Origin of the sequence: Neobacillus sp. 204 (assembly GCF_046562815.1) — a bacterium.
Lineage (GTDB): Bacteria > Bacillota > Bacilli > Bacillales > Cytobacillaceae > Neobacillus.
In genome coordinates, this window is sequence record NZ_JBJORY010000008.1 from 57,672 (window position 1) to 288,357 (window position 230,686).

Below are 230,686 nucleotides of genomic sequence, written 5' to 3' on the forward strand. Positions count from 1 at the left end.
TCGTCCATTAATTAGTACATTGACACCTTCTTTGGCAAGTTCAATGGAAATAGCTTTACCTATACCTTTCGTTGATCCTGTAACTAAAGCTGTTTTATTGTTTAATCCCATATCCATAATACATTTCCCCATTTCATTTACCTTTTATGATTATAAAAAGTTAATATAAAAACGCTCCTACCCTTTGAGGTTATAATTAGGTAAATCTTTTTGAATATCGTGTTAAAAAATTTACTTTTAAGACAAAGTTAATTTATCGGAATTTACCTAAATATTCAGTCCGCCAATTTAAGGGAGTATCACCTTCCCAAATGCGGAAGGCGCGGTAGAACGAGTTCTGGTCTTCATATCCAATCATGAAGGCTACTTCTTTAATATCGAACGAGGGGTCTGCCAAGTACTCTTGTGCCAACTTATGTCGGACTTGTGTCAAAAGATGCTTAAAGCTCGTGCCTTCGTCAGTAAGACGTCGCTGCAAGGTGCGATCGCTCATTCCCAACTCGCTCGCGACAGTCTGAATGTCAGGGCGCCCTCCTGTTAGGCCACGTTTCATGATCCACTTGACCATTTCGGTGATTGAGCGACTGCTTTGCTGCTCATCCAACGATTTGTCTAATACGGGAGTCAGAATCTCCAGCAACTCTTCGTTGTACGAGACAAAAGGGAGGTCCAGATCTCCTCGATGTAGCGTCAACCTGTTACAATTTGCACCAATCTGGATATTGCAGCCGAAGTAAGCTTCAAGTGCCTGTATGTCTCCCATCGAGTGTGAAAATTCGACAAATCTCGCCATCAAAGGTTTACCTGTGCCTCGACGTCCAAGCTCCAAAAGAAACGCCAGAGTGATTCCAACCAACATCGGTGGACCTGGTTGCTCGGTATACAACCAATCTAGTTCAATGGTACAGTACTCAATTCCCTCGGTGATACGTAAGCTTTCAGGGGGACACAGTTGTTTGTACCGTGCCATTCGTTTTAGAGCGTTACGGTAGTCACGAGCATGGTAAGTCGCTAAGACTGGGGGTGGGTAATGCGATGTTTCAAAGACGGTCGTAAGCTTGATAATTCCTTCGGCAGTGTCATCAACGAGATCCGAATAAGCCTGCCAAATCGCGAAATATTGGTCGGTGGTGACATCTGGGTCAGTAATAATAGTGAGCGGTAGTCGTGCTTTTCGAGCCACGTCGTGGGGGGCAATCCCTAATTGATGTATGCCTGCCCAAAATCCTGCTGGGATTTTAATACGAGTATGAGACTTCATAATGGGTCCTCCTTTATCTATCTACACATTCACTAGTTTTTTGGTTGTGATTGTGTTCTGCCTAGTTAACGGGACAGATATTATATTACCTATTCAATGTAGCCCTGTAACTAGCAAAGGGCGACATTTTACTAGCCAACTACGTCAAATAACTCAGTTAGTAATAGGTACCATAATGAAGCTGCCGTTTATAAAGGAATATCCCTCAAGTTTTTATCTTGCTGATACTTTTCCCACGCTTCTGATAATAACATTATTCTTTCACTCTCCTACTGTAGGAGAGTATTAATCATATTCCTCAATAGCAGACAAAAACAAATTACCGAACCATGAGAACACTTGCAATACAAAAAAAAGGACACTTTCTTCACTCAAGGAAAGCGCCCTTTTGTTGAAAAAGCATATTTAATTCTTTACTCCTGTAAGTTCAATGACGCGCTTCATCGTTTGAATTCGTCCCAAATGGTTTGCTTCGTGTAGTAACGCCATACCGGCTAATTCTCCAAAGGTTTCAAGTCCCATAAATGGTTTTTCAAGCGTTTCATTTAACCGTTCAGCAGGAATTTGTTGAAGACGCACTAATTGATCTTTCAACTGTATAACGAGCTCACCTACGGTAGGTACATCGCCTTTCCAATCAGCCGGCTTTGTGCCGTTCCCAAATAATTCGATATAGTTTACCGGAAGATGGGCCGTTTTGTGAGGGAAGCCGAACATAAACTGTTCAGTAACCGTTAATACATGGCCGATATGCCATTGAATCGTGTTGTTAAAACAGTCTGGTTGTACATTTACTATTTCCTTCGAAACTGATTCTACATTTTTAATAAAATAACCTCTTGTCATCCCAAATTGTTTAAACACTAAGTTAGTCATTCCTTTCTCCCCTTTCAAAATATCGACACTTCCATAATATACCATGAATATAGATGGATTAGGTAACATTAAGTGTACCCTTGAAATAAAATTTGATTAACTTCACTCTTTAAACCTTGATAAAAGAGCAAAAAGAAAAAGCATGTTTTGAAATAGATTCAATTGAATCATTCTTTTATAAAAAAGTTTCATCATTTCTGTGATCTTTCTTCAATTAAAGCGCCCGTTAACTGAAGATCATTTTATAAATATTTAGAATAATTTCTTTTCTAAAAAATACTGTTTATATCCTTTTGGGTGATCTTCTACTATCCCAACAACATTATATCCAAATTTTTGATAGAAGTCTGGTGCCTGGAAGCTAAAAGAATCTAATAGTATTAGTCTGCAATTTTTTTCTCTTGCTGTTTTCTCAATATGATTTAATAACTCTTTACCGTAACCTTTACCTCTCAATGAATTGTCGACCCATAGATAATCAATATGTAAATGGTACCAGAATATCGTTCCAGTAATCCCCCCAACAATTTTTCTATCCTCATTTCTAAGTATATAGCTAACATTCAATGATGGTTGTTTTACTTCATCAGGTAGTATTAAAAGGTTATATTCAATTACCTTTTTTCGAATATAATCACTATCTTCTTGATTCCACTGTTTAGTTATTTGCATATTTCTCCTCCTTTTTAGAACTCATAATCTATCTCATAATTTCGCTAAATACTCTGTTCAGACATTAAAAAATTCGCTTCAAATTCCGTTTTTCCTCTTCAATTAACCTTACATCAATTAAATAACTTAGAGCTTCGTTGCACTTACTATAACTCTTCTCTTATTCAAGAATATGGCCCGATTGCGGAAGACTGATCTAATGGAAAAACCATTAAATTTGAATAGCAGGTATAACATTTTGATTCTAAAAAATATGGTTTTTTTATCTTTGATCATCCAAAAGATATGGAATGGTAAACAATCTGTCATTCAGTGGTACACTTTCTGTTATTTAGTGGTAAAAACTATGTCCGGGATGGTACATTTTGTTGGCTGTAATCACCCCCAAGATATTTCCACCAGATCATCAGAAAGTCCCAATAGATCTTCCTGATTTCCTATTTACTTACATTATACAAAGTAGCAAAATAATCGTTTTGGGTCTCTTGTGTCAACAACCGATTAAATTTCCCCAATTTCAACGATAAAAAGCAAAATCGCCTGCAAATATCATTTTTGAAGCCTTTTTTTGACGTTTCGCTCTAAAAATGCCTGCAAAAATGAAAAAGTGGAATTCGATTTACTCCGCCGAACCCATATCATAAAAGTGCCGTGAATGTGGGCTACAGATTAGCAATGGAAGGGTGTCATAAAATGGCGGATATCAAATCGGGTAATATCGGAAGGATTTAAGAAGTTCTCTCAATTCACTTCCCTTGAGGAATTTAATCATCATATGGAGATGTGGTTAGTAGAACACAAGCATGATTTTTCTAAAGGAGAATTGGTCGGATTAAAAAGGCTGGTGCGGTTTGCAGCCAAGCTCCCTGGGGTATGCAATGCGAAGATCGGGACGATCCTAAAGCCGATTCATGAACAATACCATGATCACGGCATTTCACGGTCTATATTTAAACGAACGATTTTGAAGTCAAAGGAATTGGGGATCATCACGATCTTTGAAACCGAACGAAAACGGTTCGCAGTCCAGCAACTTATACCAGTTTAATCGTTTTCCACCAAATGAACCGCCCAAAGTGGAAAAAACGAACCATCCTAAAGAAACTAGTAATCTTTTAAAAACTAACAATCAAAAGATAAATAAACGTTATGAAGAACCGTCAACATTAGATTATACCTATGTTAGTAGCCGAGTCCCGCAGCCTTTTGTCCAACTGGTAAAATGCTTTTTCTTCGTTGCAAAAACTATTGAACTATCAAATATCGGGGCGTGACAGGCACAGAGAAAGCCAAGGAATTAATCCTTGACTCATTTATTAGATTTAATGTTTTACAACTTTAATCGTTCTCTTTTGACTTTTATTACCTGCCTTATCCTTTGCAGTTACAGCAAGTGTAGTTCCTTTTTTCTGTGCTTTTATCTTTACTGAGTAGTTCCCTTTTGAATCAGCATTAGCTGAACCAAGGGTTTTACTTCCTACTTTCACAGTAACTCTTGAGTCCGCCTCAGCCTTCCCTGTTACCTTTCTATCGTTGTCATCTACTTTATTAATAGTTGGCTTTCTCGGCGCAATTACATCTGCAACAGTTACTGTCGCACTTGCACTCACATTTCCAGCGCTATCTTTAGCTGTGATTGCTAACTTTGTGCCTGCTTTTTGAACAGCTATCTTTACTGAGAAAACTCCATTAGACGCTGCATTGGCAGCTGCTAGTACTATATTACCACTTTTGACAATAACGGTAGATCCAGGTTCAGCCTTTCCAGTTATAACTGTATCATTATTATCAACCTTGTTTACACTCGGCCTATTTGGCGCAACATTGTCTTCAAAATAAGTTCCGATAACATATAGATCTGATTCTGTATTATCGTCATAGAAGTCGTTATCATTGTCTAAAACACCGATGTAGTATGTACCACCTTTAGCTTGGTACGCTTGGTATTCAAACCCGTCCTCCTCATATTCAGAGCCTAAATATACTAATTTATCATTCTCAACAAAATCCTTTTGCACGACAGCGAATCCTAGATCAATAGCACTTGTGTTAGTGCCTCCAGCTACTAATAAAATTCCATCCCTAGGCACGACTACTTTATGAATATCTATATCATACAAAGGAAGTAATTGACCAATTGTTGGTTTTTCATATGAAGTAACATTTGCAAAATCAAATTCATCGTTGTACTCCGTTTCAAACAAATAATCTTCTTCACTACTAGATATACTACTACTCGCAGCACCCATTTTATTAAAACTTTTTGCTGAATAAGATTGAGAACCTTTTACTTCTTTTTCAAGTTGATTTAACGTATGAGAATCAATGATACCTTGTTGGAGTGGCTTTTCAACATGACGTTCAATTAATTTCTTTGATAATTCATACTCATTTCCTTCCGCCTTAACAATGCCCACAGACAAAGGTGAAACTAATAACCCTGCTGTAACCAATGATAAAATCCCTTTATTACGCACGCTATCCCTCCTTTATATTCGTTATAAAGAACCACTTGTTATACCTATACTACTACATACGTCCCGGCACGACCATAAGTTTCTATAGGCATTTTTCTACAAAAAATATATTATTAAAGACTATGGATTATAAGGATATATAATAAAATAGGAGAAGTGCTCTAACACTTCTCCATGCAACTGCTATCGTCAAGGTGGTGGTTGTCAATGTTAGTTATTTGTGCGAACCACCCTTTTGCTTGTTGTTTGCTACGGCGCGGGTATTTACGATAATTTTCACTAAAGACTGTCTTCTCTCGCCTTTATGAAATTTACATTTTCTTTTTCTACTTCATTTAAAGAGCCATCAAAGGAATGGTCTGGATGATACCACGATTTACTCGAAAAATATTTTTGCAAATCCTGAGATTTAAAGATAAACCCATGACGCGCGTAGATCTCATTTCTGGCTAAACGCAGCTGCCTTTTTGTAAAATTAGCAATGTCTTCTTCACTCATCACCCTTTTATCACTTGCAGGCAAAATATGATCTGAAGAGGAAAGATTTGAACTTTCATGACTTTCATCTTCAGTTGAATGGTGATCATAACTAGATTGATCTATATTTTCTACATCTTTATCTTTTGATTGATCAATTGTTTTTGTAGCCGCTAAATTCGATTTTGGTTCAGGCTTATTAAAATCTTTAACCATTAAGGTAACGCTTATAACAAGCAGCAAACCTATAATCGATCCGACTCCAACTAATAATCTCGTTTTTGAACGACTTTTCTTTTTTTCAATCCGCGTATTTAGAATTGAGGGCATGTTCTTATTATCTTTTGCAACCTTCGAACCGCAGTATGTACAGAATTTACTAGACTCATATAATTTTTCACCACAATTTGTGCATAAATCCATTTAAACATTCCCTTTCTATTGAATATTCCTTAGTAAAGGACATTCAAAAATTCTATACTTGCAATCATACACATTATAGAACAAAAAGAGGATGTAATTATTTCAAACAGATTATTCTGATGTGACAGCAGCATTTCATTTCAATAGGCTCTTTTAATTAACTTTATTGCTGTGTCAGAACCTGTGGCCCATTCGGACAGCTTTGATTAATCCAATGCCAATCGCGCTCGAATCTGATTCCTTTCGGTAGAACTTAATGAATAAATTGGTTCGAAAAACAACAATCTTTTTTCCATCCTATTAAGTAACAGATCTGCCCCATAGTCACCGCTGGCATTCGTTACTTTTACCCCATACATGAATGCAGGGGCTTGTGGTTGTTTATTTTTGTCAGAATGAAAGAATGAGCTCGTTCAATCTGAACTGATGCAAAGTTCACAAAAAAACGCCAAGAAGACGGTTAAGATGGATAGATTAAGTTGAGTGGGGGTCTGACCCTACTGGCCCGGGATTAAGGTAAAATAAGTAAATTTCTTTAGGATATTGTAATATTTTTAGAGCAAAATAAAGAAGAAAAACATAGGAGGAATGCATTATGCCTGAGAGACCTGCTATTACGTCATCCGAACTTGGTGTTCTATGGCTTACATACCAAGAGAAAACGATGATTTTGCGAATGTTAGAATACTTTATTGAAAAAGCTGACGACGAAAAAGCAAAAAAAATCATGACTGATTTATACACTGAAATAGACATATATATTGGCAAAATAACAAACATTTTCAAAAGTGAAGGAGCTGTAATCCCAATCGGGTTTACTTCTGAAGATGTAAATAAAGATGTTCCAAAGCTATATGATAATGGTTTTGACATCATGTTTGTTCGCTTACTAAAAGAAATTAGTATGGGATTACATACGCTAAATATAAACATGTCATATCGTGAAGATATTGTCATGCTTTTCAAAGAACTTACCGCAATTACCCAAGCATATTACAATGCTTGCACACAGTATTTGATAGAAAAAGGGATGATTGCTCGGTCTCCTTATGTTTCTATGCCCAAATCGACTGAATTTGTAAAAGAAACAGACTATTTGGCTGGAATGAATCCATTTACTAAAATAGGTAACAAAAGAACATTAAATACAATAGAAGTTGCTTATGTTTACCATGGGATCGAAGTAAATTTTACTGGGTTACAAATGATTACTGGTTTTGCCCAATGTGCCAATAATTCTGAAGTAAAGAAATTTTTTGCACAAGGAGTAGAACTCGCCAAAAGTATTGTTAAAGAGATGAGTGAAATATTTCTCGAAGATGGTATTCGAGTACCTGCTTCTTCGGGCGGAAATGCGACGCGTTCAACAGTTGCTCCGTTTTCTGATAAGCTCATGATGTATTGTACCAGTATGCTTTGCAGTTTTTCTATGGGGGGCAATGCCGTAGGAACTGCTTTTAGTTTACGGAATGACTTGGCAGCAAAAATGACTGTTTTCACGAAAGATATTTTCGAATATGCCCATAAAGGGGCAAAGATAATGATTAAGAATGGATGGATGGAAGAACCGCCTCAGATGGAAGAACGAAAGGCAATAATTAAAGAATAAAAAGTCCTAAGCACTTGTGCTCGAAAATTTTCACAAGTGCTTTTCCATTACCTTTTACGCTAATGAGTAAGTATAGATTGATAAAACCATTCCTTTGATGGCGCTGCACTATGGGTCTCATATGAAAAGACGGAAGTTCTTCCATAATCTGTGGTTTCGCAAAATTCGAATGGATGGAAAAGCCACGAATTGCCCATGACCGTCATGCAAATAGTTAGTAAGAATAACATCTGAATCCCTTCTTCAACTACAAAGGCAGTTAACACAATAAGGAATAAAATTAAAGAGCCTAAAATATGCAAGCTTTTATACACTGTTTTATTCAGTGGCAACTTCATTTTATATCTATCTAAAAGTCTAACAATCTTCGACAAAATCCGAGGCGTGACAGGCACTAGAACTCTTCTCTTCTCTATCATCTTTAACGGGTAAACTTTAGCTGAGTGGGGGTCTGACCTCTGAATTTAAAATAGGAACTTTCCCACACCGATTAGACTACTAATAATTCCCATTCCATTCATGGTGCCTTTTCCCGCTTTAAGTAAGCTTCCAAGCATTCCCGGCTGACCATTACCATTGTTATTCCCCCATCCCAGGGGATTTACATGTCCGCCCCAGCCTGCAGGGTTTCCAAAACCGCCCCACTTCGCCTGCTGCCCACTGGCGTTAAAGCCAAAAGGATTGACGGACGGCGGCAGCCAAGCGGCGAGAGGTCCTTGTGCGAACATCCCCGCATGATTGACCGGCTGCGCCCAAGGGAAGGGCTGTTTTTGGAAATTGTAACCCGCATGGCTGGCTGATGGAGCCCAACCTAGAGGCTGTCCTTGTGCGAACATCCCTGCATGGTTAATCGGCTGCGCCCAAGGAGTGGACTGTCCTTGAGAAATAAAACCTGGATGTTCGGGAAACTGCGGCCAGTTGGTAGGCTCTTTATGTGACTCCCAAACGTTAGGAGCGACAGGCGGCAACCAATTTCCTTTGTGTCCTTGAGACATGAAACCCGGATGTTTGGGAAGCTTCGGCAAGTTGGCAGGCTGCTCTTGTGACTCCCAATCGTTAGGATTGGCCGGCAGCAGCCAATTTCCTTTTTGTTCTTGGGACATAACATCCGGATGTTCGGGGAGCTGCGGCCAATTGTCAGGCTGTTCATGTGACTCCCAATCGTCATGATTGACCGGCGGCACCCAATTTCCGAGTTGTTTTTGAGACGTGGAACCCTCATGGTCAGCCGGTTGCGGCCAGTTGGTTGGCTGCATCTTCGCCTCCCAATCGTCATGATCCACCAACGGCACCGAATTCCCGTTGTGTCCATGGGGTGAAAAGCCCTTATTGTCAGCCAGTGTTGTCCAACTGGAAGAAGGTTCTTGTACTGTCAAACTCACCTGGCGGGCGGAAGAAGTCCAATTAGCAGGCAGTTCCATACAATCAAAACCCTTTAAACCCCCGGGACTCTTCCACCCAGCAGGATAGACTCGACCACTCAAACCCTCGGGAATCCCAAGACCATTTATTCCTCCAAGATTGGGTAACTGGGTCTGTGATGAATATAATGGTACTGAAAATTGGTTATTATATAGCTTCCCGCTCCCCTTTGAATTCACATACCAATACTGGTGCATAGCTTATTCTCCTCATTTTAAAAACGTAATGTTAGACTTAACCTATGTAATATTCCTTTTTGTGGCTGGTTTAATAACTAGATCTACAAGCCCATATTTAAAAGAATGGGTGTATGGCTATAAAAAACCAATTTTTTTTAAAGAAAGCTGCTCTATAATCTGGCCCGTTTGCAAAATACTGGTCTTATTGAAAATCTATTGCTTTTTGTTTCTCAAAACTATGTTTTTTATCTTTTATCACCAGAAGGTTTGAAGTGGTAAATAGTCTGTCATTCTTTGGTACACTTTTTGTTATTCAGTGGTAAAAACTATGTCAAGGATGGTACATTTCATTAGCTGTAATCATTTTTGGTATCTAAAATCGATGAAATATCGATATTATGGCTTATGAGAAGATCATTATTTAGATATGAATGATTAGAATATATTAGTTCAGGTCATAGTCTGTAAATACTATTAAACAGTTTTTGAAATGATGATAAGAAGCTGCGAAGCGTCTTGATATCGTCCCCGATATAAAAGTTATGGCTCTTTTTCTTTTTTCACTAACTTAAGCAGGATAGTAAAAAATGATATAAGATTAAAATAGATATTAAAGTAAAGTAGAGGGTGATAAATTTTATGTTTACTAATGAAGAAAGAGATTCTATTTATAAAGTTATTTATAACAGGAGAGATATTCGAAGCTTTTTGTCAACGCCTATCCCAGAAAACATGATACATAAAATATTAAATGCAGCCCATCATGCCCCTTCAGTAGGATTTATGCAACCTTGGAACTTTATTTTAATTTCCTCTAATGAAGTTAAAGAAAAATTAGCTTGGGCAGCAGATAAGGAAAGACAAGCATTAGCTATTCATTATGATGGGGAAAAGGAAACGAAGTTCCTTGGTTTAAAAGTTGCAGGATTAAAAGAAGCTCCTATAACTATTTGTGTAACATGTGACCCTTCAAGAGGAGGTTCACATGTATTAGGACGAAATTCAATTCCTGAGACAGACATTTTATCAACAGCATGTGCTATTCAAAATATGTGGTTAGCAGCTTGTGCTGAAGGACTTGCGATGGGGTGGGTAAGTTTTTATAAGAAGAATGATATCCGAGACATTTTAGAAATACCACCACATATTGATCCTATTGCTCTTATCTCTATTGGTTATACTAATGATTATCCAGATAAACCTATTTTAGAATTAGCTAATTGGGAAAAAAGGCGTTCTTTAGAACATCTTATTTTTAAAGATAAATGGGAAAGAAATTAATTAATTTTAAAGATTGAGACCATGTTTTAGTTATTCCATTATAGGGTGCTTATCTATAGTATGTTTTTCTACTGTGTTTAACGTATGTAATGATACAAAAACGATCAGATTTGTAACTTTGTGGAAACATTATATACAGTTATTTTTTATAGTATTCAACGTATTCAATGGTATGGAAAATGGACTTGGGTAACTGGAGAAAGAAACAACCTTGAAATTTAGTGTGGAAGTGTACTTCTTCCAGACTAAACTTCAAGGACAGTAAGCGAAAGCGCGGTAGGTGTGATAGATAGGCTCGTTGCCTGATGGAAAAACTGCTACAGCCTTCAGGATCAATTGTACCCACAGGGGGCTCAAGTAAAGCCCTGAAAAAGTGTATCTATGACTACATGTAATCAACGATAAAAGGTGCATTCTTTCAACTTTTTGAGCTGGATACTATAGATAAGCGCCCGTTTGTGGAAAATCATAAGCCTAATTCCTCGCTAAAAATACAATGGGATTAGGCTTTTTTATCTTTCAAAATTCTTAACGTTGTTAATTCGGATTCCTGACGTTACCCATTGGTAAATGCATTGGCGATAAGTGGTAAATCTAGTGGCAATCGCTGGTAACAAACATAACAGAAATGGTACATTCTTATGGCTGTAATCAGACAAAATCCGGGGCGTGACAATTTCGCGAATAATTCTACCTTTCACCACTATAATTTATTAGGAAATAAAAAAAAGAGTATCTTGCCATCAAGGATCTATATGAATTGATTGCAGCATTCGATGGATAATGAACTCAGCTGCCAAGCAAGAATGAAAATTACATATCTGTAAAACAAAATTTTTCGTGCCGTGACAGTGCATTGCGCCCTTAAAAACGATTTGAAGAAACTCCTATATAAAAAGTACTCTATAAAGTTAAAAAAAGTAAAAGCATTGGCTGCTCTTACTTTTTTATAAACGACTTTGTTATTCATAATTTATTGACAGGCGAGTAAGGCAGCACCGACCACGCCGATTACAAATAATGTAGAATTATCTAGTTGATGCAATTGACACTCTTTTTTTGCTTGATTCTCAAAATCTACAAATCTCGACATACATCGGGCGGTGACAGGCACAGGCACTGGTATTTAATTCCTAATAGTAACCAAAAAAAATTCCTCCAGTTAACGGAGTGCATAGTCCAATAAGATTATGCAGATACAAAAAGTGACAAAAAATGTAATTATATCAATATCCCGCTCAATGAAACCAAAATGAGACGCATAAGCGTTCCACTTTGGTTTTTTTTATATGTTAATTTTTCCTTAGAGTCCATTTTAGGCAGGTGAGTCAGGAGCTATGGGGAAAAAAGTTAAAATGATGATTTTTGAATTAATTGATGAAAGAAATATCTCCATGAGAGAATTATCCCGCCTGACAAGTGTTCGCCCTGCAGCTCTCAATCAATTAGCTAATCAAAAGCGGAAAAATATTAACTTTGGCCATATTGAGAAGATTGCTGAAGCGCTTAATTTGGATGATATTAGTAAAATAATAACCTTGATAGATACTGATGAGGAAAGGGATGATTAAAGAGTACCCTTTCCATAAAAAACCCTTATCAGTTCCTAGTTGTTACAAATCTCTTTTACATAATAATACTCATACAAGGTTTCCTACCTTATGACTACTCAAGTGCTATTTACCTCTATGACCACTCCCCTTCTTGATACCTCATTTGTGTATCACGTCATAAATCATTAATCGGTAATGTGAAACCTCAAAAGACATATAGGAACTATTCCACAAAATTAAATCGTCATCAACAATGTAATCGCTTTAATGAAATAGCGCTATGATTATTAAGGTAGCAGCTTATTTCTTTAAATATCATCATATCTTTTCGATAAAAATACGCGGATATGATGTGAAAAGTCCTACAAATACTAAAGGAAGGGAGATTCATCGAGAAGTAGAGAATTGATAACAAGTTAATCGGGAAGAACTTATTAACTGGTACTCAGTTAAATATATTTATAGGGAGTTGAAGTCTTGTTAATAGAAAAAGATTATCTTATCAATCCGCATTTTATGTATATGGCAGGCATTTATGATCGAAATGCGGAGCTTTGCACACTTGTAACGGAACTGAATAGAACTTTCATCATAGACAAAGCACCTCTAGAAATTTTAAATGATAGTATCAGATGTATTGGTTTTAATCTTCGGGGTGCCATCGAAACATCCAGATGGCTCCTGGGAAATAAAAATATGTGTCCGATCATGGTTAATCCTGTCCATAGAATTTGTGTTTTCCTGGATAAATCTTCCAAACATAACGATACAAAATGGTTTAATCCTATACATATCACAAGAACGAATAGTATCAATCAGCAAACAAATGTAGAATTTACAAACGGACAGACCATCACAGTCCCAATGAAACTTTATTCTTTCAACCATAAACTGCAAACTGCAGAACAATTTAGAAATATGGTCGTTCGAATGGAAAATAACTCTTATATGTTTGAGAAAGATCCTAGAAAAGGGGCATGATTTTACCTTCCTAGCAAGGAAAAACAGTATAAAGCTCAAGAATTAAAGTATTAAAAGACCTAACCAGGCCACGCTGAAGAGCGTGGTTTTTCTATCTTCATCATATTTTCAGAGTGACACCTCTATCTATCTAAAAACCTATCAATCTTCGACAAATTCCGGGGCGTGACAGGCACTAGAACTCATGAACCGCTGTGCTCAGCCGCAGCGATCAATGCAGCTTCTTCTTTGTCTGTCATCTGTCTTGGGCTTACCTTTTCCTCCGGAACCAATTTGACCGGCTTCGAAGGGTCGCGGCGAATCCTGGATTCCGACCGGGTTATAAGCCGTCGGTTTCAATTCCATTACTTTTTGGGCAGCTTCCCGGTATCGTGTTAATGTTGGAGTAGCCACATCTTCAATTTGATATATGACCTCTATCTCTTGGTGGTCGGCTGTCTCAAACCAGCCTATGAAATGTTTCAAGTCACTTGCATACTCTTTCAGTGTTTTGGGATTCAAATCTTCGTGGGTGCTAAGAGCTTGAATGAAGTCCTGAATCGTCTGCTCGCCCTGTTCCGAAATTCCGGTCGCCTCTCTCATTAGCAAAGCCTCCAAATCTTGATTTACATTAGCGGACACGGTATTCTTATCTTAACCGAACATTAGTGGACATCAAGTATATGCTTTGAAAATACCTAACGACCCCTAATATTAATTAGCGGGAAACAACCCAAGTTGAATTATGCTAAAATGTAGTTAATGTATAATGTAGATATCCCTCATGAACAAAGGAGAACTGAAAATGAGAAAACTCGTTCTATTTCTGCACGCATCGCTTGACGGTTTTGTAGAAGGGCCGAACGGTGAAATGGACATTGGCTGGGTTTCCTACGATGCTGATTTGGAGAAACACGCGAAAGAAATTCTGAGTACTGCCGACACTGTCATTTGGGGACGTGGGACTTATCAAATGATGCACAGTTACTGGCCATCTGTGCCTTCGAACCCATCAGCTTCGCAGCATGAACGGAATCATGCCGAGTGGATCGAAAAGACAGCCAAAATCGTTTTTTCCACGACGCTGGAGAAAGTCGAATGGAACAATTCCAGACTGGTGAAAGAAGATGTCGAGGAAGAGATCAAGAACCTCAAACAGCAGCCAGGCAAGGATATGGTCATCCTCGGCAGTCCTAGGTTCGCACACTATCTTATGCAGCTTGATTTAATAGATGAGTATAAAATTACGGTTTCTCCCGTCCTGATCGGCAGCGGGTTGCCGTTATTCCAAGGTCTCAAGGAGAAGATCAATCTTAAACTTATCGAAAACAAGACATTTGATTCTGGAGCCATAGGCCTCGTTTACCAGACGGTTAGATGACCTTGTCTCCTAAAGTAGATTACGCTAACGGATTACGTTAGCACAATAAAAGCAGCGGCAGTCTAGGTCTTTCGAGTTCCTAGTCCGTCACTGCTTTTTTTACGAGTCAGTCTAATTCAGTTTGTCGGGTGATCGTGTCGTTTGAGCTTAGAGTAAGGAGAAACGCTAAGTCGGACGCAATTCAGGATTTAGCGTATATTTTCGTTAAAATGTTGGCGGTACCTCATAAAGAATTTGGGTTGGAACGCCATTAAAATACGAGAAAGCATTCATGTGGCACTTCATCAGTTGTTCCATGTTCATAGTTGTTGTAATTTCCATCTATTTCATTCTTGAATATCCAAGGACGATGACGAATACATAAAGTTTTTGTTTCTTACCGTCAATCTCGTGTTCTCCTAATTCACCCCAATCCATTTGAGCTTGTTTACCTGGAGGAGTTTCAAAACGGATACTTGACTGCTTATTAGGTTTTTCACGAAAGGGACTAATAAACTCCCTTAGTATTGTCATCTGGCCATCATAGCCCCTTGCCTGTATCTCTTCTAACAAAACTACACAATTTGTGGTTCCTTCTTTAAGTCTCTTTAACAAATACTCTTTATATTCATCTAATTTACTTCCTTTACTTTTTTTATCCCCCTTTTTTTTAGGAAGTTGATTCTGATTTATGTACTTCCTAATGGTCTTTCTATCAAACCCTGTTACTTCTCAAGATTGCAGTTTGAGTCCATCCTTTTTGGTGTAACTCTCTGATCATAAAAAATTCCCCATCCTTTAACATCCTGTCTTTCCACTCAAAAAATTTTGATGTATCGAGACAGCTGAGTGGGGGTCTGACCCTAAAATTTAGCCATAAAAAAAATGCACCCCTCATTGTTAGAATGTGTATCTAACAATGAGGGTGCAGTTCATTAAAGAGCTTGGTTTTTATTTTAACTACACTTTACCTAATGCTTACCCCATACAGTTCTATTCACATAGTCAGTATACGATAAAATTATCCTAAGAACTTTATCTGACACATTCGGCATACTATAATCTGCAACACTTCTTAAGGTATCAGTCTCTTGTGTCTCTAGTACTTCTAAACCTTGTAATATTCTATCTTTTTCTAATCCAACCATCATTACTGATGCTTCTTCCATTGCCTCTGGTCTTTCATGGGCTTGTCTTATATTAAGTGCTCTAAATCCAAGTATAGACGATTCTTCACTTATTGTTCCACTATCACTCAGGACTGCTTTTGCTTTCATTTGTAATTTTACATATTCAGAAAATCCAAGTGGCTTCATTAAATTTATATAAGGATTAAAGACAACACCTTTTTCATCTATCATTTTTCTAGTTCGAGGGTGAGTACTCACAATAACTGGCATTTCATATTTTTCTGCAATAGCATTTAGACTTGTAACTAAGTTTAGGAAGTTAACATCTGAATTAATATTTTCTTCTCGATGTGCAGAAATAACGAAGTATTTTCCTTCTATTAATCCAAGCTTTTCTAATACATCTGACTTTTCAATGTCTTCTTTTTTTGAATTAATGACTTCAAACATCGGACTTCCAGTTTTGATTATTCTATCAGCGGAGAGTCCTTCTCTAAGTAAATACTCTCTAGCTATATCACTATAAGTTAGGTTAATATCTGATATGTGGTCAACTATTTTCCTATTGGTCTCTTCTGGGACTCTTTGATCAAAGCATCTATTTCCTGCTTCCATGTGGAAAATAGGTATATGTCTTTTTTTAGCTACTAATGCACATAAACAGCTATTAGTGTCCCCAAGAACCAAGAAAGCATCCGGTTTTACTTCTTCCATAATTGGATCGATTTTAATAAGGATATTACCAATAGTTTCAACTGCTGTTCCAACAGCAGCGTTTAAGAAATAATCAGGTTTTTTGAGATTAAAGTCATTGAAAAAAACTTCATTTAGCTCATAGTCATAATTTTGGCCTGTATGCACTAAAATATGTTCTATTGCTTCTGATTGTTCTAGTTTATTAATAACAGCAGCTAATCTTATAATTTCCGGTCTGGTTCCTACCACTGTCATTACTTTAAGTTTATTCATCAGTCCTACACCCCTAAAAAATACGTATCTGGCTTATCTGGATCAAAGCACTCATTTGCCCACATTACTGTTACAAGATCATTCTCTCCTACATTTACTATTGAGTGAGTATATCCAGTAGGAATATCTACAACTTGTAACTTTTCCCCACTTACTCTATATTCGATGATTTCTTCTGAATTAATCTTTCTAAATCTAATTAAACCTTCCCCACTTACTACCAAGAATTTTTCATTCTTAGTATGATGCCAATGATTTCCCTTTGTGATCCCTGGTTTTGATACATTAATTGAAACTTGACCTCTTTCTGGGCTCCTTATAAATTCTGTAAAAGATCCTCTATAATCACTATTCATTTTAAGATCATATGAAAATTTATTCTCAGGTAAGAAACTTAAATACGTGCTATAAAGCTTCTTTGTTAAAGCATCTTCCATATTAGGAATACTTAAATTTCCCCTGCTTTCTTTGAAGCTCATTATAACAGTTGCTAATTCACCAAGTTTAATCCTGTGGGTTAAAGGTACAACACAATAATCATCTTGAATAGTTGGATTTCCTTCTAAAGCTCTTAAAAATTCTTCTAATACATCATCTATATAGCAAAGAGTGAGTTCTGCACCTGGATTGTTTACCTGAATTTCCATATCTCTAGCTATATTATGGCAATAAGTAGCTACTACTGTATTATAGTTAGGTCTGCTCCATTTCCCGAATAAGTTTGGTAATCTATAAACGTAAACTTTAACATCGGTTTCTCTATAATAATTAAATAGTAAATCCTCACCTGCCTTTTTACTTCTCCCGTACGGATTATCCTTTTCTGCCTGAATTGAGGAAGTAATAAGTACAGGAGCCATATTGCCATGCTTCTTTAGTAGTTCTAGTAATTGAGAAGTTAAACCAAAATTGCCTTCCATAAATTCATTTTCATCTTCAGGCCTGTTTACTCCAGCTAAATGAAATACAAAGTCACACTCTTTTGTATACTCATCTAGTAATGAAGGGTGACTATCTCTAGTAAATTCAAATATATCGTTATATCCCTTATTTCTAAGCTCAGCGATAAGGTTTTTTCCTACAAAACCCTTTGCACCGGTAACAAGAATATTCATCAATTCATTCCACCCTTTAGCTCATTACATGGATCTGTTTATTCCATTCATTTAGCTCGTTTTGCACATAATCTAACTCAAGTAATAATTCTTTAATTTGTTCAATACTTAGAATTTGTGTATTATCTGAATTATATTCTTCTATAGAAGTTAGCTTTTGATCTCCCTCAGCGAAATACTTATCATAGTTAAGATCTCTTTGATCAGCAGGAACTCTAAAGAAACCACCTAAATCCTCAGCTACTACATATTCCTCTTTTGTAAGAAGTGTTTCATATCGCTTTTCTCCATGACGAGTTCCTATTACTTTGATTTCATTATCAGCATTGAACAATTCCTTTACAGCTTTTGCAAGATCACCAATTGTACTAGCCGGAGACTTTTGTACCATAATATCTCCTGCGTCAGCATTTTGGAAAGCAAATACGACTAATTCAACAGCGTCCTCTAAACTCATAAGAAATCTTGTCATATTAGGGTCTGTTACAGTTAGAGGCTTTCCACTTTTAATTTGTTCAATAAATAATGGAATCACCGAACCACGTGAAGCCATCACATTACCATATCTAGTTCCACAAATAAGGGTTCTATCTGGATCGACAGTTTTGGATTTAGCAACAAATACTTTTTCCATCATTGCCTTTGAAATACCCATCGCATTAATTGGATAAGCTGCTTTGTCTGTTGAAAGGCAAATTACTTTTTTTACTCCATAATCAATAGCAGCTGTTAATACATTGTCTGTACCCATCACATTAGTTTTTACGGCTTCAAGAGGGAAGAACTCACAAGATGGGACTTGCTTTAATGCCGCAGCATGAAAAATATAATCCACACCATGCATAGCATTTTTAACACTTGCTAGATCTCTTATATCCCCAATATAGAACTTTAATTTGTCATTTTTATAATGTTTTCTCATATCATCTTGCTTTTTCTCATCACGGGAAAAAATACGAATTTCTCTAATATCAGTATCTAGGAACCTCTCCATCACTGCATTACCGAAAGAACCTGTACCTCCGGTTATTAATAAGGTTTTATTTTTAAACATAATTCTCATCTCCTAATTCTTTTTTATTCAAAAACTTTTTTAACAATATTGGTTGTATAATACAAAACAAGCTCATAGCAATAATATTGGCCACTACTATACCTATCCATGAATCAAAGATCATAACAAGAGCCCATGCAATAGGTATTTTAATAATTGCACCTATAGTAAAATAAACACTTTGTGTTTTTAATTCACCAATTCCATTAGCAATACTGGATAATACTCCATTCCAAATAAAAATACTGCCAGATAAAGCAAAGACAGTAGCATATAAATAATTCACCTGTATCGCATTGTCTCCAAGCCATAAGTTTATTCCAAATTGCAAAAATGGTATCATACCAAATTCACATATAACAGCTAATAGAGCCATTAAATTTAGCGTTCTATAAAGTTTATTAATCCATTCATAATTTTTTTCAGAGAGAGCCTTAGTAACAGCTGACCAAATAGGAGTTAATGCCAAAGTGAAAATAGTACCTATTAGAGTAAACAGTTTATTATATATTTGATATTCCACGACCATTTTACTTCCAGTTAGCCATGTAATTAAAAATTCATTTGTTGTTGTTAAAATCATATACATTATTTGAACCCAAAAGAAAGTAACACCTAACTTCATCACATCTCTTGCATATTTTTTCCCAAAATAATTTATGTTTGGTTTAGAGTCTTTTAGCTTTGTAGAAAAAACTATTACAGTAGTTAATAATAATGGTATATTTACTGCTAAAACATTTACAATAGCCAATGAAATTAAATTAGTTGATATATCCGAAGACTTTGCTAGTAAAACATATCCTAAGATAATAATACTATTAAGTAAGCTTAGTAAGTTAGTTAGAGCAGATTTTTGCATAGCATATAGTATAGACGTTATTAGCTTGAATAAAAATTGAAGCATTATTCCACCAAATACTATACATACAGTAATGTTTAGAGTTTCCTTAGAAACAATACTTGTAGATATGTTAAATACTGCATTCCAATTTATAAATCTAAATATTACTGTTGAAAGGCACGATATAAATAATACCAGTATTCCGATAACTATATAAGCGGATGATATATACTTTTTTGCCAGCAAGTGGTCCTTATTTACCAATGCATGCACTAAGTGATTTCTTAGTCCATTTCCAATTCCTAAATCAAATGTAAGTACCCATATTAAAACTGATAAAATGGTAAACCACAAACCAAGTATTTGTTGATTATCAAAATATCTTATATACGCTGGCAAAGTGAATAAAGATATAATTAATGCTCCGCCTCTAACTACAAAAGCTCCTAATGTATTATTTAGTATCGTTCTATTATTTTCATTACTTATTATTTTTTTCAGACTAAAAAGCTTATCCATGTTAATTCTCCAGCATTTTTTTTATAGAATGCACAAATTTCTCATCAAGTTTTTTAATTAATTTTTTACTATCATAAGGTTTATTTATATCAATTGACATAATAGCTTCTGCAATTGCTTCGGGAGTTTGATCTTCATAATAATATAATGCGTCTCCAATGGATGACATTTCAATAGCTTTTATTCGTACAGAAACTACACGTAATCCGTTAGCCATATAAGACAAAATTTTTGATGGAAAAGATGTATTATTGTACTTAGCATCTGGAGTTTGGGTACTTAAACCAATATGACAACTCTGCAAGAACTTTATATATTCTTCACCTTTAAGTAGTCCATCATAGGTAATAGTACAATCTGACGTTTTTGCAACCTCTGAAATTAATTGTTGTATGGACCTTGTCTCATCTTCACTTCCGAAGCCAATAATGTGTATATGATAATTATTAGAGAGATAAGGAGCAACTGTTGCAGCAATAGCACCTCCTTTTCTCGGATCAAAGGTCCCAGCATATACACAATGGATTCTCTCATCATTAAATTTGTATTTTCTTTCTTGCTCAACTTTGTAGGTCCCATAAATAATGGTGTGAGGTTTATTACTTTTGTTGATTTTTTCATTTAATAATTCTGTTGGAAAAATAAAACAATCCGCAATTTGAAAGAGTTTATATTCATTTTTCTGCATTAGTTGAGAATATTCTTTTACATCTTGATAAATTTCTTCTACTTCTAAAATAAGTTTGAACTTCTTTATTTTTTTCGCTAGCATTATTGGAGAAATAATCATCATAGAATGATATACAATTATTGTTTCTTTCGAATTTATATTTTTTATCAAATATCCAAATAACCAAATCCATGACCATAGTATTCGTATATACCTTAATAATCGTCCATTCGCCCCAAATGTAGGTCCACATGTAAGTGTTACACCCTCACCAATAGTGCTTGTTCTTTTATGATAATAACCTTTTTTATTTGCTGTCCAAGATGGAGATATAATTTCAACTTTATTATCTGTTGCTACTATTGCTTGACAAATATAATCCATTTTGTTGGTAGCGGCTAAAAATGAATTCCGGTTCTCCTCAGCATAAGTATCTGAGTCGTAAAAACCAATATATTTTATATTACCATTAGGCATAATTTCACTCCCAATAAAAATGGTATGGACTAACATCCAAATATCCATTACCCGTAGTCTTTTGAAAGAAATACAACAATGCGAGAATAAGTACACCAACTATTAATATTCTAACTTTTGGATCACGTTGATTCTTTATTACTTCTGGGATTAATAAAGTAATAAATAAGTAGTAATAATAACCTGCTCTCATTACTACACTTGACTGACTTGCAAATATTTGAATAAGTATTGCAACAAGCATATAGTTTTTATAACTATTAAACCTTTTATTTTGCTTGTCTTTACTGCCAAAAATATACGCAAGTATTAAAACTAAAATCATAACGATAAGCATTGTATAGGCGTTAGTAGCCTCTATATCCCCAGCCATTCCCCTATATAAGCTATAAATTAATAAAAATATTTTTGTTTTTAAAATAAATATAATTATTAACGATGGTATGATAAAAAGGAAATGGATTGATTTTAAACTTACATAATATAACGGGTACGCAAAAATAAAAATAATAGCTGTGGTGTGAAACAACATTGCCAAGGCAACACATAATAAAAATTTTATTAATCTTTTTTCCTGTATATATTTAAAACTAAAAAAAACAATTGCTATGGCGATAGACTGCCGTAAACCTGAAAAACTAAATGTAAAAAAGCCTAATGTAATATACATAAAAACACTTAGTCCTGGCATTTTGGAATTTTTACTCCAGATATATGCAATAGGTCCGATAATAGATAGTGCAACTACTGCTAGATACCATTGATTGGAGAAATTTAATTTTGAAAAAACTTGAGAGAAGAAGATATACCCTATTTCATAATTAAATAATCGTTCACCTGTAAAAATATTAATATTTTCTGCCATATGATATCCTGGTAGATATGAAATTAAATCATGACCAATAGTTTCAGCTCTCAAGGCCTGAATTAAAAAAATCCCAAAACAACCTAATACAATGACTATTTTATTTCGATTTTGTTTATTCTTAATATCTATTGAAAACAGAGATATTGTTCCAACCCATAAAATTAGGCAATAAAAAACTGTCATCATGCGTTCCTTTCTTGCAATAAGGGACCTTATTAAATAAAAATGGCCTTATTATACTTAGCCTTGGTGAGTTTCCCAAACAATTGTTCTTGGAGACATTAATATGAAAACAATAATTTATTATTTCTGTTTTCATATTATGTTCTATTGACTATTCTTTACTCTTATTCACTAACTCTTTATATAGCGTTAAATAGTCCATGCACATCTTTTCTTTCGAATAATTGCCTTGAGCTTTTTCGATAATCAAATTGTCTACTGCAGATTTACGTTCTATCCATTCACGCACTATTCGCTCTAAAGAATCTAAATCTCCATATCCAACAAACTCACTATATTCTGGTAATGAAATCTGCTCCGGTGCCCCTGCCTTAAATCCTACTACAGGAGTTCCGCAGGCAAGTGACTCTGCGCATATCATTGAAAAGGTTTCACGCTTACTGGAGATTATAGTTAGATCTGCCATTGAATAATATGCCGCTAACTCTTGTTGATCATCTATTCTGCCTACATCAATTATATTATCTGGTAATTTAAGCCGCTTATCTGTATTGCCTACAACAATAATTTTTATATTTTCATCCTTTAATCTTTCTGCAATTTCCCTTATATATTTGCCACCCTTAATTTCACTTGAGAAGTTAGCTGTAACATGCAAAAGTATTTTTTCATCTGTCAGATTTAAATGTCCCTTAATATTATCAAAATCGCATGGATGAAATATATTAACCGTATCAATACCATTAAGTATTGTGCAATGTTTTTTATTTCCTAATATAACTGACTGTCTGGCTCTTTCTTCTAACCAGGGTGAGACTGAGGTTATTATAAGGTTTTCATTAAAGCCATCAAATGCTAATTTCATCTTTCTCCAAGCAGTGTGTGTCCTATCGAAAAAATAAGAATGCATCTCTTTGGTTATTTGTGGACAATTCCCACAACCAGTTTTCCACTTTTCACATTCAAAAGCATGACCGCAGCCGCCAGTATACATAAATTCTGCATGTAATGTTAAGATTGTCCTTATTCCACTTTTCTTCAAATATTCAATCAACTGGTATATATTAACAAAAAATCCATTTAAACAGTGTAGATGGACAATATCGGGCTGTTCTTTTTTTATAATGCGAATAAGTTTAATGGTAGCAAGAAAGGAACCGTTATATTGGAGTCCGGTAAAACGAGATTTAATGTTATTTATTTTTGCTAGCAACTCGCTTGATGTTTTATATTCATCAGGATCATCCAGCCTTTGCCCTCGACCATAACAAACAATCGACTCAACACCCTTTTCTTTAAGAACATTATGAATATCATGCACAATTTTCCCAGTACTACCATTTTTATAAACAACATTTACTTGTAATATTTTCATATTTATTCCTTAACTATATTTTTAAATATATTTTTCAATCGTTTTGAGTTTTCTAATATATCATGATTTTTTTTCGAAAGCCCTTTTGCATTTTTAATTATTTGATCATCTATGTCATTTATAATAAAGTACTCATTCAATTTATTCTCAATCATATTTTCCTCATCAATAATATACGCCGCATTGTTTTCTTTTAAATAATCGATAGAGGCAATGCCCGATGGTCCAACAGCGAGAAACGCTCTATTACTTGCAAGGCAATCTGCTATTTTGGTAGATATCGAATACTTAACCCGACATACATCCTCTGGTGCAAATGATTCCACATGCAACAAAATGTCTGATTCATGATATATCTCTTTTACCATTTCAGCATTGGCTGCACCCTTAAAGATTACAGAATTACCAATGGATAATTTAGAAATAATTTCCTGATCACCTGTAATCGAGTAAATATTTAAAACTATATTTAATCCATTGGAGTTAATTTTTTCTAATTCCTTACCGATCCTTCTTAATGTTTTCCATCGATTCCCTGATATATTCCCGATAAATGACATAATTAAGGGCTTCTTTATTGTCTTACTCTCCGATTGACAAATTTCATATGGAGTCATGATAACCTGTCCGGATTTACCGAATAAGTTTTTATATTTTTCCATCATAGATTGGTTAATAAACACCAATTCTTGCGATTGACCAACAACTTCTTTGATATTATTTCTAAATAGCTTCAATCTAACCTTTGAAGTTAAAGACCCTCTATATGAGCTATACGAAAAATCATAATAGTCATCGCAAAAATAAGTAACTAACGGAATGCTATATTTGTTACCAATAAACATTGCAATGTTACTTGAAAACATTGAATACCCAGCGGCAAAAAATATAACATCAGGCTTATTATTATCCAGCCAATTGATTAATTCTTTTGATTTCCAATTCCCAAATTTCCACACCAAATCTCTTAATAAAAGCTTTCCTGCAGTTTTCTTTTTTCCAATCTGATATGACCCACTTGTTTTTGATATACCTTGGCTATTCTTTATTTCATCAAAACCGATTATTCTCCCATGGCTTTGTATTGTAAATATTGATTTAAGAATGTCAAAATCCGTTAGTTGATAAGTTGACTCGCAAATTTTAATATTGGGCTCTGTAGAATGGAAACATAATTGGACAATATCTTTTTGTTCATACTCTTTAAAAAAAGTAGCAAGGGTTTTTCCCATATTATTATACATATCAAATGCATTATGGCTTATAACTAAAATTTTCATATCAAGATACTTTCCTCACAATAGATTTATTTAGTAGTTAATAAATCCTTTTTAATTTTTGTTGTTTATTTTTCAGGAGTTCTTGGTAACTATATAACTTCCCAGTATTCCCTTAAGAAATCGAACTTCCTACTTAATCATTCCTAATTACAAAAATAGCAGTAAAATAATCTCTTATATCTGATATTTTTAGTTCCCTAATATTCTCCGGAATTACTAGGTCAACATATCGAACTGACTCTAGTAATTTTTTTCTTTCTTTATAGGCAAAATATGTTGTCTTTCCTTTTGGTTAGTGATTAAAATCGTCTGTAGACAAGACTACAATTTAATAATCTCAATAGCTTTACTCTTTTAATAGATTTATATGCCCCTAGTTTAATAAATCAAATGTTCCATAAGTGAGTATCTTTTACATTATTTAAATACTTCTTTTAACAATTTCCTCTACAACAGTATGACAAGCATAACCGGTATTAGGTAAGTATTTCTTTTTAAATTTCAAGACCTGTTGAATAGCCCTATTATAATCCAAATTAATAATTTGATTTATTAGCTCGTCCTCGTTAATAGCAACGTTAAAAGGTAGTTCTTTTTTAATATCAAGATATAACCCACGCTTATTTTTATATTCCTCTAAATCATAAGCGAAGCAGTACATTGGTTTACCTAAAATAGAATAATCAAAAAAAATACTTGAATAGTCTGAAATAAGCATATCCGATACAATCATTAATTCATTTAAGTTTTCATAGTTTGATACATTATAAATAAAAGATGAATTCTCTATTCCTAATACATTAATTATTTCATAATGTGCTCTAAATAATATAATGTAATCTTCATCTAATTTTTCTTTCCACTTATTTATATCTATAGGTGGTGCAATATAATTATTGTTTTCTTCATCCCTTAGATATTCTCTATATGTTGGAGCGTACAAAACGATTTTTCTATTACCTCTTATTCCCAATTTTTCTTTTATTTCAGCAGTATTATAATTATTATTATTTGAGAAATAATCATTACGCGGTAAATCACATATCAAAATATTATTTTTGTCTATACCAAACAACCTACTAAATATATTAGCATCGAATTCGCTTTGAGCTGTCATTAAATTTTGAGTGTAGATATTCTTACTTCCCAGTCCCGTTTGTGAAGATGTTGAAACTGCATCTGTTCCTATTTTCTTTAATGGAGTTCCATGCCAAGTATTTATATAAAAAGTTTTTTTATTTTTAAAATTCAAACCTCGTTCAATTGCTGAATTTGTAATCCAAAATTTAGATCCCAAAGCTATTAAATAATATTTAAATGTATCAATTTTTATCTTCTTTCCTCTTTTTAAATTATACTTTTCAGGTTCATTAAAGGCCCAAATTAATTCATATTCATCAAACATCTGATTATTGCAAATATAGTCATATATAGCTTTTGGACTATCATCAAATTTTTTACCACCGAAAGAAACAAATAAAATTGACTTCTCTTTTATTTTGATAACTTTCCCAATTATTCTTAATAAAGTTGAACCAATAAAATAATATAAATCATAAAACCAACCATGTGTCTTTACAAAATTTATTAATTTCTGTTTTATCAAATTTATCGCCCTTTTTTATTTCTGTAAATTTATTAATAATCTAATGCAAGATAGGGGACTAGAAACAAAAGCAATAATTGCACTTTTTATAAAACCAAAATAATTTTCCCGTCTCATTTCAGTAAATGCTAACACTGCGTGATGCCTCATCTTTATATATCGAATATTTTGAGGTTCTAATCTATCAAAATATCCCATTTTATATTCATAAAGAGTTTTTTCCCCTTTTATTTTGCTCTCACCGCTTGATAAGCCATCCGTTTTTGTATGGACATATGCTTTTATGTCGCAAACGGATAGATAGCTAAATACTCCACCACCTTCAATTGCTTTTTGCATTAAATAAAATTCATCCCCGACATTTATTAGAGGGAATCCCCCGATTCTGAATAAATATTCATTTTTGAACATCATCGTATCAGTTCCAGTCATATGATACATAAGGTGATATCTTAGCAACTCATCTTGACTATATTTCTTGATGTATTTTCGATTTCGCTTTTCAATCAATCTGTTACTTTCGTCATACAAATCCAAATCTGTAATACAGTAATCAGAATTTGCTTCTATCATATACTCTACTTGTCTTTTAATTTTATTAGGTAAATATATATCATCATCGTCAAGGAAAGTGATATATGCACCAGAAGCTATTCTTATACCGATATTTCTTGTTTCCGCAGAACCCTTATTTACTTTGTTCTTTATATAAACAATTTGTCGGTTAAATTTGTTGTTGACACTACAAATAATATCATCAACCTTTTGGTTCCATATTTCTTCTGCATTATCATCAACCACTACAATCTCGACATGGTTATATGTTTGTTTCATAAGTGAAACTAGGGCTTTTTCCAAAGCTGTATCCCTACGGTAGGTTGCAACTATTACGCTAACTAGCGGATGTTCCATCAATGTAGTTTCATCCTTTAAATCATTAGGGCTATTTAAATTAACATCCATTACTGACATTTACCTTTTATCCCCCTATTTTTTGATCAGTGGATACCATTTGCTCATTAGTTGCTGCGATCTCTTTATATTCCGATCTTCCAGTACCACCCTCAACAACACCATTACTCTTTATTACACTTACAATTGTTCCAAGGAAGCATTTAACATCCATCCCAAAACTTATCTTTTCAACATATTCACCATCTAACATCGCCTTAACCTCAATCGGAAGCTCATCTCTACCATTAATCTGTGCCCAACCCGTAAGTCCAGGATAAATATCATTTGCTCCATATTTGTCTCTTTCAGCTATCAAATCATACTGATTCCACAGGCAAGGTCTTGGACCTATAATACTCATTTCACCTTTAAGAATATTCAATATTTGCGGAAGTTCATCCAAGCTTGTTTTCCTCATTAACTTACCCACTTTAGTAATGTATATATCTGGGTCTGTCAAAAGGTGCGTAGGAGTATCTTTTGGTGTATCAATTTTCATCGTTCTGAACTTAAAAATATAAAACTCAGATTTACCTTTCCCAATTCGTCTTTGTTTAAATAATATAGGGCCTTTTGAATCACACTTAATGCAAATTATTAATAATAGAAATACGGGTGAAAGTACAATTAAGCCAACTACTGAAAGAATAAAATCTATTATATTTTTTACATATTTTTTATAAAACACTTTAATCTCCACCTTTGTAACACTCTTTAACATTTTAATAAGGATTTAAACCATTGAAAATCATTTATGACCAGCACTAATTCAGTTTGTTACTGTCATTAAAGTAGAACTTTCAAATCTATTATTAGCAATTGCAATCAAGGTATCATGCATTTCCACTTCAGACATATCTAACAGTCCACCAATTAACGCCCTAAGCACTTCCTCATGAATAACCTTCGCCTTCCCAATATGAATTTTCGGAAAAACCTGCTCCGGATGCACCTCATTCTCATTAAGCAGCTCTTCATACATCTTCTCCCCTGGACGAAGTCCCGTAAAACGAATCCCGATTTCTTCTATTGAATACCCCGACAGCTTAATCACGTTCTTAGCAAGATCAACAATCTTAACAGGCTCACCCATATCTAGCACAAAAACCTCACCACCACGCGCCAAAGACCCTGCCTGAATAACAAGCCGTGAGGCTTCCGGTATCGTCATAAAATAACGGGTCATATCCTGATGAGTAACCGTAACCGGCCCACCTGCCTGAATTTGCTTTTTAAATAATGGAATTACACTACCACGGCTTCCAAGAACATTCCCAAATCGAACAGCTACAAACTTTGTATTACTATTTACGGCAAGACTCTGAATAATCATTTCCGCAAACCGCTTCGTTGCTCCCATAACATTCGGAGGATTCACCGCCTTATCCGAAGAAATCATTACAAAAGTATTCACTCCAAAGGTGTCCGCCGCCTCCGCCACATTCCTCGTCCCAAAAATATTATTCTTAACCGCTTCCCTCGGATTATATTCCATCAACGGAACATGCTTATGTGCTGCCGCATGATACACAACAAACGGTTTATGCTCTTCCATTACATCAAACATTCTCGTTCGATCTTGGATATCCCCAATCACAGGAACAATTTCAATTTGATTTTGATATTTTTTCCGAAGCTCCATATCAATTAGATAAATACTGTTCTCTCCATGACCAACCAAAACAATTTTCCCAGGATTAAACTTGCAAATCTGTCGGCAAATCTCAGAACCTATCGAACCGCCCGCACCAGTCACTAATACCGTCTTTCCTGTTACATACTCTGAAATACTGCCGATATCCAACTCCACCGGTTCTCTACCGAGTAGATCTTCTACCTGAACCTCACGGAATTGATTAACAGAAATCTTTCCTGTCATTAAATCCTCTAACTTCGGAATTATTTGAGTCTTCGCTTTCGTTTTAGCACATTCCTCAAATATTCGATTTAACTCTTTCTGACCCAAAGAAGGAATTGCAATCACAATATTTTCAATCTGGTATTTTTCAACCGCTTCTGTTATATGACTCGAATTCCCAACCACTGGTACCCCAAGAATATCCAACTTATGTTTCTTCGGATCATCATCAATAAACGCCACAGGCTTCAAATCAATGTCATGGTTATGAAGCAATTGCCTTGCCACCATCGTTCCACCAGAACCCGCACCAATGATTAGTGTTCTTTGGATACTTTTCTGCTTCGACATGTAACTATCGCGAAACATTCTCCATGAAAACCTTGATCCACCAATTAAAAGGACATGTAGCATCCAGGTAATCATTAATGCCCGAACATAAATGTTATGGAAAAATACTTCCTGCATAAGTGCGGTTACTGCAATTGAAAAGGTTACTGCCTTCACAATCACAACTAGTTCTCCCACACTCGCGTATTCCCATGCCTTTTGATAGAGCTTATAAATAGAAGCAAATAAATGATGGCATAAGAATAAAGTAACCCAAGTAACCTGTAACATCGGAATTTCGAAAACATTTACACCCGGCACAAGAGTCATATAGCTTATGTAGATCGCTGTTAAAACAAATACTGAATCTAAAACTGCGAGTGCCGTTAATCTTTTCCCATACGTCACCTGTACATTTCCCCTTTTTCTATATCTCTAATTCGTCACTTTCATCCACTAAAGCACGTGGGCAAAAAAATAAATATCTAATGGAATTGCAAGTGCTTTACACCTATTCTTTCATTAGATATTTATAGATTGATACACAGTTAATCGTTTACACATCCAAACATCCTATATTTTTTGAAGCTAGGAGAAGAATTACTCCTCCTACATCACGTTCAACACCGTCTATTCGTATCGACTTAGTCGGCTAAAACAGTTTAAAGAACTTCTTCTTTTTTATTCGTTCAGGGACTTCTTTGTATACATGACCGCCTTCAATCACAATTTCTGCATTCTCTTGGAACAAATAAACCATTTCATTCCCGTACTTTGCTTGAACCACATCAAACGCTTCTCTCATTTTAAAGGTACGGCTGCTGGTATTATGAGCATCCGATGCAATGAAATGCGTGAGATTGGCTTCGATTAATTGCAGAGAAAATGTCTTAATCTTTTTCCCGAAATCTCCGCAGATACTTGCTGCGGTAACTTGTGTTAAAGCCCCTTTTTCAACTAACTGATAAAGGATTTCCGGCCGTTCAATGATTTCTTGATTCCGTTCTGGATGAACAATAACCGGAATGAGCCCCTTTGTCTGCAAATCGTAAAATAACTTTTCTGTATATCTTGGTACGTGCGTGGAGGAAAACTCTACTAACACATATTGTGTATTATTAATTGGCAGAATTTCACCGATTTCGAAGTCTTCAACCATTTCCCCATAGATCCGAGTTTCTTGACCTGGAAGAACGTTTAAATCAATCTTTTTATCTATTAAAACTTTGTTTAATTCTCGGACTTTATCCATAATTGTCTGCTTAGAATTTTCATAACGATTGTTCAAATGATGCGGGGTAGCAACAATGGTGTGAATACCTTGTTCAACTGCCTTCTGAGCCATCATGACACTTTCCGACAAGTCCCTTGCCCCGTCATCAATACCGGGTAATATATGACAATGTAAATCGATCATTAGTCCCACATTCTTTCCAGCAACTTGTTGTTTTTGTCAAAATTGTTAATTATAGCACATGTGATAGGAGGAATTTGTTACTTCGCACCATAATAATAGTAATAGTCTCCACTTTTTGCCTCTTTATGATTTAAGACCACACCAAGCAATTTGCTTTGTGCATTAGCAAGTAATTCCTTCGCCTTTTTCGCAGGTTCAATTTCTGTTCTCTCACTATAGACAACCATGATGGAACCGTCACACTGATTGGCAAGGATTTGCGAATCCGCTACGGCTAATAACGGCGGGGTATCAAAAATAATATATTCAAATTGAGATTTTGCATCCTCGAGAAATTGTTCCATAGATTTTGAACCTATTAGTTCCGCAGGGTTTGGAGGAATTGGTCCGCTCGTTAAAATGAATAAATCCTGCACCTCTGTTTCAAGAACCGTTTTTTCAAGTGTCTTTTGCTTGGTTAACACGGTTGTAAAGCCAAATAAGTTATTTATACCAAAGGTATGGTGAACCGTAGGTTTACGTAGATCAGCATCTACAAGTAATACCTTTGTGCCTAGTTGAGCAAACGTAACTGCTAGGTTGGCAGCTGTCGTCGACTTCCCTTCACCAGGGCCAGAAGAAGTAACCATGATGGCTCTTATTTCTTTATCAACGGAGGAAAATTGGATATTTGTCCGAATCGTCCGGTATTGCTCAGAGATAGGTGACTTTGGATCAACCGCTGTGACAAGCTTTCTTCTTGCATCTTTACTGTTTAATTTCTTCTTTTTAAGCGCCAAAATTCTCACCTCTTGCGGTTGATTTTCTTGCGGCACGTCTTGCTGCCGATTCTTGTATCTTTTGATCATCTATTGTAGCAATGACACCTAAGATTGGAAGACCTAGAATTTTTTCAATATCTTGTTCGTTTTTAATCGTGTTATTAAAGTACTCAAGTAAGAATGCAATTCCGACACCAGCCATTAATCCAACCACAATGGCGATCGCCACATTTAATAATGGTTGTGGTTTAATTGGTGATGGATTTTCAGAAACATCTGCTTTATACCAAATGTTCACATTATCGACATTCATGTTATTGGCAATCTCTTTCTTAAACACTTCCGCCGTTTTGTTGGCAATTTGCGCAGCTAGCTTAGCATCAGGGTCCTGAACCGACAGATTGACAAGTTGGGAATCCTTTTCGCTTCCCACTGTAATCTTTCCTTTTAATTGTTCATACGTCATGTCTAAATTAAGTTCTTCGGAAACGATATTTAATATCCTCTTGCTGGTAATGATTGCATTATAGGTGTTGATTAATTGAAGGTTTGTTTGAACTTCATTCGTGTTGTATAAAGATTGTTCATTTTTATTTTGATTTTGATTAACGAGTATTTGTGTAGAAGCTTGATAAATCGGGGTTAAGAAAATATAACTTACTACTCCACTAATGATGGCTGCTATGACAGTTATCGACACGATTAATAGCAATCGTTTTTTTAATGTCTCGAGCAATTCTTTTAAACTAATAGTCTCTTCCATTTGGTCCTCCTAAATGTTTGTTACAAAACATTGTCTATTATATCATATTTGTTACAAAACATTGTCTATTATATCATATTTGTTACAAAACATTGTCTATTATATCATAATTTGTCAGCATTTCAGACTTTTTGTCTACCTAATCATTACTATGTCTATTAAACACCCTTTTTACATAAATTTGAAGGGAAAATACATAATTGGTAGTAATTAACTACCAAGTGAATTCCTTTTCACAGCCCAATAGACCCGAATGGCAAAAAAGCAACCGGTACTAAAGAATCAAGCAATCCAATTACTTGAACCTGCCAGTTGTATTATTAATATGAATTGCCGCCCGAGTGTTTGAGCTGCTATTAGTACTTTTGACAGAGACAGCCCAATACCATTAATCCATTTCCCTTACGATCCCCCTGAAAAACCACACACAAAACCCACGCGTCAGCATAAAGGTAAGAAATAGAGAAGTCCAAGTCCAATACCAGGTCCAGTGATAATACTCTATTAAGTCCGTATATTTTTCGATAAATACTTCAGGAATAGTCAGTGCGGTACAATAGGCACTAAAGTAGAGGAACTTTATGAACATGCTGCGGGAGTACGGGTAAAACACATTAAAGACAGCAGCCACAACTGGGTATACAAAGAACTCGTAGGTAAAACTTGAACGATTGGCGTCAGCAAAACACCTGACGGGATATGTTATCAGCCCATATTCGACCACTAATGAGCCAATTATCCAAGTAATCGCCTGAGTAAAGAAAAAAGCTGTCACAGCTAAACGAAGTTTATTTTTTGGAATGGTAAACAGCAACGCCACTGCCAATACCCACACTATGAGTAAAATCCAATATTCTCGTTTCATTTAGCCGCCTCCCGATCGGTACGAAAATGCTCCTTGTCTTTAAAAAACCACTGATAAACCACGTTCGTGACCGCAAAGATACAAAAGAGATCAATCCAAGTAAAATACCAGGCATAGTGAACGTATTCGACTAAATTTGTATAGTTCACCAGGATCAGATCATAAAGAGTAAAGGCGGAAATCCAAATGGACAAGTAGATTAAACGAACCATTATCGAACGTTTTGGCTCATAGGCGATATAAAACCCACAAAGGAGCGGGTAAAAGAAAAACTCCGTGGTGAAAAGTAGGCCCGTCGCTTTGGGAAATTCACGAACTGGAAATGCTAGCAGGTTGAATTCCACATGGATAAGAGAATTCAGCCACAAAAATGCCTGACATACAAGGAGGGTAAATAGCAATTTTCTGTAGTGATTCTTTGGCGTTAAGAACAGATAGGCAATTATACCAATGACCCACATAAGAATAAGATAAACATAATCAACTGACATCCCTTTTAACCTCTCTTATGGTAGTTACAGCTAGGGTAATTCAAATTGATGTTTCGATTGGAGTTCCCTTTTACTTAATTGAAACGTTAAAATAATGAAGCATAAACACAATAACGACAATCGAGAGCCCGTAGGTTAGAAACGGCCTTGAATAATGAAGTCGAATCATCGAGTACATCAAGGTATAAAAGAATGGTTCCATCCAATAATCGTACCCGTTATTTAGGATGATCCGATGCATTTTATAAAAAGGATATTCGACAATTAACGAACCAACTACCCACAAAACAATATATCGAACTTGTTTCCCCTTTGAATTTGAAAATGGGTAATGGCTCAAGAAAAGCAAGACCATGGCTGGAAGGACGATAAAGGTATAAAGTAAATCAACAAGCGTATGTGATTTCGGAAGGATATCCGGGTTATGTTTCCAAAGCATGTGATCCTTGCACAACAAATTGTAAAGTAGGTTACAGGTGACCACATAATAAATGGTAAGAATGTATTTCTGCCAATGTCGCCAATCACCCTTCCAAAACACCACGATTATTAGGATGATGGTTAATAATAAATGCATAGTTCTCCTCCCGTGGATTGGTAAGATCACCAAAAGCTTAATTGTGATTGGCTGTATCGTTGCCAATAGGAAATAAATGTATAAAGGTATTTTTCCCTAAGGTGAGAAAAATAACCAATTTAATACAATTTGAAGGCATAATAAAGGATACATAATTTAGTTTTTCAAGAGTATTTATTTAGAAATACTTTTAATCATTCAGGGGCTACCCAAAGGGGATGATTTGTTTGATAAAACTAGTGAAGTATGAGGATCTTACATTATTTAAGAAAGATGTGATCTCATTCTTAGTACAATTTGAAGCTGAAAACAATTTAGTATTGGGCGTCTTGCTATCTTTAAGTGAAAATGAAGAAAGTCCTCTTTTGATGGCAACGGTAATAAAAGACAACGACATTGGGTTGGTCTTACTACAAACACATCCTGGTCAAATAATCTTATCAAAATCAGTTTCATTTACGTCTAAGGAAATACACGTTATAGGAGAAAAGTTGAGTAACACCATTCAAGAAATACCTGGCTTTATTGGTGAAAAGAAATTAACTACTGATTTAGCTATGCATGTTTCGAACTTAAAAGGGAAACAAGCAAGTGTCTTAATGGACCAAAAAATTTATAAACTAAAAAAAGTTGTAAAAAAAACAAATACAAATGGAATGCTTCGGAGAATTATAGAAAAGGATCATCACACAATTAAAGAATGGGTGTATCAGTTTTGTTATGAAACTAACCAACCTATAAGTTTAGAGGAAGCCGATAAAAAAGCTAAATTAATGATTAATAAAGGGAATTTTATTGCGTGGGTAGTGAACGGAGAATTGGTTTCAATGGCTTATGCTACACGTCCAACCCAAAATAATATTACAATCAGCTATGTTTACACACCGATTATCGAAAGAAAAAAGGGATATGCTTCTGATTGTGTTTCAGCTTTCACACAACACCTGTTAGATCGAGGTTATAAAACAACAAGTTTATACACTGATATTAGTAATCCTACTTCCAATAAAATTTATATTCAAATTGGATATGAAGCGATAATGGATTCAGTCGTTATCCTTTTTAAATAGAAACATTGAAAAATCGAAATTATGTCCCACTTCAAAGTAGCTTGAAAACTCATCTTATTGCTAGTTCGATTAACTAAACAGATTGTGAAGAATTGTACTTAAAGTAACCGGTGCAAGAGTTTAACAAGGGGGTTGCTACGGCAGCTCCTTTCTTTTGTTGTACCAACGGATACAGGTTGGTGGAAGAAGGAATTGGATAATTATAGTGATAGAATGCGATGTAAGTATGAATATGTGATGAGAAATATTTGTTAAAAATTTAATGTGCAAGAAAAGCAAAAAAAAAGGGGACTCTAAATAGGATAAAATCTATTATACACCCAAGGAGACTTATTCTATGCACATACGAAAATATATGATAATAACCTCTTTATTAGTTGTTGTTTTAATTGGTAATTTTACAGCGAGTACTTTAATCTATGCAAAGAACTTTTCACCCTACCGTTTAGCTACGACTGATTTTTCATCACAATGGAGACTTGTAGAGAAAGGAATAGGAAAAACAGGTGAATTGAGGAAAGATGAAATTTTTTATATCAGCCTACCACGAAATGATTTGAAAGTAAGCGTCAAGGGTATGCCAATACGCACAGGATTGGCATTAGGGGGATGGGTGGCTTTTAAACAAGTGGCAAATCAAGCGATGGTTATGGGTGATTTAGTTCTAACGGAAAAAGAAATTGAACCAGTTATGACTGAATTGCTTCAACAAGGAATTAAGGTAACTGCGATACATAATCATTTATTAAATGAATCACCTCGGATAATGTATATGCACATTGAGGGACATAGTCTTGCCGTTCAATTAGCGAAAGCGATTCGTTTAGGTTTGAAACAAACCAAAATAAATCTGGATCAAAAAGGTGTCTCGTATTCATTTCCAATTGATAATCAAAAATTAGATAAAATCTTTAAACATAAAGGTACCGTTTCGAATGGTGTTTATCACGTAAATATCGCTCGGTTAAAAAAAATAATGGATAACGGAATAGAAATTCCTCCTGCTATGGGAGTTGCAACAGCAATACATATACAACCAACTGAAAATGGGAAAGCAGCCATGACTGGTGATTTTGTACTTACTTCTGAAGAAGTAAATCAGGTTGCAACAATATTACGTAAACATGGTATAGAAGTAACTGCTCTACATAATCACATGTTAACAGAGAATCCACGTCTGTTCTTTATGCATTTTTGGGCAAATGACGATCCTTTCAAATTGGCAAATGCTTTGCGTGAAGCCTTAGACAAAACTCATAGTATGTAGATTTCTTAAAAACAAATTGAATAATCAGTGAATCTTACAGCGAACCCCAATTATTAACTTTACAAATAGGATTTTTTTTATTAATGAAAGATAAAAAAAAGACCGTTAATCAACGGTCTTTTATGATTGAATTTTATCGTAAAGACAAGAATCCTTTGCATGATTGGAGGCAACAGCGGTAGAAATATGCAGAGTTGAGGTTATTAACTACTAATTTGTAAGTCTTATTGAACTAACACATGCTTTACTTCAAGAAGGAGTAAAGCCGTTTTCTTATTCAAGTAACGGGGCAGTTTAATAAGAGTTCTATTAAAAAGGAACCGCGATTAGCGATTCCTAAGAATATTATTTATTTGCTGCGTTTATGGTACTAAGTGAATTGTTAAGTGCTGTTTTACACTTGTTTACATCAGGATTCGATGAACGAACTGCTGCTAATACAACATCAATTGTTCCATCAATTTTCGTCCATGTAGCGCCATCGATTTTTCGAAGCTTAGGTTCCTGTTTGTCCCATTGATGTTCTAATTCATCTGCCCCTTTTTTCGCTGAAGCAAAGTCATTTTTGTTTACAGCGTTTAGTATATCATTTTCGATTTTTGCAAAATAGTTTAACTGTCCAGATAATGTAGTTTGTGAAGCACCCGATTTTGATTTTGATTTATTTGCAGCTTTTAAGACACTAAGTGAATTTGTAAGTGCTGTTTTGCTTTGATTAACATCAGGTTTTGAAGAACGAACCGCTGCTAGCACAGAGTCATTTGTTCCATCAATTTTTGTCCATGTAGTGCTATCAATTTTTCGAAGCTTAGGTTCTTGTGTATCCCACTGATGTTCCAAATTATCAGCGCCTTTTTTTGCTGAAGAAAAGTCGTTTTTATTTACAGCGTTTAGCATATCATTTTCAATTTTAACAAAATCGTTTAATTGACCTGCTAATGTAGCTTGCTCTGCAGCACCTTGTGATGCAATATTATTACTGCGCCAGTTATAACCACCTATACCAACAACTAAGAAAATTACGAGTACAACAATCGTTTGTGTTAGCACATGTTTCTTATTTGCATTTCTTTGGTTTGTTTCCGCTATATCACTTTTAGCATTTGTATCAATTTTTGAAACGGCAAGGAAAACGATGATCGCTAAAATAGCGATAAGAAAAATCACACTCGTAACGGTTGTTCCGAGTCCTAATCCGCCATTTACTTTTGATTGAGATAGGTAATCTCCAATTGACGCTCCAAGCGGACGAGTTAAAATATACGCAATCCAGAAAGCTAATACTCCGTCAAGTTTCAAAAATTTATAAGCTAAGAACACAAGAGCAATAATAATAACAACGCCTATTCCTGTGTTAAGATAACCAAAACCAAGTTGTTCGGAATATAAATCGCCAACCGCTGTTCCAAGTGCAAAGGTGAAAAGGATCGTAAGCCAGTAGAAAACCTCTCTTTTTCTAGTAAAAATCGAGTGGATCGATAGTGTTTTTTCACTAAGATACCATAATAGAAAAGTCAGTCCTAGTAGCACCGAGAAAACAGCTGTGCTAACCTCAAGTGGTACGCCCATATTATCTGTCAAGTTATCCGTTACCAATGTTCCAAATACGCTTATAAGAACAACTGTTACCCAGTAAATCGCTGGAACATATTTGCTTGCTTTAAATTGAAAAAACAATGCAATAAAAAATGCAACTCCCATAATAATGGTAGTAAGAGTTAAACCAAGTCCAATGTTGAAATTGATGAAATCAGCAAATGTTTCACCAACAGTTGTACACAAAATTTTGATGATCCAAAAGAAAATCGTCACTTGTGGCACTTTGTTAAGTAAAATTTTCATTTTATTTTGGTTTTCTTGCATATATAATTTCCTCTCTTTAAAGTGGTTTCCCACAACTTAATTTTATTTCTCTCTAAATAAGGATACCCGTCCAAATCCAAGTTCATCATTTAGGAAGTCTGCGCTGTTTCTCCTACAATGGTTGCCATAATCTTGACGATTTCAAAAAATATGGTAACTTGTGATTCTTTGCTTATCATTTACCGATTTGAAGGTTAGACTGTTTCAGTTTGTTCAGAAAATTCTTAAAAAAGAACTCCTCTCCTTTTTGGAAGTAGTCATTGCTTCCATCGCTTATTTTCATTTGAGATGGTATTAGTCTCTACTTCTCTACTATATTAGAAACTGGGGGGCTATTTATTAAAAACTGATTAAAATTAACTTAAGTGTCTATTAAGTATAAGCGACATTTTCTTATTGTACTTACGGTCCGGAGTGTTGAAGAAGGGAAAGTAATTTTTCATACTGGGAGGAGGAAAGAATGAGAATGTTAGAGGTGTTATATGAAACGACTTATTTTAGGCAGCTTTTTTCTTATTGAGCTAATGAAGCAGATTAGTTGAACAAGCACTCGTTTCAATTCAATTGTTATAAAAAATTCCTATATGTATATCCTAGAAAAGAATTTAATCTTGTGTTTAAGATAGGGATGTTTTCTATGTGGTTTCTTTATTTATCCATTGTTGTGTTTAACCTGGCGGCATTTCTAATGAAAAAAAAATTACGTCCTATTGAATATTATGCAAGCATTTTTTGGGGCTTATTTACTGCAGAACTAGCTGATCGATTTACAGACAAATATAACATGTATTATTTTTTCAATCCTTATTTTGTAGAGGCTAAGTCCTTACTTGTTATTTTGGGGATTTACCCAGCAGCAACTATGCTTATGATTAATTGGTATCCCTTCAATTGTCCATTAAAGAATAAGTTTTATTACATAATATGTTGGTCTATTTTTTCTATCCTTTACGAATGGCTATGTCTAAAAATGGGATTATTACATCATAAGAATTGGAATATGTGGTTATCTGCTATTTCTTATCCTTTTTTATACGCTTTGTTAATAGGAAACCTAAAATTAATTCGCTTGTTAGACAATAAAAAGAAGGCATAAGGTTATAAAAAAGCTAAATTTATAGGACTATCTTCAACTAATTGGTGCAAGAGTTCAAGATTGGAGCTGTTAATGAGGCAGCTTTTCTAATTGAACAAACGAGCAGGTTAGTGGATTAAAAATGCTTGGATAATCTAAAATCCAAGCGTTTTATTTAAGTAGATTGAATACTTCTATGAAATCTCTGCGACTCTTATACACACGCTGAATCATCATGGAAATTTTACCAATTATATTCTACAAATAAAATATCAATTGTTAGTTGGATTTACCAGTGTCATACTTTTCCTTTTTACCATTATCCTCTGGATCAAACAAAAGCTAAAAAGTTTATTGAATTATTTCATTCCAAAAAGAGCTCGTTACATTGGGCGTTGCTTGTTATAGCTTTTGCCTTAAATAGTTTCTTTTTCATTTTAAATTGATTACTAAGCTGCTGAATTTTAGCAGCTTTATCTTTAAATATATATAATTTCTAGGTGGGATGTTAATGGAGCAGCATGTGGATTACCTTATCGAACATTTTGGCTATTTCGGAATCATTATAGCGTTAATCGGAGGGATTGTCGGACTCCCTATTCCCGATGAAGTTCTTTTAACCTATGTTGGTTATAATGTGTTTCAAGGAAAATTATCTTACATACCGTCTTTGTTAAGCGCTTTTGCTGGTGCAGCAGGAGGTATTTCGCTTAGTTACTTTATAGGGTATAAATTCGGCTTGCCATTGTTAAAAAAATTTGGTCATAAAATTCACATTACGGAAGAAAAAATCAATAGAACAGGGAAATTATTTAAAAAAGTTGGACCCCCTCTTTTCTTAATAGGTTATTTTATTCCAGGAGTTCGCCATCTTACTGCTTATATTGCAGCAATAAATAGTTTTCCTTTTAAAAAATTTGTTGTGTATGCCTATGCCGGAGCAATTCTTTGGAGTTTTGCTTTCATCACATTAGGAAGAGAGCTAGGAGAAAAATGGGACTTGGTGGAAGTTTATATTTTAAAATATAGTATCTATTTCATTATGTTATTTTTGGTCCTTGCAATTGCCTTTTATCTATTTTGGAGGAGAAGAAAACAATTAAGAAGTGGGTGAAAAAATGGTGTTAAAAGAATTAACATCACCAACTAAGCCCAATAGATAACGAAACGGTTGAACTTCAATATTTTCTGATAAACCTGTAAAAAGGTAAAAAACCACCAAGCAGTTTCTATGCTTGGTGGTTTCATTATTCGTATATTTTCTTGTGGTTGAGTATATCTTAGATATATCGCTAACTTTTTTTTAAAAATTTTTCTTGTATCAACATGTAATCAGCTAAACAAGATCATTGAAATCAGGTTCATGTTTACTGAGGTATGGTGATTTTTTGCCCGATCATTAGGGGCTTGGCCAAATCAATATTATTTGCTTTCACTATCGCATCAATAGTAGTGTTGTATTTCTGTGCGATTTTCCAAAGTGTATCGCCGCTAACCACTGTATGAACCACTGGTTGAATGACAGGTGGCTGCGGTACTACAGCTTTTGCAGGGATTTTTAGGGTCTGACCAACATATAAATACTTGGCAGGGTCAATCCCGCTCGCTACAGTAATCTCTGGAACGGTTGTTCCAAATTTTTGTGCAATCTTCCATAGTGTGTCACCGGACTGGACCTTATAATCAAAAGTCTGAACGGTTGTTGCAGGTTGTGATGCAGGGACTTTTAATTTTTGGCCTACATATAGATATTGGTTAGAATCAAGGTTGTTCAAAGTCACAATTTCAGAGATAGACGTGTTAAACTTTGCTGCAATCTTCCACAATGTATCGCCGCTAGCGACGGTATATTCGGTTGTCGGTACTGTCGAAGATGGTTCAGTGACAAGTTCAACATCACTTGCATTGATAGTTCCAGTAATTCCTTCTTTGACTAGAACGGTGTACTTTCCGTTTTCTATCGTTTCAGACATAAGGGGGAAAGTATCGCCTTTTACAGCTGTATACCCTTGACCCATAGGATCAACACTCATTTGCGCTGATTCACTGACGACGCGCACTCGTTTTTCAGGCTGCATCGCTTTGATTTCGACGCTGTTTTCCACTTTTACCGCACTTGGGAAAGTAATATAACCGCTGTTCGAACCTTCCACTACTGATAATTTTATATAGTAGCTTCCATTGGTTACCTTTCCACCCATCATATCTGTGCCATCCCATTCGAAAGTGTGGGTACCGGCTTCGAATGCTTGTTCACTTACTGCTAATTTGACATGGGCTCCCGCGGCATTAGCAATATAAACAGATAATTTTGCAGGTACTGCCAGTGTAAATTGACCAGTGACTTTATCATTTACTCCATCTCCATCAGGCGTGAAAACAGACGATTGAAAGGAAGCATCTGTAACAATTTCCTTTAATCTTGATACTGGAATATAATAATCGCCATCTTTAATGGTAATAATGCCTGATTGCCAGATTAATGGTGTTGTAGAAGGATAGTTGTACGCCGTCTCAATTGTTTTAAACACAATCTGATAGCTTCCATCCATCACAATTCTTCCCGTTTGATCTGTGCCGTTCCAGGTTGCAACATGGCTTCCGGAAGTAAGTTTTTCCTTGCTGCCGGCATATATTTCATCTCCGTTTTTATTGCGGATTGTCAGCTGAACTTCCGCCGGACGGTTCAAGTTAAACGGAATTTGAACAGATTGTGTTTGAGTTTGTCCGTATTTAGGAGAAAACACTCCAGGATTTGGAGAAACGCTGTCAATTAGTGCCTTGGGTGTTGATTCTGAAACTACAGTCAACTTCCCAAGCGGATATCCTTGTAACTGATTGTAATCCTGGTCAGTTAAATACCCCTTAATTTGGTATTCACCTGCAGGAAGCGGAGCTTTTTTCGTATCATCCCATGGAACCCAATCTACTTTGTGCACGGTTTTATATTCCACAGTAGATAAATTGATTTTAGCTTGTATGCCATTCCCAACGACAAGAAGATACCCTCGGGTGGGTACGCTCGTTTTTAACTCAACCGTTGTGTAGCCAGGAACACTGCTGCCCTGGTAGGCAATGGTAGAAGCAGAGAGACTAAAGGAAGTAACCTCAGCCTGTGCAGACGCAAGCTGTGGATAGGCAAAGGCAACTGCCATTATGAAAATGGTAATAAAACCTGTGATAATTTTTTTCACTTATACTGCTCCTGTTCTATATGATTTTTATATTACAAAAAGATTGTAAAGATATTAAACTATCTTTACAACACGAAAAAATTACCAGAAAAGAGTGAACGTTTAGTTTGAGATTAATAGACTCATATTGATGAAATAATTGAGGGGGAGTAAGAAAAGTGAATGAAGAAATAAAAAGTTCTAATTTAGGAAAAGTCATAGCTGTTAGTTTAAGTGATAAACATACGTTTAGTAAAGAGAATCAACAAAGTATAAAATTAGTTGAAGGGTTAGGGGCTGAAGGGGATGCACACTACGGTTCTACTGTTAAACATCGTTCGAGAGTTGCTCAAAACCCTAACCAGCCGAATTTAAGACAAGTGCATTTAATTCACTATGAGTTATTCGATGAGTTAGCAGACCGTTTTACTATAGAACCTGGACAAATGGGTGAAAATATTACAACTGTCGGAATAAATCTTCTTGAATTACCTACTGACACGATAATGTATATTGGTAAAAGTGCAATTATAAAAGTAACTGGGTTACGAAATCCTTGTGCTCAAATAGATAATTTTAAACCAGGTCTTTTAAAGGCGGTTTTAGATAAAGATGCTGATGGTAATCTAATAAGAAAAGCAGGAATAATGGGGATAATTTTGCAGAGTGGAGAAGTAAAACCTGGTGATTCCATCCGTGTTGAATTACCGACGAAACCATTTAAAAAGCTTGAACGTGTTTAAACTAACGGGGTGCAAGAGTTAAAGATTGGGATGGCTGCGGCGATCCCATTTTTCTTATTGCACTAACGGATGCAGGTTTGTTGAAGAAGGATATTTTCTGTTTTAAGCGAATTAGAATTACAAACAAGCCTTAAACGAATACAGGTATTGAAAACAGGAACATAGGAGGTATGAGATATGAAGATCAATAGAATAGATCATGTGAGTATAAACGTAAATGATCTTTCAGAGGCTAAAGCGTTTTTTCTTGATTTAGGACTTGAAGTGCAAGCGGAATGGGAATTGGATGGAGAACAGTTGGACAGAATAGTTGGGCTTAATGATGTTAAAACGGCATGTGTAGGATTGGGGATGCCAGATGGTCAGGCATGGATAGAGCTAGTCAAATTTTATACGCCGTCAGATGAAAAAGATATTCAGCAACCTTTTGCAAATACGCTGGGTATCCGACATATTTGCTTTGCTGTTGAAGATATTGAAGCTATTGTTGCAAAATTGAAAAAGAAGGGCACAGAAATCTTTAGTGAGATACAGCAATATGAAGAAAGTTATAAGTTATGCTACGTTCGTGGTCCAGAGGGAATTATTTTAGAGTTGGCGGAAAAAATCAGATAAATATTGAATGGGACTTTAAATGATTTAGATATTCAACTTTAAAGATTTCTTCTTAAACTATCGGGTGCGATAGTTTAAGATCACCAGCTGCTTCGGCGGCTTTTTTGCTTGTTCCACTAACGGGGCAGGTTAGTGGAAGAAAATTCAAACAAATAATGGATATTATCGAAGTTCTTTTTTAAAAAAAATGTAAAAATTAATTTGCAGGATTAGATGCAGTAGTGCTGAATAAAAATTACATTACCTGAGAAAATCATGGATTAAGAATCGGAAAGAGGGGTTTGGAATGCTGGAGGAAATGGTGTTAAAATCAGCAGCAAATGCATTCGGGCTTGATTCGAGTCTGCTTACACATGTGGGCGGCTATATCAATGTCGTCTATCAATACCCAGCGCAAAATGGGGTTCCTTCACGAATAATGCGTTTGACAAAACAATCGTGGCGTAACCAAAACGAGGTATTGGCAGAATTGCACTTCATGAAATATCTGTTTGATAACGGTGTTTCTGTTCCTGATATACTCCCATCAAAAGATGGAAATTTGGTTGAAAGTGTGTCAGGAGGTTATCACGCCTCTATGTTCACCAAAGCTCCTGGTCGAATCCCTGTTGAAGAAGATTGGAACGAGAAAATGGTTAGCAACTGGGGACGCATCGTTGGACAGATGCACTTGCTTACCCAATCCTATGTCCCTCTGCAAGGTGTTAAACGCCGCGATTGGAAACAGGAGCCTTGGATGGATATGATGCGTCACCTGCCACATGAAGAGTCGATTGTTCGGCAGAAAGCGGATGAGCTGTTAAATTGGCTGGAGACTCTACCTAAGGATAGGAAAAACTATGGTCTTGTCCACTGCGACCTTTACGACCAAAACTTTTTCGTCACGAAAGACGACAGGATTACGGCATTTGACTTTGATGATTGCTGCTATCATTGGTTCGCTTTTGATGTCGCCATCATCCTTTACTTGGTCATCGCAAGATTCAACCGACAAGAAAAAAAGAGTGAGTCGCTCGATGATCACGTAGCCTGGTTCCTCGACGCGTTTCTAAAAGGCTATCAAGAGGTGAACACCTTCGACAATTGGTGGTTAAAAGCCATGCCGTATTTGCTGCGTTACCGTCGGTTGCTTGGCTACAACTTATGGCACCAGCGTTATGACTGGAAAACAGTAGATGGCGAATTAAAGACGAAATGGTTACGTATGAAAGCCGAGATTGAAGCAGATGAACCATTGACCAATTATCCATTTGGATGATCTTCGTATTATCACTTATATGAAATTGTTTCGAAGGAATTTCCATGTTAAATAAGTTACAGCCTTTCTTCAACTACCTTTTTTGGCAGCTTCTCTTATTGAAGTAAAGGGGCATAATAGTTGAATAAGAAGTGGGTACTATAAGTTCATTAGGTAGACTGGTGCCTTATTTCAAATATAAAAGTGTCGTCCTTTATTACGTATAAAATTATATATAATTTAAATACTAAATTTGTCCACATTAAGATTAAGGAATGATGATATGATCCAAGATAGGATGTTAAGAATAGGTATAATAGGTGTACTTTCAACAATACCAGGAGAGATTGCTTCGAGGATATTTGTACATTTTGGCTTCGGAAAGTTTGGTATTTATGAATTATCAAGTCTTATTATTACATTTAACAGACCTGTATTTACCATAGGATTAATGGTAGATTTTTTAGTTAGTAGTGTTTTTGCAGTCTTACTTTACTTTATATTTGAAAAGTTTGGTTCATGCCATTTGGTTATAAAAACGACCGTGGGCAGTTTATTTGCCTGGTTAGTATGTGAACTATTATTCACAACATTAATAGAAGGTAAGTATATCGATATTAGACCCATCAATGATTATTATTCTCATATTTTCAGCACCATCATTTTTGGTATTACATTAGGATTGTTGCTAAAAAAATTTATATTCAAAAGTTAACCCTATATTAGGAGTTATATTAAGTGTAGAAGAGATTGTGAACAATAGCACTTAAACTATCGGGTGCGATACTTCAATAAAGAAGATCACTTTTTTATTATTAAGGTATCGAGGAAATGAATGTAAAAACAAGACTATTGATGAAGCTCTAGATATATTTAAAATTAAACGGTCATTAAGCATGAAGGGCTGTCCATATGATAATGCAGTTGCGGAAGCCACATTTAGAATTATTAAAACAGAGTTCGTAAAAGGGATGTATTTTGATTTGGAACAGTTGCAGTAAGAATTAGATGATTATGTTCATTGGTTTAATCACATTAGAATTCACGGAGCTCTTGATTACTTAAGCCCAATTGAATTCAAACAGGAACACCTTAAAAAAGTTGTCTAGTTTAGTGTTGACAATCCATTTATTATTCCTTTTTCAATAAATGTTTTTTTGACCTTTAATTTTTCACCGATTCTCTCATTTTTGTTCACTATACATAAAAGTACCCTATAGGGCAGACTTTTTATTAGTGTCTACTCTATAGGGTACAGTTTACATTTGGCGTTGCCTTTTTATGTTTCTTATAACGGAGTAACAAAGCTGTATTTAAGATATAACCAAATAACTTGAAGTGATAGCCAATTACTACATTAACTACTTAGATTTCCTGATAAATAGTTAATGTAATTTCACTGAGAAATAATAGGAAGTTTATCACTTATGAAAACCTGCGTGAGTACTTATTAATTTACCCCTAGTGCTGCCTTAATAGACTCAATTGTTTTTCCGTTGGATTCCTTTACAGCAGTAGGTGTTTCTAGTACATAATCGTTTTCTTTTAAATAATTAGCCTCAAGTAACTTGAAATCCTTTGCATCAACCGTTTTATCAAAATTTATATCACAATCACGGTTGTTCGTTCCCCAATATTGTTGAAGCAAGATAACGTCATAAATATCGATCACATTATCTTTGTTAATATCCCCTGCTCTTTCCATTGCAGTAGAGTAGGAAATATTCTCGCCAATATAAATATCCCCATCTTTTCTGCCAATTTCCAACGGTGTGTAAGTAGTAAAATGGCCAGGAACATCAATGATGACCGTATATTCCTGTTCAGTAATTGGAAGGTTTTTGAAAACAATGTTTCCAAATTGTTCAATTTCCCCATTGTATAATTGACCTTTAGAGTCTCTCAGTTTAGCTTGTGCACCAATGGTCCTGTAGTCGATTCCAAAATTAAAGCCGCCGTTTGCATTTAATAATCCTTGAGGATTGATTTTCGCTGTTGCAGATGAATACGCAGTATAGCTTGGCATAAATCCGATTTGGAAATACGGGTTAACGGTTTTACCACTTAGATCTTTATAAGTAGCGTTATTCACAAAAAAGAATACATTATTTACATTTACATATTCATTTGCATTTGTTTCTACTTGCATATCAAATAACGGCATATCCCCTGTTAAACCATCTCCAGGTGCTTTGATATTAATCGTATTCGATTTACTCCCTGTCCCTATTGAAGTAACTGTAAACTGTGTATCATTTGATAAAGCCTGATTTTTATTAAATACAACCGAATTAAAGAATCTTGATGTGTAATCAAACCTCATCGTTAAATCTTTTGCATTTTGTAAACCATGTGCATAGAAAGTATAGGTTACTTGATCACCCATATTAATTGACTCTTTATTTGGTTTAGCGTAAATATATTGCGTCCCCGGCTTTACATAATAAACGACTTTTGAGTTTGTTGTATTACCAGCCTTATCCGCACCAGCAAATTGGAGCTGCAGAACTGGATTCGAAGAATCAACAGAAATTTCTTTGCTAAATTTCCCTTCATTATCGGTAGTAATATTATATGAAGGAGAGTTACTGCCGTACCACAGATTATTTTTTGATTGATTAACATTAATTCCGTTTGCTTCCATTTCGTAAGCTTCTTTATCGATCACGCTTCCTGATAATGTAACTGTTTTTTGACCAGCTTCCAATTCCACAAATGGAAGATTACCTTTAGGCAGCGCATTTGTATCGTTTAATTTCATGGTCGGGATACTATCATCAATGTATACTTGGTCTGTCTCTACAAACTGCTTTCCATCCAGATTTGTCCCAATGATTTTCATTTTGTATAATCCATCCACTGCTTGTACAGAGGTATATCCAATTGGCTTTTTCGCATTTCCTGTGAACGGAAAATATCTTCCGGCAAAAGCACTTTGAATGTAAAGATCTGCGTCGATCGGCGCGCCAGATACATCAAGGGATTTGATTAAGCCTAAATCATTATTTGTTTTTGCATCGACTAAAATAAAATCCAATGTTTTCATCGGTGAATTTAGTTTGAAATCTAAATCAGTACTTTTTACACTATAAGGACTTTGTTGACGATTAGGTGCGATATCTGGTGAATGGACTTTAAAATATTCAAATCCTTCTTCCACTAGACGGAAGCCGAATGGAATTTGGAAATGATTATCCGGATCTTTTTGATCCACAAATCGGATAAATCCTTCATAGGTGCCCTTTTTGGCTGTAGTTGGAATCAACAGGGATGCAGGAATCGTTTCCTGACTTTCCTTTTTAACTTTAACATCCTCCGGCACGACTAATGACACGCCATTTTCTTTAGCGTCTAAGGAACCTTTCACCCCAACATTGAACTCAACTGAAATGTCAAACTTCTGCGTTTTATCACTAGGATTCGTGACTAGTACATTCGTTGTTTTTGAGATGTCCTCTTTATCGATCGGAATAAAACCGTAGCTAAGGCCGCCTGTTTGCTCGCTCATCATTTCTTTTACATTATTTTTAATATAAGGTGTTTCGTCTTGAACCGCGAATTCTGTAGTCGCCTTTATCGCTTCATATGGATCTACTCTACCTGCCCCTGATTCAAAAACACTATATTGACTCTTTAGAGGATCGGCTGTATTCATTAAGATGGTTTTCACATCTGCAGGTGTATAGTCAGGATGTGCTTGTAACAGTAAGGCTGCAATTCCAGCTACATGCGGAGTTGCCATCGATGTACCTGACATTCTTTGGTAAGCTGTAGAATAACCGAAACTTACTTTGTCATTAATATAAGAAGGTGCGGTTGATAGGACAGATACCCCTGGCGCCGTCACTTCTGGTTTAATATCATATAAGGTTCCAGATGGCCCTCTTGAGCTAAAGCTAGCTAAGTCGTCTCCTGGAATCTCACCTTCACCAAGAGTTCCGAATGTAACACTCGGCGTACCGTTTTTAAATAAATCATTGACTGCTAAACCATCTTTATTTGTCATTGACCATACAGGGATATTATCGTTGCTTTCTCCAAGATACAAAGGAATTTGTCCTTCTGTCGCATTGTTATTGTATATGATGACACCTGCTGCTCCGTTTTGCTTTGCGTATTTCATTTTATCAATAAGAGCATAGGTACCACGTGCGACAAATGCGATACTATTTTGAACGTTTTTTCCTGCATAATCGGTTGGTCCGCCTTCACCTACATTAACAATGTTAAATGTTTGACCAGATAAGTTCGAGAAATCATTCGTCCATGTTTTGGTCATCAATTGTAATGTACTATCAGTTTCTTTACCAGTTGCTAAAAATTTACTCGCAAATGTCGTGACATTGGTTGGTGTCGAGCTCGCTCCAACCGTTAGGGCAAGTGCGGCTGCCCCAGGTGAGCCTAAAGTGTACATTCCACTTTCCCCAGAGTTACCCGCTGCTACTACAGCAGTAACACCGCTTAATACAGCATTATCGATTGCTAAGCTAGTGGCTTCTAATGGATTGTTTAAAGAAGAACCTAACGAAAGATTGATCACATTCATTCCATCTGCCACCGATTTATCTATTCCGGCAATAACGGCAGCATTCGAACCTGAACCATACGGACCGAGAACGCGATAAACGTATAAATCCGAATCAGGAGCAACGCCCATTACTTTATAATCTGAATCGTTTTTAGCTCGGCCAGCAATTGTACCTGACACATGAGTACCATGAGAAGTATAATACGCGCTACCATTTACGAATTCTGATTTTTTCGAGGCTTTCCATTGGGCATATGTAGCTTCCATTGGATCACTATCATTTTCGACAAAATCATATCCACCTTTGTATGCATCTTTTAAATCAGGGTGGTTGTAATCAATCCCTGTGTCGATTACACCGACCTTGATATTTTTTCCGGTATAACCCTCTTCATGCAATTTATCAATCTTTAAAAATGGGATACTATCAACCTTAGTTTGCTCTTCTTCCGTAATTGGAGGTGGAGGATCAATTTGTACTTTTCTTTCGCTAAAAACGGCTTTAACCGTATCCATTTCCATTAATTTATTAATTTGATTTGCCGGAAGTGACATTGTTACTCCGTTAAATGCATTCTGATAAGTATATTTAATATTAAAATTATCCTTATTAGATTTCTCTTCTTTCCCTATTTTTTCTTGTAAATCCTTTTTAAATTGAGCATGTGACTTTTCAACCTTTTCTTTCGCTTTGTCTAACGAAATAGATTCCCCTTTGGAGGCTTCTACTAATTGAGCTACCTTTGCTGGGAGCTCTTTGAATTCAACAATAACCGTTACGTCTTCTTCACTCGTTAAGTCGACATCATCTGATAATTGTAGTCCTGTCTTTACTTCTGAAGAAGCTAAGTTTTGCAATGCTGCACGTTGTTCATCTGTTAAAGACTGCAAAATTTTCTCTGCTATACTTTCACTCGATATAGCATACGCCGGCTTTTGGGTAATCATCGTAGAACCCCATATACTACTGCTGGCTAATGTAAGCACAGTTGTAGCTTGAAAAATCTTTTTCCTTATTCCCTTCATCTTTTACAACCCCCTTGTTTCTCACTAAATGAATAAAATAAATTTTATTTGGTGGAATATTTAGAAAAATAACTCAACTAATATGATAGCTTAAAATTTTCATGAAGGGTATTGGGTGAATTGTAGGTGAACTCGTCCCAAATTTTTCAACACAAAATGACAAAATAAAAAAATTTTTAGCAAAATTTTTAAAAAATTGATGTAAAACGACAATTTAGTTTATAAAAATGGGTATGAAATATGTGTTATTTTGAATAAATATTTATTCAAATTCCCCCAAATTTACAACATTGTGAATATTTAATGGAATTATAAATAAATAATTAATTTTTGGTTATCGAAAAAACGATTTAATCATCGTTTCGTTATTCATTAGCACTTACATATGTATTAAAGAGAATTGGAGGAAAAAGCGCACAAAAGTAGGATTCAGTAAATATAGAAGGAAATAGCCAGAGAGTAATCAAATTTAATCTCACTATTCCAAAAACAGCTTAAAAAGGAACATATTAGGGATGTATCGTATTTACAAATGATGAAGTTCCAACGGTAATCTACCAAAGTAATTGATCATCCTTAAAAGTATCGATAAAGCCCTTGCACACTTGGGAAGATGACGTTCCCTTTGACATAACTATATCAACATCAGATTGAAAAGTTGCATCAAGTATATCTAACATCTTAATCTCCGAAATCGGATAAGGAAGACATGACTGAATTCGGCAGAAATTGTAGCTCCGATAACAGCGACCACTACGCTATAATGATCGCAGCACTTGAAAATTCACAAACATTATTCGGCTCGAAGCAGGTGTTGTTGAAATTTTTGTTTAGTAACTGTATTTTACAATTTCAAAAAATGGGTTTAGTGAATTAAAAACTGTTTTGATCATCGGATTAAGATGGATGCCTTGTTGTTATAAGTTTTGTTCGCTGCGTATTTTCTTGATTAATGCCCGGCAGCCCGTTGAAACAAGACGATAGGTTTCATCAAAATCACCTGTGAAAAATGGATCGGGGACATCTTTCGTGTATTTGGTCAGGTCGAGCAGCCTAATGATCTTTGGATGATTTGGCTTGCCGATTATCCTATAAATATTTTTTATGTTGCTTTCGTCCATACCGATAATATAGTCAAACTTCCAATTGTCTTCTTTCTTTAGTTTGCGACCTACAAGCCCAGTACAAGAGATATTGTATTTCTTTAGAATATTAAGAGTTCCCTCGTGCGGAGGGAAGCCGATTTGCCATGAACTGGTTGCAGCAGAATCAACTGCAATTTTGTTAGTCAAATTTTCTTTTTTGACTAAGTCGCGAAACAAAGCTTCAGCCATCGGTGAACGGCAAATATTCCCCAGACATACAAATAAAACGTGAATCATGTACTTAACCCCTTTTAATTTATCTTATTTTTTCCATATAAATAGAATTACAAAAAATGGATTGGACAGATGTGTTGTTTTTCACACCACCATCCATTATTGGAATCTTTTAACACCGAGTTGCTCCATCGATGACAAGAAGTATAAACAATACAATGATTAGAGCAAAGCTAGCTCCGTATGCACCCTCTGCCATGTAAAGAGCCTCCTTTCCATCGTAATTACAAAGTATGTACAAAACAGAAATATGGAACGGCGCTAGTTCCCAAGAAATCCTTGTGATTTGTCTTTCATTATTTAGTGTTAAAATTTGTGTAACAGCTGAATTGTGAAGAGTTTCACTTAAGCTAAAGGGTGCCTTAGTTGAATAAATATCGGATTTCAATAACAAAGAAAACTCGCCAATACTGTGGCGAGTTTTGCTTTTTCTATATGCCAATTACAATGTCAAAACGACTGTCAATTCGGTATATTTTTTTAGAAAAGCACCTCAAAACACTCGACAGTTAGTGAGACCTCTCAGTATGACGCCTTTTCTGCCCAATGCGGACATTTGCCTTGATTGACTAAATGAAGACCATTTTACTGGCATTTGTTAAAAGTTTTGGTATTCATTAGCTTGATGAAGACCATTTAATATTTACCGCACCTAATGTAGTCCATTGAGTATAGGGCATCAGACAAGCCTTATGGTTACCGTTGAACCCATTTTTTCACTTTCATGGGCATCATACAAACTCTATGGTTACCGTCGAACCCATTTTTTCACCTTCACGGGCATCATACATACCCTCAACTACCTAAAACACACAAATGACCACCGAGGAAACCTCGGTGGCCTTATATTTTAATTAATATTATATATATTTAACCGACCATTAAGTTTTTTAGATCTGCTTTTAGGTCTGCAAGTAGTTTTTCTACGGTGATTTCATTTTCGTTTACGCCCGTTTCATATGCCCTTCTCACGATTTCTGAGAAATTTGCCACATTAGAGCTTTTAGCTTCTATCGTCCGATCCACCTTTCTTTTCCTCCTTTGTTTTACTCTAATTGACAATTTTACTAGATTAGCAGCAAGATGTAAATGCATTTCCAGTGGAAATTGTAGTAATTTAGTGAATATTGTAAGGATTTGTACTTGATGGTGGAGAAACGTTGGCGTCGTTGGTACTTTCACTTCAATTTAATGATTTAATCGTTTCTCAAATATACCATTTTTCGCTAGTAATTCAGGAAATATTTCCAACTTTTCCCCCGAAACACTAGCAAACTATGGTAAAATTAATAAAAATGTGTAAAAAATAGAGGTGATTTGCTAGTGAAGAAAACTATTGTTCGTGCCTTATCGACAGCTGCCCTGCTTTCGACCGTATTTGCGGGCACTGCCCTGGCCGATACATACAAGGTTCAAAAAGGCGATACTTTATCGAAAATCGCGCTTAAATATCATACGAGTGTCAAGGACATCAAAACAGCAAATGGGTTGAAGTCGGATTTCCTTTCCGTCAATCAAATGCTCAAGATTACGGTAGCGAGCAAAATGACCCAAGCATCACAGACCACCACTTACACCGTTGTAAAAGGTGATGCCTTGATTAAGATTGCCAACCGTTTTCATGTAACCTTGGCTGAACTACAGCAATGGAATAAACTTAATAATACAATCATCCATGTCGGGCAAGTGTTGAAGGTGTCAGCCCCGAAACAGACAACGACCACACCAAAGCCTGCGACGACGCCAGCAAAGCCGCAGACCACTACTGCATCTTCAGGTGTCTATACGGTCAAAAGCGGTGACTATCTTGGCAAGATTGCCGGGAAACATTCAACATCCGTGACAAACTTGAAATCACTGAACAAACTAAAATCCGATATGATTTATGTCGGGCAAAAGCTCAAGGTTCCGGCCACAAAAGCACCTGTACCTTCTACGAAACCAACAACTGCAAAGCCGCCAGTGACCATCACGACTCCAGCAACCACTGTCAAGGACGTGACGGATTATATCGTTAAAAGCGGCGATACCCTTGGAAAAATTGCTTTGAATTATAAGCTGACAATCACGGACTTAAAGACACTCAATAAATTAACATCCGATAATATCTATGTTGGCCAAAAGCTCAAGGTTCCTGGGACGAAGACAGAACCAACTGTTAATACTGATCTTTCCACGAAGATGATTGCCAGTGCCAAGAAACTGATTGGGATTCCTTATGTCTGGGGAGGAAGTACGCTTTCTGGCTTTGACTGCAGCGGGTTTATTTATTATGTGGCCAATCAAGCGGGGATGGAAATCGGCCGTTATTCTGCAGAAGGTTTCTACGACCGCACCTATTATGTCAACACACCGAAACCCGGTGACATTGTCTTTTTCGAAAATACATATAAAAAAGGGATTTCCCACCTGGGAATTTACCTTGGCAACAACCAATTCATCCACGCTAACGACGATGGTGTGATGATTTCCAATTTACAAAGCGCGTATTACCAAACCCACTTCGAGAGCTTTAAAAGATTTTATTAAAAATTTTACGATCTGTTTGACTTTTTGTTCTCAATTAACCGCCTTTCTATCGGGCGGTTTTTGTTTTGGGGAAAATAGCGAGAAAACCTAGGGGAATGGTTCTGGCGGGTAGGAAGTAACTCCCTTAAAGATTTTATTAACAAATTTACGATTAGTTTAAATTTTTTGTTCTTAAGATTGTCATGAAAAATAAACTAATAAAGCAATAGTAAATTTTTGTTAATCTCATCATGATCTTTTCTAAGGGGGCCCACCTATGGAATGGTACTTAAAAGTGTTAAAGAATTACGTCGGCTTTTCGGGTAGAGCACGCCGGAAGGAATACTGGATGTTCTATCTATTCAATGCAATCGCAATGATTATCCTCTCCATTATCGATAATATCATAGGTACATATTCATTATTATATTGCCTTTATTCCTTGGCTGTCCTGTTACCGAGCCTTGCTGTTGCTTTTCGTAGACTACACGATATTGGCAGGAGCGGTGCGTGGATCTTGATTGGTCTGATTCCATTAATTGGGGCAATTATTTTACTTGTATTCGCATGTACGGATAGTCAACCTGACGATAATCAATATGGGCCGAATCCTAAAGCAACGTTCTAGACTGTAAAACTAAACCGCCTTTTTAAAGGGCGGTTTTTGTTTTTTGGGGAGAAACCATGGGGACGTTTTTAGTGGCCAGAATCCTTGTTTAACAAACTTTCACTTTTCTTCATCGTCCCAGTCGGAAATCCCATGGGTTGGAAAACCTCTTTCTGCATAGATTTCATTAAAATATTGATCCAATCCAAAGCTTCTTTGAACCAATGGTTCCTTCATTATTTCAGGTTGATGGATTGATAGATATTCCTGAAGATGAAATATCATTTCTTCAATAGCCTCTATTAATTCGTTTGCACTTACTACAAAAGTAGATGTTTCAGGAATCTTTCTGGTAAACATTATTTGGCTGCCGTCATACCACAATCCAAAATATTTAAGATGATAGAATATATGTATATCTTCTCCCTGTCTTTTAAACACCAATTCTGATTGGTAAGCATCATGGGTCAATACAAATACCTGATTAGGCCGAATATTACTTAATCCCAAATTCATATCCAATACCATACTAAACAATGGAAAATTAGCGCTATCGTGAGAATACGTAAACGCATTACCGTCCCAGTTATAATGATTAATATATTTTGCCAGTTCACTTTCATGTGTTATGGGCTGAAAATTTCCAAAAAAAGAGCGTTCGTTCTTAATAAGATCAATTTTTGTATCATAGAATTCATAGATATCCTCTTCTGGTTCAAAACTCAACTTTTTATATGCTGCTTCAATCCTAAATGTCATTTATTCCTCACCAAATTTCTGCCCCCTTACGTGTGATTAAGGTATAGGCACGATTTACTCTTGTTACTCTGTTTCTACTTCTTTTCCACTAATATGGTCCTCTCCAGTTTTCCTTTGTATATTTGATTAATGGATAATTGACTCGGATATATGTCAACACTTCTTGGGTTTCCTCCCTCATTGTATAGGGAGTTACGGTTCCTTTCCACTTGATTTCCTCCGTAGGAATAAAGTTCTTCCCTTTCAGAATACATGATATAGTATGATTTAGTTATGAATTTTTCATGAAATGAGGTGTGTTTTCCTTGAAGGTGATGAAAACGGATCGGTTACTCCTTCGCTGGTTAACACCAGACGATGCCGTGTTTATTTTAGAACTGTTGAATGACCCTTCGTGGGTGCGTTTCATCGGGGATCGCGGTATTCGATCGATAGAGGATGCTAGAAATTATATTGTAACGGGGCCAATGGAAATGTACTCCCGACTGGGCTTTGGTCTTTTTTTAACAGAATTAAAGGATGAGGCCAGGACCCCGATTGGGATTTGCGGATTAATTAAAAGAGATGGTTTAGAGGATGTCGATCTGGGGTTTGCCTTCTTATCAAGGTTTCAGGCTAAGGGGTATGGCTTTGAGGCAGCTGCGGCAACGCTGGGCTATGGCAGCGAACAACTGGGCCTTAAGCGAGTTGTGGCGATCACATCTATGGAAAATGTTGGGTCAGCGAGGCTGCTTAAGAAGATTGGTATGCAGTTCGAAGGGATGATTAAGCTCCCTCATGATACGGAGGAGCTAAAGTTGTTTGGGGTTGATTTTTAAAAGACCATGGGGGCGGTTCTGGTGGTCGGAAGTAACTTCGAATAAAGCCTTGAGAACCGTCTCTGTGGTATTACAAAAAAGATGCACCAAATAGTACATCTTTAAAAATGATCTGGTTCCGTCCATTTGTGAATCCAAGTGACAATTTCCTCAAAAGATACATCTTGCTGTTCTGGATCCACGATTTGAACGCAAAAATCCTCTGCCCTTTTCGGATGGACAATTAACCTATATTTATTTTGTCTTAGAAACATATACAAACCAGCAAAAGCAGTTCGCTTATTCGCATTATGAAAGCAATGATTTTTTAATAAGCTTTCAAATAGAGCTGCTGCCTTTTCATAAATGGTAGGATAGGCTTCTTCCCCAAATGCGCTCTGTTTCGGACGATTAACTGCGCTACTTAAAAGACCTTTATCTTTCACACCCTGTGGTTCTTTTGGTGAATACAATCTTATTTGGTGAGTATTCAGAAACATAACTTGATGCTCTGTTAAATATTTCACTTCGTCCATGATTACCTACCTATCAACCAAGTTTTTAAAGGTTTGGTCGTATTCATTAATCATATCGTTCATTTGCTCCAAGAATTCTTCGTCTATTCCCTTTGGCAGCTTTAAATTTATTTTTTTCTTAATGGTTACTTGACCATTCACTATCTCAAAACGTACTGCATCACCTTGAGCAATTCCTAAGTGTTCCAACACTTCCTGCGGAAACGTAACCCCTAAACTATTCCCGATTCTTGTTACTTTTCTTTCCACTTCTCTCACCACCGTTACAGACATATCATTCCTCCTCACTATTTATATACATTTTCTGGGTGGTCTATAACTATTAAGACAAAATTAACTGTTCTAATACTCTAATGTTATAACAATAATAACATACTAACAGTAATACTCACAATGATGTTTCCCATTCATTGTTCCATCTTTCCCGAAAAAAAATAGCCCTCTTAGACTGTTAGGAAACAATCCTCGAGGGCATCCATTAATTTATTTAAAGGGGGTCTTGAAAAAGATTGTCTTAATCATAGCTCATTATTCTTAATAAAACCTTAACATACTCCATAGGTCCAAAAGCTGACACAGGGACGGTTTCTGGTGGTCAGAAGGAACCACGAGGACCGCCCCTTTGGAAAACCAAATGATAATCCTCCATTATTTAAGTAACTCACAGCTGTTATTATGATAAACCTTTAATTTACTCCAAGTGGATTCCCAATTCTTCTTTGTAACGCGATTTTCGTAAATAGCTACTCGTTCTTTAGTCTCTATAAAAAATGGCGTCGGCTTCACTTCTAAATTAACGACATCATTAATTCCCCATGGGGCCGTTAATATCACATGGTCTTTTTCATCTAATTTTACTCCTAGAGCTGTCGCTGTTTCTGGAAATTTCGATATAGCATCAACTGAAGATGTATAGGGCGGCAAATTGCTTTTAAGGTGCATTCTGGCTTCATTTTTTACAAACCAAGGAATGTTAGGACTTAAGGATTTAAGTCTTTCTTCAAGCTTCTTTTCCTCTACTTCATCAATATTTACAGCATCAAAATAAATGATATCAATATCTGGGATCGGAGTTCTTTCGTTAAAACCGTGTAAGGTATCCCATATTTTTGAACGAACAAATCCCGCGCAAATCCACCAATCAGGTAAATTCAATGACTTTGCAGATTTTAAAATTTCCATCATCCACTTATCTTCTGTAATAAGCAAAGTAATAATTTCTTCATTTATCACTGTAAAGTTACTCCTTAAAATAGTGTTGCCTCTGGTTCGGACTCAATTCAATTCTATTTTATTTCTTCACCAAAGATGGACACATTCTGACGGTCAAGACCAAACGCCTGCCCGTTCCATTTCAAGACATTCTGCACAAATCCAAGGGAGTCAGCATTGTATCTCCCGGCTATCCTCTGATACGCCTCAAGTTCATACGTTCCATCCCGGTTAAAATCCACCGGGTGTAATCCCGATAATGGATTGACCCATCCTTCTATCGGTTCCTTCAAAACACCATTATTATTATAAATCTCTGTTAAGTATTCTTGACCCTTGTATGAAAGATCAAGAATGTACTTTTCCTTTTGTTTATGACTGATTACCGCCGCTTTGTATTGGTCCTGATAATTTACACTGTACTTATATTCCTCATTGAATATATCTGAATCAAAAATCTGCCTCATTTGACCCTTCATATCCGAAAAGATATACGCATAGATGGCACCGCCGCTTCCACCTGTATCCATGACAACTAAAATATCCTCCACCTTGTTCCCTGTAAAATCACCAAGAAAGAGGGTCGGATTGTATCCCATATTATTTTTTAACGGGATTTGTTGAACTTGATTGGTTTTCCCATTCTGGACGGTTAGTGTGATATTTTTCCAAAGAGGACTATCCTTGGTTTTATGTCCGGAAAGAAGGACATTGTCGATGATTCCGTCCCCGTCAACGTCCCCCCGCTTCGCATCTACTATTGTAGTCGTATTCTGATTCATATTTCTTGAAAGAACAGGCTGGAGCTTCGCCCGCATATCCAGCAGTTTTTCCCTTGAAGGATACGGATTTGGGAACAGCAAGGCGTAATCAATCGTTTGCAGGGCTTCGGATGTTACTCCCGCTTGGAGCTGCACATCAGCCAGATAGAACCAATAATAAGGATTATTCGTTTCTTGTATTTTTGTTTGATAATAATCAATCGCATTTCTAAGATAATAAGAATTTATATATCAACCCACCTTCCGCATTCTACCCAATATAGAATATATGCAGGAAGGTGTGGATATGACCTAGGGAGCATTTGATTCATTACCTGATTGGAGTCAGACTATGATTTAGCTTTGCGGAATCATAATTTAGTCTCAAATATCCTGACCGTTAGCTTTTTTCGTAAAGCACCCGCTAGTACCAAAATGAACGTTGTTTACTATCAACTTTCGCCTTCTGTTGAAATTGAATCAACCATACAAAAAGGCACATAATAAGCGTATACCCATCAAAGTAAGGAGATCCTCATGAAAAAAATTCTACAGTGTATCTTTGTGTTTTCGTTTTTTATCAATTTTGATCTTTATGGTTTTCATCCAAATGTTGTAGTTGCACAAACCGCATCACTTGTATCGCCTGGAATGAAGGTGGGACAAAAAAATACCGCTTTAGTGATTACAGATCCGCAAAATGACTTTTTAAGCCCAAAAGGTGTAGCATGGAACTTGGTTAAAGACAGCGTAGCTAAAAATCATACGATTGAGAACATTGAATTATTATTAAAAACAGCAAAGAAAAATAAGTTTAAAGTGTTTGTGTCCCCTCATTACTATTATCCCTATGATCAAAAATGGATGTTTGGGGGAGCTATGGAACATTCGATGCACGATCTCAAAATGTATCAACGAAAAGGTCCATTAAATCTTGAAGGCTTTGAAGGTTCTGGTGCCGACTTTCTGGATAAATATAAGCCCTATATTAATGATGGTCAAACCGTCATAACAAGTCCGCATAAAATTTACGGACCTGAAGCCAATGACTTGGTCTTGCAACTGCGAAAACAGGGAATTACCCGAGTTATTCTTGCAGGTATGTCAGGGAACCTATGCGTTGAATCTCATATGAGGGAACTAATTGAACAAGGATTTGAAGTGGCAGTGGTTCACGATGCCACAGCTTCCGCAAAAATGAAAGACTTGGATGGGGATAAGGCTGCAAAAATAAATTTCCGTATGATTGCTAGTGCCTCATGGTCTACAAATGAGACAATAGATAAAATGAAATCAACTCATAGATAAGAGCCTCCAGTTAGGAGGCTTTTAATTTGATTGGTGAAAATTATAGATAAATTATAAAATTTCCGTATTTTACCCAATGTAGAATATATGCAGGTAAGCTCATCAGTATAATTTTTACGTTTTTTAAACCACCAAGCAAAGAAACTGCTTGGTGGTTTCATTTTAGCTAAATAATCTTGCTTTGACCTGCATATCAAATCTATTAAACTCTAAAACTTACCCACTCCCGCTTATATTTCGTTACGGAAGTTTCCAAGCAACATTATAGTCATCGTATCCACCATAGTACTGCCAAATTTCTGCCTGTTCGTTTGTTCCAGGAAAATTGACCCAATATGGATTGCTCGTTGTCAAATCTGAAGGGATGTCACCAGGGTAATAAGCAATCCAATAAGCCCCCGGAGTGCTTGGTGAAAAGTTCCCCATCGTTAGTTCCCAGTTCCACAGAGACGAATAGGTACCTGGTTTTACACCTTGACCATATTGATTTAGATAATTAATAAATGCATTATAAATCGTTTGATTATTTACATAGTCATAGTCATTCATACCGGTTAAAGCCGATTCTACATCAATAAAGATAACAGGTCTAACTTTCGAACCATATACACTTTTCATAGCTTCATAGGTTTCTAGTGCTAGTTTTGCCTGCTGCGCCCCCCAATCACTTGCAGAAGTCCCTATTGGCGCCATTTGCATACCGGATAAAAACCAATAACCGTAAACATAGCTAGCATCCTCTGCTCTTGCACTACTAAAATAAATTCCACTGCCTGTGCTTGAATCAAATTGTACAGTGCTGCCATAACCTAACTTCCCCAGATAAAAATCTTCCCCATTAGGATTTGATGATGAAGCGGAATCCGATCCGAATACATATTCCGCTGTAGCATCCGTTCCATTCAATTCTTCTGATTGGTTATTGGAAAAGATTGCTGAGTTTTGATTAGCATGCATTTTTGCTGTTTCACTGGCATGTACACTTGCCTGCGATTTTCCATTGCTGCCTTTTTCCTTAGGTTGAATCTCAGCTTTTTCTTCTGTTTTAGGCTGGGTAGGAACTTCTGCTTTAGGCTGAACAGGAACCTCAGACTTTGCAGGATCTACAGGAGTTGCTGTTTCATTGGCTTGTACACTTGCCTGCGATTTCCCGTTGCTACTTTTTTCCTTAGGTTGAATCTCAGCTTTTTCTTCTGCTTCAGGCTGAGCAGGAACCTCCGGCTTTGCAGGATCTGCAAGAGTTGCTTTTTTGCTGGCATGTATATTTTGGGAACTGTTTGCTTGAACAGCTTTAACAGGTTCCACTTTTGCTTTATCAAGTCCAGCCGCTGCGGTAAAATGACCTCCTGAAATAAGTCCAAATGACATTACTGTAGTTACTACGATAGATTTTACAAGTTTCTTTGTGTTATGGTAATTTTTCATTCCAATTATGCTCCTTTTAATTATCGTTACATGTGGCTAAATAAGCAGTAAACGTTAAGAAAAAAGGAGCTGCTTGTGGCGGTGGTGAAGGTGGAGCATTGATCCATTGATGACAGTACTTAGCCTGGCGGGAAGTATAGATCTGGCCATGGATTAAAGAAAAATATTCTTCCCAGTCAAACCGATTTACAATAAAGCTCATCGTGTCTGCTCCCGGGCTGAACTGATCATTTGATTGCCCTCCTGAGGTTTGCGTTCGTTGTGGAAGGTTATTCATGATCCCAATATCTCCAGGAGTTTCCCTATTGTTAGATGGAGTCTTGTTTTCTCCACCTATATGCTGTTTCTGTGCCAAGGCAAGAGCAGGAAAACTACTCCTCTTTATTGATGCTGAGGAGTCAGTATCTTCCGTAAAAGTTTCTGACTTAGCATTTAAACCTGGAGGCTGGCTACTAGTTTCCGCCTCAAAACCTGTTTGACTTGAGGAAAGTGACTTAGGGACCTCCGGAAGCCTGTTCGTGACAACACTCGGCTTTGCTGGTCCTGTTTGCCCTGTATCTTTCACCTTTTCAGCCGGTTCTGCAGATTCGACAGCCTTAATACTCTTTTCTAAAGAAGTACCTTTTAACTTTGCAGCCCGTTCTGCAGATTCACTAGCCTTACTGTTCTTTTCTAAAGAAGGCACTACCTTTTCAATACCCCTATTCGTCTTGTTTGGTAACTTTGGAACAGGTTTTTTTGGTACAGTTTGCTTGGTACTAGGATTCGTCGCTGGTTTTTGAACCACTCCACCTTGACTTTTATGTACGTTCTCAGGTGTAACAGGTACTGCTTTCTCCGAAGCTATTGGATCTTCGATTTCCTTTGAAACGTGAGTTTGTACTGCTGCGTTTTGAGGTTCCGGTTGATCGACGGCTCCGTTTGCAAATGTATTATTTGGGAAGAAAGCAGCAGCCCCTAAAAATACACCCATTAGAATAAAATGCCGGAAGTGCATGATTTCACCTCCTTTCAAAAAGCAAAGCATTATAACTTCCATGGACAGCATTCGACATTGTTTTTATATTTTTGTCGGTTGTTCATTTCATTACAAAGAAAGAGTTCTTTTAACCTAAGCTTGAAATATAATGGATGAGTCAAATTTCCTTAAACAAAGGGGCTTTACTCATATACGACTGAGGATGGCGAAACTATTAGATCAAGGTGATGCCAAACCACTAGATTTATAGAAGTTGGAAGTGCGTAGATTTTTATATGTATAAAGATATTAAAGTAATGCAGGCGGAGTGTGGACTGGACAAACTGAACCTTTTACTCCAAGAGTTTGGTTCAAACTTCGCCAACTTTCCTCAAGTTTCCCTTCTAATCAAACGTTTGATTAATATCACCGCAGCCATTGGTACATCTGGGTTAGAACTTCCTACTAAATAAATAAATTGATGAAAAATGAACCAAAAATTGCTGAAAAACAGCATTTTAACCTCAATCGCCACTAACCGACACTCTTTCGCCAAAATACCATATAAGCTATACTATTCAAACGTTTGATTAATAATGTTGCAAATACTGACTTATAAGAATTCCCCCTGCAAAGTAAGAACAAAGAATGTCGAGAGCCATTTTTTTATTTCGCAGGAAATACCCTTCCTTTCGCCAAAATCAGATGGGTTTCTCCTAAACTTACATTATTCTATTAATCCCCCGCTTTTTCACCACTGCTCGATACCTTGCTAAAAGCATTTTACTTCCTTACAACTTTGTTAATTGTGTACTAACAATTCATTAGAATTAATGGTCACTAAATAGCAAACGTGTAATACATAAAATCACCACATTTTGTTAATAATGCAATATAGAAGTATAAGGCGGTGTGAATATAATGTCCAATAAGCTGATTTTATGGTTACTATTAATTATTCCATGGTTAACATTATATTTTATGAAAAAAGAGGGTATCAAAAGGTACATGCCAGTAACAATATTTACTGCATTATTAGTAACCATCGTCTACGAAATAGGATATACATATAAGTTGTGGCAAATCAAAGAAGCGATAGTGCCCTGGGGATACATAACAAGTGTGAGCTTTGCGTACGGCGCATTCTTCATAACTACAATATGGATTTTTTATTTTACATTCAGAAACTTTTGGTTATACCTTGCAACAAATATTGTTATTGATGCGTTTGGTGCTTGGGTGATACTTAAATTTGTTGAAGCAAGGAATTTGACTCACTTTACAATAAGTAGTTTAAATTTATTATTAATTTTTGTTACAATAGCCTTAATTGCTTATGTTTTTGAAGTATGGTATGAAAAAGTTTAAAATATTTAAATAATAGAAAGTACATTATATAAAGCAGTATAGTTGTTTAAGATGTTCTTATTTCACGTATCAATCGTAAAAAGCAAACAATTGTCCAGAATACTGTATTATTCAGAAATGGATTTTACGGTATTTTTAATTCGCAATAATAAAATATAATTAAATAATATGCTCAGAGCTACACATATGTAAGAAGAAAAGGTTCCATAATGACAGCCCAGATCTTCAGCTCTTGCACCCATTACTTTAAGTACATTATTTCACAATCTTTAAGGGATAATTATCAAAAAAACGCTTAGGCTTGAACCTAAACGTCTTATAGGGGATTTTCGACCGTTGTCCGGTAACTTTTTTGCAATGCCTCGCATAACATCGATACAATAACCAAAAAAAAACTGCCCCAAAAACTTTGAGACAGCTTCCCATTTTATCTTAAGTTAATTTTTAAATCGCCCACTTGAAGGACGCAGTTTTGGCGGTCTTTGACTGGGGCGAAATAGAGGACGTATTGGTCACGCGGTCCGTCTGCTTCCGCCTTGCTGAAGATTGGGTCGGCCATTTTGCCGGCCGAGTTTAAAAATACACCAGACTTGTTGTAATCGACAGTATACCCTTTTCCTTTATCAATTTTTCTGGCATTTAATAATTGCAGTTGGAGTTTGCTGAACACATCGTAAGCGACACCGTTTTCGATATGTGGTTTAATGTCCGTGCCAGTGACGACCACCCTTGTTTCAAGTGGCGAAAATTCCACTCGCTTTACTTGATAAGTTTCATTTTTAAATGTAAATTCTTTACTCACATCAAAGGTTTCGCGATCACCAACCGCTTCTTTCGAGAGCTTGAACTCAAGTGGCCAAACGGTTTCTACACGGCTTGCCCCATTTTTTCCATGAATGGTCAAGTCTTTCAATGTTAAATGGACTTCATCCCCTTGGAATTTGCTGATGGATTCGAACGAGAGCGCTTCTGCCACTTTGTTCGCCTTCTCATCGTAATAACGACTGCCCCAGCCGATATTTTTCAATTTCTTTGCCTCATTGCCTACCACTAAGTTCATGGAAGTAAAGCCTTCAAAAAGATCAAGGTAATAGTTTTTTAAATTAGTTTTCTTGCTCTCATAGGTAACCAAAAGCTTGGCTTCCTTGTCATCCATCAGGATACTATTAAAATGAACAGTAATATCGTGATCTTTATCATAGTAGATTTTGTTGATTTCTTGGCCCATTCCATTTATAAGGGCGGATTTTAATCCACTATCATCGATATGTTCGCTTGAGAAAATTTTATCGTAAACGGTTTGGATCGCCGCTCTTACTGGTGAAAAAGTCAGAGAAGATGCCGCAATCAAAAAGGCTGCAGCCGTAAGTAATATCCTTCTTGAAAAGGATTTTTTCTTACTTATGGTCATAGAATTGTCTCCTAACTGGTCGATCTTTTTATTCAACTCATCCCAAACATCTGGGACCTGCTTTTCCAAAGCATTGTCTAAATGCTTCATGATTTTTTCATTTTCCATCCAAAAATTCCCTCCTTACTCCAGACCTTTTTTTAGTTTTTTCAAGGCCATTCGGTATTTCCAGAGAACGGTTCCCAAAGGCATCTCCATAATTTTGGCGATTTCTTTATGCTTTAGCCCCGAGATATCCTTCATGATGATGATCTGCCGCTCTCCACTATCCAGGAGTGCAAGGTATTTGGATAACACGATTTTGTCGACAGGGTCTTCGGATATGTACTCTAGACGTTCAAAATATTGGGCGTCAAACCCGGTCAATTCGCGCTTTTTTTTCCGGTAAAGGTCGAGTGCCGTGTTGCGCGTTACCCGAATCAGCCATGCTCTCACATTAGTCACTTGATTAGACTTTGAATATTGGTAAAGTTTGATATACACTTCTTGCAGTACATCCTCGGCCAATTCAATATCTCTTAAAATCGATAACGCCATCGCGAAAACATGTTTTCTATGGTCATTATATAATTGTTTAAATTCTTCCCTGGGATCCACCGAGGTCTTTAATTGATGCACGCTAGTTTGAGTCATCTTTGGCCTCCTTTCATATAGTAGACGGCCGACTTTTGTTTTTTATTGGTAAAAAATTTATTTTCTTCTCTATTATGGCATAATGATGGTATCAATTACCCAGTCATCTAATCTTCGAACAACACAGAACGGCCATCAGAAATGTCCTCTGATGACCGTTTAGTTACGCTAAATTAAAAAGGACCACGCATATTAGACAAATCTAAAATGTGTGGTCCAATTTAATATCTTGTTGAACTCTTGCACCCGTTTTAACTATTACCCCAACCATATCCCAAAAAAGCTGCCGCTAGATTGGATACGTACATGGAAGTACCGTATAAAAAAAACTGAATGCTTTTGTTTTCTTTTTTAAGTTGAAGCAATTCATAATTAAAAGTGGAGAAAGTAGTAAAAGCTCCCAGAAAGCCAATGGATAAGAAATTAAGCTGCTCTTCTGAAAAATAATTCGCACCGTAAATAAACCCTAAAGCTAAAGATCCTAAAACATTTATTATGTAGGTCCCAGTAGGAATTGCATAAATATTCCATTTAGAAAAAAAAACACTAACCTGATACCGAAAAATGGCGCCGAGAAACCCTCCTGCTCCGATCATTATCAATGTTTTAACCATATCCATCGCTACCCTTTCTCAATTCTCATTGCAAGTGAATGTCCTAGTTGAACAGAACAAAAGCCGAATATGATTGTAAGAGTAACGTAAATAGCGCTTGCCCGAAAACCCCAAACCATGAATAGGTCTAACGCTTTAACACTGAAAGTGGAGAAAGTAGTGAAAGAACCTAGAAATCCTGTTGCGAAGCCTACCCTAAATAAAGCTGGGAAACGATTTGAATTTAATGATAAAAAGAAACCAATTAAAAAGCAGCCTGCAAGATTTACAAGTAATATTCCTGATGAAGGAGGAAGTAAGGTATGGGAAAGGAGATGATCAACAAGAAAGCGAGCAATCGCACCGATCACTCCCCCACAACCAACTGCAAAATAGACCATATACATCACTCTTTTTATACCAATATATTCTTAACAAACCAAGACATGCTAATTAGTAATAAAAATCATGATTTTTTCTCATATTAGCTTAATCATTATCACTGTTATACCATTCTTCTTCCCATTCATCTTCTTCATGCTCACTACACCACTTATAATTTCTTTTTTGAAAAGTAAGTATGTAATTCTTCAACATATTGTAACGGAGGATTTTTTGATCTTGCGTTAATGCCCCTGACCAAGCATAGGTTTCTATCAGGGAAACATAGTCCATATAAATACGTTGATAAATTTGATCAAGACGTTTTTTTTGTGCTGGAGTAAATGGAATATCTTTTGTGCAGGTTAAATCTGAATCAATTTTTTCCACTTCTTTTTGCTTTTCAGGAACTTCAGGTATTTCACTGTTTTCTTCATCATTTTGCTGTTTAGTTTTTCCATTTGAATCAATCCCTTCTACTTCGCTATCCTTTTTCGAAGGAACTTCTTTTGCATAAGAAGGGATTGCCATTGTCGAATAACTAAAGAAAATAAATAGGATTACTATATATTTTTTTATCATTTATTTTCTCCTCACAATAAATTACAAGAATATGTAAAACTACACATCACAACTGACATGTAGCTTTAAGGAAATTTTAATCATCGTCGTTATGATCATCATCGTCGTTATGATCATCATCGCCTTTATGATCATCACCTTTATGATCATCATCGCCTTTATGATCATCATCGCCTTTATGATCATCATCACCCTTAGATGATCCTTCTTTTTCAACCTCTAAAACTTTACCCGTCTTAGCATCAATCTCAATTTCGTAAATAGTCCCGGAAGCCTTTATTTTTACCTCATAAACCTTTTTTCCATCGTCTTCTTCTAAGTGAATATTAACAATTTCACCTTTTACTTTTTTCTTAGCTATCTTTCCAGCTTCTTTTTCTGAGATAATGCTTTTTTCCACTTGCTGAAAACGATCTACTTTGGCAAAGCTTACTCCAAAATTACATGCAAAGCTGATTGGGATAAGCAATGAAAGCATTAGGATCAATTTTTTCATACTCTCACACTCCTTTATTTTTTATATCTTGTGTAAGAGTAAAGAACTTATACATTTTCATAGAAAAAGTTTTTAAAAAATCATTGCATAAAATCCCACTTATTTTTAAGCACAAATCTGAGCCACGTTCCTGCCATCCACGATGTAGTGAGCGCAAGCAAAACCAATACAGAATATAACTCTTGGTTGATAATTCCCGACATAAATGCAACCGTAGATAACACAATACCAGGTCCCCCCCTGGCGTTCATCGCGAAGCCAAAATTTAAGCTAGTAAGGGAATTAAGCTTTATTAACCGGCAGATAAAATAAACAATTGTAATTTGAATTAAGGTGGCAATTAACAGGTATTTTACAAAGAAAAGGAAATCAAATGACTTTGCTAAATCTAGCTGCAGCCCTACCACTGCAAAATAAATAGGTACAAACCAAGAAAAAGATAAATTTGATACTCCTTCTTCCACTTTGGTTGATATGGATCCAGGCAGATAGATTTTCGCAGCAATTCCAACCAGTAAAGCACCGAAAATCGTTTCAACTTGGAAAAGGTAGGCAGAAACACATGCAATAAACAAAATAAATAATACGTATCCTAAATTTGAAGATCTAAAAAAAATGTTGCGGTCATGGACGGTAAGGTATTTAAACAGAATTCTTAACAAATTTAGCATTCCAACTAAAAATAAAGATGTTATTCCAATACTTAAAAATATATTTCCAAAAGACAATTCGTTGCTATGGTGTGCAACAAGATTAGTGGCAACTCCAAAAACAACCCATAAAAGAATGTCATGCACCCCTGCGATGAAAATAACAAGTTTTGCAAACCTTGTTTTCATGATCCCAAGATCGATAAAAATTTTGGAAATAACAGGAATAGAAGTGACTGCCACTGAAATACAAACTACTAATTTAAGTGCCAGTAAATTATTCGCATCACCTACATACTTGGACATATCTAAAAAACTAGTAACAATCCAGCCAATAATAAAAGGAAGTACACTTGAACCAATCGTGATGGCAGCAGTTATTTTTAAATCGTCCTTGTTGAATTCAGTATGGAATTTCAATCCGGATATAAACATTAACAGGATCAAACCCAATTGATAAATTAGTCCAAACAATTGATGTTCCAAAGGAAACCCGTTAAACATCCACTCAAATGCGTTGGGATAAAAATATCCTAATAAGCTTGGACCAAGGACAATTCCAGCACCGACTTCCCCTATTACTCTAGGTATATAAAAACGCTCACAAATATAGCCAAGGATATGCGCTAAAGCTAACAAACAGCCCATTGCAAACAAAAAATGGCTTACCTGTATTTGGGTTATAGTAAACATTTCTCTCCCCTCCAAATAGTACTATAATGTTTTTTCCTCATTAACAAAGACCTTCTTACTGTTCACTAAAATACGTAATCCTTTTCCTATTACTCAATATATGCTTGTCAATATAATTGGAAACGGTTTGGTTTAAAAAGGGCTATTCTATGTTGAAATAATTTAGACAAGCTAGGAAAGTGCCGTTCCGATTCTCTATGCCTGAGCAGATAATATAGTACGTAAACATCAGTTCGGGAAGGAGAGAAATTGGAATGAAGAGCTTTTACGGACTATTGAGCCAGTATTTCTATAGAATTTACAGAACATTTATTGAACGGGTCCAGTATCGAAGCTATAAAAGGAGGCTGAAAAATACGTACCGTTGGGGATTAGGAGTGGAAGTTCCCTTTTTTTTCAGTTCAAAATTTGTAATTGAAAATAGTTCAATCACGATCACTGGAACCCAACAAACATACGATAATTCGTGGCCGATTAGGTATTCCATCATAAAAACGAGCAAATTAGGCATTTCTATAAAATACTTTGATAGCATTGATTTATACGGGGACCATACTAATGGCGAGTTTCAACACACCTTTAAGAGTATTCCAAATGGTACAGGCTACCAGATGGAAGTCTTTAATTATTTTAAGTATCATTCTACTGGAAGGATTCGGATTATTTCGAAACCTAAAAAGGAAATAGAAAGTTCCTAGGATTTTGTATACTTCCTAACAAATACCATAAAATATCCAAAGAGTAACGGAACGAATCAAATCTTAACTCATTGGAGGTATTTGTTTTGGGCATTTTTGGGAAGAAGGATGAAAAACAATTATGACACGTTGTCATTTTTTTGTTGACATATGACAACGTGTCATATATAATTTGTTAGTATTCATTTATGACACATTGTCACTTTTTAAGAAAGGAAAAGGAATTATGCCTAAACCAACGTTTTTTCACTTATCTAAAGAAAAACAGGATACGTTAATTCACTCTGCCAAGAATGAATTTTCCCGAGTTCCATTACATGAAGCATCGATTGCTAATATTATCAAAAATGCAGGCATACCTAGAGGCAGTTTTTATCAATATTTTGAGGATAAAGAGGATTTATTTTTTTACTTATTAAATCAGCTCAGCCAAAAAAGCCATGAACGATTTATATCAATTATGAAGGAGAACAATGGCGATTTATTTGCGACTTTTATTGATTCCTTTCAATATATGGTAATGAACCACAGAAATCAGGAACACAAGAACTTTTTTAGAAATGTTTTTTCAAATATGAGCTATAAACTTGAAAATACATTGGCTAATAATGTTTACAAAGAGAATCAGACTACTCAGTTTTTAAATCTGATTGGCTTGATTAATACAAAAAATTTGAACATCAAAAATGACCGAGAACTGCATCAAGTATTAAAAATAATCAGTGCCGTACACTTTCAAAACCTTGTTCAAGTGTTCGTGAGGGATTTGTCTGATGAAGAGGCTTTATCAAATTATATTGAACAAATGGAATTGCTAAAAAGAGGGCTTCATAAGGATGAGAACTAATGAAGCCTTAGGGGAAAATTTTTAAGAATAAGGGGATATGATCTATGAATTCAGCTTTACAACAAAAGAAACCACCCTATTTAATGATTGCGATTTTATTTGTAGGTGCGTTTGTTTCTTTTTTAAATAACTCGCTCTTAAATGTGGCACTTCCGTCTATTATGGTAGATTTAGAGATTAAAGATTATTCAACGATCCAATGGCTTTCTACAGGTTATATGTTGGTCAGTGGTGTCTTAATTCCGGCGTCTGCCTTTTTATTAACACGGTTTTCGAATCGTAGTTTATTTCTGACATCGATGGTCGTTTTCACCTTAGGGACTGCCTTAGCAGCTTTTGCTCCAAACTTTGGTGTATTACTTACGGGGCGTATGATTCAAGCAGCAGGTTCTTCGGTCATGGGACCGTTATTGATGAATATTATGCTCGTCAGCTTCCCACTTGAAAAACGCGGTACTGCAATGGGGGTCTTCGGATTAGTTATGATTACAGCCCCTGCGATTGGACCGACATTATCAGGTTTTATTGTCGAGCATTATGACTGGCGTTTACTTTTCGAAATGATTTTACCATTAGCTGTTATTGCTCTATTATTAGCGGTTTGGAAACTTGAGAATGTGATGGAACAAAACAAACAGGCAAAACTCGATTACTTCTCCATTGTCTTATCCTCCATCGGTTTTGGTGGATTACTATATGGTTTCAGTTCTGCCAGTTCAGATGGTTGGACCGATTCAATCGTCCTAACCACTCTCATTGTTGGCGGGATTGCATTGATTGCCTTCGTTGTTCGTCAATTAAGAATGGATGAACCACTATTAGACTTACGTGTTTACAAGTACCCTATGTTTGCACTTGGATCTGTTATTTCGATTGTAAATGCAGTGGCTATGTTCTCTGGGATGATTTTAACGCCCGCGTATGTTCAAAATGTAAGAGGAATTTCACCACTTGATTCAGGGTTAATGATGTTGCCTGGTGCGATTGTTATGGGGATTATGTCGCCAATTACCGGTAAACTATTTGACAAATTTGGTCCGCGTTTGCTAGCTGTAGCAGGACTTACGGTAACGGCCGTTTCAACTTATATGTTGGCTCACTTACAAATCGACTCTAGTCACACATATATTATACTTGTTTACACTCTCCGTATGCTTGGTATGTCTATGGTGATGATGCCAATCATGACAAATGGTCTCAATCAATTGCCATATCAATTGAATCCACATGGTACAGCAGTTAACAATACTGCTCAGCAAGTGTCTGGTTCGATCGGTACCGCTGTTCTTGTGACCATTATGAATTCAGTGACAAAAACAGAAGCTACAAACCTATTGACTGGTGTTGACCCAACAACCCTGACAACGGCAGCTCAAGCTGTATTAACACAGAAGGCATTATTAGCAGGTATTCAATATTCATTCTATGTTGCCCTAGGCATTAATATTGTCGCTCTAGTATTAGCCCTATTCGTTAAACGTGTCGAAACGAGTAAAGAAGTAGTTAAGATGGGTAATCAGCAGGCGAACAAACAAATGAAGCCTGAAACAATTTAATAGTGCTATAGATAATAGCCATTCGATTTAGAATGGCTTGATTTTTTTCTCAACTAAATTAGGAAGGGCTGTTAGGGCTTAAATAATAGTTCTTAAATTTTACCAGCTTTTAAATAACCTATAATTATCATATAATAGTATTAACACTGTTTTAATCTTTTGAATAATTATAATAGACTATGATATGGTTATAATAGAGACAAAAAAGGTGTGTGACTAGGTCGCGCCTTAGCTTGGTGTGACGCCGCCTGCATCTTTTCTGCAAATTTAAGGGAAAAGGTTGATAAAAATGAGCAACAGTAAAACTAACACAGACGTCATTTTAATTGGCTCCGGAATCATGAGTGCAACTTTTGGGACACTCTTGAAAGAATTAGTACCGGAATGGGAAATTACAGTTTTTGAGAAGCTCGCAAACGCAGGAGAAGAAAGCTCAAACGAATGGAATAATGCAGGAACGGGTCATGCCGCACTGTGCGAGCTAAATTACACGGTCGAAAAGCCGGATGGATCTTTAGATATTAGCAAGGCTATACAAATTAATGAACAGTTTCAACTTTCAAGACAGTTTTGGTCTTATCTTGTCAACAGCAATCTGATTCGTAATCCGCAGGACTTTATCATGCCATTGCCACATATGAGTTTAGTCCAAGGGGAACAGAATGTTACTTTTTTGAAAAAACGTTTTGAAGCGCTATCAAACAATCCTCTGTTTCAAGGAATGGAATTTTCTGAGGACCATGATAAACTGACGGAATGGATTCCGCTTATCATGGAAGGCCGTACATTGAATGAACCGATCGCAGCTACAAAGATCGACTCTGGAACCGATGTCAACTTTGGTGCGTTAACACGCATGTTGTTTGACCACTTAGAGAGTAAAAATGTCGAGATAAACTATAAGCATAGTGTTAATAATATTAAACGTACTAGCGACGGCATGTGGGAATTGAAAGTGCGGAATCTCGATAGCGGTATGGTTGAACACCATACGGCAAAATTCGTCTTCATCGGAAGTGGCGGAGGAAGCCTGCATTTACTGCAAAAATCCGGTATTCCTGAAGGAAAACATATTGGAGGATTCCCGGTAAGCGGAATTTTCATGGTGTGTAATAATCCGGATACGGTGGAGCAGCATCATGCAAAAGTATACGGCAAAGCGAAGGTCGGTGCTCCGCCAATGTCTGTACCGCATCTTGACACAAGATATATCGACAATAAAAAATCGTTGCTATTTGGACCATTTGCCGGCTTCTCACCGAAGTTCTTAAAAGAGGGTTCAATGTTCGATTTAATCACTTCCGTCAAACCTAATAATCTCTTAACGATGTTAGCGGCAGGCGCAAAAGAGCTGCCATTGACAAAATACTTGATTCAGCAAGTGATGTTATCGAAAGAGCAGCGCATGGAAGAGTTACGTGAGTTTATCCCGAACGCCAAAAGCGAGGATTGGGATTTAGTCATAGCTGGCCAGCGTGTACAAGTGATTAAAGATACGGAAGCTGGCGGCAAAGGAACGCTTCAGTTTGGTACGGAAGTAATTACTGCTGCTGATGGCTCCATTGCAGCATTACTAGGCGCTTCTCCGGGAGCTTCAACTGCCGTTCACGTTATGCTGGAGATCATCAAAAAATGCTTCCCGCAGCATATGAACGAGTGGGAACCGAAAATCAAAGAAATGATTCCATCTTATGGCGTGTCACTAATGGAAAAACCTGAGCTTCTACACGAAATCCATACTTCAACAGCAGTGACGCTTGGTCTAAGCGAAAAAGAAGAAATTCATACTTCAACAGCAAAGACGCCAAGTCAAAGCGAAAAAGAGCTAGTCTTTAGTTAATTCTTTGGATGTAAAAATCGTTAATTAGAAAATACCTACACTTTAACTGTAGGTATTTTCTCTGTTCCTCAACTACTTTTTAATTTTATTCGTGAATTTACTAAAGAGAGGGGCTATTCCTTTCAATAATGGCTTATATTGTTCGGTTGTCTTTACGATGGTGTCATAGGTATCAAAAAGTAATTCGATATCCACATTATTAAAAAAGTTTTCCACTTTATTCTGAGTGGTTGGAGTTGGATGGTCTTTATTACTTGATCCTGCCTCCTTTCTTCTACGGCCAAAAAACCAATCATCGCTAGGGTTTAATCGGGTATCCGAGTTATCCTTTGAATCTCTTGGTTGGCGATTTCCAAACATGAATTTAGAAAAATGGTCCATCGACTTTTGTTTATTATCCTCCAATAATTTCCCTCCTCTCACTTTTACACTCTTAAATAAGCTATGATTCGTTATGCAGCAAAGTGTGGATACTTGTCCAGAAAAATAAAGTATATTATCCCTATTAGCCACTTCAAATGATTATAAATAGTAACTCATGATAATCAGCTCACCCTTTTTGCCCATTCTTCGTACACCTTCATCGATAAATCCACACTTTTTATACAATCCATGTGCTGCTTCATTTCCAAGGTTAACCGCCAAGACCAATTCATTGATTTCAGTAAAATTATCCCTTACAAAGGCAGGTAACTGCATTAATGCCTTTTCGCATACCCCTTGCCTTGATGACGAAAATCTGTGGAGAACGCTCTTATTAAGATGGCATAATCATTATCCGAATAGGGTTTTACCCCTTCATTTTTATGTAGAACAAAAAACGTTACGAGTTGATCGTTTTCCATGGCTAAGATGGAATGACGCTCTGAATCTTCGTTTGATAGTTTAATACAGTCTTTTGGATCGCCCGTATACCGAAGTTGTTCTTCGTTTAATTGATACTGGTCGATTGCCTGTTTGAATCCCTCATCATAAAAATAAAATTCCATTTTAGGATCCCCTTTTCGTAAAAATATTTGATTTTCATAGGGATATTGTATGTCTATTAGACAGAATAATCTAGGAATTCATCTTGTACGATTTTCATGGGATTTTTTGTCATTTTTAATAGGCTTTGTGTCATATTAATAGGCTTTGGTATTCCTTCTTTTGGGTTTTGTACGAATATTAAGGAGTTTTGTGCCAAAATCATGGAGTTATGTACGAAAAACATGGGGTTATGTACAAAAATCATGGGGTTTTGTGCGAAAATTATACTGTTTTGCACAATTAGACAATATATGGTAAATCCACAACCGAAAATGGAGCTTCCTATCCAAAAAATTACGTGACGATTGCGGATTTTTGTCGAAAGGATGGAACTTGTCCAATCACCTTCTCTTTTAAAAAATATATTAATTTTAGGGAAGGTTATTACCTCCCCAAATACTAATAGGGGGGTGAAAAGATATGAGCTATGGATGCGATGGTGGTTACGGAGGCGGCAGTATGTATGGCGGCAGCAGCTTTGTTTTAATTGTAGTATTGTTCATTCTATTAATTATTGTCCTTTCCACATTTTAGTTTTTGTTTCATTTGAGATTTAAAAAATAATTTTCAAAATGGGGTGAGAAACATGAGTGATGGATCAAGAAGAAGCAGTACAGCATTAATCGTTGTACTATTCATATTGCTTATCATTGTAGGAACTTCGTTTATGGGAGGCTACTAAGTCAAAAAGTGACATGTCACTTTTATAAAGGACAGAGGACAGGTTGGAATAATCTGTCCTTTTTCCTAACATTAACTCGTATTCTGTGCACACATGCGTGAGAAAGGAGGAAGAAAAATTGCCTAATTCACTTATGAGATTCAGGGGTCAGCCTATTGAAATTAGAGATCATTTTGGTAGAGTTCATCGAGGAATTATGGATGGGTTTGACCCTCCAAGAAGAGGAGTGTTTATTCGGGTTGGCTTTAGAAGAAGATTTATCCCCTTCTTTGTAATTGTTGCAATCTTCTTCAGAAGACGTCGCATTTTCTAAAAAAACTGCTGATAAATGAATAAACATGATGAAAGGAAGAGCCTATTTTAGGTTCTTTCTTTTATTTTGATTTGAGAATATTCATTTTTTAAAATTTTTATAACCTTCTCCACGCTTGTCCAGTCCTCTTTATTCTTTTTGCATAGCTTATAAGTGAGAGACAGGAATCTCTCAGCCGCCATGAACCACAGACATTAAATCACCTCTGAAAGGAGCGTATGTAATAATGCATACGCTTCTTTTTGTTTTTCATCGGTTAAGAAAAATTACGGTACGGTAGCGGATTTCTTCGAAAAAACAGGAACTCGTCCAATCACGTTCTTTTGTAAAAAATATAATAATGGTGAGGATGGAAATTAACATCCTATAACCAAAATAGGTGGTGAAAAGATATGGGCTTTGGATATTGTGGTTACGGTGGTGGCTACGGCGGTGGTTATGGCGGCAGCAGCTTTGTATTAATCGTAGTATTGTTCATTCTATTAATTATCGTACTATCCACATTTTAGTTTTGGTTCATTCGAGATTTAAAGAGTAATTCAAAATGGGGTGAGAAATATGAGTGACGGATCAAGCAGAAGCAGTACGGCACTAATCGTAGTACTGTTCATATTGCTTATCATTATAGGATCTTCCTTTATGGGAGGTTATTAAGTCAAAAAGTGACATGTCACTTTTTTTATAATACTGGTAAGGATGGTAAGTAACATCCTAAAACCAAATTAGGTGGTGAAAAGATATGGGCTTTGGATTTTGTGGATACGGTGGTGGCTACTGCGGTGGTTACGGCGGTGGTTATGGCGGCAGCAGCTTTGTATTAATCGTTGTATTGTTCATTCTATTAATTATCGTACTTTCTACATTTTAGTTTTTGGGACAATCTGAACATGCCGAGATTTAAATCGTCATTTTCAATATGGGGTGAGGTACATGAGTGATGGATCTGGAAGAAGTTCAACGGCTTTAATCGTTGTACTTTTCATCTTGCTTATCCTAATAGGTGCTTCTTTTATGGGAAGCTACTAAGTTAATAAAGTGACATGTCACTTTTTGAAGGAGCCAAGGACAGGTTGGAATAATCTGTCCTTTTTTCAAACTTGAATAAACAGAATGGAAGGAAGATCCTATTATTGGTTCTTTCTTTCTTTATTTTCCATTGAGAAAAAGCACATGAATTATTTACTTGGTTCATAAATTGTAAGAGCGATTTAGAAGGGGGAAAAAACACATGGAAATACCGATTACTGGATTTATTATACATTCAACCGATTCAAATATGGATTTTGAGCATTCACACCAATTGTATCTAACATCTTGGAACGGCACCCCAATTCATCGGCATCATTTTTCAGGAGTGACCTCTTTTATGGTCGGGCATGACCATAGGTATGCAGGGAGAACGGAACCTGCCCCTACTGGTGTAAAACATACTCATAAATACTTTACCGTGACTTCCTTGAATGATGGCCATAAACATGAAATTCGAGGCATGACAGGTCCTGCTATTTCCTTGCCTGGAGGTGGACATTATCATAATTTTCACGGAGTAACAACAGTTGACGGGGCCAATCCTCATTCACATAAATATAGTGGTACAACTAGCCCTAGCGACTAGGAAAGTTTTCCTTACGAGAGGTTGCGGCTATTACGTATCTTATGGGTATGGGATATGAACCAATCATTGCCCGCAAGATGGTTGAGTCTTGAAAAATCAACGAGGCGTTTTATCCAGGGCAAAGAAATAATTTCTAACCTCTAAATAGGTAATAAAGCACCGTATTCACGGTGCTTCTTGTAAATTTACTTGGTGATGAGATGTTCCGGCCCCTAATAAGAAATAAAATCTCTAAATCTTACAGCTGATTAAACTTCTATCTCCTCTTTATAAGGAAGCGATTCTTTGAATAGCTGTTCCCACTGTTCATATAGGCTTTTAGCTGTCTGATAGTCATCGAAGCCAGCCTTTAAACCTTCCTGTAATTTCTCTTTTAATTGACGGCAGGATTCTTCCCACTCCTCTAAACTTTTTAAATCAAAAAGTTTTGAAAACCTTGGTTTCATACTTTCCCAATTAGAATAAATGTTATTACACCATTCCAACAACTCTTCACAGTATCGTTGTTGTTCTTCTAAATCCATACTTTTATCTGTTTCAATCTCAATCTCCTCTTGAAAATCATCTGTTACCAATAATTCTTCTTGGTATTGTGTTTGCTCTTCCCATTCCAAACGTTCATCAGAATCGACTTCCATCTCTTCTTGGTAAGCATTCGATTCCAATAACTCTCCTTGGTATTGCGTTGGCCCTCCCCATTCCAAAAGTTCATCAGAATCGACTTCCATCTCTTCTTGATAAGCATCCGATTTCAATAACTCTTCTTGGTATTGCGTTTGCCCTTCCCATTCCAAAAGTTCATCAGAATCGACTTCCATCTCTTCTTGATAAGCATCCGATTCTTTGAATAATTGTTCCCACTGTTCATAAAGGCTTTTAGCTGTCAGATAGTCATCGAAGTCCACGTTTCTATCTGTCTGTAATTTCTCTTTTAAATGACGGCAAGATCCTTCCCATTCTTCTAAAATTTCCATATTAAAAAGTTTTGAAAACTTTGGTTTCATGCTTTCCCAATTAGAATTAATATTATTACACCATTCCAACAAATCTTCACGGTATTGTTTTTGTTCTTTCATTTCGATACATTCCCCTCACATTGTTTAATCGTTTTTTTATTATTCTGATTTTAATGACCACAAATTTATACTATGTTCCACGATTGTCCAAGGGTTAGACATTTACCCATATGTAATAACAACATGACGTCAGTAAGAAAACGAAGAGGGCTATTTCACCTTTTTTTAAAAAGTTTTAATCTTTGTAAAATCCTTTAATTTCAAAACTAAGCCAATTTATGGTATACAAATCGGCTAAAAAAAACACAATAATTTAGGAATGAAAAATTCTTTATGTCTGAAGAGAAAATAGGAGAAAAAAATGATTCTTTTTTTAGGTAAATTAATATTGTTATTTATTATTTTTATTATTAGTGTAAGGTTCCTAGGGAAAGCAGCATTAGCCCAGTTAACTGCCTTTGATTTTGGGGCAATTATTTTTATAACTTACTTGGCATTTGGCCCAATTGATGTAAAAGGACCGATTCAAGGAATTGTTGGAATGATTGTTATTACTCTTTTGCATTTTTTGATTTCAAAACTAAACCTCTATAAATGGTTTAACCATATTATTACTGGGGAACCTACCATCTTAATCAAACATGGGAAACTAATCCCAAATAATCTGAAACGTACAAGATACTCACTTATGGAGTTATTATCGACTATTCGTGCAGCTGGAGTACCCGATATTGAAGACATCGAATATGCGATTCTCGAACCAAACGGAGAGATAACTATACTTCCGCAAGTCGATCTAGTTCCTGTAACACCAAGGGTCCTAAAAATTGATACAGAGTATAAAGGATTGCCCATTGCTGTCATTTTAGAAGGGAAAATTCAACATAAGAACCTAGAGTTAATTCAAAAAGACGAAAAATGGTTACGTAGTGAATTAGAGAAGAAGGGATATAAAAAGATAAAAAATATTGTATATGCTTCCGTTAGAGATACTAATCAATCGTTAAATATTTATTTAGACAAATGAAAAATTTCTTGAACCGCTATTTCATTATAAAAATTGAACCGTGAAACATAAGATTAATTCCCTTCAATCAAGGAAGTTGTTAGACCAACAGTAGTAATAGCTAGGCATGAATAAAGGAAGGAGTCTAATGCTAATACAGTAGAACTTGCCAAAACAATGAGTCCATCAATGACTATAATTATAAGTCCTATATTTACGGAAAAAGTTCGTGAAATGATTTTAGCGAGAAGGTCCGTTCCTCCAGTGCTAGTCTCATATCGGAGCATTAAACCAACACCTGTTCCAATGATTACTCCTCCAAATAATGCACTTGAAAGGTGGGAAACGAAAATTTGAGAACGAAGGGGTGCAAGCAAATCAATGAACAGAGAGGAGACCAACAACCCTTGTAAACTACTAAAAAAATACCCTCTTTTATCCTTTGCTGCGTAAAGACAGAGAGGGAGGCTCAAGGCCACCATTGTTATCCCTGTCTGAAAATGAAAGAAGTAATGAAGTATTAATGCAATTCCAAGGATTCCACCGTCAATTAAATGATTAGGCACCAGAAACCCATTTACCCCAATTCCTAATAGCAAGCTTCCAATAAAAGTAGCCATTAATTTCTGAAAAATAACCATCACCTTGTCCTGTCTTTTTAATCTATAAGTATGTCGCCATCTAATAATTAAGAATGATGTTCAAATGTTTTAATGGAAGCAGCAAGAATGATTGGATCAGAATATAATCGTCAAGCCATTTCCCAACTACATATTGATCGAATTGAACCAGGTAAATTAGTCGAATGGTCTGCCCAGCATGATATGCCAGCTTGGAAAGGCACAAAAATACGTTTCGATTTGAGTGTAAATGAAAATGGAGCAACGGTTGTAAACTTTAATCATTTTGGATTTGCGTCTATGGAAGGTCCCTACGCGATGATTAATACTACGTGGGGTTCACTTATGTATATCCTGAAGCATTATGTTGAAGGCAAAAACCCAGGTGCATGGCATCAGCATAAGTATTGATACTAATAAAAATAGAATGGACAAAGCCTTTGAACAAATTTTTTCGCGGATTCACCTTAAACAACTTACATCAAGGTGCAATCAATGGACTAACACGAGTTGTTACTACCCTAAGAGTTAAGATAAAAACTAACCCGTAAAAGGATATTCCATTTACGGGTTTTGTATTGATATTAAGTTACATAAGAAGCGGATAGAGAAATTCTTATATATTATACTTAAAAATACAGCATGTGATTTCCTAAATTTCAAATGTGTAGTTACGTAAAAGCCAATGAGCCCTGTTCAATTCCTGTTGTTTAGGAATAGTTAGAAAAATAATGTTGAAAAAAATAATCAATTTGATCGCCTATGGGAATTGGGTTCCAATCTATGGGCACGTTTTTTTTGCAAGCTATCAGAGACGGAAAAAAGATGGCCGCATCGATTTGCATCATCATCATGACAAGAACATCATGATCTTTCACTTCTGTAATTTCTTGTAATGTAGCAATAATTTTGGTGAATCCCATTGTTTGCATAAAATCTTTGTATTCAAATTGCGACTCGAATGAAATATTGCCCTTCCCGAGAATTTCCCGGACTAGTTCTGGATACTTTATAATTGAATTTGCATATTGAACCATGAAGGTTTTTAATCTTTCCTTTGGAGGAATAGAATGATCATCTAAAATGAGAAAAGCTTCTCGAAAGGAAGCCAGTAATACTTTCAATGCTTCATTGATCAATTTATCCTTTGACCCAAAATAATAATTTATTAGCGCAAGATTAACTTCCGCTGCTGCAGCGATTTTGCGCAGGGTTACATATTCAAGACCTTCTGTCTTTATTAGTTCCAGTGTTGAATTCAGTATATTTCCCTTTGTAGTCCTATCTTTTTCGGAGCTTTTGGTCATCTTACAACTCCCCTAATACACTTGTTTGAAAATTTATTTTTTAAAATCATAAATTTAAACTTTGTTTAATTTTACACTAATACTCATGTACTTTCTATGTCAAGGTTCTATTTTATTATTTTACCACTTGGACCTACCATGAAAAAAATTTTTCTTGACAGATTGATGGAAAAGAGATAAATTTTAGTTTAAACATTGTTTTAAACGCTGTTTAATTAATAACTTAAATTGAAGATTAAGTTTTTAGAATAGGAGATGAATTTCGTATGTCAACAAAAATAGAAAATAATAATGAAGGCTTTTCTATTAAAACCATCATAGGACCAATGCTAGCTGTCATTGTGGGTATGATAATGGTTATTCTTGATAGTACAGCGATGAATGTTGCACTGCCTGGAATAGTGGAAGATTTTAAATCTGATGTTTCAACCATGCAATGGTCTATAACAGGTTATACCCTTGCATTATCAGCTGTCATTCCTTTAGCTGGCTGGATGACAGACCGATTTGGGGCAAAAAAGATATTTTTAATTACGATTGCCTTATTTACGCTCGGTTCCGTTTTATGTTCTATGGCCCAAACCCCTGAACAGCTAATCCTCTATCGGGTGATTCAGGGTCTGGGCGGAGGAATGGTTGCTCCAATAGGAATGGCCATGATTTTCCGACTGGCTCCTCCAGAAAAAATGGGGGCAGTCATGGGAACACTTGGGATTCCGATGCTTTTAGCACCTGCACTAGGGCCCGTTTTAGCAGGATATCTTGTAGAATACGTTACTTGGCATTGGATTTTCCTTATAAATTTACCAATTGGTATAATTGCCATTTTGGTTGGAATAAAATTTTTACCGAATGTTGAGCGTAAGACAGTTCCAACACTTGATTTTTTAGGAATCCTTTTAGCACCTATTGCCTTCTCCATGCTTGCCTATGGAGTGAGTGAAGGGGGCAAGAGTTGGACTTCATCGGAAACTCTGACTGGATTAATTGTAGGTGGAGCGGCTCTCCTAATTTTCATTTTCGTCGAACTTCGTCAAAAACAACCTTTATTAGAGCTGAGAGTTTTTGGATCATCTGACTTTAGAAAAGGGATCGTTATCACATGGATTTCCCAAATCGCATTATTTGGGGTTATGATTATTGTCCCGTTATTTTTACAAACCGTTAGAGGTTACGGTGCTTTAGATACTGGATTAATTCTACTTCCACAAGCTCTTGCATCAGGTGTTATGATGCCAATCGGAGGGCGTTTATATGATAAAATCGGTGCTCGTCCTTTAGCCATAACAGGCTTGTCTATTATTACTGCAGCGCTATTTATGCTTTCACGAATTACTATGGATACAACTACTGGATTTATCATTACATGTTTAGTGATGATGGGAGCAGGTATGGGACTATCCATGATGGCCATTAATACACATGTTCTTCAATCCGCTCCAAGACATCTTGTTAATCGTGTCACACCATTAACGACAGCGGCTCAACAAGTCATGGTTTCATTTGCAGTAGCAGGGATGACTGGGTTCCTAACATCAAGAATCACTGATCATATGACAGAAACAACTAACCCCATTGAAGCAGCCGTTTCTGCCTATGGTGACACGTTCCTCCTAGCTGCAGGGATTGCGTTAGCAGGTGCACTTTTAGGAATCATCCTTAGCAGACCAAAGCAACAGCCGGAACCTGCATCAGATGATGATTCAAATGACGCGAAAGTCGCCATGATGGCAGGGCATTAATAAGAAAAATGGATGATCTTTTCTCGATAACGGGAAATAGGCATCCATTTTTTCTTTTAGGGGTATCAATTACATAACGCGAATTTACAACGATTATTGTAGATTCGGGTTACCTACCTATTTATCTTGGGTTGATGAAGTGGGGATTCCGCCGATTTGGACGTGAATTCCGCTAAACTGCGGAGTGATTCCGCCAATTTAGATGCGGATTCCGCCAAACTGGGATGTAATTCCGCCAACTTTACCTACTTTTCCGCCGAGCCCCTTTTAAGATACACTATTTCTTCTAAAGCAACTATCCAATAAAAAAAGCCTCACACCGGAGGCTCATCATGTTATTGAAATGATCGTAACGTCATTTGCTGACCCCTTTTTCCTTCAAGTGCTAGGGTGACCATTTTTCCTTCACGCTTTATTAATTCTTTTATCATGTTTCCAGATGCTTTGGCATCATAGGTGCTGCCATTTGACGTGCTAAACTTAAACGTTCCTTGAAGATCTACTTCTTCGATTTGGGCTGTTATTATGATTTGATTCGCAGTAGTAGCTGCCGTTGTGACAGGGATGTTAATTTTTTGTCCAATTTTCAACTTGGATGAGTCGGCCGTTGGATTGAGTTCTTGAATGGATGAAACTGTGATATTTAATGCTTTGGCGATTTTTGTAAACGTATCACCGCTCTTAATCACGTAAACTGATGAACTTGCTATTGTGCTTGCTGGTTGCTTCGTAGTTAAATAGGCTTCACTCACAAACGCAACTTTGCCGTTGAAACTAATTTGAGCCCAGCCATTATTAGTTGATTTCACTGACACACGCTCATTTAATTTTAACGAACCCATTACCGTACTAGGAGTTGAGGCAGCTTCTCTCACTCTTAAGGAAGTGGCTGTTACATACATGGTTTTGGATTGAGTTACAGCTGGTTTAGTCGTTTCACCTGGTGTTGTAAGATAGGCGGCACTCACAAAACAGACTCTTCCCTTAATGAGAATGCTTGCCCAGCCGTTTTCTACGAATGAAACCTTCACCACATCCCCCTTTTTATACATTCCAATGATATCGCTTTCAGTGGACGGGTGTGACCGGACATTTAATGTTGTGGCGGTAACCGTCCTGTTATGTACTAATGGTAAAAGTATTTTTTTACCGTTGATGGAAGATATGCCGTTCGCTTCTAGTATCTCTTGTGCTGTTATCCCATGTGCTGCGGCGATATTTTCGATTTTTTCTCCACTTTTCACCTGATATGTATATTCCTCAATAAAGGCTGCATTGGAAGTGCTGGCAAAAAAGCTAAGTATGACGGTAAAGATGCCTGTCATGACAAGTCTTTTTACTGGGCTTTTTTGAATCCATTGGTTAACTTGCGACACATATGTATTCCAATTGGCACGAATATCTTTTAAGAATCCTTTGACATCCAATACATTTCGAATATCAAAAGAATTGATGCTTTGGTTATATTCGCGTTTTTCCATTCTTGACGTGAACTCCGGTGGGACATTTTTGGATTGCTTGGCCTTTCCATGCGTTTCTTTCCTGATTCGTGTTAATTCACCATTAACAATTAATTCATTCGTCATACTCATTAGTTCTCCTATTCGCTCATTAGGGGTCATGTAATTCTAGCGCTGGATTGATAGGTATACGAACATGGCTAACATGAAAAGCGGCCCATGACATATTACCCCCCTCTGTATTGTTCGACAATTACCAACATTTTCTGTCGCAATTTTCTTCTTTTTTTAAAATAACTTCGATTTGAACCTTTTTATCGGCCTTTATGTCGGCTATGTCCCGTTTGCCATGGGGCATTACATTCAAAACACCAGCCAGGTAAGCCTCTGGTTTTTAGAGATGTTCAAGAGAAATTGATTTGCCGACGTGTCCTTGAACCAGTGGATGGTGCTGACTCCAAAAGAGCTCGTCCAGGATCACTTGAATGTAGGACCGGAGCTGATGAACGCCTTGCGGAAGGAGAAAATGCCTGTCGTCAAATACAATGGGCTTCCGAAATCAACAGGACAAACATGAAGGTGCTTATTGGTGAGTTAATATCCAAATTCAGTTATTCATCCTGATCATTTTTTAGCTAAACATGAGAAAAACGTCTGCTTTATAAGCAAACGTTCTAGGAGGTAAACTTTTATAAATGTTTGGCTGGTGTAGTAATAATATATGTACAAGATAATAAAACTGAATAGACATGTGCTGAGCTAAATTAAAAATATTTCTCCAAATTTGGCGTCGCCCATTTGTTATTCACATTAACTAATTCATATGCCAGAGTGTAGCCGAAGCCCCATAACCAATCCATGGTTCATACACCTTAATGGGGTATTGTTTCAACCCAAAAAAGCCCTTATAGGGCTTTTTTAAGTTAAGAGTAATTGCTTTTTATTAGAAACAGATTACTGCTCCTACGATGATTAACAAGATAAACAATACAACAATTAAAGCAAATCCGCCACCGTAGCCGACACCACCGTAGCCATAGCCACAACAACCGCCAAATCCTCCATAACCAAACATATTACAGTCCTCCCTTAGACTTATTCCTTACAACTTATGTTAAAAATTAAGAATGGGAAGGGCTTTCTCACTAGGACTTTTTTTGAGACAAACACATTATTTATGCTCCTTTTCAAGTTACAACATTTTTTTATCCTCCAGGGGCATAGCGGATAATCGTTGAAAGCGTAAATAAAGATGTTTATAGAACTTTATACACTAGCACTATATTTGTTAAACCGATAAGCCATTTGAATTTGTCATACCCGGTAAACTGGGAAAGCATTGGGATTAAGTTCTTTTGTTTAAATTATTCGGTTTTGTACTCTCTAAAAAATTTATGGAGATTGAGTGTATAAGAGAATGATAGTTTGGCGACAATGATGATAGTAACTTATTTGAGGGGGAATTGAGAATGAAGGAAAATAAGTTGTTATTGTCGGAGTTTGCGAATGAGGAAGGTTTTGAGCTTAATAACTATCTTACGAGTTTGTTTGAATATTTTTCTAGTTTGTCTAAAAACGAGGCCTCGAAGGTGGAGCCCACCCCTTAGATGTATAAGGGAGTGGCTCTTTTTTTGTTGTCGCTTATCAATTTAAGGACCGGTGAATTTGTATTCTGGTTCTGGGATGAGGTATGGGGCCAAGTATGATTCGTAAATGGAACCTATGTAGCAAGGCGCGGCCTGGGTTCATTTTTATAAAAAGATCTTACTTGGGGTGTGGATTCCGCCGACTTTCGGTGTTATTCCGCCAAACCGGGGCGGGATTCCGCCGATTTCCGGAAGAATTCCGCGAAACTGTGGTGGGATTCCGCCAACTTTAGCCGCGATTCCGCCAAACCTCTTATTTGTCCAAGTTTCCGGTAACCACAATTAAGAATTATTCGCCAAAGTTTCCGGCAAATTACAAATAAGAAACCCCTTCTTTCTCAGAAGGAGCCATCCTCTAAAATAAACAGACCTGGAATATCCAGGCCTGTTAACTCTATTAATAATAGGTCAATTTAATGACTACCTTCCCTTTTTTATCAACAAAACCTGCTTTTCCATTTTTCTTTACGTAAACAAGACCCTCTTTGAAACTCCCTACTTGATCATACTGGGGAGTAATGGTGATTTTCCCTTTATCATTAATAAAACCATATTTATCTTTATAGGTAATACAAGCTAAATTATAGTCGCTCTTGTAAAACGGCTCAATGTTGCTATATTTTGGTTTGACCAGGATTTTTCCTGTTGAAGTCAGAATTCCGTATTTAGATCCTTGTCTCACTCGAATCAGACCTTTATATTCAAACGGATCGATGCGGTCATATGTCGGTTTAATGATGACCTTCCCTTTGCTGCTAATTACCCCTTCTTGGTTATTTTCCTTAAAAATAACAAAATCACCAGTAAACTGACCATCCCCATAGGTTGCGAGTCTTAAAAAGTCATAGGTCGGTTTAACAATGATCTTGCCTTGATCATTAACAAAACCATATTTATTATTTTGCATAATAATCGCTAACCCTTGTTTGTTAAACAAACTAATCGAATCATAGGTAAAATCAAGAATCACTTCACCCTTTTTATTAATCATTCCATACTTCCCGTTTTTCATAACAACCGCTGCATTTTGCCAAAATTCATAGAGTGAACTTCCATCACCATCATAGGCTGCTTCATACTGAGGCTGAACGATCATTTTTCCAGTTGTATCAATATAGCCAAGCTTGCCACCGACTACAACAGGAGCTAACCCTCTTCTAAATACATCAACGGAATCATAGATCGGTTCCGCGATTATTTGCCCCTTTGAGCTAATAAAACCGTATTTCCCGTTAAGTCTCGTTTGGGCAAAGCCATTATAAAACTGGGATATCGAATCATATTTTGGTGCAGTTAAGACCTTTCCACTTATATGGATGATCCCGTATTTTCCATCCTTTTTTATTTTAAATAACCCGTTCTCAAACGAACTGATGGAATCATAAACGGGTGTGACGATGACTTTCCCTTGCTTATTCATTAAACCGTACTTTTTATCTTGGTAGACAGTAAACACTCCATTAGTGTTATCGGTGATTTCATCATAGGTTGGCGGTAGGATCACCCTTCCTTTGGTGTCGATGATTCCATACTTACCATTGCTTTTGTAAGCGGCTACACCATTGTGGAAATGATCAATGCTTTCATATTTCGGTTTAATGATGGTTTTGCCGGATGTGCTGATTAATCCATACTTACTATTCTTTTTCACTATAATTGGATTGTAAAGACCATTCTCCGCATAATCATATTGCGGCTTGACAATGACTTTTCCCTTTTGATTAATGAACCCGTATTTATTATTCTTTTTCACGCGTAATAAATTGGTGCGCTTGGATTGATCAATTTGTTCATAAAGCGGTTTAATGGCTACCTTCCCTTTTTTATCCAGCATTCCATATTTACCATTTTGCTTGAATAAAACTAGACCATTGGTAAATTCATATCCGAGAACTTTCTTGGTGCTTGCGGCAAATGTAGTGGTTTGTGATGTACCGATAAGCAAACTAAATAGAATAACAGCACTGAGCCAAACTCTTAAGTATTTTTTCACATGACCCCTCCTATTCATCCAAATTATAACATTAATTTTCTATAATTACCCAATACTTTTATATTATGTAAGTCTATTTCACTCTTGAGGTACCCACTAATTTTAATATTTTTTAGTTCTAATAGTTCTTATCTCTCATATAGGTTAACTCTGCATGAACTGTCTACGATACGCTGGAGTTTTATTAGGTTACGAACGCTGGATTGAGTTCATTTTTCAAAAAGGTGCTTTTTTGGGTATAATAGTGGAATATGGATTTTTATAAAAATTTGACTGGTATTGGAAAAGGGGGTTGTGGCTATGGAGTCGACGCCTGCAAGTGAGAAGATTGAGCTATTTGGGGATCAGGTGCGGGAATTGCTGCACCCGACGGTGACGGAGGATGCCAAGCTGGTTCAGAAGGGTTTGATGCTGTACCGGCAAGGGCTGGTGAAGCAGCTTCAGATATGGGATAAAAAGATTACGGCCATGGTTCAGGATGTGACACCCTGTTATGTGAAACTGAATTTTGAGTTTTTGTCGTGGAGTGAGTGCACGTGTCCTAGTGACGGATTTTGCCGGCACCAGATGGCGGTGTTTTTTAGTGCGTATTCTAGAGACGGCAGTGTGGCCGATTGGGTGACTTCGTGGCGCGAGCCGATTCGTGAGTCGAAGGCGATTTCGAGCTGGGGGATGCAGACGGCGAAGGATTTGATTAAGGCGAATGGAGTAACGAAGCCGGATTATGGCCGCTGGGTTCATTCGTTTGAGGTGAGTTTTGATACGCTGCTGGCGACAAAGAAGTACACGAGTCCTTATGTGATTCCGGAGTTGTTTGGGATTTATGAGCGCCGGATTCATGCGAGCGCGCCGGTCGAGCAGGAATGGCGTTTGCTGTATGAGTTGGTTGGGATTGTGGTTTCGTTTCGGAAATTAGCGCAGTTGAGTGATCAGCTGGGTCATGATGAGGATATGGTGAAGCGGGCTTATTTGCATTTGTTCCATAATTTGATGGATGATGCCGAGGAGCTCGCGATGAAGATTGGTGTGCAGTCGCTGCCGTTTGATTTTGATGAGTTTGTTGATAAGTTACGGGCGGATACGTTTGAGCTGTTGACCTGTACGCAGGGCTTGGAGTATGAGCGGATTTTCTTGTACCGGCTGTTGTGGATTCATTTTTTTAAAAAGAAGGCGTGGCGTGAGGAAGAGTTGGTGAAGATTGAAGCGCGACTGAAGGTGCTGCAGGATTGGGAGAGCCCTGCGCCTTTGTTGCTTGCTGGGATTCATTTGAATTTCTTGCTTGGGAATGATGAGGCGGCGTTAAAGTTAGTTGGTCCGTTTAGTGATGCGGAGATTGCGCCGTATTTGGGGTTTTGGATTGATTATTTGTCGGGGCTGAAGGCGTGGAAGCGTGCCGGCGCGGTGATTGAGTTATTTTTGCAAAAAGTGAAGGGGTATTTGGAGTGGCTCGGCGGTTATCATAGCTGTGCGACGTTTGTACGGAATGCGCTGCGATCGGTGGCTCCTTATTGTGCGGAAAGTGACCGAGTCGATTTGTATGAGCGGGCCTTGCTTGCGATGCTGCCGTACAGTTTCTCGGATTATGAGTATGTGTTGTTTGAGCGGAAGCAGTATGACCGCTGGGGCGAGCTGCAGGCGTTTGTCGGCTTGGATTATTACGAGTTGCCGAAGGACCGGTTGAAGCTGATTGAGAAGGAGCAGCCTGAAGTGCTGCTTGGGATGCTGCATCAGACCGCGCAGAAGGAGATTGATCAGAAGAACCGGGCCAGTTACCGGATGGCGGTACGGCATTTGAAGAAGTTACGGACGCTGTATAAGAAGTTAAAACGGGTTGATGATTGGGAGTATTTCTTGGACACGTTGCTGGAGCGGACCAAGCGGCTGCGGGCGTTTCATGAGGAGTGTAAACGGAGTAAGTTGATTGAGGGATAGTGTTGGGTACGAGTTTCTGCACCGTTAGGGTTTGTTGTGCGGGCTTGTACCTTTTTTTTGAGATCCGATTTGTCTAGAGACATATTTAGTTCCCATTTTTTATCAAACCACGTACAATAGTCCACCTATTGTAAAAACTTCAAGACTCGCCCTCCTCTAACCACACATTTTTGGGTATAATAAAGGAATATGGATTTTTATGGACTTCATTATTATTGTGTGAATTTTGTTATTGATGGGTTTTGTGCCATTTTTTATATGTTTTGTACGATTTTAGGGGGCCTTTGTGCCATTTTTTATATGTTTTGTGCCATTTTTAAGGGGTTTTGTGCCATTAGACATTATTTGGAAACCACCAACTAGTAAATAGCCTATGATGTTCTTTTTCCCCCACAAAAAGGAGTTTTGTATCGATGCTTAAAACAAGGTTTATGAAATTGCTGACAACTAAAATCGGGGAAGGTCGTTTTCTTCTTACTGCTGAGGATGAACGAGGTCATGTGATGAGCCCGTTTAGGTGGAAGAATCTCGTTTTCAGCAGTCATGAGGAAAGCTTCTTTGGAACGCTTCTTGAGACGGAGACCGTGGACGGTGTAGAAGGTGTAGTTGTGAGCAGCTGGCATCTGGTCTCGCTTTTTGCCAAGGAGTCATTTAACCGCTATATCGAGTGGGATTGGAATGAACAATCTGAGATTTGTCTGGCGACCGCCCATGCGCTTTATGAGGGCATTCTCGAAAAAGATTGGCTGCCGGACTTTTCGGTCTGGGAGCACGGCGATTTCCGCTGGAAGCTTCCTGAGCGTGTGAAGGAGGAGTTTGATCCATCCTTTTGGGAGCAAACGATTGAAGAACCCGTCAACGATGAATCGACAGACCCCACTCTTGGGACAACAAAAAATTATATTTCCAACTTATATAACGATGCCCTGGACGGCTATTTGACGCGGAATGCGGCGATGAAAGAACTGTTCGGGCCGAAGCTTGACTTGCTCCGGAAGCAAAATATTTCCGGCAGCGAACTCGCACGTTATTTTGATGAAGAAAGCTGGCTGGAATGGGTCGGAATTAAAGAAAGCGACACACCATTTACGATTGGGCTCCGTCTGGATGAGCCTCTAGATGGCGAAGGTGCGTGGAGCCTGGATTTATTTTTACGAGGAAAGAAAAATGTCGATGAGGTTCATGATGTTGATGGTTCCACCAAGATTCCCGCGAAATGGCGTCCTTTTTTGGAAAAAGTCGACCGTGAGCGGGAACGCTGGGTCCGCTTGATTCCTTGGTTAGGCGAGGATGGTTTCTTTAAAACTCATCTGAGTGAGGAAGAAGCGTGGATGTTTTTGACCGAGGCAAGTGAGACGCTGGTGGCACTTGATGTCGAAATCCTCCTCCCTTCTTGGTGGCAGGCGATGAAAAATGCCAATTTGAAGGTGAAAGCGTCGCTGAAAGGTACATCGAGTCACCGGCCATCCTTTGTCGGACTCCAAGCTATGCTTGATTTTAATTGGCGCTTTTCGATGAATGGTGTCGACCTGTCTGAAGATGAGTTTGGGAAACTTGTCGAGGAAAAAAGACGGCTTGTCTTTATTCGTGGCCGCTGGGTGAAGTTGGATCCGCAATTTATTCGACAAATTCAGGATATGATGAAACGAGCTGAAAAAGAAGGATTGCATGTCCGCGACTTGCTCGAACAGGAGCTGATGGAATCAGAAGCAACTGAAGACGAGCTCGAGAATCCAAAGGCGTTTGCCAAAATTCAAATTGAGTTGAACCGCCAATGGAAACAGATGATCAAGCAGCTGTCGGAAGTGCATGAAATTCCAATGGAGGACGTGCCTTCTGGTCTGCAGGGAGAACTTCGGCCTTACCAGCAACTTGGTATGAGCTGGCTCTGGTTCCTGCGTCAGTATGGGTTTGGCGCCACCCTCGCTGATGACATGGGGCTTGGTAAAACCGTGCAGCTTATTTCCTATTTGTTGAAGGTGAAAGAGGTTGTCGGGGGTGAGTTAGCTGTAGTGCCTGACACCCCAAGTGAACCGAAGAAGCGGAGCAAAAAAGAGGAAGAAGCCAATGCTAAGCCTGCTGCAAAGGTTCCAACAAAGGCGGCGCTGATTATTTGCCCGACTTCCGTGCTTGGAAACTGGCAGAAGGAGCTGGAGCGCTTTGCACCGGAGTTGAAGGTGCATCTGCATTACGGGTCAAACCGTTTGAAAGAAGAAGCTTTTACCGAAAAGGCAAAAGATGCGGATATTGTTTTGACTTCATACGGGCTGAGCCATATTGATTTGGCGGAATTTGAAGCGATGATTTGGAGTTCAATTGCGATTGATGAAGCACAGAATATCAAGAATGCCCAGACTAAGCAGTCGAAGGCGGTCCGGAGGCTGCGCGGCCGCCACCACATTGCGTTGACTGGGACACCGATGGAAAACCGATTATCGGAATTGTGGTCGATTTTTGATTTTACCAATCACGGCTACCTTGGCAGCTTAGGGCAATTCCAGAAAAAGTTCGTGATTCCAATTGAAAAAGATGAGAAAAAGGAAAAGGTGCAGCAGCTTCAAGCGTTGATTCGGCCGTTCTTACTGCGCCGCACGAAGAAGGATGAAGAAGTTGCCCTTAATCTCCCTGACAAGCTGGAGCAAAAGGAATATTGTCCGCTCACGGCTGAACAGGCGTCGTTATATGAGCAGCTCATCCATGATACGTTTGCAGAAATTGAAAAGCTGTCCGGCTTTGAGCGCAAAGGGTTAATTTTACAAATGCTTAGTAGGTTGAAGCAGTTGTGCAACCACCCGGCCCTCTATCTGAAGGAAAAGTCAGTTGGGCGCGAGCTGCTGGAACGTTCGAATAAGCTGGAGAAGCTTATCGAATTGATTGACGCGGTTTTGGAACAGGGCGAAAGCTGTCTGATTTTCACCCAATATATCGAAATGGGCGAAATGATTCGAACTACCTTGAAGAAGAAATTTGGCATAGAAGTGCCATTCTTGAACGGAAGCGTGCCAAAAGCGAAGCGGGACGAAATGATTGAACAGTTCCAGAATCAAGAGTTCCCGGTGTTCTTACTGTCATTGAAAGCCGGCGGAACGGGGCTGAATCTGACGGCGGCCAATCACGTTATCCACTACGACCGCTGGTGGAATCCGGCTGTCGAGAACCAGGCCACTGACCGTGCCTACCGCATCGGCCAATCACGGTTCGTCCACGTGCACAAGATGATTTGCACAGGCACACTCGAGGAAAAGATTGATGCCATGCTTGAGAAGAAGCAATTCCTGAATGACCAGATCATCCAGAGTGAGAACTGGATCACTGAGTTATCGACGGATGAACTGAAAGACTTAGTGTATCTGGGCTGATGTCGGGATTTTGAGTGTAGTGACGGTGTTTGTGATGTTAATGGTGTCAGGCACCAGCGTATACATGGGCAAGAAGAGGATAAAACCGCAATGGTTTATCCTTTTTTTGTTGGGATAATTGGCGACAAATTGACGGACCAAACTCTCTTATTTTTCTGTATAATTTTGCTATTTCGCCTATTATGAAACCGCTTTTATGTGAAGTGATTCACATGTATAATAGGGTCATAAGGATCCAATAACCTACGACAGGGAGGAAATTATGATGCTTACAGATTTTTTATTTGAACTCAAGCACTGGTGGTTTGGCGAGTCATTTGATGAAATCGAAGAGTTTGAACGACTAGAGTCCAAACATACCCGGGTTCATCACGATGAAAATATTTACGAGATTATCCGTGTCCATTAATCTACTTTATACATTAAGGAGCCCATCTTACTAAAGAGGACTTCTTTTTTCTTATCTTAAAGGTTCGTTTATTTTTATTGGATAAAACCCTTATGGTTTTATCCTTTTTTTGTTGGGGTATCTAGTAAAGCAACCACACATCCAGAAGTTGAACAAAAACGATGGAAATTCATAAATAGCATATACTATTATCAAATAAGGAGATGAAAACATGGAAGAGGATTTTTATTTTTCGAAAAAACACTTTATAAAAGGTTTGAGAATGCCGAGAAGTATTGATGGGTTGCTGATGAAAAGAGGAGATCTATCAGTAGCTAAGATCGATGGCGTTTGGAAAAAATACACAGAATCTGTACCAAGAGGAAGAAAGCCTTTATCAAGTCACGATGATCTAGTTTTGATCGGTAGTGGAAAAGATGTGGAGATTGTACGTAAACATCTTTCACAGGAGCAAATAGAAAATCTGATTAACGGAGTCGTTTAGTAAGTAAGATTTATTTCTATTTGACATAGAAAACCATCCTCTCCTATTCAAAGAGGATGGTTTTTTAAAGGCCTTTCTAACAAAAAGTTACTACACTTCTTTGGCGATTTCTGTTCGATTAGGAGCAAGTGGTGGTTGTTCTAACCATTTATTTTTCACCATAAGATCAAACCACTTCTTTGTTACCATAAGGTTTTTTAGAATCGTACCCTCGTAAGCCGCCACAAGATCTGTTCTCATGGAAGAGGCAAGCCCTGCCCCATGATAGTTTTGTGCTGCTTGAAATAAGAAGCCAATATGATACAACATTAACTTATCGGAAAAAGGAGAGTTCGTCGAAGTTGTTACTTCTGTTTCCCAAGATTTCGGAGCAGGTAAATTATCCGTTTGCATAATTTTTGAAAAAGCCTTTATTTGTTGATCCGCCGTTTTTTCTGAATCCGTTAAAAATTTTCGGACTTCTTTTGTTTGAGCAACTTGACTGAATGCAATAGAAAGCGTTTTAGCCATAATACTTTTTTTAAGATTTAAAGAAATACTAATGATTTCAGTCGCTGCTAATTTCCTGCCTTTTCCGAAAAATCCATCCGTAAAATCTTGGCTGGTAACATATTCAGGGTTTTTTGCTGGATAAAATTGAGGGTCTCTTTGAAAATTTCCTTTCTCAAGCAATAAATCAATTGTTTGATTATACATGTTTTTCGCGTCATTATCGCATGAACCGTAGAAATCCCTTAAGTCTTTTCTAACCGAGACAGCAAATGCAGTTATGTGCCCTAACAAACCATGTAATGCCATGATATGTAAATAATTCAGGCAAAATATATCCGTGAACAATCTCGGTTTACCTTTATAAAGGTCGGATTCAGTAAATCCTATTGGAACAGGGAATCCCTCGTCCTCTATAAAAGTTATGATTTGTTTCTTTTGTTTTCCGAAGGTATGAATGGCTTCCTCAAAAATAGCTTTTATTTGCTGGTCTTCAATTATAGAAACCATATACCTATTTACTACATCTGTCATTGTTCCGTTCACAAACTCTCCCCATAGTGTACCTATTTCGGAAGATGTGAGTGTTAAGTTATTCTTATCCACAATACCACCTCTTGGATATTCTTTCCCAAATCACTATGTGATATGAAATTAATTGAACGATGTGAAGCAGAATAGAATTCAATAGAACAAAGGTTTTGTATTACTATTTAAGAATACAGCGCTAATAAATTAATCTGATAAAGGTTCGTTTATTTTTGCCGAGAGTGTCTTGCAAAAAAGTACTAGTTATATAGTCGAAATCATGTTCTTTTCTATGCAAAAAGGAACCATTAGTCGGTCCCTTTGCGTTTACTGTTTTTCCGCCAGCACACGAATCCGCTTATAATCCGCCTTCCAGTCACCATTATGGAATAGAACTTCTTTTAAATTTTTTTCAACTCTAGTGATGATAAGCTCTTTGGATTCCTTTGTTACGCCTTCAAGCATACTAGGAGCGAACATCTCAATCCAATTACGTAATCCATTCACTCCGTTTAAAGTTGTTGGCCGATCGAAATGTTGTGCGTGCGTTACTCGAAATCCGACTTGTTCCATTAAGAGTGTGTATTCACCGATGCTTGGAAAATACCAGGGAAATTGGTCTGATTGATAGGTGCTTCCTAATTGGTGAATGAGTTCATCGGTGATTATTTGGACATTGCCTTTCCCTCCGAATTCTGCGACAAATCTGCCTCCAGGTTTCAGGGCATCATAGATGGACTGGAGGGCATGCTGCGGAGTTTTCACCCAATTTAGTGTTGCATTTGAGAAAATGGCATCAAACTCATTGTTATACTTCATGTTTACCGCATCCTGGACTATGAAGGTTAGACCTGGGTACTTGTTTTGTGCCTGCTGGACCATGTTTGATGATTTATCGATTCCCATGATGGTGGCGCCCAGTTGATTTAGTTTGTTGGCTAGGTCCCCTGTTCCACAGCCAAGGTCGAGGATATTTTCACCTGGCTGTGGTGCTAACCATTGGACCAAATCCCCGCCAAATTGCGAAACAAAAGCATGCTCTTGATCATATAAATTAGCATTCCAGCGATCATCCTTAACTCTACCAATCATTCTCCCCATCCCCCTTACTGTCACTATTCAACAATTATAGCAAAGGGTTAAAAAAATGACCTCAATTATGTCCGCTCTTGGCGGACAAATGTACACAAACGGTGCCTGACACCTAGTTTATTGCTTTTCGGCTGTTCTCCCAATGAGGGCCATTAGGGCACGCACGATTAGAAAAGTGAATCCTATCGATACAAAGCTATGTAGTGAGGTCCATGACTTTTTGTATTTGACTAACTTTGTGTTTCTTTCAAGCCAACTCTCAACTAATGTCGATGGAAGAGTGAATAATATGCACTTACCTATGATGCCGAATATACTTGAATTTTTGGTTACTTGATTGTAATAAATGCAGCTGATTGGGAAAATGAGATAACTAAATAAAACGCTTATATCAAAGGTTTTAAAAAGGTTAACGGGGTATTTTATATATCCCTTTTTTACTAATAAATTGTCTAGAATGGTGGCAATATAGCTTTTTAATAAGAAAATAAGCAGCCAATCCTTTATAGGAGGCTTTCGGATTAAGTTAAAGAACGTACCAATCCCAAAAACAAATAATAACCGTAAAATGTTTTTTTCAAACTGATTCCGCATATTCATCACCCCTCGAGCACGTCACCTTAGTTTAACCAATAAAGGTGGAAAATAGAGAAGTATTAAATTAAATGAAACAGCCCCCCCCTACCATGTCACCCTCCCTTTTCTCCTTCTAAAAGGAAATGAATAAAAAAAAAGACCAATTTTAATCAAAAATTGGTCTGTCCACACTGTGCGGACAAATATTAGCAAGTGTCCACGGGCGGTGCCTGACACCAAAATTGTCACCGAAATTGTCACCGAAATTGACACCGAAATATGTGCCTCAAATATTAAAAATCAAAGTTGTCGGGGTCTGGGCCGACGCGGTGGTTTTGGTTTAGTTCGTTGATTTGGTGCATGTCTTCTTGGGTTAATTCGAAGTCGAATACTTGTGCGTTTTCGATGATTCGGTGTTCTTTTGTTGATTTTGGAATAGTAACAACGCCGTTTTGCAGATCCCAGCGCAAGATAATTTGGGCCACAGATTTATTGTATTTTGCTGCGATTGCTGCCAACACTTCATTGTACAACAATTGACCTTGCATTAAAGGGGACCAGGCTTCCATCTGAATGCCTTGTTCCCTACAGAATGATTGAACATCTTTTTGGGTTAAGCGCGGATGGTATTCAACTTGGTTTACCATGGGCTTGATTTCTGCACCCTTCATCAGGTCTTCAAGGTGGTGGACTTGGAAATTACTTACCCCAATTGCACGGACACGACCTTCCTTGTATAGCGTCTCTAATGCTCTCCACGCTTCCTTGTATTTACCTTCTACTGGCCAATGAATCAGATACAGGTCCAAGTACTCCAAACTTAGTTTATCTAGACTAGTTTGATACGCCGCTAAGGTTGATTCATACCCAAGATCAGCATTCCAGACCTTGGAAGTGACGAACAAGTCTTCTCTTGCAATGCCTGATTCCTTAATCCCTTGTCCGACTCCCTCTTCGTTCTCATAGATGGCTGCGGTATCAATGCTGCGGTACCCATGTTGAATCGCTGTTTTCACCGCATTCACTAACTCTGGGCCTTCCTCTACCTTAAAGACCCCAAGGCCAAACCAAGGCATTTTTACTCCATTATTTAATGTCGTTGTACTTTGCAAATTGTTCATTTACATGTTCCTCCTCGTGATTTAAGTTGTTAGTTTTTATAAAAATTCATTATTTTAGCGTTTTTCATAAAAATTTCTGTTTTTTAACTACATTTAAGCTCCTAAGTGACTAAATCATAATGTAAAATTACACCTTATCAGCGGATTTTAAGATATATCAGCGAAAATTTGCTTTTATCAGCGAATCCGAGTCATTTATCAGCGAATCTAAGATTTTATCAGCGAATCAAAAAATCTGGCGATATTTTAGCATGCTTTTTTAAGTAACGACTGTTGGTCCTTTTGTTCTAGTGCTCGGCTCACTCCTGTTAGGATGGCCGCAGTGAGGACCATTAATGCTCCGATCCATGTGGTGTGGATGAGGCCGAGCTTGTCGGTGATGGTGCCGCCTAGGTAGGAGCCGATAGCGATTCCCGCGTTGAAGGCGGCGATGTTGATGGCTGATGCTACATCGACGGCACTCGGAACGTAGCGTTCCGCGAGGATGACGACGTAGACCTGCAGTCCTGGCACGTTCATAAAGGCAAGAAGTCCCATAAAAATAATCGTAATTAGGCCCGCGATTTTGAACGGCGCCGTGAACATTAAGACAAACAGGACAATGGCTTGGACAATAAACATATAGAATAGGGAGCCAATTGGATTGCGGTTTGAGAGCTTGCCGCCCATCATGTTGCCAACCGCGATCGCCAATCCGTAAGCAAGTAAAATAATTGCAATAGAACCTTCGTTAAAACCGGTTATTTCCTGTAGCAATGGTGACAAATAAGTAAAGACAACAAATGTTCCACCATAGCCAAGAGCCGTGATCACGAATAAAAGTAAGAGTCGGCCATTGGTCAGGAGTCTGAGCTGGTCTCGCGCGCTGGATTGGGTTCCTTTTTTCAAGAAAGAAGGAATGAGAATCCAGTTGGCGATGAAGCCGATGATACCAACGATGACGATGAGGATGAAAGCATGCCTCCATCCGTATTGTTGGCCGATGAATGTTCCGAATGGCACGCCGGTGACGGTGGCGACGGTGAGCCCGGAGAACATGATCGAGATGGCGCTCGCACGGCGGCTTGACGGGACAAGATCGGCTGCGATGGTGGAGCCGATTGACATGAAGATGCCATGTGATAGAGCTGAAATCACACGCGCTGCAAGCAGGACGCTGATGGATGTTGCGCTTGCGGCGATTCCGTTACCGATGATGAAGACGATCATAATCCATAATAATAGCGTTTTACGTGACATTCTTGATGTAAGTGATGTTAAGACTGGCGCTCCGAATGTAACCCCCAGGGCGTATAGGGAAACGGTCAGTCCCGCGGTGGTGACGGGAATGTGCAAATCTTGGGCGATGAGCGGCAGCAGCCCGACGCTGATAAATTCGGTGGTGCCAATCGCGAAGGCGCTGACGGCCAGGGCCAAAAGTGCAAATGTGCTTTGCTGTTTATTTAAAGACATGAATGTTCCTCCTCATTTGTGTAGGTTTATTTAAAAAGGTATGATTGTTTTCATCCGGCAAATGTTATTATGGAGTATATATAGAATTATCGGAAGTACGCACTTTTAAGTGATATAGATACCTCGTGGTGCTATAGGTACTTTTTGGTTCCTATATTTCTGTGAATTAAGGAGGATGATCTGAAGATGGAGAAGAAGAAATATAATATTTCGGTCGAGGCGACGCTTGAGGTGATTGGAGGGAAATGGAAGTGTGTGATTCTCTGCCATTTGACGTATGGGAAAAAGCGGACAAGTGAATTGAAGCGGCTGATGCCGAATATTACCCAGAAGATGTTGACGCAGCAGCTGCGGGAGCTGGAGGAGGATGGCGTGATTAATCGGATTATTTATAATCAGATACCTCCGAAGGTTGAATATGAGTTGAGTGAATATGGCCGGAGCTTGGAGGGGATTCTAAATTCACTCTGTACATGGGGAGAGCATCATATTGAGAGGGTTTATGGTGATAAGTTTTCTGTCCTCGAGGAAAATGTTTTGAATGATCATTTGAAGTAAAGTTGTACAGTAAAAATGAGATCATCACGATGGGGAGGAATCATTCCAAAGGATCTGGGCTCTCCTCGGCCCTCTTCCGCAATAGCGACTGTAATTTTTTCTTTTGATACGTCTAAACTTACATATTTTGTGGTATCCATCATAATTATTAGCTCCTTCCGTAATGTAGCTCTGATTTGGTTTTTGTTTTTCAAAAAACATTCTTACCAAATTAACCTACGAATTTACGAGTAAGGAGCTAGTTTCTTTCATGATAACTCTCACGCACCTCGCTGTGGGGTCTCACCCCCTGCTCACTAATCCTGCAGAACATTGAATAAGCTTCCTTGAATAATCACCGTACGAAGGAAATGCGATAGCATTTTCGAAGAGTCTGCGTGTATTCGGGCATCTTTTTTCAATAACAACAAAGTTTACGAAAAGGGCCTTATTGAATGAACCATTTTTTCCGGGGTACACCGTAGTATTCACCGGCGACAAGGTCTCGTGGTACGGCTTTTTCGATTCGTGAAAGGTCAGTTGAGCTTAATTTCAGGTCGACTGCACCTATGGACTCGTGCAGTTGTGATTGCTTTCTTGCACCAATTAATGGGATCACATCATCACCTTGGGATAAAACCCATGCAATCGCCATCTGCGCAACGGTTACTTGCTTTTCTTCTGCAATTTCACGCAATGCCTCAACAAGGACTAAGTTCTTTTCCAGATTTTCGTTGGAAAACCGCGGTGCTTTCCCCCGCATATCATCCGGCCCCATTACTCGCTCTTTTGACCAATTCCCGCTCAACAATCCTCTTGAAAGAACACCGTAAGCCGAAAGCGCAATGCCTAGTTCCCTTAAGGTCGGCAAAATATTTAATTCAAGTTCTCTATTAAATAGGGAATATTCCATTTGCAACCAACTAATCGAATGGACTGCATGAGCGCGGCGGATGGTCTCAACGCCTACTTCGGAAAGTCCAATGTGACGCACATACCCTGCCTTCACCATATCAGCCATTGCCCCAATCGTTTCCTCGATAGGTACATGAGGATTTATGCGCGACGGCTGATACAGATCGATATATTCGGTGCCTAGGCGCTTTAGTGTATCCGTAAGGAAAGTTTTTACTGTGTGAGGACGGTTATTCACCTCCTCATCCTTTTTATCAGTCGAGTGCAGTTTTCCATCGAATTTTACGGCAATGAAGGCATTGTCTCGACGGCCCCCTTGTAAAGCTTCACGTAAAAGTAATTCGTTGTGACCGTCACCATAAAGATCTCCGGTATCAAAGAGTGTAATGCCTGCCTCCAGTGCCGCGTGGATGGTTGCGATGCTCTCGCTTCGCTCCGCCTTTCCATATAGCCATGACATCCCCATACAACCAAGGCCGATCTCAGAAACATAATGACCATTATGACCAATTGCTCGCTTTTCCATTGATATACTCCCCCTGTCGTCGTAAGTCAAACCCAGTTCCCTTTCTTAGTGAACCAAAGGTAAACCATTTCATTCTTAACTTGAATGTATTCCTTCTTTACTAATATCAAAATTCCTTTCAAATATGCTGCTTAATATTCAGCCTATTGCCTGTTCGTGGTGTCAGGCACCGGCTGGCTGTAGCACAAAAAAGACCTGACACTTTTTGTGTGTCAGATCTTGTATTTCGTATAAGACTACTTCTAGTCTAATACGATGATTTTTACGGTCTTTCTACCCCATTGTAAGCATTTGGATCTCGTTGGCATTAATACGTCGATTATATGGCCTTTAATCGCACCGCCTGTGTCGCCTGCGACCGCAACGCCATAACCTTCAACCCATACTTTTTTTCCAAGTGGGATGACTCTTGGATCGACGGCAATTAATTTCATATTTGGATTTTTACCAATGTTGTAGCCAGCTGCGGTAATGTTACCAGACTCTTCTGAGCTGTATGCTGTGGCAGTAACATACATTTCCTTTCCTTCTACGGCTACATTTGTCTTATTATCTAAAGATGGCGCCGGTTTTGTTTTAGTAACGGTACGTACCTTCGCCTCTTCTTGCTCACTTCTGATTTTGGCTTGAATGTCTTTCATTTGCGATTCAATGCCGGCCTTTTCCTGTTCGGCAAGCGCCATTTGTTTAAGGATTTGGCTATATTTTTGTTGCATAACGGTTAGGGTTTGTTGTCTTTTTTGCATGTTTTGATCAAGTGTTTGTTGCTGATTCGCGAGTTCTTTTTGATCTTCTATTAAAGTTTGTTCTTGTCTATCAATCTCTTTTTTATCTTCTTCAATCTGCAGCAGGTCTTTCTTCTGAGCTATCAAGATTTCTTTATCCGCGTCCATCAGGGTCGAAACGGCACTCACGCGTTGGATAAAATCTGAGATACTATCAGATTCGAAGAATAAGTTGACAATAACATTAATATTATCCGTTTGTTGGAGAGAGACTGCCCTCTGCTTCATAATTCCTTTACGAGCAAGGATTTTGTCTTCGAGAACGACAATTTCTTGTTTCTTTTTTTCAATAAGTTGGTTGGTTGCGTCTATTTTTTGTTGCGTTTTGGCCATTGCTTCTTTGTTTTTTGTAATATCGGTGTATAGAGCATTCAATTCATATTGAATTTTTTCTATTTCTTGATTTACAGTCTGCTTTTCTTGCGCTTTTTGCTCTACTATTCTTTGTTTTTGCTCTAGCTCTTGCTTAGCATTATGTAGGGCTTCCGTGCTTGTTTGTGCATATGTAACCATAGATCCCGATACTGATAATAAAATTGTAAGTAACACGAGAATGATACGCTTATTTGTCGTTTGCATACGCTTTCTCCTTTCCTTAGTACTCTAGTTATACCAGAAGAATGTACCAGCAATGTTACAAATAGATTAAAAGTTCATCACTTTTTGTCATATTACAATAGAAAGTGTCATTTCTGTGTCATAACAGGACCAATTTTTTGGAGTGGAATTTCACTTTTAGCAGCGACTTATTTAGATTTCGCTGGTAATCACTGCGTATGGCAATAAGCATAAAAAAGATCCCGAGTGAATTCCCGGAACCTCTTTTATGTGTGCTGGTGTCAGGCACCTCTATTAGTGTTTGATGGTGTCAGACACTGCCATCTGTAGTCTGTAGCATCTGGTGCCTGACACCAACCTTACCTAAACTTTACTTTCCTCTTTCATCTTCTTGCTTTCCGCGAGGGTCCGCGTGGTTTTCCCTTTCGTTAGTTCGGTTTTATCATTCGGGAAGAATGCTAAAAATGACACTTTGTTCCCTTCTTTTACCGCAACATGGGTGAGGATCTCGATGACCTCTTTTTCCTTTAGATTATTGTTTTCATGATAAATTTGTAAAGAATGTTGCTCGTACGTAAGTTGAATTTTGGAGTTAAAGATATGGACGGGAATCATTTCTCTATTAAATGGAATCGATAGATAAGGATTGTCCTCATGCGTTTGGGGTGACTGAGTTGAGAGTTGCACTGCATCATAAAAGCTTGGTTTACTGTTGATTTTCATTTCCTTCTTGCTCGATTGCTTACCAATGAATATTATTGAGTTTTTCTCCACAAAGATACATACCTCCATAAAGTACAATTTTTTACACCAATTAACATTATTCGACGATAATTTCCAATTTCCTTTATTTTGATTTTATTCCATTTCTTATTTCATCCAGGGGTAGCTCCAACATTTTGACATAAAACCCATGGTAAGATAATAAATGGAAATTGAAAGCTGATTTATCCAACTCTAAGGAAAAATCAGCCTAATCTTTATACCTTTAATGGACGCAATTCATTTGAAGGTACCTTTTTTACATCAAATGTATATTCTCCTAACAAATTAATGTGTTCCCAACCTAATGGAGAAATGTGAGGTAATAACTCTTCTTTTAATAGTCCCTTTGCTTTTAATATCTTTGTGGCTTCTATGAGATAAACTGTATTCCAAACTGTGATAGCATTTATAAGAATCTTTAAGGCACTAGCCCGTTGAAGTTGATCTTGCAATCCTCTTTCCCGTAACTCTCCACGTTTCCCAAAAAATAAGGCTCTTGCCAATCCATTCATAGCTTCGCCCTTATTTAATCCTCTTTGGACACGCCGACGTAAGGTTTCATTTGAAATATAGTCTAATATAAAGATTGTTTTTTCAATTCTGCCCATCTCACGCAATGCTGTTGCCATTTTATTTTGGCGAGAATAAGACCCTAACTTTCCTAAAATAAGTGAAGCCAACACTTTACCTTCACGTATGGAATGTGCTAATCGTAAGACATCATCATAGTTATCTTGAATAACCTTAATGTTGATTTTTCCTCGTAGAATGCTATCAATCTTTAAATAATCATTGGATTTATCCATGACATAAAGTTTAGAGTCTGATAGATCTCGCATTCTAGGAGCAAAGCGAAAACCTAATATATGGCTTAATCCAAAAACCTGATCAGTGTAACCAGCTGTATCCGTATAATGCTCTTCAATGGATAATTCTGATTCATGATGAAGCAGCCCATCTATAACATGGACGTTATCTCGAGCGTTTGTGTTAATAACCTTTGTATAAAAAGAAGAAAATTGATCGCTGGTGAATCTATAGATAGTAGTACCTTTCCCTGTTCCGTAGTGTGGGTTAGCATCAGCATGAAGAGAAGAGACACCAATATGTACACGCATTCCATCCGAAGAAGAGGTGCTCCCATCTCCCCAATGTTTTGATAAAGAAAGGTGATGTTGAAAATTAACCAAAGTTGATTGAGCTTTACTTAGTGAATCCTCATGTAATCGCCATTGGGCTGCATTAGCTAACTGATGATAGGTGATTCCCGGTGTTGCTTCAGCCATTTTGGTAAGTCCGATATTGGTCCCCATAGCCATAATCGCAGCCATTACAATAGACTTTTCTTCTCCCTTAGGAGGACGGTTATTAGATACATGAGTAAGGTGTTCATCAAATCCTGTCCAATTGGAAACTTCAATCAATAAATCAGTAAGTTTTACCCGAGGTAACATGTTATATAACGTTTGGCTAAGAGATTTTGCTTCTTCAGGTGTATCTTTCTCTAAACGGTCTAGTCGAATCCTTGACTTGTCAATACTTATTCCCTTAAGAGAATCTAAATTTTCCAAGATATAATCTAATCTTTCATTTAAAGATTGTGTCAATACTATCCTGTATGGAAATAAAATTGACCTTTTTTTCTTCAAAGGTTTCAGCCAACTCAATAAGGTGCTTTGTGGATCTTGAAATACGGTCCAATTTATAAACGACCACAGAATCTTCTTCACTTATAGCCTTAAGAAGTTGCTCTAATTCTGGGCGTTCTTTTTTCGTTCCGGTCATTTTCTCTTTGTAAATAACAGCTGCTCCTGCTTTCTCTAAAGCGTCAATTTGAAGATCTAAGTTTTGGTCTTGATTAGAAACACGAGCATATCCAATTCGGATAAAGCGTCAATTTTAGGGAAGATGTTAAAGGGAAGGGTTTAGTGGATTAGAAAACAACAAAAATAAGTGAATTACTGATAAGTGAAAAATTTTCCCTAAAACGTTCGTTTGTGGTACTTTTTTTGTAAAAAAGGAAATGGATATTTATGTTAATATAGAAAAGAGATTGTGAAGAAATGTACTTAAGCTAACCGGGCAAGTTAGTTGAACAAGTGTTCATTTATATAAAAGATAATAAATATCGGTAGGTTTTAAAACAGGGATTTTTAAACAAAAGAAAGCACCATTAATTCAAGTGCTTTCTTCGAGAAAACTATAAGAAAAGGAAATGCATATTTACACAAAATTATTGACGGTCCCTGGATAAAAATACAGGTTGCCTTTTTATTTTATTATAAATTATCTTTGAAACAATATTGTGGACACTTTCTTCTCGAAATTTAAAGGTTTTGTATTAAAATCTCATTCTATAGTATTTACAATTCTAACCTATTGAGTATCTCTACACCTACTTCTGTAATTTCCGTTCCCTGTTTTTTAATTCCAACTTTAATGCAGTTAGTTTTAGCTAATATTGATAAACGATGTCGTAATTGCGAATCGGATAAAAAGGAAGGAAGCATTTCTTGTATAACCCCTCTCCCTGCACTTGTTTCTTGTTTTTTACAAATCCACAGTGCTTGTAGTATAGATTTATAATCCTCTACAAAATTTCCTCTTTTTAAAAAGAGAAGAGCCTCTTCAATCTCTGATAATAAATTATTTGTTGAATCAAAAGTCTTTTGTGATAACAAAATCTGATCTGGCAGATGGCTTTTAGTTACTGTATTTCCTTCTACAATAACCATTAAATAATGAATGAAATTTTCAAGTTCACGTATATTTCCTGGCCAATTATAGCTCATTAAAAGATTTTTAACATCTGAGTCAAGCATTAAATTTTTCTTATTTAATCTTAATAAGAAGTCTATCAGTATAAATAAATCTTGTTTTCTTTCTCGAAGCGGAGGCATGTGTATTGGCAAGACGTTTAGACGGTAATATAAATCTTCTCGGAACGTACCTTCTTTAATCATTTTATGTAAGTTTTTATTGGTGGCAGCAATCACTCGTACATTTATTGGTATGACCCTATGGCCACCTACACGCATAACTTGGCGTTCCTGAAGAACTCGTAAAAGGGACGCTTGAATACTCAGTGAAGCATCTCCAATTTCATCCATGAAAATAGTCCCGTTATGAGCTAATTCAAATAAACCCATTTTCCCTTCTTTCTTAGCGCCTGTAAACGCTCCACCTTCATAACCAAATAATTCACTTTCTATTAATGTTTCAGTTAACCCTGCAAAGTTTACTGCCACAAATGGCCTGTCTTTCCTTTCAGAATTATTATGTATAGCTTGTGCAAACACTTCTTTCCCCGTACCGTTTTCTCCAGTAATCAAAACTGTATAATCACTTTGAGCCAATCGAATTGCTTTTTGTTTTGCAGATACAATTAAATGGCTATTTCCAATAATATTATCAAATGAATATTTTGTAGTTAGACCTAACTCAGAGCTTTTTCGTCTAATTTCTTGCTCCATTCTTTGCACTCTTGTGACATCTTGAAGCGTAATCACAAGTCCTATTAGTTTCTGATTAAAAGTTAAGGGAACTTTGGATACTAACAATGAGCGGTTATTTATTTGAAATAAGTTATCAAGTTGTTCCTTTTGATCAACGAAGGTCTCACTAATCTGAAAATTGGGTATAACCTCGTTGTAATGCTTTCCAATACAGTTTATAGAAGGGAGTTGTAGAATTCGATGAGCATCTTCATTAATTAATGTAATGATTCCTTTTTCATCTAGCCCTATAATCCCTTCATGTACTGCATCTAAAACAGATTCTAATTTCTGTATTAGTTGTTTCTCATTTTGAATAGATAATGATAAATCCCTTCCCGTTTTCACGAAGTCTCTAAAGAATTCTGCTATATAAAAATGGGCCTTTTCCAAAGAAAGGTTGAAAAGACGAGCAATATCGAGCATGGTGGTTAAATCAATGGGTCTATTTCCCAAATCAATGATTTTTCTAATATGTTTAGGTACAAGTTCATCTCGTCCAAGAGTAATTGCAAACTCAAGATTTTCTGCTTGTTTGACGTTTGTAAGACCGGGGACATAAGGAATTAACTTTAAATGACCAAATCCGAACGAGTGCAGAAGATCGATAGAATCTTTAACGCTCCTTACATCACTAGTAGCTAATAAAATCTCTGTTTGAGGTGCTAAATCTAAAAGTTGCTCTAACTTTGAAATTCCAATAGAACGTCTAGCAACCATAACAGGATTATTGGGATTCAATGCTTTAATAGAGTCTTCAAGCACTGGACTAGATAGTAAAATTAAATCAGCGTTATGGATGAGCACCTCGTTTAATTGCAAGGGTTCATAACATGTATCAATATAGATTTTCGGACCAAAAAACATTCTTAGATTTTCTTCAAATGTTTTGCATACTTTTTTGCTGATAGTCACAAGAAGTATAGTGGGCTTTTTCATCTTCTTCTCCTTACCATACGATTGCATTTTGCTCTTATTCTATCAGATTTTGAAATAACTTAGTAAGGGCCCCATTTTATTAATACACCAATTGTTAAAAAGATAGCAGCTAAGATTGTCCATATAATAGTTAACGGAATCATAAATTTAAGCCATTTACCATATGAAATACCACTAGTAGCCAGTATTGCCATTAGTACACCTGATGTTGGGTTAATACAGTTTACTACTCCTTCCCCAAATAAAACGGATTGTACCGCTACCTGGCGAGTAATATTTAGCAAATCAGCAAGGGGGACCAATATTGGCATTAACATAGTCGATTCCCCTGACCCAGACGAAATTAAAAAATGAATAGCTGCACTACCTATAAACATGCCTAATGTTCCTGTAATTGGAGAAAGTGGAGCTAAAAGCGTAGAAAGACCATGCACAATCGTATCTAAAAGTTGTCCCTGTTCAAGCAAAATAATCACAGCTCGAGCCATTCCAACAATTAACGCCCCATATACAAGTTTCTGGCAACCACCCATAAATGTTTTGGCAATATCGTTAACATTCATACGTGAAATAAGTCCAGCACCTATAGCTATAAAAATAAATAAACCTGCCATTTCGTTTTCAGTCCATTTAAAAATAAGCGCACAAATAATAAATGCTAGTAAAGATCCACCTGAAAATAATAAAACAATTTTATGTTGCAATGTTAGCTTCTGTGTTTTTAATTCCTTCTCATTTTTGCCTAAAGAATTTGGAAACCGCTCTAAACCCAGGATACTTTGACTAGCATCTTTCTGAATTTTACGTGCATACCAATATATATAAGAGATAGTACATAGTAAGAAAGTGAAATAAATGACAATACGAAAGCCCATTCCAGATAATAGTGGTAACTCAGCAATTCGCTGCGATAACCCTAATGTTTGAGGGCTTATCACTGAGACATTCCACCCTGCGTAAGTACCTAGATATATAAGAGATACCCCAAAAATGGCATCTAATTTTAATTTACGAGCAATCATTACTCCTATAGGGATAAAAGCAATAACAGAATTAACAATGATACCTGTCGTACCAAGTATAGAAAACATTAAACAAATAGGAATAATAAGTAGAAGAACTCTTCCCTTACATAAATTTATAACATTTCGGATAAAGGTGTCGATAGCCCCCGTCTTATCAATAACAGCTAATGCACCACCAGTAAATAAAATAAGAAAGATTAGAGGAGCTCCAGCAACCATTCCACTTTGAATTGCAGTAAAAATTTCAAGGAAATTAACAGGAGTAGATCCCACTAAATGATAACTTCCAGGAACAGTCATCATAATGTCACCTTTTTTTACTCGATCAAATACTCCTGCTGGAACAAGATAAGTAGCTATAGTGCAGATTATTAAAATATAGAACAAAAGGACATAAGCATCAGGTTTAAATAACTTTCTTCTAGTAGGTTGATGAATTGTTTTTTGAGCTGTAGATTCCATCAGTATAATTCCCCTCCAAATTAAAATATATTACATTAAGAAATCCTCGATATACCTCCTTTGTTTTTATTTCGATTATTCTGAAATCTAATTCCAGAAAATGACTAACAACATACACTTAAACCCAATGCAAAAATCATGCCAGTTTCTTAGATTAATAAATTAACTCTTTAAAGTAGTTTACATTAAAAAAATAGTATTTATAAGTCTATTTATAGGATACAGAAGTACTAAAAAACATCCTATAAAAAAATCTATAGGTTAAAGACAGTCGATTTAATAAAAAAACAAAGCTGGCAAGGTTCTTGCAATAGTATTAGTTGAGACTATAGAGACTACAGAAATATTTTGTAGTTCAGAGGAGGAATTATTTTGAGTAAGTTGCTAATGGAAAAAACCGTTTATAGTTATTTGTACGATCACGAACAAGCTATGTTAGATGATTTAATTGAGTTTGTAAAAAAAGAATCACCTTCTTACGATAAAAAATTAGTAGACGAGTGTGGTACATATTTAACTCACCTTTTCCAGCGTCGATTAGATGTAAGTTATGAATTAATAAAAGAAACTAAAGTTGGGAATCACATGAAATTTACAATTGGAGAAGGAGAACATCAAATTTTAATTATAGGACATTTTGATACAGTTTGGGAGAAAGGCAGACTCAATCTTAAAAGAGAAGGAAATAAATTATATGGCCCTGGTATCTTAGATATGAAAGGTGGCATTATTCAATCTCTGTGGGCAATTAAAGCCATCCAAGAACTAAAGCTTCCTCTAAATAAAAAGATCGTATTTCTTTGCAATTCAGACGAAGAAATTGGTTCAGTTGCTTCTAAAGAATATATCGAGGAAGAAGCGAAAAAAAGTTGTGCTGTACTCGTAGCTGAGCCTGCTGTGGCTGGTTCAGGTGCTTTAAAGACAGCTCGTAAAGGAGTAGGGGTTTTTACATTAAAAATATGGGGACGCGCTGCTCATGCAGGTAATCATCATGAAGATGGCATAAACGCTATTGAAGAATTAGCTAGACAAGTAATTGTATTACAAGAATTTACTAATTACGAAAAAGGAACAACTGTTAATGTAGGAACCTTTACTGGAGGAAGTGGGACGAACGTAGTTCCGGAGTACGCGGAAGCTAACATTGATTTACGTGTTTCCACAGAAGAAGAAGCAGAACGAGCGACGGATATTATTTTAAATTTAAAACCCATTTTAAAAGGCATCAAATTGGAAGTAACCGGTGGGATGATTAGACCTCCAATGGTGAAAACAGAACAAACAAAAGAACTATTTGAATGTGCTCAATCCATTGCTGTTGAACTAGGTATAGATTTAGAAGAAGCATCTGTTGGAGGAGGAAGTGATGGGAATTTCACAGCAGCTATAGGTATTCCTACTCTCGACGGTTTAGGTGCTTGTGGAAAAGGCATTCATGCAGAATATGAACATATCCAAATTGACAAACTCGCTGAACGAGCATTTTTATTTGCTAATTTATTATTAAGATTGTAGTTGTAAGAAACGAAGTTTATTTGACGTAATAAAAAGAGGAAGAGCTTTGCACATAGCCACGTCAAGTAGACACTAAAAAAGTTTTTTATTAGGCTAACGGGTGCGTTAGTTGTGCGAAATGTTTCTGGCTTAAATCGAGATTGATAACAATACTCAGGTAAAGGTCAGACAGTTCCTGTCGGAACTGAAGGATTATATCGAAGAATCAAATGACGGGGTAACGCCTTGAAGGGTTCTCTCTTAGTCGAATAGCACTGGATTTAGTAAGAATGATAGTGTTATAAGCTCGGCAAAAAGGCGTGAGAAATTACCGTTAGCAGTTTCGGCTGCCGAAAGCCTACTCGATGGAGTGGTGTAATTCATGGTGCTTGATTTGAATGAATATGGTGAGGATGCAAATAAACCTACAAAAGCAATGGGTGTTTGAAGGAGATTTCAAAGGTTGCTTCGACAACTTAAACCATGATTATATCCTTGAACAGATAAACGGATTCCCAGCTCGGAACGTAATAGCAAAGTGGCTAAAAGCATAATGGTAGTAAAGTTCTTACCAAACCTTCTAAGGATAGCATTAAAAATGCGAAGAAGAAAATCACCGATAAGGCAAGACAACTATATGGAAAAAATGTAGAAGTTTTGGTCAGTACGTTAAACCCTATCACGATAGGAACAGCGAATTACTGGAGTCCAAGCGTCGCCAAAGAAGTCTTTTCGGAAATGGATTCACACATCTGGAAAATCCAGTATAAATTTCTGAGAAGACTTCACCCGAAAAAGAGTTGGCATTGGATTAAACAAAGGTACTTCAAACCAGACAAAACGGGTCAAAGTAAAAGTAATTGGATTTTAACAGACCCTATAACTAATAACCAACTCAAAAAGATGTCTTGGACACCAATTATAAGACACGTACAAATTAAATATGATTACAGTCCTTTTAATAAGTATCTCAAAGAATATTTTCAGAAACGTGATATTAAAGAGTTCGATAGAAACAATGTGGCATACAGACAAAAATTAGCTAAAAAGCAGAAATACAAATGTCCACTGTGTAGTAAATCAATTGCAGATGAATTTGAGGGTTTAGAAATACATCATAGAATCCCTAGGGGAAAAGGTGGAAGTAATGAATAAGAATATAGAGTTAATTCATATATCTTGCCATCTTGAATACCACAAGGTATTCCCTGCAAAGGGTGACATTCCCAATAATTCTCAACTTCGGAGCGTTAAACAATATATAAAGGGAAAGAAAATTGTAGGATTAATTTAAACCTAGACGTGGATAAATGCGTGCTTGAGCCGTATGTGCCGAAAGGCACACGTACGGTTCTTAGGGGGGAAGGAGAATAGTAATATCTCTGACCTACCCGACAAAAGGTAGCGATAACTTCAAAACCTTACCTATCTGTATAAACAAGCAATTCTGTACGAAAATGGATCGACTTTTTTATGTTGATATTAGCTCAGCGTACAAAATTTCCGAAATGTAGCTGTATCCGGACTATTAAAAGTTAAAGAATAAGACAAACAAGATAAAAAGAAGCCGTTTTTCCCTTAGCGTAGCAGAAAACGACTTTTTGTTTCCAAAAAATGTATTAGAGTGGGTTTTATGTCAAAATGTTGGCGATACCCCCATAAGGACAAGCTATAAGAAAAACACATCAAAGAAGCCGCTGACAAGTTCAGCGGCTTCTTTTTAAAAAAACAGGGGGGTTTTTCTATTAGTATATCCCACTCAAATATTTTTATACCTGCCGACCAAAAAAAAAGTCCGGCAAATACCTGCCGGAAAAATGGAGATCACATCGGAGATGGCTTTGATTTTTTATCAAAAAGTCAGTTGCGGGGATAATTTTTTTAAATAGTGTATGGAAATTACTTAAAGCTGTTTTCGTATAGATTGTTGTTTTTCGTATAAGTTCAACAACCCTTATTCATAGATGCTTCGTGGCATCTTTTCGTATGACTATTGGCAAATATGCCTGTTAACCCTAGTAAATGAACCTTTTTATGATTCAAAAGCAACAAAGTTACGAAAAGAGCATTACCTAAAAACGAAAAGGAGTAATTTGTGAAGATTCGTGTGGGTGAGGGGAGTATATTCTGATGAGGTCGTCTCTTTCCTTGATTTCATGCTGCTGTTCCTTAACAATCCATTCCAGCTGGCTGACGCGCTTTTGGAGGCCGTCGACATTTTTATTTGAATGTCCAACCATCTTGATTAAGCTTTCCAATAATTTCTCTAGATTTCTGGTCATTTCATTGTTAGACACCAATGGTCGCTTCCTCCTTTTTGGGCCCAGCTTCCACTTCATGCGGCTTGGAACTTAGAAAACGGACTGTTTCCGCGACCACCTCGGTAACATATATCCTCTTCCCCTCTTTATTATCGTAGTTCCGCGTCTGCAATCTCCCTGTGATCCCGAGAACTGCACCTTTCCGGCAATATTGGCACGTATTTTCGGCCGATTTCCGCCAAAGTGTGCATTGAACAAAATCGGCCTCGACTTCGCCGTTTTGATTGCGAAAATGACGATTCACCGCTAGGGTGATGTGGGACACTGCCGTCCCTTCTGACGTCTGTTTTAATTCCGGGTCCCGCGTCAATCTGCCAACAAGTGTGACTTGATTGATCATTCCTTCATCTCCTTCTTTGTTGGGAAAAAATGAACTACTTTTTTCCTTGATGGTATTAGCATAGCCTGAGGGTGACCTTGTTGTAAAACAGAGAAAAGACCATTATCTTGTCCTATTTTGCTGAATAATCGATCTATCGTGGCGTTTTTTGTCAAAAAAGAACTGTAGTTTTTTGGAAACTATTATCTTTGAAATTTCGACAAATATTTTTCGACATTTGCTTTCAACGAACCTATGTTATAATTTAGGAAAAGGAAATCAGGAGGTTGTGATGAAATCTTTTAAGTTGTACTCATTAGATGTAGTGGAAGATGACACTTCGATTGAAGTTCCGTTAGTAGATGGCTTAATTCTCAATAAGGAAGACGAGCGCTCCACATGGCTGCTTGAGGCGTATACAGATTTGTCCCTCTATGATTATTTCAAAAAAATTTCCGAGCAAAATCGCGACATTATTGTTGAAGCTGTTATTACCAAGAAGGAGAACGCTCCTGCTTATTTTCAAACGAAAATATGTTCATTGATTAAATTTGAAAAGCATATCAGCGTTTTGTTTGAGGGGAAAATTCGCCGTAACAAAAGTGATTACTCTGAGCTATTGCTCGAAAGTCTTCTTCAAAAGGGGCTTGAGGGCAAAGCGCTGCTCACTGAATTTAGAGAAAAGATCCAAAGTAAACCGAAGTTAAAAGTAAAGTCGAACAATTAAATTATAGGTAAAGGGACAGGCTATACGCCCGTCCCTTTTTTGTAGTGCCTATTGCCGTAAATTACTCGTCTTTATTGTCTGCGTCTCTACGGTCAATATCATCTTCGATTATCTCTTCTTTTTTGGTGTTGCTATCCTTAATTGGGTCTTTGTCGGTATCAGTATTTTTGTCCTCCGACATTGGATAATGGTCATTTCTGTTGTCTAAATCAACGTTGTCATTATCATAATTACCATTATTATTGAGATCGTTATCATTGAGATCGTTATCATTAAGATCGTTATCTGCTGGATTATTAACAGCCGGTGGTGGTGGATTTTGGTTATCGTTGTCATTATTACAGCCTGTTAATACAACAGCAGAGAAAATTGAACTAGCGAGCAAAAGAAATAACCTTTTCTTCAAAATCATAAACCCCTTCCAAACTTAATTTGACCCTTGTTTTATTGGCCTGTTTTTAGGGTTTCCAATGTTTTTCAAATGATAGCTAGAATTTTTTTACAGATAGGCTATTTTCGTTGATATTGTTGATATTTAGCCCGCCTTAGAACACACTTCGCTTTCCGCGGGTGAGCGGAAGTCCATCTTATTTAAAGAACAACAAATTTTAGAAAACAGCCACATATAAAAAAACGACCGGAAATTTTCCCCTCGGCCGTTTTGTTCTGCTTATTCTTTTTTCTCCCCTAAGGCAAAGGTGATTTCAGCCTCACAGGCAACTTCGCCGTCAACGGTTGCGACGGCTTTTCCTTTACCGATTGGTCCGCGAAGACGGATGATTTCAACTTCCAGACGAAGCTGGTCGCCTGGTTTGACTTGCTTTTTAAAACGGCAGCCATCAATTCCTGCGAAAAAGGCTAAGCGGCCGCGGTTTTCTTCTTTTTTCAACATAGCGACAGCCCCAACCTGGGCAAGGGCTTCAACGATTAGTACGCCAGGCATAACGGGATAATCGGGAAAATGACCATTGAAAAATTCTTCATTTGCACTGACATTTTTAATCCCGACCGCACTTTTTCCTTCTTCTACTTCTAAAATTCGATCGACCAAAAGGAAGGGGTAGCGATGTGGGATAATTTCTTTGATTTGTTCGATATCAAGCATTAGTTTAGTACCTCCTACTAGTAACAAGTATTTATTTTCTATTCTACTACTTAAGGTATACAAAAAGGAAGGGGTTTACCTCCCTTCCTCCACTTTTCTTTTCCCTTTTTCAACTAGATCTATAATATGCGTCCATGTGGATTCCTTGAATACATCTTTAACATTCCCGCCGCCAAGCATCCCGTATCCAACCATAGCGCCTACCGATATGCTTATGAAAACAAAGACCACTAAAAGAATCAGTCGCAGCCAAATTGGAATGAGGCGAATTCTGACTCGTTGCTGCTTATCAGAGACATTCTTTTCTTTGTTGCCCGTGGTGGCATCTTTCGACTTGTGTGCCTCACGGCTTGAGTTCCTCACATTTGATGTCTCCCGTTTTTTTGCCTTCTTTTCACGTCCTTCGGCTTTCGCTTGTTTCGCAGCATCCTTCGTGCCTTGTACCGCTGCTTTTGCCGGTTTCGCTACGGTCTTGGTGACTGCAGCCGCCGCTTTTACCGCACCCTTCGCGATTGATACCGCAGGTTTTGCTGTGTTCTTTGTTACTCGAACGGCCTCCTTGGCAGGTATCGCAGGAGCACCCTTTGTTTGTCGTGCATCCTCTTTGGTACTTCTCAATGCGTCCTGTGCTCTGCGCGCTTCGCCCTGGGCGTGTTTATCCGCATCCTTCGTTCTTTGTGCTTCGTCCTTGGATCGTTTCGCTGCGTCTTTATATTGCTGAGCTTCGGCTTTGGCCCGCTTATATTCTTCTCTCGTTTTATATTCTTGATTTGGATTATTTATAGACATTTGTTAATTCCCCTTTAACTGAAGTCCGCCCATTTATGTGTATCTGCATGGTAGACCCCGGACTCAGTGAGTTATACATATTATAACCATTTTTTGTGTTCAACTCGTGTCGCTGGGCATTTGGATTAATTTTTTGGTCGTTCATTATTCTATTATAAAAAATAAATTCAAAATACTCATCAACTTTTTACAGAAAATAGTCATTTAAAGTAGAATTCACTCAAATTCTGTCGTTTTTGCAAGAAATTTTGACCGAAGCACAAATAAAAAAGCCCAATGACTAAGGCTTGTCCTGCCTGCTTCATTAGACTTTTTGTATCCTTCTCTTCAAGGTATGATGTCTTACAACAACAAACCAGAAAATACCATTAAAATTTTCGGTTTACTAATTAATTATCGCAGGCGAAGGACAATTCTTTTAGAAAAGATCATCCAAACTTCCGACTTGGAATCTTATCAATATTATCAAGCATAATTCCTGTTCCAATCGCAACACAATCCATTGGATTTTCTGCCACTAGGACCGGAACCTTTAATTCGTCCGCTAACAGCATGTCAATGCCATGCAGCAATGCGCCGCCGCCTGTTAAAATAACGCCGCGGTCAATGATATCAGCTGATAGTTCTGGCGGAGTGCGTTCTAGCACGCTTTTTGCAGCCTGAACGATCACAGCAACTGATTCACGTAATGCGCCTTCGACTTCTTCGGAACGAACCGAGATGGTACGAGGCAGACCACTCACCATGTCACGACCGCGGATTTCCATTTCTTCCGAGCGTGAACCTGGGAATACAGTCCCGATGTTGATTTTAATATTTTCAGCTGTGCGCTCACCAATCAAGAGCTTGTATTCGCGCTTGATGTAGTTTAGGATTTCCATGTCGAACTTGTCACCGGCCATTTTGATGGAGGAAGACGTCACGATATCGCCCATTGAAAGAACAGCTACATCTGTCGTTCCTCCTCCGATATCTACTACCATGTTTCCGCTCGGTTGGAAAATGTCCATTCCCGCACCAATCGCTGCTACCTTTGGTTCTTCTTCTAAGTAAATCTTCTTCCCGCCGCTTTTTTCAGCAGCTTCTTTGATTGCCTTTTGCTCCACACTTGTAATATTCGTTGGACAGCAAATCAAAATGCGTGGCTTCGATAAAAAGCCTTTTACATTTAACTTATTAATAAAATGCTTTAACATTGCTTCTGTCACATCAAAGTCAGCGATCACGCCGTCTTTTAATGGGCGGATCGCGACGATGTTCCCAGGTGTCCGACCAACCATGCGGCGAGCCTCTTCACCAACAGCAAGTACGCGATTTGTATTTTTGTCAATTGCCACTACAGACGGCTCATTTAATACGATTCCACGGCCCTTCACGTGAATTAACACGTTAGCCGTACCTAAATCTATCCCAATATCTCTTGCAAACATTCTCTTTTCTTTCCTCCTTAAAACGGAATCCACATACTTTTCCTAATTGTATATTGTACCACACTCATTAGAATTTCCATACTTTTAACAAAGAAAAGATGTTAAATTTTGCAGAAGGATGTCGATTTGGAGGAATCTTAGAGAATGCCTTGACACAATTTATTTTGGCTTTGAAATGACGGCTTATTTAACAGCTTCACCTTCCTTTTCTTCTTTCTGGTATTTCATTTTTGTTGCCTCTCCCCCTCGGAGATGACGGATTGATTTATGATAGTCTAAAATACCTTTAACCTCGTTTGCCAGCTCTGGATTAATCTCAGGAAGTCTCTCTGTTAGATCCTTATGGACTGTACTTTTGGATACGCCAAACTCCTTCGCAATCACGCGAACCGTTTTCCTCGTCTCCACGATATACTTTCCAATCTTGATAGTTCTCTCTTTGATGTAATCGTGCACACTCTCGCCCTCCCTAAATTGGATGTGAGAAGTGTGAAATGAGACCCGCTTATCACTTCGACGAATTCTGCTTCCGTTTTGGTGTCTGGTGTCATCAATTTTGGTGTCAGGCACCACTAAAGGACATTTGTCCACTAGTGGAGGACACGCGGAGAATACCGCCCTTGATGGGTGCCAGGCACTAAACGGCAGAAAGTAAGTTACCTTCTGTCTATACGATGAATAATCATGTCTCCGACTGAATATCCGCTAACTTCAAACGACTCTTCACCTCAAACACTCTCTTTGTAAAGGTTTGTAACCATTTTATTAGCTTGGATACGGGAATATGCTATAAATACTCAATCAGGACAAGGTGTTATCCAAAGTTTTTTGAAAATTGGACTTCTTACTTTTTTTCGACAGTCCTTCGAAATCGTCCAGAATGGCTTTGTAGCGCGGTTTTCAATTGGAAATATCTATGCGGTATTTTTATTTCCCAAGAAATTTGTCGATAAAAAAATTATTCAAAAATGGTGAAAATCATTGGAATGGGGCTTACTAAAGGGTCTCCGTAGCCAGTACAATGCATTATTTGGGGCAAATTTTTCAAAAAGTATTGTTAAAATTATTATATCTTTGATACCTTTTGGATATGTGTTTTTTGAAAGGACGATCCCGATGACACCTTTTACAGAGAATGTAGTAGAAATTATTCGCAGCATCCCCGAAGGCAAAGTGGCGACTTATGGTCAAATCGCTCGGCTAGCTGGAAGCCCCCGTGCTGCCCGCCAAGTTGTCCGCGCCCTCCACTCCATGAGCAAGAAATATCGCCTTCCCTGGCACCGTGTCATCAACGCAAAGGGGCAAATCGCCCTCCAGGATGACGAGTCGTACAATGAGCAACGATTGTCTTTGGAGGCAGAAGGCGTGGAGATCGGATTGAATGGGGTTATTGATTTGGAGAAGTATCAGTGGAAGCCGGAATATTAAGCCTTAACCTCAAAAAGATCCCAAACAAAGAAAAACACCTAGGTTTCCTAGGTGTAATTCCCAAAATTTAAATTTATGCTCATTTGGTGGTGCCTGACACCCACTCCTTGTGCCTGACACCTATCCAGCAACTCCGCATTCTAACGTATCAACTCAAAAACCTTCTTCACTTTTTTCACCGGCACCGACGAACCTCCCCGGCCCTGGACATTCTCAACCATCATCGCCACCATCAAGCTCGGTGACTTGGTGTTATAACCAATGAACCAGCCATTTTCCGTGCCTGTTTCACCTTGCTTTTGTTTAATCTCCGCCGTCCCTGTTTTACCCGCGAGCGGATAATCCTTCATATCAATGGCATGGGCCGTCCCGGCAGTGTCACTAACCACCTTCCGCAAATCCGCCGCAATCACCCCGGTATGTTCGGCTGAGACCACCGCCTCTTTCAGAACCTGGCCCTGCTGCTCGTCTGCCAAAAGAATTGGCTTAATCATATTGCCATTATTAATAAAGGGAGTATACGTCGACAGTAAATGAACGATACTCATCTGAATCTGCCCTTGCCCGTATCCCGAATCTGCCAGCGCAATTTCCCGGTCCAACGTGCCAATCGTAGATTTTTCCAATGGGAATGGATAGGCCAGATCTTCCTCAAAGCCAAATTTCTTCAGCCCATCCGCGAACGCTGTTTTCCCCGTTTTCAACGCTGCCTGAGCAAAATAAATATTATCACTAAACACAAACGCTTTTTCCAAATTAACCGGTGCTGAGCCAGCGTGAACGCGCGTTACAAAATAACCGCCCCACGACTTATCCTTTTGCCACTGCTTCCCTATAATCGGCACCGCTTGCTCCGGCGTAATCGCTCCGTTCGACAACGCTACTGCAGCCGTTATCGCCTTCATGACCGATCCCGGCGCAAAGGTCTGTTTAAAGCGCGTAGAGAGCGGCTGTTGCTTGTTCTCCTGCAGCGCCTTCCATTCGGCCGCCGAGAAGCCAAGCATGGCTTGATTCGGGTCAAATGAAGGCGTGCTGACAAGTGCCAGCGTTTCCCCCGTTACCGGGTTAATAGCTGCTCCAGTGCCTGCCTCCTTGCCCAGTTGGTCAAAGATCGCCGTCTGAACATCAACATCGATCGTCAGCTTGACATTTTTTCCATCCTCGACCGGCTTTTCAGCAAGCACCTCCTTGTCACCATTTTCCTTGTTAATCGTAATCTTCACACCGGTCTTACCCTTTAATTGCTCGTCATAAACTTGCTCGAGCCCTCTTTTTCCAATCATATCACTGCTTGTATACCCTTTATCCTTGAGCCTTTCCAACTCATCCGCCGTAATCGCTCCAACATAACCGATGAGGTGCGCCCCCGCTTTGTCATAAGGATAAATTCGAGCCTCCACCTTCCGCGTTTGCACCGGCTCGAGCGCGACCAACTGAGCAATCCGCTCCTCATCCTGCATCGAAACCCTTTTCAACGGTACAAACAGCTCTGGTTTAACCCAACTTGCACTAATCGCCTTCTTAATCTGATCAGGACTCATTTTTAATAGCGAGGATAACGGTTCTAACACATCGTCCGTTACTTTCCCAGCCACAACTCCGACCTCATACACCTGGCCATTCACGGCCAGTCCGATGTCGTTGCGGTCCAAAATCTCCCCTCTTTTGGGCGCAATCGTACTAATCCCGATCTTATCCCCTTCTTGCAATTTTGGAAATATGAACCCCGTATTCCAGTCTACGTACCAATTCTTTTTGTCAGCCCGTTCTTCCTTCTGTAATTTGGCCTTGTGGGTGAATTGAATAGGTCCCGCAAGGCTATTCATAGTGGCGGTAAATGAATATTGGGCTTGTTCTTTGTCCGCCTGTTTATTTTCTTTTGGCTTTTTAAAGTCAATCTTGAGGTCAGTAATTTGAAGATCTTTGTAGATTTTTTGATAGCGGTTCGTAAATTCTTCTTTGGTGATTTTCTTCTTAGCATTGTTAGAAAGGTAATCATACATCTTATCAAACTTCTGCTCATTCCATAAAGCTATGTAACTCGCAAATCGATCCTGTGGCGTCGGTTCCTTACTACAACCAGCCAGAGCCGCCCCAAATAGCAGCAAAACCAGCATGGCCCCTACTAACTTCCTCAACCCAATCCCTCCCTTAAACAAGGTGCATATTGGAATCAAATCACCGTTTCAGCACCATTTTTGTCCCACTTACAATTTTATTTTAGTACCATTTGGTGTCAGGCACCACAAAAAGACACTTCTATCATTTTGTCCGCCAGTGACGGACGCTACGACGAAATCTGGTGTCAAGCACTAATAATTATAATTATACCGTTAATATACAAAAAATGGTGTTTTAACCATTTATTACAGATAAAATAAGTACAAAAAAAAGAGGAAAGAATTCCCCTTCCCCTTTGGTACGTTTTTATTATGAGTTTGTTTTTTCTGTAGAGTTAGTTGAATCGTCGTCCATATTTTTATCTTGGTCAGAAGAGTTTTCTGGATCTTCAATCATTTGCTCTTCTTCCTTCATTTGTGGAGTTTCGACTGATTCGCTTGCTTTTTCATCCGAAAGTTTTGCTTCCTGTAAAGTGCTTAACGATTTGTTAAAATAGTTACTAGGATTTACAGCAATTCCATCTTTACGAATTTCAAAATGTACATGTGTTCCAGCTTTTTCATTGAACAAGCTTTGTCCAGCCTTGGCAAGAACTTGTCCCTGTTTTACTTCTTCGCCAACCTTGATCTTTATGTCTTTAACGGATTGATATTGTGTTACAATACCATTGTCGTGTTCCAATTCAATGACATTTCCAAGGACTGCATCTTCTTCAACACGTGTAACCGTACCGCTTAATGATGCAACAACGTCAAACGACTCGTCGTCTTTCATGGTTACATCGATACCAGTATTTGGTCGGTAGGTATTGTTGTAGAATACCAATGCCGCTTCCTGGTCTTCAGTTTTACCATTGAAATCATAGAATTTCGTTTTCACGACAGCTGCGTCTGCATTTTTCACTGGCATTTTGAAGTCTTCAAATGTCTTGCTAACTTCGACTGCCGGCTCTTGACCCTTTTTACCAGCAATATCAGTGGACTTGTAATCGTATTTGTCGGACGCATTGTTGCTTGTTTGATACCATAGTACTGCGGTCAAAATGATTGCTGCACTTGCAATATAGATGGCTGGAAATACCCAACGCTTTTTGAAAAAGCGTTTAACGCTGGAACTTTGAGAAGATCGCTTGTTTTCTTCCTCTCTCATTTTCATCACCTCAGCAATCATTCTGAACAGATAAGTAGAATTATATACACTAGCGAAAAAAATTTTTTTGAACTTATTTTTCGACAGTGATTAAGTTTTTATGCATGAAGGTGAAAAAATTATTTTTTAGAGGGGAAAAAAGTCTTCTCGTCCTTATAGGAGGAAATATATATGAACATTTTAAAGTGGGTTTTACGGGGGCTTCCGTTTGCCTATATGGTGGCGATTTTTATTATGTCGAGCCTGCCAGCGGACCATTTTGTAAAGCTTCCTGATTCCCAAGTCGATCACACCATTAAGGAATCCTTGCATTTAATAGAGTTCGCAATTTTGTATGTTTTGCTAGTGCTAGCGATGTTGACCCGCCGAAACGCCTTCACGCCAGCCTTAAACATAGCCTGCGCCGTATTCGCTGGCCTCTACGGAATCAGCGACGAGATCCACCAATCCTTTTATGCCTACCGCTCAGCGTCTTGGTTTGACCTCGTAAAAGATTTCACCGGAATCAGCGTGTGCTTTTATTTTATCCGCGGGGCCTTATTTAAAGAGAAGTTTACTAGGCTTGGGAAGGTATTGGAGCGGGTGTAGCCACTGCATTTTTGCGGTGGTTCATTTTTGATTAGCCGGGTGCTGGGGGATAGATCCGATTTCTATATGTCCCAGTAAAGGGTAGCTTCATTGCGGTTAAGAACTTACTTGAAATAATAATGGAATGAATTTGAAGAAGTTCGCGCAGCTCCGCATTTGTTATCGAAGGCTTAATCAGAAAAAAATATTCATAGATCGTTGGGTTATGGGCTGTTTTCGATTTAAGTTTACAGTTGGGACAGTTCCATGTTCCGTTTTGCAAAAGCATTGGTAAAAAGCTACAGGTGGGACATTTTACGCCTTTGAGGAGTTCAGCTGGAGATTGGTTGAATTGTTTAAGAATATCTGGATTTTTAGGAGTGTGCCTTGTGAGGAGAAGCCGTTTTATTCTTTTCATCTCTTTACTATCTAATTTTTCCTGTTTATTAAAATTGGCTAGTTGATCTATTTTGTCTATTAAATCCTCGCTATTGCAAATATGTCGGGTGATCTGTTCGTTTCCTGGGGATGAGGTAATTGTGGTTTTTTCATTACTATTTACTACAAGATAATGGACAGGTATTGCAGGGCAATTATGATCGAGCAGCCAGCCTTTAAGCTTCTTCGCTTGAAGCCTTGCTTGTAAGACGGGGTTCCTGATTCTTTCCTCGTTCCTTTCTTTTTACAAGTCGTTTGATTAAAGTCTTTTTCAAATTTCAACTCACCACTAATATTTTTCACTTCAAGGACCAGCACAAATGCCGAACATAGGATTAGGTAATCCATTTGAAAATAGTATCCTTTGCATAAAAGACGAATTCCATGGAATATGTAATATTTTTCATCCGGGAGCATGTTTAAGTAAAAGAGTAATGACTTTTCCCCTCGATAACCTGCCATCCTACTTTTATATTCCGCCACTACCTCGGGATGAACTGGATGATTGTATGGCAGTCTTTGCAGAAGTATTTCTAGTTTCTTAATTCTTAATGAAATAGTGCACTCATTACAAAACATAGCATCATTCCTTTCCTTTTTATCAATATTTCTTTTTTTCCTTCCGAAATTCCTGCAAAAATCGACAACTACAGTTAGAAGATTTTTTATTTTAGTATGTAGTAACTAGGAGAGAAAGGCGGGTGTGGTGGTTTACTGTCCACTTTGAACAAGTTACTGTCGGTTCTCGGAGCTTTACTGTCCACATTTCATAGGTTACTGTCCAGTTCGGAACCCTTACTGTCCACTTTCCGATTTTTACTGTCGACACCCATTTCCCCCCACCAAACCCAGACAAAAAAAGCCAGGCTATAAATCTTCCCAGCCCGGCTTAGCTTATTTTCCTATTATTTCTTCGCGGTGACCGTATCCAGCATATGATCCGCAGATGTAATCTTTACGCCCTTATAGTAGTGTTTCACGATCTCTTGATAATCCTTGCCTTCGCTAGCCATTCCGTTCGCCCCGTATTGGCTCATTCCGACACCATGGCCAAATCCCTTTGTCGTAATCACAATATTGTCCCCCTTGCGTTTCCACGCAAAGTCAGATGACCGCAGCTCCAGTTTATCGCGGATTTCTACTCCTGAGATAACTTTCCCATTGAAATCTACCTTACCAACACGCTTGCCCTCCGTCCGGTCGACAATTTTTCCGATTGTCGACCCCGAACCTAGGTGCACACCAAGTCGAGTTTCAAACTCATGGACGGTTATGACCTTTTGACTGTTATATTTTGGAGATTCTTTATCCCACGGGCTTGATACACTTCGTAAATAAGGGAAATTTCCTGACCAGACGTCTTCCGAGTTCTCCGTATAGCCATTACCAGTCGAGAAGAACAAGGCATCGATCGGCTTGCCGTCATAGGTCAGGATTTGCCCCGCCGTTGCCCGAACGGCATTTACGATCTTCTTCTTTTTCCAGGAATAATCTGCTCCCCAATCCTTCCTCTGCTCATCATCATTCATGTAAACCTGGTGGATTTGGGTGTCCGTCACCTGCGCGCCTTTTGGGACGCCCAACGTATCTTTATTAATTAATCGGTTGACGATATAGGTTCTCGCTGTTAGTGCCTGGGCCTTGAGTGCTTCCTCTTTGAAATCAACGGGCATCTCTGCTGCGACAACACCAACGAGATAATCTTCTAATTGGACACTCTCAATGGTAGATCTTGCAGTCCGAAATACTGCGACATCGACGGCTGGGTCTGAGGAAGTCGGCACCGCCTTTTCTTCTTTAGCGGGGGTCTTGGCCAGATCCTCCCCTAACTTTCCGCTCGCTCGATGCTCATCAGAAAACGGTAAAACAAGGACCGCGGGAATAATTAATGTTAAGGCAATGAGGACTGCTGCTAGTACGACGAATGGTTTGATTTTTTCCATGATAGTGCCTCCAGTTCGCAAATTCACAACCACACCAAATCCACAGGCGGGTTGCGTCTCAATTAATACATATGGAGGCGGACAAGCATTTATTACGAATTTTTTTATAAAACTGACCTTGGTGTCAGGCACCACTCGTGGACAAATGTCTCTTGCTAGTGCCTGACACCATCCGTGGACATTTGTCCTCACCAAGAGAACAAATCACCCACTGAGGCAAATAAAAAAGGACCCGATTCAACATCAGGCCCCGTTGTTTTGCGATTGCTCATTATTACAGTAAAAGTGCTATCTTACCCGACTCTGATACAAATGCCATGCAAACTACTTATGCATTCATATCTGATACAAGGTTTTGGATCTCTGTGAACGTTTCGTCAGCTTCACTGACACGTTCGATATCGGCACCTAGTCTTGCTAGTTTGCCGTGGAAGTCTACGTACCCGCGGTCTAAGTGTTTCAACTCAGTCACGCGTGTCATGCCTTCGGAAACTAAACCAGTTAAAATTAAGGCAGCAGCGGCACGAAGATCGGTCGCAGATACTTCGGCACCTTGTAAATTGGAAGAGCCATTTAGAATTACAGAACGGCCTTCAATCTTAATGTCTGCGTTCATGCGTCGGAATTCTTCAACATGCATAAAACGGTTTTCAAATACCGTTTCCGTAATCATAGAAGTTCCGTCTGCGCGAAGCAGTAATGCCATCATTTGTGATTGCATATCAGTTGGGAAACCTGGGTGCGGCATCGTTTTGATGTCGACAGCCTTCAAGCGATCCGTTCCGATGACACGTACGCCATCTTCTTCCTCACGAATCGTGATACCCATTTCTTCCATCTTTGCAATCAAAGAAGATAAATGTTCAGGAACAGCACCCTTTACCAATACATTACCGCCTGTAATCGCCGCTGCAACCATAAAGGTACCAGCTTCAATTCGGTCAGGAATGATATTGTGGTCTGCACCAAATAACACGTTCACACCTTCAATACGAAGAGTTCCAGTGCCGGCGCCACGAACCTTAGCACCCATTTTGTTTAAGAAATTGGCTAGGTCCACAATTTCTGGTTCTTTTGCCACGTTCTCAATAATTGTCGTACCGACTGCAAGAGTTGCAGCCATCATAATATTTTCAGTTGCCCCAACACTTGGGAAATCTAAATAAATCTTAGCACCTTGCAAGCGGCCGTTTACTTCCGCTTCAATAAAGCCGTTACCTACCTTGACCGTAGCTCCCATAGCTTCAAAGCCTTTGAGATGCTGATCGATAGGACGGGATCCAATGGCACAGCCACCCGGCAGGGCCACACGTGCACGACCGTTACGGGCGAGTAATGATCCCATGACAAGCACAGACGCGCGCATTTTTCGAACATATTCGAATGGCGCCTCATCTTTTAACGCTTTGGATGCATCTACCACAACTGTATTGTTTTCAAACGACACTTCAGCATTTAGATTGCGTAAAACTTCATTAATTGTGTATACATCGGAGAGTGTAGGTACATCACGAATTACACTTTTTCCGTCACTTGCTAATAATGTTGCAGCGAGTACAGGCAGGACGGCATTTTTTGCGCCTTCCACTTTAACCGTTCCATCTAGCCTATTTCCGCCGCGGACGATGATCTTTTCCAAGAGTATTCCCCTCCGCGTCCATTTTCTCTATATTAATATTCAATCGTAATGATTGGTGTGCCAACTACGATGGTAGTCTTAGCGCCCAATCCTTCGGAGCGTATGCCAATTTGTAAATTCATGTTATCTCGTTGATTTTCAATGGAGTTCGTAAACATCGGCGAATTCGCCGAAACAGACATGAAAGACTCCTCTTTTAACGCTTCGACCTCTTTTGCCTTAAATCTTGACAGCAATTGATTTGCCGCTTCTGGTAAAGACTTATCAATCTTATCACCGACCGTACCCTTCATACAAGAGAAAACTGTTGGTTTTCCTCGAAATATGTCGGTAAGCCTAGATTTAAATTGACTCGTTGTGAAAAAGGCCTTTGTCGCCGAATTCCACTGTTTACCACTGATACTATATACTATATACGCATTTACAGGTTGTTTTGTGTGGGTTGCCATAATTTGAAGCATTTCTTTGTGGTGTTTAGATGTTGGAGATACTGCCGTTACTTCCCATTTTTGGCTGGTATTACTAACAGACCATTCCCAATCAGGAAACTTCGCTTGAAGCTCTTTAGCATAGTCCTTAACTTCCTGCTCACTTTCCATGCCATCCAAATGCTCTCTTGCATAAAAAGTCCATTGATCGAGCAAAATATTTTCGGCTTGTAAAATAGAGCCGATTTTTATTAAGTCCATTTCTTTTTCAAAAATGGAGCCGATTCCGCTTCCGTTCGCTTCACTTGTTTGGTTCCCAATAACAACCAAGATTAAACCAATGATTGTAACTACGCTCAAAAGGATTTGACTCTTTCTCTTCATCTCTACTCCCCCTTACTACCATTGTTACCAGGTTGAGGAGTAGCATACTTGGGAAATGTCGTCACTTTTAGACAAGTTCCAACGTATATGACAGATCACATTGATGTTATTTTTCCACACAAAGAAGATTGTACTCAATTTCTTGACAAATAGGAACATGTACGAAGTACTAATTTTTTACCAATTATCAATTTTGGAGGAGTAAAGGCAGTTGCTGCGACCATTGAAGATAATCCAGGAAAAAATTACTAACAGATGAACCAATGATAATAGCCAATAATATGTAAAGTAATCTTGCCTGAAATACACGGTTGGGTTTCAGCAATTGATCCAAACGAACAGATTGTAAGGCCCACCAGGAAATCGATATAAACACTATATGTGACAGGATACTTAACACGGCAATTTGCCCAAAATCATTTATCACTCTGTGCCCCCCTTTTTTCACACATTGTTTATTCTATCACAAAGTCGGCCTTAATAGTTTCCTTTTCCATCCATTTTTAAAAAATAAACATATTTTCTAACGATCCTTTTACTTCTTCTGCCATTTCTTTTTTTTAAAAGCATTGTTTCCTAGGAAAAAAAGGAGGAAACCCTCACCCGCATGATTTAGAAGATAATAATATGGTCAGTGAAGGGGCCATGTATTCGGTTCAATTTTTCAATGAGAAAATGCAGTAATAAGTGGTTGGGGTGGATTACTGCCCCAGCTTTTTTTGATATGTAATGAGAATTTTACGTGGTTTTAGGAGGATGGATATTACCCATCATAGAGGATCATTTAATTATTTGACTAATATTCTTTCATTCATAATCCGTACATAACGGACTAAATAGGAATTAATCACATAATTCCCTTCGTTATTTTTCACAATAATGTATTTGTTACGATCCATCATTTCAACAATTTCTCGTTCGAGATCTTCTTTATTTACATCTAAACCTTTGATTATTTTTTCGGTAATGATCTCATGATCAAACGTATAGCAAACGGTAAATTCCTTCATACTAATGTTCCTTTCTATGATTATTTCTTCTCGACTTTTACAAGCCCCTTGCCTAAATTATTCTTTTCAAAATAACAAATGACGTCATCATGAACTTGTATGTTATCGCCCGAAACAATTTTTTCAGCAGCAAAAACGATTTCTTCCCCGTTCTCACCTTCACCGTAATATTGTTTCCCCTTAATCTTGCTAATCTTGTATTCTACTGTCGTGTACTTAGATGAAACATCGCTTTTCGTACTTATATTGTTAACTGGTGCAGTCGGATGATTTTTAACCCAAACTAATGTGACTAAAATTGATGAGAGCACCAAAAGGACAATCACTCTTTTGATCATGTTACTCTACCTCCTTCTATGTATTTTAAGAGATGAATGAGGAAAGTAAATCCTCCTTTTTGCCCTTGGTCTTTATACCTATGGCAGAAACCGGCCACTTTTAAAAAAATTTTTTTAAGCTTTTAACTGGGGTTTTTCAAAAGAGGGCATTTAATTGTAGGAATTAAATTTAACACCCTGTTTTCGGGCTGTGGATGATCCTCACAGAAAAAAAAGGTTTCAATTCCTTTCCAACGGGAATATAACCAATATGCAAGGCAGACTTGCACTTCTAAAAGATTTGTTCAAATTCAATTAGGAGGAGGAGCAAAAATGGACAAGCATGGTAAAAACATTGTAGGTGTGTATCAATCCGAACAAGAGGCCATTGCAGCGATTGAGAATTTACAAAAATGGGGATACAGGAAGTCAGAAATCAGTGTCATCGGAAAAGATCCTCATCATGTTGATTTCGTCACAGACGAAACAGATACGGTAGCTGAAGAAACCGCTGCTACAGGTGCGATTACAGGTGGAGAACTAGGCGGGGCAACGGGACTATTAGCCGGCCTTGATGCGCTAGCAATACCAGGAATCGGCCCGATTGTAGCTTCAGGTCCGGTTGCCGCCAGCATCATGGGCGCTTTAACCGGTGCTGGTTTAGGAGGATTAACTGGAGCATTGATCGGACTTGGAATTCCCGACGATGACGCAAAGTATTATGGAGAGTCCGTGGAACAAGGAAAGATCCTCGTCCTGGTCAATAAACGAGACCACTCACTAATAAGATCGAAGAAGATATTCCTTTAGACGTAGAGCCTGCCCCTGATAATGAGGAAAATCGATTCAATACCATTAGAAATCAAAACCCTGCTTTGAATAACAAATTCTAATGAAAAATACAAACAAGCTGCAGCAGCGAAATCGTTGGCTGCAGCTTGCTTGTTTCCATTAATATCCAGCGAATGTCGTAAGTTTCGTCAAATGTGTAATAAGCGTCCGAGAATGTGTAGTAAGAGGTCCAAAGTATGTAGTAAGTTCCGGAAAATATGTAGTAATCGTCCATAAATTTGTAAAAAGCCCGAAAAAAAAGAAGAGGTTCCCCAACCTCTCCTTCTTCCTATATTAAGACCCCTTTAATTTGACCGGCTGCTTTCCCCAAAGCAGCAAGCCGATTCTCCCCCATTAGACTAGCTGAAAAAGTCCGCTAAGTTATTTAGGTTATTTTGCATAAAATCAAGCGCAATATTCGGCATTACACCAAATAGTACCGAACCGACCACCGCAACAAGCAAAACGATCATGATTCCAGCTGGAATCTTGAACTTGCTGTCGTCGCTTGCTGGACGGAAGAACATTTGCGTCATCACACCGAAATAGTAGAAATATGAAACAACAGTCGTCGCTATCATTACCGATGCGAGCACATAATGCGGGGTATTGCCAGTAAATGCCCCGATAAAAATGTTTAGTTTTCCAATAAAACCAGCTGTGCCCGGGAAACCTGCCAGTGACACAAGCAAGAGACCCATTACAACTGCAAGTACGGGCGAACGACGATACAATCCAGCGAAATCAGCAATCTTCGCAGAACCTGATTTTTCGGTAACAACCTGAATGATGGCAAACGCCCCCATATTCATGAGCAAGTAAGCAAGCAGGTAGAACCAAATCGAATAAAAGATGTTCGAGTTCAGCGTCGTTAATGCGACGAGTATATATCCCGCATGCGCGATACTAGAATAAGCAAACATCCGCTTAATGTTCGACTGCTTAAGCGCCACCACGTTACCGATAATCATCGTTGCTCCTGCGATGAAGGCAAGGTAATCCTGCATTTCGAGCAAGATTGGCTTCTCTGTATCGCCTACCGATACGGCGGCGAGAAAGACCGTTAACAAAATACGAAGCACAATCACGAAACCAGCTGTTTTTGAAACCACACTTAGAAAAGCAGTAACCGGTGTAGGCGCACCTTGATAAACGTCAGGTGCCCACATATGAAACGGCGCCGCCCCCAATTTAAAGGCTAACCCCACAAACACCATCAAAAAAGCCAGCGTTAACAGGTAAGACTGTTGGCCATCTGCCACGGTGGACAAGCTGGTGGCAATCTTCACTAAGTTGGTGGAGCCTGTTAAACCGTACACATAGCTCATCCCAAACAACGTGATCGCTGTAGAAATTCCGCCATTGATGACGTATTTCATCGCTGATTCGTTTGATTCTAAATTGTACTTGCGGATGCCCGCTAAAATATAAGAAGAAACAGTTAACAATTCCAAGCCAATGAACAGCGTAATTAAATCGCCGCTGGAGGTCATAATCATTCCACCGAGCAAGGCCGATAAGAACAAGTAATAAAACTCACCACGATATTCCTCTAAACCATCCTTTGCCTCGTAGCTGACAGCCAATAACATAACCAGTCCTGCCCCTACCAGCAGCAATAATTTAAAGCCCATCGCGAAACTATCTAAGCGGAACGAATCATCCAAAATCGATGTTACAGGTCCGCCGACTAGATTAAGCACGGAGACAAGGGCCGCGATAATGGCGACAATCCCGATCCAGCCAAGAATTCTGCGGTCTTGATTTTTCGGCATAAATAAATCTAAAAGTGTAATAAGTGCGGCTACACCAAGGATGATGAACTCTGGTGTCATGGCACTCCAATGAAATTGTTGCAAGGTCTCAAGACTCATCCTTCATCACCCTCCTATCCCTAGCATGATGGTTTCAAGTGTAGTTTTTAATGGCGCGCTTAGGACACTTGGGTAAACACCAATTAACACAATTAACAGCATCAGAACCAGCACTGGCACGAATTCGACGCCCTTCAAATCAAGAACGCCCGCAAATTCACGATGTGCCCTGCCATATGTGATTCCTAAAACCGCGCGAAGCAAGTAAGCAGCGGTCATAATAATCCCGAGCGTACCTACTGCAGCGATCACCGGCATTTCTTTAAAAAGTCCAAGGAAGGCCATAAACTCACTGACAAATCCAGACATCCCTGGCAAGCCAAGCGACGCCATCCCAGCGGCCAACAAGAAGCCAGCTGCAATCGGCATGCCCTTCGCCATTCCACCTAAGTTTTCAAGCAGTGACGTATCGGTGCGTTCGTACAGGACGCCAACCAAGAAGAACAACAGCGCGGAAATCAATCCGTGCGAAATTACTTGGAAAATCGCCCCTTGAACCCCAGTCTCATTCATCGCCGCAAGTCCGATTAACACAATCCCCATATGAGATATGGAGGAATAAGCCAAAACCATTTTAAAATCTGTTTGAATGAACGCTAGATACGCCCCGTAGAGGAGGTTAATCACTCCAAGGACTGCAATCAACGTCGCAAGAGTCCCAAATTGCTCGGGAAAAATGCCCATTCCAAAACGAATTAATCCGTACGCACCTATCTTCAGGAGAATCCCTGAGTGGATCATAACCACCGATGGCGGCGCTTGAACGTGGACCTTTAGCATCCAACTGTGTAACGGAAAAATCGGCAATTTCACACCAAACGCAAGCAAAAGTCCAATGAATAAGCCCATTTTCAAGTCACTAGACAGCGGTGCCTCTGGTTTTGCCATCAATTGCGTTAGATAATCAATATTGGTTGATCCTGTTTTCGCAAAAAGAATCATAATGACAATTAATAGAATCGCAGAGCCCAGTCCGTTATAAATTAAGAAACTGTAGGCTGCTTTTTCTTTTTCAAAATAACCCCATTTTCCGATTAAGAAGAAGGTCGGAATAAGCGTAATTTCAAAGAAGATGAAGAATAGAATTAAGTTTTCCGCTGTAAACACGCCGAGCATTCCAATTTCTAAAAGGAGGAACAGCATGAAATAGCCTTTCCATTCTTTTTTCACAAACTTTGCCCCGGCAATCGCCGAAAGAGTCGCCACTACCGCCGTAAGGACAACGAGCAGGAGTTGGAAACCGCTTAGGCCAAGCTCATAGTAAACGGAAAAATAGGGCTCAGGGGCATTGATCCCATGAAATTGAATCCACTTTGCTGAGACCGCAAAATCGGCTAAATCCTTACCCCATTGAAAATGAAGGTAGGCAGCGAGCGCCAGCAGTAAGGCCGGCAAGGTGGCTAAAAAGCCAACCACTTTAATTGATTTTTCTGCCGTTTTAGGCATAAACGCTAAAACTACAATACCTAGTAAAGGGGAGAATACTAGGATTGAAAGAACGGATGTTAAATTCATCGTAAGTACCCCCCTGTTAATGCAAAGATGACGACAAGTACCGCTAGGCCGATAAAGGCCACCGCGCCGTACGTTTGAACCTGTCCGGATTGCAGTTTCGAACCTGCTGCACCAAGTCCTTGGACAATTCCGACCACGCCCTTGACGAGTCCTTCGACAAGGAACACATCAATGAAACGTAAGAAGTAGCTGACTCCTTTCGTGAAGGCGACAACCGTTAATTGATAAAACTCGTCAACGTAGTATTTGTTTAATAAAATCGTGTGTAACGTATCACCCGTGCCGCTTAACCAGTTGCGGGCAATGGAACGCTTGTTGTACATCAAATACGCAAGGTAAATTCCCGCTAAGGAAACAACCGTGGCCGCAATCATAATCCAACCTGGACCTTCAACGTGGCCTTGGTGTGCTAACGCTTCGTTGCCATCGACAAGCCAATCGCCAAGGAACGTTCCAAACCAAGGTGTATTGACATAACCAGCGACAACAGCGAGAACGCCGAGGATAATCATTGGTAAGGTCATATTGGATGGTGATTCATGGACATGTGTTTGGTTGCCGCGAGCCTCACCCGTAAAGACCATGAAGAACAAGCGGAACATATAAAATGCGGTCATAAAGGCAGCTGCGAGTGCTAAGAAGAACAAGATTGGATGTCCGCCTTCCCATGCTGCTACTAAAATTTCATCTTTAGAGAAGAATCCGGAAAGCCCTGGGACACCGCTGATTGCGAGTGTTCCAATTAAGAAAAGCGGTCCGGTCAGTTTGAGCTTTTTCCAAAGTCCGCCCATTTCTTCGATGTTCTGTGTATGTACCGCGTGAATGACGGAACCGGCTGCTAAGAATAGAAGCGCCTTGAAGAAGGCGTGTGTCATTAGGTGGAATACCCCAGCAACATAGCCGGCAGACCCTAAGGCAAGCATCATATAGCCCAGCTGTGAAACGGTTGAATACGCGAGTACTCGTTTGATATCGGTTTGCACCAGACCAATGCTTGCCGCGAAAATCGCCGTAAATGCGCCAACCACCGCAATCGTAAGGAGCGCCGTACGGCTCGCCTCAAACAGTGGAAATAGTGCCGCTACCAAGTAAACCCCAGCCGCTACCATCGTCGCCGCGTGGATTAACGCCGATACTGGTGTTGGACCTTCCATCGCATCAGGAAGCCATGTGTGAAGCGGGAACTGGCCCGACTTACCAACGGCCCCAATGAAAATCAGGATGGCAGTTAAGGTGATCATGGTTCCTGACACCGCACCGGCATCGACGGCCGCGAAAATTTCACTATATTCAAAGCTTTTGGTTTCCCAGAATAGCAGAATCATGCCGATAAATAAGCCCACGTCCCCGATCCGGGTCATGATGAAGGCTTTTTTAGCGGCAGCCTTAGCTTCTTCTTTGTAAAAATAAAAACCGATTAATAGGAAGGAACCGACGCCGACAAGTTCCCAGAAAATATAGGTTTGCAGCAGGTTAGGCGAAATAACCAGCCCGAGCATCGCAAACGTAAATAGTCCTAAATAGGCATAGAATACTGGAAACCGCTCGTCCCCTTGCATATAACCTTTGGAGTAGGTATGTACTAAGAAACTTACGAGCGATACGATAAACAGCATTAATGCATTTAATTGATTCACTTCAAAGCCCGCTGTTAGATGCATATCTCCTATCGTGAGCCAGTCAAATTTCGTGACATAGGTTGGCTCTCTGAAGCGCTCGAATAAGACTAAAATCGAGTAGACAAGCGATGCCAGCGTGAGAAGAATCCCCACATAAGCACTTGCTTCCTTCAGTCGCTTCCCGAAAAGAAGAAGGATCAAAAACGATAATAGCGGGAAAAGCGGTATGAGCCATGCATTCTCCATCATTATCACTATCCCCTTTCGAATGATATGAAGCACCATTCGAATTTTGTTGAAAGTCAAATTTAGTTTTTCATTGTGTCCATTTCGTCGATATTGACAGTTTTTCTTGCGCGGTAGAGCGAGATTAGGATGGCTAGACCGACGGCTGCTTCGGCAGCTGCGACGCTGATTGCGAACAAGGCGAAGATTTGGCCTGTTATCGATGGCGCCATGCCATATTTGCTGAAGGTGACGAGATTAATATTCACGGCATTCAGCATCAATTCAATCGAAATCAAGACAATTACGGTATTTCTTTTTGTCAGCGCACCATATAGACCGATGCAAAACAAGATCAGTGCTAGTGCCAGGAAGGCTGAAGCGGGAACAGAACTCATTTGTCATCCGCCTCCTTCTTCTCGTTTTTTGCTAAGATAATCGAACCCACCAGGGCGACTAATAGTAAAACAGACGTTAACTCAAACGGTATGATGTATTTTGAGTAAAGTGCCTTACCAATTTGCATCGTGTTATTTTCATGCAAGGTGGTCGGAACCTGTTCAATATTGAAATCATAAATACCAAGATAAACGGCAAACGCAAAGCCGACAACCCCTACGAAGACGAGGATTTTTCTCCATTTACCTGTTTTCGGTTCATGTTCATCATGATGCTTCGTTAACATAATTCCAAACAGCATAATGATCGTAATAGCACCTGAATAAATTAAGATTTGCACGGCTGCCACAAATTCTGCGGACAGCACCACGTAGATACCAGCGATTGCCACAAAGGTAAAAATCAGTGAAACAACCATATGAACAACCTTGGTAAGGTTTAAAAGCAGCACACCGCCGATAATGGCGACAAGCGCGAGCCCCATAAAGGCGAGGAATTCCCCCGAAAAGGTCATGGTTTATTCACCTGCCGTATGTTTTCGTCGTTTTCATCTAACCATTCTAGGTTTTTAAATAACATGTCACGGCTGTATTCAGCGAGCTCGAAGTTATTGGTCATGATGATCGCTTCTGTCGGGCATACCTCTGTACATAGGTCACAAAGGATGCAGATCTCAAAATTGATATCGTAGGTATCAATGATTTTCCCTTTTTTCGTTGGGTCCGGATGCTTCTTCCCCGTTAAATCGATGCAATCAGTTGGGCAGATGTTCATGCACTGATTGCAAACAATACACTTTTCCGGGTAAAACTTTTGAATACCGCGAAAACGGTCGGGCAGTGGAATCGGCTTGTTCGGATAATCATAAGTAACCTTTTCTTTCGTCAAGTTCTTTAGGGTATATTTCAAGCCTTTTGCTAATCCAAGCACGTTTTTCACCCCTTTTACATTTTAAAGATTGTTTTTGGTGTTAGGCACCATTTCTACTGTCTACACCTTGTTTGGTGTCAGGCACCATTGTGTTGTGCTATAACATACCGCAGCCACACACGAGATCCTTTTAGAAAAATAATGACTTTATTAAAGCTGTTAGGAATATATTCGCTAATGCGATTGGCAGGAGGACTTTCCAGCCAAATTCCATGAGTTTATCGGCACGGAAACGCGGTAGGGTTGCCCGCAGCCAGATATAAACAAAGACGACGACACTAAATTTAACCGCGAACCAGACCGCACCCGGGATAAAGTCCAAGAAGCTGATCGGTGCCAGCCAACCGCCAAGGAAGACGACGGTAATCAGGGCCGACATTGCGAATAAATACACATATTCTGCGAGCATAAAGAAGGCCCAGCGGAATCCCGTATATTCGACGTGGTATCCAGCGACTAGTTCGTTTTCCGATTCCGGCAAGTCAAATGGTGTCCGGTTTAGTTCGGCAATCGATGCAATGAAAAAGATGATAAAGCCGATTGGTTGTAAAAGAATGAACCAGCCATGCTTTTGTGCTTCGACCATATCATTTAGATTTAAGCTTCCAGTTAAGAGGATGACACCTAGTACTGACATAACCAGCGGGATTTCGTAGGAAATCATCTGGGCTGATGCACGCATGCCTCCAAGGAGGGCGTACTTGTTATTCGAGGCCCAGCCGCCAAGCAGCATGCCGAAAGTAGTTAATCCGCTCACCGCAATATAATAAAGTAATCCTACACCGATGTCAGCGAACTGAAATTTGTCCGTGAACGGCATAGTGGCCAGCACCATAAAGGACGGTGCAAAGGCAATGACTGGCGCAATAATAAATAATGGTTTGTCGGCAGCCTTCGGAATGATGTCCTCTTTCAGTAACAGCTTGAGAACGTCAGCGACGGTTTGCAATAGTCCCCATTTACCGCCGACCTGGTTGGGACCATGGCGCAGCTGCATGTAACCTAAGACTTTCCGCTCTGCTAAAATTCCGTATGTTACGAATCCTAATACGATTAAAAGCAAGACAGCACCGAGTAAAAAGAAAATTCCAAAGTTAGCCCAACTCGGACTTGACTGGAGCAATTCTTCTATCATTAGCCGTCAACCTCCCCAAGGACAATATCAACTGCCCCTAAAATAGCAATCATGTTTGCAATATTTTCACCCTTTAATAATTTCGGGAGAATTTGCAGGTTATAGAAGGATGGCCGTCTAAACTTTAAGCGGTACGGTTCTTTTTTGCCGTCGCTATAAATATAGCAGCCAATCTCTCCGCGCGGTGATTCAATTCGGACAAAGGCTTCTCCCTTAGGTGCCTTAATAATTTTCGGCACTTTCGCTAAGATTGGTCCTTCACCTGGGAATTGTTCCACGGCTTGTTCAAGGATTTTCAAGGATTCTTCAATCTCGTCAAGGCGTAAATGGTAGCGGGCTAAGCAATCGCCTTCCTCAGAAGTCGGTACATCAAAATGAAAACGGTTATAAACCGAGTATGGTTCATCTTTACGTAAATCCCATTTCACGCCAGTACTGCGCAGATTCGGTCCACTCAGTGAATACTGAAGCGCCTCTTCTTTCGTATACTTCCCGATGCCTTTCACCCGGTCTAGGAAGATTTCATTACCAGACACCAACTCGTGATAGCCCTTCAGCTGACCTCGCAGGTACGGAACAAAGCTGCCTACTTTTTCAATCCAGCCTTCAGGTGCATCCCACTTCACACCGCCAACACGCATATAGTTGAAAGTCAAGCGTGCCCCTGATAGTTCGTTCAGCATATTGATAATCATTTCACGATCACGGAAGGCATAGATAAACGGACTGGTTGCACCAAGGTCAAGGATATAGGTCCCCCAGGCAACCAAGTGGCTGGCAATCCGGTTCAATTCCATCGCAATCACACGTAAGAAATCCGCTCGTTCTGGAACTTCAATCCCCATCATCGTTTCGACGGCATGGCAGATCACATAGTTATTGGTCATCGAAGACAAATAGTCCATCCGGTCTGTATAAGGAATAATCTGTGTATATTGCAGGTCCTCGGCTAATTTTTCTGTCCCCCGGTGTAAATATCCGATGACAGGCGTTGCTTCGGTAATAATTTCCCCATCAATTTTAACGACAAGACGGAACACTCCGTGCGTACTTGGATGCTGAGGACCGACGTTTAATATCATTTCTTCTGTTCTAATCATTGGTTACACCTCCACGTCGTACGGCTCATAATCTTTGCGCAGTGGATAGCCTACCCAATCTTCGCCAAGCAGGATGCGTCGTAAGTCCGGATGTCCTGTAAACTTGATTCCCAGTAAATCATAGGCTTCGCACTCAGGCCATTCTGCCCCTGCCCATAGCGGCTGTAAGGACTCGATTGTTGGTTCGCCGCGGTCAATCTTCACTTTAAAAGCAACAGATTGACGGTTTTTGTATGAGTACAAGTGAACATATATTTCCATATGTGTGACAAAGTCTGTCCCATGGATCTCGGATAAATAATCGAACCCTAAGAGCTCATTATATTTTAAAAATTGAGCCACTTTGAAGTACGTATCACGCTTGACCACTAGGGTTGGAACATCCTTAGAAAGTTTATTAATATAAGAATCTTCTAAAACATCAGCACCTAGATGTTCGGTTATTACCTTCACATACTTATCTAGGGTTGGCTGGTTTGGTGATGGCTTTTCTGCAGCTGCTGGAGCGGCACTGTCATCCGCTTTTCCTGCTGCGGCGGCTTTCGCTTTGGCTGCTGCTGCTGCTTTCGCCTTCGCTTTGGCGGCCGCAATCGCTTTGGCCTTCTCATCATCGCCACCCGCTGCCGCGTCAGAATCCGCTCCGGCTGCTTTGGCTTTCGCCGCTGCGGCTGCCTTTGCTTTCGCTGCCGCCACTGCTTTCGCCTTGGCATCGTCTTCAGCTGGGGCGTTGTCGCCTTCGCCTGCGTCGTCTGCTGGAGCTGCTCCACCTGCAAGTTCCATCGCTTTTCGTTTTGCTGCGGCCGCCGCTTTCGCTTTCGCCACCGCTGCTGCTTTTTTCTTCGCTAAATCGTCACTCTCATCTTCCGTTGATGCAGAAGGTTCAGCTGGTGCGGTTTCCTCGGCTGGGGCTGTACCGCCTGCGATTTCCATCGCTTTTCGTTTCGCTGCGGCTGCCGCTTTTGCTTTCGCCACCGCTGCTGCCTTTTTCTTCGCTAGGTCGTCGCTGTCATCCGCTGCTAGTTCAGACGGTTCCGCTGGCGCCGATTCTTCGGCCGGAGCTGAACTGCCACCTTGTTCCATCGCCTTACGCTTCGCTGCAGCGGCTGCCTTTGCTTTCGCTACCGCCTCAGCCTTTCTCTTCGCGAGATCGTCTGCGTCATTTGCCGGTGCTGGTGCTTCAGCTCTAAACGGCTCCTCCGCTGGCTTTTCCTCCTGCTTCGGCGCTGGTGCAGCTTCCCCTGCGGCCTTCGCCGCCCGTTTCGCAGCCGCTGCGGCCTTCGCCTTCGCGACCGCTTCCTTCTTTAACTGCTCAAGATCTTTTTCCCCGCTCATTGGTTAGATCACCTTCTTCCCAGTCTTCGCCTCATAGCGAATCTTTTCCTTTAATTTATTGATTCCATAAATTAAAGCGGCTGGGTTTGGAGGGCATCCAGGTATGTATACATCGACAGGAACAATCTGATCGACTCCCTTAACGACTGAATAAGACTTCACATACGGCCCACCTGCGGTTGCACAGGAACCCATCGCAATGACCCATTTCGGTTCAGGCATTTGGTCATATAATCTTCGTAAAATTGGTGCCATCTTCTTCGTCACAGTTCCAGACACAATCATACAATCCGACTGGCGCGGTGACGTCCGGAAAAACGAACCCGAACGGTCCAAATCATAGTTCGCTCCACCCACACCCATCATTTCAATCGCACAACAAGCCAGACCAAATGTCACCGGGTAGATCGAACTGCTCCGAGCCCAAGCTTTAATTTGCTCTAGCGTAGTCATAAATACATTTCGCTGTAACTCGGCCATTTCTTGTTGTGAAATGCCATCTAGTTTTAATTCCATCGTAGCACCTTCTTTTTCCAGGCATACACAAGGCCAATTAATAACATAATAACGAAAATTAACATCTCGATTAGTGCAAAAATCCCTAATTTATCATAGGCCACCGCCCATGGATATAAAAACACGGTTTCTACATCAAAAATAACAAACATTAGGGCAAAAATATAATAGCGGACATTGAACTGTACACGGGAATCGTGAAATGGCTCAATTCCGCTCTCATATGTGGTATACTTCGCAGCACTCGGCTTATCCGGACGCAGAAGCTTACCTAAATATAACGCCACCACAGGCAGCAGCACCCCAAGACATAGGAACGCAAAGACAATCAGATAATTATTCTGATATACATTTAGAAGTTCCATGTCCATCCCCTCCAATGTTGTAAATTTTCATACTAATGAATATTGTAACCGAATTCATTATAGCATTGTTACAAACCCGTGTCGACAAGCCAAATTCATAAAAATTGGAATACTATCCGCCGCGAAATTCCCGGTTGAAAGGCTCTTGAGAGCTCGCTCTCCAAAGAGAATTTCAACTGGGAATTTTGCCAGCTTCAGCGCTAGCTGAAGCGCAGGATGCGCTAGCATCCGGCGGGTAGAATTTCAATTTTACACCCGAACCAGTTAGTCGACACGGGTCCCCTCCCCTGAGCGTTTGCGTGCTCTCGCTGAAAAAGCCTCCTTGAATAACATCAGAGATGACGCAAAAGCGAACCTGACAAACTCTATTAAGAAGGAAGAATCTTAGCGCACGTGATCTGGAGCGTTAGCGGAAGATGACGTGCCTAGTAGAGGTTCGCAAGAACCTAAATACCTAATAAATTCGACAACACCCCCTATTTAACAACAAGTTGTGAACAATGTCAGTGAGATTTGTCATAAAAAGTTCATCTAATTTCTCTTTTTCATTCATAACTTATATTCTTCTAAAAAAGTAATTTGCCCAACCATCCAAAATACAACTCACATTTTATGGAAACATGTCCCTCTACAATCATATTCACTCACACCCAATTCATGCAAATATTCTATTATCAGCACAAACCCACCAGAAAAAGCCAGTCGCAAGACTGGCAAAGGTAACCTCCCCATATTAAAAAACCCATCAACACTCACCACTGAGGCTCTTTTTTCCTTCCTCGGTAAATGGAGTTCTCTTTCATTCCAAATACAAAACAAAAAACCCCTTCAGCAACAATCCTAAAAATTGCCACCAAAGGGGTTTTCGTACGATATATAAACTATCTTCTTTCCGATACGGCGAGGCGATTGATGGCACGCTGTAAGGCAAGCTCAGCACGTCTGAAATCGGTATGCTCAGCATGATGGTCTCTCATACGCTGTTCTGCACGTTCCTTCGCTTTTAGGGCACGTTCCACATCAATATCAGAAGCAAGTTCCGCTGATTGAGCTAAAATCGTCACTTGATCAGGACGGACCTCTAAAAATCCACCACTAACCGCAACATAATCCGTTTTACCGCCTTTTTTCAGACGAACAGAAGTAATTTCCAGCGGGGCAACCAACGGCATGTGACCAGGCGAAATACCTAAATCACCACTTGTTGCCTTGGTACTTACCATTTCTACATCTGATTCATACACCGGGCCATCGGGAGTAACAATACTGACTTTAATCGTCTTCATTTTTTACCCTCCAGGCTCAGTTTAGACCTCAACGCCCATGCGTTTTGCATTCTCAAGCACATCTTCAATCCGTCCAACAAGACGGAAAGCATCTTCTGGAAGGTGGTCATACTTACCTTCAAGAATATCTTTGAAACCACGAACCGTTTCCTTAACAGGTACATAAGAACCTGGCTGGCCAGTAAACTGCTCAGCAACGTGGAAGTTTTGAGATAAGAATACTTGGATACGACGCGCACGTTGTACCGTTAACTTATCATCATCACTAAGTTCATCCATACCAAGGATCGCGATAATATCTTGTAACTCTTTATAACGTTGTAATGTTGATTGTACTTGGCGGGCTACATTGTAGTGCTCTTCGCCAACAATATCAGGTGACAATGCACGAGATGTTGAAGCCAAAGGATCCACCGCTGGGTAAATACCCATCTCAGAAAGCTTACGCTCAAGGTTTGTTGTTGCATCTAAGTGAGCGAATGTTGTAGCCGGAGCCGGATCCGTATAGTCATCGGCTGGTACATAAATCGCTTGGATCGATGTAACTGATCCTAAGTTTGTAGAAGTAATACGCTCTTGTAATTTACCCATCTCAGTAGCAAGAGTTGGCTGGTAACCTACGGCAGATGGCATACGGCCAAGTAGCGCGGAAACCTCAGAACCTGCTTGAGTGAAACGGAAAATGTTATCCATGAAGAACAACACGTCTTGTCCTTGCTCATCACGGAAATACTCAGACATCGTTAAACCAGTTAAAGCAACACGCATACGTGCGCCAGGCGGCTCGTTCATTTGTCCGAATACCATCGCTGTTTTCTTGATAACGCCTGAATCCGTCATTTCGTGGTAAAGGTCATTACCTTCACGTGTACGCTCACCAACACCCGCGAATACGGAAATACCACCGTGCTCTTGTGCGATGTTGTTGATTAATTCTTGGATTAATACCGTTTTACCTACACCGGCACCACCGAATAGACCAATCTTACCACCCTTAATATATGGGGCAAGTAAGTCTACTACCTTAATCCCAGTTTCAAGAATTTCTACCTGAGTAGAAAGGTTTTCAAATGTTGGTGCTTCACGGTGAATGGAATCACGGCGCTCACTTGCTGGAATTTCAGCAGCAAGGTCAATCGTTTCTCCCAATACGTTAAATACACGACCAAGAGTTACATCACCAACTGGTACAGAAATTGGTGCACCAGTATCTTCAACTTCTATTCCACGAGTTAAACCGTCAGTGGTTGACATCGCAATCGTACGAACCGTATCATCACCTAAATGAAGAGCTACTTCAAGGGTAATGTTGATATCAACTTCGGATGCATTACTCGCTTTACTTGAAATTTTCAACGCATTATAAATCGCAGGCAGATGACCGCTTTCGAACTTAACGTCAACTACCGGACCCATAATCTGAAGAACGCGTCCTTTGCTCATCGTTTTCCCTCCTAACTTACTCTTTCGCAGAAACCACCCAAAAGCATTTTTGAAAAATGAACTTAGTGTGGTCACGCGCATTGTTCTATACTGAACAAAATGAGTCGGGAACGCATTGATCGTTCCCTTCTCACATATAATCAAGCCCGCTAAATCGGGTTCATTTTTAAAATAAAAGTTTATTGTCTAGCTCCAGCGCCTAGGGGCTTCCGCTTTTCTTATTCAAGTGCTGCTGCACCGCCGACGATTTCCGTGATTTCTTGGGTAATCGACGCTTGACGAGCGCGGTTGTAGACTAATGTATAGTGATTAATTAATTCTTTCGCATTATCGGTTGCATTTCTCATTGCAGTCATCCGAGCAGCGTGCTCACTCGCTTTGCTGTCTAGTAGAGCGCCGAAAATCAAGCTCTCAGCATATTGAGGCAGGAGAACTTCTAATATTTCTTCTGCAGATGGCTCAAATGTATAGGAAATGGTATTGTTAGAAGCGGTTAAATCCGTTAGTGGAAGAAGCTTCTTCTCAAGGACTTCCTGTGAAATGGCACTTAGATAATGGCTGTAATAGACATATAGTTCATCGAATGTTCCATCGGCAAACATTCCAACGGTTGCCCGGGTAATGTCTTGAATGTCAGCAAAGTTAGGCTGAGCTGGAATCCCGATTGTTTCAAGGACCACATTCATGCCGCGCTTGACAAAAAAGTCACGTGCCACACGTCCGACTGCAATGATTGCGAATTCATCATTCGATTTATGACGGTCTTTGATTGTTTGACTAACACGACGCAACACGTTGCTGTTAAATGCACCAGCAAGTCCGCTGTCAGAGGTCATTACAACATAACCGGTTTTCTTAACTGGTCTAGATGTCAGCATAGGATGATTTACTCCGCCTGAGCCAATTGCAATCGATGCTGTTACTTCCTGGATTTTTTCCATATAAGGAACAAATGCTTTTGCATTTACGACGGCACGATTCCACTTAGCAGCAGAGGTCATTTCCATTGCTTTTGTTATTTGACTCGTCTTTTTTGTTGAATTTATACGAGTTTTTATCTCACGTAATGAAGCCATAGGTTCTCACCACCCTTTTTCAAAGAATGTCTGGTTGGACGTACGGCTAACCTTACGGAAGCCGCGCGTCTACACCGTTCTAAATGTCAGACCCTATTGTTCGGAAACTGCAAACGTCTTTTTGAAGGCGTTGATTGCAGAAGCCATATCGTCATCAGAAGGAAGATCCTTCGTTTTTGTAATATGGTCTAACAACTCTTTGCGGTTGTGGTCTAACCAATTAAGGAATTCTGATTCAAAACGACGGATGTCCTCTAATGGAATTTCATCAAGGAAGCCGCGTGTTAATGCGTAAAGGATTGCAACTTGCTTTTCAACTGAAAGTGGCTTGTGAAGGTCTTGTTTAAGAACTTCAACCGTACGGGCACCACGATTAAGTTTCGCTTGAGTCGCTTTATCTAAGTCTGATCCAAACTGAGCAAATGCTTCTAATTCGCGGTAAGAGGCAAGGTCAAGACGTAAGGTACCAGATACCTTTTTCATTGCCTTGATTTGTGCAGATCCACCTACACGTGATACGGATAGACCAGCGTTGATTGCCGGACGAACACCGGAGAAGAATAAGTCAGATTGTAAGAAAATTTGTCCATCAGTGATCGAAATAACGTTTGTTGGGATATAAGCTGAAACGTCGCCCGCTTGCGTTTCAATGAACGGAAGCGCAGTGATGGAACCAGCACCAAGTGTATCGTTAATTTTCGCTGCACGCTCTAAAAGACGGCTGTGTAAGTAGAATACATCCCCTGGATATGCTTCACGACCTGGAGGACGACGAAGCAGCAAGGAAAGCTCACGGTATGCAGCTGCTTGTTTAGAAAGATCATCATAGACGATCAATACGTGTTTGCCTGCATACATAAACTCTTCAGCCATTGAAACACCCGCATATGGCGCTAGGTAAAGCAATGGAGCAGGTTGTGATGCAGATGCAGTAACAACGATTGAATATTCTAATGCGCCGTATTTACGCAGTGTTTCAACGGCGTTACGAACTGTAGATTCTTTTTGTCCGATCGCAACATAGATACAGATCATGTTTTGACCTTTTTGATTCAAAATGGTATCAATCGCAACAGATGTTTTACCTGTTTGACGGTCACCGATGACTAACTCACGTTGACCACGTCCGATTGGCACAAGGGCGTCAATCGCTTTAATACCTGTTTGTAATGGCTCATGAACGGATTTACGAGCCATAACGCCTGGAGCTACCGCTTCAACTGGGCGTGTTTTTGTTGTATTGATTGGACCCATACCATCAACTGGTTGTCCAAGCGAGTTTACAACGCGTCCGATAAGTTCCTCACCAACTGGAACCTCCATGATGCGTCCTGTACGGCGAACCTCGTCACCTTCCTTGATTTCAGTGAAAGGTCCGAGAATGATAATACCAACGTTATTTGCTTCAAGGTTTTGTGCCATACCCATAACGCCGTTTGAAAATTCAACAAGTTCTCCAGCCATGACATTGTCAAGGCCATGAACACGTGCGATACCGTCACCAATGGAGATAACTGTACCGACATCAGTCACTTGAATCTCCGCCTGATAGTTTTCAATTTGCTTTTTTATCAGGGCACTAATTTCTTCAGCTTTGATGCTCATGAGTTTCACCCCTAATCTTTCGAATCTAGCTTAACAATTTACGTTCTAAACGATCAAGTTTACCTCTTAATGACCCGTCATATATACGATTTCCAATGCGAAGGCGAATGCCGCCAAGCAAGTTGGAATCTACGATATTTTCGATTTTTAGTGACTTTTTGCCAATTTTAGCTGCAAATACTGACGAGATTGCTTCGCGTTCCGCATCGGTTAATGCACGTGTGCTGTAGACTTCAGCTTCGGCAATGCCCATCTCTTCATTCGCTAGCTCTAAAAATTCATTTGCCAAATCAATGATTTGGTCTTCACGGTGGCGGTCGATTAAGATCAACAGTGTATTCAGTACATTTACATTTACTGATGCGAAAGCAGTCTTAAGAATCTCTTTTTTCTTTTCAATTGAAAGCTTGGAAGAATTTAAGATGGCTTTTAATTCAGGATTGTATTGTACAACTTCCTTCACTACACGAAGTTCTTCTTCAATAACTCCGAGCGAATCCGTCTCTTTCGCAATTTTTAGAAGAGCCAACGCGTAGCGCTTAGCTACCATAGAGTTGCTCATCGCTCTTCTCCTGCCTCTTTAATATATTCGTTAATAAGCTGGTCTTGATCTGCTGCTGTAATTTCTTTTTCAATTACTTTAGAAGCAATCAATACAGACAGGGACGCAACTTGCTCACGAATCGCGGCAACTGCTTTTTCTTTTTGCTGCTCAATCTCAAGCTTAGCTGACTCTTTCATGCGCTCAGCTTCAGTGCGTGCCGCTGCGATAATCTCTTCACGCTGAATATCGCCTTGCTTTTTCGCACCTTCAATGAGGTTTTGAGCATCATTACGCGCTTCTTTTAAAAGGTCGCGTTGTTCTTGTAAAATCTTTTGTGCTTCTAAACGGCTGTTTTCTGCCGCACTAATTTCATTACCAATATGCTCTTCACGTTGTTTCATGATGCCCATTAATGGACCCCATGCAAACTTCTTTAGCAAGGCTAACAAAGCAATAAATACGATGAGCTGGAAGAAAATATCTCCAGTATTAATGTGGCCGCCGCCTTCAGCAGCAGTCGCTAATACAAAACTGTTTGTTAACACCCTCGGTTCACTCCTTTCAAGAGTTGCTTAACGATAGAAAAAACACATAAATGAATGGCGAGGATTTGTTGATCATCGCCACCTGGAATTTGCCTAATATTATCGGTTTAATACCATGAACGCGATAACTACACCGATAATCGGTAATGCTTCAACTAACGCAACCCCGATAAACATTGTTGTTTGTAGTAAACCGCGATGTTCAGGTTGACGAGCGATACCTTCTACTGTACGTCCTACGATAAGACCGTTACCAATACCTGCACCTACTGCTGCTAATCCGATTGCGATTGCTGCTGCTAAAACACCAATTGATCCTGTCATTACTTTTTTTCCTCCTTAAATGTATAAAACATAAATTATTTTTTTATATTGTTCATTAAAAATGAACGGTGTATTATTAATGGTCGTGACTCACTTTATGAGCCAAGTAAACCATTGTTAACATTGTGAAAATATAAGCTTGAATCGTACCAACGAAAATAGAGAACCCTTGCCATACCATTGTCAACGGAATCGCTGCGATGGTGCCGGCAATACCTTGATGTGCTAAGCCTGTTGCCAATAGTGATAAAAGCAATTCACCCGCGTAAATGTTACCATATAGACGCAGACCAAGAGTCAGCGTATTGGCAAATTCCTCAATGATTTTCAAAGGGAATAAGAATTTCATTGGAGCGAAGAAACCTTCTGCATAACCCTTTGCACCTTTTAACTTGACGCCATAATAATGAGATAGACCCAAAACCATGACAGCTAGTGTTAAAGTGATGATTGGATCGGCTGTTGGTGATTTCCACCAAAGCTTTTCATCAATCACGATTGCAAATGGAAGACCTAACATATTGGATACAAAAACATACATAATTAGTGTAATTCCAAGGATGTGGAATCTTCCGCCATCTTTCCAATCCATCGTGCTATTGATGATGCCTTTAACAAAGTCCATTACCCATTCAAAGAAGTTTTGCATCCCTGTAGGTTTCATTGCCAACTTCCTTGTAGCTAGGACAGCTATTAAGAACACGATTAAACTTGCAATCGTAATCATTAGCATATTTGCGCCATTAAACCAAAGACCCATAAACTCAAACTCTGGAGTCTCATGATGCATGTAAACTCACCTCGCTTCCGCTTCATTTATGTACATGCAAAGCATGGTAAAAATAATCTATCATAATGACAATATAGGATGTCATCAATCCTATCACTAAACTAATAATATCGAATTGCTCAGGATATTTTAAGGCGATTAACGCGGCAATTCCAGCCACCGCCATTCTCGAGAGCGAACCTAAGGAACGCGGCTTTTTGCCCTCTGTTACCTTTTTATCAAAACTTTCCGTCTTTCTTACCAAGAGCCACAAGTTCAAATACCCGAAGCATGTCCCAAGAATCAGTCCTAAAAATACGGTTTGAAATGATGTGAAGCCCCAGCCTAGAACATAAATGGACAACAAGTAAAAAATCCATTTGCGCTGCCTGTTGTACATTACTCTGAAATCTGGCATAGTTATTTATCTCCTGAATAGAAATGGCGGATTGAAAGAAGCATGGAATAGGTGCCCGCAGCAAGACCGATGAGCAGTCCGATTATTAAGAAAATTGGTTCGGTACCCAAATGCCGATCCAGCCATCTGCCTGAGAAAATACCTATTAGAATGGAACCTACTAATTGGGAGACAATTGCGGACATTAAAGCCATAGCTTGTAATGGGTTGCGGTTGTTTTGACGCATATCAACACATCCTCACTGTAAGAGAATGCCAAGCGGACAAATGGAAAAATTCATAGCCAAAATACTATCCTTAGATAGATTTAATCGCATGAAAACCCTATCATTTATACCCTTTGTAAGCATACAATAGCACCATGTCAATGTCAATGAGTTTACGTGAATTATACCACAAAGTATTCGCTGAATTTTTTTCCATTTCAGAACTTTACTCAACATTCTTATTGTATTGTAAATTGTGAAGGAATTTTGTTCATTTTGTGTCTATTTTGTGAACATTTATAATTATACTAATGGTACAATTTTATGAACCTTTATTATGGGTTATAATAGAAGGCAATGTCCGCCTGGGACATGGTCCATTAGTCTTGTTTTTTCTCAATTACGATCATCCGCTCGATAAAATCCTCTTTACCCGCCTTTTTGGCAAAAACCTTCACTAGATAGCTTCCATCCCGTGGAAGCTGTCCATCCGGGATATCTTTCTGAATCAGTCCCTTTTTTACATTGGTAATCGTATCTAAAAAGCCAATAAACCGGTAATCCTCCGGGTTAAATAACGCAATCCCAAATTCCTCGGCCCCGCCCGGCAAATACACCTCATAGCGGTACTGCCCTGGTTTGTCGCCATCCATGAAATCAAAGCCCATCACGCGCGGGTAGTTGGGCTCTTCCAACACATACAAATAAGGAATGCGAATGGTTGCCGCTCCTGCCTGGAGCTGAAGATAGCCGTCGTGAATTTTCCCTTTAAACACCTGCGGGTCAACCGTTAACTCGACGGTGATATCTTTCGTCTGCTTTGGTTCGAGCGTAAACGATAGCGGCAGCCGCCAGTGGAGTCCATCAACCTGGTGCGGGGTATCAAAAGAATAGCGTTGTTTACTCGTGCTTGTATTTTCAACATGTAAATCGGCTTTATGAACGTCATTCCCCTCGGTAAATTTCCCAAAACGTATACTGCTAGGCGATACGAGTGTAGTCGCTTTGATGGCTTCATCGACTTGGATTCGGCCTGCGCCCTGCTCAAAAGTGCGGTAGATGTTGGGTTCTAGCTGCGTCTGGCGTGAATTGGAAGCGATACGGTTCATGACATTTGATTTGGCAAGCGGTTTTGCCGTATTCATAAGGGCCGCTTTGATTTGCTCCGGTGTCCAGTCCGGATGGGCCTGCTTGATTAGTGCGCAGGCCCCAGCGACATGCGGTGCGGCCATGCTTGTTCCCTGCAACGACAAATATCCGCCTGGAATGGTCGAATTAATTGCGACTCCAGGTGCGACAATATCCGGCTTAATCTCCCATGTTCCCGTCACAGGTCCGCGTGAGCTGAAGTCGGCGAGCTGATCCCGCTCTTCACTGACCAAAACCCTCGCCAAAGTGCTTTGTTTTTTTATTTCTCTTTGTAAAATAACTCCGTCACCCTTAGCGAGTGCTCCGACAGGGATGGTCAGCTGAGAGTCCAGGTTTCCCATGAAGCGGCCGCCGCTCATATTATTGTAGATCAGCACCGCTTTTGCCCCCGCCTTTTGGGCATTCTCCGCTTTCTCCGAAAAAGTCAGGGTTCCTCTTTTAATGAGAGCAATTTTCCCATCGACATGTTTCAATTCATCCGGTCTGCCGATGCCGCCATCAGCCATATCTACAGAGCGGTCAAGCGCCCACGCGGCCGAGCCTTCCATCGGCTCAATTTGAAATTGTTCCCTACTTCCTTCTATTATTAAATGTGGTGTCTCTAAAGTTGGCGTTGACGCCCCAACTGATATGGCTTTGGAGGCGGTTCCTGGTGAACCCACGCTCCACACACTGGGTCCGGAATTACCAGATGCCGCCACCGCCACGATCCCGCGGTCGACCGCACGATTGAGGGCGAGGCTGATTGGCAGGTCAGGACCGTTGATATCATTTCCCAGTGAGAGATTGACAATATCAACCTTATCCTTAATGGCCTGGTCAATTGCCGCAAGCACCTGCTCCGTGGTGCCGCCCCCACCTGGACCGAGTGCCCGGTACGCCACAATTTTCGCCTCTGGAGCCACACCTTTTATTTTTCCATTGGCGGCAATAATGCCCGCCACATGCGTACCGTGGATGGTCGCCTTTCCGATCGCAAGTGTTTCCATCGGATCACGGTCATTATCGACAAGGTCGCGGCCGCCGGCAAAGTTCCGCTTGAGGTCCGGATGGGTGTAGTCAACACCCGTATCAATGACCCCCACCGTGACTCCTCTTCCCGTCAGCCGTTGGTTTTTTTTATCAAAAAGACTGCGGACTTCCTTACCGCCAATAATTTCAACACTCTCCTCGGTTTCAGCCTGGTATTGAATGACCGGCGAGACGTTGATAATTTGTTTTTGGCTGCTTTTGAGTTTGGCTAGTGTCTCTACACTGCCTTGGACGGAGAAACCATCCAGGGCTTCGCGGTAAACACGGCGCAGCTTCACGTCTTTATAGGGTTGAAGGAGCTGCTGAATTTCCTGGTCGGTGTGCGGCTTGTCCAGAATGATAATCGCAGTGGTTTCCTGCCTGCTTTTGGTGATAGATGGATGAATGAGTATTTTAGGAGTTTGAAAAGCTAGCAGTAAAGCAAGTAGAAGTTTCATCGACGGATTTCCCCTTTTTCAATATCGTTTTCACTGAAGGGGAAAAGTATGCATGTTGTCTTTATCTGGTTGGAACCGTGTATGCGTTGATTCCCTTTTCATCAAGCGGGCACAATAGTTGATTTTTTGGAAGGGTGTAGATTGTCCCTCGTTTGGAACCGGACGACGGGAGATTGAGTGACCGCAGTTGATACCCTGCAATGAAGGGGGAGCCAATGTGTAAAAATTCAGCGAACTGTCTCCTGTTAATCGTCGGTCCCAATAGGAGGAAATAATCATCAACAGTCTGGAAAAAGGCAGTTTTGGAGGAATACCCGCAATTATGACAGTTCCACTTAGCAGAGTAAAATGCCATCGCACCGGTAGGGCACTTAGGACAAAACACTCCTGTGATAATGTCATCTTTGGATAATTTATATGTTGGGAGAATATCAGGAATAGGTGTTTGATGATGGGTTAAAAGGAGGTCCACTGACTGAGCGAGTTTCTTTTTACTAAAGGCAGGCTTTTGGTACTTGCATTCCATTTCTTCAATCCTTTCCAAGAGTGATTCCGCGTAAATCAACTCATTAAAAATTTGTTGATTATCTGGCGTAGTTTCTATTTTAGTGGTTGACTTACTGATAATAACCACTCTTTCGATTGGTAGTCCGAGCATTTGCATTTTTCTCAGCCAATTAACGAACTGCATTTGCTGCCTTTTGACCTGAAGGATAGGATTCGAAATGCCTTCTTCTTCATGATTAAATTCTTTTGTGACATGATTGGACTCCTTATGAAAAATCAACTTCTTCGAAAGATTTTTCACTTCACCCATAAAGATAAACCTCGATGAAAGGATTACTAAATCGATTTGGAAGGGTTTCTTATCGATTAACCGCAGGCCATGAAAAATGTAATATTGATCTTCAGGCAAAAGCGAAAGATAATAGCTGCATTCCTTCTCGCCGTAGTATCCCTTCAGCCACGATTTTAGATCGCGTTCGATTGTCGGCCTAATTGGATGATTTTTATGTATCCTGCGCAGCAATGCCATACATTGGTAAGCTTGTATTGGTAATTGTAACTCTAAAACGACCATGCACATCACCTCAAATATAGTTTCAATGGTAATTTCTCTTAAATGTTATGATTTCCTGCTTAAAAACTAAGAACAAATTTTGAATTTTGATGAATTTGATCTTTTTGAGGTTCAATTTTGAGTATTTTTGTTCTTTATTAATTTTGAAATTGTTCTTGTTAAAGTTTTGTACGAAAGACTGATTTTATGTGTAATTTTGGATGGGTTTTGTGCAAATTTTAAAGGTTTTGTACAAATTTTTAGTGGTTTTGTACAATTTTCAAGGTGTTTAGTACAATTAGACATTTTTTACCAAAAAACCAACCTATTTTTCGAAAAATAAACCAGGTCCCAAAACCGCTGTTGATTTTTTAAATTAAACCGGGTTCTTTAAAACACTAATTACCTATTTCAATAAACCCCAACAAAAAAAAGCCGAGTATTCTCGACTTTTTTCAAAAAGAGCTTATTTTGTTCCAAACAACCGGTCCCCAGCATCGCCTAAACCTGGGACAATGTAGCCGTGGTCGTTTAATTTCTCATCTAATGCTGCGATGTAGATATCCACATCTGGGTGGGCTTCCTTAACAGCTTCCACGCCTTCTGGTGCCGCGATTAGACACATAAATTTGATATGCTTTGCGCCGCGCTTTTTCAAGGAGCGAATCGCTTCAACCGCTGAACCGCCTGTTGCGAGCATTGGGTCAACCACGATGAAATCGCGCTCTTCCACGTCACTTGGCAACTTAATATAATATTCAACTGGAAGCAATGTTTCTGGGTCGCGGTATAGACCGATATGGCCTACTTTCGCCGCTGGGATCAATTTTAAAATACCGTCAACCATTCCGATTCCTGCACGCAAAATAGGTACCACACCGATTTTTTTACCGGATAATACCTTTGATTTTGCTGGACAGACAGGTGTTTCGATATCAATATCCTCAAGCGACATATCTCTCGTGATTTCAAATGCCATCAGCGTGGCAACTTCATCGACAAGCTCGCGAAACTCTTTTGTTCCAGTATTTTTATCACGTATGTAAGTTAGCTTATGTTGAATTAATGGATGGTCGAAAACGAATACCTTGGCCACAATCATCGCCCCTTTTTTTTTAATTAACAAACACTCCGTCTCATTTTACAGAAAAACAATCCAATGAGCAAATCAAAATACTAGTTAGATTTTTCAAAAAAAAACCGGCCCACTATACATAATTAGGCCGATTCTTTGCTGTTTAATATTCTGGATAAAGGGTAAATTTGCTTGTTAAAGCTTCTACGCGTCCTTGCGCTTCCTCAAGCTTCGCTGCATCTTCATGGTTTTTCAAGGTAAACGCAATAATGGAAGCAATCTCGTCCATGTCTGCTTCACCAAAGCCACGGCTTGTAACAGCTGCCGTCCCGATGCGGATCCCGCTTGTCACAAACGGACTTTGCGGATCAAATGGAATCGTGTTTTTGTTCACTGTGATTCCAATTTCATCAAGAACCTTTTCAGCAACCTTACCTGTCAGGCCAAGGGACTGAACATCCACCAACAATAGGTGGTTGTCGGTACCGCCTGAAACTAGCTTCAAGCCTTCTTTTTGAAGACTATCCGCTAAGCGCTTAGCATTGGCGATAATTTGACCTGCATATTCTTTAAAGCTGTCCTGGAGTGCTTCGCCAAATGCAACCGCTTTGGCTGCAATAACATGCATCAGTGGACCGCCTTGAATACCAGGGAAGATCGATTTATCAATTTTCTTGCCAAATTCCTCTTTGCAAAGGATCATCCCGCCGCGTGGGCCGCGCAATGTTTTGTGTGTTGTCGTTGTCACGAAATCTGCGTATGGAACCGGGTTTTGGTGCAAACCTGTTGCAACAAGGCCGGCGATGTGCGCCATATCCACCATTAAGTACGCGCCAACTTCATCAGCAATCTCGCGGAACTTTGCAAAGTCGATCGCGCGCGGGTAGGCACTAGCCCCAGCGACAATCATCTTTGGCTTGTGTTCAAGGGCTTTTGCACGGACATCATCATAATTGATGCGGTGAGTTGTTTCGTCCACACCATACTCGATAAAGTTATATTGAACACCACTGAAGTTAACCGGGCTGCCGTGTGTTAAGTGGCCGCCGTGAGATAAATTCATGCCAAGCACGGTGTCACCTTGCTCTAGAACTGTGAAGTAAACCGCCATATTAGCTTGTGCACCTGAGTGCGGCTGCACGTTCACATATTCCGCACCGAAAATTTCCTTCGCGCGGTTACGGGCTAAGTCTTCGACAATATCGACATATTCACAACCGCCATAATAGCGTCGGCCAGGATAGCCTTCTGCATACTTGTTCGTTAACACAGAGCCTTGTGCTTCCATGACTGCTTCGCTAACAAAGTTTTCTGAGGCAATTAATTCAATCTTAGAGCGTTGACGACCTAATTCTTTTTGAATCGCTTGAAAAACCTGTTCATCCGCTTGTGGCAAATGCTTCATGACAAAAATCCCCCTTATATGTAAGTAACTATTGATAATTTCGAAAATTCTTTTTCATTTTAGCATGAAACACCCTCAAATTAAAAGAGAAACATTTTTCGGTTTTTAATTATTTTTTTACCTAATGTGGAATATTTTTATATGTCCGTACTTAATTTTCCGAACGAAATTAATTTTTATCACATAAATATTCGTGTTTTAGCGTGATGCATCAAAATTTTCCAGCTTATAAATCCTTTAATAATGGTGCCTGACACCCAAGTTTATTAAGAGCAGCTCGAGTTTTCCTGATTCCGTTCGTATACGGCTCTTACTCCGCCGATCAATTTTGGGCGGACCTTGGCGAGCGTTACATGTGCCTGTCCGAGCTTTTTTTGCATTACGCGGACCGGGACAGCGACATGTTTTAGGTGCATGCCAATCAAGGTATGGCCAATGTCAATTCCGGCATCTGCCTTGACGAACTCCACCACCACAGCATCCTCGAACGCTTGAAACGCATAGGTTGCCATTGCCCCGCCAGCTTTTCGGACTGGGACAACTGATACCTCCTCAAAGCGCCTTGCCTCAGCTACCGCGCGTTCGACGACCAATGCCCGATTTAAATGCTCACAGCATTGAAACGCCAGATCAATCCCGGTGTCCGCTTGAAAGTTTTTCAAGCAGCGGAAAATCATTTCAGCAACTTCAACCGTCCCGGAGGTCCCGATTCGCTCCCCGATCACCTCACTGGTGCTGCAGCCGACCACCAGCAACTGTCCCTTTTTCAACGCTGCCTGTTCTTTGAATTCTGTTAAAATTGCTTCCAGCTCTTTTTCACACTCTTGAATCATAAGCCTTACCCTCCCCTAACAGATGTCCAGTCCAACAAATCCTTTACTAATAAGCACTGTTAAACTTGCATGTTAATTTCCACTCCTGGCGAGGCTCCTCGGTAAGCGAGCGCCTGCGGGGTCTCACTGGAGAAGTCTCGCGCCTTCGGCTCCAATCAACATGGACTAATATTAAAGGTTCTTTGCCTCGTATTCACTAATTTTTCCAACCCGGTTGGCATGTCGGCCGCCTTCAAATTCACCTGTCAGCCAGATTTCGGCGATATCACGGGCCAAACCAGGGCCAATGACACGTTCACCCATCGCTAAAATGTTAGAATCATTGTGGGCGCGCGTTGCTTTGGCACTAAATGTATCATGGACCAAGGCACAGCGAATCCCTTTTACTTTGTTGGCAGCAATGCTCATTCCGATGCCAGTCCCGCAAATCAGGATGCCGCGGTCAAATTCACCGTTCGCCACCTTTTCAGCGACAGGCAGTGCGTAGTCTGGATAATCGACCGATGTTTCACACTCACAGCCAAAATCTTGGTATTCAATGCCAAGCTCTACTAATAGATTGGCGATTTCTTTGCGAAGATTAACCCCGCCATGGTCTGATGCTAATGCTACTTTCATGTAAAAACCTCCTGTTATTCATTTTCCTAATCCTGTTTGGCCTTAAGCGTCCGACGACAATCAGACGCTTCCGCTCTCCTGATTCATTTTGACATACCCTTACAAAAATATAAAGTTCCAACCCCAAAAATAAAAGCTCCCTTCCAGAAGAAAGAGAGCATTCCACAAAGTATTACTTTAGTTTTCCAATCGCCTTGTCAATTAATTCATCTAGTTCACGAAAGGTTTTTTCATACATGGCCAAGGATCCGCCATATGGATCAACCACATCTAAATGAAACCCTTCCCCACTGTATTCCTTTAAGGTAAAAACCTTTCCGCCTACTTCCGGATATTGCTGGAGAATCCCCATCTTGTGTGAAGACGTCATGGTGAGGATAAGGTCGGCCCATTCGACCTCGTTACGGGTTAACAAACTGGAACGGTGATTATGTGCGATCCCATTGTCCTCGAGCACCTTTTTCGCATGGGCGGATGCCTCATTGCCGTTTGCTGCAAAAATTCCGGCTGACCTCACTTCGATTGCGTCAATTTGTTTATTTTTCAAAATTGCCTCAGCCATTGGACTCCTGCATGTATTTCCTGTGCATACAAACAAAATGCGCTGCAATGTGTTTGCCTCCTCCTTGCAAAATTCTTATGTAAAAACTAGTTACCTTTATTTTATCATAAATAAGCCAGCGATTTCTTCCTCATAAGAACGGGGCGAGCAGCTTTATTCCAAACGCAAGGAGAATCGCACCCCCAAGTGCTTCACTATAGGCCCCTACCCACCCCTGCATCTTTCGGCCGAGGAGTAATCCGACCCATGTTAGCACGGTGGCCATGATGCCAAAACAAAGGATAACCAAAAACGTTTTTGCACCGTAAATGCCCAAGGAAAGGCCGACGGAAAAACTATCAAGGCTAACGCTCAAAGCAAAAATCAGCAGGCCAAATCCAGCCGGGGAAATGACCTTCTCCTCCCCCTTCTTGAGAGTTGACCATACCATTTGCACACCTAGCATAATCAACAGAAAACCACCGATAAACGTCGCTAACGTACCAAACTTCTCCGATAGAAATTTCCCTGCTATCAAACCTAAAAGCGGCATCCATACGTGGAATAAGCCTATTGTGATCCCAATATTAAAAATTTTCTTAAGCCGAAGTTTGTACATTCCCATGCCAAGTCCGACTGAAAATGCATCCATCCCTAGTGCAAACGCCATTATCATCAAAGTTACTAATTCGCTAATCATTTCAGACATACGGACTCCGCCTCCTTGGACTAACTAACCTAAGCATATGCACGTCCAAACTAATTTAGAAGTCTTGTTGGAGGACGAGAATCTACGGAGCCTACCTCTATTATACCGCCATTCCCCCTCTAAATCCCAAAATTTGTTACATCCAGGAGCCTATTATGGTGCCTGACAACCTTAACACTGGACTCATAGTATTATTGGTGCCTGACACCAAAATTGACACCAAAACAAAAAACCACCAGGCCCCCGGTTAAGGGGAAACCTAGTGGTTATTCGGTAATTAATTTATTCCCAGCCGCCTTCTGAAGGCGGTTCATGATCGCTTGTCCGACACCTGTGTTCGGGAAGACTTCACTATAAATAACATCCACTTTTTCCAGATTAAACTTTCGGAGCGTATCATAAAGCGCAGCCGCCACCGTCTCAAGCTCCGCCCGTTTCCCGCAAGTGAGCACTACATCCGCCTCGAACAGATGGGCATTCTCTTTTGTCGTCAGCACTCCGACCCGGAGCCCCTCCTGCCGCTTTTCTTCTACCAAACGATGGAGAAATTTCGTGGTGCCTGACACCATATAAAGCGGAGCGTTCGGGGCGTAATGGCGGTATTTCATCCCTGGTGCTTTCGGCCGTGCAGCCTCATCGGTTAACGCTGCGTCAACCTGAACCTCGCCCACAATAGACTCGAGCTGTTCTTTCGTTACCCCGCCCGGCCGTAAGATGACCGGTATCGCCTCCGTGCAATCGACCACCGTTGATTCGACGCCAATTCCTGTCGCACCGCCGTCAATCACACCAGCAATTTTCCCATTTAAGTCGTCCAGAACATGATCGGCATTGGTTGGACTCGGTTTGCCCGAGCTGTTCGCACTTGGCGCAGCAATTGGCAAGCCACAACTTTTCAACAACGCCAGCGCCACAGGGTGGTCCGGTATTCTGACCGCAACTGTTGCCAAGCCTGCTGTCGCCGTTTCAGACAGAACGCCTTCTTTCCTTTTAAAAATAATCGTCAGCGGTCCCGGCCAAAACGCCTCGATCAGCCTTTCTGCTTTTTCGGGAATATCCTCCACAAACGTGCTCAGCTGACGTTTTTCCGCAATGTGAATAATCAGTGGATTATCACTCGGCCGGCCTTTAGCCGCAAAAATCTTCTTCACGGCCGTATCACTTTTCGCATTCCCGCCAAGGCCATAAACCGTCTCCGTCGGCAATGCGACCACTTCGTTATCCCGTAAAAAATTCGCTGCATCCACAACTTGTGGATTATTTTCTAGATTATCCACATACTTATCCACTTTCCAGACTTTCGTGTTCATAGTTATCCACCTTTATCTCAAACGAGTCTACTAGCGAAATTTGGCGAATTTAGTCACCTAGACTCATATTTTTCACTCAATACGTTTGAAAGTATAAAAGAAGGTGGGCATAAATACAAGTGTTATCCACAAATTGTGTACAACTTCGTTGAAATAGTGGATAACTTTGTGGATATATCCACAATTATAGTGAAAATTTCAAAAATAATGAGTTATCCACATTTAAAACGTGTCGAATATGTTCTGAGTGATAAAATTCGCTAGGTAATTCCTCCCGCTCGACTTTCTGAAAGCCCATTAACTCAAAAAACGGTAAGGCTACGCTCTTATTTGTTGCCAAAAACAAACCTTTCATCCCTTTTTCTTTTGCTAATTGGACCATTTGATCAAAAAGAACGAAAATTTCCTTCTCGGCTTGTCCAGGTGCTACCACAAGTGAGCGCAATAGCCCAAACTCCGTGAACGCCTCCATTCCAAGCGAGCCCTTTAAGGTCCCGTCCTCATGCTCTAACAACAAAAAATAGTCGATTGTCTCATCTGTTAATCCATCCGTCCCCAGCTTCGCTCTCGATAAAAACTCTCGTAACCTTCCCAAGTCTTCTTTTTTAGCCCTGCGAATCATCGCCTGCATCCTATCCACCTCTTTTTAAGATTCTACTCTATGAATATGGATGACATAGAAAAAATAGAACCGCTAGATTCAGGAATCTAGTAAAATTTATTCACCACACGACAAAACGTGCAAGTGACTGGATACTCCTCAGAAAGCTAACTCTTTTCTTTCGCTTCCGAAGCCCACTCCTATTGATCTGGATTCAGAGAACAATTTCAGTTATCCACAACATTATAAACAAGCAAAAAACCAGTCCCACAATCGGAACTGGTCTAGTTAAACATCTTCTCCCACATCTCTACCACGAAAAACTTCACTTCTACCGGCTTTTCATCTTCCGAAGTATACACAGGTGCCTCTGTTTTTGCCACTTTCACTGGCTCCTCCTCTTCCTCAATCTGAATCTCATTGAACACAGGACCCTCTTTTTCAATCAGCCTCTCCGGTTGCTGTCTTTCTTCTTCATTGTTCACTTCAACTTTTTCGTTTTTCGCTTTGCTTTTTTGGCTCTTCACTTCGACTTCTTCTTTCTCAGCTACGCCCTCTTCATTCTCCGCAGCCACTTTCCCTTCAGAATCAGCCTTGACTCGGGCCTTCTTTGCACCATCATCGACCGAGGCAACTTCTTTAACCTTTTCCACCTTTGCTTTCGACTTTTCTGCCTTCAGCGTTTTTGCTTTTGCCTTCTTTTCCCCATCAAAACCATCACTTACAGCCACACCATTTGAAAAATCAAGGAAGCATAATGGTGGATAAAGCACACACCACCAGTTCGCACCTTCGCCTGAACCTAATGTAATCAAAATCGCTTGATACTCTCCCGCAGGATATAAATATTGACCATATAATTTCGTTGGAAACTGAACCTTGCCAAACTCGACCTTCACCGATTGTGTCGACCCTTGCTCACGGACAACTTTTTCCGAAATGGCTTGAATTTCTGGAAGCTTTGATCTGATGACCGTTCTTGCTTTCTCCATCGATGTTAAATCCTGTACCCACAGTGTAATCTGCGCATTAACCGCATCGCGCACCCTTCGTTTAATCGCTTGATCCTTTTCAAAATCACTATTCGCAAGAATCCGGAGCCGAATCGCTTCCCCTGGAATGACAATCGATTCCTTTTGCGCTGCTTCCGTCTTCGGCATATATAAATTCAACATCGTTCCTAACGACAAAACGATTAAATATCCCCAAACCACGAATTTACTTTTCAATTCTAGCACCGTCCCTTCGATATCTTCATTTTGGACAAAATGCCAGAATCTTAAACTATTAAATTTTGATATTTTTTAAAAGATTCCTGGTGAATCCACACCCCATCAAAGGGGAACAATCCAATTATATGGTAAAATAAGAGAACAGTCGTTATTAAGATAAAATTAATTTTAAGAAAATGGAGAACAAAAAAATGAATCAGCCCCATTCCGAAAATGTTGATTTAAAAGTCATTTGTCCGGACGATTGTGGTAACGCCCCCAAAAAGGCCTTTCTAAGGAATTTAACATCGCCTTTGTCCAAAACGATCTCGCCTATCTTACCGACAATATCACCGACGATTTCCTCTGGAATATCATCGGGCAACATCTAATCCAAGGCAAAGAAAGGGTTATCTCGGTCCTAAAGCAAAACCAGAACAATCCAGTAACCGAACTGCAGATTCACACCATCATCACCCATGGCTATCACGGTTCAGTTAACGGCACCTTACTTGTAGGAAATAAGAAGAAATACGGCTTCTGTAACGTGTACACCTTTGCCAGCTCACGCAATAACTCAAAAATAAAAGAGATGTCTTCCTATCTACTTGAAGTATAAAGAAACGCTCAGAGCCAATCAGCTCTGAGCGTTTCTTATGATTTTCTATATAACTTCCGCCTTTTTGACAGAACTTAAACCTCGAAACCCATCTCCGCAAACACCATGCGGTCCCGGCCATTAATATCATTCACAATCTCCACCCTGGCGTCTGCAAAGGCCTTTCGAAAAAGCTCCGCTACCGCTTCGCCCTGACCGGCCCCAATCTCGAAACCAACCAGCGCGCGCCTCTCTAGCACCTGCGGCAGCTCCGTCATAAAGCGGCGGTAAAATTCCAAGCCGTCTGTCCCCGCAAACAAAGCCCGATGCGGCTCATGCTCCGTCACAACCTCCGACATCGTCGTGATATCACCGAACGGAATATATGGCGGATTTGAAAGAATCACATCAAACCGGTCGCCGCTCTCAATAAACGGCCCAAGCAAATTCCCCTGTACAAACTCCACCTCCGCCCCAAGCCTTGTGGCATTCTCCCGTGCCACAACCAGAGACGCCTCCGCAATATCAGTGCCTGACACCTTTAACACTGGCTTCGCAGTAGTATTGGTGCCTGACACCATTTCCAACGGCTCCGTAGTAGTATTGGTGCCTGACACCATTTCCAACGGCTCCGTAGAACTATTGGTGCCTGACACCCTCAGCTCAGATTCTTCGAGCTTCATGGTGATGGCGATGGCGCCGCTGCCGGTACCGATGTCGGCGAGCTTGATGACTTGTTTTGCGCCGCTAAACAGACGCTTAATCCGTTGGAGGGCGCCGTAAACGAGTTCTTCCGTCTCCGGTCTCGGAATCAGCACCTCTTCATTGACGAGAAACGGCCGCCCGTAAAACTCCTCGGTCCCGATGATATACTGCACCGGGACACCCTTCACATGGTCAAAAACCGCCTTTTCAAACGACTCCCACACACCTGGAGCTAACTCATCGCGCATGTTCGCAAACAACTGCGCCCGGCTCATCCCAGTAAAATGGCGCAGCAAAAGCTCCCCCGCATTCGCATCACGATTCGCTGGACCTAAAAAAGAAGAAGCCCATTGAAGAGCTTCAAATACTTTCTTACTCATTAGAGGCACTATCCAGCCTGCGTGCCTGATCATCCATAATCAGCGCATCGATGATATCATCCAGCTTGCCCTCTAAAATTTGATCGAGCTTTTGAATCGTTAAACCAATGCGGTGGTCCGTCACCCGGTTTTGCGGGAAGTTGTAGGTACGAATCCGCTCAGAACGGTCTCCTGTCCCTACCGCTGATTTACGAACAGAATCATATTCTGCCTGTGCTTCCTGCTGGTATTTATCATAAATACGAGCACGTAACACCTTCATCGCCTTATCTTTGTTCTTATGCTGCGATTTCTCATCCTGAATTGAAACCACAATCCCCGTCGGAATATGCGTTAAACGCACGGCTGACATCGTTGTATTAACTGACTGTCCGCCGGCACCGCTCGAAGCAAACGCATCGAAACGGATATCCTTATCATTGATTTCCACTTCTAATTCTTCCGCTTCCGGCAAACAAACAACCGTCGCTGTTGACGTATGAATCCGGCCGCTTGATTCCGTCTCCGGTACACGCTGCACACGATGCGCCCCATTCTCATACTTCAATTTCGAATAAGCGCCCTGACCATTAATCATAAAGCTGATTTCCTTGTAGCCGCCAAGACCAGTTGGGTTCGCATCAAGAAGATCAATCTTCCAGCCTTGCGCTTCCGCATAACGGCTGTACATCCGATATAAATTCCCCGCAAACAAAGCCGCCTCGTCCCCGCCCGCAGCTCCGCGGATTTCAAAGATAACGTTTTTGTCATCATTTGGATCCTTTGGAATTAAGAGAATCTTCATCTTCGCTTCCAATTCAACGATCTGTGCTTCCAGTTCGTTAACCTCTTCCTTCACCATTTCACGCATATCGGCATCAAGCTTCTCATCCAACATCGCTTTCGCATCCTGAAGCTGCGCACGCGCCTCTTTATATTCACGATACGTTTGTACAGTTTCTTGTATATCAGATTGTTCTTTTGAATAATCACGTAATTTTTTTGAATCATTAATAATTTGTGGGTCGCTCAAAAGTTCATTCAACTTCTCATAGCGATCTTCCACCGATTGAAGACGATCAAACACAGTCTATTCACCTCAATTTTTTGTCCATAACATTCTAATTATAGTATAGGTGAAAACAACCGTCAAAACCAAATTCTAGGGGGGGAATTTTTTGAGGGAGGATTTGGGCGGTAAAACCCTTTTTAAAAAAGGAACCCAACACAAAAAAACATGCCCTGATAATCAGAGCATGCTACCTTCGATCTTCTTTGACACGCACCTCAATTTTATAGCGCGGTAACGCCTGAATCAGTTTGCGATGAAGTCGTGCTTCTGCATTAACTTTTCCCTGCTCAGACTGCATTCCTTTTTTATAAACAGAAACCCACATCCGGTCACCATTAATCCAGACGGAATCTAACGTAAATTCATCTGAATCGGCAATGACTTGCTTCGCCTTATTAATATCTTCACCCGTCTCTTTTCCGCCGCCTGTTTCAGAACCGCTTCCCGTCCTTTTCAGGTCGAGAAAATTGGGATTTTGGTTGGTAATATCATCTTCAACCAGCCGCTGCTTGTTTTCACCGCGGTTAGACATATAATTTGGTGCTGTTTGGTCTTTGCGCAAGTCATAAGCCCCTTGATTGGCATTCTGACAACCGCTAACTAAGAACAACAAAGTTAATGAGAGAAACAGCCATAATTTTTGCATCTTACACCTCCCATTACTATCATGCCCGAGCTCGACAGGAACAGAACGAGTGAAATCTTTCCAAGTTCAGTACCCAAATTTGCCTTTCCTCCTTGGATTCCGCCAAACCTCGGCTGAATTCCGCCAGACCTACATGTTATTCCGCGAATCTACCCAGAATTCCGCCGAACTCCAAGATTATTCCGCCAAACTTCCCAATTATTCCGCCAAACTCCAAAAATCCGTCACCATCCAACCCAGCCAAACAAACAAAAAAAACTGCCCGAGAATCCCCTTCTCAGACAGTTTTTATAGTGTTAAGCTCGTTTATGGTGTCAGGCACTAATTATGTAAACCGAACGACACCTTAGTTTGTAGACTCTTGCTCAATGCTTATACGGTATGACGCCGTTTTTGGCACTTCGTGATGGTGGCGGCAGCGAGGCTCATATGCTTCGGAGGCACCCACTAAGATCACTGGGTCATGGTAGGAGGCAGGGTGACCATCAATCAAACGCTGCGTCCGGCTTGATGGTGAACCGCACACCGAACATACCGCCTGCAGCTTCGTCACCGATTCTGCAATGGCCATCAACGCTGGCATTTGCCCAAACGGCTCGCCGCGGAAATCCATATCCAGACCCGCACAAACCACACGGTGGCCGCTGTCAGCCAACTGCTGCACAATCCGAACAATTCCTTCATCAAAAAACTGAACCTCATCAATCGCAATAATATCGATATCCGCTTCCACATGGTGAAGAATCTCAATAGAATGAGCAATTGGCTTCGCATGAAAAGAAGACCCATTATGGGACACAACCTGTTGATCGTGATAGCGATTATCAATTTTCGGCTTAAATACTGCAATCTTTTGTTTAGCGAATTGAGCCCGTCTGACACGGCGAATCAATTCCTCCGATTTTCCAGAAAACATACTGCCACAGATAACCTCAACCCATCCGCTCTGCTTCATTAAATACATAAAAACGGCGTCTCCTTCCTAGCAAACCCATAAAATCTATTTCGAAAAGTAAATTTATTAAAATAAAAAACAGGCAAGGAAGTTGCTTCTTGCCTGTACTTTTTACAATTATTGTTGTGGAGTCTTAATGCCATATTTCTTGTTGAAACGGTCAACACGTCCGCCAGCTTCAGCGAATTTCTGACGACCAGTATAGAATGGATGACATTCTGAACAAGTTTCAACACGAATTTCATTTTTAACAGAACCAGTTTCAAATGTATTACCACAAGCACATGACACCGTTACTGTTTTATAATTTGGATGAATTCCTGCTTTCATTCTTTTCATCTCCTTCCGCCCTGAATCTTTCGAAACAGAGTTATATAAAGCACCTGTCAATAACAAGCACTAAAATACTAAAAACACACTGCACCCATTATAACAAGGCAAAGCTATTTTTGCAAGCTGGGATTTGTTGGTTTCTTTTTGAAAAAGGAACCTATAAAGCTTCCTTGACCAGGCTTGTCCCTGACCTCAACACCTACGACCGTCTTGTTTTTAGCTCTTCCCCTAATTGGGCAAAGAACTCTTCATTCGACTTCGTCTGGCGTAATTTTTTCAAGAAACGCTCCGCAAAATCTGGTGAATCTGACATCGATTTTCGGATCGCCCATAATTTATCCAAATGATCCTTCGGAATCAATAATTCTTCCTTACGTGTTCCTGAACGACGGATATCAAGCGCAGGGAAAATACGGCGCTCCGCAAGCTGACGATCGAGATGCAGTTCCATATTACCTGTCCCTTTAAATTCCTCATAAATGACGTCATCCATCCGTGAACCAGTATCGACAAGCGCAGTCGCAAGAATCGTCAAGCTGCCGCCCTCTTCAATATTACGGGCCGCCCCGAAGAAGCGCTTCGGACGATGGAAGGCTGCCGGGTCAATCCCCCCGGAAAGTGTCCGCCCGCTTGGCGGAATGACTAGGTTATAGGCACGAGCAAGACGTGTAATACTATCCATCAGGATTACCACATCACGCTTATGTTCCACTAAACGCATCGCGCGGTCCAAGACAAGTTCAGCTACTTTAATATGGTTTTCAGGCACTTCATCAAACGTCGAACTAACGACGTCACCGGCAACCGAACGCTCAATGTCGGTTACTTCTTCTGGACGTTCGTCGATCAACAGCATAATTAATTCTACTTCCGGATGGTTCGTGGTAATGCTGTTAGCAATTTCTTTTAACAGCATCGTTTTACCAGCCTTTGGCGGCGCGACGATGAGTCCACGCTGGCCAAAACCAACCGGTGCAATCACATCCATAATCCTTGTTGAAAGATGTTTTGGAGTAGTTTCCAATTTCATCTGGCGGTTAGGATAGAGCGGCGTGAGGCCAGGGAAATACACCCGTTCTTTCGCTGATTCCGGGTCTTCCCCGTTCACAGCTTCTACGTGCAATAGTCCATAATAACGCTCATTTTCTTTTGGAGGCCGTACCTTACCGGAAACTTTATCCCCATTACGAAGGTCGAAGCGGCGGATTTGCGATGCAGAAATGTAAATATCTTCTGAGCTTGGCGAGTAATTAATTGGTCGTAGGAATCCAAATCCTTCTGATTGGATAATTTCTAAGACGCCTTCCATGAAAAAATAGCCTTGCTGTTCCGCACGAGATTTCAGGATGGCAAAAATTAGTTCTTTTTTCGTTAATTTGCTGTAATAGGTCACTTTATATTCGCGAGCAAGCTCATAAAGCTCCTTCAGCTTCATATTTTCTAAACTTGAAATTGTTAATTCCATTTGTGCACCACACTTTTATTTTTTTCAAACAGATATTATTACGAGAGTTGAGGAATAGTGATAGAAGTAGAAATGAAATGAATAGAATTGCAGAAATAATGCATAAAACAATTACTATTGTACCCTCTATGCAAAAAATTAATCAACTTATTTTTCTATTTTCAGTCATTGGAAATTTCTTCTTGTAGGAGTTCATTCCAAATGGAGTCTAATAGGAGTTTTTTAAATTTACGAGACTGATGCCATGAAGGGTGCCTGACACCAATGGTGTCAGGCACCCTTACTTGAGGCACAACTATTTAATCACTAAATTAGGTTTTTTCTTTAAGCTATGACGGCCTTCGACAAAGCGAACGGTGCCTGATTTGGCACGCATGACGATGGAATGTGTCGAACCGTAGGAACCTTTGAATTGGACACCACGCAGCAATTCGCCGTCTGTGATTCCTGTCGCAGCAAAAATGGCGTCATCGCCTTTCACAAGGTCTTCCATTCGAAGGATACGATTGACATCGAGTCCCATTTTGATGCAGCGCTCCAGCTCCGCATCACTTTGTGGCAGCAGTTTCCCGATGATTTCGCCGCCCAAGCATTTTAAGGCAACGGCCGACAGAACGCCTTCAGGGGCACCGCCAGAACCAAAGAGAATATCGACACCGGTATCGTCAAACGCAGTATTGATGGCACCTGCTACGTCACCATCATTAATTAATTTGATTCTTGCACCGGCTTCACGAAGCTGGGCAATGATATGTTCATGACGCGGACGATTTAAAACGGTCGCCACAACATCTTCGATATCTTTATTCTTCGCTTTGGCAACAGCCTTTAAGTTATCTAAAACAGATGCATTAATATCGACATGGCCGACCGCTTCCGGGCCAACCGCGATTTTTTCCATATACATATCAGGAGCATGGAGAAGATTTCCATGGTCAGCAACCGCAAGAACCGCTAAGGCATTCCAGCCGCCAGATGCTAAGATATTGGTGCCTTCAAGTGGATCAACAGCAACGTCAACGCGCGGACCATAGCCTGTCCCAAGTTTTTCGCCAATATAAAGCATTGGTGCCTCATCCATTTCCCCTTCACCGATTACCACAGTTCCTTTCATTGGCACCGTGTCAAACACATCACGCATCGCCGAGGTAGCTGCTCCGTCGGCTTCATCTTTTTTCCCTCGGCCCATCCAGCGGGCTGAAGCAAGTGCTGCTGCTTCTGTGACACGGACAAGCTCCATCGATAAACTTCTTTCCAACGTCTCCATCTCCCTTAAGTCTCTTGGTTGTCTCTTTACCTCTAATAGCTTATGGTCGTCAATGTCCTAAGCTTTATCTATTTGTCTAGCTGCAGCGCCCTAGCGGCTAGTGTCCTTCGCCGCTAAACGGGGGCTTCCGCTTTTCTAAGTATTTTTCATCTGCTCTACTTCTTCTTTTGTTAATGCTTCCCGCCAAACTGTGGCGCCGAGGCCGTTTAGTTTTTCGACTAGGTCGCTATAGCCACGGTCAATATGCTCGAGTCCGGTTACTTCGGTAATTCCTTCCGCCATCAGACCGGCAATGAACAGCGCGGCGCCAGCACGGAGGTCACTTGCTTTCACTTTGGCCCCTTGCAGTTGAATCGGGCCATTAATGATCGCAGAGCGCCCTTCGACCTTAATGTTGGCGTTCATTCTTCGCAGTTCATCAATATGTTTAAAACGGGCTCCGTAAATCGTGTCTGTAACCACACTTGAGCCTGACGCTTTTGTCAACAAGGTCGTAAATGGCTGCTGCAGGTCGGTCGGGAATCCAGGATAGACGAGCGTTTTGATGTCGACAGCTTTCAAGTTTGTTGATCCATCGACAAACACTTGGTCATCGCCTGATTCGACACGGACACCCATTTCACGCAATTTAGCAATCAATGATTCTAAATGCTGCGGGATGACGTTGTCGATTAACACACCTTCGCCGACTGCGGCGCCCAAAATCATATATGTGCCGGCCTCAATTCGGTCCGGAATAATGGTGTGACGGCAGCCATGAAGCGCTTCCACGCCGTCGATACGAATTACATCCGTTCCAGCCCCTTTAATCTTTGCTCCCATACTGGTTAACAGTGTGGCCACATCAATGATTTCCGGCTCTTTCGCTGCATTTTCAATGACGGTCCGGCCTTTCGCGCGAACCGCGGCCAGCATGATATTAATCGTCGCTCCCACACTGACAACGTCAAGGTAAATACGGGCGCCGCGAAGCTCGTCCGCCCGTAAATAAATCGCACCTTGTTCATTAGTAATTTGGGCCCCAAGTGCTTCGAAGCCTTTTATATGTTGATCAATCGGTCTTGGACCTAAATGGCAGCCGCCAGGTAAGCCAATGACCGCCTTTTTGAAACGGCCGAGCATAGCACCCATTAAGTAATAAGAAGCACGGAGCTTTTTTACTTTCCCGTTTGGCAGGGGCATGGAAATCATGGTAGATGGGTCAACCGTCATATCGTTATCAGAGAGCTGAACGTTTCCGCCGATTTCTTCAAGGAGGTCCTTCAAGATTTCAACATCAGAAATGTCCGGCAATCCCTCAATTGTCACTGGTGATTCCGCTAAAATGGTTGCAGGGATTAACGCAACGGCACTGTTTTTCGCCCCGCTGATCCGAACAGTTCCCTTTAACGGATAGCCACCCGCAATTTTAAGTTTTTCCATATTCGACTCCCTTCTAAGCCCTGTAAGTCATTCGGTACGATCCGCTTATTACGAAATGAGGCTATAGGTATATTTTTCCATTATAAAAAGTCAAAATCCGACAGCTTGTCTATCCTCTAGTTTACACAAAAATTTTATTTTCATGTATAGCAATTAAAAAAATTTACACGAAAAGGGAATAATTATGCTTCTGTACGGGAATTCCAATCCTTTAAGAAGCCTTCAATGCCCTTATCTGTTAATGGATGATGGAATAGTCCCATTAATACTTTGTATGGAATCGTGGCAATATGAGCGCCTCTTAACGCTGCTTCTGTCACGTGAATTGGGTTACGAATGGATGCTGCAATGATTTCTGATTCAATGCCATGCACGTTGAAGATGTCTGAAATTGTCGAAATTAGTTCTAAGCCGTTTTGGCCAATATCATCTAATCTGCCTAAGAAAGGAGAAACATAGCTTGCACCAGCTCTTGCTGCAAGTAAAGCTTGGTTTGCACTAAAAATGAGGGTTACATTTGTTTTGATTCCATCTTGAGCAAAAGCATGAGTTGCTTTTAAACCGTCTGGAGTCATTGGAACTTTTACCGTAATATTCGGAGCGATCGCTGCAAGTTCACGTCCTTCTCTAATCATACCTTCTGCATCAAGAGAAATAACTTCGGCACTCACAGAACCTGGTACAAGTGCAGCAATTTCTTTAATGCGGTCGTGAAAAGAAACGCCTTTTTCTCTAGCTACTAAAGATGGGTTAGTTGTTACCCCTGCTAATAATCCAAGGTCATGTGCTTCGCGGATCTCATCTAAATTTGCTGTATCGATAAAAAATTTCATGTTTGACTCTCCTCCATTTTTCGACTAAATTTTCAAATTTCTTTTAACAGACTGAAACCGCCCTTATATGAGGACGGTTTACATTTTATCATATTTGGAACAAATATGAAATGTGGTCAGACATTCGACATTGTTCTATTAAGCTTTACCTGCAGAACCGAATTCGCGAATTTTGCCAATAACGGTTGCTTTGATCGCTTCGCGAGCTGGTCCTAAATATTTACGTGGATCGTATTCTTCAGTTAATGTAGCTAATGTTTCACGAACCGCTTTAGCAGAAGCAATTTGATTTTCAGTGTTAACGTTGATTTTCGCTGTTCCTAATGAAACAGATCTTTGGATATCCTTTGTAGGGATTCCAGTTCCGCCGTGAAGGACTAATGGAAGGCCAGTAATCTTACCGATTTCCTCCATTTCAGTAAAGCCAAGGTTTGGTTCACCTTTGTATGGTCCATGAACAGAACCTAATGCTGGTGCAAGGCAGTCGATACCAGTGCGTTTTACTAACTCTTCACATTCTTTAGGGTCTGCGTAGATAACGCCATCTGCAACAACATCATCTTCCTGGCCGCCAACAGTTCCTAATTCAGCTTCAACAGACACACCTTTTGAATGTGCATAATCTACTACTTTAGAAGTAATTTCAATATTTTCTTCAAATGGGTGGTGTGAAGCATCGATCATAACAGATGTAAAACCTGCATCAATCGCTTCTTTACACTTGTCAAAGCTTGAACCGTGGTCAAGGTGAATTGCTACAGGAACAGTAATTTTCAAATCTTCCATTAAGCCTTCAACCATTTTTACAACAGTTTTGAAGCCGGACATATAACGTGCTGCCCCTTCAGAAACACCAAGAATTACAGGTGAATTCTCCGCTTGTGCAGCTTGAAGAATTGCTTGTGTAAATTCTAAGTTATTTAAGTTAAATTGCCCAACCGCATAGCCTTCAGCTTTTGCTTTAATGAGCATTTCTTTCATGGAAACTAATGGCATTTCTATTCCTCCTTAAATTAGGTCGTTATCTTTTCAAAATAGCCTTCCATATTAAGGTTTTCCCTCAATTTTCCGGATTATGTATAACTTTAAAAAGATAGAAACCAGTAAAAAGTTCATATGTATCATATCAAAACGAGGTTCGAAATGCCATTAATTAGACAGAGTTTTATAAACTGTCATAATGAAAGCGTGTCCATTTCCCTATATTCAACTCTTTAATGTTTTTTATAAAAAAATTACGATTAATTCATCTTTTGAGGGATATGTTTCCTGACAGCTGCTCGAATATCATCAATGTCAAATGGCTTGGCAAAATGTGTGATTGCCCCAAGATCCTTTGCTTCTTGAATCATATCCAGTTCGCCATAGGCCGTCATAATAATGACGCGAATATCCGGGTCAATGACCTTCATTCGTTTTAAAATTTCGATTCCATCCATTCCAGGGATTTTCATATCCAATAGGACAAGGTCGGGGTCATGTTTTGTCACAATTTCAAGGGCCTGAATGCCATTGGCTGCCTGATATGTTTGATACCCCTCTTTTTGAAACACTTCATTTAGTAAAATTCTAATGCCAAACTGATCATCAACAATTAAAATTTTCTCTTTCATAACTCCACCTCTTCCTTGGTTGTCTTGATTCTTTTTATTATCCCACTATTTATCACTTGTTATATTTCTATATTTATACAATAATATCCTGCTATTATTTTGAGATTTTGTTTTTATTTTTGTAATAACGAAAAAATGCTTATAATAAAAGGGTGAAAAGGAGGGTTTTTATGTTAAAAATATTTACTACCCAATTAACAGGTTTGTTTAAACGAATCGAGGAAAAAGAAGAATATTCGTTTGAAGACGGAGCACGTTTACTTGCCCAGGGGTCTATATATATTTTTGCCACAAAGGAAATGAAGGCGGTCGAGTTCGAAGCATTGGAGGGGGCGGAACCATTTAAAGGTGTAAAGATATTTGAGAGGGTTGAGGAGTTAACTGATTCCGATCGTGTCCTGCTATTCACGCGTTATTCCAGTGATGCAGCCGCGCTTCTGGTAGCGAAACAGCTTCACGAAAAAGGAATTCCGTTTGTAGCGGTGGCTACGGTGGTTCCAGAGGGAGAGGAATTGCAGGAAATAGCGGATTCCGTCATCGATTTGCGGCTGACCAAAGGATTGCTCCCTGATGATGAAGGAAACCGTTATGGATATCCATCATCAATGGCAGCTTTGTTTGTTTATTACGGCTTGAAATTTACGGTTGATGAGATTCTGGCGGAATATCAGGAGTAAAGCGGGTGTATGAACCCGTTTTTTTATTGCCCTGGATTATTTCCCGGGGGTTATTTTTTGATATGGCTAATTTTTCGTTTTAAGGTACCCCCATACAGATACATAAGGTGGTTTTGTACGAGATTAGGATGGTTTTGTACAGATTTCTCACCCTTTTGTGCAATTTTCGAATGATTTTGTACAACTTTTGAATACTTTTGTACAATTTTTGAATAGTTATGTACAAATAGACAATATCTGGATATTATTGTGTGCATTTTAAGTCAAAATAGGCAGGACCAGAGAACTGGTCCTGCCTGCTAATTTATTTTTGAAGTGATGCTTTAATAAAGTCACGGAACAATGGCTGCGGACGGGTTGGTCTTGAGACAAACTCCGGATGGAACTGTGAAGCCAAGAACCATGGATGATCCTTCAACTCAACAATCTCCACTAAGCGGCCGTCTGGGCTAGTCCCAGAGAAAATAAAGCCTGCTGCTTCCATCTCTTGACGGTACTGATTGTTAAACTCATAGCGATGACGATGGCGCTCATAAACCACCTCTTCATTATACGCTTCGAACGCCTTCGTACCCTCAACAAGACGCGCTGGATATAGACCCAAACGCAACGTGCCGCCCAAGTCCTCTACATCCTTCTGCTCAGGAAGCAAATCAATGATCGGGTAAGTTGTTTCCGGCTCAAACTCCGCGGAGTGCGCCCCTTCAAGACCAAGCACATTGCGGGCAAATTCAATCGTTGCCAGCTGCATACCTAAACAAATGCCAAGGAACGGCTTCTTCTGCTCACGAGCATAGCGAGTCGCTTCAATCTTCCCTTCAATCCCGCGGTCACCAAAGCCGCCTGGAACAAGGACGCCATCGACATCATTAAGAAGCTCGGCCACATTTTCACGGGTAACATCTTCTGAATTGATCCATTTGATTTCCACATCCGCATCAAACGCATAACCGGCATGCTTCATCGCCTCAACCACAGAAATATAGGCATCTTGAAGTTCCACGTATTTTCCGACAAGGCCAATGCGCGTCTTGTTAGAAAGATTAATTACACGGTCTACTAGGGCCTTCCACTCGGTCATATCCGCTTCCTTCGCCTCTAATTTCAAATGATCACAGACGATTTGATCCATGTTTTGCTCTTGAAGGGCAAGTGGAATCGAATAAAGCGTATCTGCGTCCATACATTCAATAACCGCTTTCGAGTCAATATCGCAGAACAAGGCGATTTTATCCTTCATGTCCTGTGAAACCGGCATTTCCGTACGAACGACAATAATGTTAGGCTGAATTCCAAGGCTGCGCAGTTCTTTAACGCTGTGCTGAGTCGGCTTAGTTTTCATTTCCCCAGCAGCCTTGATGTAAGGAATTAAGGTACAGTGAATATACATTACATTTTCAGAGCCGATATCACTCTTGATTTGGCGAATCGCTTCAAGGAATGGGAGCGATTCAATGTCCCCAACCGTTCCGCCGATTTCAGTAATCACGACATCAGCATTCGTTTCTTTCCCGGCACGGAAACAACGCTCCTTAATTTCATTGGTGATATGCGGAATAACCTGAACGGTTGCCCCTAAATAATCACCGCGGCGCTCTTTGCGTAAAACCGTTGAGTAAATTTTCCCAGTTGTTACGTTTGAATACTTGTTTAAGTTGATGTCGATAAAACGCTCGTAGTGACCTAAGTCCAAATCTGTTTCAGCGCCATCACCCGTTACGAATACTTCACCGTGCTGGTAAGGACTCATCGTTCCCGGATCCACGTTAATGTAAGGATCGAATTTTTGAATCGTCACACTCACGCCCCGATTTTTCAATAAACGTCCTAATGAAGCAGCCGTAATTCCTTTTCCTAGTGATGAAACCACACCACCAGTTACAAAAATATATTTTGTCATAAATATTTCCCCCTCTTATACAGTTTGTACATTATTCAGTTTGTTTAAGGGTTTTTGTAAAAAAATATTTTCCTTACGCCCAAAAAAATGAAAAAACTCTCCAAAACAAGAGTTTTTTGAACAATAAAAAACGCCCGCCTACATTTGGTAGGGAGCGTATCGTAAGTAAATAATGTATCGTCCTTTTTAAGGAGCCCAAAAAAGATTCTACAAGGGCATGGAAAAAAAGTCAAGCTGATTAATCTTCTTCCACTTCTTCCTCGTCTTCAAATTCTTCCTCTTCTTCGAGGTCTTCGTCAAGGTCGTCTTCTTCATCCAGCTCAATGTCAAGGTCATCCTCAATAGCTTCATCATCATCGTCAAGATCAAGATCGTCATCCTCATCGATATCAATATCGTCTTCATCGTCAAGAAGATCATCTTCATCATCAAAGTCATCAAAGTCATCTTCAATTTCATCAACTTCATCGAAATCTTCGAGATCGTCTTCATCGACAACCTTCTTCGCTTTCTTCTTCTTCGGTTTCACAACCGCAACAACCTCTTCTTCAGCTGTATCGACTGGATACCAAACGCGAAGTCCCCAGCGGTTGCCTCCTAATGAAAGGAAACGGCCATCTACATTGATGTCGGTGTAAAATTGAGCAAGTCGCGAACGAATTTCCTCATCAGAAATCCCCGCCGCCTTTTTAATTTCCTGAAGTAGATCAGCAAACGCAATTGGCTGCTTGCTATTTTGCAAATATTCATACGCCATTTCCATGAGGGATAATTCTTTTAATTCCTCTTTTGAGTATTGTGCTAAACTCAATATAGGCACTTCCTTTCTCTATTTAACACTCTTTAATGAGTGAATAACGGACTATCAAATAATTGATATATGAACTGTCTAGTCTAGCTCCAGCTCAAAATTTGCATATTCTTCATTATAAACAAATTCTTCCGGTTTATGCTAGTACTAGCCGTTGTTTCACTTGAATTTTTCCGGACGAGCTTTTTTACTATCATTTTCCTTTGCTTGCTTGTGCTTTTTCATCTCTTTAATCGTTATCACTAGAAAGAAGATTGCTAGCAGCAAGAATGAGATTGCGCCCAACTGACGTTGATAGAGATAATTTAATGGCCAGGCAAACACAATTAACACCATCAAAATATAACCCATCTTCATTTGCTCCACCTGCCCAAACCTCTCGAAGTATGTACGCTAAATAGATTATATAAGATAACCGCACATAATAATATCTCATAAAAAAAGTTTTTTTACAAAAACTGGCTCGCAGACAATAAAAATTGGTGTCAGGCACCATGTGAAAATTTCACATGGTGCCTGACACCCTATATTAACACCTTACATATTCCTGCGATACTGTCCGCCTACTTCGTAGAGGGCTCGTGTGATTTGTCCGAGGCTGGCGACTTTTACGGTTTCCATTAGTTCCGCAAAGATATTGCCATTGTTGACTGCGGCATCTTTTAAGCGCTGCAACGCTTGCCCCGATGCATCCGAATGACTTTCTTGGAAAGTCCGCAAATTTTGAATCTGCAATTCCTTCTCTTCATATGATGCCCGCGCTAATTCCATATTATTGACCTCTTCCTCAGACGGAGGATTTGGATTCAAATACGTATTCACACCGATAATCGGTAACTCACCAGTATGCTTTTTCATTTCATAGTACATCGATTCATCCTGGATTTTACCGCGCTGATATTGGGTTTCCATCGACCCAAGCACACCGCCTCGGTCATTCAAGCGTTCAAACTCTTGAAGGACCGCCTCCTCGACAAGATCCGTTAACTCCTCAGCAATAAATGATCCTTGCAACGGATTTTCATTTTTCGACAAGCCGTGCTCTTTAGTAATAATCATCTGAATCGCCATCGCCCGGCGCACCGATTCCTCGGTTGGCGTCGTAATCGCCTCATCATAAGCATTGGTATGAAGGGAATTACAGTTATCCTGCAAGGCCATTAACGCCTGCAGCGTCGTCCGGATATCATTAAAGTCAATTTCCTGCGCATGCAGCGAACGACCCGACGTCTGAACATGGTATTTCAATTTTTGGCTGCGCTCGTTCGCTCCATATTTATCACGCATCACCGTGGCCCAAATTCGGCGGGCTACCCGGCCAATCACGGTATACTCCGGATCCAAGCCATTCGAGAAAAAGAAGGACAAGTTCGGCGCAAAATCATCAATCTTCATGCCGCGGCTTAAATAATACTCCACATACGTAAACCCATTCGACAGCGTAAAGGCCAGCTGCGAGATCGGATTCGCACCCGCCTCCGCAATATGATAGCCCGAAATCGATACCGAATAATAATTGCGAACTTGATGGTCGATGAAATATTGCTGAATATCACCCATCATCCGCAGCGCAAATTCGGTGGAAAAAATACATGTATTTTGGCCTTGGTCTTCTTTTAAAATATCAGCCTGCACTGTACCGCGTACCGTCCGCAGTGTATACGCCCGCACTTCGGCGAATTCTTCAACCGTTAACACCCGGCCAAGCTCCGCTTCTTTTTGCTGCACCTGCTGGTCAATCGCTGTATTCATAAACATGGCTAAAATAATCGGCGCCGGTCCATTGATCGTCATCGATACCGAGGTTGACGGATGGCACAAATCAAAACCGTTATATAACTTTTTCATATCATCTAATGTACAAACGCTGACGCCGCTTTCGCCGACTTTCCCGAAGATATCGGGGCGGTAATCCGGATCCTCACCATACAGTGTCACCGAGTCAAACGCCGTACTTAAGCGTTTCGCCGTATCATCCTTCGATAAATAATGGAAGCGGCGGTTCGTGCGCTCCGGTGTCCCTTCCCCAGCAAACTGCCGTTTTGGGTCCTCACCTTCCCGCTTAAATGGAAACACCCCTGCAGTATACGGGAACCCACCCGGCACGTTTTCCTGGTATACCCAGCGAAGAATTTCCCCGTAATCCTTATACTTCGGCAGCACCACTTTTGGAATGTCGAGGCCTGATAAGCTTTTTGATTTTAATACGGTAATAATCTCTTTATCACGGATTCTCGTGACGAACTTGTCACCCGAATAGGCCGCCTTTGTTTGTGCCCAAGAAGCGAGAATCTTCCGCGATTCTGGTGTCAGACGTGCTTCGGTTTCGTGCTTGACTGCTTCTAAAGCCGCAATTACACCTGCATCGCTGACCGCTTCGATCGCTCCTTCTAACTGGAATAATTTCCGAGCGATATTCGCCTGTTCTTCCGCTTTCCGATGATAGCCGCGGACCGTTTCGGAAATTTCCCGTAAATAGTAACGGCGGTCAGTCGGGATAATCACATTTTGCTTTTCAACCAAAGCATTTTTATTAAATGAAGTCACCCAATCCGTCGACATTTTCTCGTTAATTTTTTCAATCAACGCCGCAAACAACCCATTCGTGCCCGGGTCATTAAACTGGCTCGCAATCGTACCATAAACCGGCATATCATCGATGTCTTTTTCAAACAGCATATGGCTGCGCTGGTACTGCTTTTGCACCTGACGCCTCGCATCCTCCGAGCCCTTACGCTCAAACTTATTGATGACAATCAGATCAGCAAAGTCAATCATATCAATCTTTTCCAGCTGCGAAGGCGCACCAAACTCACTCGTCATCACATACAAAGAAACATCGCAAATCTCCGTAATGCCCGCATCACCCTGGCCAATCCCGCTCGTCTCAACAATCACAAGGTCAAAACCAGCGGCCTTCGTAACGGCGACCGCATCCTTAATCGCCAGCGATAATTCACTTTTTGAATGCCTAGTCGCCAGCGAGCGCATATACACATTCGGTGAAAAAATCGCATTCATACGGATTCGGTCCCCTAACAGCGCGCCACCCGTCTTTTGCTTCGTCGGGTCGACCGACAGAATTGCCACTTTTTTATCTGGCAATTCATTAATAAAGCGGCGAATCAATTCATCCGTCAATGAACTTTTTCCTGCACCGCCCGTCCCGGTAATTCCGACGACTGGAATCTGCTTCTCAAGTGACTTCACTTGATCGAGCACTCGCTCAGCCGTGGCCGCCGCTTCATTCTTATCGTCCACATGAAGCTCGGCTACCGTTATCAACTTCGCTACCGCATTGACATCACCGCTCGGCAGCTTCTCCATTTGCTCAGCTACATCATGCGGAACCGTTGCAAAATCACACATCTCCAGCATCCGGTCAATCATGCCCTGCAGCCCCAGCGTACGGCCATCCTCAGGCGAAAAAATCCACGAAATCCCGTAATCATGGAGCTCCTTTATTTCCCGCGGGATAATCACCCCGCCGCCGCCGCCAAAAATACGGATATTCGGTGCCCCTTTTTCCTTCAACAAATCGTACATATATTTAAAGTATTCGACATGCCCGCCTTGATACGAAGAAATCGCAATCCCCTGCACATCCTCCTGAATCGCTGCGTTCACAACCTCTTCAACCGAACGGTTATGACCAAGATGAATCACCTCCGCCCCGCTCGCCTGCAGAATCCGCCTCATAATATTGATAGAAGCATCATGCCCGTCAAACAAACTCGAAGCCGTGACAAAGCGGATATGATGCTTCGGCTGATAATTACCCATCGTCTTCCTCCTTTTATAAACCATTTTTATAAAAATGAACCCTATTCACTGTTCGCAACTTTGTTAGCATTACAACTTTGCTTTTACGGACGAATGAATTCCGTAGAACAATTGCTCCGTTTGCAGTTCAATATATTCATCAAGTGTATATAACTTTTGCAAGGCCCAGCGGCGAAACGCCCACATTTGTCCCTCGACAATAATGTTATGGGAAATCAACTCAATCTGTTTTTCAGATAACTGCAGCTCGCCATTCTCCACACAGCGGACCATCAGACCCCCAAACATCTCAGCCATTTCGATTTCTTTTTTCAGCACATAAGGAAGGGCATCCTTCGTCAGCGATTTCGCTTCCTGATACATGACAAGTACTTCATCCTGCATCTCATCTATTACTCGGAAATAATGCCCGACCCCTAACTTCAGACTTGAAAGGGTGCCTTTTTTCTGTTCAAGGTCTTGCTCGAGGCGTTCGCTAACATGTTCATAGATACTGTCACACACGAGATAAAGAACGTCTTCCTTGGAGCGGATGTATTCGTATAGTGTCCCAATACTGAAACCGGCCGCTTTGGCGATTTCCCTCGTCGTTGTCCGGTGGAAGCCTTTTTCCTTAAAAAGGCTGACGGCCCCTTTAATCATTTGGTCCCGCCGTTTTTGAACAAGACGTTCATCCTTTACAGAAGCCTGTACTTCCCGTTTTTTCATCATCCTTTAACCGCCTTACTTCGTGATCATCCGCGAGATCACAAGTCGTTGAATTTCTTGTGTGCCTTCATAAATTTGCGTGATTTTCGCATCGCGCATGTATCGCTCAACTGGATAGTCCTTCGTATAGCCATACCCGCCAAACACCTGGACAGCTTCTGTTGTTACCTTCATCGCCGTATCGCCGGCAAACAACTTCGACATCGCCGACTCTTTGCCGTACGGCAGACCTTGTGACTCCAACCATGCCGCTTGATAGGTTAATAGGCGCGCAGCCTCAATTCCTGTTGCCATATCTGCCAGCTTAAAGCCGATTCCTTGATTCGCCGCGATTGGTTTGCCGAATTGATGGCGTTCCTTCGCATAGTCTGCTGCAGCGTCGAGTGCACCTTGGGCAATTCCCACGGCCTGAGCAGCAATACCATTTCGGCCGCCATCAAGGGTCATCATCGCAATTTTAAAGCCTTCGCCTTCTGAACCAAGTCGATTAGCAACCGGAACCTTGCAATCTTCAAAAATAATTTCCGTTGTTGGTGACGAACGAATGCCGAGTTTCTTTTCCTTTTTCCCAACTGAAAAGCCAGGGAAGTCGCTCTCGATAATAAATGCAGTCGTTCCTCGTTGTTTACTTGTAGGATCCGTTAGCGCAAACACTACATAAATATCCGCTACCCCACCGTTCGTAATGAAAATTTTTGATCCATTGAGGACATAGTGATCGCCTTCTAAGCGGGCGGTTGTTCTCATTCCACCGGCATCCGAACCGCTGCCAGGCTCTGTTAAGCCATACGCACCAATTTTCGTACCTTCTGCTAATGGGCGCAGATAGGTTTGCTTTTGCTCCTCACTGCCGAATTTGTAAATCGGCCAGCCTGCTAAGGACGTATGGGCGGACAGCATCACGCCCGTTGACGCGTCGACTCGGGACAGCTCTTCCACGGCGATACAATAGGCCAAATAATCACTGCCAATCCCGCCGTACTCTTCCGGCCACGGAATCCCTGTTAAACCCAGCTCCGCCATTTTGTCAAAAATCTCGCGGTCAAAGCGTTCTTCCTCATCACGCTCAGCAGCCGTCGGGGCCACCTCATTCCGTGCAAAATCACGAACCATTTTCCGAATCATTTCATGTTCTTCAGACAGTTTAAAGTTCATTTCAAGTCCTCCTATTTGGATGAATATTTTTTAAATGATAAGATTTGAACTTAGATTATTTACTAGCGGAAGCGGCCCAGCGGCTAGTGTACTTTGCCCTTTTCCCTTCGATAAGTCAAAGGGCTCCAATCCATACGCCGCCGAACTGCGCTCCCGCTTTTCTTTAAGGCTCTTTTCGTAAACTTTGTTGCTTTTGGAGCTTTATAAGGTTCATTTACTAAGTTCCTAGGCAATTTTCGCAAATGTTCTTACGAAAAGATGCCACGAAGATATAGTTATACGGGTTGATGAACTTATACGAAAAACAACAATCTATGCGAAGATAGCCTTCTTTAAAGATGTTTACTAATAACAATTCGTTGAATTTCACTCGTTCCTTCATAAATTTCGGTGATTTTTGCATCACGGAAATAACGCTCGACTGGATAATCTTCGGTGTAGCCATAACCTCCGAATACTTGGATCGCTTCGGTTGAGACTTCGACCGCTGTTTTAGTCGCGAACAGTTTTGCCATCGACGCTTCCAAGGTACATTTCAAGCCGTTTGTTCGTAAATAGGCCGCCCGATAGACTAATAGTTTTGCAGCTTCCACGCTGGTGGCCATATCAGCTAGCTTAAAGCCAATCCCCTGCTGGGCAGCGATGGGCTTGCCAAATTGCTGTCGGTCTGCCGCATAAGTGGTTGCGGCTGACAGTGCGGCCTCAGCAATTCCAAGTGCCTGGGTGGCAATCCCGATACGGCCGACATCAAGGTTGGCCATCGCAATTTTAAAACCTTCGCCCTCAGCACCCAGCATATTCTCTGCTGGCACGTGCATGTCTTCGAACGTGAGTTGGACGGTTCTGGATCCGTGCAAGCCCATTTTCTTCTCATCCTTACCGACAATAAAACCGGGGGTATTTTTTTCAACAATAAACGCGGAAATCCCCTTACTGCCCAGTTCAGGATTCGTTTTCGCAAAAACAATATAGACATCGGCCTCGCCGCCGTTCGTAATGAACACCTTTGAGCCGTTGATGACGTAATGATCGCCCTTCCTGACGGCACGTGATTTTAAACTGGCGGCATCCGAACCGGAACTTGGCTCTGTTAAGCAAAACGCGCCGAGGTACTTCCCTGAAGCCAGCTTCGGTACGTACTTCTTCTTCTGTTCCTCGGTTCCAAAATATAGGATCGGATTCGTGCAGACGGAGGTATGAACAGATAGTATGACTCCAATTGTCGCACTTACCTTGGAAAGCTCATGGATGGCTAGGATATAGGAAGTGAAGTCCATCGCGGCACCGCCGTATTTTTCAGGGACAGGAATCCCCATTAAGCCAAGCTCACCCATTTTGCGGAGGATTTCGCGCGGAAATTCCCCTCTTTCCATATTTTCAATAAATGGTTCAATTTCGCTATTGGCAAAATCGCGAACCATTTTTCGCATCATTTCTTGCTCTTCGGTGAATGAAAGATTCATGGTGTTCTCCCCTTTTGAGGAATGTACTATGGTGGTATTCATCATTATCACGACCCCTTTGTCGAAGAAATGCTGTGTTTATTCGTACGTATAAAAACCGCGTCCTGTTTTCTTGCCAAGCCAGCCTGCTTTCACATATTTACGAAGTAGCGGGCATGGACGGTATTTGTCGTCACCAAAGCCTTGGTGAAGCGTTTCCATAATATACAAACATGTATCCAAGCCGATAAAATCAGCCAGGGTTAACGGCCCCATTGGGTGGTTCATGCCGAGTTTCATGACTTCATCGATGGCTTCCTTCGTGGCCACGCCCTCATACAAGGTGTAAATTGCTTCGTTGATCATCGGCATCAGAATGCGATTAGAAACAAACCCTGGGAAGTCGTTAACTTCAACGGGTACCTTGTTCAACGTTTTTGTCATGTCCTCAATCACTTGGTACACTTCGTCTGCTGTTGCGAGGCCACGAATGATTTCGACGAGCTTCATGACCGGAACAGGATTCATAAAGTGCATGCCGATCACTTTCTCCGGGCGCTTCGTGGCCGCGGCGATTTCGGTGATTGGCAATGATGAGGTATTACTCGCAAGGATAGCGTGTGCTGGGGTAATTTCATCGAGTTGGGCAAAGATGTTTGTTTTAATCTCCATGTTTTCAATGGCTGCTTCGATGACGAGGTCGACGTCATGGGCATCGTTTAGGTCGGTGGAAGCGGTAAGGTTAATGAGAATATCTTGTTTTTGCTCTTCGGTCAGGCGTCCTTTGTCAACATTCCGTGTAAGTATTTTATTGATTCCTGCTAGGCCGCGTTCCACAAACTCCGGTTTTAAATCATTTAGGACGACCTTATACCCCGCCTGCGCACAAACTTGAGCAATTCCGGAGCCCATTTGTCCTGCACCAATTACCATAAGCTTTGAAATCTTCATTCTTTCCCCTCCGAAGAAGGCCGGAACAGGTCCGACCTAGTATTTTTTATATTTTTTTCGTGATTTTTTGCTATTTTAATAGGTTCTTTGGTATTTTGACCATTTATTCATGTCATTTTATTGGTCTTTTGACTTCTAAAAATAACTCTTTAATGGTCTTGTGCAATTTCCAAGGTGTTTTGTGCAACTTTCACCAAGCTTTGTACCAATTTCCATGAGTTTTGTACAATTTTCAGATGGTTTTGTACGAAAATCAATATGTTTTGTACAATTAGACAATATATGGAAAATCAGTCCCATTAACACCATCTAGTAAACTAAAAAACTTCCAACCAATTAACCGCGCGGAACTTCAATCATTACGGCATCGCCCTGACCACCGCCGCTGCAAATTGCCGCAATCCCAATTCCGCCGCCGCGGCGCTTTAGTTCATGCATCAATGTAAGAATAATCCGTGCCCCACTGGCCCCAATCGGATGTCCTAAGGCGACCGCACCGCCATTGACATTGACCTTTTCTGGATCTAAACTGGAAATTTTGCCACTGACTAATGCTACCGCCGCGAAGGCTTCATTGATTTCAAATAAATCCACTTCGTCCACCGTTTTGCCTGTTTTTCGTAAAAGCTCATTAATCACAAGTCCCGGTGTTTTCGGAAAGTCCTTTGCTTCCACAGCAACAGCCGCATGACCGACAATCACCGCTTCGGCTGCTCGGCCTTCACGAACAGCACGCTCTTCACTCATTAATACGAGGGCGGCCGCACCGTCATTGACCCCAGGGGCATTCCCAGCCGTAATCGTTCCCGTTGAATTAAACACTGGTGCTAATTTAGACAGCCGCTCCAACGAAGTATCTTTTCGCGGGGACTCATCCGTCGTAACTATTAATGGAATTCCTTTCCGTTGTGGAACTTCCACCGCAACGATTTCTTCCGCAAATTTCCCGCTCTCGATCGCCGCAATAGCCCGAACATGACTCCGTAACGCCCACTCATCTTGTGCCTCGCGGCTAATTTCCATATCTGCAGCAGCTTCGTTGCCGTAGGTGCCCATATGAACACCAGTAAAACTGCATGTTAAGCCATCATGAATCATTAAATCCTTGATCTGTGCGTCACCCATCCGGAAACCCCAGCGAGCTTTTGGCAGGACATACGGAGCGTTGCTCATCGATTCCATGCCGCCTGCGACGATCACTTCTTCATCACCAGCACGGATGATTTGATCTGCCAACGTGACACTGCGCATCCCGGACGCACACACCTTATTAATTGTTTCTGTCTTCACTTCCCAGGGCAATCCGGCGTGCTGAGCGGCCTGGCGCGAAGGAATTTGTCCCTGTCCTCCTTGTAAAACAGAACCAAGAATGACTTCCTGAACTTCATCTGGCTTAACACCGGCACGAACGATTGCTTCTTTTACGGCAATACCACCCAGCTGTGATGCGGTATAGCTGCTTAGTGCCCCTCCTAATTTTCCAAAAGGTGTTCTAACCCCGCTTAAAATGACCGTTCTTCCCATCTTCACACACTCCCCTATTCATAATATTCAGATAAACCTTCTTTAAAAAGAGAGCGACTGAACGCTCGCTCGGGTAAAAATCAAAAAAGAAACGCAGGATTCTGCTTTTTAAAAACTGTAAATGTAAGCGTTTTATCTATACATTCTATTCTACATAAAAAAGTGCAGAAGTTGAAATGTTTTACACAAAATTTTTAAAATTTTATGAATAGGTTAACAAATCAACTTCCGCACTCCATCATCTGCTATGCTACTTCTCCGCAAACTGCTTTTTCAAGCAGCTCGGCCACATCATATGTCGAAACCTTTTCTTCGACCTCTTTCGCCTTCGTCCCATCGGACAGCATAGTTAAGCAGTACGGACAGCCGGAACTGATCACCGACGGATTAACCGCTAGGGCCTGCTCGGTTCTTGCTACGTTGATGCGGTGTCCGGTTTCTTCTTCCACCCACATCATTCCGCCGCCTGCGCCACAGCACATGGCTTTCTCTCTGTTCCGCTCCATTTCAAGAAGTTTCACTCCCGGAATCGCTTTAAGAATTTCACGCGGAGCATCATACACATCATTGTAACGCCCTAAATAACAGGAATCGTGGAAGGTAATCGTTTCATCCACCGCATGTTTCGGCACCAGTCTGCCATCACGAACCAATTCGTAAAGAAGCTCGGTATGATGGAACACTTCGACATCGGCTAAGCCGAAATCTGGGTATTCATTCTTGAAAATATTATACGCATGCGGGTCAATCGTGACGATCTTCTTGACTTCCGCTTTTTCAAATTCCTCGATATTTTTCGTTGCCAGGTCTTGGAACAAGAATTCATTGCCGAGACGGCGCGGTGTATCACCAGAGTTCTTTTCTTTATTGCCAAGAATCGCAAATTTCACGCCTGCTTCATTGAGCAGTTTCGCAAACGATAAAGCAATCTTTTGACTGCGGTTATCGTAAGATCCCATCGCGCCCACCCAGAAGAGATATTCGAATTCTTCGCCGGCTTTGTTCATTTCCTTCACGGTCGGTACCTGAACATCCTCGCGTGCCTCACGCCAATTTTCACGTTCTTTTCTGTTCAAGCCCCATGGATTGCCTTGGCGTTCGATATTGGTCATTGCGCGCTGAGCATCGGCGTCCATTTTCCCTTCGGTTAACACTAAGTAACGGCGCAGGTCGATAATTTTATCGACGTGCTCATTCATCACTGGACATTGATCTTCACAATTTCGGCATGTTGTACAGGCCCAAATTTCTTCTTCTGTAATGACGTCCCCAATCAAACTTGGGCTGTAAGCGGAAGCGGCAGCAGATTCCTGTACGGCTTGACCTACTGAAGCTAGGGCCAGTTGATTTCCCTTCGTATTGCCAAACGCAAAGGTCGGCACCCACGGCTGTTTCGAAGTTACGGCGGCACCGTGATTGGTTAAATGATCACGCAGTTTAACGATTAAGTCCATTGGTGACAGCATTTTCCCTGTCCCTGTTGCCGGACACATATTAGTACAGCGGCCGCATTCGACACAGGCATAGAAATCAATCATTTGGTGCTGCGTGAAATCTTCTAATTTTCCAACCCCAAATGATTCTTGGGATTCATCTTCAAAATCAACCTTTTTCAATTTTCCTGGCTTATCCAAACGGTTAAAATACACATTCGCCGGCCCGGCAATTAAGTGGGCATGCTTAGACTGCGGTACGTACACTAGGAAAGTTAATAGGAATAATAAGTGCGCCCACCAAGCAATATAGAAAATCACAATGGAGGCGGTTTCATTAATCCCTGAAAAAATAACCGAAATCAGCGATGCGACAGGCTCGGTCCAGGAAGTATCTTCACCATGCCAGATGAGACTCATCCCATTGCCAAGGAGAACAGAAAGCATCAAGCCGCCAATAAAAATAAGGACAAGACCTGACTTAAAGTTTCGCTTCAAGCGGACTAATTTTTCCACATAACGGCGGTAGAAAGCCCAGATAACCGCCACTAAAATCATCAAAGTGACTAGCTCCTGAAAAAAAGTGAACCCTGCATAAAGCGGTCCAAGCGGAAGGTGTGCCCCCGGTTTAATCCCTTTGATAATAAAATCAATCGCGCCAAATTGGACGAGGATAAAGCCATAGAAGAACATGACGTGCATGATCCCGCTTTTTTTATCCTTCAGCAATTTCTTTTGGCCAAACACATTGACCCAAATTTTGCGGAGCCGCTCTTTGACATTGTCTTCAAACTCGACTTTTTTCCCAAGCTTGATAAATTCGATCCGGGTCTTGACCACATACACAAACAGACTAACTGCGTAAGCGGTTACAGCAAGAAATGCAATCAAGTTGACCCATAGTAAACCATTCATACATATTGCCCCTTTCCTTGGTTCCCCTTTAACTTCTAGAAAATAATTAATTTTCAGAATCTATACTTAAATCTATTATATTATGAATGAGCGTTCAGTCAAATGATTTTTTGAAAAGATTGTCTAACTTATAGAAATTAGTACTTTCGGGAAAACTAACTAAACTGATTGGAGGAAAGAATCCGGATGAAATTGGCACTCGTGTTGAGCGTACTACTTTTTTTCGTCATTATATGGTTTGTTTTCGATTTTTATCTAGGTAGAAAGAAGCATCTTTCCATAGTCAGCAGAAGAGAAACAGCCATTATTCATGGTGACTTTGATATTTTCACGCACGGAAAAAAATTGTTTGCCGACTATTTTCATGAACTGCAAAGCGCAAAAAAGCATATTCATGTGCTCTTTTATATTGTCAAAGACGATGCAATCAGCCAGGAATTTTTCAATATTTTAAAAGAAAAGGCCCGTTCCGGGGTGGAGGTCCGGCTTCTCATTGACCGGCTTGGCAGTTTAAAGGTGAAGAAGGCGGCCATCCAGACATTGCGGGAGGCGGGGGTTCGTTTTGCTTTTAGCAATAACATCAAGCTACCCTTCCTTTTCTATTCTTCGCAAATTAGAAATCACCGCAAGATTTCAATTATTGACGGGGAAATTGGCTATCTCGGTGGATTTAACGTCGGCAAGGAGTATATCGACGAAGATCCTTCCGTGGGGATTTGGCGTGATTACCATTTGAAAATCACCGGCCGAAGCGTTAATTTTTTGCAAACAGAGTTTTTGAGTGATTGGCACGAATATGCTGGTGAGGATATCATGGGTAATCCAGCCTATTTCCCCGACTTGGCTGACGGTCAGGTCCGCCACCGATTTGTGCCGACAGAGGCCCAGCAGTTAGAACAAAATTATCTGACGCTCATTCAACAAGCAAGGGATTCGCTGATTATTGGCACGCCGTATTTTGTCCCCTGTCAGAAAATTTTAGCGGCGTTACTGGCTGCCTTAAAGCGCGGCGTTCATCTCTCTATCATCGTCCCCTTTGCCGCTGATCATGCGTTTGTTCAAGAGGGATCATTCCCCTATTTACGGAAGTTGATTCAGGCGGGAGCAAACGTTTATCAATATAAGAAAGGATTCTATCACGCAAAGACCCTTCTCATTGATGATAAAATCTGTGATATCGGTACCGCCAATTTTGATAAAAGAAGTATGTATTTGAATAAGGAAATCAATTGCTATATTTATGATCCGGCGTTTATTCAACGCTTGAAGGAGATTCTGGAAAAGGACATGGATGACTCCGTTCCGCTGACATTAGCGGTCCTTAACAAACCGAATCCGATCCGCTCATTCAAGGAATGCATCGCTTCGCTTGTTTCCTATTTTTTATAATTGGGGGAACAGGGGTTAGACCCCATAAAGAAGAGTCTTCGAATCACCTCGAAGACTCTTCTTTATTCCTCAATTAAGTTTAAGACAGGAACGTCACGCTCGTTATCCGGATCATTTCTTGAGTAAATTCTCGCTACATGTGTTGTTTCATCAACATGTTGAATGATCACTGGCGTCCCCTCGTAAGTCACATAAATCATATCGGCAGATTCCACAATTTCTTTGGCTCGTCCCACATTCATCCGTTTCTTCCACTCCTCTGGTTAAAGTCCCTACTAGTATTTGCACTTTTTGGGAGGATATTCAAAAGTGAGAGTGGTTCCTAAGAAAAGTTGCTGGTTGTTTATTTAACCCGCAGCCTGAATACACTTCGCTTTCCGCGGGCGGCACAGGGAGCCTCCTCGGCGCAAGCGCCTGTGGGGTCTCCCCAGCCCCGTCTTCCGGCAGGAGTCTTCGTGTATTCAGGCTGCTCTGTACTTCTACAATGTTCGTCATCTTATTTCAAAAACAACAAACTTTTAGAAAGCAGCCTTTCAAAAAAAATAGCCCCCTTATCTAAATAAGGGAGCCGCAAACATCATGATTACATTTTTTCCGGAGCTGAAACTCCAATCAAGGCAAGTGCATTACGAAGTGTAATCTGCACCGACCGTACCAACGCGAGGCGCGCCTTAGTGCGCTCAGCATTATCGAGATCGAGCACCTTTTCCGCATTATAAAAACTGTGGAACGTCGACGCTAACTCAAAGATATAGTTCGTAATCCGGTGTGGGACGCGCTTCAATGCGGCCTCCCCAACAGCTGCCGGGAACTCCCCAATCTTCTTTAATAAATCCATTTCCTTCTCCGACGACACCAACGAAAAATCAGCATCGGCATCGACCCGTACACCCTGCTCCTCACCAGAACGGAGGATACTCGAAATCCGCGCATGGGCATAATGAGCATAATAAACCGGATTTTCATTCGACTCCGACACCGCTAAATCTAAATCAAAGTCCATATGCGTATCCGAGCTGCGCATCGCAAAGAAATAACGCGTCGCATCGAGGCCGACCTCATCGACCAAATCACGCATCGTTACCGCTTTACCGGTCCGCTTACTCATCTTCATCTTTTCACCATCTTTATAAAGGTGAACAAGCTGAATAATTTCCACCTCAAGCGCCTCGCGGTCATACCCAAGCGCCTGAATCGCCGCCTTCATCCGCGGGATATAGCCGTGATGGTCCGCTCCCCAAATATTGATCAACTTCTCAAAGCCGCGCCCCAGCTTGTCCTTGTGGTAAGCGATATCTGGAGTCAAATAGGTATACGTACCATCCTGTTTAATAAGCACACGGTCTTTATCATCGCCTAAATCAGTCGAGCGAAGCCAAGTCGCTCCGTCTTCCTCATACACATAACCGCTCGCCCGTAACGCCTCCAGCGCCTCGTCAATTTTCCCATTTTTATAAAGCGACGTTTCAGAAAACCATACATCAAAGCGAACCCGGAAATCCTCGAGATCCTGTTTCAATTTCGCCATTTCATATTTTAAACCGTACTCACGGAAAAATTCATGACGCTCTTCATCGGAAACATTCTCATACTTGTCGCCAAACTCCTCTGCCAGCGTTTTCCCAATGCCAATAATATCCGCACCATGGTAGCCGCCCTCTGGCATATCTTTTTCCAAACCAAGCGCCTGGAAATAACGCGCCTCGACCGACAATGCCAGATTATTAATCTGATTACCGGCGTCATTAATATAATACTCACGCGAAACATCATAGCCTGCTTTATCTAAAATATTACAAAGCGAGTCACCAACCGCTGCACCGCGGGCATGACCAAGGTGCAAATCACCTGTAGGATTGGCCGACACAAACTCGACCTGAATCTTTTGGCCTCCGCCCACCGTCGTCTCACCATACTTTTCCCCAGCATTAAGCACCGTCGGAATCAGCTCGGTTAAATAACTATTATTCATATAAAAATTGATAAATCCAGGCCCCGCAATCTCAATTTTTTCAATCGAAGCCTTCGTACGGTTGATATTGGCAAGCAACGCTTCCGCAATCACCCGCGGCGCCTTCTTCGCCACCCGAGCCAGCTGCATCGCCATATTCGTCGAATAATCCCCGTGCGCCTTCTCCTTCGGTGTTTCCAGAACCACATCCGGAATTTGCTCCTCCGTGGCCAGTTCCGCCTTTAACACCGCCGCGCGAATTTCCTCTTTTAACTTACTTTGCACTTGTTCAACTATATTCATTGTTATCCTCCTGAAAGGTAATTTCCAAATGGTATGTACCAGCAGGCTTACCCTGCATCGAAAAATCATAAAGAATGTCAATCAGACCATCAGAATGCTCAATCCGTTTAGCCAGCGTCAGCGTCTCAAAGACCCCAAACGGCATTTCATAGCTGCCGTGCAGCTTCTTATGCAAGCGAAACGGCAACCGCATCTTCACCGCACCACCGCGCAAAATCAGCGCCTCATCCCCAGCAACCTTCACAATCGTCCGCACCTGGCCCTCGTCCTGCATCTCTTCATACTTCAGAAACACAGCACCATCTTTTTCAAGATACCGGCCAAACAGCGACAGCTCGTAAACTTCCTTGCCCCCATGCTGACGAATCGTCGTTTTCACATTAATTTTCATCGGAATTTCAGTAATAGACAAACCTAATGGCACTTCCCTTTTTTCTTTTTTAAAGGCTATTTTCGCATAGAATGTTGTTTTTCGTATAAGTTCATCAATCCGTTTAACTAGATGCTTCGTGGCATTTTTTCGTAAGAACATATGCGAAAATTACCTAGAAACTTAGTAAATGGCTCTTAAATAGCTCCAAAAGCAACAAAGTATACGAAAAGAGCCTTTTTAAAAAGGAACTCAGTATAATTCTTTGGAATTGTTCTAGTCCTAGTAATTGACGTAACTACTCTAATGCATACTTTTTCTATTATAAACATTGCTCGGCCACAAATCAAAAAATGCCTGCCCCAATGGGACAGGCACCTTGAATTAGAGAATTGTCTAGCTTGGCTAACCCCTTTTTCTTCGGTCATACGACCTGGGCGAGGCGCTCCCGCTTTTCTCTTTATTTCACCCAGCCAAGCAGCATTTCACGAATTAACTTACTCCCAGTATTTGCCGTTTGCTCCGATGGATCATAAATCGGCGCCACCTCGACAAGGTCACCGCCGACCACCTTCACCTCGGAACGAGCAATCTCATGAATAGAGGCAAGCAATTCTTTCGAAGTAATACCTCCGCAATCCACCGTCCCTGTACCAGGTGCATGCGCTGGGTCAAGGACATCAATATCAATCGTCACATAAACCGGACGTCCCGCAAGTTTCGGAAGGATTTCCTTTAATGGTTCAAGCACTTCAAACTTCGAAATATGCATCCCGTTTTGCTTCGCCCATTCGAATTCTTCCTTCATCCCGGAACGAATTCCAAATGAATAGACGTTGCTCGGCCCAATATGTTCCGCAATCTTGCGGATCGGAGTCGAGTGCGATAACGGTTCGCCTTCATATTCCTCACGTAAATCAGTATGGGCATCAAAATGGATAATGGCTAAATCGGGATATTTTTTATAAACAGCTTTCATAACCGGCCACGAGACAAGATGCTCCCCGCCCATCCCCAACGGGAACTTGCCGGCAGCTAGTACTTGGTCAACAAAGTCTTCAATCATGTCGATGCTCTTTTGCGGGTTCCCGAATGGAAGGGGAATATCGCCTGCATCATAGTATTTAACCTCTTCCAGTTCGCGGTCAAGGTAGGCGCTGTATTCTTCCAAACCGATTGACACCTCGCGGATGCGGGCAGGACCAAAACGCGAACCCGGACGGTAACTCACCGTCCAATCCATCGGCATCCCGTACAAAACAACCTGACTCTCCTCAAAATTCGGATGACTCTTAATAAACACATTTCCTGAATACGCCTCATCAAAACGCATCTATGTATCCCTCACTCTCTATGTATTAAGGTAGTGCCCGTTACTTAGCGGCACATCCCCCTTTTTTTCTATGGTTCGGTCGCCGTTTAGAAGCTCGATTGGCGACCGTTTACCTTCTTTTTTCTTTACTTCGGTCGTTAAGAGGCTTGATTGACTACTGTTAGCCCTCTTTTTTTTCGACTTCGGTCGTTAAGAACCCCTATTGACTACCGTCAGACCTCTTTTTTCTCGACTTCGGTCGTTAAGAAGCACTATTTTAATTACTTCAACAAATCCCCAACAAATTTCGGCAAGACGAAGGCTGCTTTGTGAAGCTCTTTTGTGTAGTACTTTGTTTCGATTTCATGGAAGCGGTCTTCGCTTACTTCTAATGGATCATATTTCTTTGAACCGATCGTGAACGCCCACAAGCCGCTTGGGTACGTCGGGATATTGGCTACATACAAACGAGTAATTGGGAAGATTTCGCGAACGTCGCGTTGGACATTACGAATCAAATCCGCTTTAAACCAAGGGTTATCCGATTGCGCAACAAAGATGCCGTCTTCCTTCAACGCCTTTGAAATCCCTGCATAGAACCCTTTGGTAAATAGGTTCACCGCTGGTCCAACTGGCTCGGTGGAGTCAACCATAATCACGTCATATTGATTGTCGCTGTTTGCAATGTGCATAAAGCCGTCGTCCACTTGGACATCGACACGCGGGTCATCAAGCATGCCAGCGATCTCCGGAAGAAATTTCTTTGAGTACTCAATTACTTTGCCATCAATATCAACAAGCGTTGCTTTTTTCACGCTTGGGTGCTTTAACACTTCACGAATTACGCCGCCATCGCCGCCGCCGACAACAAGGACATTTTCAGGATTTGGGTGCGTAAATAACGGAACATGCGCCACCATTTCATGGTAAACAAACTCATCGCGGACAGAGGTCATGACCATGTCATCTAGTAGAAGCATGTTGCCCCACTCTTCTGTTTCAATCATATCCAACTTTTGAAACTCAGTTTGCTCTGTATGTAAGGTTTTATTTACTTTCATAGTGATACCAAAATTTTCGGTTTGCTTTTCTGTAAACCAAATTGACATACTTCCATCTTCCTTTCTACTCTCATTTTCAATAACCGTAGAAAACTGCCCAGCACCTGCGCCCATCAACTAGGGCACTTCGCTTTTCTTTTTATAGTACCCAAACCATTGAATTACAAACACAAGAAAAAGTCTAGCAAAATTTAAATAAATAAACCAATAAATGTTTAAAATGACTCTATTTTTTCAATACTATTACTATCTAATTTTTTAAAAACTGGAAAAACGAGGCTAGCTGCGGCGCCTCCGCTTTCTAAAGGGGTGGTGAACACATGGAAATCATGACTGATCAAGGGTTTCGGAAGACAATTAAATATTTACGGGCAGTGATTATCATCAGTTTGATAGGCATGATTTGTATGCTTATTCTCTTCCTTGGGATTCTTGCCTATGCAAAAATTTTGGGAGCACCACCGCTTGCCGTTCCGCAATCGACATTAATCTTTGCTGACGACGGGACATTGATTGGCGAGAGCAATAGCGGTCAAAAACGGTATTGGACCAATTTAAAGGATATTTCACCCGATTTGGTCGACGCGACCATCTCCATTGAGGATAAAAATTTTTACGAGCACCATGGCTTTGATTTTAAGCGGATTGCGGGTGCTGTGTTAGCGGATGTTCAAGCCTTCGCAAAGGTACAGGGCGCGAGCACGATTACTCAGCAGTATGCTCGAAATCTATTTCTCGAGCACGACAAAACTTGGACAAGGAAGCTGCACGAGGCTTTTTATACCATCCGGATCGAGATGAATTATTCTAAAAAAGAAATTCTTGAAGGCTATTTAAATACTATTTATTATGGCAACGGTACCTATGGTGTTGAAGCTGCCAGCCAATATTATTTTGGTAAAAAAGCTGCTGACCTTACTCTTGCCGAAGCAAGCATGCTGGCGGGAATTCCGAAAGGACCGGGCATCTACTCCCCGCTTGCCTCGATGGAACATGCAAAAAGCCGCCAAGCGATCATTTTAAAAAGCATGGTGACAAATGATTACATCAAGAAAAAGGAAGCTATCGATGCCGCTATGCAGCCGCTGACAATCGTAGGCAGCCACAATAAGCAGAAAGTGAAGGTCGCTCCCTATTTTCAGGATGCCGTCAGAAATGCCTTGAAAAATCAATTACATTTAGATGACCGCACGATTGCCCTCGGCGGCTTAAAAGTCTATACCACGCTTAACCGTAAACAGCAGGAAGCGGCGGAAGACCAGGTTCATAAATATGTAGCAAATCTATCGGAAATTCAAGTCGGTCTTGTCGCAATGGACCCGAAAAACGGCTATGTGAAAGCGATGGTCGGCGGCAGGGACTATGAAAAAAGTCCCTTTAACCGTGCCGTGCAGGCGATTAGGCAACCAGGCTCGACCATCAAGCCACTCCTATACTACGCGGCGCTCGAGCAAGGATTTACACCTTCCTCAACGATGCGCAGTGAGTTTACGAAGTTCCATTTTGATGATGGCCAGCCTGACTATACACCGCATAACTTTAACAATAAGTACGCCAACGGCGAAATTACTCTCGCCCAAGCGCTCGCTGTTTCCGATAATATTTTTGCGGTCAAAACGCATTTATTTTTAGGAGAAGAAACATTAATCGAGACAGCTAAGAAATTCGGACTTTCTTCAAAAATGGCTCATGTCCCTTCTCTGGCATTAGGAACATCAGGTGTCCGCGTCATCGAAATGGCCAATGCCTATAGTTTGCTTGCGAATGGCGGGAAAAAAGTTAGTCCCACCTTGATTACGAGAGTCGAAGACTATAATGGCAAAGTCATCTATGAAAAAGAAGAGGAAAATGAAAAGGTGCTGGACCCAGCCAAAGCGTATGTGATGACGCAAATGATGACGGGGATTTTCGATCCGAAACTAAACGGATATGCGAAGGTAACAGGGAGCACGGTTATCAACGATATTACCCGGCCCTACGCAGGGAAATCGGGCTCAACGGAAACCGACAGTTGGATGATTGGCTACTCCCCGCAGCTCGTTACGGCCGTCTGGGCCGGGTACGATATGGGAAAACCAATTGAGCTGGTTGCGGAAAAAACGTACGCGAAGAATATCTGGGCAAATTTTATGGAAGAGGCCTTAAAAGGCAAGCCCGTCAAGGCATTTAAAGCGCCGAAGGAAGGCGTTACAGGCGTGTATGTTGATCCAGAGAATGGCAAGCTGGCGACAAAGGATTGCCCGGTGCGCCGGTTCACTTATTTCGTGAGCGGCACCGAGCCAACCGAATATTGCGCCGAACATCTAGGAAATCACAAGTCCGTGCCTGAGAAACACAAGGAGGGCACCAAAAAAGTCCCATGGTATAAGAAAATTATGCCGTGGACCTAGATTGAAATAGAAAAGCTCCGGAATAAATTCCGGAGCTTTTCTTGTCCTGGTTTTACATTGTTTTAACAAAGAATATAATACTATAATTTTCAAAAAAACTACAAGCATTAATTTTTATTCAGCCAATAAACCTCGTTTGAGTTCCTCCGTAGAGTTGTTCCACAAGACTTCATTATGATTACGTAAGAATTCCGCTAATACCTTTTTCGAATTCGCGTCCATTTCGTCGACAATAATATGACGCTTCAGCGACTTATCCATGCGGTTGACGTGTTCAGGCAAGGATTTATAGCCGCGCCGGATTTCCCGGTCGACGGTCATGAAGCATGCCGTTACGCCAGCATAATAAGGCCCTTCTTGCATACGGTCAATCGTTACCCACACAAGCCAATAGGGTTTCCCATTCGGCACCTCTTCTTGATTTTTCAAAAATTTAATGCCTTTTTCAACGGTGCTCCTGGCATGCATGGCACCGACATCAATCTCCGCTTCACCGGCCTCGACATCAATAATGACAGGCGAAACATTATCAAGACTAAGGGCCCCTTTTCCAAAACCTTTATGGCCATCAGTGGGATCACTTTTAATGATATTAAAACCAAGTTTCTTCTTATTATTTTCCATTAAACGAACCTCCTAAAAAAACAACATGCTGAAGAATTGATGTAATCCATCCCATACCCATGGAATGACCACCGCAAAAATCGGCTCGATTGTATATTTATCCAGCGGGGTAAAAACTAAAATTAAAAAAATCAATCCACCATACTGTTCATACTGTGTCATTTTCGCCCGAAGATGCGTCGGCGCTAAATCCTCGATAATCCGGTATCCGTCAAGCGGTGGGAATGGCAGCAGATTAAAGATAAAAAGGACAATATTCAGCCGAATGAATATTTCGAGAAAATCAGAAAAATTTTCTGGCAGGGTTGTGCCGAAACGATTTAACCCGAACGCAACAACAAAGCCGAGTGAAGCTAAGATCAGATTGCTAAGCGGCCCGGCAACAGAAACCAAAATTCCTGCGAGACGGGGCTTTTTAAAGAAAAAACGATTAACCGGTACCGGACGGGCCCACCCGAAGCCGGCGATAAAAATTAAAATTGTTCCAATAGGATCCAGGTGTTTGAGCGGGTTAAGCGTCAACCGACCTTGTTTTTTCGCGGTCATGTCACCGAATTTATAGGCAACAAACGCGTGGGCGAATTCATGAAACGTAAAGGCAATCATTAGTGTAATCGCCAAATAGGGAATCATGCTTAACGGATAGGCAAGAAAACCAAAATTTTCCAACACTATATCTCCTTCCATCGCAAACGGATGTCACTTAGGTTTAGTGCATAGACTCCGTTTTCTTTCTATCTATATTCCTTTTAGTATACATGAAATCGTTTCAAAAAAGAAAATCAAAAGTGTCATCCGATATTGCACTTTTCGTCGAAATATGGAACACTAACAAAGAAAAGCGAAAGCGTCCATTTAGCGGCGATGAACTAAACCATTATCGTACGAAGGAGGAAAAAAACATGCCTTATGTTACTGTAAAAATGCTTGAAGGAAGAAACGACGAGCAGAAGCGTGCCCTTGTTACAAAAGTAACCGAAGCAGTCAGCGAAACAACAGGAGCACCCAAAGAAGCCATCCACGTAATGATCGAAGAAATGAGCAAAAGCAACCTTGGAATTGCCGGCGTACGAAAAAGCGATCAATAACTAGAAAGATAGTGGTGTCAGGTGCCATGTGAAATTTTCACATGGTGCCTGACACCTTTTTGGTTACAAAAAACTAAAAAAACACCGCCGAGACCCTCCGCGCGTGCAGCTGGTTCAAGCAGTGTTTCACATCTCTTATTGAATTTTCGCTTTTAATGATTCGATATATTGATAGGCCTCATCGATTTCCGCCTCAGTATAGCGCTGGCTTGCCTTTAGCGTAAATACCTTATTCGCCACTTCTTCTTTTGATAGATTATCAAAATATAAAACCGTCGAAACCAACTCCAAGAATCTAGCATTCTGCTCATTCATGTCGGCCAGACAATCCTGCAAATAAGGCATTTCCACCTCATTTAAACTTAAAAACTCTTTCCCCGGCTCCGTCAACGTATAGCGATATTGAAAATACCCGCCCTTTTTCTCCTTCACCTCATTGAGAAATCCCATATTACAAAGCTCCTCAACCCGTAACGTCAATTCCTCTGAGTAGGGGCCATAAAAATGAAACTGGAACCGCTCTTGAAAGGGAAATGCCACCTTTTTCGCAATATATATCATCTTTTGCAGCTTCTTACGTCCGATAATCTCACCGGAAACCATAACCGCCTGCATCAGTTTCGCATGATCATTTAACAACGTTCGTCATCTCCTACTCCATCTAAAACAGATCATTATTGGGTGTCAGGCACCAATCGTTCTATACCTCTAAAAGGGCACGGATTTGCCTTTTCACATTCTTTTTAACCGAGTCATCAAGAAGAAAATCAGCCGGATAATAAAGCTTGTGGTCTGTCCTTCTTTTCCCCGAAATCGCATCAACAATCTCAGATTCCCGAGAAAGCTCCTTCAATTCCCCATTTTGCATCAGCAAATGAATCGGCAGCCGCTCCTCCTCCTCACCGGGACGATAGAAATCATACGGTAAATCAGACGAAGAATCGACCACCAAATAGTATTCAGGATCCAACCCAGCCTTTTTGAATAATGAACCTAGTTCAACGAGCTTTTTGTATTCCTTCGCTGGGTCAAATTCCGCGTACTTGAATAGATTGCGATTGACAAACCGCCCGCATAGGTCGCTTAAAACAGGATCTGTTTCTTCCTGCCAAATTTGAAAATAATATAAAATGACCGATTCATCTAATTTTAAATAGTCTTCTAAGGTTACTCTTTCATTGAAAATCGACGTAAAGTGGATGGGTTCATATTTAAAAGAATAGTTTTCCTCAAACAACTGCTTGGCGCGGTGGAGGATCTTTGTCAAAATGACCTCCGCACTGCGCGACACCGGGTGGAAATAAACCTGCCAATACATTTGGTAACGGCTCATAATATAATCTTCAACCGCATGCATGCCACTCTTTTTAATGACGACTTGATCTTCACGCGGACGCATTACCCTTAGAATCCGTTCCATGTCAAATTGACCGTAGCTGACACCAGTAAAATAGGCATCCCGCTGCAAATAATCCATCCGGTCGGCATCAATTTGACTGGAAATCATACTGACCACTAGCTTTTTCTCCGAAGTCTTCGCAATCACTTCAGCGACTTTTTCAGGAAAATCAGGACTGACCCTTCGAAGGACGTTATTTACTTCTGTGTTTCCCAAAATGATTTTCCGGGTGAAATCCTCATGGTCAAAATCAAATACTTTTTCAAAAGAATGGGAGAACGGACCATGGCCGAGGTCGTGAAGCAAGGCCGCACATAGGGTCAGCAGGCGATCGTCATCATTCCACTCTGGTCTCCCCGCAAACACATCATCAATGATGCGGCGGACGATTTCATAGACACCTAGAGAATGGTTAAAGCGGCTGTGCTCTGCACCGTGAAAGGTTAAAAACGTCGTTCCGAGCTGTTTAATGCGCCGCAAGCGCTGAAACTCTTTCGTGCCGATTAAATCCCAGATGGCCAGGTCACGTACATGGACGTAGCGATGGACGGGGTCTTTAAATACTTTTTCTTCACTAAGTTTTTCCGCCGAATAGGCCATAGACTTTCCCTCTTCCTCGTAAACTTGCTCCTGGCGCTTGAGAGCTTCATGCTTGTTGCTTTGATATTTTCTATTATATCCCAAAAACCACCCTGGTTTCAGCAAAATTCTACACGATTTTTCGACATGGAATGAGAAAAAAAATCACCTGAGTTTATTGGACAAAGGTGATTATTGATCGATAGAAAAGGTTCTTTTAACTTAGACGACTGTCTAGCTCCAGCGTCCAGCAACTAGTGTACTTCGCTCTTCTCCCTGCGATAAGTCAAGCACGAATGCGCTCCGCTCTCCGTGTTTCCTTTATCTCAGTCGAAGCGCTCCAGTCCATACGTTGCTAAACGGACGCTTCCGCTTTTCTTATCTTTTTATTAACTTTTTCCATTAATTCCTCTTCCGTTAATGCAGCAACTGGGCGGTTATTAACGAAGGCGAAGGTCTTTTTCCGGCCAGGACCGCAATAGGATTGGCAGCCAATTTTGACTTCGGCATTCGGATCCAGTTCTTTCAACCGAGGGATCAATGTCTTTAAATTCACGGCCTGACAATCATCGCAAACGCGAAATTCATTGGACATGTAAGACAACCCTTTCTTTGGTACGATCTATATCTATATCTATATTTTATCCAGTACGGATATTTAAAACAACCGAATAACTCCTCTGGTATTTTACATTTTCTTGTTTTCGAATGCAAGTTGCAATCTTTACTAAACTCGTTAAAAAAATCTACTATCCTTGCAACCATTTTGGTATAAAGGTTCATAAACTTGTCCATCCTAAGACTAGAACTTTTAAAAACTCGTCAAGAATCAAGGGCGGGTTCATCCAAAAACTATAAAAGGGAGTTGAACATATGAAAGTTCGTCAAGATGCATGGACAGATGAGAATGATTTGCTTTTAGCCGAAACTGTCCTAAGGCATGTAAGAGAAGGAAGTACACAGCTAAACGCTTTTGAAGAGGTGGGCGATAAACTAAATCGTACGTCTGCCGCGTGTGGGTTCAGATGGAATGCCGTCGTTCGTCACCGCTATGAAAAAGCATTGCAATTAGCTAAAAAGCAACGAAAACAAAGACAAAGAGTATTAGGAAAAGATCAAGGCGGTAAGAAAAAGCTGCTATATAGTCCACCGCTTACTGCTACACCGGAGTTTGACGCATTACCCGTTCACGTTGACATGCCGCTGGAAACTAGCTTTGAGATGGCGGATATGACGGCAGAGATGGCAGAGGAAACCTATGTAAACCCTGTTGCGAGTCAACCACAAGCGCCGGTTCAAACACAGGCACAGGCACAGGCACAGGTACAGGTTCAAAGACCAGTCCAAACGTACCGCCCGGCTAATACGGCAGGACTTTCGCTTGATTCCGTCATTACTTACTTGCAAAACTTTCATCATTCCAATCTGCAAAATGAAGCATTAAAAAGTGAGAATGAAAGATTAAAAAGAGAGCTGTCCGAATTAAGACGCCAAAATGAGGAAATGGCTGCTAAAATCGAAGGTCTTGAGCAAAATACGGAGACCATTCAAGAAGATTACGAGACCCTAATGAAGATCATGAACCGCGCTCGGAAGCTTGTGCTATTTGAAGAAGAAGAAAGACCTGCTACTAAATTCAAAATGGACCGTAATGGGAATTTAGAGAAAGTAGCGGAGTAATAAGAAAAGCAGAAGAGCCCGTTTAGCGGCGAAGTACACTAGCCGCTGGACTTGGCGCTAGACATAAAGAATTGGGAGAAGAGATAAAGCGCAACATCTCTTTGAAAAAAAGCCGGAAATCCACTTAATTGGGATTTGCGGCTTTTTACATGGCAGCGATTTTTTCATTACGGTCGATGACCCGTTGATAATAACTCGGAAATAACTCCAGTTCATACTCGTTCAATGGGCCAGCATATAGGAGCTCACTATTATCCTTTAACTGGTTTAATAGACGAAGCATCACATCGGCAATGGTGAAATCAGTCTCGAGCAATTCCGCGAGCGAGGCCATGACTTCAGGGACAATTTCTGGATAAGCAAATTTGGTTTCTTCCCCTTGTTTTGCTAGTTTGTAAAATTCCCTTACCAGCTCGGCTCGCTGCCCGCCGCTGCCATTCACACAAAGATAAATCTGGACAGCGACCCCTTTTTTAAGGCGGCGCTGAGAGATACCAGCGAACTTTTTCCCCGCAATACTTAGGTCATAACTTCCCGGGCAATAAGAACCGACAATTTCCCGCGCCTCAATCTGGTGAGGAAAATCAGCAAACATATTCTGAATAAGCTGCCACATCGTGTCATAGCCACGATTAATATCGATCCCTTTTTCCGCTTCTGGAAAAATTAATGAAATATTGAGGACACCTTCATCCAGGACGACAGCGAGGCCGCCGGAGTTTCTGACAATTGCCTGATATCCTTGCTCCTGTAAAAATTCAATCCCTGCTTGTAAAAATGGCAATCTTGTATCCTGGATGCCGAGGACGATGGTTTTGTGATGGACCCATGTTCTAGCTGTGGCCGGTGCCTGACCCGATCCGACTGAAGCACAAAGGGTATCATCGGTTCCAAACGATTGTAATGCCTGAAAATGAATACCCACGGCTGATTGATCGATGATTCGCCATTGCGGCTGACGCAGTAATCCTTGCATTTGGGTTGGCTCCTTGATTTGAATTGATAGGTTTTTTTACTAGGATTTATACAGATTTCAATAGTTATTATACAAAGTATTATACTTTATTTACAAAAATCAGGATAATTTTACGAAAGTCAGGATAATTTCACAAAGGCTCTTTTCGTAAACTTTGTTGCTTTTGAAGCTTAATATGGGTCATTTACTAAGTTTCAAGGCAATTTTCGCAAGAGTTATTACGAAAAGATGCCACGAAGCATATAGTTATACGGGTTGATGAACTTATACGAAAAACAACAATCTATGCGAAAATAGCCTTTACAAAATACCAGAATATTAATACAAAGTTTGGGAGAATAACTCAAAAAGGAGCCGATCCACCCAATGGACCGGCCCCTCCTAAAACTCTCTTATAACCCTTGCGCTGCCGTAATGATCGCTAGCTTGTAGACATCTTCTTCATTACAACCGCGTGATAAATCATTTACCGGTGCATTTAAGCCCTGCAGGATTGGTCCCACCGCTTCAAAGCCGCCTAAGCGCTGCGCAATTTTGTAGCCGATGTTGCCTGCTTCAAGGCTTGGGAAAATAAATACGTTGGCATCCCCTTGGAGCAGTGAATCGGGCGCCTTACTTTTTGCCACAGATGGAACAAAGGCCGCATCAAACTGGAACTCTCCGTCTATGATAAGGGATGGGTCACGACGCTTCGCTTCTGCCACAGCTCCAGCCACTCGTTCCGTTTCACTCGATTTTGCTGAACCCTTTGTTGAAAAGCTAAGCATCGCAATACGCGGTTCCATATCAAACATATGAGCTGTCTTTCCACTTTCAATCGCAATTTCTGCTAAATCATTGCTATCTGGTGCAATATTAATCGCACAATCGGCGAATACATACTTTTCATCCTCACGAACCATAATGAACACACCGGACGTTTTCTTCACGCCTTCTTTTGTTTTGATGATCTGCAAGGCAGGGCGTACCGTATCCGCAGTGGAGTGAGTTGCACCGCTGACAAGACCGTGTGCTTTATTTAAATAAACAAGCATCGTGCCAAAGTAGTTTTCATCAAGCAAAATTTTGCGTGCATCCTCTTCCGTTACTTTCCCCTTGCGGCGGTCAACAAAAGCAGACACAAGTTCGTCCATGCCCGCATAGCTTGCAGGGTCATAAATTTCTGCCTCATCTAAGGAAACGCCAAGTTCTGCTGCCTTAGCCTGAACCTGTTCGATGTTACCAATCAAAATCGGTGTGATTAATTTTTCCGCTGCCAAACGACCGACAGCTCGAACAATCCGCTCGTCTAATCCTTCTGGAAAAACAATTTTCAAATCACGACCTGAAATTTTCTGCTTTAATCCTTCGAATAAATCACTCACAACTAAATCCTCCCTTAATAAACCTACTTAATTAGCATACTTTACCTTTTCTAAATTTCAATGATAAGACTCACAGATAAACGTTTTCATAAAAAAGTTTATGTTTTCAAAAAATTACACTCTAGTTTTTATGATTTACTTTTTCCATGAAAAATATCCATTGACCTGTTTCAATAGGTTTATTCGCGCGCCACTGGGTCAAACTATGTTATAGTATAGATTGTAAATAAGAAGAATGATTATTTAGGAGTGATTATAATGAGTGAAGCAGCAGTAACACTTGATGGCTGGTATTGCCTCCATGATTTTCGAACAGTTGATTGGACAACTTGGAAAATGCTCCCTAGTGATGAGCGCCAAGCCGCCATCCACGAGTTTTTAAGTCTAGTTGAGAAATGGAATGCCACACAGGAACGTAAAGAAGGCAGCCATGCTTTATATACAATTGTTGGTCAAAAAGCTGATTTTATGATGATGATTCTTCGTCCAACTATGGAAGAACTAAACCAAATTGAAACCGAATTCAATAAAACAAGATTGGCTGAATTTACGGTTCCGGCCCATTCTTATGTGTCGGTTGTCGAGCTAAGTAACTATTTGCCTGCAGGTGAGGATCCATACCAAAATCCGCAAATATTAGCTCGTTTGTACCCAACGCTGCCTAAAACAAATCATGTTTGCTTCTATCCAATGGACAAGCGCCGCCAGGGCAATGACAACTGGTATATGCTGCCGATGGAAGAGCGCCGAAACCTGATGCGCAGCCATGGAATGATTGGTCGTACATACGCTGGAAAGGTCAAGCAAATCATCACCGGTTCTGTTGGTTTTGACGATTACGAATGGGGTGTAACCCTGTTTGCCGACGAAGTCCTTCAGTTTAAAAAGCTTGTCTATGAAATGCGTTTTGATGAAGTAAGTGCTAGATACGGAGAATTCGGCTCATTCTTTGTCGGTAACATCTTAGAGGAAGAACGTGTGGCAAGTTTTCTACATGTTTAAGGTTTAATTTTTAAAGTTCTCAGCTGCGGCTGGGAACTTTTTTACTGTTTCTCCGTTATTAGCTAGTCATATTCCGTCCCTTGTGCTCATAGTATTTAAACAGCGAGTCTTAGAAAAAACTCCACTACTCTCAAATGCAAAAAAGTTTATTTTCCCCCGTTGGAACATATTTGGGAGGAAGGGAGTATGAATAGGATGTTGGGCTACTCGTTTTATTCACTTTTTAGGAGGGAAAAAGATGAATCAATTCTACAATCCACAGGGATTTCAGCCTTATACGGGAGACGGAGGGCAACAGCAGCGAGTTCAAGGGATGCCTGGGGCCGGGCAAAGCTTTTATCCAGCACCTGGGGCACAAGGATTTCCACAATTTCCACCAGCCGGAGCGGGGCAAGTAGCGGGTGCGCAAGCCACGCCGCCACCCCAAGGCATGCTGCCAATTGAGCAGTCATACATCGAAAATATTTTACGCTTAAATAAAGGAAAATTGTGCACTGTGTTTGCCACCTTTGAGGGCAATAATAAATGGAATGCGAAAGAATTTACAGGGATTATTGAAGCGGCAGGAAGAGACCATGTGATCTTAAGCGACCCACAAGTCGGGACCCGTTGGCTTATCCCAATGGTTGCTGTCGATTATATTCAATTTCCAGAAGAAATAGAGTATGAATATCCATACGGCAGTTCCCCGCCAGCTACTTACCCGCCAAGATAAATGATTTCAACGCCAACACCAATTGACCATCAATTGGTGTTTATTTTTTAGAGATGCAAAAAAGGCATTGGGAGCGCGCCCAATGCCTTCTTTTCAATTGGCTGTATTAAACACGTCTGTTGATTTCCGCTCCAGGCGCTTTGCTTTCCGCGGGCGTTGCGGGGAGCCTCCTCGGCGCTTTTAGCGCCTGCGGGGTCTCCCCTGCCCCGTATTCCCGCAGGAGTCTTCGCGCCTTCCGCTCCAATCAACAGAGTGGCAAAATCAATAATACCCTTTAACACAGTCTCTCAATTACAGATGTTTAACCGCTCCAACTACCATTAGGACCCATGCGGCTAGGAAACATACCCCGCCAATTGGTGTGATTGCCCCTAGGATGCCTATCTTCGTTAAGCTCAACACATACAAACTTCCACTGAAGAAAATAATACCTGCTAGCATGAGCCATCCCGACCAAGTGAATTGCGGGCTGGCAGCTGCTACTTTACCGATTAAGAGACCAATAATCAATATCCCGATTGCGTGGAACATTTGATAGGTGACACCCGTCTTCCAAATATCCAAATAATGTGCATCTAGTTTATCCTTTAATCCATGGGCCCCAAAGGCACCAAGCGCCACTGCGATAAAGGCATTGATGGCACCAACAATGATAAAAGCTTTCATTTAAAAAATCTCCCCTTTTTACTTTTCTTTTAAAAATCAAACAAAGAATCCCCGTTTGCTTCGTTTTCCATGTCGAGTTTTTTTGGTTGTTGTATGGTTGGTGCTTGTTGAATTATAGCTGGGTTCGTCACTGGCTGCTGGAATGCCTGGTACGAGATGGCCGGCTGAACCGCTGGCATAGGAGTGACTGGAACCTCGCTTTTCCGTGCTGGCTTTTCGTCTAGCAGCAGCTCGCACAATATTTTAATAGAGTATACCTTTTCCCGCAAGCTTTCTTCCTTTGTGCTGCTTTTCGCCAACCTCAATTCCTCTTCTATTTTCGCTAATAGTTTTTGGACGGATATATTCACTTCTCAAGCACCTCTAATTTCAGTCTCGTTTCTATTCTACATGAGTATGACCTTTTTTTCGAAAAATTAGCCCGCAAGATTGGCAGACCCTTCGACATGAACTTCAATGTTTCACGTGAAACACGTCGAATGCTGACAAAAATAACCCGCACCACTTTAGTACGGGTTCAAACTATCCTAATATCCGCTGATAAACCGCCTTTGCATGGGTCAAATCCTTAGTGCCGTGAATAAGGGCGCGTCCATCTTGAAAGATAACCATCCGCTCTTCACCCATTTCAACTGAAACCAAATAAGGGTTGCCCTTCACCACATATCCGAGCGCACTAAGCTGGCCCGCGAGGCGTTCCAATGAAATCTCACCAGAAGACGACGGGCGGATTTGCACCGTATCACGGCCGCACAGCACTGTCGTCTTCGTCATATTTTCAAGATCGAGATAGGGATAGGTCCGCTCCTCGCCGCACGACAAGCAACCGGCAAACTTCGCTTTCGACATCTTTAAGCTAGAGTACTGGTTTCTCCATAGATCGAAGCTGACAAACGAAGTCCGTACCGCGTCCCAATCCTCGACCAACATCTTCAGCGCCTCCGCCGTTTGATGAGCAATGACCATTTGGACGGCAGGTGAAATAATCCCGCCTGTATCACAGGTCATCCCCTGAAGCGGAATAGAGCGCAGCAGACAATTTAAACAAGGGGTTTTCCCAGGAATCATCGAAAAAGTCATCCCAAAGCTGCCAACACAGGCCCCATAAATCCAGGGAACATTGTATTTTTGCGAGACATCGTTCATCGCCATCCGGGTTTCAAAATTATCAGTCGCATCCATCATTACATCCACGCCGGCAATCAATTCCTCCATCAATTTAGGAGTGGCATCACCAATAATCGCGATTACTTCTACATCTGAATTAATCGAACGCAAGCGCTTTTCGGCCGCCGCTGCCTTTGGAAGTTTCTCAGTGACATCTGCTTCGGTATAGAGCTGCTGGCGCTGCAGATTGCTGGCCTCCACATAATCTCGATCAATAATTGTGATCTTGCCGACACCGGCTCGAGTCAGCATCTCTGCACTTCCTGATCCTAAGGCCCCCGCACCAATAATCAGCACATGCTTGCTGCGAATCTTTGCTTGTCCGTCTTTGCCGATCCCTGAAAAGAGGACCTGCCGGGAATACCGTTCATTCATGATGATCAGCCCCCGCTTACTGGCGGAATAAAGGCGATTTCATCCCCATCTTGAATTACTTCATCGTTCGAGGCAAACTCTTCATTGACAGCCGTCATCACCGTGTCCATCTTAGGCAGGTTATACTTGGCTGCTAACTCCGTTTTTAACTCTGCCACTGTTTTTCCGCTGGCATCGACAGAAAGAAACTCCTCGCCGACTGCGTCACGTAAATGAGCAAAAAACAACACTTTATTCATTTAAGTCACTCTCCTCCGGCTTTCCGCTCGGATAGGCGACCGTTTCGAGCTGATTGCCCATCCACGCTTCGCCTTCCTCCCAGTGCTCTTTTTTCCAGATTGGGACAATTTCTTTAATCCGTTCAATCGCATAACGGTTGGCATCATAGGCATCCGCTCGGTGCGGTGTCGAGACCGCAATGACCACTGCCACATCGGTGATGTCTAATCGGCCGACTCGGTGGGTAATCGCCACGCACGAGCCCTCCCAGCGCTGTTCTATTTCCTGACCAATTTGCGCCAGCTTTTTGACCGCCATCGCTTCATACGCTTCATAGATTAAAAACAAGGTTTTTTTACCCTTTGTTAATTCGCGAACCGTGCCGATAAACGTGGTAATCGCGCCGGCATTACGTTGGACAACCTTATCAATTACGGCTTGAATATCGATTGGTTCTTTTGAAATTTCGTACATCATCCTGATTACACCTCTAACCTTAAGCACTTTGGCTCTGCATTTTCGACCACTTGGTAACCGCCAATTTTTTCAACCTGCGCTTTAAATTCCGATGATTGAATCATCGCAACTAACAGCTGGCCACTTTCACTTTCATAAAAGCTTCTTGTCATCAGCAAATCATATTCCTCATCAGCGACTGAAACAAAGTCGAGGTCCATCGCTTTTGCGGCTGGATAAATCCCAAGACCTGCTCCGTGATTATCCCCGTTCACTTCCGCCGCCACCGCTAAATGCGAAAACATTTCCCGGTCATATCCAGTAATATCGTCTGGTGTCAGGCACCCTTCTTCCAATAATAAATCAAAAAGAATCCGGGTTCCTGCTCCTTTTTGACGGTTGACAAAATTGGCATTGGCACGAGCTAGGTCTGCCGCTGACTCAATTCCTAGTGGATTGCCTTTTGGCACGATCCAGCCTTGCTTTCTTTTTAAAAATGGATAGAGAACCACGTCTTGACCTGCTATTAATTTGTTTACATAGGAGATATTGTATTCCTTTGTACTTGGCTCCAGCAAATGAATACCTGCTACATGGGCCTCTCCTTTTCGAATTGCCATGATGCCAGCTATACTGCCGACATGGGAAGAGACAATTTTCCTCTCTGTTTGTGCCCGTTTTAACTGCGACGATAATAGGTCAATCGTTAAATCGTGGCTGCCGCTAAACACAATCGCCTGTTTAATTTCCTCCAGCGGCCGCAGTAATTCAACTTCTGCAAGGTCGCCTTGCTCATAGCCAATAATGTTGGGCGGAACGATTAACAGGCCGTCTGCCCTGACATAGGACATCGTAACGCCAGCCGCACGTGTGAGCGGATTCGCGACAAATTGTCCATTCACATAGCCAATATTCATGCGCACGAAGTCCTCCGCGCCCATGGATGAAACAATGCGGCGCCCTAACTTGACGGTCACGGTCTGTCTTTTTGGCTCAGGAATCTGCAGGTACTTGCAGATAAGTGGTCTGACAAACCACTCAAATGCCAAATAAGCCGAGACCGGATAGCCCGGTACTCCGACAACGATTTTCCCATTGATTTTCCCTAAAATCACAGGTTTCCCTGGCCGCGCGGCGACCCCATGGGTAAAGACCTCGCCGATTTCACCAATAATGTGGACCGTATAGTCCTTGGAGCCCGCTGATGAGCCAGCATTAATGACAATGATATCAGACGTTTCGGCTGCTTCTAAAAGCACTGCCTTGATGGTTTCCGGGTCATCCTTCACAATCGGGTGAAGGTTCGGTTCACCCCCCCAATCTTTAATGAAGCCTGCAAACACGGTGCCATTGAATTCAATGATTTTCCCCGGGGCTAACTCTGCATTAGCTTCAACAAGTTCATTTCCGGTTGGAATGATCGTCACGACAGGTTTTTTGGCGACAGGAATGATCGTTTGCTGCCCAGCTAATAGGACACCTAAATCGGCTGGCCGTAAGATATGCCCTTGTGGAAAAAGCATTTCCTCTTGGACCACGTCTTCGCCAATGGGACGGATATGCTGCCAAGGGGTGGCTGGTTCAATGATTTCAATCGTTTCCTCGTCGATCACATCAACATGCTCAATCATGATAACGGCGTTAAACGGTGCGGGGATCGCGTTTCCTGTATCAACATAAACAAATTGTTCGCCGATTGTTAAACGAAGTGGATTTTGCTCATGGGCTTGATAGGTGCTTTCAGCGACGACGGCAATTCCATCCATGGCACTAGCATGGTAATGCGGCATCGAAACCCGTGCAAAAATGGGTTCGGCTGTGACACGGCCCAAGGCGTTCATCGTTGAGATTTCTTCCTTTTCTGGGGTCAGTCTAAAAGCATCCAGAATTTCTTCTTTAGCTTGCGCTCGGGGTTTATCTTCTAAATAAATTTTTCTCTTAAAGTGTTTATAATCCATTCCTAGGCCCCCCCTTATCGAGATGCAATCACAGGTACGAAGTCCCCCTGTGAAATTCCCTCTTTTTCTGAACTAATCTCTACAATTCCATCGCTTTTGACCAAGGTTGTGATTAAACCGGACTTGCCGATAATCGGCTCAGCCCACCATTCTCCTTCTTTTTCAAACAAGCGGACGCGAATATAATCAGACCGTCCCATAGAGGAGGGGATATTTTTGGTAATTTTAGCAAAAATGCGCTCCGGTTTCCGTTCGAGCACCTCGCCTTTTAGCTTACGTAAAATACGTTCACCAAACAGCTTAAAGATAATCATCGCGGAGGCGGGATGACCTGGTAATCCAATGACTGGTTTCCTATTTGCCATTGCTAGAATCGTAGGTTTGCCTGGCTTAATCGAGATTCCATGAACAAACACACCAGGGTCTCCTAAGGACTGGATAACTTCCGTTGTATAATCCTTTGCGCCGACCGAGCTTCCGCCGGAAAGGATTAAACAGTCTACTTGTTCATAAAGTTCGCGCGCCTGTTGCTGAAATTCCTGATAATCATCGCGGACAATGCCGCCGTAGATCACGTCCACATTCCATTCGTTCGCTAAACCCGCAATCGTCAAGTAGTTAATGTCGCGAATTTGTCCTTCTAAAAGGGCTTGCGTTTGGTAAGGGACAATTTCATCCCCCGATGAAAGGTAACCGACCTTTAATTTTCGATAAACGGTGACTGCAGATACACCTAAAGAGGCAAGTGCCCCTAACTCTTGCGGACGGAGTTTCACGCCTGGCGTTAGAATGGTTTCGCCTTTTTTAATATCTTCCCCAGCACGAATCACGTTTTCTCCTGGTGCCACTTGCTTGTACGTATTTAAAAGTTGATCGACATCTTCACAATGTTCAATCATGATAACGCTGTCACTTCCAACCGGGAGCATCCCGCCCGTTGGCACATAGACCGCGTCACCTGGGCCCACTTTTGCAGTAGGAACCTCGCCCATTTTCACTTCCCCCGCAATCGTAAGGAAGCCTGGCATAGATTCGGAAGAACCATACGTATCCCTGGCACGAACGGCATATCCATCCACAGTTGAACGATCAAAGCTTGGCACATTTTCCTTCGCGATGACTGGCTCAGCTAGGATATAGTGGAGCGCCTCTTCAAGCCCACGCACTTCTGTTTGTCGGATTGCCGGTATCTTTTCTTCGATTAAGGCAAATGTCTCTTCAACTGTTTTCACTTTGAAAAATTGCATGGTTCCCTATTTCCCCCTTATAACCTTAAAAATCCGCTTCAGCCCACTTTTTGGCGTCTTCATATTCATTTGGGTGATTCATATTAAAAAAGACTCGTTCTAAATCGATGTTGCTGTATGCCTGAAGGTCCTTTTCTGTTACATACAGAACATTTAAGCGATCAAGCAGGTGTTTCATCCGAAGTCGTCCCGCTTCAATACTTTGTGCGACCACATCAGTCACCCTCTTTTGGAAGACTGCAAATAATGGGTGCTGGACTCCATTGATGACTGGGATAACGGCATCGTAATTGCCGCATTTTTTTACAAGTATTTCAGCAAGGTCGACTGAAACGAATGGCATATCGCAGGCTGCAACAAAGTTCATCTCGTATGGAGAAAACAGCAAGCCGGCATGAACCCCTGCAAGTGGTCCCTGACCAGGATACTGATCCGAGACCATCTTTACTTCTAGAAATTGATAGTCTTCGGGATGATTAGTTACAAGAATTATATCATTAAACGATACGTTTAGCGTGTCTGTGATTCTCTCGATAGTGGTTTTCTCGTTTATTTTTAGCAGGGCTTTATTGATGCCCATCCTGCTTGATTTTCCACCGGATAAAATAATAGCCGCAGCCTTCATGAGCCCTCACACCTTCTTAATTTATATCTTCAATCTCGCCAACCGCGTGATAGCCATTGTCCTGTGCAATATAATCCAAGTGGATTGAGTTTAAATCTAGTAAGGCCGGTGATGGTTTTTCAATATATTGGCGTGTATCAATAATTTTAATATAGCCATTACACTCTTCGCAAACCTGAATTTGTGAGACCGCATCGCCTTCAATGGATAGGAACTTAATTGTTTTGTGATCTTCATTGCCGCAGTGCGCGCATTCTAGGCGTTTGGCGTGCCAGTGGGCAAGACAGCGTGTGCATTGGATGGCCTTTTTACCATCCTCTTCAATTGTCGCTAAACGGACCGGTTCACCACAAACAGGGCAGCCTGCACCTGGGATGGCATGGGTAATTTCTGGCTGGATCATTTCGGCGGCCTTCTGTAAATAAGGACGGAGCGCCGTTTCAGCTAGAAAGTACGGAATCCATTCTTCCAGTCCGTTTTCGTCTGCGAAATCAAGAAAATAGAGAGCGTTTAATGAAAACGCCTCTTCCACCCACCGGATGACTGTTTCGTCTGTTAGCAGACGGATGATCCCCTCAAGTTTAGGCTCTAGATCAGGGATATCGTTGATTAACATGTCATTTAGTTCCTCTATCCACTGTACGAATAGGGAAGTTTCAAAATCAATAGCCGCGGATGCCGCAGCAGGCATTCCCGCTGCCAGTGCAGCATTGTCAAAGTTCGGTTGAATCGATTCTGGGTTAATCTGTTGCTTCCATTTATCTTGAAGTAAAACTATTTCCTTTTGAAGATCCTGATAATCATTTGAAACAACGGACTTTATCATAGGATGATGCACCTCTTTCATTTAGTAGGGCTGTTTTCGTAAAGATCGTTTCTATTTAACCCGCAGCCTGAATACACTTCGCTTTCCGCGGGTGAGCAGTGAGCCTCCTCGCTCGTACCTCGCTGTGGGGTCTCACACTGCTCACTTCTCCCGCAGGAGTCTACGTGTATTCAGGCTGCTCAGTACTTTTATAATGTATTTCCTCTTATTCCAAGAACAACAATCTTTTAGTGAAGAAATGGCTGCCTTTAACGTGCAGCCATTCCTTTTTTTATCAAAACTCTATTAGACTGGGCTGTTGATTTCCGCTCCAGGCGCTTCGCTTTCCGCGGGCGGTCCGGGGAGCCTCCTCATCGCTGCGCTCCTGCGGGGTCTCCCCTGCCCCGTCCTCCCGCAGGAGTCTTCGCGCCTTCCGCTCCAATCAACAGAGTTCAAAAATCAGTGAGCTTTTTCACTGCTATATCAAAATCGAGCAGTTTACGCTCCTTTGTTCTTCTTATGTTTTGGATCGTCGAGGTTAGGGAAGTTGCCTTTTTTGACTTCTTCATCATACCAGTCTGGATAGTGTTCTTTTGCCCACCAAGCTGGAACTTCGCCTGTGACCACGCCAGAATAGCCAGGACGTGAGCTTTTGTGAACAACACTTAAGTAAATGTGTCCAACAATAACAGCAATTGCTAGTCCAAAGCCGACATTATGGAAAAAGTATCCCCATTGGACGACAGCACGTGGGAAGAATTGCGGGAACCACATTGGGAAACCTGAACCGATAATCATGATTGCTGTAAAAATTTGAATAAGCGAATTGATTTTTTCACCAGCGTTAAAGAATGATTGTCTGATATGTTTAAAATTAAAGCCGAATAGTTCTTTCACAAATTCTGTGAAGAATTGAAGATCGCGCTTTTTCCAAGTGACAAGCTCTTTCAGCCAAACTTTAAAGCCTTTATAGTCAAAGATAATCCAAATAAAGGTTGGCGACACGAATGCAACGGCAAAGATCCGGTGAAGCAAACGGGCGCCCTCTGGACCGCCAAGAATTGGATAGAGCCAGTCAAAGAACTCCGTATACATTGGCAGTGCGGTAATATACAGAGCGAAGAAGGAAATTGCGTTGACCGCATGTGCCAAAACAAACCCTTTCGAAAAACGTCTTACTTTCGCAGTGGATTTTGGCTGTTTACTCATGGCTGCCACCTCCATCTTCGTCGTGATTATTTTTCCGTTTACTCATAATACTGTTGGTGATAAAGGCACCTACAACTGCCATCGTTGTGACACCAATCATCGCTTTCCCAATTGGCTGTGCATAGTCTTTCCAAAGGACAGCAGAGGTTGGTACCTTCGGCGATTCTGGAAGTCCGTAAACGCTAGGTTTTTCAGCTAACACATAAATCGTATGCGTACCGCCAACCCCTTGCGGATTATAGATATTAGCATTAGGGAAACGGCTTTTTATTTCACTTAAGCGGTTTTCTGCCTTTTCCAGCATTGCTTCTTTTTTGCCAAATTGCATCGCATCAGTGTGACAGGTCGTTACGCATGCAGGCTGTAATCCTTCTTCTAGTCGATCTGTACACATCGTGCATTTTTGTGACTTTCTGTATTCTTTGCCATTTTTATCTTTGTACGTCTTTAAGGAAATCACTTCAAACGGGCAGTTTTCCACGCAATAGCCGCAGCCTACACATTTATCCTGATCAATGACAACGGAGCCAAATTTAGAATAACTGATCGCATTTTCCGGGCAGACCTTTTCACACGCCGCTTCTTTACAATGCATACATGAATAATGGCGAAAAAGGTACTCTAAATCCCCTTTGCCATTTTCGTGCTCAATATACTGAAGCACATTCCATGTATCAGCGCTTGTTTTCGGATGGGATTGAACACTTCCTTGGAATTCCGTTACTTCAGCAGGGAGATCATTCCAGTTTTTACAAGCAACCATACACGCCTTACAGCCGTCACATTTGGTAACGTCAACATATTTTACATATTCAGCCATTAGTCAGCCCTCCTTATGTCGCAGAGGAATGCTTTATATTCCGGAATCATTGTGTTGGCATCCCCAATATGTGGAGTCAGGCGGTTTGCAATATCTCCTTTTGCATATCCTTTAAATCCAAAATTCCAAGGCATCCCTAGTTGATGCACTTTTTTGCCTCTAACGGTAAATGGTTTATATCGCTTCGTTACCATTGCATAGGCTTTGATTTCGCCGCGTGCTGAAGTAACTATGACCTTATCTTTATTTTTAATGCCTTTTTCTTTGGCCAGCTCTTCGCTTATTTCAACAAACATATATCTAGCAATTTCAGAAAGCCACTCCTGGTTACGAGTCATCGAACCTGATTGCCAGTGTGCTTCTACACGGTAGGTGGTGGCGACAATTGGAAAGTCAACCTTGTAGCCCTTTTTGTTAAAGTCGCCATCATTAATAACAACAGCTGGGTTCAACTCTACCGATGAGAACGCATTTGGGACAGGACTTTCAAATGGTTCGTAGTGTTCAGGGAATGGACCATCATTCATCGTTGGGGCAAACAATAATCCTACGCCGTCTTTATTCATCATAAATGCACCCGTTCCACCTGGTTCAGTTGGTGAAAGAATCGCTTTAAAGTCTGGAACATCATTACCAACCCAAGATTTGGCCGCAGCATCCCACCAAATAACAGCCTTTTCCTGGCTCCATGGCTTACCACTTGGATCAGCAGAGGCGCGGTTGTAAAGAATACGACGGTTCATTGGCCAAGCAAAAGACCAGTTAAGGAAATTGGCATTACCTGTATCTTTATTATCACGGCGCTTGGATAGATTTTTCCCTTCCTCAGGATAGAAGCCGGAATAAATCCAGTTTCCGCTGGAAGTGGTTCCGTCATCTAACAAGGCACCAAAGCCCGGAAGCAGTTTTCCAGTTTTCAGGTCAAATCCATTGATTTCTTTGGCTATTAAATCAAGATCTGGTGCTTCGCCGGTGCCATAATTCCACTCAAGCGATAAGAATGGCTGATCGGCAGGTTTTGGACTGTTCGCATATAGCTTTTTAAGTTTGAGGGCCAATTCATGGATAATATCAAGGTCTGGTCTTGCTTCTCCCCTTGAATCAATCGCTTTCCAGCGATATTGCATCCAGCGGGAGCTGTTGGAAATACTGCCTTCTTTTTCAAAAGAAGCAGATGCCGGAAGAAGGAATACCTCTGTGTTAATCTTGGATGGGTCACTGCCAGCTTCTTGTTTCCAGAATGCGGCTGTTTCAGTTTCCCAAAGGTCAACAGCCACCAGCCATTTCAGGTTGCCAAGCGCCTCTTTTTCCTTACCGGCATTTGGTCCCCCGACAACTGGGTTTGTTCCCCAGAGGAAAGCACCCTCTAGTTCATTGTTATACATCGCTTTAAATAAGTTAATGTGCGAGTAGTTTTTGTTGCCTTTTGGTAAGAAGTGATAACCAAACTCGTTTTTATTTGTTGCATGATCGCCATACCAAGCTTTCAATAAGCTGACAACAAATTTAGGTTTGTTGCTCCAAAAACCTGTTGGCGGTGTTTCTTTTGCTAAATAGCCTGCCAGAGTCGCATGCTCCGGTACAGTTGCTTTTGGAACCCCGAGGTATCCGGTAAGGTTATCCCATAGTAAACCAAAGTCCGTGGAGCCTTGAACGTTGGATTCACCGCGCATGGCATTGATTCCCCCGCCTGGTAGACCAATATTACCTAAAAGCATCTGAATAATCGCGAAAGCACGAACATTTTGCGACCCAACTGTATGCTGAGTGGTACCCATTGCATAAAGAATCGTACCTGCTTTGCCAACTTTACCTGTTTCACAGAAGGCCTTATAGACGTTTAATAAATCTTTTTTAGGTGTACCTGTAACTCCAGATACTGTGTCTACATCATAACGAGAATAGTTATTCTTCATTAATTGGAAGACCGTACGTGGATTCTGTAAGGATGGATCTTTTTTCGGAGTTCCATCTTCATTGGTTGCAATGGCCCATTTTGTTTTATCATACGTACGTGTAACTTCGTCATATCCTGAGAACAGACCGTCTTTAAAATCAAATCCGTCTGCCACGATAAAGGAAGCATTTGTATAGTTAACAACATAATCTTTGTGGAAAAGATTGTTGTCGATTGCATATTTAATCATACCGCCCATGAAGGCAATATCTGTACCAGAACGCAACGCGGCATAAATATTAGATACCGCAGAGGTCCGAGTGTAACGCGGATCCACACTGACAATTTTCCCGCCATTTTCTTTCGCCTTTGTCAGCCATCTAAAGCTGATTGGATGGTTTTCTGCAGGATTTGCGCCCATGATAAGCGCACAATCCGTATGTTGTAAGTCGTTCCAATGGTTTGTCATTGCGCCACGACCAAATGAAGGTGCCAGACCGGCAACCGTAGAACTATGTCATATTCGTGCCTGGTGCTCTAAGTAAGTGACACCAAGTCCTCTCATTAATTTTGACACTAAATAGGTTTCTTCGTTATCGAGTGCCGCGCCGCCAAGGCTGGCAATTTTTTCGGTTTTATTGACAATCAATCCATCTTCTTCGACAACAAATGAACGATCACGGGTATCTTTTGCACGCTTGGCAATGGTGTCAAGCATCCATTCCCACTCTTTTTCCTCCCACTTATTGCTGCCAGGGGCACGATAAAGCGGCTTTGTGATCCGTTTTTCAGAGGTGTAAAGCTGTCTTAATGTTGTTCCTTTACTGCAAAGTTTCCCTTCGTTTATCGGGTTATCCGGATCCCCCTCCGTATAAACCACTGTGTTGTTCTTGGTGTGAACGAGGATCCCGCATCCTACACCGCAAAAGCAGCAAATGGTTGGTGTTACAGTAGCTTTGGCAATTTTAAAATCCTTTGATTTCGCATAGGCTTTTTTCTCATTAAAGCCCAGCTCAACAACTGCTAATGTGGCAGCTGTCGCGCCCGATAGCTTTAAAAATTGCCGACGATTCAGGTTCAATTCAACCATCATCATTCTCCTTCCCAAAATTTGTTTAGAACATCCCTTTTTCTCTCTAAGGCATACCTTTCATTGATTGGTGTTGTTAATTCCCCCCTTCAATGTTTATTACTAACTCGAACTCGCCAGTGACATCGTTTTCGACTCTGCCTGCTGAGGTATAAATTGTCGCCATCTTCCCCCGTAGATAGCCAACAACTTCAATATTTAAGTATTTTGCCAGCTGCACAGCCTGCTTGGTCGCCGCCGTGCGCGAACCAATCACAGGAAATCCAAACTTCGCTGCTTTTGAGAGCATTTCATATGAAACCCTGCCGGTTGTGAGTAAAATTAACCGCTCGGGCAGCAGGTGATTTTTGATAGCGTAACCAATAATTTTATCAACGGCATTGTGTCTGCCAATATCCTCGCGAATGGTCATACGGCCAGTTTGATCGATAATACAAGCACCATGCATGCCGCCGGTTTCAAGATATAGCTCCGAATTCTGGGCAAATTCACTTCGCTTTTTTAATAGATAACTTAATTGATAGCTAACATTCGATGTTACTTTTTCGAAATTCTTAACATCTGTCATCGAAAAAAAAGTGACGCCACGGCCACAGCCGGCTGTATAATGCTTCTTCTTCGAAAAAAATTGCTCATCGTCAAAATTTGTCCGAAGCGATACATTGATTGTGCTTTGTTCCTCATTGATAACAATCGTCTCAATCTCATTTGCATCCTGAATGAATCCTTCAGAAAACAAATATCCATATGTCCAATCGTCTAGGTTGTATTTGGTTAGTTGAAAAACAGCAATCTCATAACCGTTAATCAGCAAGGAAATAGGATATTCATCGGGACAACCTTTTCGGTTCATTGTTTTCCCTCCTCCTCAGGAAATACTTCATCAATTAATCATTGTAAGAATTGTATTTATTGTGCTCAGCGACCTTTATCACTTTGCCGGAGAGTCTGCTTCTAAATAGGAATAGATTCGTCGTTCTTTAAAAATCTATGACAAAGTTCTACACATTCGTGGCGGGACTTTGGTAATGCTTTTTCATATTTGTGACAGACTTTCTACAATTTTATGAACTGGCTAGTTACCGCGGTCGATAAAGGATTTACTCGTAAATTAAAAACGATTACACAAATAAAATCCCTTACATGCACTTCCTTTTGTCAATATCTTACTGCCGCGTCTGGTATTAGAAAGTAACATTTATCACAATAAATGCGTGTAAATAGTACAAAGGGTGCATTTGTCATGTTATTGTCAACTATTGAGATCAAACCGAACTCCCATGTCTTGTTCTAAGGTGATTTCTGTTAAATTTATAAAATTGTTCTATAATAAGGATGAGGTTTTTAGATACCAAGGAGGCGTACATATGACGATCAAAAAGGTAATGACGATTGCGGGATCTGATACAAGTGGCGGGGCGGGCCTGCAAGCAGACTTAAAGACATTTCAGGAGCTTGGCGTCTATGGAATGACGGCCGTGACATCCATTGTCACAATGGATCCTAAGAACCATTGGCACCATAATGTTTTCCCAATTGCAGTTGATACGCTTGAGACCCAGCTCGAAACAATTCTTTCGGTTGGAATCGATGCGATGAAAACAGGTATGCTTGGTACCGTAGAAATTATCGAATTAGCCGCTCGTAAAATCGATGAAAACAAACTGGAGCGAGTAGTTATTGACCCTGTTATGGTTTGTAAAGGGGAAGATGAGGTGTTAAATCCGGAAACTACCGATGCGATGCGTGAGTTTCTGCTGCCACGTGCTTTAGTCGTTACTCCAAATCTATTTGAAGCAGGACAACTGGCAGGCATGAAGACTCCGCGTACCGTTGTCGAAATGAAAGAAGCGGCCGAAAAAATCCACGAACAAGGAGCAAAATTCGTGTTGATTAAAGGCGGCAGCAAGCTCGAATCAGAAGATAAAGCTGTTGACCTGCTCTATGATGGCAAGGAATTTATGCTGTATGAATCTGAAAAATTTGAAACCACCTTCACGCATGGGGCTGGCTGTACCTACTCATCAGCCATTACCGCAGAACTAGCAAAAGGAAAATCGGTATACGATGCGGTCGATGTGGCAAAAGAATTTATCACGGCGGCCATCCAGCAAGGCTTCCGCCTAAACGAATATGTCGGTCCAACCTGGCATGGTGCCTATCGCAGTGCAGAAGAAGCTATCACTGAGTACTGTGAGGATTGTGTGGAATAAAAAATGATGGAAGCGCCCATAGATGGCGTACCAGGGTATCCAGTTGATGGGTACCCTTTTTCTGTTGTTCAAGCATGGATTTCGCATTTTTTTCCTAATTTTAGTATGATAGTTACATTATTAATTAAAATAGACTCTAGACAATAGACAAAATCATTCTATGAATGAAAGGAAGGGAGGTTGCACAATGGAACCTATTGATGTAAAAGGTGCACAGGCTGCCATCAACAGCTTTGCCAATAAAGATGTTTACATTCACCTGGAAACGACAAATGGTGCTTATGCATCACATAACGATCAATCATTCTTCTCGGCTGGAGCATTTATCCGCAATGCACTTGTCCGTTATGAATTAGGAAAAATAACAGGAAATGGCCCGTTTCGGGTCGGTTTAAAAATCACCCTTGGCTGGATTTATGCAGAAGGTATCACCCATTACGAAATAGATGAAGACAATCACCTATTATTAGCTGGTCATGATCATGATGGAAAACTAGCGGTTGCCTTGGAGATTTCTGGCACCCCTTTTGAATGATGAGGCAATGCCCGAAAGGAGAATGATTTATGGAAAAAGAACGCCAAGTTTTGGTTGTTTTCCCTCACCCTGATGATGAGGCATTTGGTGTGTCCGGGACCATTGCGAGCCATGTGCAGAACGGCACCCCTGTCACCTATGCTTGTTTAACCTTAGGTGAAATGGGACGTAACATGGGGAATCCCCCGTTTACCAATCGCGAAAACCTGCCGAAAATACGAAAAGAAGAATTAAAGGAAGCTGCCTCTGTGTTGGGCATTCAAGATCTGCGTATGCTCGGATTCCGCGATAAAACGATCGAATTCGAGGATGAAGAGAAACTTGCCAATCGGATGTTAGCCTTGATTGAGGAAGTCAATCCTTCCCTGATTATTACGTTTTATCCAGGCTATTCCGTTCATCCTGACCATGATGCCACTGGTGCAGCGGTCGTTCGTGCCGTGGAAAAAATGCCGGCAGCCGCACGGCCAACCTTACACTGTGTTGCTTTCTCGAAAAATTGTGTAGATGAACTTGGGGAGCCAGATATCCTCAATAATATTAGCCCCGTTGCCAAAACAAAACTAGCCGCTATCCAAGCCCACCGTTCGCAAACCGAGCAAATGTTTATTGGGATGGAAGAGAAGTTAAAAAATCAAGACCCGCAAGTCATGATGTGGATCAATAATGAGCGGTTTTGGACGTATAAGTTTTAGCTTGGAAAATAAAGTACGCTCTTCGCTTCTGCTTTTAAAAACCTTCTCAAGGTGTAAAGGAAGCAGATTGTTGTGCTACAATAAACTGACGAAAAAATGACGTGTGAATCACACGTCATTTTTTCATCGTCAATTATCCCTATTGGCTACCGTTCACTCATTTTTTTCACAGTTTCGGTCGTCAATAACCTCGATTGGCTACCGTCCCCTCATTTTTTTCACAGTTTCGGTCGTCAATAACCCCTATTGGCTACCGTTCACTCATTTTTTTCACAGTTTCGGTCGTCAATAACCCCTATTGGCTACCGTTCACTCATTTTTTTCACAGTTTCGGTCGTCAATAACCTCGATTAATTGCATCTCAAAACTGAACTATCTGTTAGTAAGGGCTATTTTAAAGAAAGTATAAGTCGTCTTATGCCTGTCGCCCCTAAGCAAGGCGCTTCCGCTTTTCTAATTAGTATTCCCGGTGGAGGAGTGTGCAAAGTGTGCACCAATCTCGAATAATGATCTTCCGCGACTTCATATCAATGATTCCATCTTTTTTCAACTTAGAAAACACTCGGCTCACACTTTCCCTTGTTGTGCCGACTACGGTTGCAAATTCTTGAATGGTCAAGGGGATCTCTATATCCCATCTGTTTAAGCCATTATTAAATTTATTTCCTAGGCGCTCTAAGGTCTTTACAGTCTTGGCATAGACATCGAGGAGGGCAACGTCCCTTAATTGGGAGGTCATTTCCCGGAGCGCATCACTCATATAGCTGATCATTTGCATCGATAGTTCCGGATAGTTGTATAAATCCCGCTCAATTTCCAACTTATCTAAAAATAAAATCTTTCCATCCTGAAGCATCGTGGCGGCTGCCGGATAGTATTCTTTCCTTCGGGTAAACAAACAGGCCTCTGCAAACACATCCCCTTGCTGCCGTACACAGACAATGATTTCATTGCCATCTCCATCCTGCTTTGTTAACTTCACCGCACCTGAATGAACAAAATACACTCCCTTGGCTACCTCCGCCTCAGAAATGATCTGGTCCCCTTTTTTCAACTCCAGCGTTTGAATCCTTTTTTCAATAATCGATAGCGATTTCTGTGATAAATCCTTAAAGATGACAATTTTTCGAAGTAGATCCGTTTGGACGACTTCATGATGGACTGCTAATTGGGGATCTTTTAAACAATCGACTGGCTTCATCCTTCTCACCACCTATTTCTCCGATCTCCGTATTGATTACTTTTATTGTAAAGTACTCCGTCTGCTAATGTAGTGACGAAATTCACAAAACGTTCATTTTTTCAAATCGCTTGATACAACGTGGTTTCACAAAACGTTCAAAAACATCTAAAAAGGTGTGCGGTAGGTCACATTTTCTCGGGTTGTAAGCATTTAGGATGAAGGTGTTCATTTTATAAAAAAGGAGGGAAATAAATGAATAAAGCCATTATTAGTTTTGTTATCTGTGCATTACTAGGCTTTGGACTAGGCTACTTAGTGTTTGGCGTGATCATGGGGGATTCCGAAAAACAGCCACAAGTGGCACAAACAGAAACAGCTACTGCCAAGGAAGAAGCTACTACTGATTCAAATGAAGCAACGGTTTCTGCAAATGAGGATAACATCCTTAACAAGAAAGGATGCCTTGGCTGCCACAGTGTTGAAGCTCTGAACATTAAAGGCGGTGCCGTAGGACCAGATCTATCCCAAGCGTTTAAAAACGTTGAAGGCAAACATGGCAAGCCAATTGAAGAATTCTTAAAAGCGCCTACTTCAGCTGTTATGTCAGGCGTGATTGGCAAAAGTCCATTATCAGATGAAGAACGTAAGCAGGTATTAGAACTACTTAAACAAGCTTCTGAAAAATAAAGGTGGTGTACTGAAATGAAAAAATGGATTCCGATTGCATCAGGTCTCTTAGCCGGGTTTGTGGCAGCAACCATCTCGTTTGCTGACTTCTCCGCAAAGACAAATACTGAAGCAGCCTCAACCACAAAGAGCGATGCAGAAAAGGTGTATGTACCATTCGGTCAAAAAGATGAATATTACCTCTTTGCTTCCGGCGGCCACTCAGGTCAAATGTTTATTTATGGGGTTCCTTCGATGCGTCAAATTCGAACGATTCCAGTCTTCTCGCAGGATTCGGCAACAGGTTATGGCTTTGATGAACACTCGAAGAAATTAATGGGCGGTTACACATGGGGAGACCTTCATCATCCCGCTTTCTCTGAAACAAAAGGTGATTATGACGGTAAATACATGTTTGCGACAGATGTTGGTAACAGCCGTGCCGCAGCTATGGACCTAAAAACGTTTACCGTGAAAGACATTATTAAAGTTCCAAATACAAGCGGACCGCACTGTGCGGCTTTCGTTACCGAAAATACGGAGTACATGTTCCTGCCGACTCGTTTCGCCGTACCGCTTGAACATAAATACGAATCGCTTGATGATTACAGTACAAAATACCGCGGCGTGATGTCTGCTGTCACGTTTGACCAAAACAAAGAAAAGCTAAATATTGGTTACCAAGTCGCACTTCCACCATGGTCCTATGACCTTTCGGATGCGGGCAAAAAGGAATCAGCCGATTGGGCGGTTATGACCACCTATAATACCGAAGAAGCGACCACGAACCTTGAAATAAATGCTTCACAGGCTGACCGTGACTATATTGTTCTTTTTAACTGGAAAGAGCTTGAGAAAATGGTCAAGGAAGGCAAGTACGAAACTGTGGGCGGTCAGAAAATGATTTTCCCTGAAAAACAAAAAGGCGGCATTTATTTAATTCCAGTTGCTAAATCACCACACGGTGTCGATGTTACACCAGATGGCAAGCACTTTATAGCTTCCGGAAAATTAGCGCCAACCATGACTGTCTTCTCGTTTGAAAAAGCGTTTAAGGCTGTCGCAAACAAAGACTTTGCTGGGGAGCGGAATGGAATACCAGTTCTAAACTACAAGTCAGTAATGGAAAGAGAAGTTAACCCTGAAAATGCTTTAGGACCACTACACACTCAATTTGATGACAAAGGCATGGCCTATACAACGATGTTCATTTCTTCTGAGATTGTGAAATGGGATCCAAAAACGGGTGAAACGTTAGATCGTGTGCCTGTTCAATATTCTCCTGGACACTCTGTTGCTGCAGAAGGTGACACGGTGGCACCAGACGGAAAATATATCATTGCTTTAAATAAGATTGCCAAAGACAGCTACCTGTCTGTTGGACCTTCCCATCCTGAATCGATGCAGTTAATTGATATCAGTGGAAAAATGAAGGTCATTCAATCGGCACCAGTAAACCCAGAACCGCACTATGCGCAAATTATTAAGGCCGATAAAATCAAAACAATCAATGTGTATCCGAAGGATGAAAAGAACAAAGAAGCTGTTTACAAGCAGAGCGATACGAAGATCGTCCGTAATGGCAACAAGGTCGACGTTTACGGAATTGCGATGCGTTCGAAATTCATCTTTGATGCCAAAGCAAAACGTCCAGATGTGATTGAAGTAAATGAAGGGGATCACGTCTCGATTCATCTGACAAATATTGATTTTGATGAAGATATTACCCACGGATTTGCCATCAACAGCTATAACTTAAATATGGAAGTTCAGCCTGGACAAACAAACACCATGGAATTTGTCGCCAATAAAGCGGGAACCTATCCACTTTATTGTACAAACTTCTGTTCTGCGCTTCACCAAGAAATGACCGGCTACTTCCTTGTAAAACCGAAGCAGTAAAATGTTGATGGGTATCAATTCTTACAATTGATACCCGTCTCCGTTTATAACTTTTTAGTATCAATAAAATCTAGTTGCAGCGCCTAGCTACTCTTTGGTCTAAGTCAATCCCTTAAGAAGGCAAAAAACGCCTTCTTGAAGGGCTTGCCTTATGCTTGTCGGGGCTCGGCAAGGCGCTTCCACTTTTTAACAAAGGCGATGTTAACATGAACGGTAAAACGAAAAAGTTATCAGTGGTTTCTTCATTATTACTAGTTGCTTCAACTATCTTAATTGTCATCTCATTGTTTTTCCCATGGTGGAAAATGGTTTTTGTCGCTCCACAATATCCTGAAGGATTAAATATCATTGTGTACCCAAATAAGCTGGCTGGAGAAATTGATATTGTTAATGGGCTTAATCACTATATCGGTATGGCGAACTTCAGCGAAAAGAACTTCCCTGAATTATCGTATTTACCCTATCTAGTTGGAGGATTAGCCGCCCTTACTCTTTTAACTGCCCTGCTCCGGAAAAAATCAGTCCTTTATGGGTTAATCAGCCTGTTTGTGATTGGCGGCGGGCTAGGTGTTTTTGACCTCCAGCACGCATTGAAGAAGTTTGGCACCAATTTAAGTCCCGATGCCCCGATAAAAATGGACCCATTTGTACCACCTATTTTAGGACATAATACCGTTGCAAATTTTCAAACGACCAGCCTGCTTGGCCTGGGTACGTATTTGGTGATAGCAGCGTTTATTCTCTTACTCATTCCGTTATGGAAGGATCGAAAGTAAATGAAAAAACTTACGCTCTTATCTTTCATTTTTTCTCTATTTCTTGTTATGAGCCCTGAGAAAAAGCTGGCCGCCGAAAATTTACAAGCAACCATCGACAGCCTGAAAGAAGGGGCGGTCTTGACGCTTGAAAATAAGACGTACCAGGGCAATATTGTCATCAACAAACCGCTGACGATTATTGGCTCCAACCATACCGTGATCAAGGGAGACGGAACGGGGAATGTCATTTCAATTAAAGCCCCGCATGTGACGCTGCGCCACTTAACGGTAACGCATGGAAGTATGGACCGGAACTCTGCCGAGGAATATGCGGCCATCAAGATTTATACAAACAACAATGTCGTCGAACACATCAACATCCGCGACTCCTTTCACGGCATTTATTTAAGCCAGGCGCACGATAATACGATTCGCTCCAACCATATAAAGGGCCTAGGAAAAGGCGAAATTGCGGCCCAGGGTAATGGAATTCACGTCTATTATGCCAATGATAATCTATTAGAAAAAAATACAATTGAAGGCACCCGGGACGGGATGTTCTTTGAATACGCCAATAACAACCATAGCTATGAAAATAATATCAGCCACACGAGATATGGACTGCATTATATGTATTCCGACGAAAACATTTTTAAGAAAAATACCTTCATGATGAATACCGGCGGCGCAGCGATTATGAACTCGAACCATTTGAAACTCGAAGATAATCAATTCGTCGTTAATTACGGCAACCAATCCTTTGGATTATTGCTGCTCCAAGCCAATAACAATTATATTGCCAATAATATCTTTTATATGAACCAACGCGGTATGTATATTGATCAAGCAACAAGAAACGAGTTTCGCCACAACAAAATCGTCCAAAATCAGATTGGGATTGAACTGTGGTCGAGTTCCAATGAGCAAGTATTTACCTTAAACCAAATTACCGAAAATACGATTCCGGCTGTAACTCTTGGCGGTACGAATGACAATAATTCCTGGAGCCAGGATGGCAAAGGCAATGATTGGGGGAGCACGTTCCCAATCACCGATCTAGACCAAGACAGCATTGGGGATTTTCCAATAACCTATCAATCTTCGTTATATCAATTAATCAAAGACCAAGAATTATCCTATTTATTTTTAAAAAGTCCTGCACTGAAGATTTATGAAAAAATGAACGTGGTATTGAAAAAGGAAGCTGTCATGTTTCATGATCCACACCCTATAACAGCGGCAAACGGAACGCATGCGAAAACCATTTCTCTGATTGCTGGCTTACTAGTTTTGGGGATTTTACTTAAGGGGAGACACCGGCTATGCATTATATTTGGAAGGAATGGAAGGAAAATATAAGAGGAAAAGGACTTTGGCTAAGTTTAAGCATCATTGTTCTGATTTCAATTGCGATTTTATTTCGTTCCTCTGTCCTTTCATTTGATAAAGGCTTTTATGTGCTCTTAATCAATTTATTTGATACGATCATCTATTTTATTCCGATTCTGTGCTTATTTATCGGGGCATTCTCGATTTTTCAGGAAAAGGAACAAAAGACATTGATCATGCTGCTGACCAAGACCGACCATTTTGGAAGCTTTCTAATCAAAAAATGCCTAGGACTCTACACGGTTGTCCTTGTCCCGCTGATTACTTGGTTTTTCATTTATTTGTTACTGCTAAAATTTACTTTTCAGCTCGATCTAAAAAGTTACTTCATCTTTGTAGTAGCAATCGTTTGTATGAGCCTCATATTTCTGCAAATTGGCGCGGCAATCGGCAGTTTTAGCCGTTCAAGGATGCAGATTATCGGCTATACAATCTTTGTCTGGTTCTACTTCTTCTTTTTACATGATTTTATCTTGCTGTCATTTTTACCTGATGTGACGCATGAAAATGTGAAACTATTTTCTTCTGTCTACTTTTTAAATCCGCTTCAAGCCGTTCGAATGTTTCTAGAAACAGGCACGGGGGTATATTCATTCGGCCATATGTCGAGACTTTTACAAGCGTTTATGTGGACGAAACCCGTATTCTTCTTGCTTGGAAATCTGTTGTTCTGGCTAATCACTTCATTTTTCACAGCGGTTATTTTCAATCGTAAGGAGGGGTACGAATGATCAAAGTGACGAACTTACAGCAATCATTCGGGACAAAAAACGTCTTGGATTCGATCCATCTAGATATTCACGCGAACGAAATATGTGCCCTGGTTGGCCGTAATGGAGCTGGAAAATCAACGTTTATTAATAGTTTGCTTGGATTATTGCCGGTCAAACAAGGGGAGATTTTGATTAATGGAATGGCCGTGAACAAGAAGAATGAGGAGTGGAAAAAGGCGATTGCCTATCTCCCAGAAAAGTTCATGCTCTATCCCATGCTGACTGGTCTTGAAAATATGACATTCTTTGCCGAAGCGGTAACTAAGACCGCCGACCAGGAACGAATCCGGCAGGTGCTTCGCTCGGTCAGCTTGTGGGATGACCGCCATGAACAAGTGAAGAAGTATTCGAAAGGAATGCTGCAACGCCTTGGTTTAGCAATTACCCTTTATCAAGATTCAAGCCTGCTCATTCTTGATGAACCGACGAGCGGCATTGACCCGCTTGGCAGGAAGGAAATTTTAGAGGTACTTGGTTCCCTTCAGGATAAGAC

The 230,686-nt window shown here is 40.5% G+C and carries 226 protein-coding genes and 7 pseudogenes (2 of these 233 only partly in view); 64 read left to right on the plus strand and 169 right to left on the minus strand.

What is annotated here, in order from left to right; translation table 11 throughout:
• The 4 genes from ACJ004_RS17200 to ACJ004_RS17215 all read right to left on the minus strand — a co-directional run.
• Positions 1-117 carry the beginning of an SDR family NAD(P)-dependent oxidoreductase gene (locus tag ACJ004_RS17200; protein WP_410894374.1) on the minus strand. Its footprint begins 678 nt before the window's first position, so the window shows 117 of its 795 coding nt (coding positions 1-117); its start codon is at positions 115-117; its stop codon lies off the left edge, out of view.
• 136 nt (positions 118-253) lie between these two features.
• Positions 254-1,261, minus strand: coding sequence for an AraC family transcriptional regulator (locus ACJ004_RS17205; RefSeq protein WP_410894375.1), 1,008 nt, complete (start codon positions 1,259-1,261; stop codon positions 254-256).
• A gap of 405 nt (positions 1,262-1,666) precedes the next feature.
• Complete coding sequence (locus ACJ004_RS17210; RefSeq protein ID WP_410894376.1) at positions 1,667-2,137, minus strand: DinB family protein; 471 nt, start codon at positions 2,135-2,137, stop codon at positions 1,667-1,669.
• 252 nt (positions 2,138-2,389) lie between these two features.
• Positions 2,390-2,809: a GNAT family N-acetyltransferase gene (locus ACJ004_RS17215; RefSeq protein WP_410894377.1), complete on the minus strand. Its 420-nt coding sequence runs from the start codon at positions 2,807-2,809 to the stop codon at positions 2,390-2,392.
• A gap of 781 nt (positions 2,810-3,590) precedes the next feature.
• Here ACJ004_RS17215 and ACJ004_RS17220 point away from each other — a divergent pair.
• Positions 3,591-3,857 (plus strand): hypothetical protein, encoded by a 267-nt coding sequence (locus ACJ004_RS17220; RefSeq protein WP_410894378.1) that lies wholly within the window; start codon positions 3,591-3,593, stop codon positions 3,855-3,857.
• 274 nt (positions 3,858-4,131) lie between these two features.
• On the opposite strand, the gene ACJ004_RS17225 is transcribed toward ACJ004_RS17220, so the two are convergent.
• Together ACJ004_RS17225 and ACJ004_RS17230 are read right to left on the minus strand one after the other, a co-directional pair.
• Positions 4,132-5,286: an Ig-like domain-containing protein gene (locus ACJ004_RS17225; protein WP_410894379.1), complete on the minus strand. Its 1,155-nt coding sequence runs from the start codon at positions 5,284-5,286 to the stop codon at positions 4,132-4,134.
• Positions 5,287-5,565: 279 nt separating this feature from the next.
• Positions 5,566-6,186 carry a YARHG domain-containing protein gene (locus ACJ004_RS17230; protein WP_410894380.1) on the minus strand — a complete coding sequence of 207 codons (621 nt, stop codon included), beginning with the start codon at positions 6,184-6,186 and terminating at the stop codon, positions 5,566-5,568.
• Between the two features lie 595 nt (positions 6,187-6,781).
• Between ACJ004_RS17230 and ACJ004_RS17235 the strand changes: the two genes are divergently transcribed.
• The gene (locus ACJ004_RS17235) at positions 6,782-7,795 is read left to right on the plus strand and encodes a DUF3231 family protein (protein ID WP_410894381.1); all 1,014 of its coding nucleotides are present in this window, start codon (positions 6,782-6,784) and stop codon (positions 7,793-7,795) included.
• Positions 7,796-7,854: 59 nt separating this feature from the next.
• Here the strand turns inward: ACJ004_RS17235 and ACJ004_RS17240 are convergent, their stop codons facing one another.
• Together ACJ004_RS17240 and ACJ004_RS17245 are read right to left on the minus strand one after the other, a co-directional pair.
• Positions 7,855-8,214 carry a hypothetical protein gene (locus tag ACJ004_RS17240; RefSeq protein ID WP_410894382.1) on the minus strand — a complete coding sequence of 120 codons (360 nt, stop codon included), beginning with the start codon at positions 8,212-8,214 and terminating at the stop codon, positions 7,855-7,857.
• Between the two features lie 45 nt (positions 8,215-8,259).
• Positions 8,260-9,414: a hypothetical protein gene (locus ACJ004_RS17245; RefSeq protein WP_410894383.1), complete on the minus strand. Its 1,155-nt coding sequence runs from the start codon at positions 9,412-9,414 to the stop codon at positions 8,260-8,262.
• A 621-nt stretch (positions 9,415-10,035) separates the two neighbouring features.
• Here ACJ004_RS17245 and bluB point away from each other — a divergent pair.
• From bluB to ACJ004_RS17260, 3 genes are all read left to right on the plus strand, one after another.
• On the plus strand, positions 10,036-10,677 hold the full coding sequence (bluB, locus tag ACJ004_RS17250) for a 5,6-dimethylbenzimidazole synthase (protein ID WP_410894384.1): 642 nt from the start codon (positions 10,036-10,038) through the stop codon (positions 10,675-10,677).
• Between the two features lie 1,337 nt (positions 10,678-12,014).
• Positions 12,015-12,248 carry a helix-turn-helix domain-containing protein gene (locus ACJ004_RS17255; RefSeq protein WP_410894385.1) on the plus strand — a complete coding sequence of 78 codons (234 nt, stop codon included), beginning with the start codon at positions 12,015-12,017 and terminating at the stop codon, positions 12,246-12,248.
• A 459-nt stretch (positions 12,249-12,707) separates the two neighbouring features.
• Positions 12,708-13,211, plus strand: coding sequence for a competence protein ComK (locus ACJ004_RS17260; RefSeq protein ID WP_410894386.1), 504 nt, complete (start codon positions 12,708-12,710; stop codon positions 13,209-13,211).
• Between the two features lie 198 nt (positions 13,212-13,409).
• On the opposite strand, the gene ACJ004_RS17265 is transcribed toward ACJ004_RS17260, so the two are convergent.
• Positions 13,410-13,793, minus strand: coding sequence for a hypothetical protein (locus ACJ004_RS17265; protein ID WP_410894387.1), 384 nt, complete (start codon positions 13,791-13,793; stop codon positions 13,410-13,412).
• Positions 13,794-13,995: 202 nt separating this feature from the next.
• On the opposite strand from ACJ004_RS17265, the gene ACJ004_RS17270 reads away from it, so the two are divergent.
• Complete coding sequence (locus ACJ004_RS17270; RefSeq protein WP_056639975.1) at positions 13,996-14,571, plus strand: dihydrofolate reductase family protein; 576 nt, start codon at positions 13,996-13,998, stop codon at positions 14,569-14,571.
• A 222-nt stretch (positions 14,572-14,793) separates the two neighbouring features.
• On the opposite strand, the pseudogene istA reads toward ACJ004_RS17270, so the two are convergent.
• The 19 genes and pseudogenes from istA to ACJ004_RS17365 form a co-directional block, all read right to left on the minus strand.
• A pseudogene (istA, locus tag ACJ004_RS17275) lies at positions 14,794-15,355 on the minus strand (IS21 family transposase); the annotation flags it as partial.
• A gap of 166 nt (positions 15,356-15,521) precedes the next feature.
• Positions 15,522-16,649: a non-hydrolyzing UDP-N-acetylglucosamine 2-epimerase gene (gene wecB / locus ACJ004_RS17280; protein ID WP_410894388.1), complete on the minus strand. Its 1,128-nt coding sequence runs from the start codon at positions 16,647-16,649 to the stop codon at positions 15,522-15,524.
• 5 nt (positions 16,650-16,654) lie between these two features.
• Positions 16,655-17,764: a capsular polysaccharide biosynthesis protein CapF gene (locus ACJ004_RS17285; RefSeq protein ID WP_410894389.1), complete on the minus strand. Its 1,110-nt coding sequence runs from the start codon at positions 17,762-17,764 to the stop codon at positions 16,655-16,657.
• Positions 17,765-17,780: 16 nt separating this feature from the next.
• Positions 17,781-18,818: a polysaccharide biosynthesis protein gene (locus ACJ004_RS17290; protein ID WP_410894390.1), complete on the minus strand. Its 1,038-nt coding sequence runs from the start codon at positions 18,816-18,818 to the stop codon at positions 17,781-17,783.
• Positions 18,811-20,181: a lipopolysaccharide biosynthesis protein gene (locus tag ACJ004_RS17295; protein WP_410894391.1), complete on the minus strand. Its 1,371-nt coding sequence runs from the start codon at positions 20,179-20,181 to the stop codon at positions 18,811-18,813. Before ACJ004_RS17295 ends, ACJ004_RS17290 begins: the two co-directional genes overlap by 8 nt.
• A 1-nt stretch (position 20,182) precedes the next feature.
• On the minus strand, positions 20,183-21,328 hold the full coding sequence (locus ACJ004_RS17300; protein WP_410894392.1) for a glycosyltransferase: 1,146 nt from the start codon (positions 21,326-21,328) through the stop codon (positions 20,183-20,185).
• A gap of 4 nt (positions 21,329-21,332) precedes the next feature.
• On the minus strand, positions 21,333-22,379 hold the full coding sequence (locus tag ACJ004_RS17305; RefSeq protein ID WP_410894393.1) for an EpsG family protein: 1,047 nt from the start codon (positions 22,377-22,379) through the stop codon (positions 21,333-21,335).
• A gap of 151 nt (positions 22,380-22,530) precedes the next feature.
• On the minus strand, positions 22,531-23,754 hold the full coding sequence (locus tag ACJ004_RS17310) for a glycosyltransferase (RefSeq protein ID WP_410894394.1): 1,224 nt from the start codon (positions 23,752-23,754) through the stop codon (positions 22,531-22,533).
• Between the two features lie 2 nt (positions 23,755-23,756).
• Positions 23,757-25,034, minus strand: coding sequence for a glycosyltransferase family protein (locus ACJ004_RS17315; protein WP_410894395.1), 1,278 nt, complete (start codon positions 25,032-25,034; stop codon positions 23,757-23,759).
• Positions 25,035-25,455: 421 nt separating this feature from the next.
• Positions 25,456-26,640 carry a CDP-glycerol glycerophosphotransferase family protein gene (locus tag ACJ004_RS17320; RefSeq protein ID WP_410894396.1) on the minus strand — a complete coding sequence of 395 codons (1,185 nt, stop codon included), beginning with the start codon at positions 26,638-26,640 and terminating at the stop codon, positions 25,456-25,458.
• 15 nt (positions 26,641-26,655) lie between these two features.
• Positions 26,656-27,612, minus strand: a complete 957-nt coding sequence (locus ACJ004_RS17325) for a glycosyltransferase family 2 protein (RefSeq protein WP_410894397.1) — start codon at positions 27,610-27,612, stop codon at positions 26,656-26,658.
• Between the two features lie 7 nt (positions 27,613-27,619).
• A complete protein-coding gene (locus tag ACJ004_RS17330) occupies positions 27,620-28,282 on the minus strand; it encodes a sugar transferase (RefSeq protein ID WP_410894398.1) in 663 nt (220 codons plus the stop codon).
• Between the two features lie 81 nt (positions 28,283-28,363).
• Positions 28,364-30,190: a polysaccharide biosynthesis protein gene (locus ACJ004_RS17335; protein ID WP_410894399.1), complete on the minus strand. Its 1,827-nt coding sequence runs from the start codon at positions 30,188-30,190 to the stop codon at positions 28,364-28,366.
• A 244-nt stretch (positions 30,191-30,434) separates the two neighbouring features.
• The gene (locus tag ACJ004_RS17340; RefSeq protein ID WP_410894400.1) at positions 30,435-31,199 is read right to left on the minus strand and encodes a tyrosine-protein phosphatase; all 765 of its coding nucleotides are present in this window, start codon (positions 31,197-31,199) and stop codon (positions 30,435-30,437) included.
• Between the two features lie 77 nt (positions 31,200-31,276).
• On the minus strand, positions 31,277-31,978 hold the full coding sequence (locus ACJ004_RS17345) for a CpsD/CapB family tyrosine-protein kinase (RefSeq protein ID WP_410894631.1): 702 nt from the start codon (positions 31,976-31,978) through the stop codon (positions 31,277-31,279).
• Entirely contained in the window at positions 31,968-32,723 is a 756-nt protein-coding gene (locus ACJ004_RS17350; RefSeq protein WP_410894401.1) for a YveK family protein, read from the minus strand. The genes ACJ004_RS17345 and ACJ004_RS17350 overlap by 11 nt, the downstream gene beginning before the upstream one ends.
• Before the next feature lie 388 nt (positions 32,724-33,111).
• Positions 33,112-33,588, minus strand: a complete 477-nt coding sequence (locus tag ACJ004_RS17355) for a CBO0543 family protein (protein ID WP_410894402.1) — start codon at positions 33,586-33,588, stop codon at positions 33,112-33,114.
• Positions 33,585-34,079, minus strand: coding sequence for a CBO0543 family protein (locus ACJ004_RS17360; RefSeq protein WP_410894403.1), 495 nt, complete (start codon positions 34,077-34,079; stop codon positions 33,585-33,587). Before ACJ004_RS17360 ends, ACJ004_RS17355 begins: the two co-directional genes overlap by 4 nt.
• A 70-nt stretch (positions 34,080-34,149) precedes the next feature.
• Positions 34,150-34,656, minus strand: coding sequence for a CBO0543 family protein (locus ACJ004_RS17365; RefSeq protein ID WP_410894404.1), 507 nt, complete (start codon positions 34,654-34,656; stop codon positions 34,150-34,152).
• A gap of 227 nt (positions 34,657-34,883) precedes the next feature.
• Between ACJ004_RS17365 and ACJ004_RS17370 the strand changes: the two genes are divergently transcribed.
• Together ACJ004_RS17370 and ACJ004_RS17375 are read left to right on the plus strand one after the other, a co-directional pair.
• A complete protein-coding gene (locus tag ACJ004_RS17370) occupies positions 34,884-35,726 on the plus strand; it encodes a GNAT family N-acetyltransferase (RefSeq protein ID WP_410894405.1) in 843 nt (280 codons plus the stop codon).
• A gap of 337 nt (positions 35,727-36,063) precedes the next feature.
• Entirely contained in the window at positions 36,064-36,993 is a 930-nt protein-coding gene (locus tag ACJ004_RS17375) for a DUF1259 domain-containing protein (RefSeq protein WP_410894406.1), read from the plus strand.
• Between the two features lie 345 nt (positions 36,994-37,338).
• Here the strand turns inward: ACJ004_RS17375 and ACJ004_RS17380 are convergent, their stop codons facing one another.
• Positions 37,339-38,835 carry a COG4705 family protein gene (locus tag ACJ004_RS17380; protein ID WP_410894407.1) on the minus strand — a complete coding sequence of 499 codons (1,497 nt, stop codon included), beginning with the start codon at positions 38,833-38,835 and terminating at the stop codon, positions 37,339-37,341.
• Between the two features lie 709 nt (positions 38,836-39,544).
• On the opposite strand from ACJ004_RS17380, the gene ACJ004_RS17385 reads away from it, so the two are divergent.
• Together ACJ004_RS17385 and ACJ004_RS17390 are read left to right on the plus strand one after the other, a co-directional pair.
• Positions 39,545-39,952 carry a CBO0543 family protein gene (locus ACJ004_RS17385; protein WP_410894408.1) on the plus strand — a complete coding sequence of 136 codons (408 nt, stop codon included), beginning with the start codon at positions 39,545-39,547 and terminating at the stop codon, positions 39,950-39,952.
• A gap of 490 nt (positions 39,953-40,442) precedes the next feature.
• Positions 40,443-41,045 carry a DedA family protein gene (locus ACJ004_RS17390; protein ID WP_410894409.1) on the plus strand — a complete coding sequence of 201 codons (603 nt, stop codon included), beginning with the start codon at positions 40,443-40,445 and terminating at the stop codon, positions 41,043-41,045.
• Between the two features lie 253 nt (positions 41,046-41,298).
• Here the strand turns inward: ACJ004_RS17390 and ACJ004_RS17395 are convergent, their stop codons facing one another.
• Complete coding sequence (locus ACJ004_RS17395; RefSeq protein ID WP_410894410.1) at positions 41,299-43,125, minus strand: LysM peptidoglycan-binding domain-containing protein; 1,827 nt, start codon at positions 43,123-43,125, stop codon at positions 41,299-41,301.
• Positions 43,126-43,283: 158 nt separating this feature from the next.
• Between ACJ004_RS17395 and ACJ004_RS17400 the strand changes: the two genes are divergently transcribed.
• From ACJ004_RS17400 to ACJ004_RS17420, 5 genes and pseudogenes are all read left to right on the plus strand, one after another.
• Positions 43,284-43,847 carry an MOSC domain-containing protein gene (locus ACJ004_RS17400; protein WP_410894411.1) on the plus strand — a complete coding sequence of 188 codons (564 nt, stop codon included), beginning with the start codon at positions 43,284-43,286 and terminating at the stop codon, positions 43,845-43,847.
• A gap of 177 nt (positions 43,848-44,024) precedes the next feature.
• Positions 44,025-44,462 carry a VOC family protein gene (locus ACJ004_RS17405; RefSeq protein ID WP_093274033.1) on the plus strand — a complete coding sequence of 146 codons (438 nt, stop codon included), beginning with the start codon at positions 44,025-44,027 and terminating at the stop codon, positions 44,460-44,462.
• A gap of 286 nt (positions 44,463-44,748) precedes the next feature.
• Complete coding sequence (locus ACJ004_RS17410; RefSeq protein ID WP_410894412.1) at positions 44,749-45,720, plus strand: phosphotransferase enzyme family protein; 972 nt, start codon at positions 44,749-44,751, stop codon at positions 45,718-45,720.
• Positions 45,721-45,997: 277 nt separating this feature from the next.
• Positions 45,998-46,414: a hypothetical protein gene (locus tag ACJ004_RS17415; protein WP_410894413.1), complete on the plus strand. Its 417-nt coding sequence runs from the start codon at positions 45,998-46,000 to the stop codon at positions 46,412-46,414.
• Positions 46,415-46,523: 109 nt separating this feature from the next.
• A pseudogene (locus ACJ004_RS17420) lies at positions 46,524-46,808 on the plus strand (IS3 family transposase); the annotation flags it as partial.
• Between the two features lie 341 nt (positions 46,809-47,149).
• Here ACJ004_RS17420 and ACJ004_RS17425 read toward each other — a convergent pair.
• The 4 genes from ACJ004_RS17425 to ACJ004_RS17440 form a co-directional block, all read right to left on the minus strand.
• The gene (locus ACJ004_RS17425; RefSeq protein WP_410894414.1) at positions 47,150-51,253 is read right to left on the minus strand and encodes a S8 family serine peptidase; all 4,104 of its coding nucleotides are present in this window, start codon (positions 51,251-51,253) and stop codon (positions 47,150-47,152) included.
• 917 nt (positions 51,254-52,170) lie between these two features.
• The gene (locus tag ACJ004_RS17430) at positions 52,171-52,635 is read right to left on the minus strand and encodes a low molecular weight protein-tyrosine-phosphatase (RefSeq protein ID WP_410894415.1); all 465 of its coding nucleotides are present in this window, start codon (positions 52,633-52,635) and stop codon (positions 52,171-52,173) included.
• A 109-nt stretch (positions 52,636-52,744) separates the two neighbouring features.
• Positions 52,745-53,074 (minus strand): YjcZ family sporulation protein, encoded by a 330-nt coding sequence (locus ACJ004_RS17435; protein WP_410894416.1) that lies wholly within the window; start codon positions 53,072-53,074, stop codon positions 52,745-52,747.
• 428 nt (positions 53,075-53,502) lie between these two features.
• Entirely contained in the window at positions 53,503-53,658 is a 156-nt protein-coding gene (locus ACJ004_RS17440; RefSeq protein ID WP_410894417.1) for a YwzD family small protein, read from the minus strand.
• A gap of 297 nt (positions 53,659-53,955) precedes the next feature.
• On the opposite strand from ACJ004_RS17440, the gene ACJ004_RS17445 reads away from it, so the two are divergent.
• Both ACJ004_RS17445 and ACJ004_RS17450 read left to right on the plus strand, forming a co-directional pair.
• A complete protein-coding gene (locus ACJ004_RS17445) occupies positions 53,956-55,161 on the plus strand; it encodes a C40 family peptidase (protein ID WP_410894418.1) in 1,206 nt (401 codons plus the stop codon).
• A gap of 256 nt (positions 55,162-55,417) precedes the next feature.
• The gene (locus ACJ004_RS17450) at positions 55,418-55,768 is read left to right on the plus strand and encodes a DUF805 domain-containing protein (RefSeq protein ID WP_410894419.1); all 351 of its coding nucleotides are present in this window, start codon (positions 55,418-55,420) and stop codon (positions 55,766-55,768) included.
• A gap of 99 nt (positions 55,769-55,867) precedes the next feature.
• Here the strand turns inward: ACJ004_RS17450 and ACJ004_RS17455 are convergent, their stop codons facing one another.
• Positions 55,868-56,506 (minus strand): hypothetical protein, encoded by a 639-nt coding sequence (locus ACJ004_RS17455; protein WP_410894420.1) that lies wholly within the window; start codon positions 56,504-56,506, stop codon positions 55,868-55,870.
• 305 nt (positions 56,507-56,811) lie between these two features.
• On the opposite strand from ACJ004_RS17455, the gene ACJ004_RS17460 reads away from it, so the two are divergent.
• Entirely contained in the window at positions 56,812-57,324 is a 513-nt protein-coding gene (locus tag ACJ004_RS17460) for a GNAT family N-acetyltransferase (RefSeq protein WP_410894421.1), read from the plus strand.
• Positions 57,325-57,425: 101 nt separating this feature from the next.
• Here the strand turns inward: ACJ004_RS17460 and ACJ004_RS17465 are convergent, their stop codons facing one another.
• The 4 genes from ACJ004_RS17465 to ACJ004_RS17480 all read right to left on the minus strand — a co-directional run bounded on the left by ACJ004_RS17465 (position 57,426) and on the right by ACJ004_RS17480 (position 59,869).
• Positions 57,426-57,839, minus strand: coding sequence for a type II toxin-antitoxin system death-on-curing family toxin (locus ACJ004_RS17465; protein WP_410894422.1), 414 nt, complete (start codon positions 57,837-57,839; stop codon positions 57,426-57,428).
• 6 nt (positions 57,840-57,845) lie between these two features.
• Entirely contained in the window at positions 57,846-58,112 is a 267-nt protein-coding gene (locus tag ACJ004_RS17470; RefSeq protein WP_410894423.1) for an AbrB/MazE/SpoVT family DNA-binding domain-containing protein, read from the minus strand.
• Between the two features lie 375 nt (positions 58,113-58,487).
• Entirely contained in the window at positions 58,488-59,024 is a 537-nt protein-coding gene (locus ACJ004_RS17475) for a nucleotidyltransferase family protein (RefSeq protein ID WP_410894632.1), read from the minus strand.
• Between the two features lie 101 nt (positions 59,025-59,125).
• On the minus strand, positions 59,126-59,869 hold the full coding sequence (locus tag ACJ004_RS17480) for a hypothetical protein (protein WP_410894633.1): 744 nt from the start codon (positions 59,867-59,869) through the stop codon (positions 59,126-59,128).
• A 480-nt stretch (positions 59,870-60,349) separates the two neighbouring features.
• Between ACJ004_RS17480 and ACJ004_RS17485 the strand changes: the two genes are divergently transcribed.
• Complete coding sequence (locus tag ACJ004_RS17485; protein WP_410894424.1) at positions 60,350-61,120, plus strand: cysteine hydrolase family protein; 771 nt, start codon at positions 60,350-60,352, stop codon at positions 61,118-61,120.
• A 240-nt stretch (positions 61,121-61,360) separates the two neighbouring features.
• On the opposite strand, the gene ACJ004_RS17490 is transcribed toward ACJ004_RS17485, so the two are convergent.
• Together ACJ004_RS17490 and ACJ004_RS17495 are read right to left on the minus strand one after the other, a co-directional pair.
• The gene (locus ACJ004_RS17490; protein ID WP_410894425.1) at positions 61,361-62,545 is read right to left on the minus strand and encodes a hypothetical protein; all 1,185 of its coding nucleotides are present in this window, start codon (positions 62,543-62,545) and stop codon (positions 61,361-61,363) included.
• A gap of 16 nt (positions 62,546-62,561) precedes the next feature.
• Entirely contained in the window at positions 62,562-63,542 is a 981-nt protein-coding gene (locus ACJ004_RS17495) for a hypothetical protein (protein ID WP_410894426.1), read from the minus strand.
• 257 nt (positions 63,543-63,799) lie between these two features.
• On the opposite strand from ACJ004_RS17495, the gene ACJ004_RS17500 reads away from it, so the two are divergent.
• Both ACJ004_RS17500 and ACJ004_RS17505 read left to right on the plus strand, forming a co-directional pair.
• Positions 63,800-63,976 carry a hypothetical protein gene (locus tag ACJ004_RS17500; RefSeq protein ID WP_410894427.1) on the plus strand — a complete coding sequence of 59 codons (177 nt, stop codon included), beginning with the start codon at positions 63,800-63,802 and terminating at the stop codon, positions 63,974-63,976.
• A gap of 448 nt (positions 63,977-64,424) precedes the next feature.
• The gene (locus tag ACJ004_RS17505; protein ID WP_410894428.1) at positions 64,425-64,871 is read left to right on the plus strand and encodes a hypothetical protein; all 447 of its coding nucleotides are present in this window, start codon (positions 64,425-64,427) and stop codon (positions 64,869-64,871) included.
• Positions 64,872-65,298: 427 nt separating this feature from the next.
• On the opposite strand, the gene ACJ004_RS17510 is transcribed toward ACJ004_RS17505, so the two are convergent.
• From ACJ004_RS17510 to ACJ004_RS17540, 7 genes are all read right to left on the minus strand, one after another.
• Complete coding sequence (locus ACJ004_RS17510) at positions 65,299-66,390, minus strand: DUF4179 domain-containing protein (RefSeq protein WP_410894429.1); 1,092 nt, start codon at positions 66,388-66,390, stop codon at positions 65,299-65,301.
• Between the two features lie 15 nt (positions 66,391-66,405).
• Positions 66,406-66,915, minus strand: a complete 510-nt coding sequence (locus ACJ004_RS17515) for an RNA polymerase sigma factor (RefSeq protein WP_410894430.1) — start codon at positions 66,913-66,915, stop codon at positions 66,406-66,408.
• Positions 66,916-67,166: 251 nt separating this feature from the next.
• Positions 67,167-67,535 carry a fluoride efflux transporter FluC gene (locus ACJ004_RS17520; RefSeq protein WP_410894431.1) on the minus strand — a complete coding sequence of 123 codons (369 nt, stop codon included), beginning with the start codon at positions 67,533-67,535 and terminating at the stop codon, positions 67,167-67,169.
• Between the two features lie 2 nt (positions 67,536-67,537).
• Positions 67,538-67,909, minus strand: a complete 372-nt coding sequence (locus ACJ004_RS17525) for a fluoride efflux transporter FluC (RefSeq protein WP_410894432.1) — start codon at positions 67,907-67,909, stop codon at positions 67,538-67,540.
• Between the two features lie 88 nt (positions 67,910-67,997).
• The gene (locus ACJ004_RS17530) at positions 67,998-68,471 is read right to left on the minus strand and encodes a DUF2680 domain-containing protein (protein WP_410894433.1); all 474 of its coding nucleotides are present in this window, start codon (positions 68,469-68,471) and stop codon (positions 67,998-68,000) included.
• Between the two features lie 76 nt (positions 68,472-68,547).
• Entirely contained in the window at positions 68,548-68,967 is a 420-nt protein-coding gene (locus ACJ004_RS17535; RefSeq protein ID WP_410894434.1) for a PepSY domain-containing protein, read from the minus strand.
• An 80-nt stretch (positions 68,968-69,047) separates the two neighbouring features.
• Positions 69,048-70,310 (minus strand): cation:proton antiporter, encoded by a 1,263-nt coding sequence (locus ACJ004_RS17540; RefSeq protein WP_410894435.1) that lies wholly within the window; start codon positions 70,308-70,310, stop codon positions 69,048-69,050.
• Between the two features lie 254 nt (positions 70,311-70,564).
• Between ACJ004_RS17540 and ACJ004_RS17545 the strand changes: the two genes are divergently transcribed.
• The 4 genes from ACJ004_RS17545 (at position 70,565) to ACJ004_RS17560 (ending at position 75,251) form a co-directional block, all read left to right on the plus strand.
• The gene (locus tag ACJ004_RS17545) at positions 70,565-71,008 is read left to right on the plus strand and encodes a hypothetical protein (RefSeq protein ID WP_410894436.1); all 444 of its coding nucleotides are present in this window, start codon (positions 70,565-70,567) and stop codon (positions 71,006-71,008) included.
• Between the two features lie 226 nt (positions 71,009-71,234).
• The gene (locus ACJ004_RS17550; RefSeq protein WP_410894437.1) at positions 71,235-71,855 is read left to right on the plus strand and encodes a TetR/AcrR family transcriptional regulator; all 621 of its coding nucleotides are present in this window, start codon (positions 71,235-71,237) and stop codon (positions 71,853-71,855) included.
• Positions 71,856-71,899: 44 nt separating this feature from the next.
• Entirely contained in the window at positions 71,900-73,411 is a 1,512-nt protein-coding gene (locus tag ACJ004_RS17555) for a DHA2 family efflux MFS transporter permease subunit (RefSeq protein ID WP_410894438.1), read from the plus strand.
• Positions 73,412-73,700: 289 nt separating this feature from the next.
• On the plus strand, positions 73,701-75,251 hold the full coding sequence (locus ACJ004_RS17560; RefSeq protein WP_410894439.1) for a malate:quinone oxidoreductase: 1,551 nt from the start codon (positions 73,701-73,703) through the stop codon (positions 75,249-75,251).
• Between the two features lie 72 nt (positions 75,252-75,323).
• On the opposite strand, the gene ACJ004_RS17565 is transcribed toward ACJ004_RS17560, so the two are convergent.
• Together ACJ004_RS17565 and ACJ004_RS17570 are read right to left on the minus strand one after the other, a co-directional pair.
• Entirely contained in the window at positions 75,324-75,656 is a 333-nt protein-coding gene (locus tag ACJ004_RS17565) for a hypothetical protein (RefSeq protein ID WP_410894440.1), read from the minus strand.
• 117 nt (positions 75,657-75,773) lie between these two features.
• Positions 75,774-76,240 (minus strand): annotated as a pseudogene (locus ACJ004_RS17570) (GNAT family N-acetyltransferase).
• Between the two features lie 460 nt (positions 76,241-76,700).
• Between ACJ004_RS17570 and ACJ004_RS17575 the strand changes: the two are divergent.
• The 7 genes from ACJ004_RS17575 (at position 76,701) to ACJ004_RS17605 (ending at position 78,890) form a co-directional block, all read left to right on the plus strand.
• Positions 76,701-76,814, plus strand: coding sequence for a YjcZ family sporulation protein (locus ACJ004_RS17575; protein WP_410894441.1), 114 nt, complete (start codon positions 76,701-76,703; stop codon positions 76,812-76,814).
• A gap of 52 nt (positions 76,815-76,866) precedes the next feature.
• Positions 76,867-76,962, plus strand: coding sequence for a YjcZ family sporulation protein (locus ACJ004_RS17580; protein WP_410894442.1), 96 nt, complete (start codon positions 76,867-76,869; stop codon positions 76,960-76,962).
• A 705-nt stretch (positions 76,963-77,667) separates the two neighbouring features.
• Positions 77,668-77,784: a YjcZ family sporulation protein gene (locus tag ACJ004_RS17585; protein WP_410894443.1), complete on the plus strand. Its 117-nt coding sequence runs from the start codon at positions 77,668-77,670 to the stop codon at positions 77,782-77,784.
• A 49-nt stretch (positions 77,785-77,833) separates the two neighbouring features.
• Positions 77,834-77,929 (plus strand): YjcZ family sporulation protein, encoded by a 96-nt coding sequence (locus ACJ004_RS17590; protein ID WP_410894444.1) that lies wholly within the window; start codon positions 77,834-77,836, stop codon positions 77,927-77,929.
• An 85-nt stretch (positions 77,930-78,014) separates the two neighbouring features.
• Positions 78,015-78,143 carry a YjcZ family sporulation protein gene (locus ACJ004_RS17595; protein ID WP_410894445.1) on the plus strand — a complete coding sequence of 43 codons (129 nt, stop codon included), beginning with the start codon at positions 78,015-78,017 and terminating at the stop codon, positions 78,141-78,143.
• A 62-nt stretch (positions 78,144-78,205) separates the two neighbouring features.
• Positions 78,206-78,301: a YjcZ family sporulation protein gene (locus ACJ004_RS17600; protein WP_410894446.1), complete on the plus strand. Its 96-nt coding sequence runs from the start codon at positions 78,206-78,208 to the stop codon at positions 78,299-78,301.
• Positions 78,302-78,503: 202 nt separating this feature from the next.
• Positions 78,504-78,890 carry a YmaF family protein gene (locus ACJ004_RS17605; protein ID WP_410894447.1) on the plus strand — a complete coding sequence of 129 codons (387 nt, stop codon included), beginning with the start codon at positions 78,504-78,506 and terminating at the stop codon, positions 78,888-78,890.
• Positions 78,891-79,138: 248 nt separating this feature from the next.
• On the opposite strand, the gene ACJ004_RS17610 is transcribed toward ACJ004_RS17605, so the two are convergent.
• On the minus strand, positions 79,139-79,966 hold the full coding sequence (locus ACJ004_RS17610) for a hypothetical protein (RefSeq protein ID WP_410894448.1): 828 nt from the start codon (positions 79,964-79,966) through the stop codon (positions 79,139-79,141).
• A 301-nt stretch (positions 79,967-80,267) separates the two neighbouring features.
• Here ACJ004_RS17610 and ACJ004_RS17615 point away from each other — a divergent pair, with 301 nt between their 5' ends.
• Positions 80,268-80,933 (plus strand): DUF421 domain-containing protein, encoded by a 666-nt coding sequence (locus ACJ004_RS17615; RefSeq protein WP_410894449.1) that lies wholly within the window; start codon positions 80,268-80,270, stop codon positions 80,931-80,933.
• 53 nt (positions 80,934-80,986) lie between these two features.
• On the opposite strand, the gene ACJ004_RS17620 is transcribed toward ACJ004_RS17615, so the two are convergent.
• Entirely contained in the window at positions 80,987-81,532 is a 546-nt protein-coding gene (locus ACJ004_RS17620) for a YitT family protein (protein WP_410894450.1), read from the minus strand.
• A gap of 93 nt (positions 81,533-81,625) precedes the next feature.
• On the opposite strand from ACJ004_RS17620, the gene ACJ004_RS17625 reads away from it, so the two are divergent.
• Entirely contained in the window at positions 81,626-81,943 is a 318-nt protein-coding gene (locus ACJ004_RS17625) for a hypothetical protein (RefSeq protein ID WP_410894451.1), read from the plus strand.
• Positions 81,944-82,242: 299 nt separating this feature from the next.
• Here the strand turns inward: ACJ004_RS17625 and ACJ004_RS17630 are convergent, their stop codons facing one another.
• Positions 82,243-82,839 (minus strand): TetR/AcrR family transcriptional regulator, encoded by a 597-nt coding sequence (locus ACJ004_RS17630; protein ID WP_410894452.1) that lies wholly within the window; start codon positions 82,837-82,839, stop codon positions 82,243-82,245.
• A gap of 266 nt (positions 82,840-83,105) precedes the next feature.
• Here ACJ004_RS17630 and ACJ004_RS17635 point away from each other — a divergent pair, with 266 nt between their 5' ends.
• Complete coding sequence (locus ACJ004_RS17635; protein WP_410894453.1) at positions 83,106-84,581, plus strand: DHA2 family efflux MFS transporter permease subunit; 1,476 nt, start codon at positions 83,106-83,108, stop codon at positions 84,579-84,581.
• A gap of 335 nt (positions 84,582-84,916) precedes the next feature.
• Here ACJ004_RS17635 and ACJ004_RS17640 read toward each other — a convergent pair whose 3' ends face one another.
• Entirely contained in the window at positions 84,917-86,167 is a 1,251-nt protein-coding gene (locus tag ACJ004_RS17640) for an SH3 domain-containing protein (RefSeq protein WP_410894454.1), read from the minus strand.
• Between the two features lie 202 nt (positions 86,168-86,369).
• Here ACJ004_RS17640 and ACJ004_RS17645 point away from each other — a divergent pair.
• Positions 86,370-86,618: pseudogene (locus tag ACJ004_RS17645) on the plus strand (cupin domain-containing protein); the annotation flags it as partial.
• A 366-nt stretch (positions 86,619-86,984) separates the two neighbouring features.
• Here ACJ004_RS17645 and ACJ004_RS17650 read toward each other — a convergent pair.
• Positions 86,985-87,116 carry a YjcZ family sporulation protein gene (locus tag ACJ004_RS17650; protein ID WP_410894455.1) on the minus strand — a complete coding sequence of 44 codons (132 nt, stop codon included), beginning with the start codon at positions 87,114-87,116 and terminating at the stop codon, positions 86,985-86,987.
• Between the two features lie 394 nt (positions 87,117-87,510).
• Between ACJ004_RS17650 and ACJ004_RS17655 the strand changes: the two genes are divergently transcribed.
• Positions 87,511-87,648, plus strand: a complete 138-nt coding sequence (locus tag ACJ004_RS17655; protein WP_410894456.1) for a hypothetical protein — start codon at positions 87,511-87,513, stop codon at positions 87,646-87,648.
• A gap of 144 nt (positions 87,649-87,792) precedes the next feature.
• On the opposite strand, the gene ACJ004_RS17660 is transcribed toward ACJ004_RS17655, so the two are convergent.
• Both ACJ004_RS17660 and ACJ004_RS17665 read right to left on the minus strand, forming a co-directional pair.
• The gene (locus tag ACJ004_RS17660; protein WP_410894457.1) at positions 87,793-87,969 is read right to left on the minus strand and encodes a hypothetical protein; all 177 of its coding nucleotides are present in this window, start codon (positions 87,967-87,969) and stop codon (positions 87,793-87,795) included.
• A 115-nt stretch (positions 87,970-88,084) separates the two neighbouring features.
• Positions 88,085-89,680 carry a WG repeat-containing protein gene (locus ACJ004_RS17665; RefSeq protein WP_410894458.1) on the minus strand — a complete coding sequence of 532 codons (1,596 nt, stop codon included), beginning with the start codon at positions 89,678-89,680 and terminating at the stop codon, positions 88,085-88,087.
• 300 nt (positions 89,681-89,980) lie between these two features.
• Here ACJ004_RS17665 and ACJ004_RS17670 point away from each other — a divergent pair, with 300 nt between their 5' ends.
• From ACJ004_RS17670 to ACJ004_RS17685, 4 genes are all read left to right on the plus strand, one after another.
• The gene (locus ACJ004_RS17670; protein ID WP_410894459.1) at positions 89,981-91,612 is read left to right on the plus strand and encodes an SWIM zinc finger family protein; all 1,632 of its coding nucleotides are present in this window, start codon (positions 89,981-89,983) and stop codon (positions 91,610-91,612) included.
• A gap of 413 nt (positions 91,613-92,025) precedes the next feature.
• Complete coding sequence (locus ACJ004_RS17675; protein ID WP_410894460.1) at positions 92,026-94,971, plus strand: DEAD/DEAH box helicase; 2,946 nt, start codon at positions 92,026-92,028, stop codon at positions 94,969-94,971.
• Positions 94,972-95,236: 265 nt separating this feature from the next.
• A complete protein-coding gene (locus tag ACJ004_RS17680) occupies positions 95,237-95,380 on the plus strand; it encodes a hypothetical protein (RefSeq protein ID WP_410894461.1) in 144 nt (47 codons plus the stop codon).
• Between the two features lie 211 nt (positions 95,381-95,591).
• Positions 95,592-95,864 (plus strand): hypothetical protein, encoded by a 273-nt coding sequence (locus ACJ004_RS17685; RefSeq protein ID WP_410894462.1) that lies wholly within the window; start codon positions 95,592-95,594, stop codon positions 95,862-95,864.
• A gap of 90 nt (positions 95,865-95,954) precedes the next feature.
• On the opposite strand, the gene ACJ004_RS17690 is transcribed toward ACJ004_RS17685, so the two are convergent.
• From ACJ004_RS17690 to ACJ004_RS17710, 5 genes are all read right to left on the minus strand, one after another.
• The gene (locus tag ACJ004_RS17690) at positions 95,955-96,959 is read right to left on the minus strand and encodes a DUF3231 family protein (protein ID WP_410894463.1); all 1,005 of its coding nucleotides are present in this window, start codon (positions 96,957-96,959) and stop codon (positions 95,955-95,957) included.
• 249 nt (positions 96,960-97,208) lie between these two features.
• Complete coding sequence (locus ACJ004_RS17695; RefSeq protein ID WP_410894464.1) at positions 97,209-97,973, minus strand: class I SAM-dependent methyltransferase; 765 nt, start codon at positions 97,971-97,973, stop codon at positions 97,209-97,211.
• 117 nt (positions 97,974-98,090) lie between these two features.
• On the minus strand, positions 98,091-98,567 hold the full coding sequence (locus tag ACJ004_RS17700) for a CBO0543 family protein (RefSeq protein WP_410894465.1): 477 nt from the start codon (positions 98,565-98,567) through the stop codon (positions 98,091-98,093).
• Between the two features lie 275 nt (positions 98,568-98,842).
• The gene (locus tag ACJ004_RS17705) at positions 98,843-99,670 is read right to left on the minus strand and encodes an aldo/keto reductase (RefSeq protein ID WP_410894466.1); all 828 of its coding nucleotides are present in this window, start codon (positions 99,668-99,670) and stop codon (positions 98,843-98,845) included.
• A gap of 246 nt (positions 99,671-99,916) precedes the next feature.
• Positions 99,917-101,122: an MFS transporter gene (locus ACJ004_RS17710; RefSeq protein WP_410894467.1), complete on the minus strand. Its 1,206-nt coding sequence runs from the start codon at positions 101,120-101,122 to the stop codon at positions 99,917-99,919.
• Between the two features lie 186 nt (positions 101,123-101,308).
• On the opposite strand from ACJ004_RS17710, the gene ACJ004_RS17715 reads away from it, so the two are divergent.
• Positions 101,309-101,680 carry a winged helix-turn-helix transcriptional regulator gene (locus ACJ004_RS17715; RefSeq protein ID WP_410894468.1) on the plus strand — a complete coding sequence of 124 codons (372 nt, stop codon included), beginning with the start codon at positions 101,309-101,311 and terminating at the stop codon, positions 101,678-101,680.
• Here ACJ004_RS17715 and ACJ004_RS17720 read toward each other — a convergent pair.
• From ACJ004_RS17720 to ACJ004_RS17755, 8 genes and pseudogenes are all read right to left on the minus strand, one after another.
• Positions 101,668-101,823 carry a hypothetical protein gene (locus ACJ004_RS17720; protein WP_410894469.1) on the minus strand — a complete coding sequence of 52 codons (156 nt, stop codon included), beginning with the start codon at positions 101,821-101,823 and terminating at the stop codon, positions 101,668-101,670. The two genes, ACJ004_RS17715 and ACJ004_RS17720, sit on opposite strands and share 13 nt — an antisense overlap.
• Before the next feature lie 284 nt (positions 101,824-102,107).
• The gene (locus ACJ004_RS17725; protein ID WP_410894470.1) at positions 102,108-103,100 is read right to left on the minus strand and encodes an aldo/keto reductase; all 993 of its coding nucleotides are present in this window, start codon (positions 103,098-103,100) and stop codon (positions 102,108-102,110) included.
• Between the two features lie 242 nt (positions 103,101-103,342).
• A complete protein-coding gene (locus ACJ004_RS17730; protein ID WP_410894471.1) occupies positions 103,343-104,464 on the minus strand; it encodes a 3D domain-containing protein in 1,122 nt (373 codons plus the stop codon).
• 342 nt (positions 104,465-104,806) lie between these two features.
• Complete coding sequence (locus ACJ004_RS17735; RefSeq protein WP_410894472.1) at positions 104,807-105,217, minus strand: hypothetical protein; 411 nt, start codon at positions 105,215-105,217, stop codon at positions 104,807-104,809.
• A gap of 206 nt (positions 105,218-105,423) precedes the next feature.
• Positions 105,424-106,809: pseudogene (locus ACJ004_RS17740) on the minus strand (Tn3 family transposase); the annotation flags it as partial.
• A pseudogene (locus ACJ004_RS17745) lies at positions 106,808-107,095 on the minus strand (recombinase family protein); the annotation flags it as partial. The pseudogenes ACJ004_RS17745 and ACJ004_RS17740, both read right to left, overlap by 2 nt.
• 476 nt (positions 107,096-107,571) lie before the next feature.
• Entirely contained in the window at positions 107,572-109,641 is a 2,070-nt protein-coding gene (locus tag ACJ004_RS17750; protein ID WP_410894473.1) for a sigma-54 interaction domain-containing protein, read from the minus strand.
• 59 nt (positions 109,642-109,700) lie between these two features.
• On the minus strand, positions 109,701-111,128 hold the full coding sequence (locus tag ACJ004_RS17755) for a YfcC family protein (RefSeq protein ID WP_410894474.1): 1,428 nt from the start codon (positions 111,126-111,128) through the stop codon (positions 109,701-109,703).
• 387 nt (positions 111,129-111,515) lie between these two features.
• Between ACJ004_RS17755 and ACJ004_RS17760 the strand changes: the two genes are divergently transcribed.
• Together ACJ004_RS17760 and ACJ004_RS17765 are read left to right on the plus strand one after the other, a co-directional pair.
• Positions 111,516-112,643 (plus strand): M20 family metallopeptidase, encoded by a 1,128-nt coding sequence (locus ACJ004_RS17760; RefSeq protein ID WP_410894634.1) that lies wholly within the window; start codon positions 111,516-111,518, stop codon positions 112,641-112,643.
• A 570-nt stretch (positions 112,644-113,213) separates the two neighbouring features.
• The gene (locus ACJ004_RS17765; RefSeq protein WP_410894635.1) at positions 113,214-113,777 is read left to right on the plus strand and encodes a group II intron maturase-specific domain-containing protein; all 564 of its coding nucleotides are present in this window, start codon (positions 113,214-113,216) and stop codon (positions 113,775-113,777) included.
• Positions 113,778-114,694: 917 nt separating this feature from the next.
• Here ACJ004_RS17765 and ACJ004_RS17770 read toward each other — a convergent pair.
• Positions 114,695-114,919, minus strand: a complete 225-nt coding sequence (locus tag ACJ004_RS17770; RefSeq protein WP_410894475.1) for a hypothetical protein — start codon at positions 114,917-114,919, stop codon at positions 114,695-114,697.
• The gene (gene ssb / locus ACJ004_RS17775; protein ID WP_410894476.1) at positions 114,912-115,283 is read right to left on the minus strand and encodes a single-stranded DNA-binding protein; all 372 of its coding nucleotides are present in this window, start codon (positions 115,281-115,283) and stop codon (positions 114,912-114,914) included. Before ssb ends, ACJ004_RS17770 begins: the two co-directional genes overlap by 8 nt.
• 271 nt (positions 115,284-115,554) lie before the next feature.
• On the opposite strand from ssb, the gene ACJ004_RS17780 reads away from it, so the two are divergent.
• A complete protein-coding gene (locus ACJ004_RS17780) occupies positions 115,555-115,989 on the plus strand; it encodes a YwpF family protein (protein WP_410894477.1) in 435 nt (144 codons plus the stop codon).
• Between the two features lie 61 nt (positions 115,990-116,050).
• Here the strand turns inward: ACJ004_RS17780 and ACJ004_RS17785 are convergent, their stop codons facing one another.
• From ACJ004_RS17785 to spoIIID, 5 genes are all read right to left on the minus strand, one after another.
• A complete protein-coding gene (locus ACJ004_RS17785) occupies positions 116,051-116,395 on the minus strand; it encodes a hypothetical protein (RefSeq protein WP_410894478.1) in 345 nt (114 codons plus the stop codon).
• Between the two features lie 264 nt (positions 116,396-116,659).
• Positions 116,660-117,094 (minus strand): 3-hydroxyacyl-ACP dehydratase FabZ, encoded by a 435-nt coding sequence (fabZ, locus tag ACJ004_RS17790; protein ID WP_335497154.1) that lies wholly within the window; start codon positions 117,092-117,094, stop codon positions 116,660-116,662.
• Between the two features lie 75 nt (positions 117,095-117,169).
• Entirely contained in the window at positions 117,170-117,883 is a 714-nt protein-coding gene (locus tag ACJ004_RS17795; RefSeq protein WP_410894479.1) for a DNA-directed RNA polymerase subunit beta, read from the minus strand.
• Between the two features lie 428 nt (positions 117,884-118,311).
• Positions 118,312-119,313, minus strand: a complete 1,002-nt coding sequence (gene mreB, locus ACJ004_RS17800; RefSeq protein WP_335696379.1) for a rod shape-determining protein — start codon at positions 119,311-119,313, stop codon at positions 118,312-118,314.
• A gap of 183 nt (positions 119,314-119,496) precedes the next feature.
• A complete protein-coding gene (spoIIID, locus tag ACJ004_RS17805; protein WP_026568271.1) occupies positions 119,497-119,769 on the minus strand; it encodes a sporulation transcriptional regulator SpoIIID in 273 nt (90 codons plus the stop codon).
• A 660-nt stretch (positions 119,770-120,429) separates the two neighbouring features.
• On the opposite strand from spoIIID, the gene ACJ004_RS17810 reads away from it, so the two are divergent.
• Positions 120,430-120,741: an MGMT family protein gene (locus ACJ004_RS17810; protein WP_410894636.1), complete on the plus strand. Its 312-nt coding sequence runs from the start codon at positions 120,430-120,432 to the stop codon at positions 120,739-120,741.
• A 140-nt stretch (positions 120,742-120,881) separates the two neighbouring features.
• On the opposite strand, the gene ACJ004_RS17815 is transcribed toward ACJ004_RS17810, so the two are convergent.
• Both ACJ004_RS17815 and spoIIQ read right to left on the minus strand, forming a co-directional pair.
• Positions 120,882-122,879, minus strand: a complete 1,998-nt coding sequence (locus ACJ004_RS17815; protein WP_410894480.1) for a penicillin-binding transpeptidase domain-containing protein — start codon at positions 122,877-122,879, stop codon at positions 120,882-120,884.
• A gap of 292 nt (positions 122,880-123,171) precedes the next feature.
• Positions 123,172-124,011 carry a stage II sporulation protein SpoIIQ gene (gene spoIIQ, locus ACJ004_RS17820; protein ID WP_410894637.1) on the minus strand — a complete coding sequence of 280 codons (840 nt, stop codon included), beginning with the start codon at positions 124,009-124,011 and terminating at the stop codon, positions 123,172-123,174.
• A gap of 171 nt (positions 124,012-124,182) precedes the next feature.
• On the opposite strand from spoIIQ, the gene ACJ004_RS17825 reads away from it, so the two are divergent.
• Positions 124,183-124,599 (plus strand): VanZ family protein, encoded by a 417-nt coding sequence (locus ACJ004_RS17825; protein ID WP_410894481.1) that lies wholly within the window; start codon positions 124,183-124,185, stop codon positions 124,597-124,599.
• A gap of 540 nt (positions 124,600-125,139) precedes the next feature.
• Here the strand turns inward: ACJ004_RS17825 and ACJ004_RS17830 are convergent.
• The 8 genes from ACJ004_RS17830 to ACJ004_RS17865 all read right to left on the minus strand — a co-directional run bounded on the left by ACJ004_RS17830 (position 125,140) and on the right by ACJ004_RS17865 (position 130,758).
• Positions 125,140-125,595 carry a nuclease-related domain-containing protein gene (locus ACJ004_RS17830; RefSeq protein WP_410894482.1) on the minus strand — a complete coding sequence of 152 codons (456 nt, stop codon included), beginning with the start codon at positions 125,593-125,595 and terminating at the stop codon, positions 125,140-125,142.
• Between the two features lie 91 nt (positions 125,596-125,686).
• Positions 125,687-125,845, minus strand: coding sequence for a hypothetical protein (locus tag ACJ004_RS17835; RefSeq protein WP_410894483.1), 159 nt, complete (start codon positions 125,843-125,845; stop codon positions 125,687-125,689).
• 76 nt (positions 125,846-125,921) lie between these two features.
• Positions 125,922-126,959, minus strand: coding sequence for a stage II sporulation protein D (gene spoIID / locus ACJ004_RS17840; protein ID WP_410894638.1), 1,038 nt, complete (start codon positions 126,957-126,959; stop codon positions 125,922-125,924).
• A gap of 328 nt (positions 126,960-127,287) precedes the next feature.
• Entirely contained in the window at positions 127,288-128,598 is a 1,311-nt protein-coding gene (gene murA, locus ACJ004_RS17845) for a UDP-N-acetylglucosamine 1-carboxyvinyltransferase (RefSeq protein WP_410894484.1), read from the minus strand.
• Between the two features lie 32 nt (positions 128,599-128,630).
• A complete protein-coding gene (locus ACJ004_RS17850) occupies positions 128,631-129,410 on the minus strand; it encodes a YwmB family TATA-box binding protein (protein ID WP_410894485.1) in 780 nt (259 codons plus the stop codon).
• Positions 129,411-129,597: 187 nt separating this feature from the next.
• Complete coding sequence (locus ACJ004_RS17855) at positions 129,598-129,837, minus strand: DUF1146 family protein (RefSeq protein ID WP_410894486.1); 240 nt, start codon at positions 129,835-129,837, stop codon at positions 129,598-129,600.
• 361 nt (positions 129,838-130,198) lie between these two features.
• Entirely contained in the window at positions 130,199-130,420 is a 222-nt protein-coding gene (locus ACJ004_RS17860; RefSeq protein ID WP_410894487.1) for a hypothetical protein, read from the minus strand.
• Positions 130,421-130,440: 20 nt separating this feature from the next.
• Complete coding sequence (locus ACJ004_RS17865; protein ID WP_410894488.1) at positions 130,441-130,758, minus strand: hypothetical protein; 318 nt, start codon at positions 130,756-130,758, stop codon at positions 130,441-130,443.
• 312 nt (positions 130,759-131,070) lie between these two features.
• Here ACJ004_RS17865 and ACJ004_RS17870 point away from each other — a divergent pair, with 312 nt between their 5' ends.
• On the plus strand, positions 131,071-131,547 hold the full coding sequence (locus ACJ004_RS17870) for a general stress protein (protein WP_410894489.1): 477 nt from the start codon (positions 131,071-131,073) through the stop codon (positions 131,545-131,547).
• Positions 131,548-131,626: 79 nt separating this feature from the next.
• Here ACJ004_RS17870 and ACJ004_RS17875 read toward each other — a convergent pair whose 3' ends face one another.
• The 45 genes from ACJ004_RS17875 to ACJ004_RS18095 form a co-directional block, all read right to left on the minus strand.
• Complete coding sequence (locus ACJ004_RS17875) at positions 131,627-131,803, minus strand: hypothetical protein (protein WP_410894490.1); 177 nt, start codon at positions 131,801-131,803, stop codon at positions 131,627-131,629.
• A gap of 124 nt (positions 131,804-131,927) precedes the next feature.
• Complete coding sequence (gene nuoN / locus ACJ004_RS17880) at positions 131,928-133,442, minus strand: NADH-quinone oxidoreductase subunit NuoN (RefSeq protein WP_410894491.1); 1,515 nt, start codon at positions 133,440-133,442, stop codon at positions 131,928-131,930.
• A 6-nt stretch (positions 133,443-133,448) separates the two neighbouring features.
• Positions 133,449-134,957, minus strand: a complete 1,509-nt coding sequence (locus ACJ004_RS17885; protein ID WP_410894492.1) for an NADH-quinone oxidoreductase subunit M — start codon at positions 134,955-134,957, stop codon at positions 133,449-133,451.
• Positions 134,954-136,825 (minus strand): NADH-quinone oxidoreductase subunit L, encoded by a 1,872-nt coding sequence (nuoL, locus tag ACJ004_RS17890; RefSeq protein WP_410894493.1) that lies wholly within the window; start codon positions 136,823-136,825, stop codon positions 134,954-134,956. The genes ACJ004_RS17885 and nuoL overlap by 4 nt, the downstream gene beginning before the upstream one ends.
• A 59-nt stretch (positions 136,826-136,884) precedes the next feature.
• Positions 136,885-137,199: an NADH-quinone oxidoreductase subunit NuoK gene (nuoK, locus tag ACJ004_RS17895; RefSeq protein WP_026568243.1), complete on the minus strand. Its 315-nt coding sequence runs from the start codon at positions 137,197-137,199 to the stop codon at positions 136,885-136,887.
• On the minus strand, positions 137,196-137,714 hold the full coding sequence (locus tag ACJ004_RS17900) for an NADH-quinone oxidoreductase subunit J (protein ID WP_410894494.1): 519 nt from the start codon (positions 137,712-137,714) through the stop codon (positions 137,196-137,198). Before ACJ004_RS17900 ends, nuoK begins: the two co-directional genes overlap by 4 nt.
• Entirely contained in the window at positions 137,711-138,130 is a 420-nt protein-coding gene (gene nuoI / locus ACJ004_RS17905) for an NADH-quinone oxidoreductase subunit NuoI (RefSeq protein WP_144551613.1), read from the minus strand. The genes ACJ004_RS17900 and nuoI overlap by 4 nt, the downstream gene beginning before the upstream one ends.
• A 130-nt stretch (positions 138,131-138,260) precedes the next feature.
• Positions 138,261-139,265: an NADH-quinone oxidoreductase subunit NuoH gene (nuoH, locus tag ACJ004_RS17910; RefSeq protein WP_410894495.1), complete on the minus strand. Its 1,005-nt coding sequence runs from the start codon at positions 139,263-139,265 to the stop codon at positions 138,261-138,263.
• The gene (locus ACJ004_RS17915; RefSeq protein WP_410894496.1) at positions 139,265-140,365 is read right to left on the minus strand and encodes an NADH-quinone oxidoreductase subunit D; all 1,101 of its coding nucleotides are present in this window, start codon (positions 140,363-140,365) and stop codon (positions 139,265-139,267) included. Before ACJ004_RS17915 ends, nuoH begins: the two co-directional genes overlap by 1 nt.
• A 3-nt stretch (positions 140,366-140,368) precedes the next feature.
• Positions 140,369-141,697 carry an NADH-quinone oxidoreductase subunit C gene (locus ACJ004_RS17920; RefSeq protein ID WP_410894497.1) on the minus strand — a complete coding sequence of 443 codons (1,329 nt, stop codon included), beginning with the start codon at positions 141,695-141,697 and terminating at the stop codon, positions 140,369-140,371.
• Between the two features lie 3 nt (positions 141,698-141,700).
• A complete protein-coding gene (locus tag ACJ004_RS17925) occupies positions 141,701-142,213 on the minus strand; it encodes a NuoB/complex I 20 kDa subunit family protein (RefSeq protein ID WP_088090195.1) in 513 nt (170 codons plus the stop codon).
• Entirely contained in the window at positions 142,204-142,578 is a 375-nt protein-coding gene (locus ACJ004_RS17930; RefSeq protein WP_218347041.1) for an NADH-quinone oxidoreductase subunit A, read from the minus strand. Before ACJ004_RS17930 ends, ACJ004_RS17925 begins: the two co-directional genes overlap by 10 nt.
• An 881-nt stretch (positions 142,579-143,459) precedes the next feature.
• The gene (locus ACJ004_RS17935) at positions 143,460-143,864 is read right to left on the minus strand and encodes a F0F1 ATP synthase subunit epsilon (protein WP_410894498.1); all 405 of its coding nucleotides are present in this window, start codon (positions 143,862-143,864) and stop codon (positions 143,460-143,462) included.
• A gap of 21 nt (positions 143,865-143,885) precedes the next feature.
• A complete protein-coding gene (atpD, locus tag ACJ004_RS17940) occupies positions 143,886-145,307 on the minus strand; it encodes a F0F1 ATP synthase subunit beta (protein ID WP_410894499.1) in 1,422 nt (473 codons plus the stop codon).
• Between the two features lie 218 nt (positions 145,308-145,525).
• The gene (atpG, locus tag ACJ004_RS17945) at positions 145,526-146,383 is read right to left on the minus strand and encodes an ATP synthase F1 subunit gamma (RefSeq protein WP_410894500.1); all 858 of its coding nucleotides are present in this window, start codon (positions 146,381-146,383) and stop codon (positions 145,526-145,528) included.
• A gap of 93 nt (positions 146,384-146,476) precedes the next feature.
• On the minus strand, positions 146,477-147,988 hold the full coding sequence (gene atpA, locus ACJ004_RS17950) for a F0F1 ATP synthase subunit alpha (RefSeq protein ID WP_410894501.1): 1,512 nt from the start codon (positions 147,986-147,988) through the stop codon (positions 146,477-146,479).
• 25 nt (positions 147,989-148,013) lie between these two features.
• Positions 148,014-148,550, minus strand: coding sequence for a F0F1 ATP synthase subunit delta (locus tag ACJ004_RS17955; protein ID WP_410894502.1), 537 nt, complete (start codon positions 148,548-148,550; stop codon positions 148,014-148,016).
• On the minus strand, positions 148,547-149,077 hold the full coding sequence (locus ACJ004_RS17960; RefSeq protein WP_410894503.1) for a F0F1 ATP synthase subunit B: 531 nt from the start codon (positions 149,075-149,077) through the stop codon (positions 148,547-148,549). Before ACJ004_RS17960 ends, ACJ004_RS17955 begins: the two co-directional genes overlap by 4 nt.
• 99 nt (positions 149,078-149,176) lie before the next feature.
• Positions 149,177-149,389, minus strand: a complete 213-nt coding sequence (atpE, locus tag ACJ004_RS17965; RefSeq protein WP_348982654.1) for a F0F1 ATP synthase subunit C — start codon at positions 149,387-149,389, stop codon at positions 149,177-149,179.
• Positions 149,390-149,477: 88 nt separating this feature from the next.
• Complete coding sequence (gene atpB, locus ACJ004_RS17970) at positions 149,478-150,191, minus strand: F0F1 ATP synthase subunit A (RefSeq protein WP_410894504.1); 714 nt, start codon at positions 150,189-150,191, stop codon at positions 149,478-149,480.
• A gap of 22 nt (positions 150,192-150,213) precedes the next feature.
• A complete protein-coding gene (locus tag ACJ004_RS17975) occupies positions 150,214-150,588 on the minus strand; it encodes an ATP synthase subunit I (RefSeq protein WP_410894505.1) in 375 nt (124 codons plus the stop codon).
• A 2-nt stretch (positions 150,589-150,590) separates the two neighbouring features.
• Entirely contained in the window at positions 150,591-150,815 is a 225-nt protein-coding gene (locus ACJ004_RS17980; RefSeq protein WP_218347032.1) for an AtpZ/AtpI family protein, read from the minus strand.
• A gap of 359 nt (positions 150,816-151,174) precedes the next feature.
• Positions 151,175-153,412, minus strand: a complete 2,238-nt coding sequence (locus ACJ004_RS17985) for a S8 family serine peptidase (RefSeq protein ID WP_410894506.1) — start codon at positions 153,410-153,412, stop codon at positions 151,175-151,177.
• 61 nt (positions 153,413-153,473) lie between these two features.
• Positions 153,474-154,493, minus strand: a complete 1,020-nt coding sequence (locus tag ACJ004_RS17990; protein ID WP_410894507.1) for an NERD domain-containing protein — start codon at positions 154,491-154,493, stop codon at positions 153,474-153,476.
• Between the two features lie 445 nt (positions 154,494-154,938).
• Positions 154,939-155,568 carry a uracil phosphoribosyltransferase gene (gene upp, locus ACJ004_RS17995; RefSeq protein ID WP_410894639.1) on the minus strand — a complete coding sequence of 210 codons (630 nt, stop codon included), beginning with the start codon at positions 155,566-155,568 and terminating at the stop codon, positions 154,939-154,941.
• A gap of 142 nt (positions 155,569-155,710) precedes the next feature.
• On the minus strand, positions 155,711-156,952 hold the full coding sequence (gene glyA, locus ACJ004_RS18000; protein ID WP_410894508.1) for a serine hydroxymethyltransferase: 1,242 nt from the start codon (positions 156,950-156,952) through the stop codon (positions 155,711-155,713).
• Positions 156,953-157,218: 266 nt separating this feature from the next.
• Positions 157,219-157,785 carry a TIGR01440 family protein gene (locus ACJ004_RS18005; RefSeq protein ID WP_410894509.1) on the minus strand — a complete coding sequence of 189 codons (567 nt, stop codon included), beginning with the start codon at positions 157,783-157,785 and terminating at the stop codon, positions 157,219-157,221.
• Positions 157,786-157,956: 171 nt separating this feature from the next.
• A complete protein-coding gene (gene rpiB, locus ACJ004_RS18010; RefSeq protein WP_410894510.1) occupies positions 157,957-158,403 on the minus strand; it encodes a ribose 5-phosphate isomerase B in 447 nt (148 codons plus the stop codon).
• Between the two features lie 172 nt (positions 158,404-158,575).
• Positions 158,576-159,013: a low molecular weight protein arginine phosphatase gene (locus ACJ004_RS18015; protein WP_410894511.1), complete on the minus strand. Its 438-nt coding sequence runs from the start codon at positions 159,011-159,013 to the stop codon at positions 158,576-158,578.
• A gap of 82 nt (positions 159,014-159,095) precedes the next feature.
• Positions 159,096-159,653 (minus strand): manganese efflux pump MntP, encoded by a 558-nt coding sequence (locus tag ACJ004_RS18020; protein ID WP_410894512.1) that lies wholly within the window; start codon positions 159,651-159,653, stop codon positions 159,096-159,098.
• 266 nt (positions 159,654-159,919) lie between these two features.
• A complete protein-coding gene (locus ACJ004_RS18025) occupies positions 159,920-160,963 on the minus strand; it encodes an L-threonylcarbamoyladenylate synthase (RefSeq protein ID WP_410894513.1) in 1,044 nt (347 codons plus the stop codon).
• Positions 160,964-161,147: 184 nt separating this feature from the next.
• Positions 161,148-161,594, minus strand: coding sequence for a GNAT family N-acetyltransferase (locus ACJ004_RS18030; protein WP_410894514.1), 447 nt, complete (start codon positions 161,592-161,594; stop codon positions 161,148-161,150).
• Between the two features lie 254 nt (positions 161,595-161,848).
• The gene (spoIIR, locus tag ACJ004_RS18035) at positions 161,849-162,793 is read right to left on the minus strand and encodes a stage II sporulation protein R (protein ID WP_410894515.1); all 945 of its coding nucleotides are present in this window, start codon (positions 162,791-162,793) and stop codon (positions 161,849-161,851) included.
• A 199-nt stretch (positions 162,794-162,992) separates the two neighbouring features.
• On the minus strand, positions 162,993-163,163 hold the full coding sequence (locus tag ACJ004_RS18040) for a hypothetical protein (RefSeq protein ID WP_410894516.1): 171 nt from the start codon (positions 163,161-163,163) through the stop codon (positions 162,993-162,995).
• Positions 163,164-163,468: 305 nt separating this feature from the next.
• Positions 163,469-164,458 carry a peptide chain release factor N(5)-glutamine methyltransferase gene (prmC, locus tag ACJ004_RS18045; RefSeq protein ID WP_410894517.1) on the minus strand — a complete coding sequence of 330 codons (990 nt, stop codon included), beginning with the start codon at positions 164,456-164,458 and terminating at the stop codon, positions 163,469-163,471.
• Positions 164,451-165,524: a peptide chain release factor 1 gene (prfA, locus tag ACJ004_RS18050; RefSeq protein ID WP_410894518.1), complete on the minus strand. Its 1,074-nt coding sequence runs from the start codon at positions 165,522-165,524 to the stop codon at positions 164,451-164,453. Before prfA ends, prmC begins: the two co-directional genes overlap by 8 nt.
• A gap of 172 nt (positions 165,525-165,696) precedes the next feature.
• Entirely contained in the window at positions 165,697-166,155 is a 459-nt protein-coding gene (locus ACJ004_RS18055) for a hypothetical protein (RefSeq protein ID WP_410894519.1), read from the minus strand.
• 346 nt (positions 166,156-166,501) lie between these two features.
• Positions 166,502-167,119 (minus strand): thymidine kinase, encoded by a 618-nt coding sequence (locus ACJ004_RS18060; protein ID WP_410894520.1) that lies wholly within the window; start codon positions 167,117-167,119, stop codon positions 166,502-166,504.
• A 108-nt stretch (positions 167,120-167,227) separates the two neighbouring features.
• The gene (gene rpmE / locus ACJ004_RS18065; protein ID WP_410894521.1) at positions 167,228-167,440 is read right to left on the minus strand and encodes a 50S ribosomal protein L31; all 213 of its coding nucleotides are present in this window, start codon (positions 167,438-167,440) and stop codon (positions 167,228-167,230) included.
• 202 nt (positions 167,441-167,642) lie between these two features.
• Positions 167,643-168,908 (minus strand): transcription termination factor Rho, encoded by a 1,266-nt coding sequence (rho, locus tag ACJ004_RS18070; protein ID WP_410894522.1) that lies wholly within the window; start codon positions 168,906-168,908, stop codon positions 167,643-167,645.
• Between the two features lie 295 nt (positions 168,909-169,203).
• Positions 169,204-170,166: a class II fructose-bisphosphatase gene (gene glpX, locus ACJ004_RS18075; protein ID WP_410894523.1), complete on the minus strand. Its 963-nt coding sequence runs from the start codon at positions 170,164-170,166 to the stop codon at positions 169,204-169,206.
• 144 nt (positions 170,167-170,310) lie between these two features.
• Positions 170,311-171,597, minus strand: coding sequence for a UDP-N-acetylglucosamine 1-carboxyvinyltransferase (locus ACJ004_RS18080; RefSeq protein WP_410894524.1), 1,287 nt, complete (start codon positions 171,595-171,597; stop codon positions 170,311-170,313).
• Positions 171,598-171,779: 182 nt separating this feature from the next.
• Complete coding sequence (fsa, locus tag ACJ004_RS18085) at positions 171,780-172,430, minus strand: fructose-6-phosphate aldolase (protein ID WP_410894525.1); 651 nt, start codon at positions 172,428-172,430, stop codon at positions 171,780-171,782.
• A gap of 138 nt (positions 172,431-172,568) precedes the next feature.
• Entirely contained in the window at positions 172,569-173,426 is an 858-nt protein-coding gene (locus ACJ004_RS18090) for a class II fructose-bisphosphate aldolase (protein ID WP_410894526.1), read from the minus strand.
• A gap of 245 nt (positions 173,427-173,671) precedes the next feature.
• Entirely contained in the window at positions 173,672-174,043 is a 372-nt protein-coding gene (locus ACJ004_RS18095) for a response regulator (RefSeq protein WP_026568193.1), read from the minus strand.
• 170 nt (positions 174,044-174,213) lie between these two features.
• On the opposite strand from ACJ004_RS18095, the gene ACJ004_RS18100 reads away from it, so the two are divergent.
• The gene (locus ACJ004_RS18100; protein ID WP_410894527.1) at positions 174,214-174,720 is read left to right on the plus strand and encodes a DUF2529 domain-containing protein; all 507 of its coding nucleotides are present in this window, start codon (positions 174,214-174,216) and stop codon (positions 174,718-174,720) included.
• A gap of 304 nt (positions 174,721-175,024) precedes the next feature.
• On the opposite strand, the gene pyrG is transcribed toward ACJ004_RS18100, so the two are convergent.
• The 10 genes from pyrG to ACJ004_RS18150 form a co-directional block, all read right to left on the minus strand.
• The gene (gene pyrG / locus ACJ004_RS18105; RefSeq protein ID WP_410894528.1) at positions 175,025-176,620 is read right to left on the minus strand and encodes a CTP synthase; all 1,596 of its coding nucleotides are present in this window, start codon (positions 176,618-176,620) and stop codon (positions 175,025-175,027) included.
• Between the two features lie 238 nt (positions 176,621-176,858).
• Entirely contained in the window at positions 176,859-177,431 is a 573-nt protein-coding gene (gene rpoE, locus ACJ004_RS18110; protein ID WP_410894529.1) for a DNA-directed RNA polymerase subunit delta, read from the minus strand.
• A 159-nt stretch (positions 177,432-177,590) separates the two neighbouring features.
• Positions 177,591-177,788: a hypothetical protein gene (locus ACJ004_RS18115; RefSeq protein WP_410894530.1), complete on the minus strand. Its 198-nt coding sequence runs from the start codon at positions 177,786-177,788 to the stop codon at positions 177,591-177,593.
• A 180-nt stretch (positions 177,789-177,968) separates the two neighbouring features.
• Positions 177,969-181,214, minus strand: coding sequence for a fused isobutyryl-CoA mutase/GTPase IcmF (icmF, locus tag ACJ004_RS18120; RefSeq protein ID WP_410894531.1), 3,246 nt, complete (start codon positions 181,212-181,214; stop codon positions 177,969-177,971).
• A 69-nt stretch (positions 181,215-181,283) separates the two neighbouring features.
• Positions 181,284-181,922: a TetR/AcrR family transcriptional regulator gene (locus ACJ004_RS18125; RefSeq protein WP_410894640.1), complete on the minus strand. Its 639-nt coding sequence runs from the start codon at positions 181,920-181,922 to the stop codon at positions 181,284-181,286.
• A 15-nt stretch (positions 181,923-181,937) separates the two neighbouring features.
• Positions 181,938-183,077, minus strand: a complete 1,140-nt coding sequence (locus ACJ004_RS18130; protein ID WP_410894532.1) for an acyl-CoA dehydrogenase — start codon at positions 183,075-183,077, stop codon at positions 181,938-181,940.
• A gap of 332 nt (positions 183,078-183,409) precedes the next feature.
• Positions 183,410-184,540: an acyl-CoA dehydrogenase gene (locus ACJ004_RS18135; RefSeq protein WP_410894641.1), complete on the minus strand. Its 1,131-nt coding sequence runs from the start codon at positions 184,538-184,540 to the stop codon at positions 183,410-183,412.
• Positions 184,541-184,618: 78 nt separating this feature from the next.
• The gene (locus ACJ004_RS18140) at positions 184,619-185,470 is read right to left on the minus strand and encodes a 3-hydroxybutyryl-CoA dehydrogenase (protein WP_410894533.1); all 852 of its coding nucleotides are present in this window, start codon (positions 185,468-185,470) and stop codon (positions 184,619-184,621) included.
• A gap of 336 nt (positions 185,471-185,806) precedes the next feature.
• Positions 185,807-186,994: an acetyl-CoA C-acetyltransferase gene (locus ACJ004_RS18145; RefSeq protein ID WP_410894534.1), complete on the minus strand. Its 1,188-nt coding sequence runs from the start codon at positions 186,992-186,994 to the stop codon at positions 185,807-185,809.
• 245 nt (positions 186,995-187,239) lie between these two features.
• On the minus strand, positions 187,240-189,342 hold the full coding sequence (locus tag ACJ004_RS18150; protein WP_410894535.1) for a (Fe-S)-binding protein: 2,103 nt from the start codon (positions 189,340-189,342) through the stop codon (positions 187,240-187,242).
• Between the two features lie 201 nt (positions 189,343-189,543).
• Here ACJ004_RS18150 and cls point away from each other — a divergent pair, with 201 nt between their 5' ends.
• On the plus strand, positions 189,544-190,731 hold the full coding sequence (cls, locus tag ACJ004_RS18155; RefSeq protein ID WP_410894642.1) for a cardiolipin synthase: 1,188 nt from the start codon (positions 189,544-189,546) through the stop codon (positions 190,729-190,731).
• Positions 190,732-190,793: 62 nt separating this feature from the next.
• Here the strand turns inward: cls and ACJ004_RS18160 are convergent, their stop codons facing one another.
• From ACJ004_RS18160 to speE, 5 genes are all read right to left on the minus strand, one after another.
• Positions 190,794-190,973, minus strand: a complete 180-nt coding sequence (locus tag ACJ004_RS18160; protein WP_410894536.1) for an H-type small acid-soluble spore protein — start codon at positions 190,971-190,973, stop codon at positions 190,794-190,796.
• Positions 190,974-191,314: 341 nt separating this feature from the next.
• On the minus strand, positions 191,315-192,985 hold the full coding sequence (argS, locus tag ACJ004_RS18165; protein WP_410894537.1) for an arginine--tRNA ligase: 1,671 nt from the start codon (positions 192,983-192,985) through the stop codon (positions 191,315-191,317).
• A complete protein-coding gene (locus ACJ004_RS18170; RefSeq protein ID WP_410894538.1) occupies positions 192,972-193,517 on the minus strand; it encodes a YwiB family protein in 546 nt (181 codons plus the stop codon). The genes argS and ACJ004_RS18170 overlap by 14 nt, the downstream gene beginning before the upstream one ends.
• 298 nt (positions 193,518-193,815) lie before the next feature.
• The gene (gene speB / locus ACJ004_RS18175; RefSeq protein WP_410894539.1) at positions 193,816-194,688 is read right to left on the minus strand and encodes an agmatinase; all 873 of its coding nucleotides are present in this window, start codon (positions 194,686-194,688) and stop codon (positions 193,816-193,818) included.
• A gap of 260 nt (positions 194,689-194,948) precedes the next feature.
• A complete protein-coding gene (gene speE / locus ACJ004_RS18180; protein ID WP_410894643.1) occupies positions 194,949-195,776 on the minus strand; it encodes a spermidine synthase in 828 nt (275 codons plus the stop codon).
• Between the two features lie 272 nt (positions 195,777-196,048).
• On the opposite strand from speE, the gene ACJ004_RS18185 reads away from it, so the two are divergent.
• Positions 196,049-198,118, plus strand: a complete 2,070-nt coding sequence (locus ACJ004_RS18185; RefSeq protein ID WP_410894540.1) for a transglycosylase domain-containing protein — start codon at positions 196,049-196,051, stop codon at positions 198,116-198,118.
• Between the two features lie 114 nt (positions 198,119-198,232).
• On the opposite strand, the gene ACJ004_RS18190 is transcribed toward ACJ004_RS18185, so the two are convergent.
• On the minus strand, positions 198,233-198,742 hold the full coding sequence (locus ACJ004_RS18190) for a YwhD family protein (RefSeq protein WP_410894541.1): 510 nt from the start codon (positions 198,740-198,742) through the stop codon (positions 198,233-198,235).
• Between the two features lie 12 nt (positions 198,743-198,754).
• Entirely contained in the window at positions 198,755-199,375 is a 621-nt protein-coding gene (locus tag ACJ004_RS18195; RefSeq protein WP_410894644.1) for a site-2 protease family protein, read from the minus strand.
• Positions 199,376-199,500: 125 nt separating this feature from the next.
• On the opposite strand from ACJ004_RS18195, the gene ACJ004_RS18200 reads away from it, so the two are divergent.
• A complete protein-coding gene (locus tag ACJ004_RS18200) occupies positions 199,501-199,830 on the plus strand; it encodes a 2-hydroxymuconate tautomerase (protein WP_410894542.1) in 330 nt (109 codons plus the stop codon).
• A 135-nt stretch (positions 199,831-199,965) separates the two neighbouring features.
• Here the strand turns inward: ACJ004_RS18200 and ACJ004_RS18205 are convergent, their stop codons facing one another.
• From ACJ004_RS18205 to ACJ004_RS18215, 3 genes are all read right to left on the minus strand, one after another.
• Positions 199,966-200,469 carry a YwgA family protein gene (locus ACJ004_RS18205; RefSeq protein ID WP_410894543.1) on the minus strand — a complete coding sequence of 168 codons (504 nt, stop codon included), beginning with the start codon at positions 200,467-200,469 and terminating at the stop codon, positions 199,966-199,968.
• Between the two features lie 61 nt (positions 200,470-200,530).
• On the minus strand, positions 200,531-201,829 hold the full coding sequence (locus ACJ004_RS18210) for an HD domain-containing protein (protein WP_410894544.1): 1,299 nt from the start codon (positions 201,827-201,829) through the stop codon (positions 200,531-200,533).
• Between the two features lie 334 nt (positions 201,830-202,163).
• Positions 202,164-202,403 carry a YuzB family protein gene (locus ACJ004_RS18215; RefSeq protein WP_410894545.1) on the minus strand — a complete coding sequence of 80 codons (240 nt, stop codon included), beginning with the start codon at positions 202,401-202,403 and terminating at the stop codon, positions 202,164-202,166.
• A gap of 278 nt (positions 202,404-202,681) precedes the next feature.
• Between ACJ004_RS18215 and ACJ004_RS18220 the strand changes: the two genes are divergently transcribed.
• Positions 202,682-203,488 carry an RsfA family transcriptional regulator gene (locus ACJ004_RS18220; protein ID WP_410894546.1) on the plus strand — a complete coding sequence of 269 codons (807 nt, stop codon included), beginning with the start codon at positions 202,682-202,684 and terminating at the stop codon, positions 203,486-203,488.
• 145 nt (positions 203,489-203,633) lie between these two features.
• Here the strand turns inward: ACJ004_RS18220 and lipL are convergent, their stop codons facing one another.
• Positions 203,634-204,464, minus strand: coding sequence for an octanoyl-[GcvH]:protein N-octanoyltransferase (gene lipL / locus ACJ004_RS18225; RefSeq protein WP_410894547.1), 831 nt, complete (start codon positions 204,462-204,464; stop codon positions 203,634-203,636).
• Positions 204,465-204,856: 392 nt separating this feature from the next.
• Positions 204,857-205,828, minus strand: coding sequence for a phosphate acetyltransferase (pta, locus tag ACJ004_RS18230; RefSeq protein WP_410894548.1), 972 nt, complete (start codon positions 205,826-205,828; stop codon positions 204,857-204,859).
• A gap of 258 nt (positions 205,829-206,086) precedes the next feature.
• Between pta and hemQ the strand changes: the two genes are divergently transcribed.
• Both hemQ and gerQ read left to right on the plus strand, forming a co-directional pair.
• The gene (gene hemQ / locus ACJ004_RS18235) at positions 206,087-206,830 is read left to right on the plus strand and encodes a hydrogen peroxide-dependent heme synthase (protein ID WP_410894549.1); all 744 of its coding nucleotides are present in this window, start codon (positions 206,087-206,089) and stop codon (positions 206,828-206,830) included.
• A gap of 238 nt (positions 206,831-207,068) precedes the next feature.
• A complete protein-coding gene (gene gerQ / locus ACJ004_RS18240) occupies positions 207,069-207,545 on the plus strand; it encodes a spore coat protein GerQ (protein WP_410894550.1) in 477 nt (158 codons plus the stop codon).
• A gap of 291 nt (positions 207,546-207,836) precedes the next feature.
• Here the strand turns inward: gerQ and ACJ004_RS18245 are convergent, their stop codons facing one another.
• From ACJ004_RS18245 to fdhD, 14 genes and pseudogenes are all read right to left on the minus strand, one after another.
• Complete coding sequence (locus ACJ004_RS18245; RefSeq protein ID WP_410894551.1) at positions 207,837-208,211, minus strand: DUF423 domain-containing protein; 375 nt, start codon at positions 208,209-208,211, stop codon at positions 207,837-207,839.
• A 29-nt stretch (positions 208,212-208,240) separates the two neighbouring features.
• Positions 208,241-208,561 carry a YwdI family protein gene (locus ACJ004_RS18250; protein ID WP_410894552.1) on the minus strand — a complete coding sequence of 107 codons (321 nt, stop codon included), beginning with the start codon at positions 208,559-208,561 and terminating at the stop codon, positions 208,241-208,243.
• 172 nt (positions 208,562-208,733) lie between these two features.
• A complete protein-coding gene (locus tag ACJ004_RS18255; RefSeq protein ID WP_410894553.1) occupies positions 208,734-209,753 on the minus strand; it encodes a thiazole biosynthesis adenylyltransferase ThiF in 1,020 nt (339 codons plus the stop codon).
• Positions 209,754-209,758: 5 nt separating this feature from the next.
• Complete coding sequence (moaD, locus tag ACJ004_RS18260) at positions 209,759-209,992, minus strand: molybdopterin converting factor subunit 1 (protein WP_410894554.1); 234 nt, start codon at positions 209,990-209,992, stop codon at positions 209,759-209,761.
• Positions 209,985-210,449, minus strand: coding sequence for a molybdenum cofactor biosynthesis protein MoaE (locus ACJ004_RS18265; protein ID WP_410894645.1), 465 nt, complete (start codon positions 210,447-210,449; stop codon positions 209,985-209,987). Before ACJ004_RS18265 ends, moaD begins: the two co-directional genes overlap by 8 nt.
• A gap of 5 nt (positions 210,450-210,454) precedes the next feature.
• Positions 210,455-212,386 (minus strand): molybdopterin biosynthesis protein, encoded by a 1,932-nt coding sequence (locus tag ACJ004_RS18270; protein WP_410894555.1) that lies wholly within the window; start codon positions 212,384-212,386, stop codon positions 210,455-210,457.
• Positions 212,387-212,400: 14 nt separating this feature from the next.
• Positions 212,401-213,633 (minus strand): molybdopterin molybdotransferase MoeA, encoded by a 1,233-nt coding sequence (locus tag ACJ004_RS18275; RefSeq protein WP_410894556.1) that lies wholly within the window; start codon positions 213,631-213,633, stop codon positions 212,401-212,403.
• Positions 213,634-213,658: 25 nt separating this feature from the next.
• Entirely contained in the window at positions 213,659-214,258 is a 600-nt protein-coding gene (gene mobA, locus ACJ004_RS18280) for a molybdenum cofactor guanylyltransferase (RefSeq protein WP_410894557.1), read from the minus strand.
• Positions 214,259-214,274: 16 nt separating this feature from the next.
• On the minus strand, positions 214,275-215,084 hold the full coding sequence (locus tag ACJ004_RS18285) for a formate dehydrogenase accessory protein FdhE (protein WP_410894558.1): 810 nt from the start codon (positions 215,082-215,084) through the stop codon (positions 214,275-214,277).
• Positions 215,085-215,561: 477 nt separating this feature from the next.
• The gene (locus tag ACJ004_RS18290; RefSeq protein WP_410894559.1) at positions 215,562-216,272 is read right to left on the minus strand and encodes a formate dehydrogenase subunit gamma; all 711 of its coding nucleotides are present in this window, start codon (positions 216,270-216,272) and stop codon (positions 215,562-215,564) included.
• The gene (locus ACJ004_RS18295) at positions 216,265-217,092 is read right to left on the minus strand and encodes a 4Fe-4S dicluster domain-containing protein (RefSeq protein ID WP_410894560.1); all 828 of its coding nucleotides are present in this window, start codon (positions 217,090-217,092) and stop codon (positions 216,265-216,267) included. The genes ACJ004_RS18290 and ACJ004_RS18295 overlap by 8 nt, the downstream gene beginning before the upstream one ends.
• Positions 217,092-219,494 (minus strand): annotated as a pseudogene (gene fdnG, locus ACJ004_RS18300) (formate dehydrogenase-N subunit alpha); the annotation flags it as partial. The gene ACJ004_RS18295 and the pseudogene fdnG, both read right to left, overlap by 1 nt.
• A 12-nt stretch (positions 219,495-219,506) precedes the next feature.
• Entirely contained in the window at positions 219,507-220,079 is a 573-nt protein-coding gene (locus ACJ004_RS30225; RefSeq protein WP_486348392.1) for a twin-arginine translocation signal domain-containing protein, read from the minus strand.
• Positions 220,080-220,155: 76 nt separating this feature from the next.
• Positions 220,156-220,932, minus strand: coding sequence for a formate dehydrogenase accessory sulfurtransferase FdhD (gene fdhD, locus ACJ004_RS18305; protein WP_410894561.1), 777 nt, complete (start codon positions 220,930-220,932; stop codon positions 220,156-220,158).
• A 514-nt stretch (positions 220,933-221,446) separates the two neighbouring features.
• Here fdhD and pdxK point away from each other — a divergent pair.
• The 3 genes from pdxK (at position 221,447) to bshB2 (ending at position 223,522) form a co-directional block, all read left to right on the plus strand.
• The gene (gene pdxK / locus ACJ004_RS18310; RefSeq protein WP_410894562.1) at positions 221,447-222,292 is read left to right on the plus strand and encodes a pyridoxine/pyridoxal/pyridoxamine kinase; all 846 of its coding nucleotides are present in this window, start codon (positions 221,447-221,449) and stop codon (positions 222,290-222,292) included.
• 187 nt (positions 222,293-222,479) lie between these two features.
• Positions 222,480-222,827, plus strand: a complete 348-nt coding sequence (locus ACJ004_RS18315; RefSeq protein WP_410894563.1) for a YojF family protein — start codon at positions 222,480-222,482, stop codon at positions 222,825-222,827.
• A 29-nt stretch (positions 222,828-222,856) separates the two neighbouring features.
• Complete coding sequence (bshB2, locus tag ACJ004_RS18320) at positions 222,857-223,522, plus strand: bacillithiol biosynthesis deacetylase BshB2 (protein ID WP_410894564.1); 666 nt, start codon at positions 222,857-222,859, stop codon at positions 223,520-223,522.
• Between the two features lie 457 nt (positions 223,523-223,979).
• Here bshB2 and ACJ004_RS18325 read toward each other — a convergent pair whose 3' ends face one another.
• A complete protein-coding gene (locus ACJ004_RS18325; protein WP_410894565.1) occupies positions 223,980-224,723 on the minus strand; it encodes a Crp/Fnr family transcriptional regulator in 744 nt (247 codons plus the stop codon).
• Positions 224,724-224,957: 234 nt separating this feature from the next.
• Between ACJ004_RS18325 and ACJ004_RS18330 the strand changes: the two genes are divergently transcribed.
• From ACJ004_RS18330 to ACJ004_RS18355, 6 genes are all read left to right on the plus strand, one after another.
• Complete coding sequence (locus ACJ004_RS18330) at positions 224,958-225,392, plus strand: c-type cytochrome (RefSeq protein ID WP_410894566.1); 435 nt, start codon at positions 224,958-224,960, stop codon at positions 225,390-225,392.
• 15 nt (positions 225,393-225,407) lie between these two features.
• Positions 225,408-227,273, plus strand: a complete 1,866-nt coding sequence (nosZ, locus tag ACJ004_RS18335; protein ID WP_410894567.1) for a Sec-dependent nitrous-oxide reductase — start codon at positions 225,408-225,410, stop codon at positions 227,271-227,273.
• Between the two features lie 206 nt (positions 227,274-227,479).
• On the plus strand, positions 227,480-228,049 hold the full coding sequence (locus ACJ004_RS18340) for a hypothetical protein (RefSeq protein WP_410894568.1): 570 nt from the start codon (positions 227,480-227,482) through the stop codon (positions 228,047-228,049).
• Positions 228,050-229,390, plus strand: coding sequence for a nitrous oxide reductase family maturation protein NosD (gene nosD / locus ACJ004_RS18345; RefSeq protein ID WP_410894569.1), 1,341 nt, complete (start codon positions 228,050-228,052; stop codon positions 229,388-229,390).
• Positions 229,354-230,151, plus strand: coding sequence for an ABC transporter permease (locus ACJ004_RS18350; protein ID WP_410894570.1), 798 nt, complete (start codon positions 229,354-229,356; stop codon positions 230,149-230,151). Before nosD ends, ACJ004_RS18350 begins: the two co-directional genes overlap by 37 nt.
• Positions 230,148-230,686, plus strand: partial view of an ABC transporter ATP-binding protein gene (locus tag ACJ004_RS18355; RefSeq protein ID WP_410894571.1) — the 5' portion only. 139 nt of this gene lie beyond the right edge of the window; the window shows 539 of its 678 coding nt (coding positions 1-539); it begins with the start codon at positions 230,148-230,150; the stop codon falls past the right edge of the window. The genes ACJ004_RS18350 and ACJ004_RS18355 overlap by 4 nt, the downstream gene beginning before the upstream one ends.

Bases quoted from the DNA above. Each gene is read 5' to 3' on its own strand.
- nuoL (WP_410894493.1), bottom strand. From the start codon at position 136,825: ATGATGGAGAATGCATGGCTCATACCGCTTTTCCCGCTATTATCGTTT.
- ACJ004_RS17670 (WP_410894459.1), top strand. From the start codon at position 89,981: ATGGAGTCGACGCCTGCAAGTGAGAAGATTGAGCTATTTGGGGATCAG.
- ACJ004_RS17215 (WP_410894377.1), bottom strand. From the start codon at position 2,809: ATGCAAATAACTAAACAGTGGAATCAAGAAGATAGTGATTATATTCGA.
- mreB (WP_335696379.1), bottom strand. From the start codon at position 119,313: ATGTTTGCAAGAGATATTGGGATAGATTTAGGTACGGCTAACGTGTTA.
- ACJ004_RS18095 (WP_026568193.1), bottom strand. From the start codon at position 174,043: ATGAAAGAGAAAATTTTAATTGTTGATGATCAGTTTGGCATTAGAATT.
- ACJ004_RS17415 (WP_410894413.1), top strand. From the start codon at position 45,998: ATGTTAAGAATAGGTATAATAGGTGTACTTTCAACAATACCAGGAGAG.
- ACJ004_RS17700 (WP_410894465.1), bottom strand. From the start codon at position 98,567: ATGCGGAATCAGTTTGAAAAAAACATTTTACGGTTATTATTTGTTTTT.
- ACJ004_RS17380 (WP_410894407.1), bottom strand. From the start codon at position 38,835: ATGAAAATTTTACTTAACAAAGTGCCACAAGTGACGATTTTCTTTTGG.
- ACJ004_RS17475 (WP_410894632.1), bottom strand. From the start codon at position 59,024: ATGATGGAAATTTTAAAATCTGCAAAGTCATTGAATTTACCTGATTGG.
- ACJ004_RS17595 (WP_410894445.1), top strand. From the start codon at position 78,015: ATGGGCTTTGGATTTTGTGGATACGGTGGTGGCTACTGCGGTGGTTAC.
- ACJ004_RS17390 (WP_410894409.1), top strand. From the start codon at position 40,443: ATGGAGCAGCATGTGGATTACCTTATCGAACATTTTGGCTATTTCGGA.
- ACJ004_RS17470 (WP_410894423.1), bottom strand. From the start codon at position 58,112: ATGTCTGTAACGGTGGTGAGAGAAGTGGAAAGAAAAGTAACAAGAATC.
- ACJ004_RS17530 (WP_410894433.1), bottom strand. From the start codon at position 68,471: ATGATAAAAAAATATATAGTAATCCTATTTATTTTCTTTAGTTATTCG.
- ACJ004_RS18145 (WP_410894534.1), bottom strand. From the start codon at position 186,994: ATGGGAAGAACGGTCATTTTAAGCGGGGTTAGAACACCTTTTGGAAAA.
- ACJ004_RS18195 (WP_410894644.1), bottom strand. From the start codon at position 199,375: ATGATTCCCTATTTGGCGATTACACTAATGATTGCCTTTACGTTTCAT.
- ACJ004_RS17860 (WP_410894487.1), bottom strand. From the start codon at position 130,420: ATGAAGGAATTTACCGTTTGCTATACGTTTGATCATGAGATCATTACC.
- ACJ004_RS17825 (WP_410894481.1), top strand. From the start codon at position 124,183: ATGAACATTTTAAAGTGGGTTTTACGGGGGCTTCCGTTTGCCTATATG.
- ACJ004_RS17675 (WP_410894460.1), top strand. From the start codon at position 92,026: ATGCTTAAAACAAGGTTTATGAAATTGCTGACAACTAAAATCGGGGAA.
- bluB (WP_410894384.1), top strand. From the start codon at position 10,036: ATGTTTACTAATGAAGAAAGAGATTCTATTTATAAAGTTATTTATAAC.
- speB (WP_410894539.1), bottom strand. From the start codon at position 194,688: ATGCGTTTTGATGAGGCGTATTCAGGAAATGTGTTTATTAAGAGTCAT.
- ACJ004_RS17705 (WP_410894466.1), bottom strand. From the start codon at position 99,670: ATGAACAATTTGCAAAGTACAACGACATTAAATAATGGAGTAAAAATG.
- rpiB (WP_410894510.1), bottom strand. From the start codon at position 158,403: ATGAAAGTAGCATTAGCATCAGACCATGGCGGGGTTAATCTTCGCAAA.
- ACJ004_RS17655 (WP_410894456.1), top strand. From the start codon at position 87,511: ATGAAGGAAAATAAGTTGTTATTGTCGGAGTTTGCGAATGAGGAAGGT.
- ssb (WP_410894476.1), bottom strand. From the start codon at position 115,283: ATGATCAATCAAGTCACACTTGTTGGCAGATTGACGCGGGACCCGGAA.
- ACJ004_RS18060 (WP_410894520.1), bottom strand. From the start codon at position 167,119: ATGTATTTAATGAAGCAGAGCGGATGGGTTGAGGTTATCTGTGGCAGT.
- nosZ (WP_410894567.1), top strand. From the start codon at position 225,408: ATGAAAAAATGGATTCCGATTGCATCAGGTCTCTTAGCCGGGTTTGTG.
- ACJ004_RS18200 (WP_410894542.1), top strand. From the start codon at position 199,501: ATGAAATCGTTTCAAAAAAGAAAATCAAAAGTGTCATCCGATATTGCA.
- ACJ004_RS17650 (WP_410894455.1), bottom strand. From the start codon at position 87,116: ATGTTTGGTTATGGAGGATTTGGCGGTTGTTGTGGCTATGGCTACGGT.
- ACJ004_RS17980 (WP_218347032.1), bottom strand. From the start codon at position 150,815: ATGCGTCAAAACAACCGCAACCCATTACAAGCTATGGCTTTAATGTCC.
- ACJ004_RS17285 (WP_410894389.1), bottom strand. From the start codon at position 17,764: ATGAATATTCTTGTTACCGGTGCAAAGGGTTTTGTAGGAAAAAACCTT.
- ACJ004_RS18255 (WP_410894553.1), bottom strand. From the start codon at position 209,753: ATGAATGAACGGTATTCCCGGCAGGTCCTCTTTTCAGGGATCGGCAAA.
- ACJ004_RS17710 (WP_410894467.1), bottom strand. From the start codon at position 101,122: ATGTCTTTAAATAAACAGCAAAGCACATTTGCACTTTTGGCCCTGGCC.
- ACJ004_RS17255 (WP_410894385.1), top strand. From the start codon at position 12,015: ATGGGGAAAAAAGTTAAAATGATGATTTTTGAATTAATTGATGAAAGA.
- ACJ004_RS17610 (WP_410894448.1), bottom strand. From the start codon at position 79,966: ATGAAAGAACAAAAACAATACCGTGAAGATTTGTTGGAATGGTGTAAT.
- ACJ004_RS17755 (WP_410894474.1), bottom strand. From the start codon at position 111,128: ATGGAATCTACAGCTCAAAAAACAATTCATCAACCTACTAGAAGAAAG.
- ACJ004_RS17550 (WP_410894437.1), top strand. From the start codon at position 71,235: ATGCCTAAACCAACGTTTTTTCACTTATCTAAAGAAAAACAGGATACG.
- ACJ004_RS17315 (WP_410894395.1), bottom strand. From the start codon at position 25,034: ATGAAAATTTTAGTTATAAGCCATAATGCATTTGATATGTATAATAAT.
- lipL (WP_410894547.1), bottom strand. From the start codon at position 204,464: ATGCAAGGATTACTGCGTCAGCCGCAATGGCGAATCATCGATCAATCA.
- ACJ004_RS17695 (WP_410894464.1), bottom strand. From the start codon at position 97,973: ATGATTGGTAGAGTTAAGGATGATCGCTGGAATGCTAATTTATATGAT.
- ACJ004_RS17990 (WP_410894507.1), bottom strand. From the start codon at position 154,493: ATGGTCGTTTTAGAGTTACAATTACCAATACAAGCTTACCAATGTATG.
- ACJ004_RS17725 (WP_410894470.1), bottom strand. From the start codon at position 103,100: ATGGAAAAGCGAGCAATTGGTCATAATGGTCATTATGTTTCTGAGATC.
- ACJ004_RS17685 (WP_410894462.1), top strand. From the start codon at position 95,592: ATGGAAGAGGATTTTTATTTTTCGAAAAAACACTTTATAAAAGGTTTG.
- ACJ004_RS17545 (WP_410894436.1), top strand. From the start codon at position 70,565: ATGAAGAGCTTTTACGGACTATTGAGCCAGTATTTCTATAGAATTTAC.
- ACJ004_RS17240 (WP_410894382.1), bottom strand. From the start codon at position 8,214: ATGATAGAGAAGAGAAGAGTTCTAGTGCCTGTCACGCCTCGGATTTTG.
- ACJ004_RS17615 (WP_410894449.1), top strand. From the start codon at position 80,268: ATGATTCTTTTTTTAGGTAAATTAATATTGTTATTTATTATTTTTATT.
- ACJ004_RS17795 (WP_410894479.1), bottom strand. From the start codon at position 117,883: ATGTCTATAAATAATCCAAATCAAGAATATAAAACGAGAGAAGAATAT.
- ACJ004_RS17205 (WP_410894375.1), bottom strand. From the start codon at position 1,261: ATGAAGTCTCATACTCGTATTAAAATCCCAGCAGGATTTTGGGCAGGC.
- ACJ004_RS17230 (WP_410894380.1), bottom strand. From the start codon at position 6,186: ATGGATTTATGCACAAATTGTGGTGAAAAATTATATGAGTCTAGTAAA.
- icmF (WP_410894531.1), bottom strand. From the start codon at position 181,214: ATGGGTAATTATCAGCCGAAGCATCATATCCGCTTTGTCACGGCTTCG.
- ACJ004_RS17925 (WP_088090195.1), bottom strand. From the start codon at position 142,213: ATGGAATTAAAACTAGATGGCATTTCACAACAAGAAATGGCCGAGTTA.
- ACJ004_RS17620 (WP_410894450.1), bottom strand. From the start codon at position 81,532: ATGGCTACTTTTATTGGAAGCTTGCTATTAGGAATTGGGGTAAATGGG.
- ACJ004_RS17935 (WP_410894498.1), bottom strand. From the start codon at position 143,864: ATGAAGACGATTAAAGTCAGTATTGTTACTCCCGATGGCCCGGTGTAT.
- ACJ004_RS17560 (WP_410894439.1), top strand. From the start codon at position 73,701: ATGAGCAACAGTAAAACTAACACAGACGTCATTTTAATTGGCTCCGGA.
- ACJ004_RS17425 (WP_410894414.1), bottom strand. From the start codon at position 51,253: ATGAAGGGAATAAGGAAAAAGATTTTTCAAGCTACAACTGTGCTTACA.
- ACJ004_RS17510 (WP_410894429.1), bottom strand. From the start codon at position 66,390: ATGGAAAATGAAAAAATCATGAAGCATTTAGACAATGCTTTGGAAAAG.
- prmC (WP_410894517.1), bottom strand. From the start codon at position 164,458: ATGAGTAAGAAAGTATTTGAAGCTCTTCAATGGGCTTCTTCTTTTTTA.
- glyA (WP_410894508.1), bottom strand. From the start codon at position 156,952: ATGAAGCATTTGCCACAAGCGGATGAACAGGTTTTTCAAGCGATTCAA.
- ACJ004_RS17290 (WP_410894390.1), bottom strand. From the start codon at position 18,818: ATGTTTAAAAATAAAACCTTATTAATAACCGGAGGTACAGGTTCTTTC.
- ACJ004_RS17865 (WP_410894488.1), bottom strand. From the start codon at position 130,758: ATGATCAAAAGAGTGATTGTCCTTTTGGTGCTCTCATCAATTTTAGTC.
- ACJ004_RS17600 (WP_410894446.1), top strand. From the start codon at position 78,206: ATGAGTGATGGATCTGGAAGAAGTTCAACGGCTTTAATCGTTGTACTT.
- speE (WP_410894643.1), bottom strand. From the start codon at position 195,776: ATGTCAATTTGGTTTACAGAAAAGCAAACCGAAAATTTTGGTATCACT.
- argS (WP_410894537.1), bottom strand. From the start codon at position 192,985: ATGAATATAGTTGAACAAGTGCAAAGTAAGTTAAAAGAGGAAATTCGC.
- ACJ004_RS17265 (WP_410894387.1), bottom strand. From the start codon at position 13,793: ATGAGAGAGGCGACCGGAATTTCGGAACAGGGCGAGCAGACGATTCAG.
- ACJ004_RS17520 (WP_410894431.1), bottom strand. From the start codon at position 67,535: ATGGATATGGTTAAAACATTGATAATGATCGGAGCAGGAGGGTTTCTC.
- ACJ004_RS18340 (WP_410894568.1), top strand. From the start codon at position 227,480: ATGAACGGTAAAACGAAAAAGTTATCAGTGGTTTCTTCATTATTACTA.
- nosD (WP_410894569.1), top strand. From the start codon at position 228,050: ATGAAAAAACTTACGCTCTTATCTTTCATTTTTTCTCTATTTCTTGTT.
- ACJ004_RS17525 (WP_410894432.1), bottom strand. From the start codon at position 67,909: ATGGTCTATTTTGCAGTTGGTTGTGGGGGAGTGATCGGTGCGATTGCT.
- ACJ004_RS17590 (WP_410894444.1), top strand. From the start codon at position 77,834: ATGAGTGACGGATCAAGCAGAAGCAGTACGGCACTAATCGTAGTACTG.
- ACJ004_RS17430 (WP_410894415.1), bottom strand. From the start codon at position 52,635: ATGATTCACGTTTTATTTGTATGTCTGGGGAATATTTGCCGTTCACCG.
- ACJ004_RS18215 (WP_410894545.1), bottom strand. From the start codon at position 202,403: ATGTCCAATGAATTTCGCGTTTGCGATGATTGTCAGGCCGTGAATTTA.
- ACJ004_RS17360 (WP_410894403.1), bottom strand. From the start codon at position 34,079: ATGTCAGTTGATTATGTTTATCTTATTCTTATGTGGGTCATTGGTATA.
- ACJ004_RS17630 (WP_410894452.1), bottom strand. From the start codon at position 82,839: ATGACCAAAAGCTCCGAAAAAGATAGGACTACAAAGGGAAATATACTG.
- ACJ004_RS18130 (WP_410894532.1), bottom strand. From the start codon at position 183,077: ATGAACTTTAAACTGTCTGAAGAACATGAAATGATTCGGAAAATGGTT.
- ACJ004_RS18265 (WP_410894645.1), bottom strand. From the start codon at position 210,449: ATGATGTACGAAATTTCAAAAGAACCAATCGATATTCAAGCCGTAATT.
- atpG (WP_410894500.1), bottom strand. From the start codon at position 146,383: ATGGCTTCATTACGTGAGATAAAAACTCGTATAAATTCAACAAAAAAG.
- ACJ004_RS18100 (WP_410894527.1), top strand. From the start codon at position 174,214: ATGTTAAAAATATTTACTACCCAATTAACAGGTTTGTTTAAACGAATC.
- ACJ004_RS17870 (WP_410894489.1), top strand. From the start codon at position 131,071: ATGGACAAGCATGGTAAAAACATTGTAGGTGTGTATCAATCCGAACAA.
- ACJ004_RS17900 (WP_410894494.1), bottom strand. From the start codon at position 137,714: ATGACCTTTTCGGGGGAATTCCTCGCCTTTATGGGGCTCGCGCTTGTC.
- ACJ004_RS17575 (WP_410894441.1), top strand. From the start codon at position 76,701: ATGAGCTATGGATGCGATGGTGGTTACGGAGGCGGCAGTATGTATGGC.
- ACJ004_RS17385 (WP_410894408.1), top strand. From the start codon at position 39,545: ATGAAAAAAAAATTACGTCCTATTGAATATTATGCAAGCATTTTTTGG.
- ACJ004_RS17325 (WP_410894397.1), bottom strand. From the start codon at position 27,612: ATGTCAGTAATGGATGTTAATTTAAATAGCCCTAATGATTTAAAGGAT.
- atpB (WP_410894504.1), bottom strand. From the start codon at position 150,191: ATGCATCATGAGACTCCAGAGTTTGAGTTTATGGGTCTTTGGTTTAAT.
- ACJ004_RS17455 (WP_410894420.1), bottom strand. From the start codon at position 56,506: ATGACATTTAGGATTGAAGCAGCATATAAAAAGTTGAGTTTTGAACCA.
- ACJ004_RS18275 (WP_410894556.1), bottom strand. From the start codon at position 213,633: ATGCAATTTTTCAAAGTGAAAACAGTTGAAGAGACATTTGCCTTAATC.
- ACJ004_RS17465 (WP_410894422.1), bottom strand. From the start codon at position 57,839: ATGGACGAAGTGAAATATTTAACAGAGCATCAAGTTATGTTTCTGAAT.
- ACJ004_RS17365 (WP_410894404.1), bottom strand. From the start codon at position 34,656: ATGCATTTATTATTAACCATCATCCTAATAATCGTGGTGTTTTGGAAG.
- pyrG (WP_410894528.1), bottom strand. From the start codon at position 176,620: ATGACAAAATATATTTTTGTAACTGGTGGTGTGGTTTCATCACTAGGA.
- ACJ004_RS18325 (WP_410894565.1), bottom strand. From the start codon at position 224,723: ATGAAGCCAGTCGATTGTTTAAAAGATCCCCAATTAGCAGTCCATCAT.
- ACJ004_RS17875 (WP_410894490.1), bottom strand. From the start codon at position 131,803: ATGGACGATTACTACATATTTTCCGGAACTTACTACATACTTTGGACC.
- ACJ004_RS18030 (WP_410894514.1), bottom strand. From the start codon at position 161,594: ATGCAGGCGATGATTCGCAGGGCTAAAAAAGAAGACTTGGGAAGGTTA.
- ACJ004_RS17720 (WP_410894469.1), bottom strand. From the start codon at position 101,823: ATGATGGATACCACAAAATATGTAAGTTTAGACGTATCAAAAGAAAAA.
- ACJ004_RS18330 (WP_410894566.1), top strand. From the start codon at position 224,958: ATGAATAAAGCCATTATTAGTTTTGTTATCTGTGCATTACTAGGCTTT.
- fdhD (WP_410894561.1), bottom strand. From the start codon at position 220,932: ATGAACCGAAAAGGTTGTCCCGATGAATATCCTATTTCCTTGCTGATT.
- ACJ004_RS18125 (WP_410894640.1), bottom strand. From the start codon at position 181,922: ATGAAAAAACGGGAAGTACAGGCTTCTGTAAAGGATGAACGTCTTGTT.
- ACJ004_RS18005 (WP_410894509.1), bottom strand. From the start codon at position 157,785: ATGATTCAAGAGTGTGAAAAAGAGCTGGAAGCAATTTTAACAGAATTC.
- wecB (WP_410894388.1), bottom strand. From the start codon at position 16,649: ATGAATAAACTTAAAGTAATGACAGTGGTAGGAACCAGACCGGAAATT.
- ACJ004_RS18150 (WP_410894535.1), bottom strand. From the start codon at position 189,342: ATGAATGGTTTACTATGGGTCAACTTGATTGCATTTCTTGCTGTAACC.
- ACJ004_RS18170 (WP_410894538.1), bottom strand. From the start codon at position 193,517: ATGTTCTTACGAAAAAATGCCACGAAGCATCTAGTTAAACGGATTGAT.
- ACJ004_RS18185 (WP_410894540.1), top strand. From the start codon at position 196,049: ATGGAAATCATGACTGATCAAGGGTTTCGGAAGACAATTAAATATTTA.
- ACJ004_RS17515 (WP_410894430.1), bottom strand. From the start codon at position 66,915: ATGACTCAAACTAGCGTGCATCAATTAAAGACCTCGGTGGATCCCAGG.
- ACJ004_RS17300 (WP_410894392.1), bottom strand. From the start codon at position 21,328: ATGCCTAATGGTAATATAAAATATATTGGTTTTTACGACTCAGATACT.
- ACJ004_RS17810 (WP_410894636.1), top strand. From the start codon at position 120,430: ATGACACCTTTTACAGAGAATGTAGTAGAAATTATTCGCAGCATCCCC.
- spoIIQ (WP_410894637.1), bottom strand. From the start codon at position 124,011: ATGAGAGAGGAAGAAAACAAGCGATCTTCTCAAAGTTCCAGCGTTAAA.
- ACJ004_RS17485 (WP_410894424.1), top strand. From the start codon at position 60,350: ATGAAAAAAATTCTACAGTGTATCTTTGTGTTTTCGTTTTTTATCAAT.
- ACJ004_RS17915 (WP_410894496.1), bottom strand. From the start codon at position 140,365: ATGATTAGAACAGAAGAAATGATATTAAACGTCGGTCCTCAGCATCCA.
- ACJ004_RS17340 (WP_410894400.1), bottom strand. From the start codon at position 31,199: ATGATCGATTTACATTGTCATATATTACCCGGTATTGATGACGGGGCA.
- ACJ004_RS17535 (WP_410894434.1), bottom strand. From the start codon at position 68,967: ATGAAAAAATTGATCCTAATGCTTTCATTGCTTATCCCAATCAGCTTT.
- ACJ004_RS17850 (WP_410894485.1), bottom strand. From the start codon at position 129,410: ATGAAGAGAAAGAGTCAAATCCTTTTGAGCGTAGTTACAATCATTGGT.
- ACJ004_RS17295 (WP_410894391.1), bottom strand. From the start codon at position 20,181: ATGGATAAGCTTTTTAGTCTGAAAAAAATAATAAGTAATGAAAATAAT.
- fabZ (WP_335497154.1), bottom strand. From the start codon at position 117,094: ATGCTTGATATCGAACAAATCAAAGAAATTATCCCACATCGCTACCCC.
- atpA (WP_410894501.1), bottom strand. From the start codon at position 147,988: ATGAGCATCAAAGCTGAAGAAATTAGTGCCCTGATAAAAAAGCAAATT.
- ACJ004_RS17750 (WP_410894473.1), bottom strand. From the start codon at position 109,641: ATGAAAAAGCCCACTATACTTCTTGTGACTATCAGCAAAAAAGTATGC.
- ACJ004_RS18160 (WP_410894536.1), bottom strand. From the start codon at position 190,973: ATGAATGTGGGACGAGCCAAAGAAATTGTGGAATCTGCCGATATGATT.
- ACJ004_RS18090 (WP_410894526.1), bottom strand. From the start codon at position 173,426: ATGCCATTAGTTTCCATGAAAGAAATGCTCATTAAAGCAAAAGCTGAA.
- atpD (WP_410894499.1), bottom strand. From the start codon at position 145,307: ATGAGCAAAGGACGCGTTCTTCAGATTATGGGTCCGGTAGTTGACGTT.
- ACJ004_RS17305 (WP_410894393.1), bottom strand. From the start codon at position 22,379: ATGACAGTTTTTTATTGCCTAATTTTATGGGTTGGAACAATATCTCTG.
- ACJ004_RS18055 (WP_410894519.1), bottom strand. From the start codon at position 166,155: ATGCAAAAATTATGGCTGTTTCTCTCATTAACTTTGTTGTTCTTAGTT.
- ACJ004_RS18080 (WP_410894524.1), bottom strand. From the start codon at position 171,597: ATGGAAAAACTTAAAATTGCGGGTGGCTATCCGTTAAAGGGAACTGTT.
- rpmE (WP_410894521.1), bottom strand. From the start codon at position 167,440: ATGAAAGCAGGAATTCATCCAAATTATAAAACAGTAACGGTGTCATGT.
- ACJ004_RS17235 (WP_410894381.1), top strand. From the start codon at position 6,782: ATGCCTGAGAGACCTGCTATTACGTCATCCGAACTTGGTGTTCTATGG.
- ACJ004_RS17245 (WP_410894383.1), bottom strand. From the start codon at position 9,414: ATGCACCAGTATTGGTATGTGAATTCAAAGGGGAGCGGGAAGCTATAT.
- ACJ004_RS17605 (WP_410894447.1), top strand. From the start codon at position 78,504: ATGGAAATACCGATTACTGGATTTATTATACATTCAACCGATTCAAAT.
- ACJ004_RS17830 (WP_410894482.1), bottom strand. From the start codon at position 125,595: ATGTTTTGTAATGAGTGCACTATTTCATTAAGAATTAAGAAACTAGAA.
- ACJ004_RS17715 (WP_410894468.1), top strand. From the start codon at position 101,309: ATGGAGAAGAAGAAATATAATATTTCGGTCGAGGCGACGCTTGAGGTG.
- ACJ004_RS17780 (WP_410894477.1), top strand. From the start codon at position 115,555: ATGAAATCTTTTAAGTTGTACTCATTAGATGTAGTGGAAGATGACACT.
- ACJ004_RS18135 (WP_410894641.1), bottom strand. From the start codon at position 184,540: ATGAATCTTTCATTCACCGAAGAGCAAGAAATGATGCGAAAAATGGTT.
- ACJ004_RS18115 (WP_410894530.1), bottom strand. From the start codon at position 177,788: ATGAAGATGGGTTATATTTTGATGGTGTTAATTGTGTTTGCCTGGCCA.
- ACJ004_RS18295 (WP_410894560.1), bottom strand. From the start codon at position 217,092: ATGGCTGAATATGTAAAATATGTTGACGTTACCAAATGTGACGGCTGT.
- ACJ004_RS17625 (WP_410894451.1), top strand. From the start codon at position 81,626: ATGGAAGCAGCAAGAATGATTGGATCAGAATATAATCGTCAAGCCATT.
- ACJ004_RS18245 (WP_410894551.1), bottom strand. From the start codon at position 208,211: ATGAAAGCTTTTATCATTGTTGGTGCCATCAATGCCTTTATCGCAGTG.
- pdxK (WP_410894562.1), top strand. From the start codon at position 221,447: ATGACGATCAAAAAGGTAATGACGATTGCGGGATCTGATACAAGTGGC.
- ACJ004_RS17490 (WP_410894425.1), bottom strand. From the start codon at position 62,545: ATGAAAAATTACCATAACACAAAGAAACTTGTAAAATCTATCGTAGTA.
- ACJ004_RS17920 (WP_410894497.1), bottom strand. From the start codon at position 141,697: ATGAGCGGGGAAAAAGATCTTGAGCAGTTAAAGAAGGAAGCGGTCGCG.
- nuoH (WP_410894495.1), bottom strand. From the start codon at position 139,265: ATGATAGAAGAATTGCTCCAGTCAAGTCCGAGTTGGGCTAACTTTGGA.
- ACJ004_RS17270 (WP_056639975.1), top strand. From the start codon at position 13,996: ATGAGAAAACTCGTTCTATTTCTGCACGCATCGCTTGACGGTTTTGTA.
- ACJ004_RS17480 (WP_410894633.1), bottom strand. From the start codon at position 59,869: ATGCGGGCGAAGCTCCAGCCTGTTCTTTCAAGAAATATGAATCAGAAT.
- ACJ004_RS17635 (WP_410894453.1), top strand. From the start codon at position 83,106: ATGTCAACAAAAATAGAAAATAATAATGAAGGCTTTTCTATTAAAACC.
- ACJ004_RS17585 (WP_410894443.1), top strand. From the start codon at position 77,668: ATGGGCTTTGGATATTGTGGTTACGGTGGTGGCTACGGCGGTGGTTAT.
- ACJ004_RS17505 (WP_410894428.1), top strand. From the start codon at position 64,425: ATGTCCAATAAGCTGATTTTATGGTTACTATTAATTATTCCATGGTTA.
- nuoK (WP_026568243.1), bottom strand. From the start codon at position 137,199: ATGAGTTCTGTTCCCGCTTCAGCCTTCCTGGCACTAGCACTGATCTTG.
- ACJ004_RS17220 (WP_410894378.1), top strand. From the start codon at position 3,591: ATGTGGTTAGTAGAACACAAGCATGATTTTTCTAAAGGAGAATTGGTC.
- ACJ004_RS17375 (WP_410894406.1), top strand. From the start codon at position 36,064: ATGCACATACGAAAATATATGATAATAACCTCTTTATTAGTTGTTGTT.
- rho (WP_410894522.1), bottom strand. From the start codon at position 168,908: ATGGAATTAACAATTTCAAGTTTAGAAAATATGAAGCTGAAGGAGCTT.
- ACJ004_RS17555 (WP_410894438.1), top strand. From the start codon at position 71,900: ATGAATTCAGCTTTACAACAAAAGAAACCACCCTATTTAATGATTGCG.
- ACJ004_RS17350 (WP_410894401.1), bottom strand. From the start codon at position 32,723: ATGGAAGAGACTATTAGTTTAAAAGAATTGCTCGAGACATTAAAAAAA.
- mobA (WP_410894557.1), bottom strand. From the start codon at position 214,258: ATGAAGGCTGCGGCTATTATTTTATCCGGTGGAAAATCAAGCAGGATG.
- ACJ004_RS17955 (WP_410894502.1), bottom strand. From the start codon at position 148,550: ATGAGCAACTCTATGGTAGCTAAGCGCTACGCGTTGGCTCTTCTAAAA.
- ACJ004_RS17405 (WP_093274033.1), top strand. From the start codon at position 44,025: ATGAAGATCAATAGAATAGATCATGTGAGTATAAACGTAAATGATCTT.
- moaD (WP_410894554.1), bottom strand. From the start codon at position 209,992: ATGAATAAAGTGTTGTTTTTTGCTCATTTACGTGACGCAGTCGGCGAG.
- ACJ004_RS17210 (WP_410894376.1), bottom strand. From the start codon at position 2,137: ATGACTAACTTAGTGTTTAAACAATTTGGGATGACAAGAGGTTATTTT.
- nuoN (WP_410894491.1), bottom strand. From the start codon at position 133,442: ATGAGTCTTGAGACCTTGCAACAATTTCATTGGAGTGCCATGACACCA.
- ACJ004_RS17500 (WP_410894427.1), top strand. From the start codon at position 63,800: ATGTATAAAGATATTAAAGTAATGCAGGCGGAGTGTGGACTGGACAAA.
- ACJ004_RS18140 (WP_410894533.1), bottom strand. From the start codon at position 185,470: ATGAAGATTTCAAAGCTTATGGTAATTGGTGCAGGACAAATGGGCTCC.
- ACJ004_RS17450 (WP_410894419.1), top strand. From the start codon at position 55,418: ATGGAATGGTACTTAAAAGTGTTAAAGAATTACGTCGGCTTTTCGGGT.
- ACJ004_RS17680 (WP_410894461.1), top strand. From the start codon at position 95,237: ATGCTTACAGATTTTTTATTTGAACTCAAGCACTGGTGGTTTGGCGAG.
- ACJ004_RS17985 (WP_410894506.1), bottom strand. From the start codon at position 153,412: ATGAAACTTCTACTTGCTTTACTGCTAGCTTTTCAAACTCCTAAAATA.
- ACJ004_RS18270 (WP_410894555.1), bottom strand. From the start codon at position 212,386: ATGGATTATAAACACTTTAAGAGAAAAATTTATTTAGAAGATAAACCC.
- ACJ004_RS17930 (WP_218347041.1), bottom strand. From the start codon at position 142,578: ATGGAACTTCTAAATGTATATCAGAATAATTATCTGATTGTCTTTGCG.
- ACJ004_RS17495 (WP_410894426.1), bottom strand. From the start codon at position 63,542: ATGCACTTCCGGCATTTTATTCTAATGGGTGTATTTTTAGGGGCTGCT.
- gerQ (WP_410894550.1), top strand. From the start codon at position 207,069: ATGAATCAATTCTACAATCCACAGGGATTTCAGCCTTATACGGGAGAC.
- ACJ004_RS30225 (WP_486348392.1), bottom strand. From the start codon at position 220,079: ATGGTTGAATTGAACCTGAATCGTCGGCAATTTTTAAAGCTATCGGGC.
- ACJ004_RS17640 (WP_410894454.1), bottom strand. From the start codon at position 86,167: ATGACGAATGAATTAATTGTTAATGGTGAATTAACACGAATCAGGAAA.
- bshB2 (WP_410894564.1), top strand. From the start codon at position 222,857: ATGGAAAAAGAACGCCAAGTTTTGGTTGTTTTCCCTCACCCTGATGAT.
- ACJ004_RS18285 (WP_410894558.1), bottom strand. From the start codon at position 215,084: ATGATAAAGTCCGTTGTTTCAAATGATTATCAGGATCTTCAAAAGGAA.
- ACJ004_RS18190 (WP_410894541.1), bottom strand. From the start codon at position 198,742: ATGGAAAATAATAAGAAGAAACTTGGTTTTAATATCATTAAAAGTGAT.
- fsa (WP_410894525.1), bottom strand. From the start codon at position 172,430: ATGAAATTTTTTATCGATACAGCAAATTTAGATGAGATCCGCGAAGCA.
- ACJ004_RS18350 (WP_410894570.1), top strand. From the start codon at position 229,354: ATGCATTATATTTGGAAGGAATGGAAGGAAAATATAAGAGGAAAAGGA.
- ACJ004_RS17410 (WP_410894412.1), top strand. From the start codon at position 44,749: ATGCTGGAGGAAATGGTGTTAAAATCAGCAGCAAATGCATTCGGGCTT.
- ACJ004_RS18315 (WP_410894563.1), top strand. From the start codon at position 222,480: ATGGAACCTATTGATGTAAAAGGTGCACAGGCTGCCATCAACAGCTTT.
- ACJ004_RS18020 (WP_410894512.1), bottom strand. From the start codon at position 159,653: ATGTCTGAAATGATTAGCGAATTAGTAACTTTGATGATAATGGCGTTT.
- ACJ004_RS17355 (WP_410894402.1), bottom strand. From the start codon at position 33,588: ATGAAACGAGAATATTGGATTTTACTCATAGTGTGGGTATTGGCAGTG.
- ACJ004_RS17580 (WP_410894442.1), top strand. From the start codon at position 76,867: ATGAGTGATGGATCAAGAAGAAGCAGTACAGCATTAATCGTTGTACTA.
- ACJ004_RS18025 (WP_410894513.1), bottom strand. From the start codon at position 160,963: ATGAACACGAAAGTCTGGAAAGTGGATAAGTATGTGGATAATCTAGAA.
- ACJ004_RS17975 (WP_410894505.1), bottom strand. From the start codon at position 150,588: ATGCCAGATTTCAGAGTAATGTACAACAGGCAGCGCAAATGGATTTTT.
- ACJ004_RS18210 (WP_410894544.1), bottom strand. From the start codon at position 201,829: ATGGCCTATTCGGCGGAAAAACTTAGTGAAGAAAAAGTATTTAAAGAC.
- ACJ004_RS17310 (WP_410894394.1), bottom strand. From the start codon at position 23,754: ATGAAAATATTACAAGTAAATGTTGTTTATAAAAATGGTAGTACTGGG.
- ACJ004_RS17760 (WP_410894634.1), top strand. From the start codon at position 111,516: ATGGAAAAAACCGTTTATAGTTATTTGTACGATCACGAACAAGCTATG.
- ACJ004_RS18220 (WP_410894546.1), top strand. From the start codon at position 202,682: ATGAAAGTTCGTCAAGATGCATGGACAGATGAGAATGATTTGCTTTTA.
- ACJ004_RS17540 (WP_410894435.1), bottom strand. From the start codon at position 70,310: ATGTTTACTATAACCCAAATACAGGTAAGCCATTTTTTGTTTGCAATG.
- ACJ004_RS17730 (WP_410894471.1), bottom strand. From the start codon at position 104,464: ATGCAAACGACAAATAAGCGTATCATTCTCGTGTTACTTACAATTTTA.
- spoIID (WP_410894638.1), bottom strand. From the start codon at position 126,959: ATGGAAAAAATCAAACCATTCGTCGTACTAGCAGCAGTCCTCATTGCC.
- ACJ004_RS18040 (WP_410894516.1), bottom strand. From the start codon at position 163,163: ATGTTGCCCGATGATATTCCAGAGGAAATCGTCGGTGATATTGTCGGT.
- ACJ004_RS17885 (WP_410894492.1), bottom strand. From the start codon at position 134,957: ATGAATTTAACATCCGTTCTTTCAATCCTAGTATTCTCCCCTTTACTA.
- hemQ (WP_410894549.1), top strand. From the start codon at position 206,087: ATGAGTGAAGCAGCAGTAACACTTGATGGCTGGTATTGCCTCCATGAT.
- ACJ004_RS18290 (WP_410894559.1), bottom strand. From the start codon at position 216,272: ATGAGTAAACAGCCAAAATCCACTGCGAAAGTAAGACGTTTTTCGAAA.